This is a genomic window from Allomuricauda sp. MMSF_3307 (assembly GCF_030733585.1).
Classification (GTDB): Bacteria; Bacteroidota; Bacteroidia; order Flavobacteriales; family Flavobacteriaceae; genus Flagellimonas.
The window spans coordinates 517,764-748,449 of record NZ_JASHIQ010000002.1; the positions used below are offsets into that span (position 1 = coordinate 517,764).

At 44.1% G+C, this 230,686-nt stretch carries 222 protein-coding genes, 1 tRNA gene, 1 other RNA gene, 1 pseudogene and 1 riboswitch (2 of these 226 only partly in view); of the genes and pseudogenes, 115 read left to right on the top strand and 110 right to left on the bottom strand.

The annotated features are described in order from the left end of the window. Nucleotides 1-311: the final stretch of a 6-phosphogluconolactonase gene (pgl, locus tag RBB12_RS06695; RefSeq protein ID WP_306013161.1), read on the top strand. It extends 415 nt beyond the left edge of the window; only the last 311 of its 726 coding nucleotides appear in the window; its start codon lies beyond the left edge, outside the window; the stop codon is at nucleotides 309-311. Here the strand turns inward: pgl and RBB12_RS06700 are convergent. Beyond that, nucleotides 292-837, bottom strand: coding sequence for an acyl-CoA thioesterase (locus RBB12_RS06700; protein WP_127141615.1), 546 nt, complete (start codon nucleotides 835-837; stop codon nucleotides 292-294). The two genes, pgl and RBB12_RS06700, sit on opposite strands and share 20 nt — an antisense overlap. 57 nt (nucleotides 838-894) lie before the next feature. Here RBB12_RS06700 and RBB12_RS06705 point away from each other — a divergent pair, with 57 nt between their 5' ends. Then, nucleotides 895-1,293 (top strand): endonuclease domain-containing protein, encoded by a 399-nt coding sequence (locus RBB12_RS06705; protein WP_306013160.1) that lies wholly within the window; start codon nucleotides 895-897, stop codon nucleotides 1,291-1,293. 46 nt (nucleotides 1,294-1,339) lie between these two features. Here the strand turns inward: RBB12_RS06705 and RBB12_RS06710 are convergent, their stop codons facing one another. The 5 genes from RBB12_RS06710 to RBB12_RS06730 form a co-directional block, all read right to left on the bottom strand. Continuing rightward, nucleotides 1,340-1,705 (bottom strand): 6-phosphogluconate dehydrogenase, encoded by a 366-nt coding sequence (locus RBB12_RS06710; protein WP_293282245.1) that lies wholly within the window; start codon nucleotides 1,703-1,705, stop codon nucleotides 1,340-1,342. Nucleotides 1,706-1,724: 19 nt separating this feature from the next. Continuing rightward, a complete protein-coding gene (rmuC, locus tag RBB12_RS06715; RefSeq protein WP_306013159.1) occupies nucleotides 1,725-3,062 on the bottom strand; it encodes a DNA recombination protein RmuC in 1,338 nt (445 codons plus the stop codon). Nucleotides 3,063-3,302: 240 nt separating this feature from the next. Continuing rightward, complete coding sequence (locus RBB12_RS06720; RefSeq protein ID WP_306013158.1) at nucleotides 3,303-4,082, bottom strand: ABC transporter ATP-binding protein; 780 nt, start codon at nucleotides 4,080-4,082, stop codon at nucleotides 3,303-3,305. After that, nucleotides 4,082-5,113: a FecCD family ABC transporter permease gene (locus RBB12_RS06725; RefSeq protein ID WP_306013157.1), complete on the bottom strand. Its 1,032-nt coding sequence runs from the start codon at nucleotides 5,111-5,113 to the stop codon at nucleotides 4,082-4,084. Before RBB12_RS06725 ends, RBB12_RS06720 begins: the two co-directional genes overlap by 1 nt. Continuing rightward, nucleotides 5,114-6,265 carry an ABC transporter substrate-binding protein gene (locus tag RBB12_RS06730; protein ID WP_306013156.1) on the bottom strand — a complete coding sequence of 384 codons (1,152 nt, stop codon included), beginning with the start codon at nucleotides 6,263-6,265 and terminating at the stop codon, nucleotides 5,114-5,116. A gap of 55 nt (nucleotides 6,266-6,320) precedes the next feature. Then, a riboswitch (cobalamin riboswitch) is annotated at nucleotides 6,321-6,552 on the top strand. A gap of 68 nt (nucleotides 6,553-6,620) precedes the next feature. On the opposite strand from RBB12_RS06730, the gene RBB12_RS06735 reads away from it, so the two are divergent. Beyond that, entirely contained in the window at nucleotides 6,621-8,483 is a 1,863-nt protein-coding gene (locus tag RBB12_RS06735) for a TonB-dependent receptor plug domain-containing protein (protein ID WP_306013155.1), read from the top strand. A 143-nt stretch (nucleotides 8,484-8,626) separates the two neighbouring features. Here RBB12_RS06735 and RBB12_RS06740 read toward each other — a convergent pair whose 3' ends face one another. Beyond that, complete coding sequence (locus tag RBB12_RS06740) at nucleotides 8,627-10,066, bottom strand: S41 family peptidase (protein ID WP_306013154.1); 1,440 nt, start codon at nucleotides 10,064-10,066, stop codon at nucleotides 8,627-8,629. Between the two features lie 213 nt (nucleotides 10,067-10,279). Between RBB12_RS06740 and RBB12_RS06745 the strand changes: the two genes are divergently transcribed. The 10 genes from RBB12_RS06745 to RBB12_RS06790 all read left to right on the top strand — a co-directional run bounded on the left by RBB12_RS06745 (nucleotide 10,280) and on the right by RBB12_RS06790 (nucleotide 19,171). Then, on the top strand, nucleotides 10,280-10,789 hold the full coding sequence (locus RBB12_RS06745; RefSeq protein WP_127141624.1) for an RNA polymerase sigma factor: 510 nt from the start codon (nucleotides 10,280-10,282) through the stop codon (nucleotides 10,787-10,789). After that, on the top strand, nucleotides 10,776-11,210 hold the full coding sequence (locus RBB12_RS06750; RefSeq protein WP_306013153.1) for a hypothetical protein: 435 nt from the start codon (nucleotides 10,776-10,778) through the stop codon (nucleotides 11,208-11,210). Before RBB12_RS06745 ends, RBB12_RS06750 begins: the two co-directional genes overlap by 14 nt. 13 nt (nucleotides 11,211-11,223) lie before the next feature. Beyond that, the gene (locus RBB12_RS06755) at nucleotides 11,224-11,763 is read left to right on the top strand and encodes a DUF4252 domain-containing protein (protein WP_293287906.1); all 540 of its coding nucleotides are present in this window, start codon (nucleotides 11,224-11,226) and stop codon (nucleotides 11,761-11,763) included. A 114-nt stretch (nucleotides 11,764-11,877) separates the two neighbouring features. After that, entirely contained in the window at nucleotides 11,878-12,417 is a 540-nt protein-coding gene (locus RBB12_RS06760; RefSeq protein WP_306013152.1) for a DUF4252 domain-containing protein, read from the top strand. Between the two features lie 140 nt (nucleotides 12,418-12,557). Next, nucleotides 12,558-13,373 carry a mechanosensitive ion channel family protein gene (locus RBB12_RS06765; RefSeq protein WP_306013151.1) on the top strand — a complete coding sequence of 272 codons (816 nt, stop codon included), beginning with the start codon at nucleotides 12,558-12,560 and terminating at the stop codon, nucleotides 13,371-13,373. Between the two features lie 319 nt (nucleotides 13,374-13,692). Then, complete coding sequence (locus tag RBB12_RS06770) at nucleotides 13,693-14,196, top strand: outer membrane beta-barrel protein (protein WP_306013150.1); 504 nt, start codon at nucleotides 13,693-13,695, stop codon at nucleotides 14,194-14,196. 4 nt (nucleotides 14,197-14,200) lie between these two features. Further along, a complete protein-coding gene (locus RBB12_RS06775; protein ID WP_306013149.1) occupies nucleotides 14,201-14,716 on the top strand; it encodes a hypothetical protein in 516 nt (171 codons plus the stop codon). 65 nt (nucleotides 14,717-14,781) lie between these two features. Further along, entirely contained in the window at nucleotides 14,782-15,300 is a 519-nt protein-coding gene (locus RBB12_RS06780) for a DUF6252 family protein (RefSeq protein WP_306013148.1), read from the top strand. 65 nt (nucleotides 15,301-15,365) lie between these two features. Beyond that, complete coding sequence (locus RBB12_RS06785) at nucleotides 15,366-15,884, top strand: hypothetical protein (protein ID WP_306013147.1); 519 nt, start codon at nucleotides 15,366-15,368, stop codon at nucleotides 15,882-15,884. Between the two features lie 65 nt (nucleotides 15,885-15,949). Then, the gene (locus RBB12_RS06790) at nucleotides 15,950-19,171 is read left to right on the top strand and encodes a hypothetical protein (protein WP_306013146.1); all 3,222 of its coding nucleotides are present in this window, start codon (nucleotides 15,950-15,952) and stop codon (nucleotides 19,169-19,171) included. A 71-nt stretch (nucleotides 19,172-19,242) separates the two neighbouring features. Here RBB12_RS06790 and purB read toward each other — a convergent pair whose 3' ends face one another. Then, nucleotides 19,243-20,586, bottom strand: coding sequence for an adenylosuccinate lyase (purB, locus tag RBB12_RS06795; RefSeq protein ID WP_306013145.1), 1,344 nt, complete (start codon nucleotides 20,584-20,586; stop codon nucleotides 19,243-19,245). A gap of 46 nt (nucleotides 20,587-20,632) precedes the next feature. Next, the gene (locus RBB12_RS06800; RefSeq protein WP_306013144.1) at nucleotides 20,633-21,205 is read right to left on the bottom strand and encodes a hypothetical protein; all 573 of its coding nucleotides are present in this window, start codon (nucleotides 21,203-21,205) and stop codon (nucleotides 20,633-20,635) included. A gap of 34 nt (nucleotides 21,206-21,239) precedes the next feature. Here RBB12_RS06800 and RBB12_RS06805 point away from each other — a divergent pair, with 34 nt between their 5' ends. Further along, nucleotides 21,240-21,692 (top strand): heme-binding domain-containing protein, encoded by a 453-nt coding sequence (locus tag RBB12_RS06805; protein ID WP_306013143.1) that lies wholly within the window; start codon nucleotides 21,240-21,242, stop codon nucleotides 21,690-21,692. On the opposite strand, the gene RBB12_RS06810 is transcribed toward RBB12_RS06805, so the two are convergent. Genes RBB12_RS06810 through RBB12_RS06820 form a run of 3 tightly spaced genes read right to left on the bottom strand, consistent with a single transcriptional unit; the run spans nucleotide 21,676 to nucleotide 23,320 of the window. Then, nucleotides 21,676-22,374 (bottom strand): NAD-dependent deacylase, encoded by a 699-nt coding sequence (locus tag RBB12_RS06810; protein WP_306013142.1) that lies wholly within the window; start codon nucleotides 22,372-22,374, stop codon nucleotides 21,676-21,678. The two genes, RBB12_RS06805 and RBB12_RS06810, sit on opposite strands and share 17 nt — an antisense overlap. Before the next feature lie 39 nt (nucleotides 22,375-22,413). Beyond that, a complete protein-coding gene (locus RBB12_RS06815) occupies nucleotides 22,414-22,896 on the bottom strand; it encodes a glutathione peroxidase (RefSeq protein WP_293282267.1) in 483 nt (160 codons plus the stop codon). A gap of 1 nt (nucleotide 22,897) precedes the next feature. After that, on the bottom strand, nucleotides 22,898-23,320 hold the full coding sequence (locus RBB12_RS06820; protein WP_306013141.1) for a hypothetical protein: 423 nt from the start codon (nucleotides 23,318-23,320) through the stop codon (nucleotides 22,898-22,900). A 185-nt stretch (nucleotides 23,321-23,505) separates the two neighbouring features. Between RBB12_RS06820 and RBB12_RS06825 the strand changes: the two genes are divergently transcribed. Genes RBB12_RS06825 through RBB12_RS06835 form a run of 3 tightly spaced genes read left to right on the top strand, consistent with a single transcriptional unit; the run spans nucleotide 23,506 to nucleotide 25,112 of the window. Continuing rightward, the gene (locus tag RBB12_RS06825) at nucleotides 23,506-24,159 is read left to right on the top strand and encodes a TrmH family RNA methyltransferase (RefSeq protein WP_306013140.1); all 654 of its coding nucleotides are present in this window, start codon (nucleotides 23,506-23,508) and stop codon (nucleotides 24,157-24,159) included. Nucleotides 24,160-24,200: 41 nt separating this feature from the next. Continuing rightward, nucleotides 24,201-24,728: an SRPBCC family protein gene (locus RBB12_RS06830; protein WP_306013139.1), complete on the top strand. Its 528-nt coding sequence runs from the start codon at nucleotides 24,201-24,203 to the stop codon at nucleotides 24,726-24,728. Between the two features lie 3 nt (nucleotides 24,729-24,731). Beyond that, complete coding sequence (locus RBB12_RS06835) at nucleotides 24,732-25,112, top strand: VOC family protein (RefSeq protein WP_257023963.1); 381 nt, start codon at nucleotides 24,732-24,734, stop codon at nucleotides 25,110-25,112. 5 nt (nucleotides 25,113-25,117) lie between these two features. Here the strand turns inward: RBB12_RS06835 and RBB12_RS06840 are convergent, their stop codons facing one another. From RBB12_RS06840 to RBB12_RS06855, 4 genes are all read right to left on the bottom strand, one after another. Then, complete coding sequence (locus RBB12_RS06840; RefSeq protein WP_306013138.1) at nucleotides 25,118-26,803, bottom strand: alpha-amylase family glycosyl hydrolase; 1,686 nt, start codon at nucleotides 26,801-26,803, stop codon at nucleotides 25,118-25,120. A 97-nt stretch (nucleotides 26,804-26,900) separates the two neighbouring features. Then, a complete protein-coding gene (locus tag RBB12_RS06845) occupies nucleotides 26,901-27,683 on the bottom strand; it encodes a carboxypeptidase-like regulatory domain-containing protein (protein WP_179383968.1) in 783 nt (260 codons plus the stop codon). A 75-nt stretch (nucleotides 27,684-27,758) separates the two neighbouring features. Further along, nucleotides 27,759-29,519, bottom strand: coding sequence for a DEAD/DEAH box helicase (locus RBB12_RS06850; RefSeq protein ID WP_306013137.1), 1,761 nt, complete (start codon nucleotides 29,517-29,519; stop codon nucleotides 27,759-27,761). A gap of 144 nt (nucleotides 29,520-29,663) precedes the next feature. Next, nucleotides 29,664-30,245, bottom strand: coding sequence for a non-canonical purine NTP diphosphatase (locus tag RBB12_RS06855; RefSeq protein ID WP_306013465.1), 582 nt, complete (start codon nucleotides 30,243-30,245; stop codon nucleotides 29,664-29,666). 58 nt (nucleotides 30,246-30,303) lie between these two features. Here RBB12_RS06855 and RBB12_RS06860 point away from each other — a divergent pair, with 58 nt between their 5' ends. Next, nucleotides 30,304-30,756 carry a methyltransferase family protein gene (locus tag RBB12_RS06860; RefSeq protein WP_306013136.1) on the top strand — a complete coding sequence of 151 codons (453 nt, stop codon included), beginning with the start codon at nucleotides 30,304-30,306 and terminating at the stop codon, nucleotides 30,754-30,756. Between the two features lie 385 nt (nucleotides 30,757-31,141). Next, nucleotides 31,142-33,034 (top strand): phosphoglycerate dehydrogenase, encoded by a 1,893-nt coding sequence (serA, locus tag RBB12_RS06865; protein ID WP_306013135.1) that lies wholly within the window; start codon nucleotides 31,142-31,144, stop codon nucleotides 33,032-33,034. Between the two features lie 81 nt (nucleotides 33,035-33,115). On the opposite strand, the gene rlmH is transcribed toward serA, so the two are convergent. Then, nucleotides 33,116-33,589 carry a 23S rRNA (pseudouridine(1915)-N(3))-methyltransferase RlmH gene (gene rlmH, locus RBB12_RS06870; protein ID WP_306013134.1) on the bottom strand — a complete coding sequence of 158 codons (474 nt, stop codon included), beginning with the start codon at nucleotides 33,587-33,589 and terminating at the stop codon, nucleotides 33,116-33,118. A gap of 252 nt (nucleotides 33,590-33,841) precedes the next feature. Between rlmH and RBB12_RS06875 the strand changes: the two genes are divergently transcribed. The 5 genes from RBB12_RS06875 to priA all read left to right on the top strand — a co-directional run bounded on the left by RBB12_RS06875 (nucleotide 33,842) and on the right by priA (nucleotide 41,377). Beyond that, nucleotides 33,842-36,343, top strand: coding sequence for a BspA family leucine-rich repeat surface protein (locus RBB12_RS06875; protein WP_306013133.1), 2,502 nt, complete (start codon nucleotides 33,842-33,844; stop codon nucleotides 36,341-36,343). 312 nt (nucleotides 36,344-36,655) lie between these two features. Further along, nucleotides 36,656-37,513: a carboxylating nicotinate-nucleotide diphosphorylase gene (gene nadC / locus RBB12_RS06880; RefSeq protein WP_306013132.1), complete on the top strand. Its 858-nt coding sequence runs from the start codon at nucleotides 36,656-36,658 to the stop codon at nucleotides 37,511-37,513. Next, nucleotides 37,514-38,494 carry a YihY/virulence factor BrkB family protein gene (locus RBB12_RS06885; RefSeq protein WP_306013131.1) on the top strand — a complete coding sequence of 327 codons (981 nt, stop codon included), beginning with the start codon at nucleotides 37,514-37,516 and terminating at the stop codon, nucleotides 38,492-38,494. Continuing rightward, on the top strand, nucleotides 38,469-38,918 hold the full coding sequence (locus RBB12_RS06890) for a DUF2147 domain-containing protein (RefSeq protein WP_179383960.1): 450 nt from the start codon (nucleotides 38,469-38,471) through the stop codon (nucleotides 38,916-38,918). The genes RBB12_RS06885 and RBB12_RS06890 overlap by 26 nt, the downstream gene beginning before the upstream one ends. Before the next feature lie 2 nt (nucleotides 38,919-38,920). Next, the gene (priA, locus tag RBB12_RS06895) at nucleotides 38,921-41,377 is read left to right on the top strand and encodes a primosomal protein N' (protein WP_306013130.1); all 2,457 of its coding nucleotides are present in this window, start codon (nucleotides 38,921-38,923) and stop codon (nucleotides 41,375-41,377) included. On the opposite strand, the gene RBB12_RS06900 is transcribed toward priA, so the two are convergent. After that, nucleotides 41,378-42,070, bottom strand: coding sequence for a LytR/AlgR family response regulator transcription factor (locus RBB12_RS06900; RefSeq protein ID WP_100818563.1), 693 nt, complete (start codon nucleotides 42,068-42,070; stop codon nucleotides 41,378-41,380). It abuts the gene before it with no gap. Between the two features lie 236 nt (nucleotides 42,071-42,306). Between RBB12_RS06900 and rpsF the strand changes: the two genes are divergently transcribed. Genes rpsF through rplI form a run of 3 tightly spaced genes read left to right on the top strand, consistent with a single transcriptional unit; the run spans nucleotide 42,307 to nucleotide 43,411 of the window. Next, entirely contained in the window at nucleotides 42,307-42,645 is a 339-nt protein-coding gene (gene rpsF, locus RBB12_RS06905; RefSeq protein ID WP_014031369.1) for a 30S ribosomal protein S6, read from the top strand. 3 nt (nucleotides 42,646-42,648) lie between these two features. After that, nucleotides 42,649-42,945 carry a 30S ribosomal protein S18 gene (rpsR, locus tag RBB12_RS06910; protein ID WP_014031368.1) on the top strand — a complete coding sequence of 99 codons (297 nt, stop codon included), beginning with the start codon at nucleotides 42,649-42,651 and terminating at the stop codon, nucleotides 42,943-42,945. Between the two features lie 13 nt (nucleotides 42,946-42,958). Next, on the top strand, nucleotides 42,959-43,411 hold the full coding sequence (gene rplI, locus RBB12_RS06915; RefSeq protein WP_179383957.1) for a 50S ribosomal protein L9: 453 nt from the start codon (nucleotides 42,959-42,961) through the stop codon (nucleotides 43,409-43,411). Nucleotides 43,412-43,487: 76 nt separating this feature from the next. On the opposite strand, the gene RBB12_RS06920 is transcribed toward rplI, so the two are convergent. Further along, entirely contained in the window at nucleotides 43,488-43,952 is a 465-nt protein-coding gene (locus RBB12_RS06920) for a DUF4168 domain-containing protein (protein WP_306013129.1), read from the bottom strand. Nucleotides 43,953-44,122: 170 nt separating this feature from the next. On the opposite strand from RBB12_RS06920, the gene RBB12_RS06925 reads away from it, so the two are divergent. After that, nucleotides 44,123-44,596, top strand: a complete 474-nt coding sequence (locus RBB12_RS06925) for a DUF6495 family protein (protein ID WP_306013128.1) — start codon at nucleotides 44,123-44,125, stop codon at nucleotides 44,594-44,596. A gap of 139 nt (nucleotides 44,597-44,735) precedes the next feature. Continuing rightward, on the top strand, nucleotides 44,736-46,124 hold the full coding sequence (gene hisS / locus RBB12_RS06930; RefSeq protein WP_306013127.1) for a histidine--tRNA ligase: 1,389 nt from the start codon (nucleotides 44,736-44,738) through the stop codon (nucleotides 46,122-46,124). On the opposite strand, the gene RBB12_RS06935 is transcribed toward hisS, so the two are convergent. Continuing rightward, a complete protein-coding gene (locus RBB12_RS06935) occupies nucleotides 46,108-46,656 on the bottom strand; it encodes an NUDIX hydrolase (protein WP_306013126.1) in 549 nt (182 codons plus the stop codon). The two genes, hisS and RBB12_RS06935, sit on opposite strands and share 17 nt — an antisense overlap. Before the next feature lie 82 nt (nucleotides 46,657-46,738). Next, a complete protein-coding gene (locus RBB12_RS06940) occupies nucleotides 46,739-47,827 on the bottom strand; it encodes a M42 family metallopeptidase (protein ID WP_306013125.1) in 1,089 nt (362 codons plus the stop codon). A gap of 102 nt (nucleotides 47,828-47,929) precedes the next feature. On the opposite strand from RBB12_RS06940, the gene RBB12_RS06945 reads away from it, so the two are divergent. After that, a complete protein-coding gene (locus tag RBB12_RS06945) occupies nucleotides 47,930-48,649 on the top strand; it encodes a DUF4294 domain-containing protein (RefSeq protein WP_306013124.1) in 720 nt (239 codons plus the stop codon). Here RBB12_RS06945 and RBB12_RS06950 read toward each other — a convergent pair. Beyond that, a complete protein-coding gene (locus RBB12_RS06950) occupies nucleotides 48,646-48,882 on the bottom strand; it encodes a DUF6095 family protein (RefSeq protein WP_306013123.1) in 237 nt (78 codons plus the stop codon). The two genes, RBB12_RS06945 and RBB12_RS06950, sit on opposite strands and share 4 nt — an antisense overlap. A gap of 57 nt (nucleotides 48,883-48,939) precedes the next feature. Between RBB12_RS06950 and RBB12_RS06955 the strand changes: the two genes are divergently transcribed. Beyond that, nucleotides 48,940-50,259: a GntP family permease gene (locus tag RBB12_RS06955; RefSeq protein ID WP_306013122.1), complete on the top strand. Its 1,320-nt coding sequence runs from the start codon at nucleotides 48,940-48,942 to the stop codon at nucleotides 50,257-50,259. A 7-nt stretch (nucleotides 50,260-50,266) separates the two neighbouring features. Here RBB12_RS06955 and RBB12_RS06960 read toward each other — a convergent pair whose 3' ends face one another. The 9 genes from RBB12_RS06960 to RBB12_RS07000 all read right to left on the bottom strand — a co-directional run bounded on the left by RBB12_RS06960 (nucleotide 50,267) and on the right by RBB12_RS07000 (nucleotide 62,716). After that, nucleotides 50,267-51,151, bottom strand: coding sequence for a DUF4249 family protein (locus RBB12_RS06960; protein WP_306013121.1), 885 nt, complete (start codon nucleotides 51,149-51,151; stop codon nucleotides 50,267-50,269). Nucleotides 51,152-51,290: 139 nt separating this feature from the next. Continuing rightward, complete coding sequence (locus RBB12_RS06965; protein WP_306013120.1) at nucleotides 51,291-52,184, bottom strand: DUF4249 family protein; 894 nt, start codon at nucleotides 52,182-52,184, stop codon at nucleotides 51,291-51,293. A 4-nt stretch (nucleotides 52,185-52,188) separates the two neighbouring features. Next, the gene (locus RBB12_RS06970; protein ID WP_179383944.1) at nucleotides 52,189-54,588 is read right to left on the bottom strand and encodes a TonB-dependent receptor; all 2,400 of its coding nucleotides are present in this window, start codon (nucleotides 54,586-54,588) and stop codon (nucleotides 52,189-52,191) included. A gap of 252 nt (nucleotides 54,589-54,840) precedes the next feature. Then, nucleotides 54,841-57,060: an NADP-dependent isocitrate dehydrogenase gene (locus tag RBB12_RS06975; protein WP_306013119.1), complete on the bottom strand. Its 2,220-nt coding sequence runs from the start codon at nucleotides 57,058-57,060 to the stop codon at nucleotides 54,841-54,843. Between the two features lie 616 nt (nucleotides 57,061-57,676). Continuing rightward, the gene (rplS, locus tag RBB12_RS06980) at nucleotides 57,677-58,027 is read right to left on the bottom strand and encodes a 50S ribosomal protein L19 (RefSeq protein WP_163627495.1); all 351 of its coding nucleotides are present in this window, start codon (nucleotides 58,025-58,027) and stop codon (nucleotides 57,677-57,679) included. Nucleotides 58,028-58,150: 123 nt separating this feature from the next. After that, nucleotides 58,151-58,831, bottom strand: a complete 681-nt coding sequence (trmD, locus tag RBB12_RS06985) for a tRNA (guanosine(37)-N1)-methyltransferase TrmD (protein ID WP_306013118.1) — start codon at nucleotides 58,829-58,831, stop codon at nucleotides 58,151-58,153. Between the two features lie 206 nt (nucleotides 58,832-59,037). Beyond that, nucleotides 59,038-59,631 (bottom strand): tRNA (guanine-N1)-methyltransferase, encoded by a 594-nt coding sequence (locus tag RBB12_RS06990; protein WP_179383941.1) that lies wholly within the window; start codon nucleotides 59,629-59,631, stop codon nucleotides 59,038-59,040. A gap of 108 nt (nucleotides 59,632-59,739) precedes the next feature. Next, nucleotides 59,740-61,188 (bottom strand): glyceraldehyde-3-phosphate dehydrogenase, encoded by a 1,449-nt coding sequence (locus RBB12_RS06995; RefSeq protein ID WP_306013117.1) that lies wholly within the window; start codon nucleotides 61,186-61,188, stop codon nucleotides 59,740-59,742. 130 nt (nucleotides 61,189-61,318) lie between these two features. Beyond that, nucleotides 61,319-62,716: a S1C family serine protease gene (locus RBB12_RS07000; protein WP_306013116.1), complete on the bottom strand. Its 1,398-nt coding sequence runs from the start codon at nucleotides 62,714-62,716 to the stop codon at nucleotides 61,319-61,321. Nucleotides 62,717-62,850: 134 nt separating this feature from the next. On the opposite strand from RBB12_RS07000, the gene dapF reads away from it, so the two are divergent. From dapF to RBB12_RS07020, 4 genes are all read left to right on the top strand, one after another. Further along, complete coding sequence (gene dapF / locus RBB12_RS07005) at nucleotides 62,851-63,633, top strand: diaminopimelate epimerase (protein ID WP_306013115.1); 783 nt, start codon at nucleotides 62,851-62,853, stop codon at nucleotides 63,631-63,633. Next, nucleotides 63,621-64,154, top strand: coding sequence for a GNAT family N-acetyltransferase (locus tag RBB12_RS07010; RefSeq protein ID WP_306013114.1), 534 nt, complete (start codon nucleotides 63,621-63,623; stop codon nucleotides 64,152-64,154). The genes dapF and RBB12_RS07010 overlap by 13 nt, the downstream gene beginning before the upstream one ends. Further along, nucleotides 64,144-65,187 (top strand): endolytic transglycosylase MltG, encoded by a 1,044-nt coding sequence (gene mltG, locus RBB12_RS07015; RefSeq protein ID WP_306013113.1) that lies wholly within the window; start codon nucleotides 64,144-64,146, stop codon nucleotides 65,185-65,187. The genes RBB12_RS07010 and mltG overlap by 11 nt, the downstream gene beginning before the upstream one ends. Nucleotides 65,188-65,347: 160 nt before the next feature. Next, a complete protein-coding gene (locus RBB12_RS07020; protein WP_293282331.1) occupies nucleotides 65,348-65,992 on the top strand; it encodes a hypothetical protein in 645 nt (214 codons plus the stop codon). A gap of 47 nt (nucleotides 65,993-66,039) precedes the next feature. Here RBB12_RS07020 and RBB12_RS07025 read toward each other — a convergent pair whose 3' ends face one another. From RBB12_RS07025 to dnaA, 3 genes are read right to left on the bottom strand one after another with little or no spacing between them, the layout of a single operon-like run. Continuing rightward, entirely contained in the window at nucleotides 66,040-66,768 is a 729-nt protein-coding gene (locus tag RBB12_RS07025) for an SAM-dependent methyltransferase (RefSeq protein ID WP_306013112.1), read from the bottom strand. 4 nt (nucleotides 66,769-66,772) lie between these two features. Beyond that, nucleotides 66,773-67,225, bottom strand: a complete 453-nt coding sequence (locus tag RBB12_RS07030; RefSeq protein ID WP_179383933.1) for a low molecular weight protein-tyrosine-phosphatase — start codon at nucleotides 67,223-67,225, stop codon at nucleotides 66,773-66,775. 19 nt (nucleotides 67,226-67,244) lie between these two features. After that, nucleotides 67,245-68,669: a chromosomal replication initiator protein DnaA gene (gene dnaA / locus RBB12_RS07035; protein WP_179383932.1), complete on the bottom strand. Its 1,425-nt coding sequence runs from the start codon at nucleotides 68,667-68,669 to the stop codon at nucleotides 67,245-67,247. Between the two features lie 202 nt (nucleotides 68,670-68,871). Here dnaA and RBB12_RS07040 point away from each other — a divergent pair, with 202 nt between their 5' ends. Next, on the top strand, nucleotides 68,872-69,270 hold the full coding sequence (locus tag RBB12_RS07040; RefSeq protein WP_306013111.1) for a thioesterase family protein: 399 nt from the start codon (nucleotides 68,872-68,874) through the stop codon (nucleotides 69,268-69,270). Nucleotides 69,271-69,351: 81 nt separating this feature from the next. Here the strand turns inward: RBB12_RS07040 and RBB12_RS07045 are convergent, their stop codons facing one another. Genes RBB12_RS07045 through ribD form a run of 4 tightly spaced genes read right to left on the bottom strand, consistent with a single transcriptional unit; the run spans nucleotide 69,352 to nucleotide 72,477 of the window. Further along, a complete protein-coding gene (locus RBB12_RS07045; RefSeq protein WP_306013110.1) occupies nucleotides 69,352-69,966 on the bottom strand; it encodes a YigZ family protein in 615 nt (204 codons plus the stop codon). After that, complete coding sequence (locus RBB12_RS07050) at nucleotides 69,966-70,829, bottom strand: EamA family transporter (RefSeq protein ID WP_306013109.1); 864 nt, start codon at nucleotides 70,827-70,829, stop codon at nucleotides 69,966-69,968. The genes RBB12_RS07045 and RBB12_RS07050 overlap by 1 nt, the downstream gene beginning before the upstream one ends. Further along, nucleotides 70,830-71,432: an HAD family phosphatase gene (locus tag RBB12_RS07055; protein ID WP_306013108.1), complete on the bottom strand. Its 603-nt coding sequence runs from the start codon at nucleotides 71,430-71,432 to the stop codon at nucleotides 70,830-70,832. Continuing rightward, entirely contained in the window at nucleotides 71,425-72,477 is a 1,053-nt protein-coding gene (gene ribD, locus RBB12_RS07060) for a bifunctional diaminohydroxyphosphoribosylaminopyrimidine deaminase/5-amino-6-(5-phosphoribosylamino)uracil reductase RibD (RefSeq protein WP_306013107.1), read from the bottom strand. Before ribD ends, RBB12_RS07055 begins: the two co-directional genes overlap by 8 nt. Nucleotides 72,478-72,508: 31 nt before the next feature. On the opposite strand from ribD, the gene RBB12_RS07065 reads away from it, so the two are divergent. From RBB12_RS07065 to RBB12_RS07080, 4 genes are read left to right on the top strand one after another with little or no spacing between them, the layout of a single operon-like run. Beyond that, entirely contained in the window at nucleotides 72,509-72,994 is a 486-nt protein-coding gene (locus tag RBB12_RS07065; RefSeq protein WP_179383926.1) for a GNAT family N-acetyltransferase, read from the top strand. Then, nucleotides 72,994-73,902: a peptide chain release factor N(5)-glutamine methyltransferase gene (gene prmC / locus RBB12_RS07070; RefSeq protein ID WP_306013106.1), complete on the top strand. Its 909-nt coding sequence runs from the start codon at nucleotides 72,994-72,996 to the stop codon at nucleotides 73,900-73,902. The genes RBB12_RS07065 and prmC overlap by 1 nt, the downstream gene beginning before the upstream one ends. Then, nucleotides 73,899-75,899 (top strand): NAD-dependent DNA ligase LigA, encoded by a 2,001-nt coding sequence (ligA, locus tag RBB12_RS07075; protein WP_306013105.1) that lies wholly within the window; start codon nucleotides 73,899-73,901, stop codon nucleotides 75,897-75,899. The genes prmC and ligA overlap by 4 nt, the downstream gene beginning before the upstream one ends. Continuing rightward, nucleotides 75,896-76,189, top strand: a complete 294-nt coding sequence (locus RBB12_RS07080) for a hypothetical protein (protein WP_306013104.1) — start codon at nucleotides 75,896-75,898, stop codon at nucleotides 76,187-76,189. The genes ligA and RBB12_RS07080 overlap by 4 nt, the downstream gene beginning before the upstream one ends. Before the next feature lie 660 nt (nucleotides 76,190-76,849). Here the strand turns inward: RBB12_RS07080 and RBB12_RS07085 are convergent. Further along, nucleotides 76,850-77,008, bottom strand: coding sequence for a hypothetical protein (locus tag RBB12_RS07085; protein ID WP_306013103.1), 159 nt, complete (start codon nucleotides 77,006-77,008; stop codon nucleotides 76,850-76,852). 365 nt (nucleotides 77,009-77,373) lie between these two features. Here RBB12_RS07085 and RBB12_RS07090 point away from each other — a divergent pair, with 365 nt between their 5' ends. Then, a complete protein-coding gene (locus RBB12_RS07090; RefSeq protein WP_306013102.1) occupies nucleotides 77,374-79,347 on the top strand; it encodes a BspA family leucine-rich repeat surface protein in 1,974 nt (657 codons plus the stop codon). A 1,250-nt stretch (nucleotides 79,348-80,597) separates the two neighbouring features. Here the strand turns inward: RBB12_RS07090 and RBB12_RS07095 are convergent. Then, entirely contained in the window at nucleotides 80,598-81,509 is a 912-nt protein-coding gene (locus RBB12_RS07095; RefSeq protein WP_306013101.1) for a metallophosphatase, read from the bottom strand. Between the two features lies 1 nt (nucleotide 81,510). Next, the gene (locus RBB12_RS07100) at nucleotides 81,511-82,224 is read right to left on the bottom strand and encodes a 5'-nucleotidase C-terminal domain-containing protein (RefSeq protein ID WP_306013100.1); all 714 of its coding nucleotides are present in this window, start codon (nucleotides 82,222-82,224) and stop codon (nucleotides 81,511-81,513) included. 116 nt (nucleotides 82,225-82,340) lie between these two features. On the opposite strand from RBB12_RS07100, the gene RBB12_RS07105 reads away from it, so the two are divergent. The 13 genes from RBB12_RS07105 to RBB12_RS07165 all read left to right on the top strand — a co-directional run bounded on the left by RBB12_RS07105 (nucleotide 82,341) and on the right by RBB12_RS07165 (nucleotide 94,832). After that, nucleotides 82,341-82,874 (top strand): DUF6913 domain-containing protein, encoded by a 534-nt coding sequence (locus RBB12_RS07105; protein ID WP_179383920.1) that lies wholly within the window; start codon nucleotides 82,341-82,343, stop codon nucleotides 82,872-82,874. 4 nt (nucleotides 82,875-82,878) lie between these two features. Next, nucleotides 82,879-83,769, top strand: a complete 891-nt coding sequence (gene dapA / locus RBB12_RS07110) for a 4-hydroxy-tetrahydrodipicolinate synthase (protein ID WP_306013099.1) — start codon at nucleotides 82,879-82,881, stop codon at nucleotides 83,767-83,769. 108 nt (nucleotides 83,770-83,877) lie between these two features. Then, entirely contained in the window at nucleotides 83,878-84,711 is an 834-nt protein-coding gene (locus tag RBB12_RS07115) for an outer membrane protein assembly factor BamD (protein ID WP_306013098.1), read from the top strand. 22 nt (nucleotides 84,712-84,733) lie between these two features. Beyond that, entirely contained in the window at nucleotides 84,734-85,060 is a 327-nt protein-coding gene (locus RBB12_RS07120) for a DNA-directed RNA polymerase subunit omega (RefSeq protein WP_179383917.1), read from the top strand. 3 nt (nucleotides 85,061-85,063) lie between these two features. Next, nucleotides 85,064-86,269: a bifunctional phosphopantothenoylcysteine decarboxylase/phosphopantothenate--cysteine ligase CoaBC gene (coaBC, locus tag RBB12_RS07125; protein ID WP_306013097.1), complete on the top strand. Its 1,206-nt coding sequence runs from the start codon at nucleotides 85,064-85,066 to the stop codon at nucleotides 86,267-86,269. Continuing rightward, the gene (locus RBB12_RS07130) at nucleotides 86,262-87,152 is read left to right on the top strand and encodes a DUF4835 family protein (RefSeq protein WP_306013096.1); all 891 of its coding nucleotides are present in this window, start codon (nucleotides 86,262-86,264) and stop codon (nucleotides 87,150-87,152) included. The genes coaBC and RBB12_RS07130 overlap by 8 nt, the downstream gene beginning before the upstream one ends. A 46-nt stretch (nucleotides 87,153-87,198) precedes the next feature. Continuing rightward, the gene (recN, locus tag RBB12_RS07135) at nucleotides 87,199-88,851 is read left to right on the top strand and encodes a DNA repair protein RecN (RefSeq protein WP_306013095.1); all 1,653 of its coding nucleotides are present in this window, start codon (nucleotides 87,199-87,201) and stop codon (nucleotides 88,849-88,851) included. A gap of 72 nt (nucleotides 88,852-88,923) precedes the next feature. Beyond that, nucleotides 88,924-89,736 carry an enoyl-ACP reductase gene (locus RBB12_RS07140; protein ID WP_293282367.1) on the top strand — a complete coding sequence of 271 codons (813 nt, stop codon included), beginning with the start codon at nucleotides 88,924-88,926 and terminating at the stop codon, nucleotides 89,734-89,736. Nucleotides 89,737-89,897: 161 nt separating this feature from the next. Continuing rightward, nucleotides 89,898-90,905 carry a glycosyltransferase gene (locus tag RBB12_RS07145; RefSeq protein ID WP_306013094.1) on the top strand — a complete coding sequence of 336 codons (1,008 nt, stop codon included), beginning with the start codon at nucleotides 89,898-89,900 and terminating at the stop codon, nucleotides 90,903-90,905. A gap of 41 nt (nucleotides 90,906-90,946) precedes the next feature. Beyond that, on the top strand, nucleotides 90,947-91,864 hold the full coding sequence (locus tag RBB12_RS07150) for a YbbR-like domain-containing protein (protein WP_306013093.1): 918 nt from the start codon (nucleotides 90,947-90,949) through the stop codon (nucleotides 91,862-91,864). Next, complete coding sequence (coaE, locus tag RBB12_RS07155) at nucleotides 91,861-92,454, top strand: dephospho-CoA kinase (protein ID WP_306013092.1); 594 nt, start codon at nucleotides 91,861-91,863, stop codon at nucleotides 92,452-92,454. The genes RBB12_RS07150 and coaE overlap by 4 nt, the downstream gene beginning before the upstream one ends. Nucleotides 92,455-92,518: 64 nt before the next feature. Beyond that, on the top strand, nucleotides 92,519-94,105 hold the full coding sequence (locus tag RBB12_RS07160; RefSeq protein WP_179383909.1) for a sensor histidine kinase: 1,587 nt from the start codon (nucleotides 92,519-92,521) through the stop codon (nucleotides 94,103-94,105). Nucleotides 94,106-94,115: 10 nt separating this feature from the next. Beyond that, nucleotides 94,116-94,832, top strand: coding sequence for a response regulator transcription factor (locus RBB12_RS07165; protein WP_179383908.1), 717 nt, complete (start codon nucleotides 94,116-94,118; stop codon nucleotides 94,830-94,832). A 44-nt stretch (nucleotides 94,833-94,876) separates the two neighbouring features. On the opposite strand, the gene RBB12_RS07170 is transcribed toward RBB12_RS07165, so the two are convergent. The 9 genes from RBB12_RS07170 to RBB12_RS07210 all read right to left on the bottom strand — a co-directional run bounded on the left by RBB12_RS07170 (nucleotide 94,877) and on the right by RBB12_RS07210 (nucleotide 103,700). Beyond that, nucleotides 94,877-96,211, bottom strand: coding sequence for a GntP family permease (locus RBB12_RS07170; protein WP_306013091.1), 1,335 nt, complete (start codon nucleotides 96,209-96,211; stop codon nucleotides 94,877-94,879). Between the two features lie 3 nt (nucleotides 96,212-96,214). Further along, entirely contained in the window at nucleotides 96,215-96,706 is a 492-nt protein-coding gene (locus RBB12_RS07175) for a gluconokinase (protein ID WP_306013090.1), read from the bottom strand. Then, on the bottom strand, nucleotides 96,699-97,622 hold the full coding sequence (gene miaA, locus RBB12_RS07180; RefSeq protein WP_306013089.1) for a tRNA (adenosine(37)-N6)-dimethylallyltransferase MiaA: 924 nt from the start codon (nucleotides 97,620-97,622) through the stop codon (nucleotides 96,699-96,701). Before miaA ends, RBB12_RS07175 begins: the two co-directional genes overlap by 8 nt. Beyond that, nucleotides 97,619-98,470 (bottom strand): ion transporter, encoded by an 852-nt coding sequence (locus RBB12_RS07185; RefSeq protein WP_306013088.1) that lies wholly within the window; start codon nucleotides 98,468-98,470, stop codon nucleotides 97,619-97,621. The genes miaA and RBB12_RS07185 overlap by 4 nt, the downstream gene beginning before the upstream one ends. Before the next feature lie 3 nt (nucleotides 98,471-98,473). After that, the gene (locus RBB12_RS07190; protein WP_306013087.1) at nucleotides 98,474-99,802 is read right to left on the bottom strand and encodes an exonuclease domain-containing protein; all 1,329 of its coding nucleotides are present in this window, start codon (nucleotides 99,800-99,802) and stop codon (nucleotides 98,474-98,476) included. Between the two features lie 14 nt (nucleotides 99,803-99,816). After that, nucleotides 99,817-100,476 carry a YggS family pyridoxal phosphate-dependent enzyme gene (locus RBB12_RS07195; protein ID WP_306013086.1) on the bottom strand — a complete coding sequence of 220 codons (660 nt, stop codon included), beginning with the start codon at nucleotides 100,474-100,476 and terminating at the stop codon, nucleotides 99,817-99,819. Between the two features lie 77 nt (nucleotides 100,477-100,553). Beyond that, entirely contained in the window at nucleotides 100,554-101,789 is a 1,236-nt protein-coding gene (locus tag RBB12_RS07200) for a DUF1015 domain-containing protein (RefSeq protein WP_306013085.1), read from the bottom strand. 6 nt (nucleotides 101,790-101,795) lie between these two features. Continuing rightward, nucleotides 101,796-102,683, bottom strand: a complete 888-nt coding sequence (locus RBB12_RS07205) for a 3-hydroxyacyl-CoA dehydrogenase family protein (RefSeq protein ID WP_306013084.1) — start codon at nucleotides 102,681-102,683, stop codon at nucleotides 101,796-101,798. Between the two features lie 51 nt (nucleotides 102,684-102,734). Beyond that, on the bottom strand, nucleotides 102,735-103,700 hold the full coding sequence (locus RBB12_RS07210; protein WP_306013083.1) for a Gfo/Idh/MocA family protein: 966 nt from the start codon (nucleotides 103,698-103,700) through the stop codon (nucleotides 102,735-102,737). Nucleotides 103,701-103,815: 115 nt separating this feature from the next. Between RBB12_RS07210 and RBB12_RS07215 the strand changes: the two genes are divergently transcribed. Further along, nucleotides 103,816-104,457, top strand: a complete 642-nt coding sequence (locus RBB12_RS07215) for a protein-L-isoaspartate(D-aspartate) O-methyltransferase (protein WP_179383899.1) — start codon at nucleotides 103,816-103,818, stop codon at nucleotides 104,455-104,457. On the opposite strand, the gene smpB is transcribed toward RBB12_RS07215, so the two are convergent. Further along, nucleotides 104,454-104,915, bottom strand: coding sequence for an SsrA-binding protein SmpB (gene smpB, locus RBB12_RS07220; RefSeq protein WP_127141703.1), 462 nt, complete (start codon nucleotides 104,913-104,915; stop codon nucleotides 104,454-104,456). The genes RBB12_RS07215 and smpB overlap by 4 nt on opposite strands. A gap of 80 nt (nucleotides 104,916-104,995) precedes the next feature. Here smpB and RBB12_RS07225 point away from each other — a divergent pair, with 80 nt between their 5' ends. Then, the gene (locus RBB12_RS07225; RefSeq protein WP_306013082.1) at nucleotides 104,996-105,733 is read left to right on the top strand and encodes a DUF6503 family protein; all 738 of its coding nucleotides are present in this window, start codon (nucleotides 104,996-104,998) and stop codon (nucleotides 105,731-105,733) included. Between the two features lie 2 nt (nucleotides 105,734-105,735). Here RBB12_RS07225 and RBB12_RS07230 read toward each other — a convergent pair whose 3' ends face one another. Further along, nucleotides 105,736-106,260 (bottom strand): SixA phosphatase family protein, encoded by a 525-nt coding sequence (locus RBB12_RS07230; RefSeq protein ID WP_306013081.1) that lies wholly within the window; start codon nucleotides 106,258-106,260, stop codon nucleotides 105,736-105,738. 73 nt (nucleotides 106,261-106,333) lie between these two features. On the opposite strand from RBB12_RS07230, the gene RBB12_RS07235 reads away from it, so the two are divergent. Next, nucleotides 106,334-107,776, top strand: a complete 1,443-nt coding sequence (locus tag RBB12_RS07235; RefSeq protein ID WP_306013080.1) for a PorP/SprF family type IX secretion system membrane protein — start codon at nucleotides 106,334-106,336, stop codon at nucleotides 107,774-107,776. A 122-nt stretch (nucleotides 107,777-107,898) separates the two neighbouring features. Here RBB12_RS07235 and RBB12_RS07240 read toward each other — a convergent pair whose 3' ends face one another. Both RBB12_RS07240 and clpB read right to left on the bottom strand, forming a co-directional pair. Further along, nucleotides 107,899-108,495 carry a TetR/AcrR family transcriptional regulator gene (locus tag RBB12_RS07240; protein WP_306013079.1) on the bottom strand — a complete coding sequence of 199 codons (597 nt, stop codon included), beginning with the start codon at nucleotides 108,493-108,495 and terminating at the stop codon, nucleotides 107,899-107,901. A gap of 118 nt (nucleotides 108,496-108,613) precedes the next feature. Next, nucleotides 108,614-111,214, bottom strand: a complete 2,601-nt coding sequence (gene clpB, locus RBB12_RS07245; RefSeq protein WP_306013078.1) for an ATP-dependent chaperone ClpB — start codon at nucleotides 111,212-111,214, stop codon at nucleotides 108,614-108,616. A gap of 142 nt (nucleotides 111,215-111,356) precedes the next feature. Between clpB and ytxJ the strand changes: the two genes are divergently transcribed. Continuing rightward, nucleotides 111,357-111,746: a bacillithiol system redox-active protein YtxJ gene (gene ytxJ / locus RBB12_RS07250; protein ID WP_306013077.1), complete on the top strand. Its 390-nt coding sequence runs from the start codon at nucleotides 111,357-111,359 to the stop codon at nucleotides 111,744-111,746. An 82-nt stretch (nucleotides 111,747-111,828) separates the two neighbouring features. On the opposite strand, the gene RBB12_RS07255 is transcribed toward ytxJ, so the two are convergent. Then, nucleotides 111,829-113,013: a hypothetical protein gene (locus tag RBB12_RS07255; protein WP_293282408.1), complete on the bottom strand. Its 1,185-nt coding sequence runs from the start codon at nucleotides 113,011-113,013 to the stop codon at nucleotides 111,829-111,831. Between the two features lie 250 nt (nucleotides 113,014-113,263). Between RBB12_RS07255 and glyA the strand changes: the two genes are divergently transcribed. Then, entirely contained in the window at nucleotides 113,264-114,538 is a 1,275-nt protein-coding gene (glyA, locus tag RBB12_RS07260) for a serine hydroxymethyltransferase (RefSeq protein WP_293288802.1), read from the top strand. A gap of 19 nt (nucleotides 114,539-114,557) precedes the next feature. Here the strand turns inward: glyA and RBB12_RS07265 are convergent, their stop codons facing one another. From RBB12_RS07265 to RBB12_RS07300, 8 genes are all read right to left on the bottom strand, one after another. Continuing rightward, nucleotides 114,558-115,223, bottom strand: coding sequence for a hypothetical protein (locus tag RBB12_RS07265; protein ID WP_306013076.1), 666 nt, complete (start codon nucleotides 115,221-115,223; stop codon nucleotides 114,558-114,560). A gap of 182 nt (nucleotides 115,224-115,405) precedes the next feature. After that, nucleotides 115,406-116,074, bottom strand: a complete 669-nt coding sequence (locus tag RBB12_RS07270; protein ID WP_179383890.1) for a response regulator transcription factor — start codon at nucleotides 116,072-116,074, stop codon at nucleotides 115,406-115,408. A 33-nt stretch (nucleotides 116,075-116,107) separates the two neighbouring features. After that, nucleotides 116,108-118,192: a tetratricopeptide repeat-containing sensor histidine kinase gene (locus RBB12_RS07275; protein ID WP_306030754.1), complete on the bottom strand. Its 2,085-nt coding sequence runs from the start codon at nucleotides 118,190-118,192 to the stop codon at nucleotides 116,108-116,110. A gap of 85 nt (nucleotides 118,193-118,277) precedes the next feature. Continuing rightward, nucleotides 118,278-118,514 carry a hypothetical protein gene (locus RBB12_RS07280; RefSeq protein WP_293282416.1) on the bottom strand — a complete coding sequence of 79 codons (237 nt, stop codon included), beginning with the start codon at nucleotides 118,512-118,514 and terminating at the stop codon, nucleotides 118,278-118,280. 6 nt (nucleotides 118,515-118,520) lie between these two features. Further along, nucleotides 118,521-118,691 carry a hypothetical protein gene (locus RBB12_RS07285; protein WP_293282417.1) on the bottom strand — a complete coding sequence of 57 codons (171 nt, stop codon included), beginning with the start codon at nucleotides 118,689-118,691 and terminating at the stop codon, nucleotides 118,521-118,523. A 139-nt stretch (nucleotides 118,692-118,830) separates the two neighbouring features. Then, nucleotides 118,831-119,565: a LytR/AlgR family response regulator transcription factor gene (locus RBB12_RS07290; protein ID WP_293282418.1), complete on the bottom strand. Its 735-nt coding sequence runs from the start codon at nucleotides 119,563-119,565 to the stop codon at nucleotides 118,831-118,833. A gap of 433 nt (nucleotides 119,566-119,998) precedes the next feature. Further along, nucleotides 119,999-120,388 (bottom strand): thioesterase family protein, encoded by a 390-nt coding sequence (locus RBB12_RS07295; RefSeq protein WP_306013074.1) that lies wholly within the window; start codon nucleotides 120,386-120,388, stop codon nucleotides 119,999-120,001. Between the two features lie 2 nt (nucleotides 120,389-120,390). Next, nucleotides 120,391-121,431 carry a glutaminyl-peptide cyclotransferase gene (locus RBB12_RS07300; protein WP_306013073.1) on the bottom strand — a complete coding sequence of 347 codons (1,041 nt, stop codon included), beginning with the start codon at nucleotides 121,429-121,431 and terminating at the stop codon, nucleotides 120,391-120,393. Between the two features lie 99 nt (nucleotides 121,432-121,530). On the opposite strand from RBB12_RS07300, the gene ffs reads away from it, so the two are divergent. The 3 genes from ffs (at nucleotide 121,531) to fsa (ending at nucleotide 123,158) form a co-directional block, all read left to right on the top strand. Further along, nucleotides 121,531-121,629, top strand: an RNA gene (ffs, locus tag RBB12_RS07305) — signal recognition particle sRNA small type. 24 nt (nucleotides 121,630-121,653) lie between these two features. Continuing rightward, nucleotides 121,654-122,463, top strand: coding sequence for an SDR family oxidoreductase (locus tag RBB12_RS07310; RefSeq protein ID WP_306013072.1), 810 nt, complete (start codon nucleotides 121,654-121,656; stop codon nucleotides 122,461-122,463). Nucleotides 122,464-122,501: 38 nt separating this feature from the next. Next, nucleotides 122,502-123,158: a fructose-6-phosphate aldolase gene (gene fsa / locus RBB12_RS07315; RefSeq protein WP_293288820.1), complete on the top strand. Its 657-nt coding sequence runs from the start codon at nucleotides 122,502-122,504 to the stop codon at nucleotides 123,156-123,158. Nucleotides 123,159-123,214: 56 nt separating this feature from the next. Here the strand turns inward: fsa and RBB12_RS07320 are convergent, their stop codons facing one another. Next, nucleotides 123,215-124,603, bottom strand: coding sequence for a TlpA family protein disulfide reductase (locus RBB12_RS07320; RefSeq protein ID WP_257023961.1), 1,389 nt, complete (start codon nucleotides 124,601-124,603; stop codon nucleotides 123,215-123,217). A gap of 171 nt (nucleotides 124,604-124,774) precedes the next feature. Between RBB12_RS07320 and RBB12_RS07325 the strand changes: the two genes are divergently transcribed. Continuing rightward, entirely contained in the window at nucleotides 124,775-126,403 is a 1,629-nt protein-coding gene (locus tag RBB12_RS07325) for an ABC-F family ATP-binding cassette domain-containing protein (protein WP_293282422.1), read from the top strand. Here RBB12_RS07325 and RBB12_RS07330 read toward each other — a convergent pair. Next, nucleotides 126,400-127,119 carry a hypothetical protein gene (locus RBB12_RS07330; protein WP_179383881.1) on the bottom strand — a complete coding sequence of 240 codons (720 nt, stop codon included), beginning with the start codon at nucleotides 127,117-127,119 and terminating at the stop codon, nucleotides 126,400-126,402. The two genes, RBB12_RS07325 and RBB12_RS07330, sit on opposite strands and share 4 nt — an antisense overlap. Before the next feature lie 214 nt (nucleotides 127,120-127,333). On the opposite strand from RBB12_RS07330, the gene RBB12_RS07335 reads away from it, so the two are divergent. After that, nucleotides 127,334-127,861, top strand: coding sequence for a fasciclin domain-containing protein (locus RBB12_RS07335; protein ID WP_179383880.1), 528 nt, complete (start codon nucleotides 127,334-127,336; stop codon nucleotides 127,859-127,861). On the opposite strand, the gene pheT is transcribed toward RBB12_RS07335, so the two are convergent. Beyond that, nucleotides 127,862-130,273 carry a phenylalanine--tRNA ligase subunit beta gene (gene pheT / locus RBB12_RS07340; RefSeq protein ID WP_306013071.1) on the bottom strand — a complete coding sequence of 804 codons (2,412 nt, stop codon included), beginning with the start codon at nucleotides 130,271-130,273 and terminating at the stop codon, nucleotides 127,862-127,864. Between the two features lie 129 nt (nucleotides 130,274-130,402). Here pheT and RBB12_RS07345 point away from each other — a divergent pair, with 129 nt between their 5' ends. Then, on the top strand, nucleotides 130,403-131,629 hold the full coding sequence (locus RBB12_RS07345; protein ID WP_306013070.1) for a peroxiredoxin family protein: 1,227 nt from the start codon (nucleotides 130,403-130,405) through the stop codon (nucleotides 131,627-131,629). Between the two features lie 17 nt (nucleotides 131,630-131,646). Here RBB12_RS07345 and leuB (RBB12_RS07350) read toward each other — a convergent pair whose 3' ends face one another. Continuing rightward, nucleotides 131,647-132,765, bottom strand: a complete 1,119-nt coding sequence (gene leuB, locus RBB12_RS07350; RefSeq protein WP_293290413.1) for a 3-isopropylmalate dehydrogenase — start codon at nucleotides 132,763-132,765, stop codon at nucleotides 131,647-131,649. Nucleotides 132,766-132,779: 14 nt separating this feature from the next. Beyond that, nucleotides 132,780-133,952: a 2-isopropylmalate synthase gene (locus RBB12_RS07355; protein ID WP_179383876.1), complete on the bottom strand. Its 1,173-nt coding sequence runs from the start codon at nucleotides 133,950-133,952 to the stop codon at nucleotides 132,780-132,782. Nucleotides 133,953-134,098: 146 nt separating this feature from the next. Between RBB12_RS07355 and RBB12_RS07360 the strand changes: the two genes are divergently transcribed. Continuing rightward, a complete protein-coding gene (locus RBB12_RS07360; protein ID WP_306013069.1) occupies nucleotides 134,099-135,643 on the top strand; it encodes a hypothetical protein in 1,545 nt (514 codons plus the stop codon). Here the strand turns inward: RBB12_RS07360 and RBB12_RS07365 are convergent. Both RBB12_RS07365 and panB read right to left on the bottom strand, forming a co-directional pair. Then, the gene (locus RBB12_RS07365; protein ID WP_306013464.1) at nucleotides 135,633-136,337 is read right to left on the bottom strand and encodes an RluA family pseudouridine synthase; all 705 of its coding nucleotides are present in this window, start codon (nucleotides 136,335-136,337) and stop codon (nucleotides 135,633-135,635) included. The genes RBB12_RS07360 and RBB12_RS07365 overlap by 11 nt on opposite strands. A gap of 20 nt (nucleotides 136,338-136,357) precedes the next feature. Further along, a complete protein-coding gene (gene panB / locus RBB12_RS07370) occupies nucleotides 136,358-137,176 on the bottom strand; it encodes a 3-methyl-2-oxobutanoate hydroxymethyltransferase (protein ID WP_179383873.1) in 819 nt (272 codons plus the stop codon). A gap of 70 nt (nucleotides 137,177-137,246) precedes the next feature. On the opposite strand from panB, the gene RBB12_RS07375 reads away from it, so the two are divergent. Continuing rightward, nucleotides 137,247-137,726 carry a nuclear transport factor 2 family protein gene (locus RBB12_RS07375; protein WP_306013068.1) on the top strand — a complete coding sequence of 160 codons (480 nt, stop codon included), beginning with the start codon at nucleotides 137,247-137,249 and terminating at the stop codon, nucleotides 137,724-137,726. Here the strand turns inward: RBB12_RS07375 and RBB12_RS07380 are convergent. After that, nucleotides 137,723-139,147, bottom strand: coding sequence for an L-serine ammonia-lyase (locus tag RBB12_RS07380; RefSeq protein ID WP_306013067.1), 1,425 nt, complete (start codon nucleotides 139,145-139,147; stop codon nucleotides 137,723-137,725). The genes RBB12_RS07375 and RBB12_RS07380 overlap by 4 nt on opposite strands. A gap of 231 nt (nucleotides 139,148-139,378) precedes the next feature. Between RBB12_RS07380 and dnaK the strand changes: the two genes are divergently transcribed. Continuing rightward, nucleotides 139,379-141,295, top strand: a complete 1,917-nt coding sequence (gene dnaK, locus RBB12_RS07385) for a molecular chaperone DnaK (RefSeq protein ID WP_179383870.1) — start codon at nucleotides 139,379-139,381, stop codon at nucleotides 141,293-141,295. Nucleotides 141,296-141,536: 241 nt separating this feature from the next. After that, on the top strand, nucleotides 141,537-143,924 hold the full coding sequence (locus tag RBB12_RS07390; RefSeq protein ID WP_306013066.1) for a TonB-dependent receptor: 2,388 nt from the start codon (nucleotides 141,537-141,539) through the stop codon (nucleotides 143,922-143,924). A 66-nt stretch (nucleotides 143,925-143,990) separates the two neighbouring features. Here RBB12_RS07390 and RBB12_RS07395 read toward each other — a convergent pair whose 3' ends face one another. The 4 genes from RBB12_RS07395 to RBB12_RS07410 all read right to left on the bottom strand — a co-directional run bounded on the left by RBB12_RS07395 (nucleotide 143,991) and on the right by RBB12_RS07410 (nucleotide 147,896). Further along, nucleotides 143,991-144,635: a response regulator transcription factor gene (locus tag RBB12_RS07395; protein WP_306013065.1), complete on the bottom strand. Its 645-nt coding sequence runs from the start codon at nucleotides 144,633-144,635 to the stop codon at nucleotides 143,991-143,993. A 682-nt stretch (nucleotides 144,636-145,317) separates the two neighbouring features. Continuing rightward, entirely contained in the window at nucleotides 145,318-146,160 is an 843-nt protein-coding gene (locus RBB12_RS07400) for a hypothetical protein (protein WP_306013064.1), read from the bottom strand. A 275-nt stretch (nucleotides 146,161-146,435) separates the two neighbouring features. Next, nucleotides 146,436-147,452 (bottom strand): DUF4421 family protein, encoded by a 1,017-nt coding sequence (locus RBB12_RS07405; protein ID WP_306013063.1) that lies wholly within the window; start codon nucleotides 147,450-147,452, stop codon nucleotides 146,436-146,438. 60 nt (nucleotides 147,453-147,512) lie between these two features. Then, the gene (locus RBB12_RS07410) at nucleotides 147,513-147,896 is read right to left on the bottom strand and encodes a DoxX family protein (RefSeq protein WP_179383864.1); all 384 of its coding nucleotides are present in this window, start codon (nucleotides 147,894-147,896) and stop codon (nucleotides 147,513-147,515) included. 154 nt (nucleotides 147,897-148,050) lie between these two features. On the opposite strand from RBB12_RS07410, the gene RBB12_RS07415 reads away from it, so the two are divergent. After that, nucleotides 148,051-149,241 (top strand): TlpA family protein disulfide reductase, encoded by a 1,191-nt coding sequence (locus RBB12_RS07415; protein WP_306013062.1) that lies wholly within the window; start codon nucleotides 148,051-148,053, stop codon nucleotides 149,239-149,241. A gap of 69 nt (nucleotides 149,242-149,310) precedes the next feature. Here RBB12_RS07415 and RBB12_RS07420 read toward each other — a convergent pair whose 3' ends face one another. The 5 genes from RBB12_RS07420 to RBB12_RS07440 all read right to left on the bottom strand — a co-directional run bounded on the left by RBB12_RS07420 (nucleotide 149,311) and on the right by RBB12_RS07440 (nucleotide 152,882). After that, nucleotides 149,311-150,231 carry a DUF4382 domain-containing protein gene (locus RBB12_RS07420; RefSeq protein ID WP_306013061.1) on the bottom strand — a complete coding sequence of 307 codons (921 nt, stop codon included), beginning with the start codon at nucleotides 150,229-150,231 and terminating at the stop codon, nucleotides 149,311-149,313. A gap of 162 nt (nucleotides 150,232-150,393) precedes the next feature. After that, nucleotides 150,394-151,341 carry a hypothetical protein gene (locus RBB12_RS07425; protein WP_306013060.1) on the bottom strand — a complete coding sequence of 316 codons (948 nt, stop codon included), beginning with the start codon at nucleotides 151,339-151,341 and terminating at the stop codon, nucleotides 150,394-150,396. Between the two features lie 60 nt (nucleotides 151,342-151,401). Next, a complete protein-coding gene (locus RBB12_RS07430) occupies nucleotides 151,402-152,025 on the bottom strand; it encodes a low molecular weight phosphatase family protein (RefSeq protein ID WP_306013059.1) in 624 nt (207 codons plus the stop codon). A gap of 15 nt (nucleotides 152,026-152,040) precedes the next feature. Next, a complete protein-coding gene (locus RBB12_RS07435) occupies nucleotides 152,041-152,505 on the bottom strand; it encodes a DUF6428 family protein (RefSeq protein ID WP_306013058.1) in 465 nt (154 codons plus the stop codon). Between the two features lie 47 nt (nucleotides 152,506-152,552). After that, on the bottom strand, nucleotides 152,553-152,882 hold the full coding sequence (locus tag RBB12_RS07440) for a helix-turn-helix transcriptional regulator (protein ID WP_179383857.1): 330 nt from the start codon (nucleotides 152,880-152,882) through the stop codon (nucleotides 152,553-152,555). 126 nt (nucleotides 152,883-153,008) lie between these two features. On the opposite strand from RBB12_RS07440, the gene RBB12_RS07445 reads away from it, so the two are divergent. The 10 genes from RBB12_RS07445 to RBB12_RS07490 are packed head-to-tail and all read left to right on the top strand — an operon-like array spanning nucleotide 153,009 to nucleotide 161,423. After that, nucleotides 153,009-154,187 (top strand): cysteine desulfurase family protein, encoded by a 1,179-nt coding sequence (locus RBB12_RS07445; RefSeq protein ID WP_306013057.1) that lies wholly within the window; start codon nucleotides 153,009-153,011, stop codon nucleotides 154,185-154,187. Next, the gene (locus tag RBB12_RS07450) at nucleotides 154,184-155,338 is read left to right on the top strand and encodes an XdhC family protein (RefSeq protein WP_306013056.1); all 1,155 of its coding nucleotides are present in this window, start codon (nucleotides 154,184-154,186) and stop codon (nucleotides 155,336-155,338) included. The genes RBB12_RS07445 and RBB12_RS07450 overlap by 4 nt, the downstream gene beginning before the upstream one ends. Next, nucleotides 155,335-155,937: a nucleotidyltransferase family protein gene (locus RBB12_RS07455; protein WP_306013055.1), complete on the top strand. Its 603-nt coding sequence runs from the start codon at nucleotides 155,335-155,337 to the stop codon at nucleotides 155,935-155,937. Before RBB12_RS07450 ends, RBB12_RS07455 begins: the two co-directional genes overlap by 4 nt. Beyond that, nucleotides 155,934-156,170, top strand: a complete 237-nt coding sequence (locus RBB12_RS07460) for a MoaD/ThiS family protein (RefSeq protein ID WP_306013054.1) — start codon at nucleotides 155,934-155,936, stop codon at nucleotides 156,168-156,170. The genes RBB12_RS07455 and RBB12_RS07460 overlap by 4 nt, the downstream gene beginning before the upstream one ends. Beyond that, nucleotides 156,167-157,180 (top strand): HesA/MoeB/ThiF family protein, encoded by a 1,014-nt coding sequence (locus RBB12_RS07465; RefSeq protein ID WP_306013053.1) that lies wholly within the window; start codon nucleotides 156,167-156,169, stop codon nucleotides 157,178-157,180. Before RBB12_RS07460 ends, RBB12_RS07465 begins: the two co-directional genes overlap by 4 nt. Further along, a complete protein-coding gene (locus tag RBB12_RS07470) occupies nucleotides 157,173-157,616 on the top strand; it encodes a molybdenum cofactor biosynthesis protein MoaE (protein WP_306013052.1) in 444 nt (147 codons plus the stop codon). The genes RBB12_RS07465 and RBB12_RS07470 overlap by 8 nt, the downstream gene beginning before the upstream one ends. Further along, nucleotides 157,617-158,513 (top strand): bifunctional molybdenum cofactor biosynthesis protein MoaC/MoaB, encoded by an 897-nt coding sequence (gene moaCB / locus RBB12_RS07475; protein ID WP_306013051.1) that lies wholly within the window; start codon nucleotides 157,617-157,619, stop codon nucleotides 158,511-158,513. Next, nucleotides 158,506-159,498 carry a GTP 3',8-cyclase MoaA gene (gene moaA / locus RBB12_RS07480; protein ID WP_306013050.1) on the top strand — a complete coding sequence of 331 codons (993 nt, stop codon included), beginning with the start codon at nucleotides 158,506-158,508 and terminating at the stop codon, nucleotides 159,496-159,498. The genes moaCB and moaA overlap by 8 nt, the downstream gene beginning before the upstream one ends. Continuing rightward, the gene (gene glp, locus RBB12_RS07485) at nucleotides 159,498-160,664 is read left to right on the top strand and encodes a gephyrin-like molybdotransferase Glp (RefSeq protein WP_306013049.1); all 1,167 of its coding nucleotides are present in this window, start codon (nucleotides 159,498-159,500) and stop codon (nucleotides 160,662-160,664) included. The genes moaA and glp overlap by 1 nt, the downstream gene beginning before the upstream one ends. A 3-nt stretch (nucleotides 160,665-160,667) precedes the next feature. Then, nucleotides 160,668-161,423 carry a sulfite exporter TauE/SafE family protein gene (locus RBB12_RS07490; protein ID WP_306013048.1) on the top strand — a complete coding sequence of 252 codons (756 nt, stop codon included), beginning with the start codon at nucleotides 160,668-160,670 and terminating at the stop codon, nucleotides 161,421-161,423. Here RBB12_RS07490 and RBB12_RS07495 read toward each other — a convergent pair. The 5 genes from RBB12_RS07495 to RBB12_RS07515 all read right to left on the bottom strand — a co-directional run bounded on the left by RBB12_RS07495 (nucleotide 161,420) and on the right by RBB12_RS07515 (nucleotide 163,925). Next, nucleotides 161,420-161,767: a winged helix-turn-helix domain-containing protein gene (locus RBB12_RS07495; protein WP_306013047.1), complete on the bottom strand. Its 348-nt coding sequence runs from the start codon at nucleotides 161,765-161,767 to the stop codon at nucleotides 161,420-161,422. The two genes, RBB12_RS07490 and RBB12_RS07495, sit on opposite strands and share 4 nt — an antisense overlap. Then, entirely contained in the window at nucleotides 161,757-162,431 is a 675-nt protein-coding gene (locus tag RBB12_RS07500; RefSeq protein ID WP_306013046.1) for a DUF6624 domain-containing protein, read from the bottom strand. Before RBB12_RS07500 ends, RBB12_RS07495 begins: the two co-directional genes overlap by 11 nt. A 62-nt stretch (nucleotides 162,432-162,493) precedes the next feature. Then, a complete protein-coding gene (locus RBB12_RS07505; protein ID WP_306013045.1) occupies nucleotides 162,494-162,892 on the bottom strand; it encodes a hypothetical protein in 399 nt (132 codons plus the stop codon). A 177-nt stretch (nucleotides 162,893-163,069) separates the two neighbouring features. Continuing rightward, a complete protein-coding gene (locus tag RBB12_RS07510; RefSeq protein ID WP_306013044.1) occupies nucleotides 163,070-163,495 on the bottom strand; it encodes a carboxypeptidase-like regulatory domain-containing protein in 426 nt (141 codons plus the stop codon). 265 nt (nucleotides 163,496-163,760) lie between these two features. Next, nucleotides 163,761-163,925 (bottom strand): Lacal_2735 family protein, encoded by a 165-nt coding sequence (locus RBB12_RS07515; RefSeq protein WP_127141757.1) that lies wholly within the window; start codon nucleotides 163,923-163,925, stop codon nucleotides 163,761-163,763. Nucleotides 163,926-164,039: 114 nt separating this feature from the next. On the opposite strand from RBB12_RS07515, the gene RBB12_RS07520 reads away from it, so the two are divergent. After that, nucleotides 164,040-164,267: a hypothetical protein gene (locus RBB12_RS07520; protein WP_306013043.1), complete on the top strand. Its 228-nt coding sequence runs from the start codon at nucleotides 164,040-164,042 to the stop codon at nucleotides 164,265-164,267. Between the two features lie 77 nt (nucleotides 164,268-164,344). On the opposite strand, the gene RBB12_RS07525 is transcribed toward RBB12_RS07520, so the two are convergent. The 4 genes and pseudogenes from RBB12_RS07525 to RBB12_RS07540 all read right to left on the bottom strand — a co-directional run bounded on the left by RBB12_RS07525 (nucleotide 164,345) and on the right by RBB12_RS07540 (nucleotide 168,348). Then, complete coding sequence (locus tag RBB12_RS07525; protein ID WP_306013042.1) at nucleotides 164,345-165,811, bottom strand: vanadium-dependent haloperoxidase; 1,467 nt, start codon at nucleotides 165,809-165,811, stop codon at nucleotides 164,345-164,347. 103 nt (nucleotides 165,812-165,914) lie between these two features. Further along, a pseudogene (locus RBB12_RS07530) lies at nucleotides 165,915-166,085 on the bottom strand (VOC family protein); the annotation flags it as partial. A gap of 472 nt (nucleotides 166,086-166,557) precedes the next feature. After that, nucleotides 166,558-167,193, bottom strand: coding sequence for a DoxX family protein (locus RBB12_RS07535; RefSeq protein ID WP_306013041.1), 636 nt, complete (start codon nucleotides 167,191-167,193; stop codon nucleotides 166,558-166,560). 96 nt (nucleotides 167,194-167,289) lie between these two features. Beyond that, nucleotides 167,290-168,348, bottom strand: coding sequence for a helix-turn-helix domain-containing protein (locus RBB12_RS07540; RefSeq protein ID WP_306013040.1), 1,059 nt, complete (start codon nucleotides 168,346-168,348; stop codon nucleotides 167,290-167,292). A gap of 1,059 nt (nucleotides 168,349-169,407) precedes the next feature. Here RBB12_RS07540 and RBB12_RS07545 point away from each other — a divergent pair. The 6 genes from RBB12_RS07545 to RBB12_RS07570 all read left to right on the top strand — a co-directional run bounded on the left by RBB12_RS07545 (nucleotide 169,408) and on the right by RBB12_RS07570 (nucleotide 173,693). Continuing rightward, a complete protein-coding gene (locus RBB12_RS07545) occupies nucleotides 169,408-169,704 on the top strand; it encodes a helix-turn-helix domain-containing protein (protein WP_293295104.1) in 297 nt (98 codons plus the stop codon). Continuing rightward, nucleotides 169,691-170,899, top strand: a complete 1,209-nt coding sequence (locus tag RBB12_RS07550) for a VapE domain-containing protein (RefSeq protein WP_306013039.1) — start codon at nucleotides 169,691-169,693, stop codon at nucleotides 170,897-170,899. Before RBB12_RS07545 ends, RBB12_RS07550 begins: the two co-directional genes overlap by 14 nt. Nucleotides 170,900-171,107: 208 nt before the next feature. After that, nucleotides 171,108-172,019, top strand: coding sequence for a CHC2 zinc finger domain-containing protein (locus tag RBB12_RS07555; protein ID WP_306013038.1), 912 nt, complete (start codon nucleotides 171,108-171,110; stop codon nucleotides 172,017-172,019). A 12-nt stretch (nucleotides 172,020-172,031) separates the two neighbouring features. Next, on the top strand, nucleotides 172,032-172,361 hold the full coding sequence (gene mbpA / locus RBB12_RS07560; RefSeq protein ID WP_306026647.1) for a mobilization protein MbpA: 330 nt from the start codon (nucleotides 172,032-172,034) through the stop codon (nucleotides 172,359-172,361). A gap of 5 nt (nucleotides 172,362-172,366) precedes the next feature. Then, nucleotides 172,367-173,227: a relaxase/mobilization nuclease domain-containing protein gene (locus tag RBB12_RS07565; RefSeq protein ID WP_313882854.1), complete on the top strand. Its 861-nt coding sequence runs from the start codon at nucleotides 172,367-172,369 to the stop codon at nucleotides 173,225-173,227. Between the two features lie 10 nt (nucleotides 173,228-173,237). Then, nucleotides 173,238-173,693, top strand: coding sequence for a DUF6730 family protein (locus tag RBB12_RS07570; protein ID WP_306013035.1), 456 nt, complete (start codon nucleotides 173,238-173,240; stop codon nucleotides 173,691-173,693). Between the two features lie 119 nt (nucleotides 173,694-173,812). Here RBB12_RS07570 and RBB12_RS07575 read toward each other — a convergent pair whose 3' ends face one another. Together RBB12_RS07575 and RBB12_RS07580 are read right to left on the bottom strand one after the other, a co-directional pair. Beyond that, nucleotides 173,813-174,571: a LytR/AlgR family response regulator transcription factor gene (locus RBB12_RS07575; RefSeq protein WP_306013034.1), complete on the bottom strand. Its 759-nt coding sequence runs from the start codon at nucleotides 174,569-174,571 to the stop codon at nucleotides 173,813-173,815. A 7-nt stretch (nucleotides 174,572-174,578) separates the two neighbouring features. Next, entirely contained in the window at nucleotides 174,579-176,375 is a 1,797-nt protein-coding gene (locus tag RBB12_RS07580) for a tetratricopeptide repeat protein (protein ID WP_306013033.1), read from the bottom strand. Between the two features lie 188 nt (nucleotides 176,376-176,563). Between RBB12_RS07580 and RBB12_RS07585 the strand changes: the two genes are divergently transcribed. Genes RBB12_RS07585 through RBB12_RS07605 form a run of 5 tightly spaced genes read left to right on the top strand, consistent with a single transcriptional unit; the run spans nucleotide 176,564 to nucleotide 181,615 of the window. Continuing rightward, nucleotides 176,564-177,103 carry a hypothetical protein gene (locus tag RBB12_RS07585; protein WP_306013032.1) on the top strand — a complete coding sequence of 180 codons (540 nt, stop codon included), beginning with the start codon at nucleotides 176,564-176,566 and terminating at the stop codon, nucleotides 177,101-177,103. A 20-nt stretch (nucleotides 177,104-177,123) separates the two neighbouring features. Next, nucleotides 177,124-178,146 carry a hypothetical protein gene (locus RBB12_RS07590; protein ID WP_306013031.1) on the top strand — a complete coding sequence of 341 codons (1,023 nt, stop codon included), beginning with the start codon at nucleotides 177,124-177,126 and terminating at the stop codon, nucleotides 178,144-178,146. Nucleotides 178,147-178,149: 3 nt separating this feature from the next. Then, nucleotides 178,150-179,181 (top strand): hypothetical protein, encoded by a 1,032-nt coding sequence (locus RBB12_RS07595; protein ID WP_306013030.1) that lies wholly within the window; start codon nucleotides 178,150-178,152, stop codon nucleotides 179,179-179,181. A gap of 16 nt (nucleotides 179,182-179,197) precedes the next feature. Next, on the top strand, nucleotides 179,198-180,358 hold the full coding sequence (locus tag RBB12_RS07600) for a hypothetical protein (protein ID WP_306013029.1): 1,161 nt from the start codon (nucleotides 179,198-179,200) through the stop codon (nucleotides 180,356-180,358). 42 nt (nucleotides 180,359-180,400) lie between these two features. Next, nucleotides 180,401-181,615, top strand: coding sequence for a hypothetical protein (locus RBB12_RS07605; protein WP_306013028.1), 1,215 nt, complete (start codon nucleotides 180,401-180,403; stop codon nucleotides 181,613-181,615). A 101-nt stretch (nucleotides 181,616-181,716) separates the two neighbouring features. Here the strand turns inward: RBB12_RS07605 and RBB12_RS07610 are convergent, their stop codons facing one another. Both RBB12_RS07610 and RBB12_RS07615 read right to left on the bottom strand, forming a co-directional pair. Continuing rightward, nucleotides 181,717-182,946: a site-specific integrase gene (locus RBB12_RS07610; protein ID WP_306013027.1), complete on the bottom strand. Its 1,230-nt coding sequence runs from the start codon at nucleotides 182,944-182,946 to the stop codon at nucleotides 181,717-181,719. 251 nt (nucleotides 182,947-183,197) lie between these two features. Further along, nucleotides 183,198-183,282 (bottom strand) — tRNA-Ser (locus RBB12_RS07615). Between the two features lie 146 nt (nucleotides 183,283-183,428). On the opposite strand from RBB12_RS07615, the gene RBB12_RS07620 reads away from it, so the two are divergent. Further along, complete coding sequence (locus RBB12_RS07620; RefSeq protein WP_306013026.1) at nucleotides 183,429-184,181, top strand: sulfite exporter TauE/SafE family protein; 753 nt, start codon at nucleotides 183,429-183,431, stop codon at nucleotides 184,179-184,181. 16 nt (nucleotides 184,182-184,197) lie between these two features. Further along, complete coding sequence (locus RBB12_RS07625) at nucleotides 184,198-185,391, top strand: DegT/DnrJ/EryC1/StrS aminotransferase family protein (RefSeq protein ID WP_306013025.1); 1,194 nt, start codon at nucleotides 184,198-184,200, stop codon at nucleotides 185,389-185,391. Nucleotides 185,392-185,437: 46 nt separating this feature from the next. Here RBB12_RS07625 and ribB read toward each other — a convergent pair whose 3' ends face one another. The 11 genes from ribB to RBB12_RS07680 all read right to left on the bottom strand — a co-directional run bounded on the left by ribB (nucleotide 185,438) and on the right by RBB12_RS07680 (nucleotide 196,322). Then, nucleotides 185,438-186,577 carry a 3,4-dihydroxy-2-butanone-4-phosphate synthase gene (gene ribB / locus RBB12_RS07630; protein WP_179383840.1) on the bottom strand — a complete coding sequence of 380 codons (1,140 nt, stop codon included), beginning with the start codon at nucleotides 186,575-186,577 and terminating at the stop codon, nucleotides 185,438-185,440. Next, entirely contained in the window at nucleotides 186,574-188,061 is a 1,488-nt protein-coding gene (locus RBB12_RS07635) for an LptF/LptG family permease (RefSeq protein WP_306013024.1), read from the bottom strand. Before RBB12_RS07635 ends, ribB begins: the two co-directional genes overlap by 4 nt. A gap of 3 nt (nucleotides 188,062-188,064) precedes the next feature. After that, the gene (locus RBB12_RS07640; RefSeq protein WP_306013463.1) at nucleotides 188,065-188,712 is read right to left on the bottom strand and encodes an outer membrane lipoprotein carrier protein LolA; all 648 of its coding nucleotides are present in this window, start codon (nucleotides 188,710-188,712) and stop codon (nucleotides 188,065-188,067) included. Between the two features lie 4 nt (nucleotides 188,713-188,716). After that, nucleotides 188,717-191,104 (bottom strand): DNA translocase FtsK, encoded by a 2,388-nt coding sequence (locus tag RBB12_RS07645; protein ID WP_306013023.1) that lies wholly within the window; start codon nucleotides 191,102-191,104, stop codon nucleotides 188,717-188,719. A 62-nt stretch (nucleotides 191,105-191,166) separates the two neighbouring features. Then, complete coding sequence (locus tag RBB12_RS07650) at nucleotides 191,167-191,532, bottom strand: diacylglycerol kinase (protein ID WP_306013022.1); 366 nt, start codon at nucleotides 191,530-191,532, stop codon at nucleotides 191,167-191,169. After that, nucleotides 191,525-192,031 carry a thiol peroxidase gene (gene tpx, locus RBB12_RS07655; RefSeq protein WP_306013021.1) on the bottom strand — a complete coding sequence of 169 codons (507 nt, stop codon included), beginning with the start codon at nucleotides 192,029-192,031 and terminating at the stop codon, nucleotides 191,525-191,527. Before tpx ends, RBB12_RS07650 begins: the two co-directional genes overlap by 8 nt. Before the next feature lie 95 nt (nucleotides 192,032-192,126). Continuing rightward, entirely contained in the window at nucleotides 192,127-192,384 is a 258-nt protein-coding gene (locus RBB12_RS07660; RefSeq protein ID WP_090295870.1) for a DUF6952 family protein, read from the bottom strand. Then, nucleotides 192,365-192,679 (bottom strand): thioredoxin family protein, encoded by a 315-nt coding sequence (locus RBB12_RS07665; protein WP_293287776.1) that lies wholly within the window; start codon nucleotides 192,677-192,679, stop codon nucleotides 192,365-192,367. Before RBB12_RS07665 ends, RBB12_RS07660 begins: the two co-directional genes overlap by 20 nt. Before the next feature lie 6 nt (nucleotides 192,680-192,685). Continuing rightward, nucleotides 192,686-193,330, bottom strand: coding sequence for a peroxiredoxin (locus RBB12_RS07670; protein ID WP_306013020.1), 645 nt, complete (start codon nucleotides 193,328-193,330; stop codon nucleotides 192,686-192,688). Between the two features lie 209 nt (nucleotides 193,331-193,539). Continuing rightward, nucleotides 193,540-195,030 (bottom strand): Na+/H+ antiporter NhaC, encoded by a 1,491-nt coding sequence (gene nhaC, locus RBB12_RS07675; protein ID WP_306013019.1) that lies wholly within the window; start codon nucleotides 195,028-195,030, stop codon nucleotides 193,540-193,542. Nucleotides 195,031-195,101: 71 nt separating this feature from the next. Further along, nucleotides 195,102-196,322 (bottom strand): aminotransferase class I/II-fold pyridoxal phosphate-dependent enzyme, encoded by a 1,221-nt coding sequence (locus RBB12_RS07680; RefSeq protein ID WP_306013018.1) that lies wholly within the window; start codon nucleotides 196,320-196,322, stop codon nucleotides 195,102-195,104. A 150-nt stretch (nucleotides 196,323-196,472) separates the two neighbouring features. Between RBB12_RS07680 and RBB12_RS07685 the strand changes: the two genes are divergently transcribed. The 4 genes from RBB12_RS07685 to lpdA all read left to right on the top strand — a co-directional run bounded on the left by RBB12_RS07685 (nucleotide 196,473) and on the right by lpdA (nucleotide 202,469). Next, on the top strand, nucleotides 196,473-196,931 hold the full coding sequence (locus tag RBB12_RS07685; protein ID WP_306013017.1) for an Lrp/AsnC family transcriptional regulator: 459 nt from the start codon (nucleotides 196,473-196,475) through the stop codon (nucleotides 196,929-196,931). 341 nt (nucleotides 196,932-197,272) lie between these two features. Continuing rightward, nucleotides 197,273-199,075: a BspA family leucine-rich repeat surface protein gene (locus tag RBB12_RS07690; RefSeq protein ID WP_306013016.1), complete on the top strand. Its 1,803-nt coding sequence runs from the start codon at nucleotides 197,273-197,275 to the stop codon at nucleotides 199,073-199,075. A gap of 53 nt (nucleotides 199,076-199,128) precedes the next feature. Beyond that, complete coding sequence (locus tag RBB12_RS07695) at nucleotides 199,129-200,517, top strand: BspA family leucine-rich repeat surface protein (RefSeq protein WP_306013015.1); 1,389 nt, start codon at nucleotides 199,129-199,131, stop codon at nucleotides 200,515-200,517. Nucleotides 200,518-201,065: 548 nt separating this feature from the next. Then, on the top strand, nucleotides 201,066-202,469 hold the full coding sequence (lpdA, locus tag RBB12_RS07700) for a dihydrolipoyl dehydrogenase (protein ID WP_306013014.1): 1,404 nt from the start codon (nucleotides 201,066-201,068) through the stop codon (nucleotides 202,467-202,469). Between the two features lie 121 nt (nucleotides 202,470-202,590). Here lpdA and RBB12_RS07705 read toward each other — a convergent pair whose 3' ends face one another. Next, nucleotides 202,591-203,787 carry a heparan-alpha-glucosaminide N-acetyltransferase domain-containing protein gene (locus tag RBB12_RS07705; RefSeq protein WP_306013462.1) on the bottom strand — a complete coding sequence of 399 codons (1,197 nt, stop codon included), beginning with the start codon at nucleotides 203,785-203,787 and terminating at the stop codon, nucleotides 202,591-202,593. A 130-nt stretch (nucleotides 203,788-203,917) separates the two neighbouring features. On the opposite strand from RBB12_RS07705, the gene RBB12_RS07710 reads away from it, so the two are divergent. The 7 genes from RBB12_RS07710 to RBB12_RS07740 all read left to right on the top strand — a co-directional run bounded on the left by RBB12_RS07710 (nucleotide 203,918) and on the right by RBB12_RS07740 (nucleotide 213,761). Continuing rightward, nucleotides 203,918-204,451: an NADPH-dependent FMN reductase gene (locus tag RBB12_RS07710; protein WP_306013013.1), complete on the top strand. Its 534-nt coding sequence runs from the start codon at nucleotides 203,918-203,920 to the stop codon at nucleotides 204,449-204,451. A gap of 6 nt (nucleotides 204,452-204,457) precedes the next feature. After that, on the top strand, nucleotides 204,458-205,741 hold the full coding sequence (locus RBB12_RS07715) for an anthranilate synthase component I family protein (protein WP_306013012.1): 1,284 nt from the start codon (nucleotides 204,458-204,460) through the stop codon (nucleotides 205,739-205,741). 22 nt (nucleotides 205,742-205,763) lie between these two features. After that, complete coding sequence (gene tilS / locus RBB12_RS07720; RefSeq protein ID WP_306013011.1) at nucleotides 205,764-207,071, top strand: tRNA lysidine(34) synthetase TilS; 1,308 nt, start codon at nucleotides 205,764-205,766, stop codon at nucleotides 207,069-207,071. Beyond that, nucleotides 207,068-209,050, top strand: coding sequence for a protein-disulfide reductase DsbD (locus RBB12_RS07725; RefSeq protein ID WP_306013010.1), 1,983 nt, complete (start codon nucleotides 207,068-207,070; stop codon nucleotides 209,048-209,050). Before tilS ends, RBB12_RS07725 begins: the two co-directional genes overlap by 4 nt. An 81-nt stretch (nucleotides 209,051-209,131) precedes the next feature. Further along, nucleotides 209,132-211,519, top strand: a complete 2,388-nt coding sequence (locus tag RBB12_RS07730) for a penicillin acylase family protein (RefSeq protein WP_306013009.1) — start codon at nucleotides 209,132-209,134, stop codon at nucleotides 211,517-211,519. A 106-nt stretch (nucleotides 211,520-211,625) separates the two neighbouring features. Continuing rightward, nucleotides 211,626-213,161, top strand: coding sequence for a YifB family Mg chelatase-like AAA ATPase (locus RBB12_RS07735; RefSeq protein WP_306013008.1), 1,536 nt, complete (start codon nucleotides 211,626-211,628; stop codon nucleotides 213,159-213,161). A 189-nt stretch (nucleotides 213,162-213,350) separates the two neighbouring features. Next, on the top strand, nucleotides 213,351-213,761 hold the full coding sequence (locus tag RBB12_RS07740) for a hypothetical protein (RefSeq protein ID WP_179383820.1): 411 nt from the start codon (nucleotides 213,351-213,353) through the stop codon (nucleotides 213,759-213,761). On the opposite strand, the gene RBB12_RS07745 is transcribed toward RBB12_RS07740, so the two are convergent. Then, nucleotides 213,758-214,201, bottom strand: coding sequence for a hypothetical protein (locus RBB12_RS07745; RefSeq protein WP_306013007.1), 444 nt, complete (start codon nucleotides 214,199-214,201; stop codon nucleotides 213,758-213,760). The genes RBB12_RS07740 and RBB12_RS07745 overlap by 4 nt on opposite strands. Before the next feature lie 182 nt (nucleotides 214,202-214,383). Between RBB12_RS07745 and RBB12_RS07750 the strand changes: the two genes are divergently transcribed. The 10 genes from RBB12_RS07750 (at nucleotide 214,384) to RBB12_RS07795 (ending at nucleotide 226,829) form a co-directional block, all read left to right on the top strand. After that, nucleotides 214,384-215,580: an Nramp family divalent metal transporter gene (locus tag RBB12_RS07750; RefSeq protein ID WP_306013006.1), complete on the top strand. Its 1,197-nt coding sequence runs from the start codon at nucleotides 214,384-214,386 to the stop codon at nucleotides 215,578-215,580. Continuing rightward, nucleotides 215,581-216,321: a 5-oxoprolinase subunit PxpA gene (gene pxpA, locus RBB12_RS07755; RefSeq protein ID WP_306013005.1), complete on the top strand. Its 741-nt coding sequence runs from the start codon at nucleotides 215,581-215,583 to the stop codon at nucleotides 216,319-216,321. Continuing rightward, nucleotides 216,321-217,055, top strand: a complete 735-nt coding sequence (gene pxpB, locus RBB12_RS07760; RefSeq protein ID WP_293287812.1) for a 5-oxoprolinase subunit PxpB — start codon at nucleotides 216,321-216,323, stop codon at nucleotides 217,053-217,055. Before pxpA ends, pxpB begins: the two co-directional genes overlap by 1 nt. Beyond that, nucleotides 217,048-217,887, top strand: a complete 840-nt coding sequence (locus RBB12_RS07765) for a biotin-dependent carboxyltransferase family protein (protein ID WP_306013004.1) — start codon at nucleotides 217,048-217,050, stop codon at nucleotides 217,885-217,887. The genes pxpB and RBB12_RS07765 overlap by 8 nt, the downstream gene beginning before the upstream one ends. 359 nt (nucleotides 217,888-218,246) lie before the next feature. Then, on the top strand, nucleotides 218,247-219,923 hold the full coding sequence (gene ilvD / locus RBB12_RS07770; RefSeq protein ID WP_293287816.1) for a dihydroxy-acid dehydratase: 1,677 nt from the start codon (nucleotides 218,247-218,249) through the stop codon (nucleotides 219,921-219,923). Nucleotides 219,924-219,959: 36 nt separating this feature from the next. After that, nucleotides 219,960-221,693 carry a biosynthetic-type acetolactate synthase large subunit gene (ilvB, locus tag RBB12_RS07775; protein WP_306013003.1) on the top strand — a complete coding sequence of 578 codons (1,734 nt, stop codon included), beginning with the start codon at nucleotides 219,960-219,962 and terminating at the stop codon, nucleotides 221,691-221,693. Nucleotides 221,694-221,767: 74 nt separating this feature from the next. Next, nucleotides 221,768-222,295, top strand: coding sequence for an acetolactate synthase small subunit (gene ilvN / locus RBB12_RS07780; protein WP_179383812.1), 528 nt, complete (start codon nucleotides 221,768-221,770; stop codon nucleotides 222,293-222,295). Nucleotides 222,296-222,319: 24 nt separating this feature from the next. Then, a complete protein-coding gene (gene ilvC, locus RBB12_RS07785; protein ID WP_306013002.1) occupies nucleotides 222,320-223,795 on the top strand; it encodes a ketol-acid reductoisomerase in 1,476 nt (491 codons plus the stop codon). Nucleotides 223,796-223,811: 16 nt separating this feature from the next. After that, complete coding sequence (gene ilvA / locus RBB12_RS07790) at nucleotides 223,812-225,077, top strand: threonine ammonia-lyase IlvA (RefSeq protein ID WP_306013001.1); 1,266 nt, start codon at nucleotides 223,812-223,814, stop codon at nucleotides 225,075-225,077. A gap of 159 nt (nucleotides 225,078-225,236) precedes the next feature. After that, nucleotides 225,237-226,829, top strand: coding sequence for an NADP-dependent glyceraldehyde-3-phosphate dehydrogenase (locus tag RBB12_RS07795; protein ID WP_179383809.1), 1,593 nt, complete (start codon nucleotides 225,237-225,239; stop codon nucleotides 226,827-226,829). Nucleotides 226,830-227,248: 419 nt separating this feature from the next. On the opposite strand, the gene leuB (RBB12_RS07800) is transcribed toward RBB12_RS07795, so the two are convergent. The 4 genes from leuB (RBB12_RS07800) to leuC form a co-directional block, all read right to left on the bottom strand. Next, nucleotides 227,249-228,307 carry a 3-isopropylmalate dehydrogenase gene (leuB, locus tag RBB12_RS07800; RefSeq protein ID WP_306013000.1) on the bottom strand — a complete coding sequence of 353 codons (1,059 nt, stop codon included), beginning with the start codon at nucleotides 228,305-228,307 and terminating at the stop codon, nucleotides 227,249-227,251. A 50-nt stretch (nucleotides 228,308-228,357) separates the two neighbouring features. Then, on the bottom strand, nucleotides 228,358-229,875 hold the full coding sequence (locus RBB12_RS07805) for an alpha-isopropylmalate synthase regulatory domain-containing protein (protein WP_306012999.1): 1,518 nt from the start codon (nucleotides 229,873-229,875) through the stop codon (nucleotides 228,358-228,360). Nucleotides 229,876-229,905: 30 nt separating this feature from the next. Next, complete coding sequence (gene leuD / locus RBB12_RS07810; protein ID WP_293282491.1) at nucleotides 229,906-230,502, bottom strand: 3-isopropylmalate dehydratase small subunit; 597 nt, start codon at nucleotides 230,500-230,502, stop codon at nucleotides 229,906-229,908. 74 nt (nucleotides 230,503-230,576) lie between these two features. Then, a protein-coding gene (gene leuC / locus RBB12_RS07815; protein ID WP_293282492.1) for a 3-isopropylmalate dehydratase large subunit crosses the window boundary here: on the bottom strand, nucleotides 230,577-230,686 show its end. Its footprint extends 1,303 nt past the window's final position; only the last 110 of its 1,413 coding nucleotides appear in the window; its start codon lies off the right edge, out of view — the gene reads right to left on this strand; its stop codon occupies nucleotides 230,577-230,579.

Here is a 230,686-nt window from a genome sequence, read left to right on the forward strand (position 1 = left end):
ATGACGGACACACGGCTTCCATTTTCCCACATGAAATCGAACTTTGGGATGCGGAAGACCATTGCGTAGTGGCCACCCACCCTGATTCGGGGCAAAAACGGGTGTCCATCAATGGAAAAGTGATCAATACTGCTAAAGAGGTCGCTTTTTTGGTCACAGGGGCATCAAAATCGGAGAAAGTGAAGGCGGTGGTGGAGAAAACCGAGGGTTCAGAAGCGTATCCGGCGTCTTTGGTGCATCCGGCATCGGGGAATTTAGTATGGTTTTTGGATGAGGAGGCTGCCGCGGAGCTCAATCAAAATCCATCTTAACGTTTTCGCCCTGTAAAAACTCCAAGTACTCGTTTACCTTAAAATTGTTGGATTCATATTTACTATCGCGCTGAAAGGCCGATTGTTTACGTTCTTTGCTCCGCGCAAAACGACGAATGTCCTGTTTGGTCTTGAGGATCAATCCGGGAACTGTTTTGTTTTTTCCGTCCTTTCCCTTGGCTACCATGGTAAAATAAGAAGAATTGCAATGTTTGACCATACCTGTGGTCACGTTTTCCGATTCCACACGCACGCCAACCACCATAGAAGTCTTGCCCGTATAGTTAATCGAAGCCTTTAGAGTGACCAATTCCCCCACATCGATGGGATTCAAAAAATCCACACGGTTCACGGAGGCCGTTACACAATAGCTTTGTGAATGTTTGGAGGCACAGGCAAAGGCTATTTGGTCCATTAGGTTCAGAATGTGTCCGCCGTGTACTTTGCCGCCAAAATTGGAGTGAGAGGGCAGCATAAGTTCCGTGATGGAAACCCTGCTTTCTCGGGATGATTTGAATTTTTTCATATTTTGATGGGGTTTTTAATAGAATCCTTTTTCTCGGGGGAATAGCTATGATGCATAATGATTATCAAATATAACCCAAAGCTCAAGGAACTCGCAAGGTTACTTAGAAGGAATGCCACCAAATCTGAAATTAGATTATGGCAAAAGCTAAAGCGTGACCAAATGCACGGATATGATTTTCATAGACAAAAACCGATTGACAAGTATATTGTTGATTTTTTCTGTAATAAATTGAGGTTGGCGATAGAGTTGGATGGCTATTCTCATCAATTGGAAGGGACTTGGAAGAAGGATGTTGTTAAGACAAAAAGGTTGAATGAGCTTGGTATTCAAGTGTTACGATTTTCCGATACCCAAGTATTGTGCGATATGGATAATGTTTTGAGGGCGATTGAGGAATATATTTTTCAATTTGAAGCGAATGGAAATACACCTCCCTCAATCCCTCCTTTCTAGGAGGGACGCAACGTTCCCCTCTAAAAAGAGGGGTTAGGGGTGTGTACTAATTCCGAAAAATCGGGGACTTCTCCGATTTCACCTCTGTGATAAAATATTTGGTATCGCCCAGCCAGAAAAAGGTAGCGTAGCGTTCCTTGTAGGTGACTTTGATGTACTGCCCTTGGTACTCCTTCATTTTTTCAATAATCTCCTTTTCGCCATCCTCCACGGAAAACGAAAATACGTTGGTACCCGATAATCCCTGACTGATTTGCCCTTCCCAGGTTTTTACCATCACACCCTTTCTGCTGAACTTGATCAATTCTCCGGAACGGTAGCCTTCACTGTATGGCACGTAATACACAAAAGCAAAATAGCCCACGACACCGATTACAATGGCAGCTATAAGAATGGTTACAATTTTTTTCATGGTCAGTGTTTAAGGTGTTTTATTGATCTAGCTCTTCAAAATCGTCATCATGGGCCCTTTTTAAAATAGGTTCGGGAAGGGATTTTTTGGCCTTGGCCCCCATTTTTTTCAATTTTTCTATGGTAGTTACGATATTGCCGCGTCCTTCAACCAATTTGTTCATGGCGCCGCGATATTCGCTTTTCGCCTCATCCATCTTCTTCCCGACTTTGGTCAAATCGCTTACAAACCCTTCAAATTTGTCGTAAAGTGCACCTGCTTGTCGCGCAATCTCAATGGCATTGCGTTGTTGCTTTTCATTGCTCCACATCGAATCTATCGTTCGCAATGTAGCCAATAAGGTCGATGGGGTAACGATAACAATATTTTGTTCAAACGCTTTGTTGTACAGGGAGTTATCCTCGTTTATGGCAATGGCGAAAGCAGGTTCTATGGGCACGAACATCAATACAAAATCGGGACTCTCCATTTCGTAAAGGTCTTCATACTTTTTGGAGGAGAGTTGTTCCACGTGCCTTCTCAAAGAGTTGATATGGTCTTTCAAGTATTTGGGTCTGTCTTCCTCTTCCGCGTTGGTGTACCGTTCGTAATCCGTTAACGAGACCTTGGAATCCACCACCATTTTTTTTCCATCGGGTAGGTGGATAATAACGTCGGGCATTACCCGAGTGCCATCCTCTCGTTGGAAGCTTTGCTGAACGCTGTATTCACGATCTTTTTCCAATCCAGATTTTTCCAGAACGCGTTCCAACACCAATTCGCCCCAGTTCCCTTGCATTTTGCTATCGCCTTTCAAGGCTTTGGTCAGATTTTCGGCTTCTTGGGTAATCTTCAGGTTTTGTTGTTGCAAACTTTCCAACTGCTGTTTAAGGGAAGAGTTGATGCTGATGTTCTCCTTTTGCGACTTTTCGACTTTTTCCTCAAACTCCTTAATTTTTTTGTTCAGGGGGGTGAGGATGTTTTCAATATTTTCTTTGTTGCTCTTGGTGAACTTTTCGCTCTTCTCGTCGAGAATCTTGTTGGCCAGATTTTCAAACTCCTTGGTGAATTTTTCTTGGAGCTTTTCTACTTCCTCCTTTTGTTCCTTGTTTTTTAGCTGTAGATTTTCCAAATCCGCCTGATAACGGACAATCTGATTGCTCTGCTGTTCTTTTTCCCGCTGTAACTGCTTCTGTTCCTCATCACGCTGCAGTAATTTATCGTTTAGCGATTTGATGGTTGCATTCAATTGCTGTTCCCGTTCCCCCCACACACTTTCGGTGGATTTGGTCTTCAGTTTTTGAATGTACATGCCTGCAAACAACCCAATGGCCAAAGCAATAAGGCCAACGATTACATAGATTAATTCTGTGCTCATGAAAAATTTTATGAACGATAAAGATAACGGATTATAAAGATAATATGTCATTCTCCGAAAGCAGAAATCCATAAAATGAATATTGAAATTTGTCAGTTCGAGTGTTTTTGGAAAAAACGTATCGAGAACTAAAATTTCAAATCCAAAAACCAATTCTCGATAAAAAATTCCTTTGGAATTTCACTCGAATCGACAGTTCTTTGGTTAAAGTAACTTTCTGTACGCAACTATCGTCAGTCTCTATTTTGTAACCTTAAACGAACCCGTTTTAGCATCAAACTGTACCATTTCCGAAGGAAACAGATTATCAAAGTGTTTTTGCTCAATAAGTTCGCACGGGTCTCCGAAGAGATGCTGCTTGCCATCCAGTATCAGGATTCGGTCGCATAACTGAATGGCCAGTTCAATTTCGTGCGTAGTGAACAGGATGGTTTTTTGACGTTCATGCGCTAATTGTTGCAGCATTTTTAAGATTTGTACCTTGTGATATAGATCCAAATGCGTAGTGGGCTCATCCAACAAAATCAAAGAGGTATCCTGTGCCATGGCCCTTGCTACCAATACTCGTTGTAGTTGGCCATCACTAAGTTCATGGCATTTATTATCTCGAAGACCCTTCAACAAAAAAGCATCTAAACTCGCTTCTATCTGTTGTTTGTCGGTTTTTGTCAAGGTGCCCAACCAGTTGGTGTAGGGTTGTCTTCCCAAAGCGATCAATTCCTGTACGGTAAGGTTTTTGGAAGCGGGTGGTTCCGTCAGTACCACGCTAAGTGTCTTGGATAATGCGGTGGAGCCTAATTTTTCCAACGGTTGACCATTCAAGTAGATGCCGCCACCAAGTTTGGGTTGAAACCCGCCCAAAGTACGTAACAAAGTAGATTTCCCGATGCCATTAACGCCCACAACACCGCATAGCATTCCAGCTTCCAAATCAAAATTGATGTTGTTGACCACACTTTTGCTCCCGTAGCCAATGGACAGGTCGGTAATGGACAGTATGTTTTGCTCCGTTTTTGCCATTAGAACATCATTTTACGCTTACGTACTAAAAGCCAGATCACTACTGGCGCCCCGACCAAGGAGGTAATCGCATTTATGGGCAAGACACTGGCGGAATTGGGCAATTGTGCCAAGGTATCGCACAACAACATCAAAATGGCACCATACAGCATTACGGCGGGAATCAACACTTTGTGTTCCATGGTATCAAAGATTTGACGGGTAAGATGCGGCACGGCCAAGCCCACAAAAGCAATGGGTCCGGCAAAGGCCGTAATACCACCCGCCAATAGTCCCGTGGCAATGATGATGATCAACCGGGATTTGTTGAGCGATACGCCCAGACTTTGTGCATAATGCTCGCCCAGGAGCAAAGCATTCAACGATTTTATGGAGGAGATGCTCAACATAACACCTAAAAGTACAATGCCTCCCAATAGCAACAACTGATTCATGGACAAATTTCCCACACTCCCAAACGACCAAAATATGAAGCGTTGCAGGTTTTCAGCGCTTGAAAAATAGGCCAATACGCTTACAATGGCCGAGGTAATGCTGCCGAACATCAGCCCTATGATCAATAAGGCCATGGTGTCCTTTACGCGCTGGGCCACAATCATGACCACCAAAAGCACCAAAAAGCTGCCAACACTGGCTGCAATGGCCAAGGAAACATCGCCCAAAAACCCGAAAGCGGTGTAGCCTGCCAGCAGGGAAGTGCCCATCAACAATAAAGCTGCACCCAAACTGGCCCCTGAACTGATGCCCAAGACAAATGGGCCAGCCAACGGATTTCTGAATAGGGTCTGCATCAAAAGTCCACTCAACGATAGACCTGCACCGACCAAGATGGAGGTAAAGGCCTTGGGTACCCGATATTCCCAAACAATGTACTCCCAAGAAACAATTTCCGGTGTTTTTCCCCACAAAAGGGAAACTACATCGAAAAACGGAATGCTCACCGAACCCGAACTAATGTTCAATAGCAGAGCGCATAGGAGTGCCAATGCCAAAAGCACGAAAGAAATCCGATATGTCCGCGCGGCTAGCATTTAGGGCAAGGGTTTGATGAATTGGAGTTGATGCTCCGGCAATAACGCTGGATGCAATATTTTGATGAGGTCTTTGAGCACGATATCCGGGTGTTGCGGAGCGGTTTCATAGAAGATGAGTCCGCCCTTTTCTCCTTTGTCAATGGCGTTGGAATAGACCTTTTTGTTTTTAAAGGCGTCAAACTCCACATGATGGGTGTTGGCTTGGGCCAATTCATCGTAGGTAATCTGTGCCGAGGGATTGAACCAGAACTCCGCATTCTGTGCTTTGGCCAATACGGTTTCCAAACTCAGACCAATGCTTCCTGTTTCAGCAGTGTTGGCCCACAAATAATCGGCGTTCGCATCCTCCAGAAATTGGGCCATCCAACTTTTTCCACCTGCTACGTACCAGACATCTTTGTATAATCCACCTGTTAATACCGTGGGTTTTGAGGTCGCTTTTTGTGCAAGTTCTTTAGCATTACGGTAGGAAGCTTCAATTTCTGAAAAAATGCTATCTCCCAAGGTTTCCTTTTGAAAGAAGGGCGCAAAAAACTTCACCCATTCGGCTTTGCCCAACGGACTTTGCTCCACCCAATCCCCATTATACACCACTGGAATGCCTGCCCGTCGCATGATGTCGTAAGCATTGTTATCCTCATTGATGCTAAAACCAACAATGAGTTCGGGATTTAGTTCGAGCACCATTTCGGTATTCAGCCTGTCGTTCATTCCCAAATCCTTGATGGCTCCCTGGGCAATGCGTTCCCTTGCTGCTGGGGACGAAATATAATCGGTGTTTGGAAAGCCCATAACAGTGTTTAGCTCCCCAAGCTGGATGATGGGTTCCATATGCGTGGTGGAGGTCAGTACTATGTTTTCAACAGGCGTCCCAATAATAGCATCGTAGGCATCACGAGGGAAGGTCATACTGGCAAGTTTTTGCTTCGGGACCAAAGCATAGGTGAAACTTTTTGCCCCAGGCCATGCAGCGGTAACTTCAATAAGGGTGATGTCCCCCTCTTTTGTAACGGTAAAACCTTTGGCGTAGCTTATGGACGATGGTACTGTTTCATTGTGATGGATCTCCGCTTTTTTTTCCTGTTTGCAGCCCATCAACACAAACAAAACAAATCCTAGGATTGGAATTGACCATTGCTTTTTTGCCATGGGTCAAAAGTAAGATTATTTAAGTTTTGCAGAAAAAGATTAAACGGAATGACTAGCTTTGGGCTTGAATTTTGGTTCGCACGGATGTTTCCGTGGGATTAAAAGGGAATCCGGTGCAAAACCGGAGCTGTTCCCGCAACTGTAAGCTGTGCCGAATCGGCACTGATGTTTTTGAGCATCAGTACGTAGTAGGTGATTGTCTCAACTTCAAAACCACTGCCCGACCGGGTGGGAAGGTAGACGACAATACGCAAGCCAGGAGACCTGCCAGATTCAAACAAACAATGTTAAACTTTCGGGATAAAAGTTTACGTATGCATCACATACTATTCTCCCGTTTATTCAATTAAACGAAATGAAAAAAAATCATTTATGGTTGATTACCGCCTTATTGGCGGGTAAGGGAATCTTTGCGCAAAATGTACCGCAAGATTCACTTAAACTGCAGCAACTGGACGAGGTTGTTGTCAGCGATTCAAAATTTGAGCTGAAACGAGAAAACTCTGGAAAAACGGTGATCAAGATTACCACAGAGGAACTGCAACGGAACCAAGGTAGGACCGTTGCCGAAATCATTAACACCAAAAGCGGTATCGAAATTGCGGGAAGCCGCGGTAGGGACGGCGCCGTGCTGGGGACGTTCGCCCGCGGTGGACGGGGTCGGCAAGTGCTGATCGTGATCGATGGGGTTCGGGTATCGGACCCATCCACCTTTTCGGCAGAGTACGACCTTCGCTTGCTTTCTCCGAACACTATTGAGTCTATCGAAATAATTAAAGGGGCGGCCAGCACGCTTTATGGAACCAACGCCGCAACCGCCGTGATCAACATCACAACTAAGAAAAGTTCCGAGAGAGAGGTCGCTGGTGCTTTTGAGACCAGTGTCGGGACCAATCAAACTGTTGATGACCAGAGTTACGACTTGGGAAGCATCCAAAATTCGGCCAACGTAAACGGTACGTTGGGCAAGTTCAATTACGGGGTCGATTTTTCCAATCGATACCGAAGTGGAATGTCGGCAGCAGTCACACCGCAGAACGAAGAGGATATTTTTTCCCACTTCAGCACCAACGTGCGGTTGGGGTATCGGTTTTCGGAACAATTTGAGCTTCAGGTATATGGAAACCAGACCAAGTTCAAAAATGAATATGATGCCAGCATGATGGATGCCCCAAATTTGGGCGAGAACGAACAACAAAGGGTAGGGCTATCCTCGGAATATACCTATGGCAAAGGTTCGGTACATTTGAATGCGGCGTATTCGGATTATGAGTCCGAGGCCAACGACACCTTTGGTGAGAGCACCACGGAGGGCAATAACTGGGTGTTCGACTTGTACCATAAATATGTGTTCGGGAAGCAATTCCATACCATTTTGGGGGTAAACTACATCAAAGACGAGGCTGTCTTCACGGAGGAAGTTGATTTCACCATTGTGGACCCTTATACCAATGTGGTCTATGTTTCTGATTTTGGTCTTAATTTGAATGCAGGGGCGAGACTGAACCATCATTCGGAATACGGGAACCACTTTGTGTACAACGTAAATCCTTCTTTTGTTTTTGATACTGAAAAAGGATATGTGAAACTATTGGGCTCCTATGCCACCTCTTACATCACCCCTAATTTGACCCAGTTGTTCGGTGCCTTTGGCGGAAATCCTGATTTGGAACCCGAAGAAAACACCACGATTGAGGGTGGAGTGGAGTTAAAATTGAATAACACTTTTAGGATCAGTACGCTTTATTTTGATAGGAATGAAACCAACGCGATTGGTTTCGATGCCAATTTTACGAACATCAATGTAGCGGATGAAATCGATGCCAATGGGGTAGAGTTAGAAGCCTCTTGGTTGCCATGGAGCGATTTTCGAATCAATGCCAATTACACCTTTACGGAGCGAAAGGGGGACAATGCCATCCGTATCCCCAAACACAAGGCGAACCTATCGCTTTGGTACCAGTTCTCGGAAAGTACCAACGCATCATTGGATTATGCTTATACCGGCGAACGTTTTGACACCGATTTTAATACCTTTTCGGATATCGCCTTGGAACCATTTTCCCTTCTGAACTTTGCCATTCGGCATGAGTTGATCAAAAATAAATTGAACGTATTCCTGAATGCGGATAATTTATTGAACGAGGATTATAGGGAACTGCTTGGGTTTACCACAAGGGGACGCAACTTTAGATTGGGTTTTAGTCTCAACCTTTAAAAAAAGAAAAAGGCTGTCTAAAAAAAGAGTTTACTTGTCAGTTCGAGCGCAGTCGAGAACTTAAGACACATTGAAAATCAATGGGTTTCGACTTCGCTCAACCTGACAAAGCTCAAATATTGCCGTTTTTAAGACAGCCTTTTTTATTTGTTCAATTCCAAAGGTTTTTCCAAGTACATATGGTCCCTTACAGGTGTATGGATCCTTGAATTGGTAAACGCATCTGCAGGCATTTCCACTGTAAAGTCAATTTTGGTGACACCTGGGGCAATCTCTTCCAGCGCACGCGCCAACAACGGCTCGGATACTTCTCCCAAAGTTCCAAGATTGGTCAAATCTTCACTGATGGCAATATCAGGTACCAGACCACTGGTGTAATCGGAAAAGCCATCTGCATTTTCGTTTCTGCCTACCAAGGGCTGTAATCCCCAACTATTTTGAGGATTGATATTGCCTTCACGGTCACTGTTGTAAACAAAGGAGTTGCCCGGGTCGTCCACCAAAGTAATGGAAAATTCATTTTTCCCACTGGTAGTCTCGCCGATATGGATGACATCAATGTAAGGAGCAAGACCATTCATCACCAATTCGCTGGCCGAGGCTGAACTTTCGGTAGCAATGACAAAAACCCTACTCAAATTGAGCGTGTTTATGGGGCTGCTTCCTGTGGAGTTGGCGAAGTAGTCGGTTAGAAAGTCGTCAGATAATTGCGCCTGTATCTTGTTGTTCCAACGTTGTTTGATGTACACATCGCTGGTATTGGTGCCATAAATCATACTGGCCAAAAGGCGGGAAGTGTTCACAGAGCCTCCTGGATTGTAACGTACGTCCAATACCAATTCCGTAGCACCTTCCGCCTTAAAGGTGGCAAAGGCATCGTTTAAGTCCTCATTAAAACTGCTCAAAAAGCGGTTGTACATCAAATAGGCCACTTTGGTTCCGTTCACATCCAAGGTTTTGGCCACAAGGATAGGGTCTTCCACTTGGTTTTGAACCTTTGTCAAGGTTACCTCTTTTGCACTGTCCGATATTGTGTTGTCGGTTATGGTAGCCATCCCAAGGGTGTAGGTACTGTTGTCTCCGAACAACAGCTCTCTGTAATTACCCGTCGTCAATTGCACTCCATCCACACGGGTAAAGAATTCGCCACGGGATATATTTTTGGTCGATGCATCAGAATCGGGCCAAATATATTGTACAAAACCAAAAACATTATTGGTGTCGCCTATAAGCCCCAATCCAAATTCCACTCCATTACTTTGAGAGATGCCGGAAAGGCTACTCACCAACTCTTCGTAATTTTCATTCTCAAAACTAAATCGGTCTTCTTCAAATAATAATGTCTCCAAAAAGAAACTTTCGGGATCGGTATAAGACTGTAAATACGAATTGTATTCAGCCTCTGTAGAAAATCTATCGTCTGCCAAGTCAGCAACATCGGCTTGCCAAAAATACCATTGGTTCATGGCTCTCCACATAAAATCCTGGGTTACAGTACTTACTGGGACATTTCCATCATCATCGTTACTACAGGATAAAACAAACAGGGATAGCCCCAAAAACAGGAAGAAATACTTTTTCATAGTTCAATTTTTAATGAATTTACTCAAATTTTGTTCCAATTGTATCAGATGTAAAGGTTGATTTGAGTAAAATTACATAGTCGACTTTACAAAATTCCCCTGCAAAATAGGCTTATGGAGGCATATTTCAAATTTTTTGTAACAAATTTCGATATGTGTCGTCGTGATAGTGTAGGTCGATAAGAAAGACACAAAAACAACGAAGACAACCAAATGAAACAAACAGAATTTTTAAATGTGGTTTTACCTTTTCAGGATAAACTGTACAGGCTCGCAAAGAGACTGTTGGTTTCCCGGGAAGAAGCAGAAGATGCCACTCAGGAAATTTTGTTGAAGCTATGGTCAAAGAACGAGTCCATGTCAGAGTACAAAAATGTAGAGGCCTTTGCCATGACGATGACCAAAAACTTTTGTTTGGACCGCTTAAAGTCCAAACAAGCAGGGAACCTAAAACTGGTCCACAGCAATTACAGTGATGACAACACCTCCCTACAGAAACAATTGGAGGCCGAAGACAGTGTAAGTTGGATGGAACGGATCATGGAAGAACTGCCAGAACAACAAAAAATGATATTGCAGCTACGGGATGTAGAGCAATATGAGTTCGACGAGATATGCGAGCTCTTGGACATGAAACCCACCGCAGTGCGCGTAGCACTGTCGAGGGCAAGGAAAACAGTACGGGAAGAATTAATAAAAAAACACAACTATGGAATTGGGTAACATAGAGAAAATATTGGAGAAGTACTTCGAGGCCACTGCCACAGTGGACGAAGAAAGAACACTTAGGGCGTATTTTGCACAAGATGAGGTTGCACCCCACTTGGAACAGTACAAATCCATGTTCAACTACTTTTCCATGGCCAAGGAAGAAAAGTACACCAAGCAGGTACCATTAAAACCTAGAGTAAACTATTACAAGTGGCTATCCGTAGCAGCGGCCGTAGTTCTCGCCTTTGGCATTTATTTTGGCAATCAGTACCAAGAAACAAAACGCTTGGAACAGCAAAAGGCGGAGTACGCCTATCAGGAAACCAAAAAAGCTTTTGAGCTCCTCGCAGAAAACTTTAGCCGGGGAACAGAAAAAGTGGCTTACCTGAACGAGTTTGAAGAAGCAAAACAAAAAATTTACAGTAACAATTAAAAAACGTAACAAAATGAAAAAGTATATTTTAATCGCAGTAATGACCGTGTTGCCTTTGGCAGGATTTTCACAATCCCTGTTTGACAAGTTCGAGGATTTGGACGAGGTAACCTCGGTAGTGGTGAACAAAAGCATGTTCAACCTATTGGCTAAAATTGACGTGGAAGTAGACGACCCCGAAGCCCAGGACTTTATGGATATTGCCAGCAGTCTTAAAAGTTTGAAGGTATTTACCACGGAAAACAAGAAAATCGGTGACGACATGAAGGCTTCCGTGGATAGCTACCTGTCCAGTTCAAAAATGGAAGAATTGATGCGGGTAAAGGACAAAGAGGCCAACGTGAAGTTCTACATCAAGGAAGGTAAGGATGCGGACCATGTGAGCGAACTGCTGATGTTCGTAACCGGAATGAAGAACGTAGAGGCCGATGGCCGAAAGTTCGAGACCGTAATTCTATCCCTAACGGGGGATATTGACCTGAACAAGATCAGTTCTTTGACCAAAAAGATGAACTTGCCCGAAGAATTGAACGAAGCAGGCAAAAAGAACTAAATAAATCTATCGGTTGACAGTAATCGGGTGCGACTTGTAACAAAACACAAGAAACAACAACTCATTACTGTCAACCAATTTTTCAGATATTCTATCAATCAAAAAATGAAACAGATGAAACATATTGTAAAAACGCTAGTGTTGGCCGGAGCAGTGCTTCTGGCTTCCTGTGCTTCGCAGCCCAGTCTGCAAGAATATTATGTGGACAACTCAGAGAATCCAAACTTTTTGTCCATTGATGTACCCGCAAGTATCCTAAAATTGAACGAGGATGATTTGAACCCGACCCAAAAAGAGGCCATCGAATCCCTGCGTAAGTTCAATCTACTGGCCTTCAAAAAGAATGCGGACAACGCGGCAGAATATGAAATCGAGAAGAAAAAAGTACGCGAAATCCTTAAAGGAGATGACTTTGTGGAGCTGATGAAAATCAATTCCAAATATGGCAAGGGTGTCATTAAATATTTGGGTGACGAAGATGCCATTGACGAAGTGATCATTTACGGCGACAGCGAAGATAAGGGCTTTGCCCTGGTGCGTGTACTGGGCAAGGATATGAACCCCGCCCACATTATCCAATTAATGCAGGCCATTCAAAAATCTGACTACAAAGGTGAAGGGCTTGGCGAAATCGGGGACTTTTTAAAAGGCTAAGACCAATCATCATAATCAATGTAATCAGGGCGACTTTTGTCGCCCTTTTTTTATGTTCAACGAAACTCCATTCCCTAAACTGTGACTTGGTTTAGTATCTTAGTGTCTCATAACAAGCACACTAACAAAAATTCAACCTCATGGAAAAAGCACAGGAATGGTTCGATTACGGTATTGAACTTAGTAAGGAATTCGGTCCCAAATTGCTCACGGCCCTCATCATCTATATTGTGGGGATGTGGGTGGTCAAGAAAATCATCAAAGGGACCCGCAAGGTAATGTCCAAAAGCAAGTACGATGAATCCCTCCAAAAGTTTTTGTTGAACCTGTTCTCTTGGGCACTCAAAATATTCTTGATCATTATTGTGATTTCCCGTTTGGGGGTCGACGTTACTACCTTTGCTGCAGTTATCGCCGCTGCTGGTTTGGCGGTAGGTCTGGCCTTACAGGGCTCCCTCTCCAATTTTGCAGGAGGGGTGCTCATCATGATTTTTAAACCGTACAAAATCGGCGACTTGATCGAGGCCCAAGGTGTTTTGGGCAAGGTAAAGGGCATTGAAATATTTACCACAAAATTGGTTACTCCCCAAAGTCGATTGGCCATTGTGCCCAATGGTGCCATGGCCAATGGGAACATCATTAATTACACCGCCGAAGGGAAAGTTCGGGTAGATACGGTGATCGGGGTCGGTTATGGGGAGGATATCAAAAAAACCAAGGAGGTGTTACTGCAAGTGCTGACCTCCAACCCCAAAGTGTTGAAAGACCCGGCTCCCTCCGTGAATGTGTTGGAGTTGGCAGATAGCTCCGTGAATTTTGCTGTACGGCCCTTTTGCGAGCCAGATGATTACTGGGACGTGTACTTTGACACCTATGAAAACAGTAAATTAGCCTTGGATGAAGCTGGCATTGAAATCCCATATCCACATAGGGTCAACATCGAGAAAAAGGAGTAGAACGTTTATTTCCTTTGGAAAGGACGATGGTTTTGGGCAAAAACTGTTGAAAAACGACTATCAATTTTTCCCGTAACAATAAAAATACTACATTTAATATCATAAAGTCGTCTAAAAAATGCTCGATGTGTTTTTTGGTGTGGCTTTGTTCTTTCAAGCCTGTTCAGGCAGATAACCCCCTTGAAAATTTCAATCTCATAAATCAATCTCGTTGAATAAGGAGTTTGTATCTCCTTATTTCTTGGGCTAGTTCGTACCTAAAATAATGATTCGTTCTGTGTCTGAGACTTATGCGTAGTAACCATAAATTCTATTACATATGAAGACGAGTAAAATTAGTTTGATGATTTTGGCAGGGTTGTTTTCAATTACCATAGCAAGGTCGCAAGAGTTTAAACTGGGAGGCGGACTTTCATTGGGCACTGAAGCCAGTGTTGATGAAGATTTTTTGGGTGACCCCGCCTTTGGTATCAATCTACGAGGACTCTATAAGATAACAGAAAAATGGGGGATTACCGGAGGGGCCACCTATTTCTTTTCCAAAGTACCGGAACCTCTCGAAAGCACTGTTTATGCATTCAATTTTGATGGAACCTATTCCTTTGTGAACAATCGGATATTGGATTTTTATGGATTGGTAGGTTTCAATGTTGGGTATATCAAGGTAGCGAACACCGAAGATAATCTGGAGGCGGATGACACCTTAACTGGAATGGAATTGGGTATTGGAATTGTGACCCGGATGGGCCTGTTCTTTGAAGCCAAGGCAGATGGTGCTTTGGAACAAGGACAGTTTACGTTGGGTTATTTACTAAAAATCTGAAAAATTGAAAAAAGTACTGATTGCCCTATACATTTTGGCCCTGAGCGGCTGTAGCCAGGACGAAGCGCCCAAAGACCCTGTGGATAGCCTACCGCCCATTACCCAGACAGGGGAGAATACCTTCGCATGCCTTATCAACGGGAAACCATTTTTCTCAAGCAAGGAAAGGCGTGCATCTTATACTGTCGCCAATGGTGCCTATACTTTTGGAGTTTACGGCTCAAGACGTGATGAAATAGGTTTGCGTACCGTGTCGCTACAGGGTATCGATGTAGACCCATTGAAAGAAGGAACATACACCCTCAAATCCGAGATAAGTGGAAATTTTAGTGGGCTTTACGGGATTGATGGAGGCCTTACTCTTGATACAGGCACGACAGATGCAAACCCTGGTCTTTTGACCATTACCCGTTTTGACCTGGTGGAATTTATCGTTTCGGGAACCTTTGAGTTTACTGTTGAAGACGATAGTGGTAACCTTTACGAAATCACCGATGGCCGTTTCGACCTTAAATTTTGATAATTCTTAACTGAAAATTTTAAAAACAGCATACCCCAAATCATTAATCCCTTAACCTATAGAAGATGAAAAAAGTACTGATTGCCCTATACGTTTTGACCCTGAGCGGCTGTAGCAAGGAAGAAGCGCCCAAAGACCCTGTGGATAGCCTACCGCCCATAACCCAGACCGGGGAGAATACCTTTGCATGTCTTATCAATGGAAAACCTTTTTTTTCCAGTTCTGGAAGAAGGGCTTCCTATGTTGCAGCAGATGGTGCTTATACCCTAAGCATAAGCGGGTGGAGAAATGATGACATTGGACTTAGGTCGATACTTTTAGCAGGGCTTGATATTGAAGAGGGGGTTCAACCTGGGACATATCCTCTGAAGTCTGAGAAAAGTGGAAATTATGATGCAACTTATTTAATAGATGGTGGGATAACACTTAAAGTTTCAACTACTGACAATGCTCCAGGTCTTTTGACCATTACCCGTTTTGATTTGGAGGAATTTATCGTTTCCGGAACCTTTGAGTTCTCTGTGAAGGATGATGAGGGGAATACCCTGAACTTTACCGATGGCCGTTTCGACCTCAAATTTTGATAATTCTTAACTGAAAATTTAAAAACAGCATACCCCAAATTATACTAACCCTTAACCTATAGAAAATGAAAAAAGTACTGATTGCCCTATACATTTTGGCCCTGAGCGGCTGTAGCAAGGAAGAAACGCCCAAAGACCCTGTGGACAGCCTACCGCCCATTACCCAGACAGGGGAGAATACCTTCGCATGCCTTATCAATGGAAAACCATTTTTTTCCAGTGCAGGAAGAAGAGCTTCCTACACAGTTGCCGACGGTGCGTATACCTTAAGTCTAAGTGGATCGCGGTATGATGATAAAGGTTTAAGGTCGATACTCCTATCAGGATTGGATATTGTTAATGGAGTTACAGAGGGACTTCATCCATTAAAGGCTCGAACAAGTGGGGGTTATAGCGCGGAATATTTAATTGGTGGAGGTATAACTCTTGATACCAGAACTACTGATAGCGTCCCAGGTGTTCTAAATATTACCCGTTTTGACCTGGTGGAATTTATCGTTTCGGGAACCTTTGAGTTCTCTGTGAAGGATGATGAGGGGAATACCCTAAACTTTACCGATGGCCGTTTCGACCTCAAATTTTGATAATTCTTTACTGAAGTTTTAAAAACAGCATACCCCAAATTATACTAACCCTTAACCTATAGAAAATGAAAAAAGCACTGATTACCTTTACCCTTTTACTTTCTTGCGCAGCCCATGCCCAATTGCATATCGATCAAGAAGTGGCCAACCAGACCAACTATGCCCTTGGGCTGCTGGACAAAAGCAAAATACCTCACCAAATGTTGCTCGATTATGGCTACGACTTTGTGGATGTGGCCAACTACGATGGCGAACTGCGCGACAATAATTACATAGTACCTGCCATATACCGCGATCTGTACAATAGCGTGGTCTCCATGCGAACCAGCTTAACGGTGCCCGATCTGGTAGACCCGGAGACCTTGGAGCAGGGCTGGAAGAGCGCTTCCAAATCCTATGCGGGCAAATTGGGAAAGGGTGCCCTTACCACCCCAGTGGCCCTTACGGGAATGTACTATAAGTACGCCCGTATTCGGGAAGATGCCCTGGACCAAGGACTGATCCAAATAGTGGACCAAAGCCGCTATGAGGATGTATACCAAGGTACGGAATGGCAAAACCCTTATGAGACCGATGAGGTGTTTGCCATGACCTTGCCCTTTACCCGAATAAACAATTCCAAAGTATCCCTCTTGTTGGAGCCGGCCGAATGGCGTACCAACCAAGGGACCGTGGTGGACGGTTTTGCTGTGGATTTTGGCGATGGCAATGGTTTTCAACCGCTCTCCTTGAGTGTTCCGGTGGATTATCAGTTCCAAGAAGACGGGGATTACGTTTGGACCTTCCGCTTAAAGCTCAGCGATGGGAGCTTTAAATACTGTCGCACCCCGATAAAGATTACGGGGAAGGCCACCCAACAGACCTTAACGGCACGTAATCCCCAATGTACCGTACCTTGGATAGAGACTATAACGGCCACCAAGGCCTATCTGGGCGAACACGGGGTCGCGGAATTGCAGATTGCCGCCGCAAACCAATGCAAAACGATCAGTAAGCCCATGATCGTGGTGGAAGGTTTTGATTCAGGATTAATGGGAAATGACTTAGAATTCGGGGATACTCATCTAGAAAGCTTTCTTAGGGATATTAGAGACTCAGGTAGTGATAACCTACGGAATTTAATCAGTGAAGACACCGAAGAAAGTTTTGACATCATCTATGTAAATTGGGCCAATGGTACGGATTGGCTGCAGCGCAACGCCTATGCCTTGGAGGCGGTGATCGAGTGGGTCAACAGTAAAAAACTAGATCCCACCGTGCCCAATGTGGTCTTGGGGCAGAGTATGGGCGGGGTAATTGCCCGCTACGCCCTGCGCGATATGGAGAACAACAACCTGGACCACGATACCAGCCTGTACATTAGCCACGATGCCCCGCACCAAGGGGCCCATGTGCCTCCGGGCTTTTTATATGGGGTGCGGCATGTGCTCAACGAACTCATCACCACACCCATTGGCGATATCACGGTGGCCATTGCCAGTGGAGAACTTCCCATAAACGAGGCCCGGCAATTGATTGATAGGCCAGCGGTAAGGCAATTGCTGATCAACTGGGTAGATGCCAACTATAACATCAACAACGATGCGCACAAAGCTTGGCAAAACGAACTCAAGGCTATGGGCTATCCCCAACAAACCCGTAACATTGCCCTGAGCAATGGCAGCCATTGTGCTTCGCCTTACGGTATAGCGCCCGGGCAAAACCTTTTTAGGTTGCATGGGGCCGGTTCCACGAATCCCGTTGGAGATATTTTGTCATTCATATCGCCGCTGCTCGGAGGGGGTGTTGGTGCTTTGTTTGGGGATGTTCCCGCAACGCTTCTCGGTTTTTTACCTGGTAAGTCAACCTTAAAGATAGACTTTAGGGCGTGGTCCATACCCGGGGTTAATGCCAACACCATTTATAGGGGTTGGATACAATATGAGAAAAAGAATCTTTGGATAATCCCCATTACGAGAACAATTACTGATAGGTCTTTTTCTTGGGAAAGCGAAAAAATGGAATGGTCCAATTATCCGGGGGGAGCTATGCCTTTTATAGAGACAGTGGATCAGTTCGAAGATATTAAGAGTAACATTTTTGTCAATTACAACCTCAATTTGGAATTGGAATACGAGCTTAACTTTATTCCGGTCACCAGTGCACTGGACGTAGGAGGAAACAACTTGGAATTGACGGAGGAAGACCATTACCGACCTTATATTATGGGGGAGGAGCTGCCGCAACAGCTGGCTATTCCCTTTGATAATTTTACTACGACCTACGAGGTTTCGGGGGGAAATGCTGCCCATATATCCTTTAATAGGGCCAATGGGGATTGGTTGGCCAAAGAACTCAAGGAGACGGCAATGGTGCTCAATTGCAATTTTTTGTGCTCCAATGTTAACCAAATAGAGGGCAGTGAAACGCTTTGTGATGAGGAAATCTACTATGTAGAAGTATTGGGCGATACAGAGGTAACATGGAGCTCAAGCAACCCTAATGCTGCAACTCCAACAGACCCGTTTAGTCCCGCCACTTCTTTTACCACTTACGTTAACACCTATCAAGAACAGGTAACCCTTACGGCAACTCTATATTCTCCAAGCTGTGGAGGTGTTCCGGTAGTCCTGGAAAAGGTGGTTCAAGTGGGGAAACCCGGCCTACCTTCTGATTTATCGGGTCCCCAAATAGTGCTGACTGGTGCATTGGTGAACTATACAGGTGGTCCAGCGGAAGGAGCCCAATGGTACGAATGGTGGCTTCCCCACCCATTTGAGAGTGTAGACCAGTTCGACTATTTTGGACAAAATTGGCAAGTTTTAACAAGCAATACCTACTATAACAATGCCAACGTATTTACAGGGTATGCCAAAAATAATGGATATGTACAGCTTATGGGTGTCAATAATTGTGGCAGGGGAGGTGCCCGAATGCTCTACGTAAAACATGCGGAGGACGGTGAACTGGGAGAGGGCGGCATACCGCTGGTGCCCAACCCATCCATGGACCTAAATTCTCCTAATCATGAAAATGAGGACAGCATCATACTATATCCCAATACGGCCACAGATGTGGTTCATATCGCTTTGGCATCGAACGAAAATGAGCGAATTAATTCACCATCAACTATCTTGGGCATTACCATTTACGAGCAGCTACAACAGACTCCAAAAAGAAGTCTAAGTTTTTCATCATCTGGAATCAGTTCCACTCAATTGGATGTGAGTGATTTAAAGGATGGGTACTACTTTGTGGTAATTCAAACAGACATGGGACCTGTTACCAAGATTCTTTTGGTGAAATAAGATTGATTGTCACATCGAGCGCAGTCGAGATGTCTTAATTGGTTCTCGACTGCGCTCGAACTGACACTAACTTAAACCCCGGTATAATTCGCTGGGGTGATCTGTTTCAACTCCGCCTTAATCGCATCCGACACTTCCAAGGTTTCAATGAAATCTGCAATGGATTTCTGGTTGATCTTGGCATTGGTACGTGTCAAACCTTTTAGCGCTTCGTAAGGATTGGGGTAGCCTTCCCTACGCAAGATGGTTTGGATGGCTTCGGCTACAACGGCCCAGTTATCCTCCAAATCCTCTTCAAATTTAGTAGGGTTCAACACCAATTTGTTCAAACCTTTTAGCGTCGATTGGAACCCGACCAAGGTATGGGCAAAAGGAACGCCCACATTACGTAAAACCGTACTGTCCGTTAGGTCTCGCTGTAATCGGGAAATGGGCAGTTTGGCGGACAAGTGTTCAAAAACCGCATTGGCCAAGCCCAAATTTCCTTCAGAGTTCTCAAAATCGATAGGGTTTACCTTGTGCGGCATGGCAGAAGAGCCCACTTCCCCTTTTTTGATTTTCTGCTTGAAGTAATCCATGGAGATATAAGTCCACATATCGCGGTCCAAGTCAATTAAAATGGTATTGATGCGCTTCAAGCAATCGAACAAAGCGGCCATGTGGTCGTAATGCTCAATCTGTGTGGTGGGGAAGGAGTGGTGTAAACCTAATTTCTCCTGCACAAACTGCTTTCCAAAGGCTCTCCAATCGTTTTGGGGATAAGCAACTTTGTGTGCATTGTAATTTCCCGTGGCTCCCCCGAATTTAGCGGCACTAGGAATGTCGTTCAACAGGTTGAACTGCTCCTTGAACCGTTCCACAAACACCTCGATTTCCTTGCCCAATCGGGTAGGGGAGGCCGGCTGCCCATGGGTACGGGCCAACATGGGGATGTTTTCCCATTCTTTCGCCAATTCCTTCAATTTTTCAAAAACTTCCAGATAAGCAGGCACATACACATCGTTCATCGCCTCTTTGATGGATAATGGAATGGCTGTATTGTTGATATCTTGGGATGTCAATCCAAAATGGATGAACTCCTTGTATTTTTGAAGGTTGAGTCCATCAAACTTTTGTTTGATAAAGTATTCCACCGCCTTTACATCGTGATTGGTGGTTTTTTCTATGTCCTTGATGACTTGTGCATCTTCCGTAGAAAAATCTTGATAAATTTTTTGGAGCTGAGGAAAAAGCCCTTTGTCAAAATCCGCCAATTGGGGCAAAGGAATCTCGCAAAGTGCTATAAAGTATTCAATTTCAACAAGAACCCTGTATTTAATCAGGGCTTCCTCCGAAAAATAGTCTTTAAGGGCCTTGGTCTTGTTTCGATACCTACCGTCAATGGGTGAAATGGCATTTAGTTGGGTGAGCGACATGTTCCAGAAAATTTTGAAAGCCCCAAAGATACTTAAAGTCTACAGTTTAGACGCCCAATCGGGCCAACTTATCCAGAGTTTTTTTGGCCCTGTTTCGGTAACCACTGGTCCCGTTAGGATAATTGTCCTCCAAAACCTGCTTCAATTCGGGGTGGACCCAATCAAATTTAAAGCCTAGGTAATACAGGCTGCTCATGGCGAACACCTTGGGCGCAATATTCATGGGTCCGATGAGCCAATCAAAACAGGCGGTCATTATTTTTTCCAACTGATTATTGGTGACTATTTTTAAAAAAGTAGGGTGTTTTTTCTTAAAGTAGGCTTCGCATACCATTTCGCAAACGTGGGCGATGGGCCGAATACAGGATTCTGATTGCAGTTGCGAAAGCCCATTGGTAAAGGTTTCCATAAAGGGCAGCAGATAGTGAAGCTGTTTTCGCATTAAGTGGTCAAACGTCCAGCTTGCATTAAATGTACCTTCTTTATCTTCCTGTAAAACGTATTGAAAAAGTACCTTTGCCAGTTCTGGTTCTTTCTCCAATTGCCCAACCAATATATCGATTTGCGCTTTGGAAATCCTCGTGGCAAAAAGAGAGGTATGGAGCTGTTTCTCGGTCATGAAAATTCAATATATTTACCAAAATCCTTATCCAATGAAAATAGCAAAAAAAATCGCATTGGCACTCTTGGTGGTGCTAGTTGGGATGCAATTTTACCGTCCGGAAAAAAATGTGGCAGCAGGTGACTATGTAGCTGCTTTTGAAACCGAGACCAATCCTTCGCCAGAGGTAAAGGCCATTTTGAATACCGCTTGTTACGATTGTCATAGTGACAACACAGAATATCCTTGGTACAACAACATCGCTCCTGTTTCCTATTGGTTGGCAGACCATATCGAAGATGGGAAGAAACACTTGAACTTTTCTGATTGGCAGAATTACGATGCCAAGAAGAAGGACTATAAATTGGAAGAGCTTATCGAAGAGGTGAAAGAAGGAGAAATGCCCTTAAAAGAGTACACGTGGACCCATGGGGATGCCAAACTTACCCAAGAGCAGATAAGCACTTTGGTGGCTTGGGCCGATGGTGTTAGGGCCAATTATTAAGAAGTTCCTCCACTAAATTGGGAACGCCTTGTGCCGCGGTTTTGGGAATCACTGTTAGTTGTTCAAAATCCGAAGAGCGGATGTTGGGTCGCGGGTCGATGAAATAAATTGGCGTTCGGTTTGGGGCATAATGAATCAAACTTGCGGCGGGATATACCTGCATGGAGGTGCCGACGATAATCAATATTTCAGCTTGTTGGGTGATTTGGGCCGCAATTTCCAGCATGGGGACCATTTCGCCAAACCAAACAATATGTGGCCGCAATTGATGCCCGTTAGGGTCGGTATCGCCCAAAACGAGGTCCTTTTGCCAATCCAAAACATGGCTTTCATCCACGGTGCTACGCACTTTGAACAATTCCCCGTGCAAATGAATCACATGCGAACTGCCTGCCTTTTCATGCAGATTATCCACATTTTGGGTCACAATACTTACGTCAAACGCTTGCTCCAGCTTGGCCAAGGCTCGGTGTCCAGCGTTCGGTAACACCTCCAATAGTTGTCTTCTGCGCTGGTTGTAAAATTCCAGCACCAATTCAGGGTTTCGGGCAAAACCTTGTGGCGAGGCAACTTCCATTACATCATGACCTTCCCAAAGCCCGTTTTCGTCCCTAAAGGTTTTCAACCCACTTTCGGCACTCATCCCTGCTCCCGTGAGCACGACAATTTTTGGTTTGGACATATAGGCTTCAATTAATTTTGAAAAGCAGATGAGAAGTGTTCACAGTAGTTTTTCGATATGCTTTTCCAAATCCTTGGGTATGGTGGTTGGACCGAATCGCTTTTTAGGAACCCCGTTCTTGTTGATCAAAAATTTGGTAAAGTTCCATTTGATCTTGCTGCCAAAAATACCACCGCCCAGTTTGGACTTTAAAAACTTAAATAGGGGATGTGCACTGCTTCCATTGACCTTTATTTTCTCGAACATAGGAAAACTAACCCCATAATTTACTTGGCAAAACTCCTGTATTTCTTCGGAGGTGCCACTTTCTTGGTTGCCAAATTGGTTGCAGGGAAAACCCAAAACCACCAACCCCTTATCCTTGTACTTTTGGTACAATTTTTCCAAGCCTTTATATTGTGGGGTCAATCCGCATGCACTTGCGGTGTTCACAACCAGAATGGTCTTGCCTTTGAATTCCTCCATGGAGATTTTTTCTCCGTTTAAACCATTGGCCTCAAAATCATAAAAAGATGCATTCATATTAATCTTTTGATTTGTTCATCAAATGTTTCATTGCTCCTGTAGACCACAGGGCCCAAAGAATCAATACGGGTTGAAAGAACAACCGGATGAATCTTTTTCGGTCCGTGTCCAATCCAAAGGCATCTATGCCATTTGTGTATTGTGAAATATTTCCCGGAAAGATAAGCACATAAAAAATAGCCAATACAATCCCCACTTTAATTTGATGCTTCCAAAGAAATATCATGGCCAGTCCAAGGCCAATTTCCACAACGCCCGAAGCAACGACCACAAAATCCATGAATTCGGGACTACTGGGCAGCCATCGCGGGACTTGGGCCTGAAATTCTTCCCGTTGAAAGGTAAGGTGTCCGATGCCGGCAAGCACCATCAATCCTCCCAAAATAATCCGCATTGTTTTTTGAAGTACGCTAGTTTTCATCTGTTGCTAAAATTTGGAGCTTGTTTGATAAAAGATAGGGAGTTTTCCGCAAAAAGAAAACCCTTGGTACAGTAAGGCTCAATGAGATGGACAAAGTTACTCAGGTATAGCTCCACCATCAAGCAATAACATATAGAAAAAATGCACTACGAGTCAAAAAAGCCATTTTTTCCTATCTTGGTTTTATGATCGATCATGATTTGCTGACATATTTAGAGACTTATCTTACCGAAGAGCGAAAGCAACGATTCTTAAGTGTGCTCCAAAAACGTACAAAACATATTACGGTAGCCATGGAAGATGTGTACCAATTGCACAATACCAGCGCCATTCTTCGTAGTTGTGATGTGTTCGGGGTACAGGAGCTCCATGTCATCGAACATCGATTTGGGAAGCGATTGGACAAGAATATTGCCGTGGGTGCCGAACAATGGGTGGATGTTCACCGGTACGGGACCACCGCAGATTGCGTTGCCAAACTAAAAAGCGAAGGATATCAAATTATTGCCACAACACCCCACAACGATTCCAGTCTGCTGCCCGATTTTTTTCCTTCTGAAAAATCGGCTTTATTTTTTGGTACCGAAAAGGAAGGTCTTTCCGAAACAGTGATGCAGCAGGCCGATGGTTTCCTCAAAATCCCCATGGTCGGTTTTTCAGAGAGCCTTAATGTTTCAGTCTCCGCAGCTATTATCATTCAGCAATTGGCACAAAAAGTCAGGGATTCGGATGTTGACTGGCGTTTGACGGAAGCGGAAATACTGGAAAAGCGCTTGGACTGGACCAAAAAATCTATCAAGCATGTAAAAGGGATTATCAAAAGATACGTGTCCGAGTAATTTTTTTTGTATTTTTAATTGACAACCAATGAATTACAGATATGATCGTACTTTATATTCTTATGGCCATATTGGCCTTGATTCTTCTGTTGGCAGCCATTGCCCCAAAAAGGTATGATGTTTCCCGATCTATCGAAATCAATCGACCCAAAAGCGTTGTTTTTGGTTATCTCCAATTATTGAAAAATCAAGATGAATGGTCCCCATGGGGCAAGCGCGACCCGAACATGGTAAAGAATTTTACGGGTACCGATGGCGAAGTGGGTGCCGTAAGCAGTTGGAAAGGCAATAAGGATGTTGGGGAAGGGGAGCAGGAGCTTACAAGAATTGTAGATGGCGAGCGCATCGAATCGGAACTTCGGTTTCTAAAGCCCTTTAAATCCACTTCCAATGCCTATATGGAGACCAAAGCGGTGGATAGCGATACTACCCAGGTAATTTGGGGCTTTTCGGGCAAAAATAAGTTTCCCATGAGTATTATGATGCTTTTTATGAGCATGGACAAGGCCATCGGAAAGGATTTTGAAGAGGGGCTGGCAAGTTTAAAACAGATTTTAGAAAACAATTAAGTTATGGATTTTAATATGGTGGGCTGGTTCGAAATCCCCGTAGTGGATATGGACCGGGCCAAAACGTTTTATGAAGCGGTTTTTCAAGTGAAGATAGAACTACAGGATTTTGGGGGCACCAAAATGGGGTGGTTTCCTTCGGATATGGACAAACCGGGAGCTGCGGGCTCACTGATTCAAAACAAGGATTGGTACAAACCGAGCGATAGCCAAGGGGTACTGGTGTATTTCAACAGCTTGGATGTACAAAACGAATTGGACCGTATCGAGTCCAATGGAGGTAAAATCGTGCAGTCGAAGACCCAGATTAGCCCTGAAATCGGTTTTATGGCCGTTTTTTTGGATACGGAGGGCAATCGGATCGCTTTGCACTCCAGACAGTAATGGAATTACTCGACTAATTCCAATAGGGCGATGTCATACGCATTGTCCAAGACCACCTTTCCATTGGCCACGGTGACCTCTGATTCGGAATAAGCATCATACAATACGGTTCCATCACCAAAAAAACCTTTTACCCAAAGCGATTTTTTACCTTTAGGTAAATCCAACCCTACTACCACTTTGTCCCTATAGTCTCCGTTAACATAGGTTCTGGAGAATACGTAGGGCGATTTGGCCAGACGCTTATGTTTTCCAGCGCCAATAGCCGGATGGTTGGCTCTGAACTGTCCCAATTTTTGCCAATGTTTGTGTATGTTTTGTATTTCGGGAAGGCTATCCAAATCTTCCCAATTCATGAACGAGCGCAACGTGGCATCCCCTTCGGTACCTTCTATAATCAAACTACGGGAGGTTTCGTCCCCATAATATACTTGTGAGGCACCGGGCGTCAACAGCAAAACATTGGCCGCACGATAGGGTTTTTTTCGCTCCTTGTCATAAGGCGCGCCATCATCGTGTGAAGTGAGGTAGTTCAGTACGCTTTTGTCCTTTAATTTGGTCTGGAGCAGTTTGTTGTATTTTGAAAAAATCGCCTCATAGTTTTTATCAGCGTCGTTTTTCAGCTCAAAATTGATAAGGCTCTTGAATCCATAGTCAAAGAAATCTACTTTTTTGTCGCCAAAATCAAAATCGCGTCCGCCAGAAATACCGTAGTTGTAGACTTCGCCCACCATGTAAAATGGATTCTCGTCTAAAACTTGGTCTTGGTGTTTTTTCTTCCACATTTCAAAGGCATAAGTTGCTTCCGTATATAGGTCGGACCAAGCATTTTCGTTGACGTGCTTTACGGTATCCACACGGAAACCATCCACCCCTAAATCATTGATATAATCCGTAAGCCATTTGATGATGTAGTAACGGGGTGCCCTTGGATAGCCCGTACGTTCAAAAAAGAGTTGCAGTTCGTCCAGTTCCTTGCTCAAACGCCCTTCCTGTTTCCATTTGGCCAACAGGGCATCGGGCAGTTCCACTGCTTCGTCAGACTCGGTCAGAATATCTGGTAGGTTCTCCACCAAAGTACAGGCCGTTGTATTTTCGTAGGTGGTGAACTCGCATTTGGGACCGGTGCGTACCCAATCATCGGGCCATACGGGGTCTTTTTCCGTGACTGGGCCAGTATGGTTCAGCACCACATCCAATAAAATACGGATACCCTTGCTGTGCGCCGTTTTCACCAACTCTTCCAAATCCTTTTTGGTGCCAAAATTGGGGTCTATCGCTGTCCAATCCTTTGCCCAATAGCCGTGGTAACCATAGGTTTTTCCAGTGCCTTCGTCGGTTGAGCCATGGATTTGTTCCACTATAGGGGTAAACCAAATGGCATTGATGCCCAAATCGGTGAAATAGCCTTCCTTGATTTTTTGGGTAATACCTTGAATGTCCCCGCCCTCAAAACCGCGTAAAACGCCAGTTTCCTCAGTCCTGTCAAAATTGATGTCGTTATCCGGATTGCCATTGTTGAAGCGATCGGTGAGCAAAAAATAGACATTGGCGCCTTCCCATACAAAAGGCACTTCTTTTTTAGGGCTTTCCTGTTCAACTACCTGTGTTACGACTTCAGGTTCCTTTTTAACTTTCTTGCAGCCAATAAATAAGGGAATAGAAAACAAAACAACAAGCAGTTTTTTCATGGATTGGGATTTTGTCTAAAACTATAAAATGCGTGCGTAATAAGAAAATTTATTTGCTGTGCACTTGGACTTGCCCAATCGGTTATTGGTGAATGGATTATTGGTTTCGGTTCAAAACACGATACTCCTCATAGCAACTGGAAATGGCATCCAGAATTTGAAGGTCGTTCGCTGTTTTTATAAAGGATTTGGAATAGTTGCAATTGTTCAGGATGTCTTCAATGTCCACTTTTTCGAGTTGCAACAGTTCGGTCAATGTCTCCCTATCAAATTTGGAGGCCAAAAGGTCCCTGATGTTGTCATCTTCCTTGATTTGACGCAATTTGCGCATCTGACGGGGCTTTTTGCCGAAAAGGTTCCGCAATAGGTCTGCCGGGTTCAATATGGCCCCCAACACCTTGGTCACGGCACTGGGGCTTTTGTTTCCGGCCTCGTAGCTGGCATTTAGTCCTGATATGCTGTATTGATAGGCATTGTTTACGGGCAGGTTCTTCACGTCTATTTCCAAATATCCTGTGAGTTGATAGGGCCTAACCACCACTTCCTCCAAGGCATAGGCCAACTCGGTAAGTGCGATTTCCGTATTGCCAAAGCGCAACATATCGTTGGTGACCCGTACTTTCTGTGTCTTAAACCCAAGGTAGGAGAAATATAGCGTATCATTCACCGCAGCGGGAATGGTAAACTTTCCATCCGGATTGGTAATGGTACCCTTTACCTGGTTCAAGTTGACCACGTGAACGCTTTCCAAAGGAAATTCCGTTTGGGCATTGATCACCGTCGCGGTAAACTCTTGGATTTCTTGGGCTTCATTACCTTCGACCTGGGAAAAACCGAGCAGCGGAGTTAGGGACAATAGTATAAGTAGTACTCTTTTCATGCAATCTTTGGAATGATAAAAATACTAAACAAAGAAAAATAAACAGCAGCGACCTACCTTTTAATATAGAATTAACTAATAAAAGCCCTGTCTTTTTTTGCTGCCCTTTTTACCATATCCTCCTTTTTTACCGCCTTTAAAAGACTTGTTGCCACCTTTGCGATGACCACCACCGCCACCTTTTCGGCCACGACGTTTTTTACCGCCTTTTCCTCCACCACCGCTTCCGGGATTTTTGGAAACTTCAACATTGATAAAACGCCCATCTACCTTAAAATCGGTAAAGGTTTGAAGGATAAATTCCGTAAGTTGGGCATCCGTGTTAAAGAAAGAGAAAGAATCCTTGGTGTCTACATTGTAAACATCTTCCTTTTCAAGGTTCAAGGTGTCACGAAGGAAATCCTTTAAGGACATCCAATCGTATCCGTCCCGCTCCCCAATATTGATAAAGTAGCGTACAGAACCTTCCGTTGGGATTTCACCTTTGGAACTTCCTGTATCTTTTCCAGCATCTTGACTGTTGAGGTCCTTGGTTTTGCTATAGTAGTTGTAGAATTGAGTAAACTCTACGGAAAATATTTTCTTGATAAGGTCTTCTCGGTCAATGCCATCCAATACATCGTTGATGGCGGGCAAATAACTTTCAATTTCCTTGTTGATTTGGGTTTCCTTGATCCTGTTGGCCAAATGGTACAGCTGGATTTCGCAGATTTCGATACCATCAGGAATCTTTTTGGCTACGAAATCTTGCTGGATCTTTTTCTCGATGGCCTTGATCTTACGAAGCTCGGAGCGTGTAATGATGACCATGGAAATACCTGATTTTCCCGCACGGCCCGTACGTCCGCTTCGGTGGGTATAGGTTTCGATCTCATCCGGCAATTGGTAGTTGATCACGTGGGTTACATCATCCACATCGATTCCACGGGCGGCAACGTCCGTAGCTACCAACATCTGAACCTGCTTTTTACGGAAGGAGTTCATCACCAAATCCCGTTGGTTTTGGCTTAGGTCTCCGTGCAAAGCCCCTGCGTTGTAACCATCTTCGATCAATTTTTCGGCAACTCGTTGGGTATCGCGTTTGGTGCGGCAAAACACCACGGAGAAAATTCCGGGATTGGCATCTGCCAAACGCTTAAGTGCTGCGTAGCGGTCGCGTCCGCCAACCACATAATACTCGTGCTGTACGGTAGAAGCACCAGCATTTTTGGAACCAACAGTGATTTCAACAGGCTTGTGCATAAACTTTTTGGCGATCGTAGCCACTTCTTTGGGCATGGTCGCCGAGAACAGCCAAGTAAGCTTTTCCTGCGGGGTATTCGATAGAATGTCCTTAATGTCCTCATAAAAGCCCATGTTCAACATTTCATCTGCTTCATCCAATACACAGTAATCAATTTTGGAGATGTCCACCATATTTCGGCCGATCATATCCTTCATACGGCCGGGAGTGGCCACAACAATCTGTGCACCTCTCTTAATTTGTTTGGCCTGTTCCGTAATGCTCGCACCACCATAAATGGCGACCACATTCAGACCTTTGATGTATTTGGAGTAGAGTTTGAGTTCGTTGGTGATCTGCAGGCACAGTTCCCGTGTAGGGGATAGGATCAACCCTTGTGTGGTCCTGCTTTCCGCTTGAATCTTTTGGATCATTGGAAATCCAAAAGCGGCGGTTTTACCTGTTCCTGTTTGGGCCAAGGCCACCAAATCGGTTTCCTGTCCCAATAATACGGGGATTGATTTTTCTTGTACTTCAGAGGGGGATTCAAATCCAAGATCGGAAATAGCATCCAATAGGGGTTTGTCCAACCCCAAGGCTTCAAATTTTGTCATAGCGGTGTATATACCTTAAATCGCAAATATGTTGTGTTGCATCGAGCGATTTGTATATAACCCATTTGAGCCCATCGCAACACCTTGCCCATACCGGCGGCGTTAATAAAGCGGCAAAGGTACACTTATTTTGATCGGTGCAAGCTACTGTGCCTTCTTTTTTAGGAATTCCACCAATTTTTCAATGGCCCGTCCCCGATGACTTATGGCATTTTTAACGGCGGAAGGCAGTTCGCCAAAGGTGTTGTCGTATCCGTTGGGCTTAAAAATGGGGTCGTAGCCAAAACCGCCCTCTCCATACTTTTCCGGGGTAATTTGGCCTTCCACGATGCCCTCAAACGTATAACTCTCTCCATTGAGATTGAGATGGACCACCGTTTTAAAGTGCGCTGAGCGATCAGTTGCACCTTTCAGTTCGGATAGTAGTTTTTCCATATTGTCCGAAGCACTTTTCTGCCCACCGGCATATCTGGCGGAATACACACCGGGCGCTCCGTTCAGGGCATCGACCAATAAACCGGTGTCGTCGGAAAAACAGTCCAAACCAAAGGTTTGGGTCACATAATCGGCCTTTATTTTGGCGTTTTCCTCCAACGTATCGCCCGTTTCGGGGATTTCCTCCACACAATTGATATCCTTTAACGATAAAATTTCAATGGTGTCTGGCAGAAGTTGCTGCACTTCCTTCAACTTATGGTCATTATGGGTGGCAAAAACGAGTTTCAATATAAAAGGGTTCTGTGTGAGTTTCAAAAGTAGTAATTTCGGGTTTTAACCCATAGTTATGCAATTGAAAGTACCACCTGCGTTGGTGATGTTGATTTTTGGAGGCTTGATGTATGTTTTGGACCGTTTTTTGCCCGTCGGTGAATTCGATTTTTTCGGAAGACGATTTTTGATGCTGTTCTTGTTCGGTCTTGGGCTAGTGGTGATCTTAATTTCCGTGGTACAGTTTTTCATCAATAAGACCACAACGGACCCATTGCACTTGGATAAAAGCAGAAAGTTGGTCACCAATGGCATCTATAACTTTACACGGAACCCGATGTACTTGGGAATGCTGTTGTTCTTGTTGGCCTTTGGCCTAAAGCTGGGCAATGCCTTCAACACTTTGGTGGCAGCAGGTTTTGTTTCCTACTTGAACCATTTTCAGATAAAACCCGAGGAGGAAGCCCTCAAAAAACAGTTTGGTCAGGAATATACCATCTATTGCAAGCTGACGCGGCGGTGGTTTTAATAGATTTTGGACGACAGGAGACAGGAGACAGGAGACAGGGGGCAGTAAGCAGTAAGCAGTAAGCAGTAAACAGGAGGTATTTGACAGTAGATAAGTTCAAAAATCTAGGCGTACAATGGTCCATTTCCTAAATTAATTCGTGAGCATTAGTGCAATTTCTTGAGTTATTGAATTGGAAAAAGGCCTTTCATTTGAACTTGTACTTGCACTTGAGTTTGATTCCTTAATGGTTCCAACTTGCAAAAAAGTAGGATTTGGGTGCCATTTCGAACAAATCGCAGTGGATTTTTGATTTATCCGCAAATGTGTAAGGTTTTTGATCCGTTCCGATTATAAGGATGGAATTAATGTTTAATTTTACCCTTTAATTTTTTGAAGCGACCCCATGGTACACACTGGACGCAAATATGTGTTCGATTTTGATAGCACGCTTACCCGTGTTGAAGCATTGGATGTTTTGGCGGAAATGACCCTGCAAGGCAATCCAAAAAGGGACGAAATTGTATCGGAAATCCAAAAAATCACCAATTTGGGGATTGATGGAGACATTTCGTTCACCGAATCCCTGGAGCGAAGGATCCGTTTGCTCAGCGCGAACAAAAGTGATTTAGAGGATTTGGTAAAGGAACTCCGTCAAAAAATTTCCAAATCCATCGAGGCCAACAAGGAGTTTTTCCACGAGTATGCGGAAGATATTTATGTGATCTCCTGTGGTTTCAAGGAATTTATCGACCCCATTGTGGAGGAATACAATATCCCCTCCGAAAGGGTGTACGCCAATACCTTTACTTTTGATGCCGAAGGTAATATTACCGGTTTTGACGAAACCAATGTTTTGGCGTCCCATAATGGGAAAATTGAATGTTTAAAGAATCTGGATTTGGATGGCGAGGTCCAGGTCATTGGCGACGGCTACAGCGATTATGTGATGCGCGAGGCCGGAATTGCCCATAAATTTTTCGCCTACACTGAAAATGTGCATCGGGAAAAGGCGGCCAACAATGCCGACCACGTTGCACCGAACCTAGATGAATTTTTATTTGTGAACGATTTGCCAAGAAACTTATCATACCCCAAGAACAGAATCAAGATCCTTTTATTGGAAAATGTCCACCCTGCAGCCTTCGAAAACCTTTCGGAAGAAGGGTTCTCTGTGGAGTTGATCAAGACCAGCCTTTCCGAGGACGAACTCATTGAGCGAATCAAGGGAGTCCATGTGCTGGGCATCCGTTCCAAAACGCAGGTGACCCAAAAAGTGTTGGATGCTGCAGATAAACTATTGGTTGTAGGTGCCTTTTGTATCGGAACCACCCAAATTGATTTGGAATACAGCAAAAAGAAAGGCGTAGTGGTCTTTAATGCACCTTACAGTAACACCCGTTCCGTGGTGGAATTGGCCGTAGGGCAGATCATTATGCTCATGCGAAGCATTTTTCCGCGCAGTACCGAAATCCACAATGGCGAATGGAACAAGACCGCCGCTGGTTCGCAAGAAGTACGTGGAAAGAATTTGGGTATTGTAGGCTACGGAAACATCGGGAAGCAAATGTCCGTTTTGGCCGAAGCTATGGGGATGAAAGTTTACTATTATGATGTAAATGACCAATTGGCCTTGGGAAATGCCGTAAAATGTGACACTTTGGAGGATTTGTTGAATGTTTCCGATGTAGTGACCTTGCATGTGGACGATAATAAAGCCAACAAAAATTTCATTGGCGAGCGAGAAATCAACCAAATGAAGGATGGTGCCAAGCTCATTAACCTTTCTAGAGGCTTTGTGGTGGATATTGATGCTTTGACCAATGCTTTAAAAAGTGGCAAATTAGGTGGAGCGGCCATCGATGTCTACCCGTCCGAGCCAAAAAGCAATGGAGCCTTTGAAACCCCATTACAGGGATTGCCCAACGTGATTTTGACTCCTCACATTGGTGGAAGTACCGAAGAGGCGCAGCGCGACATAGCAGAGTTTGTGCCGAACAAAATCATGGATTACATCAATACAGGAAATACGGTGGATGCCGTGAACTTCCCTAATATCCGATTGCCCAAACAGAACAAATCGCACCGCTTTTTGCACATTCACCGCAATGTACCGGGCATCATGGCCAAAATCAACGAGATATTGGCACAGTATGGACTCAATATTTCAGGTCAGTACCTATCTACCGACAGCGAGGTGGGCTACGTGATTACTGATTTGGACAAGGAGTACGACAAAGACGTGATCAAAGCGCTGAAGAAAATCGAGAATACCATTAAGTTTAGGGTACTTTATTAACAGAAGGAAGACCGCTGCGCTTCAAGAAACAGGAACAAGGACTGTTTTGGTCCTGGTTCTTGACTCTTGCCTCCAATTATCTCATTGATGATGATACGGTTCGTTTCGTAAAATCGTGAACCCTCTATAGATCTGCTCTACGATGAACAAGCGCACCATTTGGTGGGAAAAGGTCATTTTGGAAAGGCTAATTTTGCCGGAACTCTTTGCATAAACGGCTTCACTGAACCCATAAGGTCCACCAATGGCCAGAACCAGATTTTTGATACCACTGTTCATCTTTTTTTGTAGGAATTGAGCAAAATCCATAGAGCTGTACTGCTTTCCCTTTTCGTCCAATAGCACCAACGTATCCGTGGGTTGCAGTTGCGCCAAGATCAATTCCCCTTCCTTTTCCTTCTGTTGGGCTTCCGAAAGGTTCTTCCGGTTTTTAATATCAGGAATCATCTCCATTTGAAACTTGATATAGTGCTTCAACCGTTTTTCATAAACGGAGATAAGTGCTTCAAGTTCAGTTTTGTCGGTTTTGCCAATGGCCATCAAGGTAATCTGCATGCCCAAAAATAGATTTTTCTGGCAACAAACTGAAGTTTGCCAAGAAAGTTAGCTGTTTCTGGATTCTGAACCCTCAACCCTCAACCCTCAACCCTTAACCCGTAACCCGCAACCCACAACCCACAACCAAAACCCCATCCGTCAGATCAAAACCCACATCCGTCAGATCGGAAAGGGCATCCGTCAGATCGTGCCCTAAAAACCCGTTGGAATTGACGACATTGTTCCTATTTAACAAATACCTACCCAAAAATGAACAACAAGACCTACTTTTTGGCCCTTTTGAGCCTTATCCTATCCTGGAGCTGCGGCAAGGACGATGCACCACCACCGCCCCAGAACAATGCGCCCAGCATTGCGGCGCAGACCTTTCCCGTGCCCGAGAACATCTCCGATGCCCAACTCATCGGTACCGTAAAGGCCACCGATGCAGACAAGGATGACGAACTCACCTTCTCCATTGCACAGAACGACAACGAACTTTTTGAGATCACCAAAGCCGGCGGTCTGAGCCTGGCAACGGGCAAATCCCTAAGCTACGAGAACAAGACCAAGCACACCATTACCGTAGCGGTGACTGATGGCACCGATGAGGCCAAGGCCCAGATGACCATCAACGTGACCCAAGTGGACCCCGAAAACCTGCCGCCTACCCTAGAACCGCAGACCTTTACCGCCTCGGAGAACATTCCCGATACGCAGGTCATAGGCACGGTAACGGCCAACGACCCCGAAGAGGATGAACTTACGTTTAGCATCGCCGAGGATGCGGACGCACTCTTTGAGATCACCACAGCAGGGGAACTCTCCCTTTTGGAAGGCAAAGCCTTGGATTTTGCAACCAAAACAGAGCACATGGTAACGGTACAGGTAACCGATGGCAATAGTTCGGTACAGGCAGCCATCACCATAAAGGTGGTGCAGTCCGACCCGGAAAACAAATTGCCCGTTATGGAGGTACAATCGTTTGAAGCCAATGAGGACATCACCGATGCCGATGTCATTGGTACCGTGCTGGCCAGCGACCCTGAGGAGGAAAACATAACTTTTGCCATAGTGGAAGACCTGGACGAGCTATTTGAGATCACCGAAGCGGGCGAACTCTCCTTGATGGAAGGCAAGAACTTGGATTTTGAGACCGAGCAGGAGCATACCATTACCGTAAGCGCCAACGACGGCAATGGATTCGTCCAAGCAATCATCACCATCACGGTGGGCGATGTGAACGAAGCTCCCACGGCAGAACCCCAAAGCTTTGAAGTAGCGGAGGACATTGCGGACACCGAAATTATCGGAACCGTAGAGGCCATCGACCCTGAAAACGATGCCTTAACCTTTAGTATCATGGAAGATCTGGACGGGCTCTTTGAGATCACCGAAGCAGGCGAACTATCCTTGGCAACGGACAAGACTTTGGATTTTGAGACCAAAGCTGAACATATACTCACCATTGGGGTTAGCGACGGCACCAATGAAACGGTAGCGCTGGCTATAACCATAACCGTAACTGATGTGGAAGAGGGTGTGAGTCTGTTCGATGATCCCGCTTCATTTATTACAGAATGGCACGTGTTGGCGGGTCAACAAATAACCGCTTTTAGAGCTAGACTTATGGATTACAACTATGATTATATAATTGATTGGGGGGATGGTACTATAGAACATCTCGTCCAAAAATCTCCTGTACACATGTATACGGAGGAGGGCACTTATCTAGTCGCTATAAAAGGGGATTTTCCAGCTTTTTACACACTAGATCTTGATAAAAGCAATGTGGATGCCTTGTTGGATGTAAAACAATGGGGCACACAAAAATGGCAAACTATGAGATCAGCTTTCTATGATTGTGACAATTTGGTTGGCTTTAGTGCAACCGATAAACCTGATTTATCTGAGACTACAAGTATGCAAGGAATGTTTAACAGCGCTAAACTTTTCAATGGGGATATTGGCCAATGGGATGTCAGCAACATCATTACTATGGAAGGGATGTTTATTAATGCGGATTCTTTTAACCAAGACTTGAATGATTGGGATACTGGTAATGTAACCAGTATGCATCTCATGTTCCGTTCGGCTGATTCTTTTAATGGTAATATAAGCAATTGGAATACGGAGAATGTGACTAATATGGGTGGCATGTTCGTTGCGGCGACATCTTTTAACCAGTATATAGGGGATTGGAATACCATGAATGTGAAATCCATGGCCCATATGTTTGCTAAAGAAATTACGGATAATCCGATGATATTCAACCAGGATATCGGAAACTGGAACACACTTAATGTAACGAGTATGAACTCCATGTTTTATGGAGCAGTAGATTTCAATCAAGATTTGAGTTTGTGGAAAACGGATAACGTAACTGATATGAAAAGTATGTTTAGGGATGCAACTTCCTTCAATCAAGATATTAGCAGTTGGAATACTATTAACGTAACCACAATGTCATCAATGTTTTTAAATGCTTCTTCCTTCGATCAAAATTTAGGTGGATGGAACATTAGCAGTATCAGCAGTATCTATATGGGTAGTATGTTTAATTACTCCGGCATGTCCAATACCAACGCCAATGCCACTTTAGCAGGATGGGCAGACTTTGTACAGTTCAATGAGGGACCCTTCAATATAGCATTGGGAATGGAAGGTGTTCCGCTTTGTGGGGAACAAGGTGATTATGCATTATCTGTTCTTATGAGTGTTGATTACGGTTGGAATATTACAGGTTTTCAATATGATATTAATTGCCCATAAATAATTCAGCTTTAAAATAAAGGGGCAACCACAGGAAAATTTGCTCTCGTTTTCCAGTGGCTTGCCCCAAACTTGTTTTAAAATCTTCGATTCTTTCGCTACAAAACGATGATAACCCTGTTTACCAAACAAACAGCAACTTATAACCCTTAACCCTTAACCCTTAACCCTTAACCCTTAACCCTTAACCCTTAACCCTCAACCCACAACCAAAACCCCATCCGCAACAGGCACTATTTTTCGGAATAACTCCACGACATAATTGTATACCAACAGCAATGTTTTTACTATTTTCGTGAAAACCCCAAGTGGATGATTTCCGAAGCACAATTTCAACACGAACTGGATTTGATTATTGCCAATGCCGTTAGGGAAGATGTTGGCGATGGCGACCACAGTTCCTTGGCCTGTATTCCCGTATCGGCGCAGGGAAAGGCTAAACTTTTGGTCAAGGATGAGGGCATTATTGCCGGAGTGGCCTTTGCCAAACAGGTCTTTCAATACGTGGACCCCCAGCTCCAAATGGAGATTTTGATGGAGGATGGGTCCCCTGTAAAATACGGCGATGTCGTTTTTTATGTGGAGGGCAGCTCGCAAAGCATTCTAAAGGCCGAACGTTTGGTGCTCAATGCCATGCAGCGCATGAGTGCCATCGCCACCAAGACGCAGGATTTTGTCTCCCTGTTGGACGGTACGAAGACCAAAATCTTGGACACCCGTAAAACCACGCCCGGGATTCGTGCCCTCGAAAAATGGGCCGTTACCATCGGCGGTGGTGAAAACCATCGGTTTGCCCTTTACGATATGATCATGCTCAAGGACAACCATATCGACTTTGCGGGGGGCATCACCAAGGCCATCCAAAAAACAAAGGATTATTTGAAGGAGCATGGGAAGGAATTAAAGATTATCGTGGAGGCCCGGAATTTGGATGAGGTGGACGAAATCCTGCAATCCGATGGGGTCTATCGCATTCTCTTGGACAATTTTGACTACGATGACACCCGAGAAGCGGTCAAACGGATAGGGGAGAAGTGCCTTACGGAATCCTCCGGTGGAATCACCGAGGAAACCATCAGGACCTATGCCGAATGTGGTGTCAACTATATTTCTTCAGGAGCACTTACCCATTCCGTTTACAATATGGATTTAAGCTTAAAAGCCGTTTAAATGTCAGCAGCCATCGAAGAGCAGTTGGAAAAGATACCCGTCATCAATTGGATGGTCCGGATATTGAAAAAGATAAAGCTCAAAGCTTTTGAAGGACTCTCTTTGTATGACTTGATCGAAATGTATTTGGTGGGTATCGTTAAAGGAACCCTGTCCTCACGGGCAAGTTCCATTGCGTTCAGCCTGTTTTTGGCCCTTTTCCCATTGCTTATTTTCTTATTGACACTGATTCCGTTCATCATACCCTACGTGAGTGTGGGCAACGAGAATTTTGATGCCCAATTTTTGGATTTTCTGGAGTCCTTTCTCCCTTCCGCAACCAGTGATTATTTTGGGGAAATCTATCAGCAGATCAAGGACCAAAAGCAAGGGGGATTGTTGTCCTCCGCCTTTATTTTGTCCATTTTTCTGGTGGCCAACGGCGTAAATGCCATTTTTGGGGGTTTTGAGAACTCCTATCATGTCGAACTGACCCGTAACTTTTTCCGTCAGTATGCCTATGCGCTCATGGTGGGGCTCATTCTTTCCATTTTATTGATTGTGGGAGCCGTTGCCTTCGTCTATTTTGAATTTTATATCGTGGAATACACCAGTGAATATTTGGGCAAAACCTTGGGGTACGATGTGGAAAAAGGCGATACGGTAGGCATTCAGATAGCCAAAGTCCTGTTCTTTTTGTTTTTGTCCTACATCACCACGGCCATACTGTACTATTTTGGAACCGCAGAAGGGCGTAAGGCGCGATTCTTCTCCGCCGGTGCCTTGATGACCACCCTCTTGTTCTTGCTCACCTCTTATCTTTTCGGTATTTATGTGGACGAATTTGCCCGATACAATGAACTTTATGGCGCTTTGGGAGGATTATTGATCCTAATGGTGTTTATTTGGTTAAATTCAAACATTTTATTGTTGGGCTTTGAGCTCAACGCAACCCTAAATTCCCTTAAAAAAAGGCATGAAAAACAGAAGAATGATGCGTAAATGGGTTTTCGCCCTATGTTTTCTGATGGGTCAAATCACCTTTGCCCAGACCGTTTTTGGCAAGTGGAAAACCATTGACGACCGTGATGGTACCGAAAAAGCAATCATCGAAATATACAAGGACGGTGGTTTGTTGCATGCCAAGGTGGTGAAGATTTTGCAGGAAGGAAAAAAAGGTGCGGTATGTACCAAATGTGAGGGAGAACGAAAAAATAAGCCAATCCTCGGCATGAAGATCATGGAGGATTTTGAGGAAAAGAAAGATGGGATCTACAAAGGCGACAAACTCTTTGATCCAGAACAGGCCATGACCTTTAGGGGTCGGGTATGGTTGGACGAGGAAAACGCTAACCGTCTCAAAGTACGGGGCTATCTCGCCTTTTTGTATCGAACCCAAACATGGCACCGGGTGATAGAGAACTAGATATGGATTATTTTTTGGAGGTTGTTTTGCCCATTCCCCTGGAGAAACTCTTCACGTATAAAATTTCAAAAGCTGAAACGGATTTTTTACAGGAAGGTATGCGTGTGGCCGTACCCTTCGGGAAATCCAAGATTTATACGGCTTTGGCCTACCGCATCCACCAAAATGCTCCCGAAGCCTACGAACCCAAGGAGATTTATCAGATTTTGGACGAACACCCGGTGGTCACACCAGTGCAGCTCAGGCATTGGGAATGGGTGGCAAAGTACTATATGTGCACCTTGGGAGAGGTGATTCGGACTGCTTTGCCCAGTGCCTTTATGCTGGAGAGCGAAACCTTGATTCTGCCCAACAAAAATGCCGAAGTGGATGAGCAGGAACTCAACGATGATGAGTTTTTGGTGTATGAGGCATTACAACATCAAACCGCATTAAAAGTAGCTGAGGTCAGTGATATTGTGGACAAAAAGCACGTGTTGAAGCTCATCAATACCTTGGTGTATAAAGGCGTGGTGGTCCAAAAGGAGGAACTCTACGAGCAATACAAGCCCAAATTGGTCCGCTATGTAAAACTCTCTGAGCAGTACGAGGGCGAAGCGGAACTTTCAGCATTGCTCAACGAACTCACAAGGGCCCCGAAACAAAGTCAGGTTGTACTTTCCTTGTTCCAACTAAGGGCCAAAAGCTCCAAACCCATACCCGTTGCCGAACTCGAAAAAGAAAGCAGGGCCTCAAGGGCCGTGATCAAGGCACTTGTTGATAAAGGTATTTTGGAGGAGTACCACATCCGAAAAGATCGGGTGGATTTTGATGAGCGTTCTAATGCTTCCGAACAGGTTCTTTTAAATGAGCACCAACAACAGGCGTTGGAGGATATCCATCACGGTTTTGAAGAGCAAAAACCAGTATTGTTACACGGGGTCACCTCCTCTGGAAAGACCGAGGTGTACGTCAAATTGATTCAGAAATGCTTGGAAGAGGGCAAACAGGCCTTGTATCTGCTTCCAGAAATTGCTCTGACCTCCCAATTGATCAATAGGTTGCGACATTATTTTGGACATCAAGTATCCGTTTATCATTCCAAATACAGCATTCACGAAAGGGTAGAGGTGTGGAATAATGTGCTGAAGAATGCCGAGAAAGCCCAGATTGTCATTGGTGCACGTTCGTCGCTTTTCCTTCCGTTTACCCAATTGGGGTTGGTGGTGGTGGATGAGGAACATGAAACCTCTTTTAAACAATTCGACCCAGCACCACGTTACCACGCACGGGATGCGGCCGTGGTTTTGGCTTCCATGCACAAGGCCCACATTGTTCTGGGTTCCGCTACGCCAAGCATTGAAAGTATGTACAACGCCAAGACGAAAAAATATGGCTACGCTTCCATTGCCCATCGGTTTGGCGAGGTGCTGATGCCGGAAATCAATTTGGTGGATATCAAGGAAGCGACCCGTAAACGGCGTATGAAAGGACACTTTTCCGAAATTTTGATCAAGGCGATGACCGAAGCCTTGGAGGAGGGGGAGCAAATCATACTTTTTCAGAATCGAAGGGGTTTTGCCCCAGTGGTGGAATGTACCACCTGCGGACATGTGGCCCAATGCCCAAATTGCGATGTCAGTTTAACTTATCATCAGCACAGGAACCAATTGCGTTGCCATTATTGTGGGTATCACATGGCGTTGCAGCAGGCCTGTTTGGCTTGTGGGAGCCCTACTCTGGACAACAAAGGTTTTGGTACGGAACAGATTCAGCAGGAATTGGGACAGTTGTTCCCCGATGTTTCGGTGGGGCGGATGGATTTGGACACTACCCGAGGAAAATATGCTTATGATAAAATCATTTCATCTTTTGAAAATCAGGAAATGGACATTTTGGTCGGTACCCAAATGGTAACCAAGGGGCTGGATTTCAGAAATGTGAGCTTGGTGGGCATCATGAATGCTGATTCCATGCTCAATTTCCCCGATTACCGGGCGCATGAACGCAGTTTTCAAATGCTCACGCAGGTAGCGGGCAGGGCAGGGCGCACCCAAAAACGGGGCAAGGTCCTCATTCAAACGTACAATCCGTACCATCAAATATTGCAACAGGTGACTACGAACAGCTACGATAGCATGTTCAAGGAGCAATTCTATGAAAGGGAGCAGTTTAAATATCCCCCTTTGGTGCGGTTGATCAAAATCACCTTAAAGGATAAAGATTTCAATAAATTGAACGAGGCGGCGGACTGGATGGCGGGGTCGTTGCGGAATGTGCTCGGCACGAATATTCTTGGCCCTGAATACCCACCGGTATCCCGAATCCGAAGGGATTATCTCAAAAATATATTGATCAAGGTGCCGAGAAAACAGCCCTTGGCCCAAACAAAAAATAGCATTAAAAGAATCGAAAAATCCTTTAATGCTATTTCTAAGTATAAAAGTGTACGATTGGTCTACAATGTGGACCACATCTAATTATACATTGGCCAGCGCTTCGGCTAGTTCTGTTTTCTTGTTTCTACTCAAAGGAATCTGTCTGCCCCCTACTTCAACATTTTTGCTGTTGAATTTCTCAATCTTCTCCAGATTCACAATATAAGATTTATGGATACGTAGAAATTTTTCGGCAGGCAATTGCTTTTCAAAAGATTTCATGGTGGATAGGATTACGATATTGGCTTCGTCGGTCACCAATTTGATGTAATCTCCCAATGCTTCTATCCATTTTATGTCGTTTAAGATAACCTTACGCTTTTTAAGGTTACTCTTTACAAAGATGTGCTCTTCGTCCTCATCAACACGGTTCATTTGCTCGTATTTGGCAACAGCTCTTTTTACGGAGGCTTCAAAACGCGCTAGGGTGATGGGTTTGTGAAGGTAATCGGTTACATCGTAGTCAAATGCTTTAAGTGCATAATCAGGTTTTCCAGTAATAAGGATGACCTGTGGTGGGTTCTCTAGGGCCTCCAAAAGGTCAAAACCGCTGATGATGGGCATTTCAACATCTAAAAAGATAAGGTCGATTTCATGGTTCTTAAGGCCATTTTTGGCTTCAATGGCATTGCTGTACTCAGCAACCAAGGCGAGGTGTGGATGATTGTTGACCAACTTTGCAACGGCCATGCGCTGCATCGAGGAATCGTCTACAATTATACTTTTTAATTTCATAGAATGGGGTGATTTGTAGGGTTTTAAATCATGGGCAAAGTACATAAAAAACCCGCTTACGGGCAACAAAAGATGTAAACATGGTCTATTTTGTTGTGTAAATTGCCATAAGTGTTATTTAGGTTTATTGGGTTTTTCACTGTTGATAACTCTGTTACTTTAACGAAGTTTTTTTACTTTTCTTGCAGGGCGAAGGAATTATTATTAATTTTGCGCTCCTTTAAAAATATATTATAATGAACCATTACGAAACTGTTTTCATTTTGAATCCCGTTCTGTCTGAGACCCAGATAGAGGAAACAGTCAAGAAATTTGAAGATTTCTTGATTAAGAATGGTGCCAAAATGGTCTCCAAGGAAGATTGGGGACTTAAAAAGTTGGCCTATCCCATTCAGCACAAGAAAAGTGGATTTTACCACTTGTTCGAATTCCAGGCTCCAGGTGAGGCTATTGGCCCATATGAGCTTGAATTCAGAAGAGACGAGCGCATCATGCGTTTTTTGACCGTTAAATTGGACAAGCACGCAATTGCTTGGGCGGAAAAAAGAAGAAACAAACTAAAAGCAAAGGCATAGGGTATGGCATCTATCGAGCAACAAGCAAAATCGAAAAAAGACGGGGAAATCAGATATTTGACCCCGCTGAACATTGAGACCAGCAAGCAGAAGAAGTATTGTAGGTTCAAGAAATCAGGTATCAAGTATATCGATTACAAAGATCCGGATTTCTTGATGAAGTTGGTAAACGAACAAGGAAAATTGCTTCCTAGAAGACTTACCGGTACTTCCTTGAAATACCAAAGAAAAGTGGCTCAGGCCGTAAAGCGTGCCCGTCACCTAGCCTTAATGCCGTACGTTGGCGATATGTTGAAATAAAAAACACCAGAGAATGGAACTTATTCTAAAAGAAGATGTACAGGATTTGGGATTTAAGGATGATATCGTTACCGTAAAGAACGGTTACGGCAGAAACTTCCTAATCCCTCAAGGGTTGGCCGATTTGGCCACTCCATCTGCCAAAAAAGTTTTGGCCGAGAACCTTAAGCAAAGAGCTCACAAGGAGAAGAAAGTCATTGACGAGGCCCAAAAAGTGGCCGATGCGTTGAAACAATTGGAAATCCGCATTACTGCCAAGGCAGGTGCCGGTGATAAATTGTTCGGTTCGGTGACCAATATCGACCTTGCTGCTGCCTTGGACAAAGAAGGACACCAGATTGATAGAAAATTCATCAACATTAAAGGTGGAGCTATCAAAAGAACCGGTCCTTACGAGGCCATTATCAGATTGCACAGGGAAGTTGTAGTAGAATTCCCTTTTGAAGTGGTTGCGGAAGCTAAATAATCCACACCATAACATATACAAAAAAGCCCTTTGATTTCTCAAAGGGCTTTTTTTATGTTCTTATTATTAAATAATCTTAGGGCTTTTGCTCCATAGCAGCCCGTAGTCTACCCTGTAGATCGGCATCCGTTTGTAGGGCCATCGCTATTTTTTCGTAGCGTTCCATGGTTAAACCTTCCTTGCTGATGATTTCTTGGATTTGTTTCATGAAACCCGTTTGCATTTGCTGAATTTTACCCATCACCTCACCAAAGCGTTGTTTCTCCTCATCACTTGCCTCCACCGTTTGTTCTGCGGAAGCTGAGGCTTGGTACATTTCATTGAAGCGATTTGGGTCGAAACCGCTCTCCTTTACGGTTGCCATAACCTGTTGTTGGGCCTCCATGTTCACCTTTTGGATATCTTGGAATGCAGCGGCAATTTTATTCAGTTCCGCATCGCTTACCTCTACTTGTTCTTGTGCCGTAATTTGTGAAAAGGCAGTGGCACCCATAATGGCCACACCCACCACAAACGTTTTCATTGATTTCAAAAATGTCATGCTATCTTCTTTTTATTACATGTGAATCTCCGAAACTACAATAATTAAAAGGGCTTGCCAAACCTCGTAGGTTAAGGTAAACTTAAAGAACTCCGGTGCAAACTGCTTTTTGACCGTATTCTTGGGGTAAAAACAGGGTGGTTCTGCCTAGCCTTTTATATTTTTGCCGCATGAAGTACAGAAGATTGACCAAGGAGCAATTGGAAGAGCTCCATCCGGAATTCATCAACTTTTTGGCGACACAATCCATTACGGCAGAAGAGTGGGATACCCTTAAAAAGGAAAAGCCCGAAGTGGCTGAGGAGGAAATCGATGTGTTTAGCGATCTGATTTGGGAAGGTGTGCTGAACAGGGTAGAATACTTGGAGAATATTTCTGAAAGGCACATGCACCTCTTTCATTTGACGGAAAAGGAGATGAAATTACTTTCCGTTAAAATCCTGAATCCTGAAATCGATTTAAGGACCGAAGTGGGCTTTGGTTGGTTCAAACGGAACTATCAATCGGATTTTGTGGAATACCTATCGGCTTCCAAGGCTTATGGCGAGGACAAGAATGTCGATAAATTTGAACTCATTAAACAAGGGGCGGTCATCACCAAAGGAGAGCTGTACCAGTGGTTTGAGCAGATTATGGAGCACTGATTTGGACGTTGGAAGCAAGAAATTCAGGAATTCAACCATTTATCAATCTGAAAGCGTAAAGGCATCCTGGAATCTTTTGTCCTTTAGCTTTCCACCATTCTACCGTCAAGCGTATATTTGCACGAGAATGTAAGATCACATGGCAAAAAAACCATCCATACCTAAAGGAACCCGCGATTTTTCACCCGCCGAGGTGGCCAAGCGCAACTATATCATCCAAACCATTAAAAAGCATTTTGAAACCTTTGGTTTTCAACCCATCGAGACCCCGTCTTTTGAGAATTCGGAGACACTTATGGGAAAGTATGGGGACGAAGGCGACCGTTTAATCTTTAAAATCCTGAATTCGGGCGATTTTATCTCCAAGGTGGACGATGTGACCTACAGTTCCAAAGATTCTGCTTCCTTAACGCCCAAAATTTCAGAAAAAGCCCTGCGCTACGACCTTACCGTGCCATTCGCCCGTTACGTAGTGATGCACCAAAACGAAATCGATTTTCCGTTCAAACGATATCAAATTCAGCCGGTATGGCGTGCTGACCGTCCCCAAAAAGGGCGTTTCCGTGAGTTTTACCAATGCGATGCCGATGTGGTCGGGGCAAATTCGTTATTGCAGGAAGTGGAGTTTGTACAGCTCTACGATGCCGTTTTTACAGACTTGGGGCTAAAAGGGACAACCATCAAAATCAATAACCGCAAAATTCTATCGGGTATCGCCGAGGTGATTGGCGCACAACAGTTGCTGGTCGATTTTACCGTGGCCTTGGATAAGTTGGACAAGATAGGAGAGGAGAAAGTAAAGGCCGAGATGATGGAAAAAGGCATCTCCGAGGCAGCCATTACCAAGGCACAGCCTTTGTTCAAGATGACAGGAACGGCTTCCGAACAGTTGGAACAGCTTAAAATTATCCTAGCCGACTCCGAAGTGGGTATGTTGGGGGTTTCCGAATTGGAAGAAATCATTGCTACGGTTGATATGTTGGGATTACAATCGGCCACGCTTCAATTGGACGTTACCCTTGCCCGCGGACTCAACTACTATACCGGGGCCATTTTTGAGGTGGCCGCCCCAGAAGGTGTCCAAATGGGCTCTATTGGTGGTGGTGGTCGCTACGACGATCTTACGGGTATTTTTGGACTGAAAGATGTGAGCGGTGTGGGGATTTCCTTCGGATTGGATCGTATCTATCTGGTTTTGGAAGAATTGAACCTGTTTCCTAATAGCTTGGATACATCATTGGACGTACTTTGCCTCAACTTTGGTGAAAAGGAGGGAAGGGCAGCCTTGCAATTGGTGTCAGGACTTCGCAAACACGGGCTCCGGGCCGATTTGTACCCTACGGACACCAAAGTGCAAAAGCAATTCAAATATGCGGATAAAAGGGGAGTGCCTTATACCATTCTTTTAGGTGACCAAGAACTGACTGATGGCAAGTTTGTGGTTAAAAATATGAAGACCGGAGACCAAAAATCGTATGCGTTGGATAGTGTCGAAGCTTTTGTAGAGCAGCTCAGGTCCGAGCTTTAATAGCCTGTATGATTTTTTTGTAATAGGTAGGGCCGTGCGGCACGTACTTGCCCGTATTGGCGAGACCCCATGTTTCTTCGGCAAACCTGAAAAGCGGAATCAAATCCAGTGCTTCCACTTCACTTTCCTGTTTGGTTAGATTTTTGAAAGGCGTCTCAATCTCACACAAAAAGATATGATGGAGTTCCGCATCGATAAAATCCTCTGCAATCTTATGGATGGCCTTAAAAGTACCGATGGCTTCCAAATCCTCTTCCGTAATTTGATAGCCTACTTCTTCCTCGACCTCACGTATTGCCGCAGTAACGATTGGCTCTCCAGATGCCACATGCCCTGCTACCGAAACATCCCAAAGCAAAGGATGGGTAGCCTTATTTTTGCCACGTTGTTGAATTAGAACCCGACCGTCTGCGGTATACAACCAAATATGGACCGTAGGGTGCAACCATCCCTTGCCGTGTGCTTCCGATTTTAAACAGGATTTGCCCGTTGGTTTTCCCTCATCGTCCAATATGTCCACCTTCTCGTCCATGTACATAAAGATAAAAAAAAGTCACCCCGAAGCTGCTTCGAGATGACTTAATTTAATAGGTTCCATTAAGAAACTGGCTCAGTTAATCAAAATAACTAAAGGTTTCCCCTTCCTTAATGTTCAATAAAGTTTCATAAATCAACCGGATCACATTCTCCACATCATCCTTATGAACCGTTTCTACCGTGGTGTGCATGTAGCGCAACGGCAACGAAATCAAAGCCGAGGCCACACCACCATTGCTATAAGCAAAGGCATCGGTATCAGTTCCCGTGTATCTGGAAGATGCATTGCGCTGGAACGGAATCCTATGGGCTTCCGCAGTCTCCAAAATACGCTCGCGCAATTTGTTTTGTACCGCAGGGGCATAAGCTATTACCGGACCGTCGCCGATTTTGGTCTCGCCTTCCGTCTTTTTATCAATCATTGGGGTGGTGGTGTCGTGGCACACATCCGTTACAATGGCCACATTCGGTTTAATGGTCTGTGTGATCATTTCCGCACCACGGAGCCCAATCTCTTCTTGTACCGAATTGGTGATGTACAAGCCAAAGGGAAGCTCTTTTTTATTCTCTTTGAGCAAGCGGGCCACCTCTGCAATCATGTATCCGCCCATACGGTTGTCCAAGGCCCTACAAACAAACTTGTCCTTGTTCAAAATTTCGAACTGGTCAGGGTAAGTGATGACGCATCCTACGTGAACGCCCATTTCCTCGACCTCTTTCTTGTCCTTTGCACCAATATCAATGAAGATGTTGTCCAACTTTGGCGGTTCCTCTTTCTCCTTGTTTCTGGTGTGGATGGCGGGCCATCCAAAAACTCCTTTTACAATACCATTTTTGGTATGGATATTCACCCATTTCGATGGAGCGATCTGGTGGTCGCTACCCCCGTTTCGGATAACGTAGAGCAATCCTTCATCTGTGATATAGTTGACATACCACGAAATTTCATCGGAGTGGCCTTCGATGACAACTCTATATTTGGCATTTGGATTGATAACACCTACCGCCGTGCCGTAAGTGTCGGTAATAAACTCATCCACATAGGGCCTCACATAGTCCATCCAAATTTTTTGTCCGGCGAGCTCATAGCCCGTGGGCGAGGCGTTGTTCAAATATCTTTCTAAAAATTCAAGCGATTTTTCGTTGATGATTTTCTCTTTTGCCATGTATCTGATTTAGTACACAAACATACTAATATTCACTTTTATTTAATAGCCAAATCATACCTTTATCCTTACTTTTGGCAGGACTATTGAGAAAGAATTGTGATGTTACGTAACACTCTTCTGCTTGTATTTTTGGCAATTGCTGCCGTTGGGTTTACCCAGGAACCGCAAAAGGATTCGCTGGTTTACCCGCGGGATTCCATTGCCCAAGATTCCATCGAGGACTATTATGTGAGGTTTGAGGGAGATTCTATTTTGATGAGCTCCATTGAACTGGACGAAGTCTATCTTTTCGGACAATTGGACTTTGCCAGCCAACAGGACAAACTACGGTATTACATTCTACGAAGAAAAACCTTGAAGGTGTATCCCTACGCCAAATTGGCTGCAGAGCGCTTAGTGGAACTGAACGATAGTCTTGAGCTCATCAAAAAAAGAAGGCACCAAAGGCGATATACCCGAAAGGTGCAAAAATATATTGAGGGGGAATTCTCAGAAGAGCTGAAAAAATTGACCCGAACCGAAGGACAGATTTTGGTCAAATTGATCCATAGGCAAACAGGTACCACCGCTTTTGATTTGGTGAAGGACCTCCGCAGTGGGTGGCGTGCATTTTGGTACAATACCACGGCCAGTCTGTTCAAGATCAGTTTAAAGGAAGAGTTTAAGCCCGAAGAGGTGCATGAGGACTATTTGATAGAGGACATTTTACAGCGTGCCTTTGCTGCCAGTCGCTTGGAGCGTCAAAAATCGGTATTGGACTACGATTATGCCCAACTGACCAATAAGTGGAAAAATACGCCTCAAAAGACGAACGACTAATCCTTGGTCTTTTCTCCAAAAACGGCGTCCATAACAATCTTTACGGAGCGAAAGCCTAAATAAATGGCCAATATAGCGCACGCAATGCCCAAGATGAGTACGGGCCAATAAAACAGGTGCCCCTCATTTTTAAACGCTTGGTAGATAAGAAACGGTCCCATAAACATGGCTACGACCGTAAACCCAAATGATTTGATACCTTTTACCAGAAGTTCCTTGTTCGTATGCCTCATGGGACCAAAGTAGGAATATTAGCTTATATTTAGCGGGTATTGCACTAAAAATCAACCATGGAAATGCTAGTTCTTGGGGTAGTGGTCCTATTTATCATTGTGGCCACCGTAAAATTTAAGATGCACCCCATCTTTTCGTTGACCATTGCAGCAGTGGCTTCTGGTTTTTTACTGGGCCTTGCCCCACAACACATCATGACCACCATGGCGGAAGGTTTCGGCAACACGCTTTCGGGCATAGGTCTGGTCATCGCTTTTGGAACGGTCATCGGAATTTATTTAGAAAAGACGGGAAGCACCCAAGTCTTGGCCAATAGTATTTTAAAGGTAATCGGATTAAAACGCTCCCCTTTGGCAATCAATCTGGCTGGATTTGTTATTTCCATCCCTGTATATTGTGATTCAGGATACATCATACTTTCTTCCTTGAACAAGGCCATCAGCAAAAAGACGGGTATACCTGCCCTAGTGTTTGCCATTGCCTTGGCCACGGGCTTGTATTCCGCCCATGTGTTTGTGCCTCCGACCCCTGGACCGTTGGCAGCAGCCGCTATTTTGGAGGCTGATTTGGGCATGGTGCTCATTTTTGGACTTTTGGTGGCCATACCTGTTTCCATTTCAGGTTATTTTTGGGCCCGGTTCATCGGGAAATCCCTTCAAGAAGATGATAGTACCAAAACCATGGAGCAAAAGGAAGAGGTTTTAGCCACCGTAAAGCCCTACCAGGCTTTTTTGCCATTGTTGGTACCGATTGTATTGATAGCCATGAAATCCATCGTGGATTACCCGACACACCCTTTGGGTGAAGGATGGCTGTTTCAAATGTTCAACTTTTTGGGCAGTCCGGTAATAGCTTTGTTGATTGGTGTCTTTTTTGCTTTTTCATTGGGTAGAAAGGTACCACAAGAAGATAAAAAAGGATGGGTTTCCGAAGCGTTCATGAAAGCGGGTGCCATTGTGTTGATCACAGGGGCGGGAGGGGCTTTTGGAGCCATTCTGCGAACCATGGATATTGCTTCTATCATCAATTTGGAGTCCAGCACAGGCGTTGGTGGACTTTTGATAGCTTTCGTTATCGCTGCGGTGCTCAAAACGGCCCAAGGTTCTTCAACGGTAGCGATTATTACCACTTCAGCCATTATTGCACCCTTGTTGGAAACTTTTGGTTTGATTTCGATTACGGACAAGGCTTTGGCGGTTTTGGCAATTGGTGCGGGCGCCATGACCGTTTCACACATCAATGACAGCTATTTTTGGGTGGTTTCCCAATTTTCCCACATGAAAGTAAAGACTGCACTTAAGGGTCACACCCTTGGTACCTTGGTTCAGGGTACAATTGGACTTTTGGTGATTCTATTCCTTTATGCCGTAGTGTAAAGATGAGTTATGGAATGGTAAGGGTTGCGGTGTATTCCTGCACCATTGCAAAATAGCCAAGGGCGTAATCATTGGGTCGTTCTACATTATCAAACAGGTTGATGTTGTCCAATCCCGTAATATCAAATACATTACCTCGAACGGTTGCCACGGGTGTTTGGAACACCCCACCATTGTTTTCCGTCTGCTCCAGTACCAAATCCATATAATTATAGAATTCTTCCGTAGCCCCTAGTATACTAACTGTAACGGTTTCTCCAGTGGTGATTTCATCATCATAGAAATAGGAAAATGAGAATTGTTGTCCCTGAAAGAATTCATCTTCCACCACCAAAAACTCACTATTCATAAAATCAAAGAGGTAAAAGTTATCCTCATCCCCATTATCGGTAAAGGTGACGATGATTTCGGTCTCTTCTTCATCCAAAAAAGTATCCGTGCCTTGTTCCAGATTATCAATAGGAACGGTAGGGGCATATTCGGTTTGGGCATAATACCTTTTCCCTTTATGTGTGATTTGAAGGATAAAAACAACCCCAGGCTCTACAAAGGCGGTGCGTATTTGGTCTTGCTCCAGGTTTGGCACATAGATTCCACTGCCCAAATCTTTTTCAACAAGGGTAGAGAATGAAATATCCTCAAAAAGTCCACCACTCGTGGGTTTTCCATAGTAAATCAGCACGCTTTCGGCTTGTGTGGGCTGGTTCTCCTCGAAGAAATTGCTGCTCTCCCTCAGTTTGATTTTTACATCTACCAATTCCTGACTTTTATCCACTCGGACAAGACCATCCACGATCAGCCGTGTTTCAACTTCCGGTAAGTCCACCTCAATCGTGTCCTCACAAGAAAAAAACAGGATGGCACATAACAGTATGGTAATCGCTTGTTTCATGGTTGATGTAAAAAAACGGCAGCAGCTTGTTCAGGAAATTTGATTACCCTCTTCCTTAAGGTTTTTTTTGGTCGTACTTAGTGAACAATTGCGCAGTCAATCCTTAAAATCAATTTGAACATTGCCTTGATATCATTAGCTAATCCGTAATCGTTAGTTCTCTGGAGAACTCTTGAACTACGCCAAAATAGCCCAATGCATAATCGTTTGGGCGTTCAACATTGTCCAAAATAGTGATATTGTCCAATCCCGTAATATCAAATACATTACCTCGGACGGTTGCCACGGGTGTTTGGAATACCCCACCATTGTTTTCCGTCTGCTCCAAGACCAAATCCATATAATTATAGAATTCTTCCGTAGCCCCTAGTATACTAACTGTAACGGTTTCTCCTGTGGTGATTTCATCATCATAGAAATAGGAAAACGAGAATTGTTGTCCCTGAAAGAATTCATCTTCCACTACCAAAAACTCACTGTTCATAAAATCAAAGACATAAAAGTTGTCCTCATCCCCATTATCCGTAAAGCTGACGATGATTTCAGTCTCCTCCTCGTCAAAGAGGGTGTCGGTTCCCTGTTCCAGATTGTCTATGGGAACGGTGGGGGCATATTCGGTCTGTGCAAAGTACTTTCTTCCCTTATGGGTAACCTGCAATACAAACACTACTCCGGGTTCCGCAGAGGCGGTACGAATACGTTGGTCCTCCATAAAAGTGGGGTCCGGCACGTATATGCCAGAGCCCGGTGTTTCTTCGGTCAGGTTACTGAAGGCGATACTTTCAAAATTGCCATTCTCGAGCACCCCGTAGTAAATGAGGGCACTTTCGACTTGGGCCGGAGGATTATCCTCAAAAAAATTGCTGCTTTCCCGCATTTGGATGCGAACATCTATAAATTCCTGACTTTTGTCCACGCGCAACAGCCCATCTACCACGAGTCTGGTTTCTACCTCGGGCAGATCTACCTCGATGACGTCTTCGCAAGATGCCATGGCCAAAACGATAACCATAAGAGCGATAAGTTTCTTCATCTCACTAGAATTTAAAGTTATAGGTTACTGAGGGTACAATACCAAAAATAGAGGTACGGACGGCTTCGTTACGTCCGGTATCTTCGTTTTCCCTAAAATTGATAGAGGCGGCGTTCATGCGATTGTAGGCGTTATAGATACTGAACACCCATTCCGATTGAAATTTCCTTCCTTTATTTTTTCTTGGAGTCAATATGGCCGATATATCCAAACGGTGATAGTCCGGTAACCGTTCCTTGTTCCGCAACCCATAATAGGGTACACTCACACCTTCAAACTCAAATTGGCCTATGGGATAATTGGTGGGCTGCCCGGTTTGATAGACAAAGTTGGCGTTGAAGCTCCACTTATCGTTCAATTCAAAACTGCCGTAGAGGGAAAGGTCATGTGTTTTGTCAAAGGGGGTACTGTACCAATCGCCAAAATTGATTCCGGTTTCCAGGTTGGAACGTCCAGAGTCAAAATTGAGTGTACGACCGGGGGTTCGTTGTTCAGAGCGGGATAAGGTGTAAGCCAACCACCCCTTAAATTGGCCTTCGTTTTTTCGCAGCAGGAGTTCCAGACCGTAGGCCCTGGCCTGTCCGTTGAGGATGACCTGTTCAATGGCATTATTGGCAATCAGATTGGCCCCATCAATATAATCTATCCGATTTTGAATGTCCTTGTAGAACACTTCGGTTTCCAGGGTGTAGGCGCCATTTTTTATGTTTCTAAAATAACCCATGGCATATTGGTCCAGCAATTGCGGCTCCACGAACGGTCCGCTGGGTGTCCACACATCCAAAGGGGTAGGGGAGCTGGTATTGGACAATAAGTGAAGGTATTGTGCCAATCGTGTATAGCTAGCCTTGATGGAATTGTTTTCTTTAAAGGTGTAGGACATGGATACCCTGGGCTCCAAATTGAAAAATGACTTTAAGGTTCCGCTTCTTCCGGGGCTTATGGTGTCTATAGGTTTTGCTTCCCGATACGTAAGTGTAAAGGGGTCAAACTCGACAGGGTTGTTGTTTTGGTACACAAAGAACTCGTCCTGCCCAAAACGGTTGAACTGACTTGCCCTAAGCCCATATTGCATGCTTAGGTTTTCAGTTATTTGATGTTCAAGGTCTACATAGACTGCATTTTCGTTGGCGTATTTTTTGGTCAGCTGCTCTTCAACAATACCGGAATCGGGACTGTTGGGCACAATCTTCCCGGGATTGAACACGTAGTAGATGCTGTTGAGGCCATAATTCATCTGAAACTTATCATTTAGATAATGCTTCAGGTCATATTTTACATTGAAATTCTGAATCCCGGAATTCCACTCAAATCCAACGAAATCGAGTTCCAGACCGTAGTAATAATCAGAATAAATCAACGAAAGGTTGGAAAAAAGCTTATCGGAAAATAAGTGGTTCCATCTGAGGTTTCCAACGGCATTCCCGTAAATGTTCACGAAGCGTTCGCTCACGTTAAATAAGTCCCGCCCAAAATAACCCGAAAGGAAAACACTGTTGTTCTCATTGATTTTATGGTTGATTTTAGTGTTCAAATCGTAGAAGTAGGCCTTGCTGTTGACGTCGAACAGGGGCAGAAACAAGTGAGCGTAGGAGGCACGGCCGCCAATCAAGAATGCGGTACGGTCTTTTTGAATGGGCCCCTCCACCAGCAACCTACTGGCTACCGCTCCAATCCCACCGTTGACCTTAAATTCTTTGCTGTTCCCTTCTTTTTGAAAGATTTCCAACACCGAGGACACCCTTCCGCCGTAGCGCGCCGGAATACCACCCTTGAAGAGTTTTACGTCCTTTATGGCGTCTGGATTGAATACGGAAAAGAATCCGAAGAGGTGTGAAGAATTGAAGATTATCGCCTCGTCCAACAAGATAAGATTTTGGTCTACGGCACCACCCCGAACATTGAATCCGGAGGAAGCCTCACCAGCGTTGGTGATTCCAGGGAGCAATACCAAGGATTTGATAACGTCGGCCTCACCCAACACCACGGGAACCTGTTTTATGGTATTGGAGGAAAGGGACGTAACGCTCATTTGTGGCTTTCGTATATCGAGTTTTTCCACATCATCTGTGACGACCACCTCGGCAAGCTCTTCTGCCTTTTCTTCCAGTTTAAAGTCCAATTTTTGGTTTTGGTTCAAATTGATGGTGCGCACTACCTCTTGAAAACCCAAATAGCTCACAATAACTTGGTACTCACCTTCGGGCAGGGTAATGGAATAAAAGCCGTATTCGTTGGTCGTGGTCCCTGTTCGTAGCTCGGAAATGGCCACGGTGACCCCGATAAGGGTTTCATTACTGGAAGCTTCGGAAATGGTACCGCTCAACGTATAGCGTTCTTGGGCGTGTATCACAAAAAAATGCCCAAACAGGGCTAGCAACAACGCAAGATAATGTCTGGGCATTCGATTGTTTTTTTTAAAAGTACGTATTTATGGCAGAGTGAAAAAGGGAAAGCGGGAAACCACCCACATTTTAACATTTTGGTCCAAGAATAAAAAAAGGCCGTCTAAAAAGCAGTTTGCCTGTCAGTTCGAGCGCAGTCGAGAACTTAAGAGACTTTGAAAATCAATGGGTTTCGACTGCGCTCAACCTGACAAAGTTCAAATATTAACGCTTTCTAGACGGCCTAAAGAATTGTAGTTACGTTATTTTACTTACACGATCGAACTCAAAATCTGGTTCAATGTTGCACTGGGACGCATGGCTTTGGATGCTTTTTCCGGGTTTGGAAGGTAATACCCTCCGATATCCACGGGCGACCCTTGGGCATCGATCAATTCTTGGGCGATTTTCTGCTCGTTGGTGGACATGGCTTCGTACACTTTAGAGAATATGGCTTTCAATTCTTGGTCTTGTTCTTGCTTGGCCAATTGCTCTGCCCAATATAGGGCAAGGTAGAAATGGCTGCCCCGGGTATCCAGCTCGTTCACTTTACGGGATGGCGATTTATCCTGATTCAAAAATTCTTCGGTGGCCTTGTCCAATGCTTCGGACAATATGAGGGCTTTGCTGTTCTTGTTCTTTTCCCCGTAAAACTCCAATGAAACGGCCAACGCCAGAAATTCTCCCAAAGAATCCCATCGTAAGTGACCTTCTTCCAAAAATTGCTCTACGTGTTTTGGGGCAGAACCTCCAGCACCTGTTTCAAATAAACCACCTCCATTCATCAAAGGAACGATGGACAACATTTTGGCACTGGTTCCTACTTCGAGAATAGGGAAAAGGTCCGTTAGGTAATCCCGCAATACGTTACCGGAAACGGAAATCGTGTCCTTGCCATCTTTCATGCGCTTCAAGGTAAACTTGGTCGCTTCGATAGGGGATAGGATTCGAATATCCAATCCTTCGGTATCATGGTCTTTTAGGTATAGATTGACCTTTTTGATCAGTTCTGCGTCGTGGGCCCTTTCGGCATCCAACCAGAAAACGGCGGGCGTATTGGTGGCCCTGGCTCGGGAAACGGCCAGTTTTACCCAGTCCTGGACCGGGGCATCCTTCACCTGGCACATTCTCCAAATATCTCCTTCTTCTACCTTGTGCTCAATCAAGGTATTTCCGTTGGCGTCTACCACTTTTACGGTTCCAGTCGTCTCAATCTCAAACGTTTTGTCGTGCGAACCGTACTCTTCGGCTTTTTGGGCCATCAAACCTACATTGGGCACTGTTCCCATGGTAGTAGGGTCGAAGGCTCCGTGCTCCTTGCAGAAATCAATGGTCGCTTGGTACACGCCAGAGTAACTGCTGTCGGGAATGATTGCCTTGGTATCTTGAAGTTCTCCATTTTTGTCCCACATTTTACCAGAATTTCGGATCATGGCGGGCATGGAAGCGTCAATAATGACATCGCTGGGTACATGAAGGTTGGTGATTCCCTTATCGGAATTCACCATGGCCAAATCGGGTCCATTGTCGATGCTGGCCTTGATAGCTGCTTCAATTTCTTTGTGCTGCTCTTCGGGCAGTCCCCCGATTTTGTCCAATAAGGTTTCCAATCCATTGTTAGGGTTGATGCCCAACTTTTGAAAAGTGTCGCCATAGGTCTTGAACAGTTCGGAGAAGTATACTTCCAAAGCATGACCAAAAATGATGGGGTCGGAAACCTTCATCATGGTCGCCTTGAAATGGAGTGATAACAACAGGTTCTTCTCTCTTGCATCGGCAATTTCCTTGGTCAAAAACTCAACTAATGCTTTTTTGCTCATAACGGTGGCATCGATGACCTCGCCTTTAAGAAGGGAAAGTTTATCCTTGAGCACCGTAGTGTTTCCGTTGGCATCCACTAACTCAATGCGAACATCTCCAGCGCTTTCCATCGTCAACGACTTTTCGTTGGATTTAAAGTCGCCGTGTGACATGGTAGCTACGTGGGTCTTGGAGTCGGAGGACCATTCGCCCATAGTGTGCGGATGTGCCTTGGCGTAATTTTTTACGGCTTTTGGTGCCCTACGGTCGGAGTTGCCTTCGCGCAGTACAGGGTTTACGGCACTTCCCTTTACTTTATCGTATTTGGCCTTAATGGCCTTTTCCTCATCTGTTTTGGGTTCGTCCGGATAGTCGGGCAGTGGGTAGCCTTTTTCTTGTAGTTCTTCGATGGCTTCCTTTAGCTGAGGAATGGAGGCACTGATATTCGGTAATTTGATGATATTGGCCTCTGGTGTCTTGGCAAGTTCGCCCAAAATGGACAAATCGTCCGGAACTTGTTGCTCCTCGGTCAATAATTCTGGAAACATGGCTGCAATTCTACCGGCCAAAGAGATGTCCTTGGTCTCAACGGAAATGTCAGCGGTTTCGGTAAAGGATTTTACAATGGGTAAGAAGGATAGTGTTGCTAAGGCAGGTGCCTCATCTGTTTTGGTATAATAAAGTTTAGCCATTTATATGTATTTGTTTGAGCGGTTGCAAATATACGATTTATGGACGGTGAAGGAAGAATGGAAGTGATTAAAAGTGTGGGCTTTTGCTGCGAATTTGTTAAAAAACAAAAGCCATTTCCTTGTTTTTACCAAGGAGATGGCTTTCAGATAGGACTCAGGAAAGGTTTGGTGGTACCAAACTACAATCGTTTCGAATGCACCTTTGCCCTTTCGACGTTTGCTTTGCTATGCTCTTAATTTTTCAACTAATCTACATTCTGCAAAGTATGCTGTGGTTTCCTAAACTTTATCAAAACGGAAAATTGCTCTTCCGTTCGCACATAAAATTCTATTTCTCATTAGTATTTGCAAAGCATATCCTAAATCGAAAATCCTTTTGTGATCAGTAGTGTTACTAATTCCAAGGATATCCACAGTTTTAAAGAACGTCAACTTTAAGTCGATATAATGATGATGGTATCATTATTATATCTGTTACTAAAGTAGTTTGACAAAGTGAAGAAAACAAATTTTTAAAGCATTAAAAATCAACACGATATGAACCAATGTTATTAACAATTGTTCATAAAAAAAGCACCCGATTTCAGGTGCTTTTTCTTGTAATGTGGGATAAAAACTATCCCTTAACTTCTTTGATACGGGCCTTTTTACCGGTAAGACCTCTAAAGTAGAAGATTCTGGATCTACGTACTTTACCTTTTTTGTTTACTTCAATTCTTTGCAAAGCTGGCATGTTTACTGGGAAAATTCTTTCCACACCAACAGTACCGGACATTTTGCGAATGGTGAAGGTTTCGGTGGCACCGCTACCTCTTCGTTGAATCACCACACCCTTAAAGAACTGGGTACGTGTTTTTTCACCTTCCTTGATTTCGTAATAAACAGTGATGGTGTCACCAGCTGAAAATTTTGGAAATTCTTTTTTTGGAACAAATTCGTCTTCAACAAATTTTACTAAGGATTCCATTTTTGTCTTTTTAATTGTTTGGGTCAAGACCAACTTTCACGGATTTCGTCAGAGGTTGATTTTGAGATTGCAAAAGTAATGCAATATTTAGAAATAGCAAGCTGTTTTTTTGACTTTTCAGTCTTACTCATTTTCCAATAGGTCGGGCCTTCTTTGGCGGGTGCGCTCCAAGGCTTGTTGTTCCCGCCATTTTTCGATTTTGGGGAAGTTGCCGCTCAACAATATCTTGGGTACTTCCATTCCTTTGTATTCTGCTGGACGAGTATACACGGGCGGAGCCAATAAATTATCCTGAAAGGTATCGGTAAGGGCGGAGGTTTCATCGTTCAACACACCCGGAAGCAAACGGATTACGGCATCGCACAAGATGGCTGCGGCCAATTCCCCTCCCGAAAGTACATAATCTCCAATGGAAATTTCACGGGTCACGAACATATCCCTTACCCGTTGGTCCACACCCTTGTAATGCCCACAAAGCACAATAATGTTCCCTTTCATGGAAATCTCATTGGCCATACTTTGGTTCAGGGTGTTTCCATCGGGGGTCATGTAGATCACTTCGTCATAGTCCCGTTGTGCTTTGAGTTCGGAAATGCACTTATCAATAGGTTCCACCATCATGACCATACCGGCCCCGCCACCAAACTGGTAGTCGTCCACTTGTTTGTAATTTCCCGAAGCATAATCCCTCAAATTATGGAGATGCACCTCTACCAATCCTTTTTCAATGGCTCGCTTTAGGATAGAAGCTTCAAAAGGACTTTGCAGAAGTTCGGGAAGTACGGTAATGATGTCAATCCGCATGGAGTTGTATGCTGAATGTTAGTATGCCGCAAAAGTAATCAAACGTATTGTAAAAAGGGTCAAAAAGGAAAAGGCGGTCTAAAAAGCGGTAATGTTTGAACTTTGTCAGGTTGAGCGCAGTCGAAACCCATCGATTATCAACGCATCTTACGTTCTCGACCGCGCTCGAACTGACAGGTAAACCGTTTTTTGACAGCCTCTTTTACCTATTTTTTCTGCTTGTTCAGTTCATCCTGCAATTGTCTGCTGATTTTCTGCTCGCGCTCCAAGGCCCGTCGCCTGTGGTTCTGATATTCTTCCTCCAAGTCGGCAAGGGCAGATTTGGCCTGCTGCGTCAAGAAATTACTGTTCCTGAACCGGTAGATAAAGAACAGCAAGAGCAGCAGCAATCCAAAAATGATGGACCACAATATAAAATTGTAGGTTCCTTTGCTCACCATGGCTCCAAAAAACGAAATACTGTCCTTTTCTTCGGTAACCGCATTCAACTTGTTGGTGGTTTCCTGTAGCTTGGTATTCAAATCCTCTATTTCGGCATCGTTGGCCGTAATGGTAGCCGATAGATCTTTGATGGTCTTGTTGGCCGTTTCTATGGAATCAAAGATGTTGTTCTTTGTTTTATAGAGGTCGGATAGTTTAATCACTTCATACTGGATACCGTTAGCGCGATAGTTCCCCGACTTGCTTTCCAGTTCCTCAAATTGTCCCCGTAGCGTATTGTCGGACTCTTCTTCCTGTGCTTGGACGGACAGTGTGGAAATAAGTAAGGTCAAGGCGAATAAAATGCGTAAATGCTTCATGTTCAATTATGTTCTCGTGTTAAATTTAGATTAAGGGCGGGACGAAATTACGTCAATAAACCAAATTTAAAAAACTGAAAGCCGGTTCTTTGAACATTTCATACCTCCTTAATAGTAGGTATAACGCCTAACTTTGGCGATATATTTCGCCAATCGGATAACTTGATGGGAATATCCGTACTCATTGTCATACCATATGTAAAGTACAATATTTTTCCCATCGGCCGACACAATGGTCGCCTTGCTGTCGTAAATGGATGGCGCCGTGGTCCCTACAATATCCGATGATACCAGTTCGTTGCTCAACGCATATTTGATCTGTTCCACCAAATCCCCTTCGAGGGCGTATTTTTTTAGGATGGTATCCACACCTTCCTTCGAGGTCTTGTTTTTCACCTCTAGGTTAAGAATGGCCAAGGACCCATTGGGTACGGGAACCCGAATCGCATTGGATGTCAATTTTCCCTTTAGGGAAGGAAGCGCTTTGGCCACGGCGGTGCCCGCACCAGTTTCCGTAATCACCATGTTGAGCGCAGCAGCGCGACCCCTACGGTATTTGCTGTGCATATTGTCCACCAAATTTTGGTCGTTGGTGTAGGCATGTATGGTTTCCAAATGCCCTTTTTTAATGCCCAAGGAATCCTCTATCACCTTGAGAATGGGTGTAATGGCATTGGTGGTACAGGAAGCGGCAGAGTAAATGTTGGTTTTGTCAGGATCAAAATCCTTGTGATTTACCCCATGTACGATATTGGGCACCTCTTTTCCTGGAGCGGTGAGCAGCACCTTGCTCGCTCCTTTGGATTTTAAATGACGGGAAAGGGCCGTTTTGTCCCGAAATGCACCGGTATTGTCGATGATCAGGGCATTATTGATGCCATGTTTGGTGTAATCAATATCTTCGGGCTGGTTGGCATTGATGATTTTCACCGTTGTGCCGTTAATAATCAGCGCCTGCTTCTTCTCGTCCACATCCACGGTTCCGGTAAAGGGTCCGTGCACGGAGTCGGTTTTAAGGAGTGCCGCTCTTTTTTCGAGCATTTCCCTGTTCAATTCTCCACGTACCACAATCGCACGCAAGCGCAACTGGCTGCCACGTCCCGTTTTGGCCATCAGCTCACGGGCTACCAATCGGCCAATACGCCCAAAACCATAAAGCACTACATCCTTTGGCTTAATGGCCTTGGAGGATTGCGCATCCTTGAGTTTGTCGATCACAAAGGCCTTTACATTGAGGTGGGCATTCTGACTGGAATTGTACTCATAGGTCAATTTGCCAATATCCAACTTGGCCGGAGGGAGGTTGAGGTCGTTTATGGCCCTTAATATTTCCACGGAATCAAAAATGGACATCGGTTTTTGAACAAATTCACCGGCATATTCGTGCAGGTTGATGATGTCGCTTACATTTTTGTCAATAATCTGGTTTTTGAACAAGACCACTTCAATAGCCTTGTCGTACCAGAGGTCGCTAATGATTTTGATGAATTCCGTAGTTGCTTTTCGCCTATCTGCTTGAAAGGCTAGCTCTTTTTCGTAGGAAGAATTGTCGCTCATGGAAAATGGTTGCGGTTGTACAGTTTATATATTTTCGGCAAAAATAGATATTTCAAACGTTTTCGTAAAACATCTCGGATATAAAAAAAGCGTCTTTTTTAGAGACGCTTTTAAGTGTTTTTTAGGCACTTTATTGAAGGATCATATGTTCCTTTTCACCATTCTGGTTGATCATGGTAAAACTGGTCCGTCCGTATCGGGAAATCTCACCAAAATATTTTTTGGCATCCTCAATATTATTGACCTTGTTTCCATCGACCTCCACAATAATTTTATCTTTCAAATCATACCTTTCATAGCCTTGGGGAACATCGGTGATCTTTACACCTTTGGATACCCCGAATTTTTTAATGTCCTCCTTGCTCAGGTTTTTTACCCTAAATGCGGTAGCTGGCAGAATAACGCTGTTTTGTTTTTTCAATGTCACATTTTTGACCAAGCTTTTGCCATCTCGGTCCAATGTGACCTGTACCACGTCACCAGGTCTCTTGGCGGAAAGGTAACCGGTAAGTTCGGAGAACTTCTGGATTTCGATATTGTCTATCTTTTTGATGACGTCGCCTTCCATTAAACCGGCATCCTCGGCCCCGGATTCCTCTTCCACGCCGGCGATGTATACACCTTCCAGCTGGTCAAGACCCATTTCAATGGCAGCAGGTGAGTTCGTATTGGCGGCGGAAATGCCCAAAAGCCCTTTTTGCACATTACCAAACTCCATAATGTCCTCTACCACTTTCTTCGCGATATTGCTGGGTACCGCAAAGGCATAGCCCACATACGAACCTGTTTGAGAGGTAATGGCCGTATTGATTCCGATAAGGTCTCCATTGGTGTTCACCAAGGCACCCCCGCTGTTCCCGGGATTTACCGCGGCATCAGTCTGGATAAACGATTGGGTTCTTGTCGGTGACAACGACCTGGCTTTGGCACTAACGATCCCAGCGGTTACTGTGGACGTCAAATTAAAAGGATTGCCTACGGCAAGCACCCATTCCCCAATTTTGGTATTGTCAGAATCACCAAAAGCCAGGTAAGGGAGTGCATTCTCCGCATCGATTTTCAACAGGGCAATGTCGGAATCGGAGTCCGTTCCAATCACCTCGGCTTCGTAGGTTTTGTTGTTGTTCAAGGTAACTTCCAACTGGCTTGAGTTGGCGATCACATGATTGTTGGTGACAATGTATCCATCTGGCGAAATGATAACACCAGAACCTGTTCCCACTTGAGGGGTTTGTTGGCGCTCATACCCATAAAAGAACTCTGCAATACTGGATGGGCCTCTGCTCAAGGTCATATTTTTAACGTGCACCACGGAATTGACCGTTTTCTCGGCAGCCAAGGTGAAATCAACTTCATTGATTCCCGCCCCTCTGGCCGAAGTATCCAAATTACTGGTCGTCACCAAAGGCGTTTCCTCCTCAGAGGTGACCCACTTGTAGCTTTCCTTCTCAAAAAACAATTTATAAGCTCCCAGGGTAATAGCTCCTGCGAATACAGATACTAGGAGTAAACTTGCTATTTTCTTCATAATTCAATAATTATTTAACATTTAGCTCAATCAAAATTAAAAGTTTTCAATTCTCGGTCAGGTTGGTTTAACGCTGTTTTAACTACAAAAAAAAGCTTAAGGAATCCCATATATTTGTTCCTTTGTAGCTGCTTATGGAACTATCCTTTTTTAAATACCAAGGAACAGGGAACGATTTTGTAATTATCGACAATCGTCAAACTATATTTCCCAAAAACAATACCAAGCTTGTGGCAGCGCTTTGCGACCGAAGATTTGGCATAGGTGCGGATGGTTTAATCCTGCTCGAAAATGACAATATGTCGGATTTTAAGATGGTCTACTACAACTCAGATGGTGCCGAAAGCAGCATGTGCGGCAACGGTGGTCGATGTTTGGTCGCTTTTGCCCATTATTTGGGTGTTATCGACAAAGAAACCACTTTTAATGCCGTGGATGGATTGCACTATGCAACCATCGAAGGGGATATCGTGAACTTAAAGATGATGGATGTGGACAAGATCAATGAAAAGCCCAACCATAGTTTTTTGGATACCGGTTCCCCTCACCATGTGCAATTGGTGACAGCGTTGGACAAGTTCGATGTACAAAAAGAGGGAAAAAAACTTCGCTATGGCATTTATGGTGAGTCCGGAAGCAATATCAACTTTGTGGAACAGACCAAAGACAATGCCTTTGATGTAAGGACCTATGAAAGAGGAGTGGAAGGTGAGACCTTTTCCTGTGGAACCGGTGTAACTGCGGTGGCCTTGGCCATGCACGAATCGGGTAAAACGGCTGCCAACGAAGTGCACATCCATACCATTGGAGGCGATTTGACCATTTCCTTTGAGAAAAAGGACGGCAAGTACAGCAATATCTTTTTAAAAGGACCTGCCATTCAGGTATTTAAAGGAACCGTCGAATGCTCAATCTAAAAGGAAAACAAGTTTATCTGCGGGCGCTGGAACCCACCGACCTCGACTTTCTGTACCAACTGGAAAACGATACCTCGGTCTGGGAACTGAGCGGTACGTTAAAGCCGTATTCCAAAAAGGTATTGCAACTATATTTGGACAATGCCCACAGGGATATTTACGAAGTAAAGCAGTTGCGCCTGTGCATCAGTAACCTGCAAGATCAGTGTATAGGATTGATCGATTTGTTCGATTTTGACCCCAAACATCGCCGTGCAGGTATCGGTATCATCATTGTGGAACCAGGGGACCGAAATAAAGGTGCCGGGGCGGAAGCCTTGTCGCTTTTGAGCGATTATGCCTTTTCCACTTTGGATGTTCATCAACTGTATGCCAATATTTTGGAAGACAATGCAGCGAGTATCCATTTATTTGAGAAGATGGGGTTTGAGAAAATCGGGGTCAAAAAAGAATGGATCAGGACCAGTCAAGGGTTCAAGAACGAATTAATGTATCAAAAGATCAAAAGGAATGAATCTTAAAAAAGTACTTTGGGCCACGGCCATTCTTGGGTTGTTGATTTGTGGTTTTATCGCTTATCAAATTTACAATGCCATATTCAGCCCCAATACCCAGTTCAATAATGAAGAAGCGTTTGTATATATCGCATCAGACGCTACTTTTTCCGATGTAACCAAATCATTGGAGCCCTTGTTGAAAGATTTGTCAACTTTTGAGTCGGTCGCCAAACGAAAAGGATACATAACCAACATCAAAGCAGGAAAGTACGCCATCCAAAAAGGGATGAACAATAACGAAATCATCAATACGCTGCGAAGCAAAAACCTTCCAGTGCAGGTATCTTTCAATAATCAGGAGTCCCTGGCATCCTTGGCCGGAAGGATTGCAGAACAGATTGAGGCCGATAGCCTTTCCCTGCTCCAAACCCTGAACGATGCTGATTTTTTGGCCTCGACCAAGTTTGATGAGGATACCAAACTGGCCATGTACATTCCCAACACCTATGAATTTTTCTGGAATACCGATGCAGAGCGTTTTAGGGACCGGATGAAAACCGAATACGATCGTTTTTGGAACGATGAGCGTATAGCAAAGGCAAAAAAACTGGGTCTAACCCCCAATGAGGTAACTTCCTTGGCTGCCATTGTGCAAAAGGAAACGGCCAAGGTGGATGAGCGACCAAGGGTGGCCGGAGTTTATCTTAATAGAATACGAAGGGGAATGCTGCTTCAGGCCGACCCAACAGTGATTTATGCCATCAAAAAGGAAACGGGCAACTATGATACCATTATAAAACGAGTGCTGTTCCGCGATTTGGAAATGGATTCCCCATACAATACCTATAAATATGCAGGTATTCCTCCGGGGCCGATTACCATGCCGGATATCAGTTCCATTGATGCTGTTTTGAACCCGGAAAAGCACGATTATCTCTATTTTGTGGCCGACGTTTCCAACTTTGGATACCACTTATTTGCCAAAACTTTGGCGCAACATAACCGAAATAAGGTGCAATATACCCGATGGCTCAACCGACAAAAGGTGATGCGATAGTGCTCTTTACCGTTGATTTTCATCACTTTAACGGATTTTAGGGTCGATTTAAGAAATCTTTATGAGCTTTAGGGTACCCATTAACTTATCCCAACCTATCTTTGCCGGCCAAATTGATTTTTGATACGTATATAGTATTGAGATCACAAATATGAAAATTATGAAAAGATGGATAGGTTTTATTCTACATCTTGCCATGATCGTAGTTTTGACAAGTTTTGGTTCTTATTCTGTAATGAAGAAAGGGAACGTTGAAATTCCCGATTCATTGAAGGTAACGACCAATTTGGAATTTTTTGCACCGCAAGATTCCATCGCACTTCTTGACGAGGACGAGGTAACCCCTCCTTTTCTGGGCAAAGCTTTTAATGGCTTTAAGGAAGCACTCGCTTTTAAAGAGTCCCAGGGCAAATATCATAGCGTAAACACATTGGGTTATTTGGGGAAATACCAATTTGGTAGCAGTACCCTCAATTTGATGGGCGTTTACGATATGGATGAGTTCTTGGGCAGTGCCGAGCTTCAGGAAAAGGCCTTTGCCGCCAATATTGCCCGTAACAAATGGATTTTGAGACGAGACATTAAACGCTTTAATGGAAAAACCATTGGAGGAATCAAGGTCACAGAGTCCGGGATTTTGGCAGCGGCCCATTTGGCCGGGGCCGGAAACGTCAAAAAATATCTACGATCGTATGGACAAAGCGATGTAACTGATGCTTACGGAAGTAGTATCTCGTATTATATGAAGAAATTCGCGGGCTACGATATTTCCAATATCAAGCAACAGAAAAACGCCAAAGTATAATTGGTAGAAAATAGCAACTAAAGGGTCCCGATATTCGGGGCCTTTTTTTATGCTTGAATGATGTAGATGGTAGGTCTTTTGTCCAGATCTAACTCTATTTCGCTCCACTCGTGCACACTCTTGGTAGCAATAAACTCCGTGGGCAAGGTGATATCCGCAGCAATGCACAACCGGGTCGATTTCTGCAAGGTTCGCAAAAGTTCCTTGAGCAACTTATTGTTTCGGTAAGGAGTTTCCATGAAAATCTGCGACTGACCAAGGTCTCGGGACACGCGCTCCAAATTTTTCACCATTTTTTTACGCTCGGCATTGTCGATGGGCAAATAGCCGTTGAAGGCAAAATTTTGTCCGTTCATGCCGCTGCTCATCATGGCCATTAAAATAGAAGAAGGACCAACCAATGGCACTACTTTGATGCGTCTTTCGTGGGCGATTCGAATGACATCTGCACCGGGGTCTGCTATGCCAGGACATCCTGCTTCGGAAATGATGCCCACATCAAATCCATGTACGCAAGGATCTAGGAAGGAAGGAATCTCCTCTGGCTTGGTGTACTTGTTCAAGGAATAGAGTTGTAGCTCTGGTTGTGATTTACTAGGGCTTACACGCTTAATGAACCGTCGGGCCGTCTTTTCGTTTTCGACGATGTAGTGGTCAATCCGCTCAATGGTTCCCTTGACCGATATGGGCAATACCTCCAAAGGAGCGTTGTCGCCCAAGGTAGTGGGAATCAAATAGACTTTGCCCATCACCAAACCTGGTTTTTCTGCTTCCATGGGTTTAATTTAGTTTTTTCGCAATTGCCTCACAAGCTTGATCCACCATTTGGTAGACATTTTCAAAGCCATCATCGCCACCGTAGTAGGGGTCGGGAACTTCCTGAAGGTCCAAATCCACTTCGCTCAATAAGAGCTTTACCTTTTGGGCTTCTTGTGCATTGCTTGCGAGTTGGGCCACATCCGAAAAATTGCTTCGGTCCATCACATAAATGAGGTCGAATTCCAAAAAATCCAATCGAGAAAACTTCCTACAGCGTTGATGGCTGATGTCCAAGCCATATTTTCGGGCAACGGCGATGGAACGTTTGTCCGGAGGATTGCCAATATGGTATCCAGCTGTTCCTGCAGAATCCACCAATACCTTGTCCGAATCCACTTTGGAACGCAAAATACCTTCAGCCAATGGTGACCTGCAAATATTTCCCAAGCAGACCATCAAGACTTTGGTTTTCATAAATTATGGGTATAAAATGCTAGGAGAACTTTTTGTTCAAATCGTCGATATACTTTCTGAACTGTTTGTCGGTTTCGGCAAGATTGTCGACTGTTTTGCAAGCATGGAGCACGGTGGCGTGGTCACGCTTACCGATTTGTGAGCCAATGCTGGCCAATGAGGCTTTCGTGAACTTTTTGGCGAAGAACATGGCTAACTGTCTTGCCTGTACAATGTGTCGCTTTCGGGTTTTGGACTGTAGCGTCTCCACATCCATTTCAAAATAATCGGAAACGACTTTTTGGATGTAGTCGATGGACACTTCGCGTTTGGTATTCTTTACGAATTTTTCCACCACTTGTTGTGCCAACTCCAAGGTAACCTCGCGTTTATTGAAAGAGGATTGGGCAATCAAGGAAATGATGGCTCCCTCCAGCTCGCGGATATTCGTTTTGATGTTCTTGGCCACGTGGTCGATTATATCATCGGGCATTTCCACACCATCCCTGTACAATTTATTTTTGAGGATGGACACACGGGTTTCGTAATCTGGGCTTTGCAATTCTGCGGATAATCCCCATTTGAAACGGGACAACAATCGCTGTTCGATGTCCTGCATGTCCACGGGCGCCTTATCCGATGTTAAAATGACCTGTTTTCCATTTTGGTGCAGGTGGTTGAAAATATGAAAGAACACATCTTGGGTCCCTGATTTACCGGATAGGAATTGTACATCATCGATGATAAGTACATCTATCAATTGGTAAAAGTGGATAAAATCGTTTCGGGTGTTCTTTTTTACGGACTCAATATATTGCTGGGTGAATTTCTCCGCCGAAATATAGAGTACGGTCTTTTCTGGATATTTATCCTTGATTTCTACCCCAATGGCGTGCGCCAAGTGGGTCTTTCCCAAACCTACGCCACCAAAAACCAATAAAGGGTTAAAGGATGTCCCCCCGGGCTTATTCGCCACGGCCATTCCTGCCGACCGCGCCAAGCGGTTGGAATCTCCTTCAAGGAAATTGTCAAAGTTGTAGTTGGGATTTAATTGGGATTCGATTTTTATGTTTCGAATTCCCGGGATCACAAAAGGGTTTTTAAGCTCGGGACTTTTGGAGGTAATCGGTACGTCCAACTCTTGGGGTCCCACTGCGGTACGGTTGGAACTCGGGATCTGTTCCGTAAAAGGTTCCTTGTTGCCGTACTTGTTTTCCATTTTTATAACGTAGATAAGCTTTGCACTGGACCCCAGCTCTCTGGTCAGGGCCACCTTTAAAAGCTTTACATAATGTTCTTCGAGCCATTCATAGAAAAACTTGCTGGGAACCTGAATGCTGAGGGCCTTATCGGTCAGCTTCATCGGTTTAATGGGTTCAAACCATGTTTTGAATGCCTGCGGTTGGATATTATCTTGGATAAAAGCCAAACAGTTGTTCCATACGGAATTAGCAGTAGCACTCATAGAAGTTTTTCCTTGTTTTAATGGTTAGCTTTAATACTTAAGAGCAAGCATCTAAAGGGTTGCAAGATGCTCATTGGATGCGACAAATATGTGAACAATTCTTTTAAAAAAAAAATCAAATTGTCATTGAAAGTCTTGTTTTTTTTTCGCATGTTTCCCTCAGAATAAGCAAGCCTCTAAATATATAATTTTTCAGCTTAAAATGGGTCTAAATTCATATTCTTTTCGGGTTCGATACGCAGAAACCGACCAAATGGGGGTTGTTTATCATGGTAACTATGCCCAGTATTTTGAACTGGGTCGTGTAGAGTGGTTAAGGGCCATGGGAATCACTTACAAAAGCATGGAAGATAACGGTATTATGCTGCCCGTAATTTCCTTACATATCGAATACAAGAAATCTGCGGTATACGATGACCTACTAACGGTTCGAACCAAACTCATTTCCAAACCCTTGGTAAAAATTGCGTTCGACTACGAGCTAGTGAACGAGGCCGGGGAGTTATTGGCCACCGCACATACGGTGCTTGCCTTTATGGACAAAAGTACAGGCAGACCTATCAAATGCCCGGATTATATTCTTGAAAAGTTGGAGGATTGATTTTTTTTGGAGACAGGAGACAGGAGACAGGAGACAGGAATCTTTTTTCTTGTATTTTTTAGCGAAGCGGTCTGGAATCGATCAAACCGACATTTTTACATCTACCCCATGCATTTCATCGAAAAGTTGAAACGTTTCCTCCGATTCACTTAAGCGAACCGCGACCACAAGTTCACAATCCAGTTCCATTTTTTGGGATACCATATCCAAATCTTTCTGTTTGATGGTACGCATCACCAAATCCATCATTGGATACTCAAATTTTAAATGCAATTCTGCCTTTAAGGTCTTTTGTACAATTTGGGCACTTTCCAATGCCATTTGCGCAGCGGTTTTGTAGGCCTGTATCAACCCGCCGACCCCAAGTTTGGTGCCCCCAAAAATTCGGGTGACCGTGATTAAAACATTCGTGACGTCAAAAGATTGTATTTGTCCGTAAATCGGCATCCCTGCCGAATTGTTGAGTTCACCGTCATCATTGGCCCTGTACACTGGGTTATCGGTACCCAATTGCCAAGCATAGCAAACATGATTGGCGGTGTGATGTTTTTTTCGGAGTTCCTCCACAATCGGTTTTACATCGTCTTCCGTAGCAATGGGATAAACCGCAGCATAGAATTTGCTCTTTCGGTCCTTATATAAAATTTCGGGTGAAGGTTTAATGACAGTGCGGTAAACATCTTCCTTTTTATCCATCAGAACAAAGCTACCAATATTATGCTCAAAATGGCCAAGGCCACGCCGCTCCAATTCTTGATGCTCAGCTTCTCCTTAAAAAGCAGAATCCCGAATAGGGTGGAGCACATCACAATCGCCACATTATTTAAGGTGAATATAGCCGCGCTGCTCAAAATATCCGCCCGAAGGGCGCGAATCAAAAAATAGATGGAAAAATAATTGGGTATGCCCAGCGCAATACCACCCACTATATTTTTAAGGTTGATTTTTAACGGGACCTTTATGGATTTAATACCGATATAAATAAATCCCGTGAGCGCCGCAAAGCCAAAAATCATGGAAGAGAAAACAGGAATCTCTTGGTCGGTCAAATGGATTTCCTCAAAGTATTGGATGCTGGTATCGATGATTCCCGACCCCAAAAACACCAACAAAGGCAACAAAAGTGCCTTTCGGTCGATGCGGATATGCTTTTCCTTAATGGAAGCCAAATACACAGCGACCAAAGCCAGCGCAATCCCAATGATTTGAAGGGCGCTCAAGCGCTCCCCGTATAACAACATGCCCATCACTACGGGAATGGCCAACGACATTTTGGTGGCCACCGAGGCCACGGACACTCCTGAGACCTGTGCCGTGCGTGCCATCAAATTAAAAATTACAATAAAAAGGATACCTAATACTATGGGGCCAATCAACCATGATTTGCTGCTTAGGTCGGTTATGCCAACGGGACCCTCATACAAAAAAAAGCCTACGGTGCAGGCCACCACATAATTGGTGATGATGGCATACAGTGTCTGGATTTTGTAAACATCGAACAATTTGAAGACCACAAAAATCAAGGTGGAGCTGAGTACGCTAAGAATCAGATATACCATTTACAATCTTGATTTTAGTTGTGTGATGTCCTCTTTGCCCACCTGCAAGTTCCAAACCTGGATGCCCAAATCCGCGGCGGAGGCCGTATTTTCCGCTACATCGTCCACAAAAAAGGTCTCATGGGCCAAGAGCCGGTTTTCTTGCAATACAAAATCAAAGATTTCAGCGTCCGGTTTTCGCATCCCCATTTCGTAGCTCAAATAAAACACATCAAATGCATTTTTAAACCTGTTGAACCGCTCCATTCCCATCTGTTCCTTTACATGTTCAATATGCAGGTCGTTGGTATTGCTCAACAAAATCATTTTATATTGATTTTCCCTTGCCAATTGTTCAATAAACTCCAGTCGGTGTTCCGGAAAATCCAAAAGAATCGAATTCCAAGCTTCGATAAGATAATCTCGATTCGCGTTGGGAAAATGCGAAGCGACCTCATCCAAAAAATCCGAAGAGCCCAAAAAACCTTTCTCGTAGTCTTGGAACAAAACTTCCAGCGCTGGTGTAATCTCGGTGAATCCATGTTGCACCATGGCTTTTGCCGTTGCCGGTTTGTCCAGATTGATGAGCACATCGCCAAAATCGAGGATAATGTTTTTAATCATTTCGATAAATAGATAAGGTATCTGTCCATATTTTTTGTTGCTGCTGCAAAGTTCCTTGTAATCGAGGAGCTGGCAACCCCTTTTTAAAGTCAATAGCGCCTTTAAATATTCTGGCTTCGTCCCATAGATTGGCATCGATAAAGGTTTGCAGCATTTTTGCGCCACCTTCAACAATCACACTGGTGATGCTGTGCCGATGGAGCACATCACAGATTTGCTGGGCCAAAGGCTGAGCAAAATCAACCATTTCATAAGTGATTCCCTCCAATTGTTTTGATGTGTCGTCTACTGCTGTCAACATAATGGTCTGCACCGATCTGTCCAAAACATGATGGGAGGCATCTATTTTCAAATGCCTGTCCAACACCACGCGAATAGGGTTTTTGCCCGACCATTCACGGGTGGTCAGCTTGGGATTGTCCTCCAAAACGGTGCGGGTACCCACCAAAATGGCCTGTTCTTGGCTTCGCCATTGGTGCACCATTTGCTTGGAGTAGGGGTTTGTAATCCAAAAAGGCTCTGGATTGCTGTTTCGTAACGACTTTTCCGGGGCCAAAAATCCATCGTTGGACTCCGCCCATTTTAAAATGATATAGGGTCGTTTCTTCTCTTGAAAGGTCAAAAATCGTTTATGGTGTTCCCGACATTCATCTTCCAGAATACCCACCGTTACCTTACAGCCGGCCTCTTTCAGTTTTTGAATGCCCTTACCAGCGACTTTGTCGTGCGGGTCCTGTAAGCCAATAAAAACTTCTTTGAGTTGATGTTTGGCAATCAAATCGGCGCAGGGAGGTGTTTTTCCGAAATGGGAGCAAGGTTCCAGGGTAACGTACAAAGAAGCACCTTTAAGCAGTTCCTTGTTCTTTACCGAGTTGATGGCATTCACCTCGGCATGTGGACCTCCGTAAGGGTCTGTAAACCCTTCTCCGATTATGTTGTTTTGATACACGATCACACACCCCACCATTGGATTTGGAGCCGTCGTCCCAAGTCCCTTTTTGGCCAGTTCAATGCAGCGAAGGAGGTATTTTTGATGTATCTTCACCCCGCAAAAATAGAACATTAAAAACACAAAAATGGGAGATATGGTCATTCGTGAAATAACCCCCGAAGACAATGCACAGGTGGCCCAAGTAATACGAAAGGTTTTTGAGGATATGGGCGTTCCCAAAGTGGGCACCGCTTATGCCGACAAAGCGTTGGATGATATGTATAGCCATTACAACGTGCCCAAGGCTGCCTACTTTGTAGTGGAGCATGAAGGTCGCATTATCGGGTGTGCGGGCGTGGCTCAATTGGACAATTATGATGGCAACGTCTGCGAGCTTCAAAAAATGTACTTTTTAGAAGAGGCCCGAGGAAAAGGACTAGGTGCCAAAGTGATAGAAGCCTGCTTGAACAAGGCCAAGGAATTCGGTTTTGAAGCCTGCTATTTGGAAACCATGCCCTATATGGAAGCCGCCCAAAAGTTGTACAAAAAGAACGGTTTTGAATACATTGATGCCCCGATGGGCAATACGGGACACTATTCTTGCCCTGTTTGGATGCTTAAAAAATTGTAATGCTCCTCAAAGAAATCAAAGACATTTTCCACAAAGAATTGGGCGAGCTTTATCCCAAGGAAGAAATCGATTCGTTTTTTTATTCCTGCATTGAGCAATACCTTAAATTGGAACGCTTTATCTTGGCCATTCAGCCGGGAATTACCTTGACCAAGGATGAGGAGCAACCACTTTTTGAAGCCTTGGCTGAGTTGAAAACGGAAAAACCCCTACAATATATTTTGGGAACCGCCCATTTTAGGGATTTGGAACTTCAGGTGAACGAGAATGTACTGATTCCACGCCCCGAGACCGAAGAATTGGTGCAATGGATTTTGTCGGACGCTGAGCGGAGTCGAAGCGTCATTTCGACTTCCTGCCCGTCCGGCAGGCGGGCGCTCAATGACCGTTCTTTGAAAATTCTTGACATCGGAACAGGCAGCGGATGTATCGCTATTACCCTGGCCAAACAACTGACCGATGCTGACGTTTACGCCTTGGATGTTTCTGAAGGTGCATTGAAGGTTGCCCGGAAAAATGCAGCAATCCATAAAGTAGATGTCACTTTTTTGCATCAGGATATTCTTGATCCCAAACTTGAACTTGCGCCTGAACTTTATTTTGACATCATTGTATCCAATCCGCCCTACGTTAGGGAGTTGGAAAAACATGAAATCCGAAAGAACGTAAAGGATTTTGAACCAGAAACCGCTCTTTTTGTAAAGGATGAAGACCCTTTACTTTTTTATAGGGCCATCATCGATTTTGCGGAAAAACACTTGTCCGAAAAGGGAAGTTTGTATCTCGAGATTAATCAATATTTGGGAGCGGAGACCAAAGCACTTTTTCAAGCCCATAATTTTTCGGAAATTGAACTCCGAAAAGATCTATTTAGCAACGATAGGATGCTAAAAGCACTAAGAAAATGAACATCCAAGAAAAAATAAATGCCCTGCGAGAAGAGCTACGGGAGCACAACTACAAATATTACGTGCTCGACCAACCTTCCATTTCCGATTACGAGTTCGACATGAAGCTCAAAGAGCTTCAAAAGCTGGAGGCGGCGCACCCTGAATTTAAGGACCCGACTTCGCCCACTTTGAGGGTGGGGGGCATGGTCACCAAACATTTTGAAACGGTGGCCCATGAGCATCGGATGTATTCGTTGGACAATTCCTATTCCAAAGAGGATTTAGAGGATTGGGAAAAGCGCATACAGCGGATTTTGGGCGATGCAGCAGTGGAGTTTACCTGCGAATTAAAATATGATGGTGCTTCCATAAGTCTGACCTATGAAAACGGCCAATTGGTACGCGCGGTTACCCGCGGGGATGGTTTTCAGGGGGATGACGTGACCAACAACATTAAAACCATTAAATCCGTTCCCTTGCAATTGAAGGGCGACTACCCCCAAAAATTCGATATACGGGGAGAAATCATTCTAACGCTCGAAGGCTTTGCCAAAATGAACGCCGAGCGGGTGGAAGCAGGTGAGGACCCTTACATGAATCCAAGGAACACGGCATCAGGCAGTTTAAAACTTCAGGATAGTGCCCTAGTGGCCCAACGCCCGTTGGAATGTTTGTTGTACAGCATAGCTGGCGAAAATCTGGGCATTAACTCCCAATTTGAAGTGTTGGAAAAAGCGCGCTCTTGGGGATTCAAGGTGCCTACGGTGGCCAAACTATGCAAATCCACCGAAGAAGTGATGCAATTTGCAGACTATTGGGAAGTGCACCGTCACGATTTGCCTTACGAAACCGATGGTGTGGTGGTTAAAGTGAATAGCATTCAGCACCAAGAAGAGTTGGGGTACACCGCGAAATCCCCGCGCTGGGCCATGGCCTATAAATTTAAGGCCGAGCAAGCCACGACCGTATTGAACCAAATCACCTATCAAGTGGGGCGTACGGGAGCCATTACTCCCGTGGCCAATTTGGAGCCTGTTTTACTGGCAGGTACCACAGTTAAGCGCGCCTCCTTGCACAATGCCGACCAAATCGCCAAGTTGGATGTTCGCGAAGGGGATACCGTTTTTGTGGAAAAGGGAGGGGAAATCATCCCAAAAATCACCAAGGTTGATTTTACGAAACGCGATAAGGATTCACAGCCTACGAAATACATTGAAAACTGCCCTGAATGCGGCACGGAACTGATACGAAAGGAGGGCGAAGCACAACATTTTTGCCCCAATGATATCGGTTGTCCACCTCAGATTACGGGCCGAATCCAGCACTTTATTTCCAGAAAGGCGATGGATATTGAAGGATTGGGCGGTGAAACCGTGGAATTATTGTTCAAGGAAGGACTCATTGCCAACTACGCCGACTTGTACACCTTGACCAAGGAGCAAATTCTGCCCTTGGAACGAATGGCTGACAAATCCGCTGAAAACTTAGTGAACGGAGTTCAGGCTTCCAAAACCATTCCGTTTGAACGCGTCCTTTTTGCGCTGGGGATTCGCTACGTGGGCGAAACCGTGGCCAAAAAGTTGGCCAAGGCTTTTAAAAATATTGATGCCTTGATATCCGCTACGCAGGAGCAATTGGTGGCCGTGGATGAGATAGGGGAGCGCATCGCCGAAAGTGTGGTCGGGTTTTTCTCGGAGCCTGCCAATATGGAATTGATAGACCGTTTAAAATCCTACGGATTGCAATTCTCACTCTCTGAGGAGCAATTGGAGAATCAAACTGAGTTGCTCAAGGGTCAGACCTTTGTCGTATCCGGAGTATTCGAAACCATTAGTAGAAACGACCTCAAAAAACTGATTGAGGACAATGGTGGAAAAGTGGCCTCGTCCATATCCTCCAAATCCACTTTTTTGGTGGCTGGAGACAATATGGGCCCTAGTAAAAAGACCAAAGCAGAGTCCCTGGGTGTGCCCATTATCTCCGAGCAGGAATTTTTACAAAAACTGGGCGCATGATACCCGACAACTACGAAGCATTTGAAGCTACTTTGGACCAGACCACTCCTCCCTCGGAATGGCCGGAAGCGCTACAATCGCTCTGGTTTGATGCCAATGGGGATTGGGAGTCGTCCCATAACATTGCCCAGGACCTCCAATCGACCATGGGCAGTTGGATTCACGCCTACTTGCACCGAAAGGAGGGGGACGAATGGAATGCCCGGTATTGGTACGATAGAGCAGGGAAACCTTTTCCAAACTATAGTTTGGGGGAAGAGCTGAGGGTTTTGGTGGAGGCTAATCTTTAGGAAGTTCGAGAGTCAAACTCAACGGTCAAGTACAAGTTTCAAGTTCAAAGTTTAAGGTTAAGGGTTAAAGGTTAAGGGTTAAAGATTTAGGGTATAACTTCAAAAGGTCATTTCAAATGACAAAGAACCCTATTGGTGCTAATTCGCAAAATTAGTGTCAACTGCCCACTGCCCATTGCCCATCAACCCAAGTCTATTTTCTATCGTCTTTTCTCTCCAGAGTCTTGGCTCTTGGCTCTTGGCTCCTCACTGAACTTGGTTCTCGATACATTTTTCGCCTTTTTTTTAAAAATCGCCAAAAAACACTCGAACTGACAAAGAACCCTATTCGTGACATTCGTGTCAACACGCAATTGACTTCGGACTTCTTATTGTCGCTTCGGCTCATTTCGACTTCGCTCAATGGCCACCGCTCGGGGTGACAGCTCGAAATGACAAAGAACCCTATTCGTGCTCATTCGTGACATTAGTGTCAACTGCCCACTGCCTATTTCCCGTCAAACCAAGTCTATTTTCTATCGTCTTTTCTCTCCAGAGTCTTGATTCTTGGCTCTTGGCTCCTCACTGAACAAGGTTCTCGATACATTTTTCGCCTCTTTTTTTATAAAAACCGCCAAAAAACACTCGAACTGACAAAGAACCCTATTCTTGACATTCGTGTCAACTGCCATTACCCTCGGACTTCTTATTGTCGCTTCGGCTCATTTCGACTACGCTCAATGACCGTCGCTCAGCGACCACTGCCAACTGCCAACTGCCCACTGCCAACTGCCAACTGACTTCGGACTTCGGACTTCCGACTCCCGATAGATTTCTCACTTCGTTTCGAAATGACAAAGAACCCTATTCATCCTAATTCGTGTAATTTGTGTCAATTGCCCACTGCCGACTGCCCACTGACTTCTGAATCCAAAAAAATTCCTCGACTGCCCCTTCGACAAGCTCAGGATGACAGCTCGAAATGACATCTTAACCCGAAACCTGAAACCCGAAACCTTAACTCTAAACTCCCGATTCCCGACTCCCAAAATCCCATTTCTAACCCTCAAAATCAACTCCCCCAAAAAAAATCCGTCAGATCAAACAGGGCATCCGTCAGATCAGAAGGGGCATCCGTCAGATCGTACCCATTTGTGAACCCAAAATACCGCATATTGCTCCTTATTTCTATAAAATTGAAAAATATGATACACAAAAAATTGTTATGGTCACTTTTGGCCATTATCGTAATGTGGTCCTGTAGTAAGGAAGATACTCCAGCACCCACCAACACCGCACCGGTAATCGAGGCACAGAGCTTTACCGTAGGGGAGAATATCTCCGACACCGCTGCCATTGGCACTGTAACAGCCACCGACAAAGATGGAGATGCCCTTAAATTCTCTATCCAGACCAATTCCGATGAGCTTTTTGAGATCACCGAAGCTGGTGTATTGAGCTTGGCCACGGGCAAGGCATTGAGCTTTGCCACCAAAGCGAGCCATACGTTGACCGTAGCGGTGAGCGATGGTACGGCAACCGCTACCGGAACCGTGACCGTAAATGTGACCGAAGGAGGGGGAGACCCCACCAATGAGGCCCCAACTGCCGAGGACCAAAATTTTGAGGCCGAAGAAGACATTGCCGATAACGTCATTATTGGCGAACTGGTAGCCTCCGACCCTGAGGGAGCTGCATTGACCTACGCCTTGGTGACTGATGAGAGCGAACTATTTGAAATCTCAGCATCGGGCGTACTTACTTTGGCAGAGGGAAAAAGCTTGGACTTTGAGACCACCACCGAGCACACCTTAACGGTTAGCGTAAGTGATGGTACCAACGAGCCTGTGGAGTTTACCGTGACCGTGACCGTGACCAACGTGGTCGAAGACCTATTTGAAGACCCGGCCTCTTTTATTATGACATTTGAGGTAGCCGCTGGACAGGAATTGACTATTGGAACCAATGCCAGCTACAATTACGACTATACCATAGATTGGGGTGATGGCACAGAGGAGAACCTGACCAGCCAAAACCCATCCCATGTATATACAGAGGCAAATACGTACCATGTGGCCATTAAAGGTGTTTTCCCTGCTTTGTATATGGGGGATTTAGTCAATGTAGATGATGAAAGTAGAAATGCTTTGGTAAATGTTATGCAATGGGGAGCTGGCACATGGCAAAGTATGATTGCGTCTTTTGCTGGATGTGAGAACTTAGAAGGATTTGTTGCAATAGATACGCCTAACCTTTCTCAAGTGACTAGTATGATGGCTATGTTTGCAGGTGCTTCTTCATTTAATGAAGACCTAAGTGGATGGGTTACTAGTAGTGTTACCAATATGGCAAATATGTTCGCTGGAGCCACAAATTTTAATGGGAATATTACCAACTGGGATGTAAGCAACGTAACTGATATCTCCGAAATGTTTAAAGGGGCAATCTCTTTCAATCAACCATTGAACTGGGAAACGGGAAGCGTGGAGTCAATGTTATCCTTGTTCAATGGTGCCACAGCGTTCAACCAAGATATTGGTAACTGGAATACTGAAAATGTAACAAATATGGGCGCAACTTTCGCTGAGGCGAGTTCCTTTAATCAAGATATTAGTGATTGGGACACCAGTAGCGTAACTAGTATGGCGGGTATGTTTAGAGAAGCTACCTCTTTTAATCAACCCTTGGCCCAAAAAACTGGAGGGTGGAATACCAGTAATGTGGTAGTTATGGGTTCCATGTTCCGAGGGGCTACTTCCTTCAACCAAGATATTGGGAGCTGGAATACTAGTAATGTGGAACTTATGGGTTCTATGTTTCAAGACGCTACCTCCTTTAATCAAGATATTGGTAATTGGAACACCAGTAAAGTAACCAAGATGAATAATATGTTTTTGAATGCAACTGCCTTTAATAAGAACTTAGGAGCATGGAACATCGTTAACGTCGACACTATGTTAGGCATGCTTGACAATTGCGGGATGACAACATCCAGTTATAGCAATACGCTAATAGGTTGGGGAAGCAAAGGAAGTGTATTTATTCCCGATGGAATAACGCTTAGCGCAGCTGGTTTAGCTTATTGCAATAATCAAGAAACTACTTTTAGAAGAAATACAGTCTTGATTGAAAGCAATGGTTGGACCATAACCGGAGATACTCCCGTCTTTTGTCCATAACCACTGAATTAACGGTTTAACTTATCTATTAAATAGTAAAGTATTGCCACCGGCGGCCTTCGGGTTTCCGGTGGTTTTCTTTGTGCTGAACTCGCCTGCCTGCGGCAAAGGCAGGTTTCAGTATTATTCCGTGCGGTTGCAGAGCGAAGTCGAAGCACGACACGGAATCTCATCCTTCTTGATTCTTCAGCTTCTTTCCGTACTCCTACCAGTTGGCGGGAGTACGGAATCTTTTTTGTATTCCGTGCTTGACACGTAATCCATTTTTGTGGGATGCTGAAACCAGTTCAGCATGACGTTCGCTTCGATGCTACAGCGCGGCAGATAAACCCAACATAACAATAAGAAGTCATTTCGACATGAGGAACGAAGCGACGATTGAGAAATCCAATGGGGAAACTCAAGTTCAAGTTTCAAGTTCAAAGTTTAAGGTTTAGGGTTAAAGGTTCAATGGTTTAGGGCATAACTTCAAAAGGTCATTTCGACATGAGGAATGAAGTGACGATGGAGAAATCCAATGGGAAAACTCAAGTTCAAGGGGCAAGTTCAAGTTCCAAGTTCAAAGTTTAAGGTTTAGGGTTAAAGGTTCAATGGTTTAGGGCATAACTTCAAAAGGTCATTTCAAATGACAAAGGACCCTATTCGTGTTAATTCCCGATATTAGTTCAACTGCCCACTGCCGACTGCTGACTGCCCACTGCCTATTTCCCGTCAAACCAAGTCTATTTTCTATCGTCTTTCCTCTCCTGGGTCTTGGCTCTTGGTTCCTCACTGAACTAGGTTCTCGATACATTTTTTGCCTCTTTTTTTACAAAAATCGCCAAAAAACACTCGAACTGACAAAGAACCCTATTCGTGCTAATTAGTGAAATTAGTGTCAACTGTCCGCTGATTTCGGACTTCTGAATTCTTATTGTCGCTTCGGCTCATTTCGACTACGCTCAATGACCGTCGCTCAGCTACCGCTGCCGACTGCTGACTGACTTCCGACTTCCGACTCCGGATAGATTTCTCACTTCGTTTCGAAATGACATCTTAACTCCTGACTTCAGACTTCCGACTTTTGACTCCCACAGAGATTTCTCGACTGCCCCTTCGACTCATTTCGACTCCGCTCAATGACCATCGCTCGGGGTGACAGCTCGAAATGACAATGAACCCTATTCGTGCTCATTCGTGTAATTCGTGTCAACTGCCCACTGCCCACTAACTTCCGACTTCGGACTTCCGACTCCCAGCTTCAAAGAAACCTAAACCGAAATACTCACACCCTTCGCCAAGGCTTTTTTATCCGTATCAAAAAAGAAATCGATACGACCTACGTTGATGCCGTAGCACCCCACTTGGTTCACTAGCACTGAGTTCCCATTTTGGTTGATGCGCACATCGGGTTTATCCAAAAAAGTATGGGTGTGTCCGCCAATGATGAGGTCGGTATGGTAAGTCTGTTGTGCCAATTTAGTGTCGCAGGGCCTATTGGGTTCTTTGTAATCATAGCCCAAATGCGAAAGGCAAACGATCAAATCACATTGCTCTTCCTCTTTGAGTTGTCGCTCCATATCGAGGGCAATCGCATAGGGGTTGAGGTACTGGGTCTCTTTGTAGAGTTTTTTCGTCACTAGTCCGTCGAGTTCAATGCCAAGCCCGTACACCCCAATTTTAATTCCATCGACCATATATATTTTGTATGGCTTTACGTAGCCATCCATCACGGTATTGGAAAAATCGTAGTTGGCAGAGAGCAGTTCAAAAGAGGCGTGTGGCATTTGCGCCAAGAGTCCATCGATACCGTTGTCAAAGTCGTGGTTGCCAATGGTAGCGGCGTCGTATTTTAGTTTGCTCATCAAGGTAAATTCCAACTCCCCGCCATAAAAATTGAAATAAGGCGTACCCTGAAAAATATCCCCAGCATCAAAAAGTAGTGTGTTCGGGTTTTCGTTGCGAATTTGCTCCACCAAAGTAGCCCTTCGGGCAACCCCGCCCATATTGGGGTGTCGCGAATGCGTAGCCGGAAAGGCGTCGATATGGCTGTGCACATCGTTCGTATGCAGAATGGTGATTTGCTTTCTTCCCAAAGAGGAGCAAGAGTTCAAGCCAAGTCCGCCCAAGCCGATGAGGGCAGAAGCTGCGGAGGTATGAGTGATAAAATCCCTTCTTTTCATGCTACTTCAGTTGTTTAATTCGGTCATCGGCCACGGCTTCCAAGGTATCCACTTTCTTAAAGTAGTCGATAATGGCGTTGCGCAGCAAATAATCGGTCTGGGTTCTGGATTCAAATTCATTGAAAAAACCAACGCTAGGCCCTCCATTGATCAAGTAATCGGTAGAGGCCACGTAGTAATTCCGTCCTTCGTCAAAAGGTTGTCCGCCAATGTTCACGGATTCCAAAGAGCCATCGGCATTGGTTACAATTTCAATCCCCGCCACAGGATGTCGCCGGGAAGCCTTCGCCACAAAGTTGATAAGTTCCCGTGTCGCCGACCCGTTGAGCTCAACCACATCAATATAATTTTCAAAGGGCATCACTTCGTAGGCGTTTCGGGCGGACACATTTCCTTCGGAAATAATGGAACGAACCCCGCCTGCGTTCAGGACCACAAAGTCCAAGGTTTGCCCGGACCGTGCATTGAAAATGGGCGCAGCTTGTTCCAAAACAATGTCTGCCATGAGGTTGCCCATGGAAGAGGTGCGCTCTCCATCGTTGAGCAACAACGGTTTTGGGGCATAGGCCAAGGTGCTGTCCAAAACCTGGTCAATTCGATTTTTGTAGGGTGCGATGTAGCTGGCAATGGAATCGGTAATGGCAAGGGTAGTGACGATTGGGATTTGCTTGCCTTGAATTTCGGAAAGGGTGCCTGTTTCGTGCTTGCAGGCCATCAAAAAACAAAAAGTTAGGAATATAACAAATTGTTTTAATTTAAAATTACTCACGTGCGTATCTTTGTATAAGTTGTCTTGGTAGATTAATTACTTTTGTAAAAAGTGTCAAAAATATGTTTTTGAAAGGACTCCAAGACAAATTTAAGGTTAAATCGGGGCTAAAATATTTAAAGGAGGAAATGGAAAAACCTCCACAGTCCGTAACCAGGGAGAAAGGGATTACCAGTGTTGGCTGTATCGTGGATGTTGATAATTTCCCCAAAGCCGAGACCTTTTACGAACTGATTGACGAGTTTAAATTGAGGCCCAATGCCATAAAGATTATTGGATATAAGCGGGAATACGACAAAAACTCCCCTTACGCCATTCAAATGTACTCGGACAAGGACCTCGGTTGGAAAGGTGAAATAGCCAACGGTTATGTTCTTGAGTTTTTGGGGAGGGAATACGATATGTTGATCAATTATTACGAAGCAGATAATTTGATGATGAAGCTATTATCGGTAAAAACCCCCGCCCGTTTGAAGGTTGGACTGGGTGCCCAAGACCCCAAGGTGAACGACTTGATCTTAAATACCCCCTTGAACGATTTTAAACTCTTTAAGGGAGAGCTGAAAAAATATTTAAAGATCTTAAACGAAATTTGAGTTGATGGAACAATTGATCGGAACTGGAGTAGCTTTGGTAACTCCTTTTAAAGCTGATTTATCGGTTGATGTGCAGGCATTGGAACGTGTAGTGGAGCACAATATTCAAGGGGGAGTGGATTATTTGGTGGTGCTGGGCACCACGGCAGAATCCGCAACTCTCTCCCAAGCGGAAAAACAATTGGTGGTAGACGTGGTCGTGAGGACGAATGCGGGCAGACTACCCTTGGTGCTCGGCGTTGGTGGCAATAACACCATGGCCGTGGCCCACGAACTAAAAACCCTGGACCTTTCCGATTTCGACGCCATTCTTTCCGTTTCGCCCTATTATAACAAACCAACGCAGGAAGGTATTTACCAGCATTTTAAGGTGGTGGCGGAAGCTTCGCCACTTCCCATTATCCTGTACAATGTTCCTTCCCGCACAGGCAGCAATATGTTGCCCGAAACCACATTGCGACTGGCCTACGAGTTTTCAAAAATTGTAGGGATCAAGGAAGCTTGCGGGGATATGGTACAAATAGACAATATCATCAAAAACAAACCAGAGGAATTTATGGTCATTTCCGGGGATGATGCCACGGCATTGCCTACCGTATTGGCCGGTGGGGCAGGGGTAATTTCCGTTTTGGGACAGGGATTGCCTGGACTCTTTTCCGATATGATCCGATTGGGATTGGAAGGTCAGGTGAAAGAAGCCTACGCCATTCACCACAAACTTTCCTCTTTGATGCAACTCATTTTTGAAGAGGGCAACCCAGCGGGAATCAAAAGTATTTTTGAAAGTTTGGGTGTGTCCACAGCCGCAGTTCGCTTGCCTTTAGTGGAAGCTAGCCCTACCTTAAAGGAAAAAATCAGTGTTTGGTTGAAGTCCTTGGACAAGGCTCAAGTGTAAAATTCGTTAAATCTTGCCCAAATTCTTGGGGATTGGCCCTTGTACCCGTTACATTTGAGTGGTGAAAATTCTTTTTTTATATCCATTCAATATCACTAATTTTGCAAAATGTTTTTGAAAATGAGGTCCATACTCCTAGTCTGTTGTGCGTTAGCGCTGTTCATTTCCTGTAGCGAGTACCAAAAGGTGCTGAAGGAGACCGACGTAAAGGCCAAATATGATATGGCCGAGAAGTTGTACAACGAAGGGGATTACAAACGAGCGGTTCGACTCTTTGAGCAAATAGCGCCCAGCTATGTAGGAAAGCCCCAAGGAGAACGGGTGATGTTCTTTTTCGCGGACAGTTATTTCAAAAATGGAGATTACTATTTGTCGGGCTACCAGTTCGAGCGATTTGTAAAATCCTATCCAAGGAGCGATAAAATTCAGGAAGCCAGTTTTTTGGGTGCCAAAAGCTATTATCATCTTTCACCTAGATATTCGTTGGACCAAACGGAAACCGACAAGGCTCTGTTAAAGCTTCAGACCTTTATCAACAACTATTCAGAATCCGAATATTTTGAAGAGGCCAATGCAATGGCGCGGGAGCTTACCACGAAAAAGGAAAAGAAAGAAATTGAAATTGCAAAGCAATTCAACAAATTGGGAGAGTTCAATCTGCCCGTTTTGATTTCGGCCATTACGGCCTTCGATAATTTCATTACCGATAACCCTGGTTCGGTGTATAGGGAAGAAGCCCTTTACTACCGAATCGAAGCCACCACACGATTGGCGGTCAACAGTACAGAAGACAAGAAAAAAGAGCGATTGGAAGAAGCTCTTGACTCGTATAACAATTTATTGCGTTATTTCCCTGAGACGAGGTTCAAGCAAGAAGCAGACAAACTTGCCGAGACCATTCAGCAGGAATTGAGCGCATACACAACTTCCTTATCCAAATAAAAAAGTTTTTAAACCACTGCACATGCAAGATTTGAAAAACACCAAGGCGCCGGTATCCACAGTTACGCTCAACAGAAACGAGTTTGACGAAAAGACCGGAAACATTTATGAAGCCATTTCCATAGCGGCCAAGAGAGCTATCCAAATCAACTCCGAGATCAAAAAGGAGTTGTTGGAAAAGTTGGAAGAGTTCGCTACCTATAGCGATAGCTTGGAAGAGGTTTTTGAGAACAAGGAGCAAATCGAAGTATCCAAGTTCTACGAAAAGCTACCAAAACCACATGCCCTTGCGGTACAGGAGTGGTTGGAAGATAAAATCTACCACAGGAATACAGAGAAAGACTCCTAGGAAATGCTTAGCGGTAAAAACATCCTTTTGGGAATTTCCGGGGGAATTGCCGCGTACAAGACCACATTTCTGGTAAGGTTACTGATTAAAGCTGGTGCACAGGTCAAAGTTGTAATGACCCAGAGCGCCAGCTCTTTTGTTTCTCCACTTACCCTTTCTACCCTCTCCAAAAATCCAGTGTTGATGGATTTTGTGAACGAAGAGGATGGAAGCCTATCTTGGAACAATCATGTGGAATTGGGACTTTGGGCAGACTTGATGCTGATTGCCCCGGCAACCGCGAATACCTTGTCCAAAATGGCCAACGGAACCTGCGACAATTTGCTGTTGGCCACGTATTTGTCCGCCAAATGTCCCGTATTTGTGGCTCCTGCCATGGATTTGGATATGTACAAGCATCCGTCCACCAAAGCGTCTTTGGAAAAGCTGGAATCCTTCGGAAACCGAATAATTCCCGCCGAATCTGGCGAATTGGCCAGTGGACTTCAAGGAGAAGGGCGTATGGCAGAACCAGAAAACATCATTCAATATATTGTATCGGATTTGGCGAAAGGCTTGCCGTTAACGGGCAAAAAGGTACTCATTACCGCTGGCCCAACCTATGAAGCCATTGATCCCGTCCGTTTTCTTGGCAATAAATCAACCGGTACCATGGGCTTTGAACTGGCCAAACACGCCGCCAATTTAGGGGCAAAAGTAGTATTGGTCTCTGGCCCAACACACTTGAACGTGGACCATACTCTCATAGAATTGGTTCGAGTTACCTCGGCCCAAGAAATGAATGATGCCTGCCACAAACACTATGCTGATACGGATGTGACCATTTGTGCCGCTGCCGTAGCCGATTACCGACCAGCCACTGTTGCCACCGAAAAAATCAAAAAGAAGGAAGGTGAGATGTCCATCCAACTGGAACGCACCCCCGATATCCTGAAATCTTTGGGAGCGGCAAAAAAGGACCAATTTTTGGTCGGCTTTGCTCTGGAAACAGAAAACGAGCTTGAGAATGCGAAAGGCAAGCTCCAACGCAAGCACTTGGATGGCATTGTGCTCAATTCTTTAAAGGATGATGGGGCCGGATTTGGTGGAACCACGAATAAAATCACTTTTATAGACAAGAATTTGGAGATAAAAACGTTTGATTTGAAAACGAAGTCCGAAGTAGCCTCGGACATTTGGGAAGAAATCATCTCCAGGATCCATGCGTAGCATACTTTTTTTCATTGCCCTCCTTTTTACAGCCCTTGCCGGTAGTGCACAGGAATTGAACTGTCAGGTTACCGTGAACTCCGATCAGGTAGGGCAGACCAATCAACAAATTTTCAGGACATTGGAGCGTTCGCTCAATGATTTTGTGAACAAAACCAAATGGACCAATCGTGTTTACAAGGAAAATGAAAGGGTAAATGCCCGTATGTTCATAACGGTGACCCAATACGAGTCAGATCGGTTTGAAGCGAACATCCAAATCCAGTCCACGCGCCCGGTTTTTGGTACAAGCTACGAAAGCCCGGTGTTCAATTACAAGGACAACGCCTTCAACTTCCAATATCAGGAATTTGAACCATTGGTATACAATCCCAATTCGTTCGATTCCAATTTGGTCGGTGTCATATCCTATTATGTGTATATGATCTTGGGACTGGACGCCGATACCTTTTCTTTGGAGGGCGGAAATGATTACTACCGATTGGCACAGAACATCGTTACGCAGGCCCAAAGCTCCAGTTTTGGTGGTTGGAGCCAAGAGACCGGCGACCGAAGCCGCTTTGAGTTGGTGGACAACCTGCTCAACAACGCGTTCCGGGAGTATCGTATTGCCATGTACAATTACCACAGAAAAGGACTTGATATTCTCGCGGATAACAATAGTACCGGAAAACAAATTATCGCCGGAAGCCTTCGTTTATTCGAGCCCCTTATCAGCAGACGGCCCAATGCCTTTTTGATACAGACTTTTTTCGACGCCAAATCAGAGGAAATCCAGAACATTTTTTCCGATGGTCCCAAGGTGGACATTGTGAAACTCAAAGAAACCTTGAACAAAGTGGCCCCATTCTATTCCGGCACCTGGAATGAAATAAATTACTAGTGCAGTTCTCCAAAGAGGTTTATCTTTACGGGTAAAATCTACGGTATTGCTAGTAAATCTATCCATTCAAAACTATGCATTGATTGATGACGTCCGTGTGGCATTCCCCAAAGGTTTTACGACCATTACAGGGGAAACCGGTGCGGGAAAATCCATTCTATTGGGAGGACTTTCCTTGGTGCTGGGCAAGCGGGCCGACCTGTCTTCCCTAAAAAATACGGAGCAGAAATGTGTCATAGAGGCAGAGTTCGAGGTGTCCAATTACCAACTCCAATCCTTTTTTAAAGTGAACGATTTGGATTATGAGGACCTCACCATTCTCCGAAGAGAAATCCTGCCCAGTGGTAAATCAAGGGCATTTGTGAACGATTCCCCTGTGACCTTGGATGTGATGCGTGCCTTGGGCGATCAGTTGGTAGATGTGCACTCCCAGCATCAAACGATGCAGTTAACCGACAATGATTTCCAGATGAAGGTACTGGATGCTTTGGCGGAGAACTCCGAAAATCTTTCCGGATACGCACAGGAGCTTCAAAAATTGAGAAATGCATCCAAGGAACTTCAAAAATTGGAGGAATTTCAGGCTAATGCGGATAAAGAACACGATTACAACAGTTTTTTGCTGGAAGAACTCGAAGCCGCAAAGCTCAAAGAGGGGATGCAGGAGGCCTTGGAAGAGGAATATGAGCAATTGAGCAACGTGGAGCAGATTATGGAAAACTTGTCTGCAGGGCATCAATTGTTGAACGATGAACAATTGGGTATCGTGGGCAGGCTAACAGAACTTAAGCGGGCCTTCCAAAACCTTAGTGATTTTGGATCCGACTACAAATCCTTGAATGACAGGATTCAATCTGTGTTGATAGAAACGGATGATATTGCCTCTGAATTGGAGCGTTTAAAGGATGGGGTAGAAGCCAACCCAGAACGGTTGGAGGTGGTAAACGGGCAATTACAACAGTTGTACGACCTTCAGAAAAAACACCATACCGACTCTGTGCCCGAGTTGATTGCCATACGGGAAGAATTGGCCCAAAAGGTGGATGCAGTGGCCAATATTGAGTCCAAAATCAAGGCCAAAAGGGACGAAGTGGCTTCTATCACGAAGACAGTGGATGCATGGGCCAAAAAAATAAGCGAAGGCAGAAAATCGGTCATTCCTAAATTGAAAGAACGGTTACAAACCAACTTGGTTTCTTTAGGGATGCCTTCAGCGACCTTCAAAATTGAACTGAATCCGTCCAGCACCTTTAAACCTAATGGGAAGGATGATTTGGTATTTCTGTTCTCCGCAAACAAAGGGTCCAACTACGGCGAACTCAAGAAAGTGGCATCCGGAGGGGAGCTTTCCCGTATCATGTTGACCATCAAGTCTATTTTGGCACAGTATGAAAATCTTCCTACCATGATGTTTGACGAAATTGACACCGGAGTTTCAGGGGAGATTTCCAACCGAATGGGGGAAATCATGCAGCAGATGAGCAGCACCATGCAAGTGTTTTCAATAACGCATTTGCCACAAGTGGCCTCCAAAGGACAGCATCAGTTTAAAGTGTACAAGGAAGAAGCACAAGGGGGCACAAGCACCCATATCAAACAGTTGACCCGAGACGAAAGAATAAGGGAACTGGCGGAGATGTTGGGCGGAAAGAGCTTGTCGGAATCCGCTTTGGCACACGCCAAGGAGCTGTTGCAATAAAACGCGGAGGTGCTTCCCAAACTTCAATTAGTTTAAATATCTTTGCCTTACAATCAACAATTGCAAGAAATTATGGCATACAATCTTTTAAAAGGTAAAAAAGGAATCATTTTTGGCGCGTTGGACCCGAACTCCATCGCTTGGAAAACCGCAGAACGCGTTCATGAGGAGGGAGGCACCTTTGTGCTTACCAATGCCCCCATCGCCATGCGTATGGGAAAAATCAATGAACTGGCGGAAAAGACCGGCTCAGAAATCATTCCTGCAGATGCCACTAGCGAAGAGGATTTGAAGAACTTAGTGGAGAAGTCCATGGAAATTTTGGGCGGAAAGCTGGATTTTGTGCTTCACTCCATTGGAATGTCCGTAAATGTGAGGAAAGGAAGGGCCTACACGGATGAAAACTATGATTTTACGGCCAAGGGATGGGATGTATCCGCGCTTTCCTTTCACAAGGTAATGCAGTCCCTGTACAAAGCCGAGGCCATGAACGAGTGGGGGAGTATTGTTGCCTTGACCTATATGGCGGCACAACGAACCTTTCCCGATTACAATGATATGGCCGATAATAAAGCCTATTTGGAGTCCGTAGCCAGAAGTTTTGGTTACTTCTTCGGAAAAGAGCATAAGGTTAGGGTAAACACCATTTCCCAATCACCAACACCGACCACAGCAGGTCAAGGCGTGAAAGGTTTTGACGGCTTCATCAACTATGCGGAAAAAATGTCACCTCTGGGCAATGCTACCGCGGATGACTGTGCCAATTACACTGTTTCACTTTTTTCCGATTTGACCAAAAAGGTGACTATGCAGAACCTTTTTCATGATGGTGGTTTCTCCAATACGGGTGTGAGCCAAGAAATTATCGATGAATTTTCGGAATAAACCGTAAAAAATAGAAGGGATAGAGCCGTTTAAAATGCGGTAATATTTTGACATTGTCAGGTTGAGCGCAGTCGAAACCCATTGATTATCATACCTTAAGTTCTCGACTGCGCTCGAACTGACTTAAAAACAGCTTTTTAGAAAGCCTCTTTCTATTTCAAATGAACATTCTTTTCTCCATAGTAGTTCCTGTATTCAATAGGCCCGAGGAAGTTCGTGAACTCTTGGAAAGTCTTCAAAAACAAGATTTTCAGGACGATTTTGAAATCGTCATCGTGGAGGATGGGTCCACAGAGCGTTCGGAGGCCGTGGTTGAACAATTTCGTGAACAACTTCAGATTTCCTACTATTTCAAGGAGAATTCAGGGCCGGGCGATTCCCGAAATTTTGGGATGCAGAAGGCCAAGGGAAATTATTTCATCATTTTGGACTCCGATTGTATGCTCCCGCAACAATATTTATCCGAAGTGGAAAGGGAACTCAAAGCGGAATTCGTCCATTGCTTTGGTGGCCCCGATGCTGCCGACACCTCATTTACCATTGTTCAAAAGGCCATCAATTATGTGATGACCTCTTTTTTGACTACGGGAGGTATTCGCGGAGGGAAAAAGGCGGTGGGCAAATTTCAGCCCCGTAGTTTCAACATGGGTATTTCCAAGATTGCCTTTAAGAAGACAGGTGGTTTTGGTCGAATTCATCCCGGGGAAGACCCAGATTTGACCTTCCGGATTTGGAAAGCTGGATTTCAAACCAGATTGTTCCCAAAGGCTTTTGTCTACCACAAAAGAAGGATTGATTGGCATAAATTTTACATACAGGTAAACAAGTTTGGTATGGTACGCCCCATCCTGAACAAATGGCATCCGGGAACGGCAAAACCTACCTATTGGTTTCCCACCTTGTTTATGTTGGGTTTCTGTGTTGCCATTTTGGCGGCTTTTTTAGGACTTTGGTTGCCTCTATTTCTCTACGCCTCATATTTTTTGGTATTGTTCTTGGACGCTTGGGTCAAGACAAGGAGCGTAAGTGTGGCCCTTTTGTCGCTTTATGCCGTAGGTGTCCAATTTGTAGGTTACGGAATTGGTTTTATCAAGTCCACAATGTTGCTTAACTTTAGTAATAAGGATCCAGAGGAACTGTTTCCCAAACTATTTTTCAAGAAAAAGTAAAAGTGTTCAACAAGGTATTGCATGGCCTCAATCAAAAGAAGGTGAAAGTTTTTTCACTGTTCCTGTTATGCTCTTTTTTGGCGTGGTTTATCAGCAATCTATCCGAAACCTACGAATCAAGGTCTTATTTTGTGCTTAATTATCGGAATTTGCCTGATTCCCTTTTGCTGGGCGACCAGTCCAATGTACAAATTGAGGCCAAACTCCGAACCAGTGGTTTTCAGTTTTTATACTACAAAATCTTTAAGGGCCGCATGGATATCGACGTTTCCCAAGTAGCTTATCAAAATGGGAAATATGTGCTTGGCCAAGAGGCATTGCGACGGCAGATGGATCAGCAATTATCTCAAAACGTTTCACTATTGGAACTGGATCGGCAGGTTTTGGAGGTCGACCTTTATCAGGTGGAAACCAAAAAAATACCCGTTCGACCCAAAATGAGCCTTCAGTTGGAGCAGAATTTTATTTTGGAGGGAAAAGTAGAGGTAAGCCCTGATTCCATTGAGGTGAAGGGTCCAAAAAACGAAATCGATACCATCGAATCCATTGCAACCGCACCTTTGCAACTTACCAACGTTAAAAGTGATTTTTCAAAAGAGATCAATTTGATTTTCCCAAAAGGCTTGGGCAATAGTATATTTTCAACAAGCCGAGCCACGGTCACAGGAAAGGTGTCCAAGTTTTCCGAAAGGGTGTTCGAGGTTCCCATACAAGTGATGAATATCCCGGAGGGTTATCAGATCAGGACATTTCCAGATTCGGTGACCTTGCTATGCAAAGCGTCCATTGAACGGTTAAAAGAGCTATCGGCCACCGATTTTGAGGTAGTGGCAGATTATGGGCAATTGATGGGGTCGGAAAGTAGGACCCTGTTTTTGGAACTGACCCAAAGCCCACAAAAGGTATATGATGTGAAGTTGGAAGAGAATGCGGTTAACTTTGTACTCGAACAACAATGATGATCGTAGGACTTACAGGCGGAATTGGAAGTGGTAAAAGTACCGTGGCCCAAATGTTCAGGGACCTGGGTGTCCCTGTCTACGATTCCGATAAGGAGGCCAAGCAACTCATGGTTAGCTCCGAAACGGTAAAAAACGCCATTATAGATCTATTTGGAAAAGAGGCCTATACAGACGATGGCTTAAACCGTTCGTTTATAGCGAATACCGTGTTCAAAAACCGTGAGTTATTGGAAAAGTTGAACGGAATAGTGCATCCGGCAGTGAGAAAGCATTTTTTGGATTGGACCCATAACCAAGAATCACCGTACGTTATTCAGGAAACCGCCCTAATTTTTGAAAATGGGGCAGCGGAAAAGTACGACTATACGATTTTGATCACGGCTCCCGAAGAAACCCGTGTTCAACGCGTAGTGCAGCGAGATGAGGTGGCCAGGGAATCAGTAGCCGACAGGATGAAACACCAATGGGAGGATGACGACAAAGCTAAGCTGGCAGATTTTACTATTGAAAATCTCGACCTAGAAAAAACCAAAGAAAAGGTTAACGAACTACACCTCAAACTTTTAGGGCTAGCATCCAAATTTTAACATTTATGTTAAGTTTTGGTTAAACGCCCAAAGTGCTAAATGTTAAATTTTTAATTTTACGCCAATGAACAAGAAGCTATTTGTTCTTCTGGTTGTTCTTATGAGTTTATCCCTATTGGGAATCATCTTTGTGCAAGTTTATTGGATCAAAACCTCCATAAACGACAAGGAAGAACAATTTTCGAGAACGGTTACGGACATTCTGGACAAGGTGGCGAGTAGGGTGGAGAAGCGCGAGATGAAGGAATACTCTGACCGTTTGGCCTCCTTGGCGGACAGCATTGGTGAGCCCAAAAGCACACAGTACAAGAACTTTTTGTTCGTAGATCGGGATTTGAACTCCGATGAAATTCTTTTTTATTCCCATGGAATTCTGGAAGAAGATTACAATATAACCTCTGCGTTCTTTGATATTGATACCAATGGAAGTGAAGATACCACGACCATCAAGAATTTCACCAGTAAGCGTACAAAGGCCATTTTTAAGGAAGAGTACGGTTTGGATGGCAGGACCTATAGTCTTACCCCAATCCAACGAGCGGAAAAAATCGGGGGACTTAGCAGTATTGACAAAGCGGCTTGGGAAGATGTATTTATGGAAGCGGCCAAAACACGTCCCATCCACAAACGGGTTTCCAAACAAGAACTGGAACTCCTGTTGAGCCAAGAACTGAGCAATCGAAATATAAATATCGATTATGAGTACGGGGTATACAGTCAAGGATATCCCACTAAAATAAGGTCCAGAAAATTTAAGTTTTCCGGTTCCAAAATGTACAAGGCTCCCATTTTTAAGGACAGCGAAGGGGTTTCCAATTTTTCACTGTTGCTCACTTTTCCGAGCATGAAGCGTTTCATCTTTGGCTCCATAATGAAAATGGCATTGTTGTCTCTGGTATTCACCTTGGTGATTGTTCTGGCGTATTCGAGTGCCATTTACCAGTTGATCAAGCAAAAGCGGATTTCCGAAATCAAATCGGATTTCATCAACAATATGACCCACGAGTTCAAAACGCCCATTGCAACCATTAATTTGGCCGTTGAGGCGATACGGAACCCAAAGTCGATTGAGGACAAAGAAAAAGTATTGCGTTATCTAGGCATGATTCGTGATGAAAATAAACGGATGCATGCTCAAGTGGAGAACGTATTGAGAATATCCAAACTGGAAAAAAACCAGTTGGACATTACCAAGGACAGGGTGAACATGCACGATATCATTACCGATGCCATCGCCCACGTAGAATTGATCGTGCAGGACCGAGGGGGCTACGTAAACGCGCATTTGGATGCCGAGCGCTCCGAGGTGTTGGCCAACGATATGCACATGACCAATGTGGTGGTCAACATTCTGGACAATGCGGTGAAGTATTCGCCAGAGACCCCTAAAATCGATGTGTTCACCGAAGTGGTGAAAAACAGCATCATTATAAAAGTGCAAGATCAAGGGGCGGGCATGAGCAAGGCGGTATTGAAAAAAGTATTTGAAAAGTTTTACCGGGAACATACCGGCGACATACATAACGTTAAGGGTCACGGATTAGGGTTGGCCTACGTAAAACGAATTATAGACGATCATCAAGGAGAGGTTTATGCGGAAAGTGAAAAAGGAAAAGGAAGCACCTTCTTTATAAAACTCCCATTAATTTAAAAAACGAACTATGGACACAGAAAAAAAGAAGATACTACTGGTAGAGGACGACCCCAATTTTGGAATTGTCCTAAAGGATTATTTGACCATGAACGACTTTGAGGTGGTTTTGGCCAAAAATGGAATGGAAGGATTTGAAAAGTTTAAAAAAGATAACTACGATGTCTGTATCTTGGATGTCATGATGCCCTATAAAGATGGATTTACCTTGGCTAGGGAAATCCGCGAAAAGAACGAGAACGTACCCATTATCTTCTTGACCGCAAAAACGATGAAAGAGGATGTTCTGAAGGGTTATAAGGCAGGAGCTGATGATTATTTGAACAAACCATTTGATTCCGAGGTGCTGTTAATGAAGTTGAAAGCGATTCTTCAACGGAAAGCATCCAGTTCCTTGGCCGATAGCAAGCAATTTGAATTTGAAATCGGAAACTTCCACCTCAATTCAAAGCTTCGTTTCTTGAAATATAAAGAGGAAGAACCCATTAAATTGTCGCCCAAAGAAAATGAACTGTTGCGTTTGTTGGCTTTACATGAAAACGATTTGATGCCACGTGAACTGGCATTGACCAAGATCTGGAGGGACGATAACTACTTTACCTCCCGAAGTATGGATGTGTACATCGCCAAATTGAGAAAGTACCTGAAAAAGGACGATTTGGTAGAAATCCTGAACATTCACGGTGAAGGATTCCGATTGGTCGTGAAGGCTGAGAATGAGCAATAATCAGAAGATTATAAGATAGACAAGCCACCCTCGGGTGGCTTTTTTTATGCAAAAATATAGACCAAGGAAACGGTAAGCATACCAACAAAGGCCAAAATAGTTGTCATTACCGTCCAAGATCGGAAGGTTTGTTTTTCGGTAATGCCCAAATATTGTCCTACCAGCCAAAAACCACTGTCATTCACATGGGAAAAAATACTTGCTCCCGAAGCAATGGCAATCACCATACACGCCAGTTGCATGGGATTCAGTTCGGCATTGGCCAAAAGTGGCGAAACCAAACCGGCAGCTGTAATCATGGCTACGGTAGACGAACCTTGAACGATTCGCACAATGGCGGCACTGATAAAAGCAAAGGCCAAAACGGGTATTCCAGCATTGCTAAGCGAATTGGCCAGAAGCTCACCAGCTCCCGTATCGGTAAGTACCTGCTTGAAAACACCTCCTGCTCCAGTTAGCAGGATAATGGTACCTGCGGGTGCTAACGATTTGGTGGATATTTTGAGGAGTTGGTCCTTGGTGAACCCCTTTTTTAATCCAAAAAAGTACCAAGCCAGCAAATTGGCAATGATCAAAGCAGAGAATGGATGCCCCACCAAGGCGATTAGTTGTAGTACGGTTGTACTCGTAATTCCGAATGTACCCGCAGTCACCATCGTATTCAACAGAATCAAAATTATGGGTAGGCCAATGATCATTAGGGTTTGACCAATGGGAGGGAGTTTTGGTGTGGTACCATCTTCTATTTCCTCGGGCGCAGCCACAAATATTTTTTTTGAGATGTGACGTCCAAACCAAAGCCCTGCAATCAAGGCGGTGGGGATTCCGGCGATGAATCCCATGAGGATGACCCATCCCAAATCTACATCGATGATGTCGGCCACGGCGATAGGCCCTGGCGTTGGTGGAATAAAAGCATGGGTTATAGCTAGTCCCGCCAATAACGGAATGGCATAAAGAAGCAAAGATTTTCCAGTTCGTCTTTGTAGCGCATACATCATGGGCACTAAAATGATAAAGGCTACATCAAAAAAAACGGGAATGGCAATCAAAAAACCGGAGACTACCATAGCGGCAGGAGCTTTTTTCAGTCCAAACTTGGAAACCATAAAATCAGCGATGGCTTTTGCTCCGCCTGATGCTTCCAAGATTCCCCCAAATATGGCACCCAACCCCACGACGGTGGCCACAAAACCCAAGGTGCCGCCCATACCTTTTTGTATGGTGGATATAATTTGATTTGCATCGAGTCCTGCAATAAGCCCTACAACGATACTGCCGATAAGCAGTGCAACAAAGGCATGGATGCGAAGCTTTAATATCAAAAACAATAGGATGGCAATGCCGATGACTACGGCCAAAAAAAGCTGAACTTCCATGAGTTAAAGTTGTTTGATGATTTTTTTAACGATGTTCGCTGGGGTTTCTTCAATGGAAACGGTAATGGCCTTGGATGGAGGCTCCAAGGTATCGAACTGGGATTTGAGCAGCGCGGAGGACATAAAATGACCTTTTCTGGAGTCCAATCGGGATTTGATCAAGTCAAACGAACCTTTTAAATACACAAATACCATACGATTGCCCATGCCTGCCCGCAATAGGCTTCGGTAATTTTTTTTGAGCGCGGAACAGGCTATAACGGCGCCTTGCTCCCGGTGCTCCAAAGCAAGTCTGTTGAGTTGTACAAGCCACCCTTTACGGTCTGTATCGTTTAGGGGCTGTCCCGAGCTCATTTTCTTGATGTTTTCCTCGGGATGAAAATCATCACCATCGTAAAAGGGAACGGATAGTTTCTTCGAGAGCAGTTGTCCTATTTTGGTTTTTCCGGAACCACTGACTCCCATCACCACTATCACAGTCTTACCGTTAGGCATAGAGGTTGGTTTTTAGTCGGTCTGTGATTATCTGCAGCACCTTCTCAGTTTCTCCGTTGTAGGGTATCCACAGTATATCCTTGTTTTTTCGCAACCATGTTAGCTGCCGCTTTGCAAATCTTCTAGTGTTTTTTTTGATTTCCGAAACGGCAAATTCCAATGTGCAATGCCCGTCAAGATATTCAAAAAGTTCTTTGTAACCAACTGTTTGCAGGGCATTGAGTGTTTTGTGCTGATGAAGTCGTTCTGCTTCCTCCAGCAGCCCTGCTTGCATCATTAGGTCCACCCGTTGGTTGATCCGCTCATAAATGACCTCTCGTGGGGCCTCCAGACCAACATAAAGGGTTTTAAAGGGACGTTTTGGTTTGGGGCGATTCAAAAATGAAGAAAAAGGTTGGCCCGAGGCTCTGCACACCTCCAAGGCACGTATCAGCCGGTGCGGATTCTCTAAGTCAACAATTTTATAATACGTTGGGTCCTTCAGTTTCAATTCTTCTTGAAGACTGCTGAGGCCATTTTTTTCCAGTTTTTGGTTCAATGCTGTACGAATATCAGGATCCACTTCGGGAAACTCATCCAGCCCGTGGACCACGGCATCCACATATAGTCCGCTTCCACCAACTATGACCACAGTATCTTTTTGTTGGAACAGTCCATCCAAAACAGTCATGGCTTCTTTTTCAAAATCCCCTACGGAATAGGGCTCAAAAATACTTTTATGCTGAATGAAATGGTGTGGCACCTGTGCCAGCTCTTCTTCTGACGGAACCGCGGTACCGATTTCCATTTCCTTAAAAAACTGTCGAGAGTCGGCTGAAAGGATTTCGGTATCAAAATGTTTGGCCAATTGAATGCCCAAAGCGGTCTTTCCGATGGCCGTAGGGCCTACCACTGCCAGTAGCACTTTTTTTTTCATAACGGATGACCACAATTATAGCAGTGGGTAGCATCGTCTCTATGCCCTTCTGCGGAACAGCTAGGGCAGGCTTGGGTGTTCACATGTACCATAAAACCCTTATCGCCACTTTCTTTCCCGTTTTTTTGGTTACGGGTGAATTCTGCGGTAACAATGCCAGTGGGTACCGCAATAATCCCATAACCCAAAATCATGATTACGGTCGCCAAAAACTGCCCCAGATTGGATTGGGGTGCAATATCCCCATAACCTACGGTGGTCAGTGTTACAATGGTCCAATAAATACTTTTCGGTATGCTGGTAAAACCAGAATCGTCACCTTCTACAATGTACATTAAAGTTCCCATGATCACCGATAGAATCAAGACCACATAGATAAATACCGCTATCTTGGCTCGGCTTGCTTTTAGGGCGGACTGTAATTGGGAAGCTTCGCCCATAAACTTGACGAGCTTCAATATCCTGAAAATACGGAGCAAACGGAAAGCCCTTACTGCCAATAGCACTTGGGATCCTGCCAAAATGTAGGAAAGATAAAGTGGTATGGTCGACAGGAAGTCAATGATACCGTAAAAACTAAAGACGTATTTTAAAGGTTTCTTGATGCTGATGAGTCGTGCAATGTACTCAATGGTAAAAAAGATGGTCACCACCCATTCCAAGGTCAATAGTGTATGGTGGTAGCGCGCATCAAAATCGTCTATGCTTTCCAGCATCACCAAAATTACACTGATGATGATCAAGATGAAGAGAAGAATGTCAAACAGCTTGCCCGACGGAGTGTCCGCTTCATAAATAACTTCATGAAGTTTACTCTTCCATTTGGCCTGTGGTTTGTAATCTTTCAATGATCAGCGGGTTAGGGGAATGGTCTTTAATCGGTTGTTCTTTCTCAAATAGGCCTCAACGATAAAAGTGGTATTCTCATCACTCTTCATTGGGGTCATTATCGATTCTAAGATATGAATATTATTGATTTGATGATTGAGGTCCACAAATCCAAACCCCTGAAGTCGGCCATTTTTGATGAGAATAAAACTGCGTTCCCCGGTTTGCCTACCACGGTCGGTCAATGCGATGTCCTTATTTTGGATGCTATATTTCTCAAAGGCGGCACGGACTTTTTCATTACAATTCTCGGCAATGCCCTTGTTTTGTTCGGACATACAAACTTCCCGCCCCAAAGAAGATGGGCATAGTTCAAATTCCTCGTTAATTTTGTTCAAAAAGCTTTTCGCGGCCTCCGTACCGTTGAAAGCCATTTTTTTGTGTTCCAAGGTCCTATCTTTTTCCACGTCCAGCACAATATGTTCTGTTCCAATAAGACTAAAATCTATGGTATGGGTAAACAGCTTTTTCTTGGAAACATGATTGTAGCGAGGTCTGTTCTTCTTTTGTTCCAAATAGGCCTTTAAAATGGCAATCAATTCGCTGCCTGTGGTTTCGTAGGTCACTTTTTTGGTTTCCTTTTGAAGCTTTCGGGCAATTTTGCCCACATTCGTAAAATGTTGGTTTACCCGCTTCTTAATATCCTTGGTTTTCCCCAAAAAGATGATCTCCCCGTCCTTATCGTGCATATAATAAACACCGGTTTCAGAGGGCAGGTTGAACACCATGTCCAATTGGTTGGGTGAAAGCTCCCCGTGGGTCTCTTCGCGGATGACCTCGGTAATGATTTTTTTATCGGAATCCTTGTCGAGCAATAGCTTAAAGAGTTTCAGGGTCGCCAAAGCATCACCGTTGGCGCGGTGCCTATCGCTCATCGGTATCCCTAGGGAACGCGCCAATTTGCCCAAGCTATGGGATTCCGCTTCGGGTATAAGCTGTTTGGAAAGGTCTACCGTACAGAGCGTCTTACGCTGAAAATCGTACCCCAATCGCCTAAATTCGGTGCGGAGTATGCGATAATCAAACTGTGCGTTGTGGGCGACCAAAACGGTTCCTTCGGTAATCTCCACAATACGTTTGGCCACTTCGTGGAATTTGGGAGCGGAACGCAACATTTTATTGTTGATACCCGTCAATTTGGCCACAAAGGGCTGTATTTCCCGTTCCGGATTGATCAAACAGATGAATTTGTCCACCACCTGATGCCCATCGAACCTGTGGATGGCTATCTCGGTGATACCTTCCTCATTGTATTTCCCTCCCGTGCTTTCAATGTCGAGTATGGCGTACATGAAAAAAATGCTGCTTATGTGTAGTTTCTTGCCCCAAATATACTGCTTCCTATCCGCACCATGGTACTTCCTTCCTCAATGGCGACCGTGTAATCCCCACTCATGCCCATGGAAAGGATGTTGATGTCTGTCAATTTGGCCTTAAGATGATCGTACAGGGATTTGAGTTGGGCGAACTCCCTGCGCACTTGGTCCATATCCTCAGTAAAGGTCGCCATACCCATCAAACCAACGATTTTGATGTGCTCCATGGCTTTAAACTCGTCAGAGTCAACAAGCTCATTTAACTCCTTTTCATCCAGGCCAAATTTGGTATCCTCTTCGGCGATGTGAATTTGCAGCAAGCAGGGGATGACTCGATCGTGTTTTTTGGCTTGTTTGTTGATTTCCTTCAACAGACGGGGACTGTCCACACCATGAATCAAGGAAACGAACTCTGCCATATATTTGACTTTGTTGCGCTGTACGTGACCGATCATGTGCCATTCGATGTCCTTGGGCAAGTCTTCCCATTTTTGGACCATCTCCTGTACTTTATTTTCACCGAATATGCGTTGTCCCGCTTCGTACGCTTCCAAGATATCCTCGTTGGGCTTGGTTTTGGAAACGGCGACTAAGGTCACACCTTCCAGGATTTCGGATTTTATTTTTGTAAGGTTATCTTTTACAGACATAGTTTAATCATTGTCAATCCGCAACTAATGCGGAATCTTTAACATTTATGGATTTCCCGTTCGCAGGAATAGCAATTTTACAATTCGTAAATGGCCAGGCCGCTACGGAGCTTAGGCTCAATATACGTGCTTTTTGGTGGCATTACCAAACCAGCATCGGCAATGGCCTTAATTTCCTGCACGGTCGTGGGAACCAAGCTAAATCCAACGGCATAGCTGCCCGAATCCACCGAATCCTTCATTTGGATAAGATTGTTTTTACCGTAACCGTAGCAAATCCGCTTGTCGTTCCTTAGATCAGTAATGCCCAAAATAGGTTCCAAAATTGTTTGGTAGAGGATTTGGGTGTCCAAACGGCTCAGTGCATCGGTAAACTCATGGTTTGTTTGCCTGAAATGAAGCGTGTAAAACTCTCCTTCCAAATACATGCTGAATTCATGTTTTTTAGATGGTTTGCACAGTCCATTCTCCCGTTTCTCTATGCGAAAATGCTCATCCAACTGAATTAAAAACTCCTTTTTGGAGTATCCGTTCAAATCCTTTACCATACGATTGAATTCCGAAATTCGCATCTGTGATTCGGGAATCAGGTAGGCCATAAAATAGTTATAGGATTCCTCTCCTGTATGATTGGGGTTTTCCGATTTCTTCAGGTCCGCCAGCAAGCTGGATGATGCGCTTCTGTGGTGCCCATCGGCAATATAAAGTGCATCGAGGTCTCCAAAGGCCTTTTCCAGTTTTTCAATCCCTTCGGGATACGAGATTTTCCATAGTTTATGGTTCACCCTGTCCGTGGTGGTGAAATCGTACTCTGGCTTTCGTTCTATTTTGCGTTGAAAAATCTCATCTACGGTCTCATTGTCCTCATAGGTCATCAAAACAGGTTCCGCGTTAAAGCCTACGGTATGCAAATAATCGGCAAAGAGCTCCTCCCGGTCCTGTAGGGTGTCCTCGTGCTTTTTAATCACATTGTTACGATAATCCTCTACGCTACAGGCACAAAAGAAACCAAGACTTTTAAAATCGTTCTTTGTGATTTGGTACAGGTAAAAGCTGGGCTCTTCATCTTTTTGGAAGATGTCTTCCTCCAAAAACTCCAAATACCGATTGTGTACTAAGCCAAACCGTTCTTTGCCCCTAATGTTCTTCTCAAACTTGAATCCTGGGTTGATAATGTGCAAAAACGAGAACGGGTTGTACTGCAATATCGCTTTTAGTTCCTCCTTGGAATATTCCTCGTAGGAGCGCGATGCCACAAAAAAAGCTTTGTCCTTTGTAGGGCGTATGGCCTTAAAAGGTTTTACAATGGCCATACATTCTTATTTGAATTGCGCGGAAACGGTTTCAGCCTTTCTGGATTCGGAATAATCGTAAAACCCTTCGCCCGATTTCACTCCTAATTTACCGGCCATTACCATGTTCACCAGTAGGGGACAAGGGGCGTATTTGGGATTTTTGAACCCATCGTACATCACGTTCAAAATGGAAAGGCATACATCCAATCCGATAAAGTCCGCCAATTGCAAAGGACCCATGGGGTGTGCCATGCCCAATTTCATCACAGTATCGATTTCCTCAACACCAGCGACGCCATTGTAAAGGGTTTCGATGGATTCATTGATCATCGGCATCAAAATACGATTGGCCACAAATCCTGGATAGTCGTTTACCTCGGTAGGGGTTTTTCCCAGTTTTTTGGAAAGCTCCATAATGGTTTCTGTAACCTCATCCGAAGTGCTGTACCCACGGATAATTTCCACCAACTTCATGATGGGAACCGGATTCATAAAATGCATGCCGATCACTTTTTCGGGGCGATTTGTGGCCGCACCGATTTGGGTGATAGAAATGGAGGATGTATTGGTGGCCAAAATAGCCGATGGCTTGCATACTTCGTCCAAATCTTTGAAAATCTGAAGTTTAATATCTAATTTCTCCGTTGCCGCTTCAACCACCAAATCCGTTTTGGAAACGCCTTCTTTTAGGTTGGTATAAGTGGTGATATTGGCAAGGGTGGCTTCTTTTTTGGAGGCATCGATGACCTCTTTGGCCATCATCCGGTCCAAATTTTTGGTAATGGTAGCCATTCCTTTGTCCAAGGAGGCTTGGGAGATATCCACTAAATTGACTTTGTATCCGTTCTGTGCAAAAACATGGGCGATTCCATTTCCCATGGTTCCTGCTCCAATAACCGCTATTTGTTTCATAAGCTTGTATTTAAAATGCTGGTCCATCCGAGTATTCCGGAGGAACGACGATTAATTATCAAATGATGCAATAATTTGAAGGGCCACACGCAAGGCATTGGTGCCTTGTTCCAAACTTACAACGGGCTTTGTGTCGTTGTTGATGGCATCGGCAAAGGTTTCCAATTCGTCCAAAATGGCATTGTTCACGTCTATTTCGGGGTTTTCAAAATAGATCTGCTTTTTCTCGCCTTCGGCGTTTTGTAAGATCATATCAAAATCGCCAGGATTTTCGGGAGCGTCCTTCATTTTGACCACTTCTACTTTTTTCTCCAAGAAGTCTACCGAAATATAGGCATCGCGCTGAAAGAAACGTGACTTCCGCATATTTTTAAGCGAAATACGGCTCGAGGTAAGGTTGGCCACGCAACCGTTTTTGAATTGGATACGTGCATTGGCAATATCGGGTGATTGGCTGATGACAGAAACACCACTGGCATTGATTTTTTCCACTTCGGAAGGCACTACGCTCAAAATTGCATCAATATCGTGGATCATCAAATCCAGCACAACGGGCACATCGGTCCCCCGCGGATTAAATTCCGCCAAACGATGCGTTTCGATGAACATAGGGTTCTCGATTTTGTCCTTTACGGCCAAAAATGCAGGATTAAAGCGTTCCACATGGCCAACTTGGCCTTTAACACCATGTTTTTTGGAGAGTTCGAGCAGTTGTTCTGCTTCTTCCAAAGTATTGGTGATCGGTTTTTCAATAAAGATGTGCCTTCCTTTTTCAATGGCCTTTTTGGCACAATCAAAATGGGACAGCGTAGGGGTAACTATGTCCACTACGTCCACGGCATCTATTAAATTGTTGATATTGTCGTAATGGGTATACCCAAATTCGGCAGCAACTTTTTTGGCATTGATCTCATCGGGATCATAAAACCCAACAAGTTCATATTTATCCGATTGGTTTAAGAGCCTGAGGTGTATCTTTCCTAAATGTCCCGCACCGAGGACACCAACTTTTAGCATATGACCTGTTTTCGTCAAAAATACGGATATGATGCCAGTTTCCATAAATTTTTGAATGGAACTAAGGGGATATTTTTGGGGAACTTTTTAACTTCGCCCTACCAGACCAGATACCATGAAGGATACGCTCAAACATAGGGGAATGCGCAAAAACTTGGCCGATGTTGTCGCAGCCAAGGGGATAACAGACAAAAAGGTGCTGGAAGCGATAAAAACGGTTCCCAGACATTTGTTTTTGGACAGTGGTTTCGAGGATCACGCGTATCAGGACAAGGCTTTTCCGATTGGTGCCGACCAAACCATTTCACAGCCCTACACGGTGGCATTCCAAACCGAATTGTTGGAGGTGAAACCGAACGACAAGATTTTGGAAATAGGTACAGGAAGTGGTTATCAAACCGCAGTTTTGCTTCATTTACGGGCCAAGGTTTATACCATTGAACGCCAATTGGAGCTCTTCAAGACCACTAAATTGTTCTTCAATAAAATGCATTATCGACCCAAAAAAATGATTTTTGGGGATGGCTACAAAGGATTGCCTGAAGAAGCACCTTACGATGGAATTATTGTTACCGCTGGTGCGCCAGAAGTTCCCAAACCCCTTTTATCGCAATTGAAAGTAGGGGGCAGGCTGGTGATTCCCGTTGGGGTGGATGAACAAATCATGACATTGTTCGTGCGTAAATCCGAAAAGGAATTTGAGAAAAAGGAGTACGGTTCGTTCCGGTTCGTTCCCTTGTTGGAAGATAAAAACTAATTGTTGAAACTCTTTTTGATTCGGGATAGGTTCCGTTTGTTGTCCCGGTCCTTGATGGTTTCCCGCTTATCGTACAATTTTTTACCCTTGGCCAGACCAATGTTCATTTTGGCCAAACCCCTATCGTTGATGAAAACTTTGAGCGGCACAATGGTAAGTCCAGTGGTAGCTACCTCTTTTTGCAGTTTCTTGAGTTCCCTTTTGTTGAGCAACAACTTGCGAACAGCCTTTGGGGCGTGGTTAAAATGACTGGCGTGAGTGTATTCATCAATCTGCATGTTGACGACAAATAGTTCACCTTTGTCATTAAATTCACAAAAGCTTTGCGAAATGGAAGCCTTGCCCAACCGGAGTGATTTTATTTCGGTACCTCCGAGGACGATTCCCGCCGTGTAGGTATCCAAAATTTCATAATCAAATCGGGCTCTTCTATTTTTTATGTTGATATTTTGCTGCATTGGGCACAAAAATATAAACTCTTTGCCAAGAAAATTGTAATGTTATGCCAGATTTTACGAATAAGTACACAAACAACCTTATGAAACGACTTTTAGTTCCCCTTGTACTTGTTTGTGCCATTGGATGCAAACAAGAAGCCAAAGAACAACCAACTGCCCAAGAAATTGTGGACAAATCCATTGCCGATAGTGGAGGGGTATTGTTTAACGACCATACAGTGACTTTTGATTTTAGGGATAAAAGTTATGTTTCCGAAAATGTGGATGGACAAAGGGTTTTTAAGCGGATTTCCGATTTGGACACCACTACGATTATCGATATCAAAAGAGGTGATGATTTTGAACGCTACGTAAACGATTCTTTGGTGCAGGTGCACGATACCATGGCGGTGAAATATGCCAATTCCATCAACTCAGTGCATTATTTTGTGCGATTGCCCTATGGTTTAAACGATGCTGCCGTCAACAAAACTTTTTTAGGCGAGGAGACCATAAAGAACAAGCCTTATTACAAAGTAAAGGTGACTTTTGACCAGCAAGGGGGAGGTGACGATTTTGAGGACACCTATTTATATTGGTTTGATAAAGAAACATTTAAGCCAGAGTATTTGGCCTACGACTTTCATGTTAATGGAGGCGGTCAGCGGTTTAGAAAGGCCTACAATGAGCGCTACGTAGCGGGTATCCGTTTTGTGGACTACGAGAACTATAAACCTCTAAAAGAGGGTACAGGCATTCTAGAAATCGGTCAATTGTACGATAAAGGGGAGCTTGAACTCCTGAGCAAGATCGAGCTGGAAAATATTTTGGTGGAATAGGCCTAATCCATTTTTAATCGGATGTCCGTTGGTACGCCATCAATAATACGGACGATAAACAAACTACTGTTGTCCGAATCATCCATGGCATCATATTTTTCCATGCCGATTATTTTGTTCACCAACATTGGCGTAGTGTTGCTATGGCCGACCACAAGCACATTTTTTCCTTCGTTCTCCAGTTTGAACGCCTCGATATCCATATCGCGAGGGTCGTAATACTTGATATCGATATCTTTTTTGATAGAGGTAGGTGCAGCCGTCATGGAAGTCCTCTCATAATTGGTGGAGTAGACCATGTCCAGAGGGATGGGGTCGAAGACTTCGGCCCAGCGTATGGCCCTGTCCAAACCATCCTGATTGAGCTCTGGGTCCGGGTTTTCAGGATCCGTTCTGTCTTTTTCGGCATGCCTTATAAAATAGAAGGTGGAAATAACAGGATCTTCGGCAATTTTCGTATCTTTTTTGCAGCCGATACTTCCAACGAGTATAATTGCAAGGGCAATTAGGGGTTTGATGGTTCGCATAGTTCTATTCAAAGTTCCCGTATGTTTTTGGTTAATTTGTTTTAAAAGTAACGTTTAATTTTCATTTTCTGGTATGCCCAAGTTTTTGGTTTGTTTATTCGTTATCATAAGTACCTCGTTGACTTGGGGGCAAGAGCCTACGTTGCCGTCCGATTTTAGGCAACATTCGCTCACGCAGTTCAATGCCAGTTTGCTGAATCCTACCTACGCTTTGGACTGGAACAACCCGAATTCCCTTTCGGTATGGACCCGATGGCAATGGCAGAGCATTGATGGTGACCCTTCCACCATTTTCGCCAATTACACCCACCAATTGAATCCAGCTTCAGTAGCATCAGTAGGCTTTTTACAGCACAATACGGGTGTTTTTTTGTACACTGGGGGTAATTTGACTTTTGCCCAAACCTTTCAATTGGATGATGAAATTCAGCTGATGGCCGGACTCAATGTCTTTGCCTTCCAGCAAACAGTTGCTGATGAACAATTTGTGGAAGGTGACGGGTTGGACCCTGTTGCATTGGAGGATTTTGAAGGGTTTAAGGTACAGTTTACCCCTGGATTGCGGTTGATGGTCAATCGATTCAGTGTTGGCCTGGCCTTGGAAAATGCAGTGGGCTTTAATGTTTCCGGTTCCAACGGGCAAAATATGGATAGCTTTCAGAGTGTTACCGGAACGGTGTCGCATGATTTTCCGTTGATGGTTTCGGAGGGTTTGGGAGATAGTTTCGTCCGACCCGTCGTATACGTCAAATCCGTGCCCAATGGCGACACCCAGTTTGGGTTGAATGGGTTGTTCTCCACCTCTAAATTTTGGGTACAGGGAGGCTACAATAGTTTTTATGGTGCGTCAGGTGGTCTGGGAATTACCTTGGCAAAATCCTTTTCTTTGGGTGGATTGATGGAGTTTGCAACGGATAACGCGTTGAGCGAAGAAGACGCCACGTTTGAAATCGTTGCTTCCTATCACTTTGGAAAAACAAAAACAAAGGAAGTTCAGCCGGAAGAGCCGCAAGAAGCCTTACCCGCAGAAACCGTGGAAGAGGAGCCAAACCCACTGGAGGAGGAAATAGAGCAACAACTACTGGAGCAGGAGCGTCGCGAACTTGAGGCAAGAAGACAATTGGAGCGTGTAAAGGACTCCCTAGCGGAAGTACAACGCCAATGGGAACTTATGGAACAGCAACGCAAAAAGGACAGTCTGGAACAATTACAACGGCAGCAGGTGGAGGTTCGACCGAACGAACGCTATGAGGAGGTTGAAAACGAAGAAGGTTTGGAGCCCGGTTTCTATTTGATTGCCAACGTATATGGTACCCAACGATATTTTGAAAACTTCATGAAAACGCTCCGGGAAAAAGGTTTGGAACCCAAATCCTTCTATCGAAGTGTAAACAAGTACAATTATGTGTATTTGGAGCGCTACAATACCATGGATGAGGCCAGAAAGGCCCGAGACAGCAAGTTTTTTGGTAAGTATGCAGAAAAAACCTGGATTTTCCGTGTTAAGGGGAATTGATGTTAGATGGGACGGTCATTTCGAACAAAATGCGAAATCTATTCCTAATTAAATGATACGAGCTTCCTCGTCGCTTTGAGCTGTTGGAATGACAGGCGCTTGAATGAATAAGAAAATGGGCTTTACTTTTTGAGTTCTTGCTTCACCAAAAACTCTAAATACGCAACGGTATTGACCAAGTACTTTCGGTCCTGCATCATGGTGCTCATGGCCACGGCCCCTTGGATCATGGTGAACAATTGCTTGGCAAACTGTAAAGGGGGTACAGGAAGCTTAATTTCGTTTCGGTTCGCTCCATTTTCAAGGACAAGGGCAATCTTGCCCTCAATTTCTTTGACAGTTTCTTTTACCGCCGCAGCAAGGAGCTTGTTGTTGCCTTGGGCATCCACACCAACATTGAGGACGGGGCATCCGCCCATGGGCAGGGTGAATACATCGTACTGCCTGTAAAAATTCAACAGGGCATAAATTCTTGCCAAGGCTTCGTCTCCCGTTTCCAGAGCATTGTCTATTGCCCGCAAGAGCATATTCCGATTGTGCTCAAAAGCGGAGAGCGCCAGGGCTTCCTTGTTTTCAAAATTTCCGTAAATGGCACCTTTGGTGAGGCCTGTAGCTTCGGTAAGGTCACTCATACTGGTGCCTATGTAGCCATGTTTGTTAAAAATGGGTGCTACGGTCTCAATAATGTAAGCGGTGGTACGTTCTGCCTTTTTGGTCATTTTGTTGGTTGCTGTTGGTCGTATCTAAGATATAAAAAATCAAATACTGTACGGTATTTTATAAAAGAAAAGCCCTCACTTTAACAAAGTAAGGGCTTTATCTATGGGCGATTTGGTATTATTCTACCAATTCATTTTGATTTCTGAACACCAACTGATCATCGAAAGAATCCAAGAGCACGATGCTGTCCGAAGTAATTCTTCCTGATAGCAGCTCTTTCGACAGGTTGTTCAACACCTCTTTCTGGATCAATCGTTTTACGGGGCGTGCACCATATTGCGGGTCAAATCCTTTGGCGGCCAAATAATCGATAGCTTCCTCGGTCGCATCCAAGGTGATGTTCTGCTTGGTCAACATTTTCTTCAAGTTGGCCAATTGCAGCCCCACAATATCCTTGATGTCCGATTTGCTCAACGGGGTGAACATGATAATATCATCGATACGGTTCAAGAACTCTGGTCGGATGGTTTTGCGGAGCAATCCCATCACTTCTATCCGTGCCGCCTCCGACGCACTTTCTATATCCTTGGCGTCCTCAAATTTCTCTTGGATGATGTGGCTTCCCATATTGCTGGTCATAATGATGATGGAGTTCTTAAAATCCGCCACACGTCCTTTGTTATCGGTCAACCTACCCTCATCCAATACCTGTAAAAGAATATTGAAGGTATCGGGGTGGGCTTTTTCGATTTCATCCAGCAATATCACCGAATAAGGTTTTCTTCGTACCGCCTCGGTCAACTGTCCGCCCTCATCATAGCCCACGTAGCCGGGAGGCGCACCTACCAATCGACTCACGGAGTGGCGTTCTTGGTATTCGCTCATATCTATCCGCGTAATGGCATTTTCGTCATCGAACAGATAGGCGGCCAAGGTCTTGGCCAACTCGGTCTTACCCACCCCAGTGGTACCCAAGAACAAGAACGAACCGATGGGTTTTTTGGCATCTTGCAGCCCGGCCCTGCTTCTTCGAATGGCGTCGGATACGGCCACAATGGCCTCCTCTTGTCCCACCACACGTTTGTGCAGCACGTCTTCCAGCTTCAAAAGCTTTTCGCGCTCGCTCTGCATCATCTTGTTCACCGGAATTCCGGTCCATTTGGCCACCACTTCGGCGATATCCTCATAAGTGACCTCTTCCTTGATCAAGGTGCCGGCAGTTTGTTGCTCGGACAATTCATTTTGAAGCTTTTCCAACTTCTCTTGCGCCTCTTTGATTTTTCCGTACCGTAGCTCGGCTACTTTACCGTAGTCACCGTTCCTCTCGGCGCGTTCTGCCTCCACCTTATAGTTTTCGATATCCTCCTTGGTTCGTTGGATATTGTCCACCACGGTTTTTTCGCTCTCCCATTTGGCAAAGATTTCGTTTCGCTCTTCCTTGAGGTTGGCCAACTCCAAATTTAGGGACTTTAATTTGGTGGTGTCGTCTTCGCGTTTGATGGCCTCCACTTCAATTTCCAACTGCATGATTTTACGGTCGAGCACGTCCAATTCTTCGGGCTTGGAGTTGATTTCCATGCGAAGTTTGGAAGCCGCTTCATCCATGAGGTCGATAGCCTTGTCGGGCAAAAAGCGGTTGGTGATGTAGCGTTGCGATAGTTCAACCGCCCCAATCACCGCATCATCCTTAATGCGCACCTTGTGGTGGGCTTCATACTTTTCCTTGATACCCCGAAGGATGGAAATGGCACTTTCGGTATCCGGCTCGTCTACCATCACTTTTTGGAACCTGCGCTCCAATGCCTTGTCCTTCTCAAAATATTTTTGATACTCATCCAAAGTGGTTGCTCCAATGGCCCTAAGTTCACCACGGGCCAGGGCTGGTTTAAGGATGTTTGCGGCATCCATGGCACCCTGTCCGCCACCAGCGCCTACCAAGGTATGGATTTCATCGATAAATAGTACGATGTTCCCATCGGAGGAGGTCACCTCTTTGATCACCGCCTTTAGGCGCTCCTCAAATTCACCCTTGTATTTGGCACCGGCAATCAGTGCACCCATATCCAATGAGTAGATGATTTTGTCCTTTAGGTTTTCGGGCACGTCACCTTGCACAATTCGATGCGCCAATCCTTCGGCAATGGCTGTTTTACCTACACCTGGCTCACCTACGAGCATAGGGTTGTTTTTGGTGCGTCGGGAGAGGATTTGCAAAACCCTTCTGATTTCTTCGTCCCTTCCAATAACGGGGTCCAACTTGCCACTATCGGCCAATTGGTTGAGGTTATTGGCGTATTTATCCAAGGAATTATAGGTTTCTTCGGCGCTTTGCGAGGTAACCTTTCCTCCTTTGCGTAATTCTTGAATGGCCGCTTTCAAGTCTTTTTCGGTAACGCCTTGATCCTTTAGGATTTGCGCGATCTTACTCTTGGATTTGAAAATGGCCAAGAGTAAATGTTCCACGGAAACGTATTCATCGCCCATATTTTTGGCGATAATACTGGCTTCGTTGACAGTTTTTCCGGCTTCGCGCGAAAGCATGATTTCTCCTCCGGTCACTTTGGAAAAGCTCTGGAGCTCCTTGTCCAATATTTGATGGATGAGGTTGGTGTTCACGTTCAATTTTTTCAAAATGAAGGGAAGCACATTTTCATCCACCTCGCCAATGGCTTTGAACAGGTGTTCGTTTTCTATTTGTTGATGCCCAAATTCTTGGGCCAATTGCTGGGCCCTTTGAATGGCTTCTTGCGATTTTATGGTAAAATTGTTAAAGTTCATCGTTTTCGTTTTACCGATTAAAGTCAACAACCTTACCATTACCATATTACCGTCAAAATGTCCGATAAAACCAGTGATGGCAAGACATTTAGTCAGTTGTAAGCTTTTTGTTCCCTACCGACTTATCCTATAAATTTGCAGTATGGGAATATTTGACAGCGTCTTCGGAAAAAAGGAGAACACAACAACAAAAAAGGAAGCATTGCCTTGGATTCCATTGGAAGCTATGGACCAATTGGAGGCGATTGCGGAAAAGTCCAATGGCCGACCACAGGTGATTTTTAAGCACTCGAATACGTGCGGCATAAGCCGAATGGTCCTCAATATGTTCGAGGGGTCTTACAATATGGATTTGGATATTGACCTTTATTTTTTGACCATTCAAAACCACCGGGATATTTCCAACCGAATTGCGGAGAAATTTGATGTACTCCACGAGTCTCCCCAATTACTGGTCGTCAAGAATGGCGAGGTTACCTTCCACACCTCGCACGGAGCCATTTCGGATATGGATTTTACCAAGTACCTATAAAAGAAATGATGTACTTATATGTCAGTTCGAGCGGAGTCGAGAACTTAAGGCATCTCGACTCCGCTCGATGTGACACTTTCTTTTAATTGAACTGATACCTCGAGACAATATTTTTGAGGCGCAGTTTTAAGTCTTCGCCAGCATCGTACACCATTTGCTCGTTGGACGGAAAAGGTACCTCCCTAGCGTTCAGGTACAATAGCAAATCGTCTTCCAACGCTCTTTTATCCCCTTGGTAATTCGCAAAGATATGCTCAAAGACAAACTCACTGGATAGGGGGTAGGAGTTGATGACCTGTCCATCCCTTAAATTGGTAAAGCTTACCTTGGCCCCAATTTGGGCACTTTTGAATTGGGTAAATTGGAACAACTTACAAGTAACGGTTCGCATTTTATCCACTTTTATCTTGTTGCCCAAACTATCCTTCACCACATTACCATCTTGGTCCAAAAGGTATTCCCAACCGTCCTTGATCTGTCTTTCCTTAATGACTTGGGTTTCGTTGATACGCTCTGGGGAAATATTGATTTCCATAAAATCTAGGTTCATCGCATAATCATAATTGATGTTTTCCAACGGATTGGTATGGTACTGCAACCAAAAATTTTCAATCCCAAAGGCATTAAAATCCAATAATTCGGCCTCCAAACGTTCTGGGATGATTTGTTGGGTCTGATTGGCAATCTCCACACGTACAAATTCCAGCCCTTTGTTATAGGCCTCATCCATTTTGGCTACCGTTTCCCTATACCCTGGATTGATTTCCTGCAAGTACTTCAAATCATCATAGGCAGCTCGATAATCGGATTTGTATTTGGCCGAGGCCAAAAGGTTCAGGGCATTCTGATACAAATGCTCGGATAGGTCATCCTTGGTATTCAAGATTTGATTGTCGTAGTTCACAAAATTGAATCTGGCATCCCTTCCTTCATCAACAATATACAGCGGTAACAGGGGACGAATCCGTTCCTGTATTTGCTTTAGTTGAACATATTTATTGTAGATGGATTCCAAGTTTGCTGGATTTCCATCATTCTGAAGAAAGGCAATTTCTTGTTGCTCTCTGGCCGCATTTTTGGCAAAGGCCTCTTCTAATAGTACAATAAACTGCTGATGCCCTTTTTTGGTCTTGTTCTCGGCCAAATTTTTAATGGCCTTGTTCATTGCCGCATTGTAATTTCCCGTATTCAGGGCCTCTTGCGTTTTTTTAACACCACTACAGGCGCCAAGAACCATAACTGTAAGTAAGAGTAAAAGTTTTCTCATGGTCATCTACTTTTTGATTTGGTTATGGGAATCCAATAGCTGTGCCAAAAATCCCCAATCTATAAACGAAAAAGGATGAACGGTAGTATATCTTGGATAAAAAGGTTATAAATGGGAGATTTTTGGAAGGATGGGAAACTAACATAATTGTTAATTTCCGTTTGATAAAATTAGCCCTCATTGGCTTTTTTATGCGGATAAATCCCCTTTCAATTCGTAATTTTACGCCCTTAATTAAACTATGGGCAACATGCAACGAGACCAAAAGATTTTTGAACTGATAGCGCAAGAAAACGATAGGCAGCTGGAAGGTATAGAACTGATTGCTTCCGAGAACTTTGTAAGTCCACAAGTGATGGAGGCCGCTGGCTCTGTACTTACCAACAAATATGCTGAAGGCTACCCAGGAAAGCGTTATTATGGCGGTTGCGAAATTGTTGACCAAGTGGAACAGTTGGCCATAGACCGTGCCAAGGAGTTGTTTGGTGCCGCTTACGCCAATGTGCAGCCGCACTCCGGTTCCCAGGCCAATGCTTCGGTTTACCATGCGTGCCTCAATGCAGGTGATACCATTTTAGGTTTTGACCTTTCCCACGGCGGGCACTTGACCCATGGTTCGCCTGTGAACTTTTCCGGTAAATTGTACAACCCTGTGTTTTATGGGGTGGATGAGGAAACCGGACTTTTGAACTACGACAAAATCCAAGAGATTGCCGAAAAGGAGCAACCCAAACTGATCATTGCCGGTGCTTCAGCTTATTCCAGGGACATGGATTTTAAACGTTTCCGTGAAATTGCCGATAGCGTGGGAGCTATATTGTTGGCAGATATATCGCATCCTTCTGGATTGATTGCCAAAGGTATTTTGAACGACCCGATTCCCCATTGCCATATTGTGACCACCACAACACACAAAACACTCCGTGGTCCACGTGGAGGACTTATTTTGATGGGTGAGGATTTTGACAATCCGTTTGGTATCAAACTAAAGAACGGAAACCTGAGAAAAATGTCGGCCCTATTGGATTTGGCAGTATTCCCTGGTAATCAAGGCGGACCGTTGGAGCACATTATCGCGGCCAAAGCCGTTGCGTTTGGGGAAGCCCTTTCTGACGAGTTCCTCCACTACATGGTCCAAGTGAAAAAGAACGCTGCCGCCATGGCGAAGGCGTTTATGGACAGGGATTACAAAGTAATTTCTGGGGGTACCGACAACCACATGATGTTGATCGACCTCCGAAACAAAAACATTACGGGCAAAGATGCCGAAAAGGTATTGGAGCATGCGGATATCACAGCCAACAAGAACATGGTGCCCTTTGATGATAAATCACCTTTTGTTACGTCAGGAATCCGTTTCGGAACCTCTGCAATCACCACCAGAGGCTTAAAAGAGGCCGATATGGAGATCATTGTGGGCTTTATCGACGAAATCCTGACCGACCCGGAGAACGAAACCAAAATAGCTTCCATAAAACAAAAGGTCAACGATTTAATGAAATCGCGACCTCTGTTCAGTGCTTAGTAATTGCTAGTGGAAATTTTTACTCGAAGAGAAAAATGCTCTCTTCGTACAATTTTTTCTGGTGAAGGGAATAAATGTAGGCTTCCTGCCCATCCCCGCGGTCAAAATAGAGGCCCCAATAGTCAAAATAACTGATCGGGCTATCTTCCTCCTGAGTTGAACCACTGGTGCCGACCGTGGCGGTATCCTCAAAAACAGGGACAAAGATTTCATAGGGCATTTCGGTGAGCCCTTTGGTAAAGTAAACAAAGTGCTTGCCAACAGCGGTCAGTATATCGCTGGCCTGTTCGGTGATGCTATGCTTGAACAATCGTGAGATGATGATGGAAGTATCCTCAAAATGCAAGGAAAGTTCCAGAATATCCGTAGGATAGGTACTTTCTTGGTTTAGTGTCTCCAAGGCCTTGGCCAGTTTAGTGGAGATACTGGATTGGCAGTCTTCGGCAAAATCATAGCTGCCCCAATTCCCATCGTTAAAATGTCGAAGACATTCGGCTATTCCAAAGTTATGATGAAGGTGGATGATCAAATCCGTTCTGTTGTTTTGAAAATCCTGCTTGCACTGCACTTTGGCCGTGGCAAAAAAGTACTTTTCCAATACTTTTAGAAAGTCGTCCAGACCATCGGTGGCCACATAGGTTTTTGGACCTTTGTATCTGCTATTTCGTTTGTTAGGGGATGACATGTAGCTATAGATTGGATTCTACTATTCTTTCTACATAAAATTAGGATGAATCTTTGATTTTGGATTGCAGATAATCCTTAAAAATTCTATGGATTTCCCCCAGTTTGTAGGATTTTTAAGGTTTTTTGGCCCATAAACCTACCACAAAATGAAAAGTAAGGCTGCGGTTAGCGCATTGATGGTCAAATAAAGCCTTTGTTTTTTGCTGCCAATATCAAGGCCAAATCGTTCTCGTTTTCTGTACCGAACAAGGTTCTTAAATGACGTTTTCTGTTTTCGATGGAGGAGGGGGAAAGCCTTATGAATTTTTCCAAATCTTTGGTTTTGGTCCCTTTGGACAAATGGTAAAGGATTTGCTTGTCCTTCTCATCAAGGTCTATGTTGTTGGCCATCTTTTTTCTGATGGCGCCAAGTGCTTTGGAAGAGTAGTATGGAGGGTCCAGCATAATGGTCCGCACGGCATCTTCCAAGGTTTTGGGGTCAATATCCGTTTTTACCAAATAACCGTCCGGATCTACGGACTTAAGAATACTGTTGATCCTAAAGTTGTCGCTAAAGGAGGACATAAAAACAATCTTGCTTTCCGGTACGATCTTTCTGGCCAAGATGCCCAAATCTTCCCCACTGTGCGGTTGGTCCTCGTTAGGGGCAAATAATTGAACATCCAAAAACAAGATATCATACCTAAAGGTTTTTGCGGATTCCTCGATCAATTGTTTCCCGGCTTCGAAGGAAGTTGCGGTGTCCACAATGATCTTGTGACCGTCAAAATCGATGCCCTCGAGTATGAACTTGTACCCGAGCATGGTCATTTCATGATCATCGATGGCTAGTATTCTCAGTGTTTTCATGGTAGGTATTACTTATTAATTTGGGGGAGTTGTTTATGCGTTTACCGCTATCGTTGATTGCGGAACGGTGTGTTCCACATAGGAAGCGGGTATCTGTATTTTTATAATGGTTCCGTGGCCAGGTTTGCTGTCAAAATCCACCTTGCCCTTTATTTTTTTGACTCTGGATATAATGTTCTTCAGGCCAATTCCTTTTTTCGCTCGGTTTGGGTCAAAGCCAACACCATCTTCCGAGATATTGAGCTTTAACATATCGTCCGCCAGTTGAAAGGAAATGGACACGTTTTCACTTTTTGCGTGTTTTACACAGTTTTTTAGTGCCTCTTGGACCACCCTGAAGGCGTTGATCTTGATATCGCCCAGCAAATTGTCCCAAGGTACCTTTTTGTCGTAGTCGAAGGTACAGGAAATACCGGATGACTTTTCAATACCGCTGATCATGTCTTCCAACGACACGATAAAATTATGAAATTTTTTGTAGGCTTCATTGTTCAGCTCGTGGGAAATGGTTCGGATTTCCTCCTCAACGGCCTGAAGTTTTTCAATGAACATTGCCCTTTGTTCCATGGAGGCCTGGTCCTCGCGATCGTTAAGGCCGCTCAACATCAATCGGATACCCAACATTTCGCCCAGAATGCCATCGTGGAGCTCCTCGGAAATTCGTTTTTGGGCCATTTGCTTGCCCTCCTGCAATTTTCCTTGTTGGGCGAGCATCAGGTTGTAGATTTCTTGGTTACTTTCCTGTTGTCGCTGTTTAAACTTTAAGCGGTTGTTGCTTATATACAGGGAAATAATGATGAAGGCGGTTACCCCGAACAATAGCATTAGGGTGGAGGATAGTATCCAAATCTGCTTTTCCTGCGTCAGGATCTTGTTCTCTTCGATAATGTCGTCCGTCTCCATGCGGATGCGGCCAAATTTATCCCGTTTGGTGCGTTCCTCTTCCTGTATAATGTCGTTGAGTTGGTAGTACTGCTCAGCATAGGAGGCGGCATGTACCGTATCCAGCCGGGTGAGCAACCGCAGGGCATCCAAGGCGCGATCATTGTTATAGGTTTCCTTGGCAATGTTGTAGGATTCGTTGGCGTTGGCAATGGCATTGAGGGTATCTCCCTTGGCCGCCAAAACCTCGGAATAGTAATAATGTAGCCTGGCCCTGTCGTAGAGGTCACCGGTTGCAGCGTTTATGGTAAAGGCCTCCCGTAACATTTCCTCGGCCTTTTCAGTATCCTTCTCGGTTTTGAGTACCGAAAACGCATAACTTCCCAAGGCTTTTTCATACAGGTCGGGAATCTCTTGTTTTAAATCTGTATTGAATAGTAGTTCTTCGTAAACATTTTTTGCTTGGGTAAAATTTTCTTCATTTAAATAAGTGCTGCCAATATTATTTTGGAGTTTCCAAATCAACTGATTTTTATTTGCCCTATCCGAGTTCTCAATATATTCGCGGGCTGTTTCGTAGGATTCAATCGCTTTCTGGCTATTGCCCAAGCCGTTGGCCAATGTTCCCAACATATTATAGGCATTATATAAGCGATAATCGTCGTCCAGTTCATCAAAGATTTCTATGGCAGCGGCAGCGCTGGTTTCGCCGCCCAAGTAGTCCTTGTAGGCATCCTGTACCCTTGACATATTGTATAGCATACGGGCTTTTAAGGACTGTGAAGTGGAATCTTTTGGAAGATTTTCAAAACTTTCTAAGGCTTTACGGTAATGGTAGAAAGCACTGTCCATAACACCTTTACCTTCTAAAAAAATTCCTAAGTCCCAATTAGAGTAACCCAGTATTTTGTTGGCCTCAGCTTCTTCGGATAATTTCAACAGTTTGGCGTTGGATTGCCGGAAACCCATGGAATCCTTCAATTTCAAATATGCAAGAGACACCTGGGAGAGTTGTTCCAACCGGGTGGAATCCTTGGAAAGGGTCAAGGCCTGTACCTCTGCATCTTGAATATAGGTTCTGCGTTCATCGGGTGATAATTCTTTGGCGGTCTTGGCAATAGTCAGCAGTTGTTGAATGGAGTCGACCTTGGGGTTCCGCACCGTTTCATCGTTGGATACCTGCTGTTTACAGCCCAAAACAAGCAGTAGTACTAAAATGAATACTCCGTTTTTCAAATTTTCCAAATGTTTCTAGTTCCAAGGTAACAAAAAAGCCCCAAAACGGTATCGGTTTGGGGCTGCGTGTTATGTTAAATGTCTTTTACAGTTGTCGACTATCGTTGCGGCATTGTTGCAAGCGTCGCTCGCTGCGTGCTATGAACCCGCGACGTACTCGGTATTCAAGGGATTCCTTCTGATGGTCTTCGGTTAGTGTCTCTTCTTTATCCAAAGCATTGTAATCGACTACTTGGGATTCATCCCTTTGATAAAAAAGAGCAACTACAAAAATTACAATCAGGATAATATTGTAATGTAAGTTGGTTCTAGAGGGATACATTTTAATTTAATCATTTCCTCTTGAATCCGGCTCATTATATTCACCATCAGTTGCATTTTGATCAAGGGTCAGTTGCTCAAACATGGCTTCGGTGTCCTGTACGTCGGTTTCCGTTTCGCAAGAGTAAAATCCAGTGGTGAATAGTGCAAGGGCCAAAATGCTAAATACTTTTTTCATAATTATAGGTTTTTAGGTGTAAAAATTAGGTTTGTGCAGCTAAAGTATTTCGCAATAGGGATGGCCACGCTGTATTTGAAAAAAGCGTAGTATTCTGTGGTAATCTGTTAGAATTTTACCACAATCTGCAAGAATTTTGCTAATTAAGGGCCTTTGCCGAGGTTTTGGAGAGCATGTTCTTAAGGCTGTCCACCTTATCTTTATAGGTTTTGGAGAAGGGGAGTTCCTGTTCTTCCCCGCACCTTAGACTACAGATGGATTTCCCATAATTGATACGGGAGACATATACACTATTGATGATGTAGCTTTGGTGTACACGGATAAAATTCTTGGGCAGCTTTTCCTCGAAAGACTTTAAGGTCTTGAACGCACTGATGATGCTACCGTCCTTCATAAAAAAGTCCGTGGTGTTGTTATCCGATTTGAGATACAGGATGTTTTGGGTGTCCAAATACCGGTAATCCTTATAGGATTTCAGGCAAATGGTGGATGGCGTATCGTGCTTTGGGTGCAATTTGCGCAGTCGTAAAATGGTCTTACGGATATCGAACTCGTTGTGTGGCAGGATCCAATAATCAAAAAAGCCGCTTTTAATGGCGTTGTAGGCGAACTTCTTGGTTTTGGCGTATCCTATAATAATAGGTAAGGACTGCATATACTGATTCAGTTCCGTTACCATTTGAAAGTAGCTTAGGCCATCTTCGCCCAAATTGACGAGCACCACATCGGGATTGTACTTTAAAATGGAATTTAGACCTGCTGAAGCGTTGGTGTCCTCGCTGGCACAAACAAAATCATCGTACTCCTCCAAATACAATTGCAACTGCAATTTTGAGGAGGCATCCGAGTCGATGATGTTGTAGGTATATTCCATGTGCAAATTCCTGATTGCAAGTTACTAAGGCACAAAAAAATCTCATTACAGTTTTCCCTTAAAAAAACTAGGGGTTTCACATCAAAACAGCTATTTTTCTTACATTTTTCCCTAAAAATTCGTTAAATCGAAATGGAGTGTAACAAAACACCCATTTTTTAAGGATTGGTTTTTGAATGCAAAACAGCGTTTTGGAAACGTACTTTCCTTAGCGTTCCATCAAGATGAAAATGAGATGTAAATTGGGGGTTTTTCGTGCTCAGTTAGTTCAGAATATAGGTTTAGTCCGGTTTTTAGGTTACCCTATATTACAATTTGTTGGGAAAGCATCAAAATTTAGGTGACTGGAATTAAGGAGATTGGGCGAAAATTCGATGAATTGCAGCTATTTGATCAATATGATAGTATTTTTTGCTACTAATTGGGGTGTACCCTATAAGAATAGTGCCTGAATTTCCTCCGGCACCCGTTTGGGCCGAAAGGTTTTGGCATCCAGTAAGCACCATTCCGTAACCGCTTTCACCAGCAGCTCGTTGGTTTCCTTGTTTTTGATTTCCACCACCCTTATAGAAATAGGCCCTTGGTTCTTTGCTATGTAGGTATTGACGAGCATGGTGTTCCCGAGCACGGCCGATTTATGATAGGTAATGTTGTGGTTGCGCACCACCCAAATCAAGGATTGCTGTATGGCTTCGGTGGTCACATGGTTCCAGTGCCTCTTGGAAATCTCCTGGATCCATTCCACGTAGCGGATATTGTTCACATGGTTGAGGTCGTCCAGGTCGTTGGGCACCACATCAAAAGCTTCCGAGTAGGTCTTCATCCCTATTTTTTAAGGATTTTCACCTCAAACAGCTTGTCCCAGTTTTTGCCTGTCACAAAAAAGGTTTCCCGTTCGGGGTGGTAGGCCACGCCGTTCAGCACAGAGTTGCCTTCATCCCATTCCGGCCCTCTGGTTACTTGGCTTTGAAGTCCGCCAAAGTTGATCACCCCCTCAATGGCGCCGGAGGTGGCGTCTATGATCATCATGCTCTGTTTTTGGTACACATTGGCATAAATTTTACCGTTCACATACTCCAACTCGTTGGCGCGGTTAAAAATGGACTTATTGGTCACGGTTTCGATATGGCCGGTCTCTTCCAAGGTCTCAGGATCTAAAAACCAGATTTTTTCGGTGCCGTCACTTTTATAAAGTTTCTCGCCATCGTTGCACAAACCCCATCCTTCGCGGCTTTTACCATAGGTGAAGTTTTTGATTTTCTCCAGAGTCTCGATATCGTACACATATCCCATCCCGCTTTGCCAGGTCAACTGGTACAGCTTACCATCCATGATCGTAATGCCTTCACCAAAGACTGAAGCGTCCATATCAATTTTTTGCAGTACCTCACCGGTTTTAAAATCGACCTTTCGGAGCGTAGAAAAACCTGTTTTTCCCGTGCCTTCGTACAACACGCCATTGTGGAATTCCAGTCCTTGGGTGTAGGCCCCGGTATCGTGCGGGTAGGTATTCAGGATTTCATAGGTGTATACTTCCGGTGCAGAAGCGGCCAATAAGCGGAAGTCTTTTTCTACCGAGACGTTTTGGTCTTCAATATTGAACTTTGCCACCAAGGTTTTATTGCCCAAGGTGGGGAGGTCAAGGGTCAACTTACCGTTTTCAACGGGCATTTCCTTTCCGTCAATATAATAGCGTAGGTCCGATATTTCAATGTCCTTTTTGTTCTTGAGGGCTACTCCCAATTGTTGATTTTGCTGTATGGCCTTGTTTTCCAGTTGGATGGAAAAATGCTTGGCCGGGTCGGCATTGCCACCGCAGGCCAAAAAGAAGAGCAAGGCCCCGGTTGCGAAAAAAAGTTTGCCCATATTTTTTATTGCTTGTATCATAAATTGTTACTCCTGAATCTTCGAAATTAAGAATGTATTGGGATTGCCACAAATTTAAAAGGTCGTATATTTGCAGCCGGGCAAGTCCTACACGACCAGCTCCTGCAGAATCCCCCAGGGCGGGAACGCAGCAAGGGTATGTGGTCGTAGCGGTGCGATGTAGGTAGCTTGCCCTTTTTTGTACCCAAAAATCAGCTGATCATGGATAAAAAAGTTGTACTGATCACCGGCGGTTCTTCAGGTATTGGTAAATCCATCGGGACCTACTTGGTCCAAAAAGGGTTTACGGTTTACGGTACTACGCGCAATCCAAAAAACTATCCCGATTTTAAGGCTTTTGAACTGGTTCAATTGGATGTAACGGATGTGGAAAGCATCCAAAAGGCCGTTTCCAATGTAATTTCCAAAGAGCATAGATTGGATGTTTTGATAAACAACGCTGGGGTTGGCATTACCGGACCCATTGAAGAAACCCCACACGAAGAGATATTGCGCGTGTTCGACACCAATTTTCATGGTCCTGTGCATGTAATGAAGGCCGTTTTGCCGCAAATGCGCAGGCAGGGCGGCGGGGCTATTATCAACATCACCTCCATTGCGGGGTACATGGGATTGCCTTATCGAGGATTCTACTCCGCCACCAAAGGTGCGTTGGGCATCCTAACCGAGGCCCTGCGCATGGAAACCAAGGATTTTGGCGTGACCATTACCAATGTGGCTCCCGGTGATTTTGCTACCAATATTGCATCGGGCAGATACCATGCACCGGTTATCGAAGGCTCTGCCTACCAAGAAAAATACCAACAGACCCTAAACGCCATCAATGCGGATGTGGACAGTGGGGGAGACCCGATACAGGTAGCGGAGGCCGTGTACAAGATCATCAACCAGAAAAAGCCGAAGATACACAACCCCGTAGGTGCATTTTTACAAAAATTTTCCCTTAGGTTAAAAAAGATTTTACCCGACAAAGTCTACGAAAAATTACTCCTCGACCATTATAAATTGTAATTTTAGGGGATTAGTGAACCAATTATAAATAGTAAGAAATGAAGTTTTTTATTGATACTGCCAATCTTGACCAAATTAAGGAAGCCCAAGAACTCGGTGTTTTGGACGGTGTGACCACCAACCCTTCCCTAATGGCGAAGGAAGGCATCACCGGAAAGGATAATATTTTGAAACATTACGTGGACATTTGCAACATTGTGGATGGTGATGTTTCTGCAGAGGTAGTGGCCACGGAGTTTGAGGAAATCATAAAAGAAGGTGAGGAGTTGGCCGAGCTGCACGAACAGATTGTAGTGAAAGTACCCATGATCAAGGATGGGGTAAAGGCATTAAAATATTTTTCGGATAAGGGTATCCGTACCAATTGCACTTTGGTATTCTCCCCAGGGCAGGCGCTATTGGCCGCTAAGGCAGGAGCCACCTACGTATCCCCTTTCTTGGGACGATTGGACGACATTTCTACCGATGGCCTTAATTTGATCGCCGAAATCCGTTTGATTTATGACAATTACGGTTTTGAGACCCAAATATTGGCCGCATCCATCCGTCACACCATGCACGTGATCGATTGTGCAAAACTTGGTGCCGATGTAATGACAGGTCCATTGTCGTCTATCGATGGATTGTTGAAACACCCATTGACCGATATTGGCTTGGCCAAATTCTTGGAAGATTACAAAAAAGGAAACTCCTAGATGTAAGAGTACTTAAATATTGAATGGCCCTGAATGAAAGTTCGGGGCTTTTTTATTTATAGTGAAGTGTAGAGATTGGCAAAACCATCGACCACCAAAGTGTCCTTGGCAATCACGCATTTGTTGAGACCATCAATAATCATGGCCATTTGCAAATCCTTGAAATTATCGCCATGGTAATGCTTGCCCGCATCGAGTTTGTACTCGTCCATAAGCTGTTTCCACTGCGCAAAGTTGGTCCTAAGGTTGATGCCCACAAAATTGTAATGCGGATATTTTTTCTCCAAAGAAGTAATGTGTGTGTTCACATTGATAAAATGCTTCTTTTGGTCGGCAGTCCAAAAATAAAATACGGTGTTCTTTTTATCGTTGGCCAATGTTTTTAGGGAAATCGCCTCATTGTTGATGTCCTTTACAGCAATATCGGGGACTGTGGTGTTGGGTTGGAGGTTTTTGATGCCATTGTAAAGCAAATCGATTTCCTCTTGGTGTTCGTTATTGGTGGAAAGTGATTTGAACTTTTCAATAAAAACGGTGGCCTCTTCACTGGGTGTGTGCTCGCGAAGCAGATAATCCATCGCAATGTTCCTGAAAAGAATGTCCCTTAACTCAGGTTGCTTCACAATACTGTCCACCAAAGCAAGCTTATGCTTATTAAAGTGTAGGCGGTCGCTCACCGGTTTTTTATTGTTGGAGCAATCTTCCAAGCAGGTCATGTAAGCCACATTGCCAAAATGCCACTTCATAAAATCGAAATAAGGCCTAAAGTAGGTGAGGTCCTTATTGTTCAGGTCAATGTTTGTGCGATACCTATAAAATTCTTCGGGAAGTTCGTGGATGGTTTCTTCGCCAGTTCCTTTTTTATGGTAAAACGGATATTTTTCCTTGTTGATATAAGTGTTGTAGTCAATGGAAGCCTCTGCCATGGCCAGTGCCCTTGGGGTAAACTCGTTGTCTGCATTCAATTCGTTCAACAAAGCCACTTTGACAGTATGTAGGGAGTCTATTTTTTCGCTAAACGTTTCAGGGTCTAGGTTGAAATATTCATTGATCAAAGGCTCTTCTTCCTCAATCGCAAGGAAAATCTCTATCAAAAAGTTGTTGATTTCACTTCCTGTGCCGGAATATACCAGTGATTCGTCAAACTCGACGGTATTCAAACGGGCCAAAAGGCTGTCCCCTTCGGAAAGGTAAACATATTGTAGTTCGGGGCTATGGTCAAAATGGTAAAGTCCTTCTTCAATGCTGTCCAGTTGGAACAAAAAGTGGTTTTTATCGTCCAATTGTACGGAGTCCACATAAGAATCGTTGTGGTATAGCACCACATAATTGCTGGTTGGATTCACAATTTCGCCACCGAAAAAAACTGTAGAACCGTTTTCTGGGGCATCAGAACACGATACGATAGAAGCTACCAAGGTGAGGCCGAGTAAAAATCTTACCATATATAGGGGACCATTCAATTGACTTTCAAATGTAAGCAACCCAAGAAGCCTAACTTGTTAAGGGGTCGTTAAATGTTGTTAAACGGTATTTTTCCATCGTTCAAATATGCCGTTTTAAATTAGAATGTGGAATCGTATTTAGCTACTTTTGCAAAAAATAAAGATAGTTGCATGTTATCAGTATCGAATTTATCCGTACAGTTTGGCAAAAGAGTTTTGTTCGATGAGGTCAATGTAACCTTTGCCCAAGGGAATTGTTACGGTATTATCGGTGCCAACGGGGCCGGTAAATCTACCTTTCTTAAAATTTTATCCGGGCAGATAGATCCTACCTCGGGCCATGTGCACTTGGAGCCAGGAAAGCGTATGTCTATTTTGGAGCAGAACCATAACGCATACGACGAATATCCGGTGTTGGAAACTGTGGTGATGGGTAACAAGCCCCTGTACAAAATCAAGAAGGAAATCGATGCCCTTTATGCCGATTACACCGATGAAAATGCGGAAAAGATTGGCGAGCTACAGGTCGAATTCGAAGAAATGAACGGATGGAACGCCGACAGCGATGCCGCTGCATTGTTATCCAACCTTGGGATTACGGAAGACCTGCACTACACCAATATGGCCGACCTGGATTCCAAACTAAAAGTACGTGTGCTCTTGGCGCAAGCTTTGTTCGGAAATCCCGATGTGCTGATCATGGACGAGCCTACCAACGATTTGGACTACGAAACCATCAATTGGTTGGAAAATTTCCTGGCCAATTACGACAATACCGTTATCGTGGTCTCTCACGACAGGCACTTTTTGGATGCCGTTTGTACCACCATTGCGGATATCGACTTTGGAAAAATCAATCTGTTCTCAGGAAACTACACCTTCTGGTACGAGAGTAGTCAACTTGCTGCAAGACAAAGGGCGCAGCAGAACAAAAAGGCAGAAGAGAAGGCCAAGGAACTACAGGAATTTATCCAGCGATTTAGCGCCAACGTGGCGAAAAGCAAGCAGGCCACTTCGCGTAAAAAGATGTTGGACAAGTTGAAGGTGGAAGACATCAAACCATCCAGCAGAAGATATCCTGCCATTATCTTTGACCGTGAGAGGGAAGCGGGGGACCAAATCCTGAATGTGGAAAAATTGACCGCTACTTCAGAAGATGGCGACCTATTGTTCAAGGATGTGAACATCAACTTGGCCAAGGGGGACAAGGTGGCCATCCTTTCCAAAGATTCCCGAGCCACTACCGCTTTTTACGATATTATTGCCGGGAAAACCAAGGCCGCGAATGGAAAGTATCAGTGGGGGGTTACGACCACCCAATCCTATTTGCCCGCAGATAACTCTGAATTTTTCCAAGATGATGTGAATTTGGTGGACTGGCTCCGTCAATGGGCCAAGACAGAAGAAGAGCGGGAAGAGGTATACCTAAGGGGATTCCTTGGGAAAATGCTGTTTAGCGGTGAGGAAGCATTGAAAAAATGTACGGTACTCTCCGGAGGGGAAAAGGTACGCTGTATGCTCAGCCGTATGATGATGCTTCGCGCCAATGTGTTGATGTTGGACGAACCTACCAACCACTTGGACTTGGAAAGTATCACCGCATTCAATAACTCCCTAAAAAACTTTAAAGGAACAATTCTGCTCACCACGCACGATCACGAGTTTGTGAACACCGTGGCGAACAGAATTATTGAATTGACGCCCAATGGCGCCATTGACCGCTACTTGACCTTTGATGACTACATGTCGGACAAGTCCATCAAAGAGCAGCGTGAAAAAATGTATGCTGTTACCGCTTAAGCGTTAAAATACTTGCTTTTCCAGATGGCTGGATTAAAGTTTTTACCAAGGGCAAAACCGTAGAATATCACCACGGAAGCAATACTTTTGAACATAAAGAAGTAAATGATCCAAAATTCGGCCGTGGAGCTTTTCTTGGAGAACAGCCCTTCCGGTACCATCAAGGTAACCAGATAGCTGAGCAATACCACCACCAAGATAAGATTGGAAACGTTCTTAAACGGCCATGCGAACAATTTGCGCAAGGGATGTAGATCGTTCCCCCATTTGTGGATCAAGTAAAAATAATCGTTACCGATGGGAGCAAAGAGCAATGGGTCGTCCTTGTCCTCCAAACGGAACAATTTGGACGGTGCCATTATCTTAAATCCTTTGATTTCGGTGTGGTGTGCAGCTTCCAAATGTTTGATTTTGGAAATGGCGGCCTGAGGAATCTTCCCTTTAAAATAAGAACTGTCCAAGAAGCGCAATCGATAATCGATACAAATCTCCTTGATTTGATCAATGTGGAAAATCTTATCTGTTTCCAAAAGGTCAAAATCAAAGTCGTTGGAAAGAGTGTTGTTCTTGGAGCTCAATTGTTGGGCTATCTGCTCTTCTTTTTGAGCATCGTTGCTTAAAATTTGTTTGACCTCGGCCAAAATGTGTTCGCCGTTTCCGTTTTTCTCCCTGCTTTTCCGAAGCTTTTGGGCAATGTTGGTTCCTTTCAAAATCATGCAGCTTTTTTTTAGTAATCTACTCAAATTTAAGGAATTGAATTTTCGATACTGACAATTGTCATATAATCCGATGTTAAGTTTTTGTTAAATGGATTTTGAGGCCTATAAAAACTCACAGATGTCAATAAAAAAGATGTATCTTATCGACGTTTTTGGTAGTTAATCGTAAAAGCATACTAAATCGTTCAAGCCCTAAAATTTAACCAACCTTATGAGTGCCCCCGCAACGAAGTTTCTTTGTATCGTCTGTTTTGTTTTTTCGCTAATTGCTTCAGCCCAAAGTACTTCCAATGCACTTTCGTATGCCAGTAGGTTGGGAAATCACACCATTTTATTGAGTGCGGTAAATGCCACAGAGCTTGGTGCCTTACTCCAGAAATCGGGGCCCTTCACCATTTTTGCACCTTCAGATGCGGCTTTTGAGAAGTTTTCTAGTCAAAAAATGTCGGAAATGATCAATGCGGAGGACAAGAGAGCATTAAAATCACTGCTATCTTACCATATTGTTGCAGGACAATTAACTGCGTCCCGCATGCTCCGGGCCATCGGAAGAGGAAATGGCGTCGCAACTTTCACAACGGTTCAAGGCAAAAAATTGACAGCCCATTTGGATGGCTATGACATCGTTTTGACCGATCCTGTTGGCAATACGGCACGAATCACTGCCGCTGACCTTAATCTGGAAAATGAGGGTGTGGTTCACGAAATCGACAGCGTGATTCTCCCTGCCCAAATGTAATTAACGAAGTTCCGCTCCCAATTCCTTTTGATATTGGGCCAATAGTTTGCCCATAATCTTATCGATTTGTTTGTCAGTAAGCGTCTTCTTTTCGTCCATGAGCGTGAAGCTTACCGCATAGGATTTCTTACCTTCTGGAAGGTTGTTTCCAGTATACACATCGAACAGATTCACTTTTTTAAGTAGCTTTCTTTCTGTCTTCCAAGCGATGTCATATACTTTTTGGAAAGAAACCGATTCATCCAGCAATAAGGCAAAGTCACGGGTTACCTCGGGGAATTTTGGTATTTCCTTGAAGACTACATTTTGGGTACTTACCAATTTTAATAGTGCATCCCAATTCAAATCAGCATAAAATACTTCCTGTTTGATGTCAAATTGCTTCAGCGCAGCTCTGCTTACTAAACCAAGGGAAACCAAGACCGTATCATTTTTGGTATAGGAGATGCCCTCCGAAAAATCAGCATTGCCCAACGGCTGAGTGTCCAAATCCCTTACGCCCAAACGTTCAAAGACATTTTCGACGATACCTTTCAAATAGAAGAATTCGGATTTTTTCGGAGCGACCGCCCAGCTACTTTGTGTTCGATCACCAGAAACGAACAATGCCAAGTGTTGGTTTTCTTGGTACGACCCATCCACTTTGTGGTAGGTTTTTCCGAACTCGAACAATTTGAGGTCCGTTTTTTGACGGTTGTGGTTATAGCTCACCGTTTGAAGCCCGGAATGCAGCATGGACGTACGCAGCACCGATAAATCGGAACTCAAAGGGTTCAGCATTTGAACAGCACCATCTTCTTCCGAACTCATGGTGTTCGCAACCAAACTATTGGTCATAATTTCATAGAAACCTTTGGAGGCCAATAGGTTTCCGACCACATCTTGGATACGGTAATTTTCAAAACGGGAAGTTTTGGCAATACTCGCATTTAGTTTTTCCTTGAAATCGATATTGTTGTAACCATACACACGCAAGATTTCCTCGATGACATCCACTTCACGGGTCACATCTACCCGGTAGGTAGGGATGGTCAGTCCAAGGCCTGATTCTGTTACGTTGTTGATTCGTATCTCCAAAGACGATAGGATAGATTTTATGGTATCCCTCGGGATTTCCTGTCCGATCAAGGAGTTGATTTTGTTAAAGGTCAGAAATACTTGCCTTTCTTGCGGTTTTTTGGGGAACAGGTCAACAATTTCGGAAGTGATGTAGCCACCGGCAATCTCCCTGATCAGCAACGCAGCTCTTTTTAGGGCGTATTTCGTCAAATTGATATCGATGCCCCTTTCAAATCGGAAGGAGGCGTCGGTATTCAAACCATGTCTTTTGGCCGTTTTCCTAATGGAAATTGGGTCAAAATAGGCACTTTCCAAGAAAATGGAGGTGGTGTGCTCGGTAACCCCTGAATGCAGTCCGCCGAAAACCCCTGCAATGCACATAGGTTTTTCCGCGTCACAAATCATAAGGTCGTCTTCATGAAGCTCACGCTCCACTTCATCCAGTGTCGTGAATTTGGTTCCCGACGGCAACGTTTTTACCTCTACCTTGCTGCCTTTTATTTTGGATGCGTCAAATGCGTGCAAAGGCTGTCCCAATTCGTGGAGCACATAATTGGTTACGTCCACCACATTGTTTATAGGTGCCAAGCCAATGGCTTTTAACCTGTTTTTTAACCAATCGGGAGAATCCTGCACAACAAGATTGTTGATGGTAACCCCGCAATATCTAGGAGCCAAATCGCTCTCCATGACTTCCACATCCACTTTTAGGGAACGGTTGTCAATGGAAAAATTACTCACCGAAGGAGTAACCAGTTCCTTTTGTATTTCTTTTTGTTCCAGACCTGCCTTTAGGTCACGGGCCACGCCAAAATGGCTCATGGCATCGGCACGGTTAGGGGTGAGGCCAATTTCAAAGACCTCGTCGTTTTCAATATCGAACACTTTGGCGCAAGGTGTGCCTGGGACCAGTTCCTCGTTGAGAACCATGATTCCGTCATGGCTTTCGCCCAAACCGATTTCATCTTCGGCACAGATCATGCCCTGGCTCACTTCTCCTCGGATTTTACCTTTCTTGATTACCCAAGCCTCGCCTTCTTTGGTATAAAGGGTAGTGCCAACGGTTGCCACAGGTACTTTTTGTCCAGCGGCCACATTGGGTGCCCCACAAACAATCTGTACGGGAGCTTCCTGTCCAATATCCACTGTGGTCAACTTGAGACGGTCTGCATTAGGGTGCGGCTCGCAAGTAAGCACGTGGCCCACCAAGATTCCCTTTAAACCACCTTTAACTGATTCAAATTGGGTGATGCCTTCAACTTCCAGACCCAGATCTGTTAAAAGTTCACCTGTTTTTTGAGCATCCCAATCAATTTGCAAAAATTGCTTCAACCAGTTATAAGAAATCTTCATACCCCATTTTTAGAGGGCACAAATATATAACAATAGGGGAACAGATTCAACGATAATACTAACCATAAAACCTAGGAAATGGTAAGTTTTAAAATGTATTTCCTACATTTAGGTAAAATCTTTCACTTTATGAACAGAATCGGGATAGCGTTAGCAGGGCTTGTGATTTTATGTGCCTCGTGCAAAAAAGAAGAGGCGCCCAAATTGGCAACCGGCGATTGGTTGGCCAAAATCGAAGTATCAGAGTCACAACAATTGCCTTTTGAGTTTACGCTTTCCCAAAATGAGGAAGGTGGCTATGTGATGCAAGCCTTCAACGCCGAAGAGGTAGTGACCATTGACGAATTTACCTTCAATGGGGATTCCATCAATATTCGGATGCCCGTTTTTGAAGGACATATCACGGGTACTTATACCACAGATCGGATTTCGGGCGAATTTATTGAGGAGAGCAAGGAAAGGAGGGTGCCTTTTGTAGCTACCTATGGCAAGCAGGACCGCTTTACGGTGAATGAAGATGCGGCCGTAAACCTCTCGGGAATTTGGGAGACCTATTTTGATGTAAATACGGAAGATGAATATGCGGCCAAGGGTATTTTTATGCAGAATGGCAACCGATTAAAGGGAACTTTTAGGACAAAGACTGGGGATTACCGCTATCTGGATGGTGTGGTGACAGGAGATAGCATGAAGCTTTCAGCCTTTGATGGCTCCCATGTCTTCCTTTTTTTGGCAGAGGTTACGGATAGCACGCTCAACGGGAAGTTTTACTCGGGCAACCATTCTGTGGAAGAATTTATGGCGGCCAGAAACGAGGCGTTCGAGCTACCGGATTCCAATGAATTGACCTATTTGAGGGAAGGTTATGATAAATTCGATTTTACCTTTCCAAACTCGGACGGGGAAATGGTGGGTCTGGACGACCCCATGTTCAAGGACAAAGCGGTTTTGGTCCAAATAATGGGGACTTGGTGCCCCAATTGCTTGGATGAGACCCGATTTTATGTGGATTTTGTCAAAAACAATCCCGAATTGGACCTGCAATTTGTTGGACTGGCATTTGAGTATGCCAAAACCGAGGAAAAGGCTTTTGAGGGCATCCAACGTTTACAGGAGCGGGAAGATGTTCCCTATCCCATACTTTTGGCGCAATATGGCACGTCGAACAAGCAAAAGGCCAATGAAAAACTACCTATGCTGAACCATATTCTTTCGTATCCTACCACCATTTATATTGATAAAAGCGGAGAGGTCCGAAAGATTCATACTGGTTTCAATGGACCTGCTACGGGTGAAAAGTTTGTCGAGTTCAAAGAAGAGTTCAATAAAACGATCCAAGAACTGACCTCCGAGTAAAATCCAACGACAACGGACTAGATAATGGTGGATTTCCCCAAATGGATGTTCTCATCGTTCATTAGGGTGTCGTCCTCAATATCCACAATATTGTGCGCAATAAAGTCCCCAACATGATTGGTTCCATATTGACTTTCCTTATTCAAGTCGGGTGTGACGATTCCCTTTTTCAGTGACTTGTCCACTGCTTTTTTTACGGCCCAAGCCTCCTCGGTAAGCCCCAGGTGTTCCAAAAGCATCGCTGCGGATAGGATGGAGGCTATCGGATTGGCGATATCCTTGCCCTTAGCTTGCGGGTAGGAACCGTGGATGGGTTCAAACAGGGCGCTTTCCTCTCCAATGGAAGCCGAAGCCAATAATCCAATGGAGCCACCTATCACACTCCCCTCATCGGAAATGATGTCTCCGAACATGTTCTCGGTCAAAATAACGTCGAACTGTTTGGGATTGAGAATGATTTGCATAGCGGCATTGTCCACAAACAAATAGTCCAAAGCCACTTCGGGGTAGCTTTCCCCAATTTTGGTGACCACTTTGCGCCAAAGTCTGGAGGATTCCAGCACATTGGCTTTGTCCACAAGGGTCAATTTCTTTTTACGGCCCTTCGCGGCCTTAAATGCCAAGTGGGTGATACGACTTATTTCTTCTTCGGTATACTCGCAAAGGTCAGAAGCTTTGGTACCTTCCGGATTTAATTTTTTCTCCCCAAAATAAATTCCTCCCGTCAGTTCCCGATAGATTACAAAATCAGTTCCATCGATGATGTTTCTTTTTAAAGGGGATTTGTCCAATAAGGTGGGATGGGAAATCACCGGACGGATATTCGCAAAAAGCCCCAATTCTTTTCTCAATTGCAGCAAACCTTGTTCTGGGCGAACCTTGGCATCGGGATCAGTGTCATATTTTGGATCACCAATGGCACCGAACAGCACGGCATCCGATTCCTTGCACAACTGGAGTGTGGCATCGGGTAGGGGAACCCCTTTCTTGTCGATGGCAACGGCACCTACGGGAGCCTCCTTAAAAACAAAATGCTGATTAAAGGTTTCCTCAACGGCCTTCAAACATTTCACGGCTTGGGCCAGGACCTCGGGTCCTACACCATCACCGGGTAGCAATGCAATTTTAAACGTCATACACAAAGTGTGATTTATGCCAGGCTTTTCATCCCGATATTGCTGGTCTCCACAATTTCGTGGATATCCTCGTCCACAATTTCCTTTTTCACATCGGCGTACTTCAAGAAGTTTTCATATACCGTGTCCAATTGAAGTTTGGTGAGCTCATAACCTACCTTTTTGGCTCGGTACGCCAAGGCTGCGCGACCACTACGGGCGGTCAGCACAATGGAGGATTCACTCACCCCAACATCTTTTGGGTCGATGATTTCATAGGTTTCCCTACGTTTAATGACACCATCTTGATGAATTCCGGAACTGTGCGCAAAGGCGTTGGAACCAACGATGGCTTTATTGGGTTGTACCGGCATTCCCATTTTTTGGGAAACCATGGTACTCGTATCCCAAAGTAATTTACTGTTGATATCGGTATCCAAATTTAAATGAGGGTGTTGTCGCATCACCATGACCACTTCTTCGAGGGAGGTATTTCCGGCACGTTCACCGATACCGTTGATGGTACACTCAATTTGTCGGGCTCCGTTGATTACCCCTGCAATGGAGTTGGCGGTGGCCAAACCTAGATCGTTGTGGCAGTGACAGGAAAGGATAGCTTTTTCAATGCCTTTGACATTTTCCTTCAAATACTTCATTTTGGCACCGTACTCTTCGGGAAGGCAGTAACCAGTGGTATCTGGAATGTTGAGAACGGTGGCACCTGCTTTTATGGCTGCTTCACATATGCGGGCCAAGAATTCATTATCGGTACGGCCGGCGTCCTCAGCATAAAACTCAACATCTTCCACAAAAGTTTTGGCATAAGCCACAGCTTCAACCGCTCGCTCGATGATTTTGTCCTGTGTAGAATTGAACTTATACTTGATGTGTGATTCGGAAGTTCCTATTCCGGTATGGATTCTAGGTCTTTTGGCATCTTTGATGGCTTCTGCAGCCACTTCGATATCTTTTTTCACCGCACGGGTAAGCCCACAAACCCTTGCATTTTTGACCAACTTGGCTATTTCGTTCACCGATTTGAAATCACCGGGACTGGAAATGGGGAACCCCGCCTCGATCACATCAACCCCGAGTTCGTCCAATCGGTCGGCAATGATCAATTTTTGCTCGGTATCTAGTTTACAGCCAGGTACCTGTTCGCCATCCCTTAGTGTTGTGTCAAAAATTTCTACCTTATCTTTACCCATGTTATCAACCTGTTTTTTCTATGACTAACGAAAGTAGTAAAGCAGGGCAGAAGACGAAACGCCGCCTAGGATACGTTACAACGTTAAACGGCTTGCGCACTCAACTAAATAACTGAAAAACAATTGCTTAAACATTATTTTTTACGATGACAAATGCCCATAAGGATGCTTTGTTTGTGCTGGTGAAATCGCTTTCCAAGTCCGAAAAACGCCAATTTAAGCTCTATGTTGGCCGATTGGGTGTGAATACGGATGCCAAGTTTTTGGCGCTATTCAATCTACTGGACAAAATGCGGAGGTATGATGAGCGACAGATTTTGGATAGCGGGATTGTCAAAAAATCACAACTTTCCAACCTAAAAGCCCATTTATACAAGCAGATTTTGGTGAGTTTGCGTCTAAACCCGGTGAACCAAAATGTGCGTATTCAGATTCGGGAACAGTTGGACTTTGCCACCATCCTATATCAAAAGGGACTCTACAAGCAAAGCTTGAAAATTTTGGAGAAGGCCAAAAGCTTCGCCATCGAGAACGAGGAAAAGAACGTGGCCTACGAAATTGTGGAGTTGGAGAAAATCATCGAAACACAATACATTACACGAAGTATTCCTGATAGGGCGGACGAGTTGGCCAGGGAGGCCAAGCAGTTGTCCGCACAAAATGTAATGACAAGCAAACTCTCCAATCTTTCCCTGCAATTGTACGGAATGATGCTAAAAGTGGGCTACGTGCGCAGCGATGAGGATTTGCAAAACGTAAAAAGCTATTTTGACGAGCATTTGCCCAAATACAATATCGAAGACCTAGGTTTTCGTGAAAAATTATGGTTGTACAAAGCACATTTATGGTACAGCCTGCTGATTCAGGACTTTTTGTCAGCCTATAAATACGCCAGTAAATGGGTGGACCTCTTCTACGAAAACGAACATATGGTTCCTTTGAATCCGGTTTTCTTTTTGAAAGGGAACCATTACCTGCTGGAATCATTGTTTTTTGTGAAATATGCATCCCAGTTTAGGGAAACTCTGGAACGGTTGGAGGCACAGGTAAACGATGACAAGTTTCCTAAAAACGATAATATCAGTTCGCTGGCCTTTTTGTACATCAACACCAATAAACTGAACCTTCATTTTTTGGAAGGCACTTTTGACAAGGGGATTTATTTGGTGAACATTATCGAGTACGGCATCAAAAAACATCGCCAGCAGATTGATGAGCACCATGTTATGCTCCTCTATTACAAGATTGCCTGTTTGTATTTTGGCAACGGGGACAATAAAAACTGTATTGCGTATCTCAAGAAAATCATTTCCAACAAAAAGTTGAAAATGCGTGAAGACCTGATGTGCTTTGCCAGGGTATTGAGCTTGGTGGCGCATTACGAAGCGGGTATGGACTACCATTTGGAAGTGCAGTTGAAAAGTACCTACAAGTTCCTGTTGAAAATGAACGACTTGCATGAGGTGCAGAAGGAAATGATCAAGTTTTTACGAAATCTTGGCGATATCTACCCCACCGATTTAAAGGGGGAGTTCCAGAAATTGTACAACGAGCTTAAGAAATACGAAAACCATCCGTACGAAAAGCGGGCATTCCTGTATCTGGACATCCTTTCATGGTTGGAAAGTCATTTGCAGAACAAACCGGTTTCCGAAATCATCAGGGAAAAGGCCTTGGCACTTACTCGCTGATACAGGCGTTCCAAATAGGATCTTCTGGAGGGGCGGCCAAAAACGCGACAGGCTCTTTTTGCACAGGATGAACAATTACAAGGCTTCTAGCGTGCAGGTGAATCCCGCCATCTTTGTTGCTGCGGTCAGCACCATATTTTAAATCCCCTTTGATAACGCAGCCAATGGCGGCCAATTGCGCCCGGATTTGGTGGTGTCTCCCCGTTTTTAGGTCAATTTCCAATAGATAATAGCTGTCCAGTTTTTTTATGAGTTTGTAGTCCAAAACCGCCTTTTTGCTATTGGGCACCTCCTTGTTGTGGGCATAGGATTTATTCTGCTTTGGATTACGGACCAACCAATGTGTTAGGGTGTCGCTTTCTTTAGGGGGTGGGTTTTTGACCACGGCCCAATACATTTTTTTGGTGTCTCCTTCGGCGAACATCTTGTTCAGCCGCGGTAGGGCTTTGGAAGTTTTGGCAAAGAGCACAATGCCCGAAGTAGGCCGGTCTAAACGATGCACCACACCCAAATAAACATTGCCAGGCTTGTTGTATTTGTCTTTTAGATACTGTTTTACAACCTCGCTCAAAGGATCGTCACCTGTTTTGTCCCCCTGAACAATATCGCCTACTCGTTTATTGACCACAATGAGGTGGTTGTCTTCAAAGAGCACTTGAAGGTTGGAAGGGTTTGAATGTTGGGAATTGGTAATTGACAATTGTTGATTGAAATTTAGTATGACTCCTCATCATTCGGGAAATCCCGACTTTTCACGTCCTGCACATATTGTGAAACAGCTTGGGTCATTTCATCATATAGATTGAGGTACCTTCTCAAAAATCTTGGGTGAAACTCATGGGTCATGCCCAACATATCGTGCACCACAAGTACTTGTCCGTCCACTTGGTTGCCGGCACCGATGCCGATAATGGGAATGGATACACTATCCGCTACCTCTTTGGCCAATTTGGCCGGAATTTTTTCCAGAACAATGGCAAAACAGCCCAGTTCCTCCAATAATTTGGCATCTGCTTTGAGTTTTTCGGCCTCTTCCTCTTCTTTGGCACGAACCGTATAGGTGCCAAATTTATAGATGGATTGTGGTGTAAGTCCTAAGTGGCCCATTACAGGGATTCCCGCTTCCAAAATACGGCTAATGGACACTTTTATCTCTTCGCCACCTTCCACTTTCACGGCATGGGCGCCGCTTTCCTTCATGATTCGTATGGCCGAGCGCAACGCTTCCTTGGAATCACCTTGATAACTGCCAAAAGGAATATCGACCACAACGAGGGCCCTTTTAGCTGCTCGCACCACCGAAGTGGCATGATAGATCATCTGGTCGAGGGTGATGGGTAGTGTGGTTTCGTGGCCTGCCATGACATTACTGGCGGAATCCCCCACCAAAATGGCATCCACGTGGGCACCATCCACAATTTTTGCCATGGAATAATCGTAGGAGGTAAGCATGCTGATTTTTTCACCACGCTTTTTCATATCCACCAACGATTTTACCGTTACCCTTTTATATTCTTTTTTAGCTGTTGACATGGTAATTTTGTTTGATGGCTAAAAGTAAGCAGATTTGTTTAATTTAGGCCTCAATCAAAAGACTAATCAAATGAGAAAACTGTTCACTTTTGCCGTATTGCTAGCATTCAGTGCCTTCGGATATGCCCAAGGACCCAATTCATCCAATGAAGAAGAGAAAAATCAAGTAAAGCAAGTCATCGAAACCTTTTTTGAAGGCTTCCACAAGCAAGATTCCACCATTATTAAAAGTACCGTGGCTGATGAGATCGTATTGCAGACCACGGGAAGAAACGCCGAGGGTAAAACCCAATTTAGAACCGATGAATTTTCAAAATTTTTGAAATCGATTGTCGGTATTCCCGAGACCACCAAGTTTGAGGAAAAACTCACTTCCTTCTCCATCCAAGTGGATAGGACCATGGCCAATGCATGGGTCGGGTATGAGTTTTGGTTGAACGGCGAGTTTAGCCATTGTGGTATTAATTCCTTTCAGCTCATCAATTTTGATGGAGAATGGAAAATCATCTACTTGATCGATACTAGGGGCAAGGAAGGCTGTATGGATTAACAATCACTGAGGAATACGCCTACCGCTAAGCCTCCTTCGGAGGTTTCCTTGTATTTGGAGCTCATATCCTTTGCAGTTTCCCACATGGTGTTTACCACCTTGTCCAAAGGTACTTTACATTCTTTTGGGTCTGTATCCAAGGCCAATTCTGCGGCGTTAATGGCTTTTATGGCACCCATGGCATTACGTTCAATGCACGGGACCTGCACCAAGCCCCCGATAGGATCGCAGGTGAGCCCCAAATGGTGTTCCATGGCAATTTCGGCAGCAATGAGTACCTGTTCGGGCATACCGCCCATCAACTCCGTTAAGCCTGCAGCGGCCATGGCAGAGGAAACTCCTATTTCTGCTTGGCAACCACCCATGGCGGCAGAAATGGTGGCACCCTTCTTAAAAATGCTCCCGACCTCGCTGGCCACCAACAAGAATTGCTTTACGTCGTCAAAATTGGCATCGTGGTTTTCAATGACCATGTAATACATCAACACGGCAGGGATGACTCCCGCGCTTCCGTTGGTGGGTGCGGTGACCACTCGGCCCAAGGAGGCATTCACCTCGTTCACGCTCAGTGCAAAGCAGCTCACCCATTTGATGATCTGTCGAAACTTGACCTCGGTATCGCGGATACTTTCCAACCATTCCTGCGGATTGGAGTAGGGGACTTCCCCTTTGAGTTTTTGGTGAATTTCAAAGGCACGCCGTTTTACATTGAGTCCCCCTGGGAGTTTACCTTCGGTATGGCAACCAATGTACATGGACTCCAGCATGGTGTTCCAAATGTTCGCAATCCCTTCGTTGATTTCTTCTTCCGTCCGCAGGGAGAGCTCGTTTTCCATCACAATCTGGGAGATGGATTTGTTCTGCGCATTGCAATGTTGCAGCAATTCGTCGCCCGTTCGCACAGGATGGGGGAAGGTTTTGAAGGTTTCCTTATTCTCCTTGGCATGGATTCGCTCCTCTTTGACCACAAAACCGCCACCAATGGAGTAATAGGTTTCGCTAACCGTCCTTCCGTCGACCAAATTGGCTTCAAAGCGCATACCGTTGGCATGGAAAGGCAAAAATTCACGGATAAATACGATATCATCCTGAAAACTGAACGGAATCCGTTTTTTTTCGCCAAAATCGAGTTGCTTCTCCGACTTTATCCTGTCAATACTTCCTGAAATACTATCAATATCCACGGTAACCGGGTCGGTTCCCAATAAGCCCATCACCACGGCGACGTCGGTGGCATGACCTTTTCCGGTAAGGCATAGGGAACCATAAAGATAGGCCTTGATGGACTCGACTTTTTCAAAAAGCCCTTCTTCTTCAAGCTCTCCAATCCAGCGTTCGGCAGCACGCCATGGTCCCAAGGTGTGCGAGCTGGAGGGCCCCACACCTATTTTTAGCATATCAAACACACTGATGCACTCCATATATTGAATTTACCGTTTCAAATATAGGAAGCTAAACGGGATAATATTGTGAATATTTAAATATCTATATCACTTTCCCGCCCAAAATTAGGACACTCTCAATTTGAACCATAATTAGTGGGGTTTCCTCAATTATATGACAGCTTGTCATATTCTTTGGCATGGCATAATCATTGACATTTAAAGAGCGAAACGAAAACGAATTTTAAACAGATATAACTTTTAGATACGATGAGCAAGATTATAGGTATAGACTTAGGTACGACCAACTCCTGCGTCTCTGTAATGGAAGGTAACGAACCCGTGGTAATTCCAAATGCCGAGGGAAAACGAACTACTCCATCCATGATCGCCTTTGTGGAAGGCGGGGAGATCAAGGTCGGTGACCCTGCAAAAAGACAAGCGGTGACCAACCCGCACAAAACGATTTATTCCATCAAGCGATTTATGGGTAACAAATACTCAGAATCCAGTAAGGAAGCCAAACGTGTACCTTATAAAGTGACCAAAGGTGAAAACGATACCCCAAGGGTAGATATCGATGGTCGTTTGTACACCCCACAGGAATTGTCTGCAATGATCCTTCAAAAAATGAAGAAGACCGCAGAGGATTATTTGGGACAAGATGTAACCAGGGCGGTAATTACCGTTCCGGCCTACTTTAACGATTCACAAAGACAAGCTACCAAAGAAGCTGGCGAGATTGCCGGTCTTACCGTGGAGCGAATCATCAATGAGCCTACGGCGGCATCTTTGGCATATGGACTTGATAAGAAAGACACGGACCAGAAAATAGTGGTGTTCGACTTTGGTGGTGGTACGCACGACGTTTCCATTTTGGAATTGGGTGACGGTGTGTTTGAAGTATTGGCCACTGATGGTGATACCCACTTGGGAGGTGACGATGTGGACCAAAAAATTATTGATTGGTTGGCCGAAGAGTTCAAGAAAGATGAGGATATGGACCTTCGTGAAGACCCTATGGCGCTTCAGCGTTTGAGGGAAGCTGCGGAGAAAGCCAAAATTGAGTTGTCTTCTTCTGCGCAAACAGAAATCAACTTACCTTATGTAACTGCAACGTCTTCAGGACCCAAGCACTTGGTAAGGACATTGTCCAGGGCCAAATTTGAGCAACTGATTGCCGATTTGGTCAAAAGAACAATCGAACCTTGTGAAAAAGCATTGAAGTCCGCTGGACTTTCCAAAAGCGATATTGATGAGATTATCTTGGTAGGTGGTTCTACCCGTATCCCCGCGGTACAGGAAGCTGTTGAGAAATTCTTCGGTAAAAAACCATCCAAGGGGGTAAACCCAGATGAGGTGGTGGCCATTGGTGCCGCAATCCAAGGTGGTGTTTTGACGGGTGACGTGAAAGACGTACTCTTGTTGGATGTTACTCCACTTTCATTGGGTATCGAAACCATGGGAAGCGTGTTCACCAAGTTGATTGAGGCGAATACGACCATCCCGACCAAGAAGTCGCAGGTCTTCTCTACAGCGGCGGATAATCAACCTTCGGTTGAAATCCACGTACTGCAAGGAGAGCGTCCGATGGCGGCAGATAACAAGACAATCGGTAGGTTCCACTTGGATGGTATTCCACCAGCGCCAAGAGGTACGCCTCAAATTGAAGTAACCTTCGATATTGATGCCAACGGTATCATTAAGGTTTCTGCTACTGACAAGGCTACCGGTAAGTCACAGGATATCCGAATCGAGGCTTCTTCTGGATTGACCGAGGAGGAAATCAAGAAGATGAAAGCTGAAGCGGAAGCCAATGCCGAGGCGGATAAGAAAGCCAAGGAAACTGCCGATAAGTTGAACGAGGCCGATGCCATGATCTTCCAGACCGAAAAGCAATTGAGCGAGTTTGGCGATAAATTGTCCGATGACAAGAAAAAGCCAATCGAAGAAGCTTTGGAAGAACTGAAGAAGGCTTATGAAGGCAAGGACCTAGCGGTGATTACGCCAGCTTTGGAAAAAATCAACGAAGCATGGAAAGTAGCTTCCGAAGAAATGTACAAAGCACAGGCCGAAGCTCAAGGTGGAGCAGGAGCTTCATCTGCCGGAGCCAATGATACCGCTGGAAGTGGCGGAGCTTCGGAAGGCGACAATGTTGAAGACGTAGACTTCGAAGAAGTGAAGTAGCCTGTCCTGAGCAAAGTCGAAGGATAGACTTCGAAGAAGTGAAGTAATCCAATTGTATTATATAAATAGAAAAACCCCGACGATTCCGTCAGGGTTTTTTGTTTGCTTTCCGCAGGGGATGTTAAAGTAGGGTATTCCTGACACTATTTTTTCGTATTTTTAGAATGATGGATATGAACAGATGGGGTGGTTGCACCTATGAATAGTCACTTTATCCCATGAAAAATCCTTTTTCTCTGCTATGAAAAACAAAATAAGACGGTCTTGTATAATCCCGTTTTTGCTTGGCTTAGCCGTGGTATCGGCCCAAAGTTCGCAATCCGACTTTACCAAAGAACCTTGGAAAGATCTTAAACTGGACTTTCAGGCAAGTTTTGAGGATTCACTGGCGGTACGCAAGGAGCGTGTGATACTTCAAATTGCCAATAAACAACTCAACCCTGAAGAACCTCTTTTTTTTAAAGGGTACCTCATCACGGAGAATCAATTCGGCGGATACAGTAAAAGCGGGGTCCTAAATGTCGATTTGTTGGACAGCGATGGAGCGGTGGTAAAGCGACAGTTCCATAAAATTGTGGACGGAACGGTTCAGGGGCAACTGAATTTGCCCAAAGACATGGTATCGGGCAATTACATGGTAAAGGCCTATACCCGGTGGTCCAAAAACTATGGTGTTGGGTTCGCTGCACAAGAGCAAATTCGAGTAGGGGAGCTTTCTGCCACAAATCAACCAGAAGGGGACGCGGCTGTTTTAATCATCCCTGAAGGGGGAACCTTTTTAAGCGGACAAAAGAACAGGATAGTATTAAAAGTTCCATCTGGTGCAACCCACAAAGAGGTGGGGCAAGGAAGGATTTTGGATGGAAATGGACAAGAAGTAACAACAGTTTCCTTTTATGATTCCGGTCTGGGGACGGCTCTATTAACTCCAAAAGAAAACGAAACATATACCTTGGAATTGGAAGATGAAATGCGGTTCGCGCTGCCAAAGTCAACATCAGATGGTTTTCTTTTGCATGTGAACAATCTGGATAGGGATAATGCCATCGTACGCATAACTCCTTCTGCGAAACGTACTGGCGAAAAAGTGGAACTTATCGGAACATCTGGCGGGATAACCTATTTTAGAAAAAACTTGAATTTCGCTGATGGAAATAGTTTGGATGTGGAACTTTTCAAACCCAACTTACCGGCTGGGATCATCCATTTAAAGTTGGTAGACCAGCTCGGCTACGAATTGGCTACAAGACCAGTTTGGATAGCTAAGGAAAAGCTTCGCATTGGCGTCGACGTTCTTCGGCAAGATACCAGAGGGGATTTGAAGACCATCAAAATTCAAGTAACCGATGATCAAAACAGACCTGTAAAGTCAAAATTGACATTAAGTGTCAACCGAACAGATACAACCCACCCCAACGATTCTGATTTTTCCATAAACAATACATCCCTTACTTTTTCGGATGTTTCAGTGGGGCAGGAGGTATCCCTTTACAGAAAAAAGGCTTTTCTCAAAGACCTTGAGGTTTTAATCTCTGAAGAAGAGGTCAACAAGGATGTATCCGAAGACAATGAAACTGCAATTGTCAGTAAAAAATTCCCTTATCAAGAAGGATTGGAAATCATGGGGCATGCCTATGACTTGAACAACAACCTTTTGACCAACACCAAAATTCAATTGGTGGCAACGAGCGAAGAAGATGTTTGGGCGGGAGAGGCGCAGACTGATGCTCAAGGCATACTCAAACTGGAGCGGATTCAGATTGAGGGAACAGCAACATTGGTCGCTAGGACGGAAGGGGAGGATGTGAAATCCAGATTGGTGAAGATCGTACCTTTTAACAGGGCTTTTGAGAATAGGGAAATGGAAATAGAATCCACCATAGAGAAGCCCATTACTGAGGAATCGTTCAGTGATGAGGATTCGGAAAGGACCATTGAACTGATAGAAGTGGAAGTGGTGGAGAAGGGCAAGGAAAAGATAAAACGTACCCCTGCCAAATACGGGGTAGATGTTCCTTCACATCGCATCAACCATCAAGATTTTGACAGACCTAAAACCCTACCACAGTTGCTCGCGGAGCTTCCGGGGGTTATTGTGAGCGGAGCGGAGACCTTAAACCCATCAGTGAAAGTCATGGGTGGTTCGGGAACGATATTGTGGGTTGTGGATGGTTTCCCGTTGGCCCAAGAAGGAAGTGCTGCCCAAGTGGGTACGGCCGCTACGAGTCCTTTGGATGACGTAATGGATTTGGTCAGCGATAGGGATATTGAACGGGTGGAGCTATTGAAAGGCCCTGAGGCTTCCATGTACGGTAGCAGGGCGTCTGCGGGAGTTTTTGTCATCTACACAAGAATGGGCAATGAGTTGGACCATGTTTCCAGAAGTGAAAGCGCACTTCGCTTTGAAGGATACACACCCACCATTGATTTTCAGGAGTACCACAAACGCCTTTCAAAAAGGAAGAAGGAGACGAATAAATTATTGTATTGGAACCCAAGTTTGGAAACCGATGCCAATGGGGAAATCATCATCAGGCTACCTGATACTGGTGATATACCCGCTATCAACCTAGAGGTTAGTGCCAAATCTGAAGATGGTATGCTTGGTTTTACGAGCAATACATTTTAGTTAGGTCTTTAATAACACAAAAAACCCTGACGATTCCGTCAGGGTTTTTTGTTTGAGGTTTCCGATTTAGGCCGCATTTAACTGCTGCATTTCCATTTCCTTGAGCTTTCGCAAGGCTTCCGACTTGGAGTTCACATTGAGTTTTACATAGATGTTTTGGATATGAAAATTAACGGCACTGGGTGTCACAAAAAGCTTGTCGGCAATCATTTTGTAGGTAAACCCCTGTGTGAGCAATTCCACGATTTCATTTTCTTTTTTGGAGAACATCTCGAACGATTTGGTCTGGAACGAATCGATGATCTTTTTCGCCACATCGAGCTCCAAAGCCACACCGTGCTGGCCTAGCGCATCCAACGCATTGAAGAGCCTATCCTTGGTTATGGGTTTGATGAGGTAGCCACTGGCACCTTTGGTGAAAGCCTCCTTAATGAGCTTAAAGTCGTTTTTCTGGCTCATCATCAACACCTTTAGATGCTTGTTTTTTCGATAAAAATATTCAAGCCCATCGATGCCCGATATACCATTGAGTATAGCTTCGCAGATAATGATATCCGGGTGAGACCGTCCAAAATTGGACAAAAGTGTGTGTACGGAGGGGTAGATTCCTTGCAGCTCGTACTGCTCATTGTCTTCAAAATACTGGGTGTAAATGCCGCCTAGCGTATCATCGTTATCGATGATGGCAATTTTTAATGAATTTGTTTTCATGATAAGAAAGATTTGGGGGATTCATACTGTTACATCATGTGTACTGTAGGTTAAGATTTGGACAATAGTGTCCGTTCTCCCGCTATTGAAGTTGGGATAAACCTATGGAAATCGAATGGGATGCAACAAAGGGCATCTACCGGAAAGCCAATTTGGTTTTCTTCAAAAGTGGGTGTGACCCAAAAAGGGCCAAGCGCTAAAAAAATGTTTAGTTGAGGTTTTCCTCTAAAAAAGTAGATGGAAAAGAGGTTTTGGGACTCCTTTTTTCCGTGTGTTGTAGTTTCTGTTCATGACTTAATAGATTTGGGATTGTATTATTTCAACAGTGAATTTAGAATTTTTTAACTATCGAGCGGAATTTTTGTAGTGATTTTCGTTCAAATGCACATTTTCATTAAGTCATTAAAGGTGTTGGGAAGCGTAAAAAGAAGTATGGATGTATCGCAAAAAATTGATTTTCAAATTATTGCATAAAAAAATAGGATGCCGTCCCATCAGCATCCTATTCTTGAAGTAAATCGGTCAGATTGAAATAATACAACCCGTTTTCTAATGATAGTCTGTCAGTTTCCCCCTGTCTTTCTTATCATTGTCATGAGTGTTTCAGAATTTCGGCTATGAAACATCATAAGACACAATCAGGTTTATTGACCGATTCAATAAAGTTGTTGGCAATCAAATATTATTCTTCGTCTTGGAATGAGGTGTCCACGTAGTCGTAGGCATTCCCATTCATAGCAGTTTGGAGTCCTGTACCTCCATCAGCAACATCATTGTACTGATCCCGATTACTTGAACGTCCGTAAGCCACTGTATATTGTGATACGGTATTGTTGAAACCTCTATTGGAGACCACAAAGCCCATTTTTTTCTCAGGGCTCAACTGAATGGCGTACTCATCGCTGTTGGTGTTGATGTGGGCACCAAGGTTTACCGATGTGGTCAAGGTGTTCTTTACCACTTGGGAGGCGTAAAGGTCCAATCCGCCAAAGCCATCTCTTCCTTCGGAAGCAAAGAACAACAAGGTTTCGTTGTAGATGCTCGGGTAGAGTTCATCCTCTTTGGTGTTCACCTTTGGGCCAAGGTTTTTGGATACGCCCACTGTGCCATCCGCAGCGATATCCGCCACATAAATATCGTATTTGCCAAAGGTCCCTTTCATATTGGAGGCAAAGAACAAGCGTGTTCCGTCACCAGTAACCGTAGGATGTTTGGCAGAGTAGTGTTTTGGGCAAACCTCCAATTGGGTGATATTCGTCCATTCGCCGTTGATGTTTTCCGCACGATAAATGTGGTACACCAGCTCTTTTTTGGAGAACACGCCGTAAAGTGGCTTTTCGTAGGTTCCCTTGCTAAAGTAGGCTGTTTTTCCATCTTTGGTGATGGACATGGAAGGTATATAACCGTCAATGGTGGAAACACTTCCTTCCATAGCTTCGTTGATTTGGTCTGATTGCGCTGTACTGTTTTGACTGACCAGTAACATTCCTGAAACAAGTAGGCTGAAAATTGTAGATCGTGTCATGATGTATAGATTTGGGGGTTAATACATTACAAAGATCAAAAACATTCCGCCGGAATACTTATGAATTTTTCATAGGTTTTCACTTTTAACGGATAAAAAGTGCATTTCAACGAATATTTTTTAGGTGTTTAACAGGCGAATGACGTTTAAAATGCGATTGGTCGTCTATTTTATGTCGTTTATCCGAAAAAACATGAGTTCGCAAAAAAATGAAATAGGGGCTAAAAAATCGTTTAATAGGGTATAACGGAGTCTCGTAGAAGCAGGGCCCTTTGCTATTTTGATGGGTTGGGGTGAAAAATCTTATCGATGGCCTTTGGTGGGTCAAATCGATAGCCAAAGTATAGCAAGCCATAAAATTGATCGTTCTCTGTAATGGAAGCCTTGTCCTCGTTGTACCAATCGGCACTGAAATTGATATTTATCCCACAGATTATCCTTTTGGAGCTATATCCTAAATTAAGACCGCCTTCCAGCCGTCGGGTAAGGTAGGTATTGCGCTCTGTACTTATAGGATTGCCTATTCCTGACTCCGCTTTGGAAAAACGCAATCCAAGGGAGGGGGACAAATTGGCCGAGACGAACCAGTTGTCATGAAACACAAAAGTATAGTAATATGCCGGGGCTATTCTTACATTAAAAAACTTTTCCCGGTTAACTAGGGAGATTTCGTTCAAATCAAAAATGTTGTAGTCGTAAATTAAAGAACCGACCAAACTTCCACTACTGATCCGTTGCCATTCATTTTGATACACAATGTTCCGATAGGAGAAATCGGGATTGAATACGTAGGATGTGGACATCCCAAATTGCTGGGTCGCTAAATCATTGAATTGGAGGTAGGGGTCGGTACCCTCGTTCCAGCTAGGTATAAAATCCCCGGTATTGCTCACATAGTAGCCGGAAATCTTGCTGTAAGAGATGGCTTGGACCCATCTGCCCAGAAAAAAACGAAATTTATAATCCGTAAAAGATGATTCCCCTTTTAAGTTTTCATCGCTATTGGCACCAAGGAACTTGGGCACAAAACCCACACTAAACCCTATAAACTCATAATCCAAAGAAAGAAAAAGCCGATAGCGATTATTGGGTTGAATGCTGATTCGGTTATTTAATTGCCTGTTTTCATAAGAATAGAAGTCGGTTTTGGTGTCCAGATTGGCCTTGATAATAATCTTGTCCGAATAATTTACAATGGCAAGTGTGTCCTCTTGGGCAGTTATACAATGCCAGAAAATACAGTGCAGCAGTATGGTGCTTGCTATAACCCGATACAGAGAGGTGCTGGCCATGCTGAAACAATCCATGGCAGCAAGATACACCGCTTTAGGTTCATTACGAGCGTAATCCCATTATTTGTTCACGTAGGGAATCTGCTTTCTATTGACCCATGCCAGTACCATACAGAAAATTAAAGTGACCAAGGCCAATATAAATAAAGTGCCTCCGTCATTTTGAACTACCACCCCCAACTGCGTTACATGGGAGAATATGGCTCCGGCCATAATACCTATACCCAATAGGGCACCTAGCCAAGTTGTTCTCGGCACAAGAATCAGTATGGCAATAATCAATTCCGCGACGCCCAGACCTATGCGTCCCCAAGGTTCCAAACCTAATTGTTCAAAGATAAAAACGGATTCTGGGGCAGCGGAAAACTTAAAATAAAGGGTTTGTAGCAGAATTATGGCTGGGACAAGTCGCAGTACCAAGCTCAAAATGGATTTTGTTGTCATGTGCTTATTGGTTTACGTTGAATGCTAACTTGGTCGTAATAAGGATTATTTAATAACTATTGATTTTTAAAATTTTGCTCGGTTTATTCCCTAATTTAATTTTTGAAAGGCTACCCCTCGGATGGCATCTGGAGAAATAGTTATTTTTATCGGTATGAAAAAACTGTTGAAAACCACACTCATTTTTTTGCTGATGATGCAATCCTGTTCCAAGGAAGCTTGGTTGTCGGGAAGCCTCAAATTATCCCAAACGGAAGACTGGAGTCCCAAAATTTACTTGGTACAGCCCGAAAAATTCAGTGATGCTGCCCAAAGTTTTGTGGGACAAATATTGGATTCTGCAGCGGTATCCAAAGACGGTAGTTTTAGGTTCACCGAAGCACTTCCCATTAAGGATAGTACCTTGCTGTTTCTGGTAGTGCAGCAAAAGGGCGAGCGATATGCCAACAGATTGGTGAATGAAAACCCGACTACGGACAATTATTTTCCGGTGGTGTATGAGCTAGGTACCTCTTTAAGGGTTGATGCTGAAATGGTAAATTTTCAATCGAGCTTCTCCATTACGAATCCATCACCTACCAATGCAGCAATGTTGAAGTTGAGGGATCTGCGTTTGGAGGTTTTTAAACATCACTTTGAAACGGAAAATAGCCTAGATGAATCCGATGAGGGACTATTGGAGCGAGAGAAAAACCTAAAAGCGTATCAAGGGAAGTTGATTGATTTTGCGGATACTACAGAGCACTTGTTGCCAGCCCTAATGGCCCTTCGGTGGGCGAGTCCGGAGGGAAATTATGAACGGATTGCCGAACGCATATACGCGCAATCCAAAAAATGGCACCAAATACACCCAACACATCCGTGGGTCAACCAATTAGAGTCATTGGCTGATAGGGATAAGTTACCGGTACTATTGGGCGATACGCTTCCGGATTTACAGTTGCCCATGCAAACCGGGGAGCATCTTTTCCTTTCGGAAATTGGAAAAGGGAAGGAACTGCTGTTGTTGGATATTTGGGCGTCGTGGTGCGCGCCCTGCAGAGTGGAGAATCGAAATGTTTTGGTGCCGCTATGGGAAAATTATAATGATCGAGGTTTTCAGATAGTCGCCTATGGTTTGGAAAGTAGCAAATCGGCTTGGGAGAATGCCATAGAACGCGATGGTGCATATCGATGGCTTCATGCGTCACATCTGGAAGGTGATCAAAATCCGGTAATGGACTCGTTACGGCTGCGTACAATTCCAGCCAACTTTTTATTGGACAAAGAAGGTAAGGTGTTGGCCAAGAATTTACATGGCCAAGATTTAATTCGATTTGTGCAGGATTATCTGGTCAATCGATAAAAACTTTCCAACCAGATATGAAAAAGCCAGGATTTCGGATCCTGGCTTTTCTTTGTTGTTCTGTTGCTATTAGTTACTGCTTGTGGTCGTTTCCTCCCCAGCATCAGGATCCACTTCAAGGATAAAATCTTGGGTTGTCACGTTAGCGGCATCAATCTGAACCTCCAAGGTGTCACTTGCCAAATATCCTTCCAATTCGGCTACGACTTCGTACATTCCAGCTTTCAAACCTAGGATGGCGTAGTTGCCATCCACATCGGTAAAAGATGCGGTGTTGAGGGTGTCAGCAGCAAACACGGAAATCTGGGCACCTTCCAAAGCAAGTATTGACTCACCTTCCATAGTGCCAACAGTTCCAGACAAGGTGCCAGCGGTAGACATGTTACTGGCCTTGATCACGGGTTTAAAATTAAATCCGTTGACACCGGCGGGGGTATCCAAGTTGCCTTTGGCAACAAAGGAACGGCTGACATCGAAGTCCAACAACAAATCTGTGGAAAGTCCACCTACTACAGTAATCGCAGGTTCGATAAACACTTTAATACCTGAAGCGTCTCCACTGGGCACTTTCAAATCGTAAACGGTTCCATCGGTCAAGACAACATTTACACCTTTAACGTGCACACGAACCAAATCGTAGGAGCCAGCAGGGACATCGATTTCTGCTAATTGTTGGGTCAATCCATTGGTGAGTTCCAAGAGATTTACATCGATTTCCTCTTCCATTAACGTGATGAAAGATGAACTATCATCGTCCATGCCTTCATCTGAATCAGCGTTGTCGTCATCATCACCATCAATTTGGCGAGCTTCAACTTTATAAACGGTAACATTTGCTTCGGCTACCAGCTCATAGGGGAAGGGTGCGTCGGTAAGTTGTACAGATAAGGTTCCAGTGCCCTCGGCGCTTGCCGAACCTTCTCCATCGGAGCAGCCCATCATAAAAAGGGCCAATGTAAATAGTAAGCTAAAAATTAACTTTGTTCTCATTGTATGGGGTTTTTGATTTCAGGGCATAATTAGCCCTGTTCTGATTTTATAATGACTAAACAATCAAAGATCAAAAAACCCTACTGTTTCAAAGAAATATGTCAATTTTATCGATGAAATGCACAAATCAACTTAAAAAAGAAGCTTTTTTCTTACAAAAAATTAATTTTTATAGATAAAATTGGGTGCTTGTTGATAGGTAAAGGTGTCATCGGTCAAAATCTTTAACTCCTTGGTTTCCCAATTCATCAGCCCAATATGGAATTGGGATTGTTCATCATCAAATAGCTCAATGGCCAACCATTTTCCGTCCGGACTCCAATCGTGCCAACCTTCATTTTGGGTGTTCTCGGTCAATTTCCAGGTTTTGCTACCGTCCAGGCTCACGGCATAGAGACTGTATTTGCCGTCCTGCATGCTTTGGTAGGTAACAAAGTTTTCTGTAGGGTGCAGTTTTGGAGCCCCGGCCCTGTAACCGTATTGTCCCGCTGTGGAATCTTTTTCAGGGTAATGTGTCAATTGTTTTAGGTTGCTTCCATCGGCGTCGATAATGTAAAGCTCTTCATCAAAACCATCGATGTTCTTGCTCACCGTTTTACCGCCCCTAAAAACTACCTGCTCACCATCGTTCACAAACAAAGGGTCTGCGGCAAAGCCCAATCCAGTATCCAGCCGATCTATGATGTTGCCCTTCAGGTCCAAAACGTAGAAGGTGTTCTTCATGATGAGTTTAGGCTTTACGATGAGTTCCGTGCCATCGTTTCTACTGCTCATCCAGCTATCGGCGAGCTCCAATTCCGATACTTTTTGGACGTTTTCCCCTTTAAAATTGCTTTTGTACAAATAATAGCAACGCTTGCAGGCGTCTCTGTCCGAAATGAAATAGAGGTCATCTTCATATGAATAATAGGTCCATTCCACATTGGGGAAATCTGTGATGTTCGTTTTGTTGGAACCATCCAGATTCATCGCGTATACTTCGTAATTCTCGATATCCATGTCCCTCAACACATTGTAGACCAAGCCCAATTCACGTTCAGCGTTGTCATTTTTTGAGTTGCACGATAGTAGCAAAATCAAAAGTCCAAGAATAGTAACTCCTTTACCCATGATGTGTTCAGTTTGTTTAAGTTTTTGCGGGTTTGAAGTTACTAAACTCTGTTAAATTTGTTAAACAGGTTTTTTGATTTTTGAGAAAATGTAGCACATTTCTGTAGCAATCTGTTTGCTTCGTTCACTGTATTTTTCTGCTTGTTGCGGCGTGTTGTCAAACGCTTTTGGGTCATCATAAGTGATTGGAATCCGTTTTTCGGCCCCGGGCACAAAAGGACAGCCTTCATCTGCTTGCGAACAGGTCATAATCGCTGCAAAGTCGGATGTTGGATTAAAAGCGTCATCCATGGTTTTGGAAAAGCAGATAACGGGGTGTTCGTTCTCGGCAAACTTAATGGTGTAAACAGGGTTCTTTCCTTCGGAAAGCATTTGCACCTCAAAACCTGTATTCGCCAAAGTAGTAGCAACCATGGGAAATAGGGCAGTGGCCTCAGTTCCCCCAGAATAGCAGCTTAAATTCCTTACCCCAAAATGATGTGCCGTGGTTTGTGCCCAAACTTGGGACAAATGGCTCCTTCTGGAGTTATGGGTGCAGATAAAATTAAGCCGGATGAGCTTTTTTTTGTCCACCTTTTCCTGAATGTATCCCGAGAGAAGGTCCAGTATTTGTTTTCTTTCTTGTGGAATAGCATCAGTGTCCAATTGGGAAACAAAATCGTGCAATGCTTTGTTAAGTGCCATGTTGAAGGATTATAGTTAGCAGCAACCACTTCCAGGGGCGCAGTCTGTTTGTTGAAGTTCGGAAAGTTTTACCCTAGGTTTTTCGGTCGGTATTCCACATTGATCTTTGGCCAGGCAATCCGTCTGCTTGGTGGTCAGCAAAAAATGGGTTCCGTCAAAATCCAAGCTGAATTTCTCAATGGTCTGCCCTTGATATTCCACTTCCACCTCCAAATTGCAGATGTCCAGCGTTTTTTGGGACAATGCTATAATGTTGACCAATTTCTCGGGATGTAACCTGTGGTCGTAGTCGTTGGCATTCCAAAGTTGAAAATTAACGAGCTCCTCGTGGCGAACAGTGCCCCCGCAATCAATAAAGTGCTTGGTGACTTTGCCTACTTCGGTCACATGGAAATGGTTGGGAACCAACTCCCCGTTGGGCAATTGAAAGGCGATGGTGTCCAATTGGGCCAATGCTGATTTTACTTCCTCTAGCTTCATATCAATATCTATTTATTGTAATATTACGATTAATGTGTTCAAATTTTTTAGCAACAATCCTTTGGATTAACGTCTTGGTTCAGAAACTCGGACATCACTAGCTTCATTTTCTTCCAATTGTCGGTATCGATGCAATAGCACACGCTAGTGCCTTCCACATTGCCTTTGATCAGCCCCAATTGCTTTAATTCCTTCAGATGTTGGGAAATGGTGGGCTGGGCCAAACCAATTTCATCCACCAAATCACCACAAACACAAGCATTCAACTTATACAAATATTGCAGAATGGCAACCCGGGCCGGATGCCCCAAAACCTTTGCGTATTGTGCAATTTGGTTTTGTTTGTCGGTAAATATTTCAGTTTTGGTGAGTCCCATCTAAATGATTTATTCATTGCAATATTACGATTAATGTTGTGGATGGCAAAGAATTCGTTGTTTTTCTTTTATATGGTTTGAAAAATATAAGGTAATCGATGTTATTCTTCTTAAATTGCGTTATGCATGCATGTATATAACGCCAATGTTTTGACTTCAAACGAGAAAATATACCTAGATCATAATGCAACGACGCCTGCCGACCCCAAGGTGGTAGAGGCCATGCTGCCGTATTTCACGCAGCACTTTGGAAATGCCAGTAGTGATCATTCCTTTGGGTGGCATGCCGATGATGCCATCGAAACCGCCCGTGGACAAATCGCGGGGCTTCTTAACTGCCGGCCAGCGGAACTCACGTTTACCTCAGGGGCTACCGAAGCCGCTAATTTGGCCTTGTTCGGATTTTGTAAAAGGAATCGAAGTAAGGGCAACCATATCATTTCTTGTACAACGGAGCACAAAGCTGTTTTGGATACCTTGCAGGCTTTGGAGGATGATGGTTTTGAGGTCACTTATTTGGATGTGGACAGTCAAGGGAATATTGACCTCGATGTTTTGGAGGACAGCATAACGCCATCAACGATTTTGGTAAGCCTAATGCTCGCCAACAACGAAACCGGACTCATTCACCCGATAAAAAGTATAGTGGAGTTGGTTCACTCCAAAGGAGTACCCATAATGTCTGATATAACACAGGCCGTTGGAAAAATATCTATTGACTTGCAAGACTTGGGAATCGATATAGCTGTTTTCTCCTCCCATAAACTTTATGGGCCTAAAGGAGTTGGCGCTCTTTATCTGAATAAGAGCAATAACATCTCTGTTGATAAACATCTTTTCGGGGGAAATCATGAAAAGGGCCTTCGGCCAGGTACATTGAATGTCCCGGGCATTGTGGGTTTTGGGGAAGCCTGCAAGGCGGCCCAAGAAAGGATACGTGAGAATCATCAACACTATAAACACCTTCAAAATCGACTTGAAGAAGAGCTTTCAACCATCGAAGGAGCCATCATCAACAGCCAGCATGAAGACCGTTTGCCCAATACAACGAACGTATCGTTTAAAGGGGTGGATGGTACCAAATTGCTACGATATTTGAACCGCTTGGCCGTGTCTAGGGGTTCTGCCTGTACCTCCAACCAAGTGAATCCGTCCCATGTATTAAAAGCGATGGGACTTGACGATGCCACAGCTTTGGCAAGTTTACGTATCAGCACAGGACGAAACACCTCATTGGAAGACATTGAAATGGCTGTGTTGGACATCAAAAAAGCGGTCAACCAACTTAAAGCTGTCAACGTATGAGGGAGTTGGACGTCATCATAGCGAAGTATCAAGAACTCAGACTGCAAGAAACCCGTTGCATTTTGGCCACCGTAGTGCATGTTGAAGGTTCATCCTATCGCAGGGCGGGAGCCCGTATGTTGGTGGATGAATACGGCAACATAACGGGAGCTATCAGTGGGGGCTGTTTGGAAGGTGATGCGCTCCGAAAGGCCCTTTATGCCTTGGACAGACAAGAAAACAAACTGGTCACTTATGATACCAGTGATGAGGATGATGCCATCATTGGTGCCCAGTTAGGGTGCAACGGTATCATTCGGGTATTGTTTGAACCCATCGATTATACCGATAGGCATAATCCCTGTGCATTGTTGCAGACCGCTATTGAACAGGAGGTTCCCGTAGCGATTTCGATAGTTTTTGACCTGGACAAAAGCCAAAACCAATTGGGAACTAGTTTGGTTGCCAACGAAAGCCAAGCGGTTTTGGGAAAACAAATCCAAGCAAACCTGCATAAGGTCCTTCTCACCAAAAGTACGGAAGTCATTGAGGAAGGCAACTCCTGTTTTGGAAAGATCGATACGGCGGAAAGAACAAACTTCGTGTTTATTCAGTTACATCAGCCCCCGGTAAAATTGATTTTAGTGGGAGCGGGGAACGATGCCCAGATTTTGGCGCAACAAGCCGATATATTGGGATGGGATGTAATTGTTACGGACGGACGTCCGACCCATGCCAACAAAGAACGCTTTGTGGGCACGTGCCAAGTGATTGTGGCCAAACCCGAGGAAACACTACAAAACATCAACATTGACGAACGCACTTGTTTTGTCCTCATGAGCCACAACTATAATTACGACCTGTCGGTGCTCAAATTGTTGCTGGGGAATCCAGTAATACCCTATATCGGGATTTTGGGACCATTGAAAAAATACGAACGCATGCTCAACGAGTTGGCGGATGAAGGCATCGGAGTGTCAAAAGCAGATTTAGCCAAAATACACGCACCCGTGGGATTGGAAATAGGAGCGGAGACCCCTGCTGAAATTGGATTGTCCATTTTGGCGGAGATTCAAAGTGTACTGACCCATAAAGGAGCGCGACCCCTAAAGCAGAAAACCGAGCCGATTCATGAAGGCAAAACAAATCAATTTCAAAAAATAACCCTTTGAGTGCAGATGCTAACATAGCAGTTATTGTTTTGGCCGCTGGCGGCTCCACACGATTGGGCCGACCCAAGCAGTTGGTACAATTTAAAGGTGAAACGCTGCTTGAACATACCTTGAAACAAGTAAATATGCTTGGTTTTCAGCGCAAGGTTTTGGTGTTGGGTTCTCGTCACGAAGAGATTTTGGGAAAAATAGATGCAAGCGGATATCAAGTCGTTGTTAATTCCGATTGGGAGCAAGGAATGGCATCCAGCATTAAATTGGGCTTGAAAGCTGCCTCGGCAGCGGAAGCATTGGACCACGCCCTTTTTCTCGTATCCGACCAACCCTTTTTGGAACGTACCAACTTAATCAAACTGGTGCACGCCCAACTCACCAAAAACCCGAACGCCACCTATTCCAAATATGGGGATAGTATTGGAGTGCCCGCCATTTTTAGTAAGGAAGCATTTCCGTTGTTGATGCAATTGGAAGGAGACGAAGGAGCCAAAAAGTTGATTCGCCTGAAAGATTTTGACTACGGTACTGAAGTTTTCAGCAAAGGAGGATTTGATGTGGATACCGAAGAAGATGTTCAGCAATTAAAACAAATGGATGTATGAAAGTGACCGTAAAATATTTTGGTTTGGTCGCCGAAGCCGCTGCAAAGTTGGAAGAGGTGATGGAGTTTGACGGAACGTTGACCGCTTCGGAGCTGAAAGCAAAGTGCTTGAGCGGTTTAACCATAGCGGACAAAGATTCCGTACAGATTGCCGTAAATCAAAATTTGGACGATAGTATAACCTTAAAAGACGGGGACGAAGTGGCCTTGTTGCCACCATTCGCTGGAGGATGAGCAGATACGACAGACAAATACAACTCACGGAAGTTGGCCTAGAAGGTCAGGAAAAGCTTCGCAATGCCAAAATATTACTAGTTGGTATTGGGGGATTGGGCTGTCCTGCCGCGATGTATTTGGTTGGGGCAGGAGTCGGTACCATTGGTTTGATGGACCATGATAAAGTCGATGTTTCCAATTTGCACAGGCAAGTTTTGTTTCAGGAATCAGATGTAGGGCAATTGAAAGCAGCGGTAGCCAAACAACGCTTGGCAAAACAGAATAGTGAGGTGCAGTTTGAAGTGTACGAAGAGCCGTTGACCATTGAAAATGCTGAAACTATCATTCAACAATATGATCTGGTCTTAGATGGCACCGACAATTTTGAAACCAAATACCTCATCAACGATGCCTGTATTTTGGCCGATAAACCTTGGGTTTTTGCCTCCATTTATAAAAATGAAGGGCAATTGTCGGTTTTCAACTATCAAAATGGGCCTACCTATCGTTGTCTGTTCCCGAAAAGCACGCGACAGAACATCAGTTGTGAGGCCACGGGCGTGTTGGGAGTGTTACCGGGCATCTTGGGAACGCTTCAGGCGGCGGAAGTCCTTAAAATTATCCTTGGGGTGGGTGATGTGCTGTCAGGCAAGTTAAAGTTGATCAATATGATGCAGGCCAGCGAGCAGACCATCAACATCAACAAACGGCCCGAAGAAGTCGAAAAAATCCGCAAAAACGGGATAGCCCCCGTTTATATCGATTGCGATTTAAAACATAAAGATCAGTGGTATCTTGACGTGCGTGAAGTGTTCGAACAGCCCAAACCGAAAGGCAAAAAGGTGCTGAACATTCCCTTGGGCGATCTTGCATCACGGTACAAGGAAATACCCAATAATCAGGATGTTTTTGTGTTCTGCCAGTCTGGTAAACGAAGCAAGAACGCCATAGAAATCCTTAAAAATGAATTTGGCTTTCACAATTTGAAAAACGTGGAAGGCGGTATAGAAACAATTATTGATGGATAAGAAGAAACCAAAAAAAGTATTTGTACAAGGAGCGATTCCACCAGAAAAAATAGCGACTTCGGTGGCCAATCACCAAAGCAAGACCAATATTGGCGCCCACAGTATTTTTCTGGGACAGGTGAGGGCCGACGTAGTGGACGGCAAAACCGTAACAGCTATTGACTACACGGCTTATGAAGAGATGGCAGAGAACGTCTTTCACGACATACGCGAAGCCGCTTTTGCCAAGTTCGACATCACCTGCGCCCACATTTATCATAGTTTGGGTAAAGTCAATGTGGGAGAGCTGTGCTTGTTCGTGTTCACATCATCGGCACACCGAAAGATTGCCATCCAGGCGACCAACTTTTTTGTGGAGGAAATCAAGGCGAAAGTGCCGGTATTTGGTAAGGAGATTTTTGAGGACGAAACCCATCAATGGAAAGTAAATACGTAAATGGTAGATATTACACATAAAGTGACCACGTTGCGGGAAGCCACCGCTGAAGCTATCGTAAAAACGAGCAGTCAGGCTACGATAGATGCCATACAAAACAATGCCGTTCCCAAAGGGAATGTGCTTGAAATGGCGAAGGCAGCCGGCTTGTTGGGCGTCAAAAAAACACCGGATTTATTGCCCGATTGTCATCCCTTGCCCATCGAATACACGGGCATCGATTATAAAATCAATGGGTTGGACATCATCATTTCCATGACGGTAAAGACCATTTACAAAACAGGGGTAGAGGTAGAGGCAATGCACGGAGCTAGTGTTGTGGCCCTCACGATGTACGATATGCTGAAACCGATTGACAAAAACGTGGAAATCGGCACCATTCGTTTGAAATCAAAAAAAGGAGGGAAATCTTCATACAAAATCAATTCGGAAGGATTGACTGCCGAAGTGGTGGTGTGTTCGGATACCATTTCCAAGGGAAAAGGAGAGGACAGGGCCGGAGAGGCCATCGTTGAGCGATTGCAGACCTTGGGAGTTGCATCCCAAAAAAGCATCATTCCCGATGAAGCTGAGGAAATCATCCAAAAATTGGAAAACACCAAAGCCGACCTCTTGATTTTTACGGGAGGCACGGGCGTGGGACCACGAGATGTCACCCCACAGACCTTGGAGCCCTTGTTGGACATCAAACTAAAAGGAGTAGAAGAACAAATGCGTAGCTACGGGCAAAATCGGATGCCGTATGCGATGTTCTCGCGTTCCCTCGCGGGCATCAAGGACGGGAAATTGATATTGGCACTGCCGGGCTCCACCAAAGGGGCGGCAGAATCCATGGATGCGATTTTCCCCCACGTACTGCACGCATTTAAAGTGATAGAAGGAAAAAGACATGATTGACAAGAAACCACAAATAATTGACAATTTCGGTAGGCCACATACCTATCTGCGCATTTCATTGACAGACCGATGCAACCTGCGGTGCTTTTACTGCATGCCCGAAGAGGGGATTGAGTTAATGGAGAAGCCCAGCATCATGACCTTGGAAGAAATCATTGCCATTACCCGAACTTTTAGGGATTTGGGAGTGGATACGGTTCGGTTGACGGGCGGTGAACCTTTGGTTCGCAAGAATTTTGGCTACTTGGCCGAAGAGTTGGCCAAGTTGGGGGTCACCCTTAAATTGACCACCAACGGCATTGTACTCGACAAATATCTGGAGCTTTTTCAGAAAGTGGGATTGCGTAAGATCAATTTTAGTTTGGATACCCTGGACAAAGCCAAATCCGTTTTCATCACCAAACGGGATTATTACGAACGTATTATGCGGAACCTGAACATGGCGTTGGACATGGATATGGATCTTAAAATCAATGTGGTGTTGATTAAAGGGGTAAACGATAACGAAATCAATGATTTTATCGCTTTGACCAAGGATAAAAAGATTACGCCCAAATTCATTGAGTTTATGCCTTTTAAGGGGAATAAATGGGATTGGAGCAAAGGCGTGTCCAAAGAGGACATTTTAAAGACGGTTGGCGATAAATTTGGTGAAATAGAAACCTTGGATAATCCCAAGCACAGCACTTCTACCAATTTTAGGGTGAAGGGCCACAAGGGCAGTTTTGGCATTGTGAGCACAATTACCAATCCGTTTTGTGATGAGTGCAACCGTATTCGATTGACAGCTGATGGAAAAATGAAAAATTGCCTCTTTGCCACCTCCGAAACCGATTTGTTGACTGCGTTTCGTAATGGAGAGCCCATAGAGAATATCATTTTGGAGTCCATCAAATCCAAAAAACACTCAAGGGACGGCATGGACGTAAAAATGGATGCCGACCATTATGAGCAGAACCGTTCCATGATTTCAATAGGAGGCTAATGGTTACGATTGAAGAAGCACTTTGGATTATCGAAGACCAAAAGATTGAACTAAAAAGCGAATCCAAACCTTTGGAGGAGGCACTTGGTTATGCTTTGTCGACGAACACGACCGCCCCTTTTGATGTGCCCGAGTTTGATAATTCGGCCATGGACGGCTATGCGCTTTGCGGACTGTATCAAGAATACCAATTGGTAGGGGAGGTGGCAGCTGGTGACTCCAAGTCTATCTCTTTAAACGATGGTGAAGCCGTTCGCATTTTTACGGGGGCGAAGGTACCCCAAAACACCACGGCTGTGATGATGCAGGAGAAAACCTCCGTTAAAGACAAGACGCTGTTTCTTGATGAAATGCCCAAAGTGGGTCAGAACATCCGAAAAAAAGGCGGTCAATTGACAGAGGGGCAAGCCGTATTTGAAAAAGGGCACGTTTTGAATCCACCCTCCTTGGCTTTGATGGGAAGTTTGGGGTTGTCGCAATTCGCAGTTTTTTCCAAACCACGGGTCAATATCATCACCACGGGAAATGAATTGATAAAACCGGGAGAATCCAAAACCGAGGGGCAGATATATGAATCCAACAGCTACGCAATTGCGGGAGCCTTGCGACAATTTGGTTTTCAGCATCATCAAAAAACACAAATTAAAGACGATTTCGAGGCCACAAAAGCGGGAATCAAAGCTGCATTGGAGTCTTGCGATGTGCTCATTATCTCTGGAGGAATTTCTGTGGGTGATTACGATTTTGTAAAACAATCCCTCGAGGAAAATGGAGTTAAGGAGTTGTTTTACAAGGTGTTTCAAAAACCGGGCAAACCGCTTTATTTTGGTCGAAAGGGGAACCAGTTTGTATTTGCCTTGCCAGGGAACCCAGCGTCATCATTGACCTGTTTTTATGTGTATGTACTTCCTTTGCTGCAACGCTTATCTGGATATGAAAGTGTGGGTTTAACCACATATCGATTCCCGATACAACATGATTTTGAAAACCGTTTTGGACGACCCACTTTTTTAAAGGCTGCTGTTCTTGACGGAACGGTACAAATTTTGGACGGACAAGGCTCTTCCATGATCCAATCCATGGCCCAAGGCAATGCACTCGCCTTTGTAGATGATGGCGAGGCATTGAAAAAGGGGGATTTGATTCAATGTAAGCTAATTTCTTAATTGATGACAGTCGAATACTTGCCCTTGGTCTTTTTTCTGATTGCGCTGTTTTATAGTTCGGTCGGATTTGGGGGTGGGTCCAGTTATCTGGCGATTTTAAGCCTTTTCCTTACTGATTTTTACGAAATACGTTCCACTGCGCTCTTGTTGAATATTTGTGTGGTCACTATTGGGACGCTAGTTTTTATTCGGAACCGGGTATTTGACATGAAATTGTTCTGGCCTTTTTTGGTGATGAGCATACCGTTTGCATATCTGGGCGCCCAAATCCGTTTGTCCCAAACCACCTTCTTTTTGATTTTGGGCGGCGCCTTGGTGATGGCAGGGTTTTTTATGATGCTTCGCTTTGCGAAGAAAAAACTGGACTCTAAGAAGTTTTCAAATTTAAAAAAGTTGACGCTGGGTGGAGGCATCGGCTTACTTTCTGGAATATCCGGAATAGGTGGTGGCATCTTTTTATCACCGGTGCTCAACCTGCTCAAATGGGAAAACCCAAGAATAGTGGCTTCTTTGGCTTCCGTTTTTATTTTGGTGAATTCCATTGCCGGCCTGATTGGTTTGAATATGGCGGGAACCTTCCAACTGAACAACGAGCTGATGCTCCAATTGGTGGTGGCAGTGGTGCTTGGCGGCGGGATCGGCTCTTATCTATCAAATAAAAGGTTCAATCTAAAGTTTTTGGGTGTGCTCACGGCCATTTTAGTGCTTTATGTGGGTTTCCGTTTGATACTGCTTCACGGGTTCGGTATCAAGATTTAAATCAGCCCCAACATGTCTTGGGTGTGTTGCTCCAAAGTTGCCTGAATCTGGGCGTTCATCTGTTGAAAGGCAGTAAGTACTTTTTTGCCCTGTGACGTCAATTCGGCCCCGCCCCCTTGGGTACCTCCCTTGTGCAGTTCCACATAGGGTTCTTGGCCTCTTTGGTTCATATCTTCCACCATGGACCAGGCTTTTCGGTAAGACATGCCCATTTCCTTGGCCGCTTTGGAGAGCGAACCGTTTTTATCGATCATCACCAATAATTGCGCCCGTCCCGGGCCAAAAAACTTTTTTCCGTCAATATCTATCCAGCAGCGGTTGCGCAGTTCTTTTTTAGTTTCCATACAGTTGTGGTTCCATAATGCCCTTGTCCAGAAATAGTTGTTTGTTCATTTCAAAGTGCATTTCGGTCATTTGATTATAGTATTCGATAAAATCGGGCATGGAGTGCGCTTTGCGCAAACTGTCGACCGCCGTGGTATCCACCAGTCCATTTTTTGGAATAGCCTGCCCTATATCGTTATAGGTCACCTGGCTTCCAAAACGTTGCGGTTTGTTGAGATTGACATTGATTCTGTCTTCCAACATCGCATAGTGGTATTTGTCCTTGCTGCCCTTTGCGATTTCCGTTTCCATGGCCTTCAACATTTCCTGTTGGAAGGGGATGTCATTATCCGCATGTTGGACCACCACCCAAAAATCGCTAGCGGCTTCCTTTCCTACCTTTTGCTCGCCCAAGTATCCGTACTTTTCGTATAATTCCTTGATTTTATTTTGATTAACTAGGCCTACGCTATCCCGCTGCTCTTTAAAAATCTCCCAAGCCTTCTGATTGCCGTATTTTTCCCGAAGCTCATTGGACGGAATCCCTGCATATTTCTGGTCAAGTTCCATGATTTCGTTCAATGCGGCCACAACTTGCGGCTTTTCTTCTTCGGAAATAGTTTTTTTCTGCTTACAGTTCAATGCCAATAGTCCGATAACTGACCATAAAAGTAGATTTTTCATGCGCGTTTAGTTCGTTTTTGATGATTGTATTTTTGCTTTCAATTGCTAAGTTAGGAATGTTTTTATTGGGTGTTGGTAAAGGTGTCTTCAAATGTTTTGACCCATTTTCCGTTGACCAATTGTTCGCCATATTCTCGAAAACCGCCCTCTGGGGTACTACCAAAGAAAAACCGGGTGTTTTCGTCCTTCCAAACAATGAACTGGCCTTCCTTAAATTCTGCGGGGTATACGGCCGCCCCATCTTTGGAAAATCGGTGGTAGTAGTATTTCTGGTCTTTTTCATTGTAAAGGATAACGGTATGGAGTTGTAGAAACTCCGTATTCAGTTCAATGACCAATATGTTTTTTTCCAGGTCGTAGGAGATGTGCTCGTAGGCTGCTCCTTCCTTGGTCAAAAACCCGTTTTCATAGATTTTTGAAGTGCCCACCCATTCCCCGACCAAAAAATGGAGTCGCTTCATCTTCTCTTGCTTTGGGCTTTGTGCGACAAGCACATTCGATAATAGCAGCAGGCAAAAAAGGGGTTTGAAGTATTTCATGTTGGGTTGTTTGCTTAAAAGTAGGGAATTTAGTTTAGGGCAGGAGGGAACAATGGATTGTAGGCCTTATTTTCTTTAGTGTTTTATTAAATCAAAATTTCAACCACAAGGTTGGTTGGTAGACAAAATACCTAATCTGATTGCTTTGTTGTAAATTTTCTTTCGTTCACGTTGTCTTTTTCTATAGCTCCTTAGGTGCTCTTTTTCTGTTTCAAATTCTACTATCAAGTCGTCAAGCAATATTATGTTGAACATACAGTAATCTCCCAACTTAAATGTTTCGGTTTCCATCCCAATATTTATAGCCCGGAGTTTTTTGGCCTTGCTGGGCAATTCAATTGAGTAATAGCCATTTTTATCCGCCCTAACTTGATAAACAGAATCTGGGGTTTGGATTATTGCTCCAGGAAGAGGCGATAGATGTTCGTCCAGAACTCGACCACTAACTGTTTTTGTCTGACCAAATAGACCTGAAATAGTCAAAACAATCAGGCAAATTGATGTAATAGATTTTGAATATCTCAAACGGAAAATTTTAATTTTTCAACATTAGGCACAACTTCTCTTTTTAGATGTAAAATACTTCTTTATACCCCAAAATAGACATAAAACCAATACGCCGCATCATTTTTAACTTATATACCAGGCATTTCCAACCTTTGGTTGGAAGCAGAATTTAGCCTTATTGGATATAAGTTATGCACATGTAGTGGTTCATCAGAACTAGGACGCTATTGTGTTCGTGTATCCGATAAGTACCAACTGGGGAGGGAATGGGAGAGAGTAAACCTTAATCCAACTGTTCTATTTTTTTCATGATTTCTTCCGCCTCAAAGACTTTTTCATCGCTGAGCTTGCGGTTGGTGGTGGATAGCGCATGGGCTTCCTTTAGCAACTTGGCGTATTTTTCCTGTAGTTTTTCTTTTTCCGTTTTCTTTTTGAACAATCCGAACATGGGGTGTCTAATTTTTAGGATTAAAGCGTTCTTTTTTAACAGCAATTTTGCGAAAGATACAAAATGTTTAACTATCTTAGGTTAAAATTAAACAAAACAATAAACACCTAAAGGATGAAGATTTCTGCGATGGATTGGCTGGGTTTGACAACCCTTGTTTTGGTAACGGTGACGCTCTTTGCGGCCATGGATTTGGCCTTTAACTGGGTGTTTTACCTTACTGTTTTGGGGCAGGTAGCGCTCATTATTACGGTCTACAAGGTGCTGCGAGACGATTACACTACCGAAAAGACGTTCAAGGACTTCTACGAGGACCGGCCCATGCCCGAAAATGACTTATAGTTACGTTTCAGGACCACGGAGAGTTGGCTGGGTTAGCATTAAAACTAGCAATTACAACTAAATAGTGTGGTGGTTTTTTATTGTTCCCCGACGTGTTTTTTATAGAATTTCCAAGCTTCTTTAGCGACATTTCGGCCCAGTTCAAGTCCTTCTACGTTATCAGCTTGTATGTGGTAACCACCAAGCACTCTTGATATCCCGGCCATTTCTGCTGTTTCAGTAAACGTTGGAAATTCTAAAGTAATGGTATCCCCTAAATTATCCGGTTCCGTCATGGCCCCTGCCACCAATTGGGCGCTGGAACCAAATTCATCGCTGCCGGTCCATAGTTTTAGGGCTTCCCCGCATCCTCCGCTAATGGTGCTGTGCCCAGAAACATAACTTGGAAATGGTGGGCACAAAAATGTCTCTGGTGAGTAAGGTCTCCATTGGGTCCCGTCCATTTCAATCATTCCTTTTCCCTCTCCTCCCCAAGCTTTTATTTTTTGGTTCTCGTAATATTCGTGAACCAACGCGTAGGGTCTTGCATAATCATAATACATTTTTGAGTCCCACGAGGCAATAAATGCGTCCATGGCCACAACTTGGTTGTAGAAATACATTTTTACATCTTGATCTAACGTATGGTTGTCCCTTACCGATACGTCTTGGGCAAATTTTAACCAATGTCCAGCTTGTTGCACGGATTGTGGGCCGTCTCGCATGAATTCAACCAAGGCTTTTTGATAATCGGTCAAATTGGCTTGTAGCTCAATCACTTCTTGAACCTCTTTCTTTAATTGTTCGGAACCTATCATAGGTGGTGGTCCTGGCCTAAATTGGTCTCCGGATTGTAAGGCAATTGGCGTAACTTTGTCCCAATAAGGCGTCAAACACTCAGGAGCATATTTACCCCCTTTTCCGTCTGAGAAATATTTGGGTTGCCAACGATTTGCATCAACATTGTTATCGGCTGAGTTTATAGGTTCGTAGCCCACATAATTAAAGTAGGGTTCACCATTTGAGCCTTCTTCTTCACCATACTGATTGGCTCCATCCCCTTTTCTGGCCTCAATTACCGCTCTAGCGGCTAAATTTCCAATACCTTCGGGGGTGGAGGGGTCTAAACTTTCATTGCTTGGGTCCAATCCTAGTTCCCTCATAAAATCCGCAAAAAGTTCTTGGTCGGTGTAATAGTATTCATTCATTGCCCTGAAAGCAGCATAGCTAATGGCGATTTCCTTGTTTTTTAACGTTTGTTCGCTTTTTGGTCTTCGTTTCACGTTTTCCAAATAAACTGGAATGGCTTTTTGATCGTATCTCGACCATGCATCAAAAACGGCAGTAAAGATCAAGCCTAAATAGCGTGAGGTAATGGTGGGCCTTGGATTAAATCGTTCGGTGTCGTTAGCCGTTGCGGTCAAAGCCATTTTACCCCACTTGTACGCTACGTTCTCAACGCCTTTGGGTTCGGCCATTTCAACCGCACTTTGTTCTTTGTTTTGATTGTCCTTACACGCTACAATTATGAGGGCGATTAGTGATAACAATAATGCTCTTCCCATCGTTCATTTTTCATTTTAGGAGGGAAAGTTAAAATTATTTGAGAAAAAACCCTGTGGATATGCGAGTTTTTTCATTTTGTGGCAGAAATATCTGATTATTTTTTCGGGGTAATTGCATCGTTTGATGGATTGAAAAGGTCGAATTTCCATCTGGACATTCAAATCGCGCGTAATGTGGTAAAGCTTTAACGATTAATTGAAGTCCCAATTTTTCATAAAAGGGTATGGATTGTGTCAAATCCAACGATGGAACTGTTATTTGGTTCAAGTTCATGTTTCTAGATAGGGTTAGGTTGCATATTCATCGCGTTTCCAAAGTGCTAAGTATGTAATCAATGGGATAAGGTATCTATTTTTTTGGCCTATTTTGTCTGCGGGGAACGGTCAAGTATAAGCGTAGTGCGGGATTTCAAAGTAATTCACCTTCCTACTACACTAAACTTTGATAGAAGCAAAATACTCAATTTTAGCGACTCAGCCCGCATTGTGCTGATACATTGATATGCCTTGTTTTTATTCTACAATCATGGTAAATCATTATCGCCTATTCAATTTTATAGTGGCACTATTCAATTTTTATCCACATTTAAATATTGCTTATTATTGTCTATTCGTTTCCCCTGCATCGCTGTATCAACTTGTAGATTTGATGCCCTATAGATTTTTGATTCAACTGGTAATTCGAATTTTACCTTTTGAAATGGCAAAAACCGTTTTACCCGCGTTTTATTCCCTTCTTGGTGCAGTTAGTAGATGATGAAAGTGACTTTTTTAGGTAATATGCCATTGTTTTTTAAATAAAACTGAACTTTTGGAGTGTATACGTTTATAGCTTCCGTTTTATAAGGCTTTGAATAGTCATTAGCTCGCCCTGTGGCATAGTTGAACGACAGGAGCAGTAATACAACCGTTGATATCTTTGCCATTCTTTTAACAAGCTCTCGGTTAATAAAGAAGTCAAGACTGAATTTTCCGGGGCCGAATAATAAGATACAAAGGCACATGATCATGAAAAAGAATGAGGTTAATCCTGAGTTTCCAACATCCCCATTATGATAAATGAAGGTAGCGGTAAACGTTACAAAGACATTTAATAGAGCCGCAGGTCGGGTCAATAAGCCAAGCATTAATAAAATTCCGCCGAAGAATTCAGATAATACGGCAACCCAAGCAAAGAAGGTTGGAAATGGAAAACCCATATTAGCGGTATCTTGAATGAACCATTCTTGTGGTCCCCAAATACCGTTTTTTGGAAAGAACTTTTCAAAGACGGTGCAAAATGCAAGTCCTACAAAGAAACGAAGAAGTAAGAAGCCAATGTTTTGACTAATAGAGTTTTGTTTATTACTACCAAAAAGGAAGGCTTTGATTTTCTTGTTCATAATTACTACGATTTATTTGATGAGTAACAAATATGAAGGCTTAAAATCACCTAAACGCTTCAAATCTAGATTTGGGACATGCTTTTGATGTAGTTTTTAGTCGGATGTTGTTGTACTTTGAGTCATTTTGACGAATTCAGAAGGCGACACTCCACAAGTGGATTTAAATACTCTGTTAAATGTTGATTTGGAATTAAAGCCACACTCATACGCTATGCTTGTCAAGGTAAAGGTCTTGCTTTGTCCTTCTTTGACTCTTTCTTTGAAAGCTGCGATTCGGAAGTTATTGACGTATTGGTTGAAATTCATTTCTATTCCCTTGCTCAGGATGAGAGAGCAGTGTTTTTCAGAAATCTCAAGGTATTTGGATAGAAGTTCAAGGTTTAAGTCTGGGTTCAGAAAAAGCTTATCATTAGTCATTAGTAATTCCAGTCTTTTTAGTAGTTCGGCCAATTCATTTTCGTCGATAGCTAAAGGTTTTTGATTGGGTTTTGAAGTAAATATGTGTAGAGGATAATACTGCTTGAATCCGTTTATTGATATCCAAAACACAAAAGCTGAAAGCGCAAATGTATGCACCAGATAAAATGGGAAACTTGATAAAAAGGTAGGAGACGTATTGTATTCCATTATTGAAAAAATAAACTCAATCAGAGCAATAAACAACATCCCTGTTGAAAATCTTAAAAGCCATTTTTTAATGTCTTCCGACCAAAAATATTTTTTATAGTCTTTGCCTTTTAAATAAATCAAAGCAAGAACAGTATATCCAACCAAAGAAATCGGGAAAAGGAAAGACTCTATTTGAAGATACATTCGAAATGCATTTTCATCATAGAGTATGGATTTGAATTCGACAGAACGGAATCCAATGGAAAAATAAACTCCCGTTTGAATGATGGGAATGACCAAATGAACCAAATCAGATTTATTAAATTGATAGCTAAATTTTGATTTGACAAATAGATAAAACAATGGTGCGATACTCAATGAATAGTATATCGGGATAAAATACAGTTGCTTAATTCGATTGCTGATTCCTGATGTAACCAAGACGTCATTCAATAATGTCAATCCTGAAAAAATGAGCAGACATGCCAATATGTTTATAGAGATGTGTTTCTTGTCTTTTTGAAATAGCAATAAGGTACCCATGAAAATCGATACGGATATACCCACACTGCCAATGGCAATCGCAATTAAACTTGATATGGGAAGTGTAATTTCTATTGATTTAGGATATTGTCGTTCCTTTTAAATAAACTTATTTATATGGATGTAAAATACATCTTTGCATACCCAAAATAGGAATAAAACCGATGATTGTGTTTGTATTGTTCAATTAAACTTCAATACCACAACTATGTAGTCAAGAATTACAAGGGTTACTAGGCTGAACAACCTGTTGATTTTAGGACTTCAGAGTCTTAGAGAAAAACGGTCCTGAAAAAGAAAACAACCCCCCCTCAAATTAGGACTTTTAAGAGATGATTTCGGTGCAAAAGCGATTTTGTTTCCATCTTGTACTTAAGATGTTTTTCGATTGCTAAAGGTCTTAAACAAAAAAACCGCTAGAGTTAGACTCTGCGGTTTTTTATTCCAAGCTTAGCGCCTGTTTGCGGAGGAAGAGGGTCTTCTTCAAATTCAAAAAACCAGTGTTTTTAAGGGTTGTAAGGGGTAGTAAATTTGTACTGACACCGAAAGGGACACCTTTTTAACAATAATTTAACGATTATGCACTTTTAGAATACCAAATGGCCACAATAAGATTTATAATAAATCAAAAGAGCTTCAAAAGGACAAAATTTCAAATTGAGCAATGCTAGGTAACGCAATCAAAATTTTAAATAGACCATCTATTTAACTACGAAATTATAATCCTACAATAGTATGTCCAGAATCCAAAAATAGGCTAAATCCAGATTCTTAATTTTGCTGCAACTAATTTTCGATTGTTAATAACTCGAATCCTCACAACATTCCATAAAATCCATTAGCCTCAAATGCAGCCATTTGAAAACATTTAAATTTTGTCAAATTTAATTTGGCAGTATTTGAGTAAAATTAATTAACTGTCTGTTTTTCAAATTTTTGTGTATAACTATTTCTTGTATTGGTTAATACCTGCTCTCTTTTGTTTCTACTTTTATTCCAAGAATTCAGCAATAGAAAACAAAAGCGCTTTTGTTCATTTTTAATCTTAAAAAGAAGCAAATGAACAACTTATTGATACTTGAACGGCTTGATCGTTTGGAACGGCTAATGATAGCCAACAAAGAGGTGCTCACCTTTGAGGAGACCTGTGACTATACTGGGATTTCCAGAAGTTATTTGTACAAGCTGACCGCTGCGGGAAATATTCCGCATTCCAAGCCCAATGGAAAAATGATATTCTTTGAAAGGAAGAAGCTCAATGATTGGCTTCTCCAAAATAGTCGGGTGTCCCAAGATGAAATCAATGGGAAGCATAACGGGCCTCATTCAAAAATCGAAGGCAATGGTTTCGGCTAAGGATGAAAATAAGCTTTACTCTGTAAAGGACTCTAATAAGAAAACGGTGTATGACTACGCTATGGAATATCTGGGAACCAAGTATGATATCATGTACAATGAGATTTCCCACGATTTCCAGATAGCATTTAAAGGTTCCAGGGAGTGGCAATATCTAAACCTGAACTCCCTTATCATAGAACTTGCCAAAGCTGGGGTGGATATTCCGACCGGAAAACTGGAGATATTGATACGATCGGAGTGGATTCCCAAATACAATCCCATCAAGGAGTATTTCAACAATCTCCCAAAATGGGACGGAGAGGACCATATCCTAAAGCTTGCGTCTTATGTGCCCACCTATGAGAAAAAGGCTTTTAACTATCATTTCAAAAAATGGCTGGTCCGTGCCATTAGATGTGCCCTGGAACCCAATTATTTTAACAAGCAGGCATTTGTGCTTTCCCATCAGGGACAAAACTCGGGGAAGTCCACATGGTGCCGATTTCTGTGCCCAACCGAGCTTAGTGAATATATGGCCGAGGACATCAGCAATGACAAGGATGCACGGATACAACTGTGCCGGAACTTTTTGTACAATTTGGACGAACTGGCCGTACTGTCCAAAAAGGATGTGAATGCCCTAAAGTCATTTTTTTCCAAGACCTTTATAAATGAGCGCCTGCCATATGATAGAAAGAATACGACCCTATCCAGGATATGCTCATTCGTAGGCTCCACCAATATGTCGTCTTTTTTGAACGATGAGACGGGATCGGTCCGTTGGCTCTGTTTTGAGCTCAAGGGGAAAATAGATTTTTCATATTCAAAGGAGGTCGACATCAACAAGGTCTGGTCACAGGCGTACCACTTGGCCTACTCGGACCCCACCTTTGACTCCGAACTTTCCATTGAGGATATACAGGAGAACGAGGAAAGAAACAGGAAGTATACCAAATTGACTTCGGAACAGGAGGTGGTTGCCAAGTACTATGAAAAGTCCAGTGATATGAAGGACTTCAGGACGGCGTCGGATATCATGGTTGAGATCGCTTGTCTCAACCTAAGGCTCAACCACATCAATATCGGTCGGGCACTGGCCGGGTTTGGCTTTCAAAAGGTCAAGCACCCCAAGCGACAGGTGTACGGCTATTTGTCCCGACCGCTCTTTGGGGGAAGCCCATGGGAAATGGAATTTGCAAAGAAAGAAGAATAATACCTACCTAGTTACCTAAAACAGGATAAAGCCAATGGTCATGGGGCAAAACCTTAGGTAGGATATATAACTTCCATCTTACCTAAAGGTTACCTAACCTACCTAAAGGGTAAGATAGGTAAGTTGAAAAAACATCTGACCTGGCTTGTAAACCCCCGTTATCATTGGGATAGGTAAGAAGGTAGGAGAAATAACAAAATTTAAGAAAATGAGTAAAAATAATAGAACTACCATGGACTGCGAAAAAGCCCGCAACATTGACATCGTTTCCACGCTGGCCAATTTGGGGCACTTTCCAGTCCGGAAAACGGAAAAAGAAGCTTGGTTCCTCAGCCCGTTCCGGACCGAGACCCAAGCCTCTTTCAAGGTATCATTGAAGAAAAACTATTGGATAGACTTCGGGACCTTCGAAGGGGGCAGTACCATAGACCTGGTCATGAAAATGGAGAACTGTTCCGTAAAGGAGGCATTGGAACGATTGTCCGGGAACATGGACCATTTTTCTTTTCACCGGCGGCCGAATCCAACCAAGAAGGAACACAGGGCCAACCCGATTCAGATTATCGAGATAAAGGAAATCGAGCACCGGGCCCTAGAAAACTATCTGAGCTCCAGAAGTATCTCGATCAAGACCGCAAGAAAACTTTGCAAGGAGATACATTATCGAATAGGGGAGCGGACATACTTTGGCATCGGACTCCAGAACAGGTCTGGAGGCTGGGAACTGCGGAACAGCTATTGGAAAGGGTCCACGTCGCCAAAGGATGTTACATTGATAAAGAATGATTCCAAAAACTTGGCCATTACCGAAGGCATGTTCGATATGCTTACCCTATTGGAGCTGATGCCGTATATCGTAAACAGCCATGACCTACTGGTATTGAACACCACGGCCTTTGTAAAACGGATGATAAAGGAAATAGGGAAATATGAAAGTGTTGAGCTGTTTCTGGATAGGGACAAAGCGGGAATGGGGATGACGGAACTTTTATTGGAAAAGTGCCCGAACAGTAGGGATATGTCCTCTCTCTATGAGGAATTCAAGGATATGAACGAATGGAAGGTAAAAAACGCGAAGGATGCAGTTCGGCAACGAATTCAAGATGTGTCATTGTCATGACAAATCTTGCTTTTGCTCCCGAAGGTCGCAAAAGATGATGAGAAAATGAAGAAAGAGTTCGTCCAGTTCCGCTGCTCGGTCTACGAGAAGAAACTGCTGAAGGTAAAGGCCCGAAAGAGCGGTCTTTCCCTCAGTGAGTACTGCCGCCGTGCCGCCTTCGAAGACCGCATCGTGGAACGGATGACGGACGAACAGATAGAGGCCTATAAGCTATTGGTCAAATACCAACGAAACTTTAGGCTGATCACCAATATGTTCCGAAAGCGGAACCCCAGGTTGGCCGAGGAAACGGCCCAGCTGGCCAAAGAGATACGACAACACCTTTTAAATTTCAAGAAATGATAGGGATGGGAAAATCCATATCGCACACCGCAGCCTCCATGAGCTACGGTATGAACCAGGAGAAAGAATCGGAGATTATCCATAGCCAATATCTGGCCGGGGAGACCCCGAGAGAGATCACCGAGGAGTTCAAGGTCATCCAAGAGCAGAACGAACTGTGCCGAAAGAACACGCTCAGCTTTGTGCTCAGTCCCACCGTCGAGGACGGCAGGAAACTGGAAGGGGAACAGCTCAAGGAAATGACCGAGCGGTTCCTTAAGGAAATGAGGTTGAAGGAACGACAGGCTGTGGCCTTTGTCCATAGGGACAAGGAACACGTACATGTCCACCTGTATGTGAACCGGATAAACTTTCAGGGCAAGGCATATAACGACAGCTTTATCGGGAAGCGGAGCCAACAAGTAGCGGAGCGGGTGGCCAAACAAATGGACCTGACCACGGTAAGGGAGGTACAGCAGGAAAAACTCTACCGGATGCAACATGTCCGCTCTGAAATACAAAAGATCCATGAAAAGGTCATGGCCAGGGAACGGCCAAGGGACTTTGACCAGTACATCAAGTCCATGGAGCAGAACAATGTAAAGGTCATTCCCAGCATCAATAAGCAGAACCAATTGCAGGGCTTCCGTTTTGAGCATAAGGGAACCAACCTAAAAGGAAGCGAGGTGCACCGGTCCATGTCCATGGGCAGGATCGCCCGTCAAATGAACTTTGAAAGAAATATAGCACAGCGGATTGCCAAGGACAAGAGCATGCAGCTTTTGGGCAAGACCGTGAATGTCCCGACAAGCCTGACCCAGACCATCATAAAGAAAACCATCAAATTGGCCATCAAGGTGGTCAGGGACACAGGAATGGGAATCTAAACATAACATCATGGCAAAACTGGATGAAATAGCGGAACTGTTGACAGAGGAGATCAACGGATTTGAAAAGAGTATCGGCCGATTGGAAAAGGTTCATGAGGATTTCAAAAACCTTCCATTAAGGCCAGATACCAGCCAATTAAATGCGCTTCTAAAAGAGTATGGCAACAACCAAAATAACAATATTCAGGAACAACAAAGATTGATGGAAAGGATTCTTCATAAAGTAGAGCGGTCCGTTCTCTTGCCCAGTTGGGTCATAAAACTTACTTGGGTGTTGTTGGTCACGGTCCTGTTGGTCCTTGGTTTTTCAATCTATCAGGTATCAAGGATATCCAAGAAAGAACAGTCTGCATATCTAAAAGGTCAGGATGATGCAATTGAACACTACGGGACATTCTTTGAAGAAAGCCCAGAGGCAAAGGAACTCTATCAAAAATGGCTGGAGGAAAGGGGCAACAAGTAGGACAGCGCCCTATCTTATTTTTGTTATACGCTTTTCTTTCCGAACCGCTACAAAAATAGGATAGGATCCATGCGCTGAAGTTGGAGGTAAGATTTGGGTAGAGTGTAAAAGGAAGAATATCAGGATTGAAGACCAGGGTTAAGCTTTTTTATAAGCTCCTCCTTACGTCTAATGGCGACCTCAATTTTGGAGCCATCGGTCAATACTATATGGCCTCCTTTTCCTTTGATGTAATGTTCTACGAATGATAAATTGATAAGATGGGATTTGTGCACCCTGAAAAAAGTATGGTTTTCCAGAATACCTTCAAAATACTTTAATGTTTTGGAGGCTGTTATTCTTTTGTTTGTAATTGAATGGATGTGAGTATAATTGACATCCGATTGAAGTCTAATGATGTCGTTTGTGTCCAGCATTGCAAAACCGTCCACGGTAGGGATTGCAATTCTTTTAGATGATTCGCTTCCTTCTTTAAAATTATGGAATAGAATATCTATCTTTTTTGAGGTTTCTTTTAGATTTTTTTGTTCCCTCAGTTTTTGTAGGGCGTTGACGAGATCATTTTTATCAATGGGCTTTAAGAGATAATCCAATGCCGAGAACTTAAATGCCTTTAGGGCATAATTGTCAAAAGAGGTGGTAAATATCACTTCAAAATCGAAATCGTCCAGTTGCGATAAAAGGTCAAAACCTGTATTATTCCCAAGTTCAACATCCAAAAAAATAATATCGGGCGATAAATCAGTGATTTTGCGCTTTGCCTCATCGATGGTTTTGCAGCGTGCCATAACTTCAATGTCATGCCCTTCCTCCTGCAAAAGTCCCTCTAAACGGTTAATACAGTGTTGCTCATCGTCTACGATAATAGCCTTTAGCATAATGTTATTAAAATTGAAGTTCCAAAGGAAGTCTTATCTCTACACGAAGCCCTTCCGTTTTGTCCAACAAATTAATATATCCATTGGTATTTTTTAAATGGTTGATGATATCTATTCGATTGCTAGCAATTTTCATCCCAAACGAACCTTTCTTTTTGACATATGTGTTGGTTGACAATCTACCTACCCCATTGTCCTCCACAATGTACTTCAACATGTTTCCATCTTTTTTTATCAAGAGGTCGATTTGTCCACTTCCTTGTTTTGGAGCAATTCCGTGCCAAATACTGTTTTCGATAAATGGTTGCAATATGAGCGGGGGGACCAATGTGTTGTCCAGTTCAATGCTTTCATCAACTGATATGTGGTAGTCGAGCTTGTTTTCCAACCGGAGCGCCTCTAACTGCATATACAGTTTCATCAACTCAAGATCTTCCTCCAGGGTAATCCATTTTTTTTCGGAGTTTTCAAGGATAGACCGTGTAAGTTTGGAGAACTTGACCAAATAATCATCGGCCTGTTGGATATCCTTCTTTGAGATAAAGTCGCTAATCGAATTGAGTGAATTAAAAATAAAATGGGGATTCATTTGGGAGCGCAAGGCCTTGAGTTCGGTCTCTGCCACTAGCGCATTGAATTCCGCCACTCTTCCCTTTTCCAATGCATCGCGTCTGCGCTTGTATAAAAAATATCCTATTACGGAGACCAATGCCAAGAGTATGGCCCCGAACAAATACCCGTTTTTCACCAATTCCTGCCTTTTTATTTCCTCTTGGGCGACCGCTTGTTGTCGTTCCATTTGAAACTGCATTTCCTTTCGGGTCAATTCAGACCTCTTTTCCTCATTCAAAACACTGTCCCTGAGTTGCACATGTTCTTTGTAGGCATCAAGGGCTTCGGCCATATTTCCATTGTGCTCGTATACCTGACTCAATACTTCCCACGAATCGGATTCCCATTCCACAGCACCAATCTCCATGGAAAGCGCAAGAGCTTTGCGGGCATTTGTTTCTGCCAGGTCATAGTTTTTGAACAACACATTGATTTTGCCAATACTGTTCAATGCGGAGGCCTCGATATACTTGTTCCCAATCTGTTGGGCGAGGTTTGCTGACTCTTGATACCGTATAAGTGCATTTTTGTTCTGTCCCAGCTTTTTGTAGGCCAAGGCCAAGTTATTGGTAATCGCTGCTATAAACAGGTTGTTTTCTTCCAGTTTGGCCAAAGCCAAGGCCTTCTCCAAAAAAGAGACACCTTCTTCAAAATTTTCCGTGTCGTTATACACAATGGCAATGTTGGAAAGTGCTTTGATCTCATCTGGCCTGTTGTTAAGTGATTGTGCCGTTGATAAATAGGCTCGATAATTTGTCAAGGCCTTGTCATATTCCTTTAAATCGGCATGTATATTGCCAATATTGCCCAACAGACTTGACTCTAGCTGCTTGTTGGCCATTTTTTGGCTTAAAACCAAGGCTTTTTGATAAGCATCCAGTGCATTGAGATTGTCTCCTAAAACATAATGGAGGTTTCCTTTTTGACGATGTGCCAGTGCTTCGCCCTTGGTCCAGTTTGTTTTTTCTGAAATTGCTATGGCCTCCTCCACATTTGGAAGTGCCTCGTTAGGATTTGAATAGGTCAATGCTCCGGCAATTTCAATAAGTAGTCCGGCTCTTATGGTATCTTGTAAAGTGTGTCCCTCCAATTCATTCCTTAGGGAGTCAAGCAGTACCTCTTGTGAATTTCCGTATAACGGTAAAAATATAATGAGAAGGGAAAAACAGGTTTTTTTGATCGGTCGCAGCATGTTCTGAGGTTAGTGAACCCCAAATTTAAGCCATTTGAACCATTAATGGGTTGTTCTGCCATGGTTTACGGATAATGAAAGATTAGCTACGGTAATGTTGAATAACCATACGTATAATAATTGACCATGGCACAGGGATAAAGGAATTCATAGTTTAGAGATTGCTATACGGCATAACCATTAACTATATGAAATACACTACAATGCTTTTTCTGTCCTGTTCTATGTTATTTTTCTTTGTTGGTTGCGGCACCGATGATGGTAACGAACCTGAAAACGGAACATTAAACGAAGTACAGGGAACCATACAATTATCTGGGGAGGAAACTTCGGAGCTGGGTACTTCATTGACCGTTGGTAATATTGAAGTAGCCAATGTTGCCCTTTCGGGGACAGATAAATCGGTAATTCTGTTATCTGAGAACATTACTGTTGTTGATAATGAATTCATTTATGAAAACGACCAAAACGGATTTGTAATCGTGGCAGCCGATTTTTCCACCGGTGGCTCGCCAGATATTGATAAGACCATATCCATGACCATAGTAAGGAACGGACAGGAGTTCCGCCATGCCTGTTCTTCGCCCTATCAAAACTTTTTTACGGCATGCGGCGACGGGTTCGGGGTTGATTTTGAGTCTAAACGTGTCATTTTTGAAAATACAACTGTAATCAATACCGATGATGACACTATTTTGACCATGGACGGAACCATAACTTGGAAATGAAATTTAGAAAAACAGTGTTAATGGTACGATCGGGATTTAGCATTTTTCTCATGGTGGCAGTAGTGTTCCATAGTTTTGCACAGACAGCTGGTATAGATGAACTGATAACCTATAAGCCGCCCTCGGACAATTTTGTTTCAATCAATCTTCAGACGTACAAAGGATTGCCCAGGTTTGGTGTTGTGGATTCATATAAAAATCAAATTCCAAGTGAAAATGCCAATCCCAGATCCAATGCTTTGAGGCCCGTTCGTGGTGGTAGTCGAAATCCGGAGCAGCTTGAAAAGAACAAAATGGTAAACACAGGGAGAATCAATTTCTCCTTGTTGGTCAGTTTAAAATATCTCAACCCTTTTGTGGGGGATTTGGATAAGGATCGATTAACTATTTTAAACAACAGTCTTACCGAAAAACAATCGAATTCTGCTTATCTACAGCGATTTTTGCTCAACCAAGTGGCTCCGAACTTATGTCTGTATGAGGCATGCAAGAATGTCAATCAAGGTAAGAACGAATTTGAAAGACAGCGCAATTACAAAACCTTTGTGAACACTTGTTTAAATCCGCTTTTGGAATGGAGTCAAGATGTTTTTAAGAATGATGAGTTGGTCGGTTATCATGTTTCTGCACTAAATATTGGAGGAAATTATGATTTCGATAAAAAGGGCTATTGGGTGAGTCATTATTTGAGCCTCAACGATATTTTCCCATTTAAACAGGGCGGGCGAAAGAGAGTGGTCTTCGAACCAGTTAAACCCTACGAAAGTCAGATTCTGAACAAATTGGCCAGAGGAAAAAGCATCAATTTCTTCTTGCCGATGAATGAGCAAACTGCTGAGCGCTTTAAAAAAGAGGGCATCAACCGCCTATATCTGGTGAAAAAGATAAAGCTGCAACATTCGGATAAGCGGATGGACGCTCCGACAGACCCTATTGATTTTAACTATTTCCATGAAAACAGCGAAATGGAAATATATTCGGACGAAGCTCTTGCAAATCATTTTAGGACCCTATCCCTAACCAATCTTATTTTTAAAAATTGATGTATGAAACAGGTGCTTTTTATAGTAACGGTGTTGGTATTCCAAATAATGGGATGGGGACAGTCACAGGAAAAGGTATTTGATCCTCCCACGACTGATTTTATTTCACTTTCCTTGCAGACTTACAAAGGGAAGCTCCGATTTGGGGTGCAGGATGAGTATTTTCTAAAATCAGATGGAACCTATGTAAGTTCCAGGGATGCTGAGTACTTTGAAAAGGACAAACAATTCAGCCATAACAACGCGAGCAGGCATGCCTTTGTGGAGCTCTTGAAAATGAGGTTCAAAGAGGATATGTTCAATGTGATGGACAAGGACTTTTTTACTGAACGGACACAAAACATGTACGAAAAAGACCTTAAATCCTATACTGCCCAACAACATGTGCTGGCCCTTGCCAACGCCTTGTGCAACAAACAGCAGTCCATACATTTTTTCTGCAACCCAAAAGAAGAAGATTGTGCTTCAGGATTCCTGCAGGATGGATATTATAACGAACCTCGTAATATTAGGTCATGGGGAGGAAGAGGAGCTTCAGAGTTTCAAAAATTAAGGGCGTACACCAATTTTGTAAAGGAGAAATTTCCGTTGGTCGAGAAGTGGGCAAAAACGCTTTATTCAGACAATGTCTTGGAGGGATATTATGTTACACGGACCAATTTGGGCACCTACGATTTTAAGAACGGCGGTTATTGGTTGAACACGCATCAGTTTTACAATCAGGGATTTTTATTAGGATGGTACGGACTCCAACCCGGCAATTCATCAGAAAGAAAGTTGATGCACCCCAATGGTTCGTCGATACTGTTCAAAATGTTGCCAGAAGAGGCTGAAACCTTCTCTGAAAAGAACCAACAAATCTATTTGGTATTTGATGTCACTGGTTACCTCAACGGATTGGAAAACTATAGGGCAGACCAACTCAAGACCACTTTTAGCCTCAACAGTCCCGTTATCAAAATCTATTCAGATGACGGCCTTACAAAGAAAACGGGCGAAATCAATATCAACACCATGGTATCCAAGACCAGATAATCCAAAAGATATGAAAATGAAACCTGTAAAAACCAATGCTATTCTGATTATGACTTTGTTCGGAATGTTTATGCCGATTTCTGTCCAAGGTCAGTTTTTTAAAAAATTAAAAAAGAACGTAGAAAACAAGATTGTAAAAAAAGCCAGTGATAAAACAGACGAGTTGTTGAATGGCAACGGTGAGAAAACGCCCGTTCCAGATACAAAACCTGGGCCGACATCTAAAAATACGAGCTCACAAAGTGAAACCTTGGCCAAAAGAGAACCCCTTGCGGTAAACGATCAAAATGTTCTAACGTTCAAGGCACCCACTAAAGATTTTAGGGATGTCGTTATACAATCGCACAATGGACTTCCCAGATACGGCGATCTCTATTTTTTGAGAGGGACTACGGCACAGACGATGAACAAAGCGTATGAGGCACTTTTAGAGATGAAATTTTTGGAAAGTACCTTTAAAGATTTAGATCGATCAAAATTGACCAAACATCAGAATATAGCAGGTGACCTTGCAAAAAAGAACTCTGAGTTTGCCCAAAATCACTTGTTAATTCTCGCCAGGGAAACCCTATCCGATGAAAAACTTCAAGAGTACTTTTGTGATTCCGAAGGCAAATCTCCCTGTAATTTTTATAATCCCGCAGGAGAAAGGGCACAAGTTTCCTATTGGGGAGGTACACGTAATAATGAATTTGCACAAAATCGTAGCTATACCAAGTTTGTCCAAGACCATTATGACACTCTTCAGGTATGGAGCAACTCATTTTATGAAGATGGGACCCAAATTGCCTATTTCGTTGCAAGGGGAGCAGTGGCTGAGAAATATGATTTCAAAAACAAGGGTTATTGGATTAGAAGTATATTCTCCATTGGTGGGGACTTTATTTTGCACAAGTCCAATTTCATGGCCTATTCGGAGAATGAGAAAATCCTGAAAAATTATTCAAAAAAGGTTTTTCTTGCTGTTGAGCCCACTGATGCCAAAGCATATAATTTAAAAGAGCGTTCCCCGGTGTTCGTGGTTTTTAAAGTCAAAGTAACCCCTAAGATTACGAGTCCGACCCGAATTTCATGGGAATTTGAACTGGAAGACACTAAAATGGAGTTTTACAAGGATGGTCTATTAAGTCAAAAAATGGGCGAATCGGATATCAGAACTATTAAATTTAAGGATTAAGACATGAACTGTATTTGTTCTAAAGAGGTTATATGGCTAATAATGGGTGTTGTGATGATGGCCATGCCACAGCCTGTGAATGGTCAGTTTTTTAAAAAACTGAAAAAACAGGCAGAGGAAAAAATTATAAAAAAAGCGGATAAAAAGGTAGATGATATTCTTATTGGGAATAAGGATGCCGAACAAGGGCCAAGCACCCAAACAGGTGGTACAACCCAAACCGAAAAAAAAACCATTGACCAAAATACCTCGCAACAAACCACTAATATATCATTCGACGATTCAGAGTATTTGGTCTACAAATCACCTGATCCAGCATTTAAGGACATTGTGATCCAAAAATTCAAGGGCCTTCCCAGGTTTGGTGCCATTGATGCTTACATGATGCGGGATAATCCAAAAAAAGTGGATCTTTCTAAGGAAGCAGCTGAAAAAAGAAACTTGACTGGTTTGGGGTATGCAGGGTTTGCACACTTGGTACGGATTAATATGCTTAAAGAACATTTTAAGGTAATGGACAGGGATGCTCTTACACAACAGACCAAAGGCAAGATTATTGAAAAGGAGGCCAAATCCAGTCTGGCTCAAAAAGTACTGAAGGAATTTGCTTTTGATATGGGAACTGACGCTCTAAAAAAGGAATATTTTATGAATGATTGGAGCGGAACCGGTAAAAGCGCATTGGTAAGGGAATGGGGAGGTCACCAAGCAGATGATTTTACAGAAAACGAACGATATGTGTCCTTTGTGGAAAAGTACCTGGAGGTCATTTTAAAATGGGCCGAAAACTTTTTTGCTGACGGTTCTGAAGATTTTCAACTGGTGCATGCCATAAAATTTCTAGGCCAGTATGACTTTGACAAGGGAGGCTTTTGGGTACGCCTGCCCATTAAAAGACCGCCCCTTGGAGCTATTTCTTCGGTTGAGTACTTTAATGAATTTGCTCCCAAAACACCATACGGGCATACGTTTTTTAACAAAACGGAACAAGTGGATTACATTAATGGCGATGTGCTTTTTAAAATGAACCCTGATAAAGCTGAAGCCTTAATCAAAGATAAAAGTGTCATCCTACTGCTCACAATGAAGGTCAGATCTGTTTTTAAAGACTTTGATACGAGCAATCCTTTTGTTTATGGGGCCAATTACACCTATCATTTTCTCGACCCTGTGTTAGAGCTATATTCGGATGCACAAATAGCCAGAAAAATAGGGGAGATCAATTTGGAAAATTTAGTGTACAAAGAACCCAATTGATTAATTAAGGCTAACCGCAGTCGATAACGACACTAAAAAAGAGGCATTCAACAACTGAAATGAAAGCCATGATGCACTGTTTATTAGATTATAAAAAATGATTAAGATAGCTTTGATGATACTTTTTCATGGAAACTCAGTTTCTTTTTTAACAGCTGCATATCCTCACTGACTTTTCGGTTCAATATTTTCGCATAATGTTGTGTGGTTCGAAGCGATTTATGCCCCAACATTTTACTTACCGATTCAATGGAGACACCATTGGAAAGAGTTACCGTTGTTGCAAAAGTGTGTCTGGCCAAATGAGTGGTCAAGTGTTTCTTGATGCCGCTAAGGTCCGCTATTTCCTTTAAATAGGCATTCATTTTTTGATTGGTCAATACGGGTAGCACCTTTTTATCTGCAAGTAAGGGACTGTGCTCGTATTTTTCGAGAATCATCAATGCTGTGGGAAGAACAGGAATGTTACTTTTGGTTTTTGTCTTGGTACGTTTGGTATTTATCCAAAGATCACCGTCAATTCCTATCACAAAATCATCATGTGTCAATTTTTTCACATCCGCATAGGCCAATCCGGTAAAGCAACAGAAAACAAAACAATCCCTTACATGCTCCAACCGATCATTTGTAAAAGGATGATCCATTAGTCGTTGAAGCTCTTCATCGGTCAGGAATTCCCGTTCTACAGTTTTTAATCGGGCTTTCCAATTGGCAAAGGGGTCTGTTTTAATCCAACCATTGGCATAGGCAATCCTAATGATCTTTTTAAAGTTCACCACATATTTGATGGCTGTGTTGTGGCTGCACTTTCTTTTTGTCTTTAGATAATATTCGAAACCAGAAATAAAAGAATGGTCCACATCCACGACTGGAACATCTTTCTTTCGAAGCTCGTTCTGTAAATATTCGGCCAAATGACTTTTTGCGGTTTTGTATCGTTCTGCGGTACCAGGAGCAAAATCTTTCCCAACTAATTTTTCAACCCTATCATTGTGCTCTTGAAAGATTTCCAATAACATTTTTGAGGGTTTATCCACTCCTAGGTAAGAGTTCTTTAGGGAAACAGCGGTCAACGGTCGGCCCTTGTCTTTCAATTTGTCCGCATGTCGAAAAAGGTCGGTACGTATTTTCATTAATTGCGAATTCAGTTGACGCACTTCTTGAGAGAACCCCAATACCTTTCCATTGGTGGCATCCCAAGTGTTGGGATAAATTTTGCGACCTGTGCTGAATTCCGAACGCTTTCCATTTACTGTGATTCTGATGTATATCATTGCCCGACCTACTTTGTCGGTTTTGTGCTTTTTGATGTAGAATAAGAGAGATAACATAAAAGGGACACCTATTTTAACATTATTTTCCTTGAAATTAGTAAAAAAAAATTAAAATATAATCCCTGTAAATATCTGAATGACAATATTTTAAATGGTATTAGGTGTCCCTTTTTGGTGAGATTGAAGGTGACACCGAATTGGGCACCTATTAGGATGAAAATAAATGATATCATTTGATATCAAAAAAAATAAAAACCCTGTAAATCAATAATTTACAGGGTTTCTTGTTTTGAGATGATGTCTCTCAGCGGAGGAAGAGGGATTCGAACCCCCGGAGGTGTGACCCTCAACAGTTTTCAAGACTGCCGCATTCGACCACTCTGCCATTCCTCCTAAGCGGGTGCAAATATATAAAGCTTTTTCGTATCCCAAAAGACCTTTTTGTATTATTGTTACTTCCAAGCCATAAACCATTTTCCCCATCTAAAGTTTCACAAATTACGTATGCCTTTCAATACAATGGTCATACCTTTGCCGCTATGCTCGAATGGTACCACTATTTACTATTGATTGCTGTAGGTTTTGCAGTAGGGTTTATCAACACCGTGGCAGGTGGTGGTTCCTTGCTTTCCTTGCCTACGCTCATTTTTTTGGGTTTGCCACCGGCTGTGGCCAACGGAACCAACAGGGTGGCCATTGTGGTCCAGACCGCTTTGGGAACGGCCGGTTTTCGCAGCAAGGGTGTTTCCACCTTTCCATTTAACCTTTATTTGGGGATTGCAGCGTTTCTAGGCTCCATCATTGGGGCTTATATCGCTGTTGATATTGATGGGGAAACCTTTAATCGGATCTTGGCCATCGTAATGATTGCCGTGGTGCTGATTATTATTTTCAAGCCAAAGATGCGGTTGGAAGAAATGCAGGAACGACTCACGGGTAAATACCTATGGGTGGCCCTGATCGTTTTTTTCTTTTTTGGGATTTATGGGGGTTTCATCAATGCAGGACTTGGATTTTTAATGATGCTTTTTTTGCATTACTTTAATCGAATGAATCTGGTCCGGTCCAACGCCACAAAGGTTGCAGTGGTTTTTGTTTATATGCTGGCCGCTTTGGCCGTTTTCGCGTTCAACGATAAGATAGACTGGAAATTGGGTTTTATCCTCGCCATCGGGAACGGGTCAGGCGCATGGTTCGCCAGTAGGTTCTCTGTAAAAAAGGGGGATGGGTTCATAAAAACATTTTTGGTCGTGGCCGTAGTGGCAATGGCCATCAAACTATGGTTTTTTTAAAAATTTTAATTGATATATGCCAGGATTTGAACTTTTTGGGGATAAGGAAAGAATGGAAGTGCAAAACGTATTGGATTCCGGAGTACTGATGCGCTACGGTTTTGATGCCATGCGCAACGGACATTGGAAGGCTCTGGAACTCGAACAAGGTTTGGCGAAACGTATGCAGACCCGATATGCCCATGCCGTGAGCAGTGGAACTGCGGCACTTACCGTGGCCTTGGCCAGTGCCGGTATTGGCGCTGGGGATGAAGTTATTATGCCCACCTTTACCTTTGTGGCCAGTTTCGAGTCCATTTTGGCCTTGGGAGCTGTTCCGGTACTGGTCGATATTGACGATACCCTAACCCTGAAACCCGAAGCTGTCGAGAAAGCCATCACTCCAAAAACCAAAGTGGTGATGCCCGTGCACATGTGCGGCTCCATGGCAGATTTAAATGCGTTGAAGGCCATTTGTGAGGCCAATGATCTTTTGTTGCTCGAAGATGCCTGTCAGGCCATCGGAGGGACCTACCACGGAAAGCCCTTGGGCAGTATCGGCGATTTGGGCTGTTTCTCCTTCGATTATGTAAAAACGATTACCTGTGGAGAAGGCGGGGCGTTGATCACCAACAATAAGGCATATTATGAAAATGCCCACAAATACTCCGATCACGGTCATGACCATATCGGAAATAATAGGGGAGCGGAGGAACACCCGTTTTTAGGGTACAACTTTCGTATTTCCGAGATGAATGCAGCCGTAGGGGGGGCCCAATTGGCACGTTTGGATGATTTTTTGGCCATACAAAAACGGAATTATACCCTATTGCGGGAAGCCCTGTCCCAGATTCCAGAAGTCGTGTTTAGAACCGTGCCCGAAGGGGGGGAGGAGAACTACTCCTTCCTCAACTTTTTTATGCCCTCGGGGGAATTGGCACAAATAGCACACCAAGAACTGATTGAAGCTGGAGTGGACGGCTGTTTTTATTGGTTCGACAATAATTGGCACTACTACAGAAAATGGGAACACCTAACGGATAGGAAGTCGCTGGGCAAATTGCCCCAAGATGTGGTGGAATCCTTGCCCGATTACAGCAAAGCTGATTTTTCCGAATCCGACCAATGGATGTCCCGAAATATTTCGTGTTTGATCAAACTGGGATGGACCGAAGAAGAGGTTAAAATACGTGCCAAGCAAATGGTCGGTGCCATCAAGGCAGCATTATAAGTGGTCTGCTGTATCGCAGCTAGCTTCGTGATGTTGAACCGTTGAATCAATACTTTACATACTCCACGATTTCCAAGCCATAGCCTACCATGCCTACACGTCGGGTTTGTGCAGAATTGGTGAGCAAGCGTATTTTGGAAATGTTGATGTCGTGCAAAATCTGTGCGCCGATACCAAAATCCTTGTTGTCCATTTCCACTTTAGGTGCCTTGGTAACCCCGTCGCCCTGCAGTTTTTTAAACTCGGACAAGCGGCTCAATAAGTTCATGGATTGATTTTCTTGACTTATAAAAATCATCGCACTTTTCTCCTCCTTGTTAAGCGCATCGAACATCCGTTGCAATGCTTCATCAGGATTATTGGTCAAAGTGCCCAGCATATCGTTATTCACCAAAGTAGAATTGATACGTGTCAGCACGGGCTCACCGCTCCTCCATTTGCCTTTCAGCAGCGCGATATGGACTTGGTCGTTGGTGGTCTGTTGATACGCCCTGAGCCGAAATTCACCAAACCGGGTATTGATGGTAAAGGCTTCCTTGAGTTCTATCAAGCTATCGTGCTCCATGCGGTAGGCAATCAAATCCTCTATGGACACGATCTTAAGGTCGAACTTTTTGGCCACCTCCATCAACTGGGGCAAACGCGCCATGGAACCATCCTCGTTCATAATTTCCACGATCACTCCCGCGGGTTGCAGTCCGGCCAAACGTGCAAAATCAATGGCGGCCTCCGTGTGTCCCGTTCGGCGAAGCACTCCACCTTCTTTGGCAATCAAGGGGAATATGTGCCCAGGTCGGGCCAACTCATGCGGTTTGGTAGAGGGGTCGGTGAGTGCAATCACGGTTTTGGCCCTATCACCGGCGGAAATGCCCGTGGTAACCCCATTGCCGCGCAAATCTACCGACACGGTAAAAGCGGTCTCCAGCGGGTCCGTATTATGGCTCACCATTTTATGGAGTCCCAAATCCTTGCAACGGCCCTCGGTAAGGGGAGTGCAGATGAGTCCACGGCCATGGGTGGCCATAAAATTGATGGTTTCCGGTGTAATCAGTTCGGCAGCGGCCAAAAAATCACCTTCGTTCTCCCGGTTTTCATCATCCACCACAATAATCACTTTGCCTCGCCTAATGTCGGCAATGGCTTCTTCAATGGTGTTCAGTTGTATGTTGTTTTCGTTGGAGATCATTCGTCCTCTGCTTCTTTATTTTTCCTTTTAAACAATGCTTTGATACGGTCGATAAAATGACCAAAGCCTATCAATCCTTTATCTGCGGTTGCGCGTCGGGTAAGCGATATGCCCAGCGGTAACATGATCATAGTGGGCAGCCAAGCGCCTATCGCCGGGTGAATATTGCCTTCCTTGGCGTAGTTGCCGGCAAACACCCCAATAAAATAATAGGCCAAAAATAGGATAATGGCCACTACCATGGGCAGTCCAAGTCCTCCTTTACGGATGATGGCTCCCAGTGGTGCACCCACAAAAAACAGGATAATGCAGGAAAGTGCAAGCGCATACTTCTGATGCAGCGATAAAATATGGCTGTTGTAAAATTTATAACGGCTTTGCAACTCGTCCTTTTTGGCGTTTACCGTACTCAGAATGCTGGTCACTTCGTTCTGCGCTTTTTTAACTACCTGCAGTTGTTCCCATTGCTGTAAACTTGAAATAAACACATCAATGTCGCGGACGGTATCTTGTTGAATCTCTGTTTTCTTTTCTGGGACAATAAGTTCCAAGGAATCTACTTTGGGTTCCACGGGGAAGGCTCCCATGCGGTTGACCACGTTTTTGGAGAAGGCCGTCACTTTTTCGAGATTGTTTTCCCGAAGGGAGTCAATATCCTTGATCAGGCGCCCCACATTTTTCATTTTGTTGGTGGTGATGTTTTGGTCTTCTTCCAAATCCTGATCGTTCAATTCAGAAATGTCGATATTGATGGTATAGGTGTCAAAATTGGACTTGGCAAATGGATGCTTTCGCCGTTCCGCTGCCTTTTGCGGAATCACCTCTTCGTAGTAATTGCCATCTTTGAGCACCAATTGGATAATGTCGGACTCCTCACTACTGATCAACTCACCTGTTTTTGCCTTAATGACGGTATTGTTGATGTTTTGGTTTGTTTTTTTATGGATGATGACATTGTCCAGAAAGCGGTCCTGCTCGCCATATTTTCTGTCCACTTTTATGTTCATTCCTTGGGCAGTTCCTTCAAAATCACTGAAAACACCCTCCGTAATGGCGGCTGCAGGCTTTACTTTGGCAATATTCCGCCTCAGGTTGAACATTTTTTGTTCCGATTTTGGAATCACATCATTGGCAAAAAAGAAGGTCACCAATCCAAGAAAGAGCACAAAAACAATCAAGCTCCGCATCCCCCGTTGCAGGGATATACCTGACGCTTTCATGGCCGCAAACTCATAGTTTTCCGCGAAAGTACCAAAGGTAAGGATGGAGGAGAGGAGTACCGTAAGGGGCAGCACCTTGTCGACCAAAGTGGGAATAAAATAGAAAATGAACTTGCCAATGATTACCATGCCCAGCCCCTTTCCTGCCAAGTCATCGATGAACAGCCATATCCCTTGAAAAATGAATATGACGATCAAGATGAAAAAGGAACTGAAGAAGTTGTATAGAAATCTTCTTAGTATATACTGGTCAAGTATTTTCAATGCTTAATTTCTTATGATGTAGTACCCTTTGTCCTCGTATTTTTGCTCATCAAAGGTAAAGAGTGTGCTCGATATGGGCTGATTGGTTTTGAAAGAATTAACGGTAATGGTGGTTTTGGTACCATTGTTTCCGGTTTGGATCAGTTTGTAGATGTGCTTGGTCTGTGCATCTATACCCAAAAGTATCGATTTGATCTCCGTATTGGAATCAATGGGAATCAGCTTGACATACTGGATTTTTCTGCCTCCCACATTTTGTAGAATATCCCATTGGTAATTATGGCCTGTTTTGTAAAAGGTCAGCATTTTGGAAGGACTCACCGTATCGTTGTCCTCGTTTACGTCCTCAATGGTGACTTCCTCATTTTCGGGAACCACTGTGTACACTTTGTTGCCATCATACAATTGCTTGGCCCCAAAATAGTTCAGCAGATATTTTTCACCTTGAAGGATGACGTTGCCGTTGGTTTCTTGCTTTAGATCGGCTTCCGTATTCTCCAAAACAGACTGAAAGTCAATATAAATATTATCGTAGCTCTGCACTTTGTTGTACACTTCGTCCAACAGTGCTTTAGCCTTGTCCGAATTTTGTCCGTAGGAAAGGATTCCAACGGTAAACAAGGCTACAAATAGGATGTTTTTTTTCTTCATGATGTTACTTTGCTTCATTTTCCAATAATTGTTCCAAGGAGTATATGTCGGGAACCAACACTTGCCGTGCCTTACTGCCTTCAAAAGGCCCTACAATACCAGCGGCTTCCAGTTGGTCGATAATTCTACCGGCCCTGTTGTACCCCAATTTCAGTTTTCGTTGGATGAGGGAGGCCGAACCTTGCTGTGCGGTCACGATAACCTCGGCAGCTTCTCGGAACATGGCATCCCTGTCCTCAATATCATTATCAAGACTTGTGCCAGATTCTTCGCCTACATATTCTGGCAGCAGGTGCGCTTCTGGGTAGGCCCTTTGCGACCCAATATAGTCGGTAATCTTGGCTACTTCTGGGGTGTCCACGAAGGCACATTGCAGTCTCGTTACATCATTGCCTTGGGTGTACAGCATATCCCCGCGACCGATGAGCTGGTCCGCACCTTGGGCATCCAAGATGGTTCTGGAATCTATTTTTGAAGTCACCCGAAACGCAATCCTAGCTGGGAAGTTGGCCTTTATGATTCCCGTAATAACATTTACGGATGGCCTTTGCGTAGCAATGATTAAGTGAATACCGATGGCACGTGCCAATTGCGCCAATCGGGCAATGGGGGTTTCTACTTCTTTGCCCGCGGTCATGATCAAATCTGCAAACTCATCTATCACCAGTACAATGTAGGGGAGGAACTTGTGCCCATCGTTCGGGTTGAGCTTTCTGGCCTTAAACTTGGCGTTATATTCCTTGATGTTTCGAACCATGGCGGTTTTGAGCAACTCGTACCGGTTGTCCATTTCGATACAGAGCGAGTTCAAGGTGTTGATCACTTTGGTGTTGTCCGTAATGATGGCCTCATCGGAATCGGGCAACTTGGCCAAAAAGTGACGTTCAATTTTGTTGTAAAGCGTCAACTCTACCTTTTTGGGGTCCACAAAGATGAATTTCACCTCTGCCGGATGCTTTTTATAGAGCAGGGAGGTAATCACAGCATTCAACCCCACAGATTTACCTTGTCCCGTGGCACCGGCCATGAGCAAGTGAGGCATTTTCGCCAAGTCCACCACAAAGGTTTCGTTGCTGATGGTTTTTCCAAAGGCGATGGGCAGTTCCATTTCGGCCTTCTGGAACTTGTTCGATGCGATAACCGAACGCATGGAAACCACGGTCGCGTTCTTGTTGGGCACTTCTATACCCACGGTTCCCTTTCCGGGAATGGGCGCGATGATGCGGATTCCCAAGGCCGCTAGGGAAAGCGCAATATCATCCTCCAAGTTTTTGATCTTGGAAATACGGATACCAGCTTCAGGAACAATCTCATAAAGTGTGACCGTGGGTCCAATGGTTGCCTTAATCTGGGCAATCCCTATCTTGTAATTTTTGAGGGTGCTTACAATGCGATTCTTGTTTTCTTCCAGTTCTTCCTGGTTGATGGTGATGCCGCCCGATGCACCGTGTGCGTCTAAGAGGTCCAGTTGGGGAAACTTGTAGTTGCCCAGTTCCAGTTTGGGGTCGAATTCACCAAAATCCTCTACCAATTTGGCTGCTTTGGCGTCGGTTTCTTCCTCTTCTTCAACCGGGGTTGTCTCCACTTTTAGGTCGATGTCCGATTCTTCCTCTTCGGGAACATTCACATCGAGCCCGGCTTCATCCAAAGGTGGGATATCTTTCTTATGGGTGTATGTATCTATTTTTTCCGGTGCGGTTTCTTCTGTGGTCAGCACTATGTCATCCTCATCATCCACGGAGGGTGCTGCGGTTGTATTTGAAGTGTCCCCATCATTGAGTTCCGATGTGATCTGTCGTTTTTGTCTGCGGAAGAAGTTGGCAAAACCTTCGGGGGTAAAATTGAACAGGCGCACCAAAATTACCATCAACATAAAAAGCAAGATCAGGAAGACCCCAATTTTACCGGTATAATCTTGAAGGAAATCATTCATTTCGTAACCCACAAGACCGCCCAACAAAGGAAAGTCAGCGGCAAAAAACCCTAGGGCAATCGATCCCCAAATAACGCCTACCAATCCCCAAATCCATTTGGATATCAAGCCTTTAAGCTCTAACCCCAGAAATAAATAAAGCCCGGTTATAGCCAACAAAAAAGGAAACACGAATGAAGCCAGACCAAAGCCCTTGTACATAAAAAAGTGGCTTACGTTGGCCCCGAATTTGTTCAATAGGTTACTTGCTTGGGCATTGCGGTCGGCAAATTGGGACAACATGCTTTGGTCTTCCTGCCAAGTAAAATAAAACGACATGAAAGAGAAGAAAAGCGCAATGCTCAGAACGATCAAAAGACTACCAAAGATGATCTTGTTCTGCTTGGAAAGCTTGAACGAGACCTTTTTTGGGGCACCGGTAGTTTTTTTGGTTTTTGATTTTGTCCTTTTTTTGGCCATCAATTCTGTTTAAGCGGGGCTAAGTTACAAATTTACGTTGCTACTCCCTGTGTTGGATTTTGCTAAAAGATTTTGGGGATATAGATGATCAAACCTATAATGCTGGCTAAGATGGACACTATCATTACGGCTCCAGCGGAAATATCTTTTATCAAACCGATCTTGGGGTCCAGATTGGGTTGGATATAGTCACAGATTTTCTCCACGGCCGTATTAACACCTTCCACACCCATGACCATGCCTATGGACAATAATTGTATGGTCCATTCAACACGGGAAATCTCAAAATAAAAACCGAAAGCGGTAACCACAAGAGCGATTACAAATTGAATTTGGATGCTGGACTCGGTCCGCAGCAATAGGAACATGCCCTTAAGGGCATATCCTACGCTTTTTACACGGTTTTTAAAAAAAGATTCTTTAGGCATCCATCAATGCTTCTAAGGCTGCTTTGTAATTGGGTTCGTCCACTGTTTCGGCAACCTGCTCGGTGTAGATTACCTCACCAGCCTCGTTGACTACTACCACAGAACGGGACAAAAGTCCTTGCAATGGCCCATCGGTAAACTCTACCTGATAGGATTTTCCAAAGTTCCCGTCCCTAAAATCAGAAAGGGTTTCCACCTTATCGATACCCTCCGCTCCACAAAAACGGGCTTGGGCAAAAGGAAGGTCTTTCGAAATACAAAGCACTTTGGTATTGCTCAGTTCTGCTGCTTCCTGATTGAATTGTCGTACGGATTGGGCACAGGTTCCCGTGTCGATACTTGGGAAGATGTTCAATACTACTTTTTGTCCTTTGTAGTCGGACAATTCTACCGTAGACAGGTCATTTTTGACCAATGTAAAGTTGGGTGCTTGGGTTCCGTTACCTGGAAGGTTTCCCAAGGTATGCAATTCGTTTCCTTTTAATGTTACAGTTGCCATAGTCGCAGTTTTGATTTGGAATCAAAAATACTAAAAAAACCTTCCCGAAGTCTGTTACGGGAAGGTTCTTATTTCAACGTTTACAACAATTTCCGTTACTTGTCGATGGAGCCGAGAACCCTGGACATAAAACCGTTAAGGGCTTCTTTTTTGGGAGTGCCATTTTTGATCTCGTTCGAGACTTCAAGGGCGCCGTACAAATTGGAGATCAGTTCCCCGATCATGTCCAACTCCTCGTCTTTGAGGCTTGCAACCTCACAGACACTCTCCAAGGTGTCCGCAGTTTCCTGCAAATAATCCTCGTCGTGCTCCTCGGCAAAATTGACCAATTGCTTAATTATGGGCAACTTCATGGATCAAGTCTTTTAAAACATCATACTTGTTGGTCTGCACCTGATTTTTTAGGCTCCCTTTGGAAAAAGCGGCAAATGTGGGCAAGTTGTCCACATTGGCCAGTTTTCTGGATTCCGGAAATTTTTCGGCATCGACCATTACAAAGGTTACGTTCTCGTTCAAAGTGGCTTCTTTTTTGAACTTTGGCTTCATTATTCGGCAATTGCCGCACCAAGACGCACTGTACTGTACCACTACGTTCTCGTTGTTGGCAATAACCTCGCTCAAATTGTCTTTATCCAATTCTACTACCATGGGACACTAGTTTACGTGATTGGCCAAATATTCGGAAACACCTGCTCTGTCAGCATTCATGGCTTCCTTTCCTTCTTCCCAGTTGGCAGGACAAACCTCGCCTTTTTCCTGTACATGGGTATAGGCATCTATCAAACGCAAAAATTCCTTCACATTTCTTCCCAAGGGCATATGGTTGATGCTTTCGTGGAATACCGTTCCTTCCTCATCGATCAAATAGGTGGCCCTGTAGGTCACATTGTCGCCTTCTACCACAACAGAGTTGGTCTCTTCGTTGAAATCCTCCTTCATAATGTCCAAGATGCCCAATGCGCTGGCCAGGTTTCGGTTGCTGTCAGATACAAGTGGGTACGAAACGCCTTCGATACCGCCATTGTCCTTTTCCGTGTTCAACCATGCGAAATGCACCTCCGCCGTATCACAGGAAGCTCCAATGACGATGGTATTTCGTTTTTCGAACTCGGCTAGGTTTTGTTGAAATGCAAAAAGCTCGGTAGGACATACAAAAGTGAAGTCTTTTGGGTACCAGAACAACAAAATTTTCTTGTTCTCGGCCTTGGCTTTTTCTACAATGTTGATTTTGAACGTATCGCCCAATTCGTCGATAGCGTTTACTTCAATACTTGGAAATTTTCTTCCTACTAAAGTCATTTATTGGATGTTTTTATAAAATTCGAGCTGCAAAAATAGGGCGGTTTGATGGCTTACACCAACTTAAAAATTTCTATTTCTTATGACTGGATAAGCTGTGACTATGTGCTAAAAAAACGTTGTCATTATTAAGGTTGTCGCAAATATGAGATAGTCACATTGAGAACTCCTCAAAGAATGTGGCTTATTTAAAAAAGCAGCATTAAAATTTATTCAGCCGCAGTAGTGGCCAGTTGCTTGATCTTGATTCGGAATGCGGCAAACAACAAGGTCATGAACGGGCTCAACCAATTGAAAATGGCATAAAATAGATATTCGCCAACGCTTACACCCAAAACCCCGCTGTGATAAGCCCCACAGGTATTCCAAGGGAATAAAACAGATGTAACTGTTCCGGTGTCTTCAAGTGTACGACTTAAATTTTCTGGTGCTAAACCTTTGTCCTTATATGCTTTGGCGAACATTTTTCCTGGTACCACAATGGCCAGATACTGGTCGGATGCAGTTCCATTCAATATCACACAGCTAATTCCCGTACTGGCAAACAGGCCAAAAGTGGTCTTGGCCAATTTTAGCAGGGATTCCGTGATACGCTCCAAAGCACCAATGCCGTCCATGATGCCCCCAAATACCATGGCGCAAACAATCAGCCAGATGGTGCCTAGCATACCGGACATTCCCCCGGAAGAGAACAAATCGTTCAAGGCTGGGTCGCTGGTGGCAATTTCGGTATCCACGGTTATCGCATTTAAAATGCCTTTGTAGCCTGTTTCAAAGTTGAGTGCAGTTCCTCCACCAATGTTGGCCACAATATCCGGTTGAAAAATAAGTGCGAAGAGGCCGCCCAACAAAGTTCCCACCAATAAAGCCATTAATGGTGGTGCTTTTTTTACGATCATTCCGATGACGGCCAAGGGTACAATGAACAACCATCCGTTGATGTTGAAGGTAGACCCAATATTGTTCAATAATGAACTGGTATCGGCAACACCAGAGGTATCCAACGTAAAGCCGATAATGATAAAGACAATTAAGGTGACTACAATGGTAGGCACGGTAGTATAGGTCATGTAGCGAATATGGGAAAACAAATCCCCTCCGGCCATCGCCGGAGCCAAGTTGGTTGTATCACTTAAGGGGGACATCTTATCCCCGAAGTAGGCTCCGGAAAGCACGGCACCTGCCGTCATCCCGAGTGATACACCCAAAGCGTCACCAATCCCGATCAATGCAATGCCTACGGTGGCGGCTGTGGTCCAGCTACTGCCCGTGGCAATGGAGATAATGGCACAAATAATGACACTTGCCGCTAAAAATATGGTTGGGTTCAAGATTTGTAGCCCATAATAGATCATCGCGGGAATAATTCCGCTGACCAACCATGTTCCAGATAGGGCACCCACCATTAAAAGGATGAGCAAGGCACCGGTAGTGGACCTCACGTTCTCGGCCACTTCGGCAATCATCTGTTCGTAGGATACCTTGTTAAAAATACCGACAATGGCAGCGACTGCTCCGCCCATTAAAAGGATGAATTGGTTGGAACCGCTTAGGGCGTCATCCCCAAAAACAAAAACATTGTAGGCCAGCATCGCCACGAGGGCAAAAACGGGTATCAATGCTTCTGCAATGGAGAGTTCTTTGTTTTCTACAATATGTTCGTCTTCCCTAAACTTTGATTCTTCCTTTGGGTTCGGCATGTTGGTCTGAGTTTGTTAAAAGGTAATATTACGATTTTGCACCTTGTTGTGCAAACCGTTGCAATATACCCTTAGGCCAAACTTGTATCGGGAGACAAAATATCCAGTTTTTCCATACAGCTTCGCATGGTGGTGTAGGTTTTTCGGATATCGTTGTCCAAACCGATGGAGAATCGTATAAGTCCTTGGGAAAGCCCGAGTTCTTGTTGTTCCTCTTCAGGTATTTCGGAAGAGGTGGATGTACCCGAGGCACTGAAAAGGGTCTTGTAGAAACCGAGGCTTACGGCCAAATAGCCCAGTTTTTCCTGTTGCATCAGTTCCATAAGGGCATTGGCGCGTTCCACAGAACCTACGTCCAAGGTCAGCATACCCCCAAAACCATATTCGTGGTTCATTTGGGATTTCATTAACTCATGACCGGGGTGACTTTCCAAGCCAGGATAGACCACTTTAAGACCATCCTTTTCAAATTGTTGGGCTAAATAATGGGCATTTTCACTGTGTTTTTTGATTCGGATATGCAATGTGCGCATATTCTTTAAAATGGATGCCGCCCGCAAACTATCCAAGGTACTTCCCAAAAGCATACCTGCGCCGTTGTTCACATCCTTAAGGCTCAAGCAAAAATCGGTAGAGGCGCAAACGGCACCAGCAACGCAATCGCTGCTCCCATTGATGAACTTGGTCAGACTGTGCACCACAATGTCCGCACCCAATTGTGCAGCGTTGATGGTAAGGGGTGAAAATGTATTGTCAACCACCAAGGGCATGCCATTTTTCTTGGCGATTTTGGAAAGCGAGGGGATATCTGCAATTTCCAACAGTGGATTGCTCACGGCCTCGCAGTAAATCAATTTGGTTTTGGGGGTAATGGATTTTTTTACCGTTTCCAAATCGGTGATGTCCACAAAGGAAACCTTGATATTGAATTTCTTTACAAAGTTTTTTAGGAAGGCGTAGGTGCCCCCGTAGATGGTTCGGCTACATACAATATGGTCATCCGAATCACAAAGCTGCAAGAGTACTGCGGTGATGGCTCCCATGCCGCTGGCATATACATTGGCAGATTCCGTTCCTTCCAATTGTGCCATGGCCTCGCCCAAATATAGGTTGGAAGGGGAGGAGTGGCGACTGTACAAATAGCAACCTTCCGTATTGCCCTCAAAGGTATCGAACATGGTCTTAGCCGATAGAAAAGTGTAAGTGGATGAATCTGATATGGAAGGGTTTACGCCCCCGAATTCACCAAAATATTGAAGGTCCTGAATGTGTTCCGATGCTTTGTAGTCCATAATGTATCATTTTTGATAAAAGTAGCGATATAGGGACCCATTGTCAATCGGAGTTGTCAAATCAAGAATTAAAGTCGTTTTATAGTAGTTTTTTAGGAAATTGTTCCAAATTGTATCAATTTAGCGAATATTGATAGAAAATTCGTCGGTATGAAACTGGATAACATTGATATTGAACTGATTCGACTGCTCCAAGCGGATAGTAAAAAAACTACCAAGCAATATGCAGATGCATTGCATTTGTCCAAAACCGCGGTTTACGAACGTATTCGTCGATTGGAACGCAATGGGGTCGTTACCCAATACACGGCCTTGGTGGATAAGGTAAAGGTGGGGCGTGATTTTATGGTACTTTGCCAAATTCGTTTGGTACAGCATACCAAGGAAAACGTGCTAAAATTTGAGCGAGAGATTTTAAAACTCAAGGAGGTCTCCGAGTGCTTTCACGTAGGCGGGGATTATGATTATGTGCTCAAGATCTATGTGAAGGACATGAAAAGCTATCGGGAATTTATGCTGACCAAGCTCACGGCCATATCGAATATTGGCAATACCCAAAGCTCGTTTGTTATTAATGAGGTGAAAAATAGTCCATCAGTGCATATTTAGGTGTGTTGGTTACGAGTTTCTGGTTTCAAGTTTATTGTTTTCCTGTTCCGCTTGGCATAATCGGGTCTGGACCGCGAACTCTCTGCTAAACCATTTTCTTTTGTCTCCTGTCTCCTGTCTCCTGTCTCCTGTCTCTTGTCTCTTGTCTCTTGTCTCCTGTCTCCCGTCTCTCGTCTATTTCCCTCCATCCAATTTCTAAAATTTCAACCCTAAAATCGATACCCCAAAAAACGCATCCGTCAGATCAGAAGGGGCATTCGTCAGATCAGAAGAGGCATCCGTCAATTGGCACCCGAAAAATTCAATGGCATTGTAGACCTTAGCCTTCAAAATATATAAGTATGAAAGCTAAATTTTTATTTCTGATCATGGTTTCGTTCGTGGTTTTTTGGTCTTGTGAGCCAAATGAACCCGATTCCGTTTTGATCAACAATGCACCCATGGTGCCCAACCAAACCTTTACCGTTCCAGAGAATTTCCCTGATGGCCAATTGATTGGCGTAATCCAGGCAACGGATAAGGATGAAGATGCCTTGGAGTTTTCCTTGGTACAAGAAGCCAGTGGGCTATTTGAAGTAGCCAAAAATGGGAACCTGTTCTTGGCAACTGGTAAAACCTTAAGTTATGCAGTTCAAGAGGAATATGTTTTGGATGTGTATGTACACGATGGGGTTGTGGGCAGAAAGGGAAGTGTTACCATAAAGGTTACCCCGCCAGAAAACTTGCCGCCCATAGCCGAGGATAAGATTTTTGATGACATTATTGAAACACTACCTGAAGGAGAGCTCATTGGTGTCCTCGAGGCAGTTGATCCCGAAGGAGAACCATTGACCTATGAAATTATAGAAGATGAAGACGGCTTGTTCGCGGTGACCAACAATGGTGAAATTGTTTTGGCAGAAGGACAAAGTCTGGACTTTGAAACCTCCGAGCAACACATGATTGTGGTAAGCATCAGCGATGGGGTCAATACGGTGGAAATCACCGTGACCATAAACGTTGTGGACGACGGTGATATTTTTGACGACCCAGCTTCCTTCATTACCACTTGGAATGTGGAAACCGATGGACAGGAATTGATTATCGGTACAAATTCAGGTTTTAATAATTATGATTATACCATTGATTGGGGCGATGGCACTGTAGAACAGATTACAACTAACGAAAGTCCTTCACATGTCTATGAAAACGCTGACACCTATACAGTGGCCATCAATGGGCAGTTCCCTGCATTAAGTATGGTTGAGTCAAATACATTGAGCCAAGAGGCCTTAATTGATGTAGTACAATGGGGAGAGCAGCAGTGGCAATCTATGGAATTTGCTTTTCAATTCTGTGCAAACTTGGAAAACTTTAGTGCCACAGGTGTACCAGATTTATCCCAAGTCCAATCCATGGAAGGGGCATTTGCTTATGCCAGTGCCTTTAATGGCAACGTATCCGAATGGGACGTCTCCAATGTAACCAATATGAACGAAGTTTTTTTCCAAGCCTCCAGCTTTAATGGTGATTTGAGCGGTTGGAATGTGGGTAATGTAACCACTATGTTTGCTATGTTTTCGGGAGCCCAAAATTTCAATTCTGATATCAGCAATTGGACCGTGGATAATGTGGCCAACATGCACAATCTTTTTCTTGGTGCAGCTTCCTTTAATCAAGATATCAGTGGATGGGTCGTCGGGAATGTCCAAACCATGATATCAATGTTTGCAGGAGCGACAAATTTCAATCAAGATATTGGTGGATGGGAGGTAACTAACGTTACCAATATGACTGGGATGTTTAGGGATGCTACTAATTTTAACCAGGATATCAGTGGATGGGATGTAGCCAATGTCACTACTATGAATAATATGTTTAGAGATGCCGTTAATTTCAACCAAAACCTTGGTACTTGGGAGATATTAAGTATTTCAAGCATGGCAGGTATCTTCAATAACTCAGGCATGAGCAGCCTTAATTATAGTGCCACGCTAAGGGGCTGGGCCAGTTTAGGGAACGATAACATCCCCAACGGTATAAGCTTGGGTGCTGTTGGCATCAACTTTTGTGATGATGCAGAAACCGTAACGGCAAGAATAGATATCCTTCAAGGAGATAATGGTTGGACCATTGATGATGGAGGCTCTACTACCTGTAATTAAAACCAGAAAGATATCTGGATCTTATTCAACAACTTTAATTTAAGAAAGAACTTATGAAACTTAAAAGTATAATAACATCCTTGTTTGCGCTGGTCCTTTTCTGGTCCTGTGCCGAGGACGATGCAGGCTACCCCATTGCCACCAACCGAGGGCCGGTAATGGTAGCACAAAGCTTTAACCCTTCCGAGGATATTTCCGATAGCGACATCATCGGACTCGTGAAGGCCTTTGATGCGGATGGGAACGCCCTTTCCTACAGTTTGATTGCCAATGACGATGATATGTTTGAGTTGACCAGTGATGGTCAGTTGAGCCTTGCCACCGGAAAGAACCTCGATTTTGAGACCAAGGCGCAGCACAGCATCACGGTATCCGTCACCGATGGGATTACCAATCCCATTAGCAATTCGATCACCATTGAGGTAGCAAACGTCATCGAGACCCTTTTTGAAGATCCTGCCGCCTTTATTACGGAGTGGGAAGTGGCCGAAGGTCAAGTGCTGACCATAGGGACCAATGAAGACTATGAATACGATTATGTCATAGACTGGGGCGATGGAAACTCGCACGGGTCTTTAGATCAAAACCCATCCCATGAATATACCGATGCCGGAACCTATTTGGTAGCGATCAAAGGACTGTTTCCGGCCATTAGCATGTTCAACGCAGATATGGCAAGTAAGGAATCACTTGTGAGCGTTGTACAATGGGGTACAGGTAAATGGCAGACGATGGAGCGTGCGTTTATCGACTGTTCCAACCTTACAGGCTTTACGGCTACCGATACGCCCGACCTATCCGAGGTCACCTCTCTGAGGTCCATGTTCTTAAATGCCTCTTCCTTTAATGGAGCAATGGGCGGTTGGGACACCGGTACTGTGACCGATATGCAGACCATGTTTGCAGGAGCATCGGCATTCAATCAAAGCATAGGAAGTTGGGACACGGGCAACGTAACCAATATGCGTGGGATGTTTAGCAATGCGGTTTCGTTCAATCAGAATATTGGCGATTGGAATACCGGCAATGTGTTGTCAATGAACACCATGTTCCAGGGAGCAACTTCCTTTAACCAAAACATTGGCAGTTGGGATATGGCACAGGTCACAGACGTTGAGAATATGTTTGACGGTGCTACCGCTTTTGACCAGAATTTGGGAGCATGGGACATTGGAAGTGTCTTCACCATGGAATTTATGTTGGACAATAGCGGTATGACCGCTCCCAATCTCAATGCCACATTGATTGGCTGGAATGAGTATGTGGAAGAGAACGAGGGCCCTAAGGATATCACCATCGGTGTTGATGGCCTTTCCGTTTGTGGTACGGATGTAGTTGAGGCTATTCAAAACCTTACCATAAACCATAATTGGGCGCTCACAGGCACATTGCAGGCTGAAGCTGACTGCCCCGAAGAAGAAGCAGAAGAAGTAACAGAATAAAAATCTATACTGACAAGTTTTACGTTGGGTTATTTTTCCACCGGGCGACCTTCGGGTCCTCGGTGGTTTTTTTTGTGCTGAGCATGCCTGCCTGCGGCGAAGGCAGGTTTCAGTATTATTCCGCACCTGATTCGGAATCCATGAGTTGTGGACTACGGATTCCTGCACGGTTAGGAATGACAGTTCCGGCATCGTGGCATGGGGTCATTTCCACCTGAAATGCGAAGCACCGATAGAGAAATCTGTTTGAAAAATTCAAGTTCAAGCATCATATTCAAAACAAGACTAAACTCACAACATCAAACCCGCAACTCTAATCTCCTAACCATAACTTCTAACTTTTAACTTCCGACTTCTGACAAAATAAAAACCAACCGCTTACTCCATACTGCCAACAGAATCATTACTAACTGTCATTCAATCCAATCAACTACTGCACAATTTTTAGAAAACAGTGAATTGATGCCGTCCCGAAAAACATTTGTATTTTTACGGTCGTTTTGTAACGTAGAAATCTGTTTAGCAATTATCCTTTCAAAAAATAGAATATGAATCAATATGATGTAGCCATCATCGGCTCAGGACCAGGAGGCTATGTGGCGGCCATTCGTTGTGCCCAATTGGGAATGAAAACGGCCATAATAGAAAAATATGCAACCTTGGGCGGTACTTGCCTTAACGTGGGATGTATCCCTTCCAAGGCATTATTGGACTCTTCGCACCATTATGAAGATGCCGTAAAGCATTTTGAAGAACACGGCATTGAAATTCCGGGAGAGGTAAAAGTAAACTTGGAACAAATGATCGCCCGCAAACAGGGCGTTGTGGACCAAACCACCAAGGGCATCGAGTTTTTGATGAGCAAAAATAAAATCGATGTGTACCATGGGGTAGGGAGCTTTAAGGATGCCACCCATGTCCATATTGCCAAAGAGGATGGAGAGGAAACCATTGAGGCCAAGAACATCATTATCGCAACAGGTTCCAAACCTGCGTCCCTACCATTTATCGAAATTGACAAGGAACGCATCATTACTTCCACCGAGGCATTAAAACTCAAAGAAATTCCAAAGCACATGATCGTGATTGGCGGTGGTGTTATTGGTCTAGAATTGGGCCAGGTGTACAAGCGTTTGGGAGCAGAGGTCACTGTGGTCGAATACATGGACCGAATCATCCCTGGGATGGACGGTGCCCTTTCCAAAGAGTTGACCAAGGTGATGAAAAAACAAAAGGTAAAGTTCAATCTATCCCACAAGGTGAAATCTGTGGAGCGAAAAGGCGATGAGGTCATTGTAAAGGCAGATGACAAAAAGGGTGAAGAGGTTACACTTAAAGGCGATTACTGCTTGGTAAGTGTTGGCCGAAAACCTTACACGGACGGATTAAATGCCGAAGCAGCTGGAGTGAAGCTGGATGATAGAGGTCGCGTTGAAGTAAACGAGCATCTACAGACCAATGTTTCCAATATCTACGCCATTGGAGACGTGGTGAAAGGAGCCATGTTGGCACATAAAGCGGAAGAAGAGGGCACCATGGTTGCCGAACTGTTGGCCGGACAAAAGCCACACATCGATTACAATTTGATTCCCGGGGTCGTTTACACTTGGCCGGAAGTTGCAGCGGTCGGAAAAACCGAGGAGCAATTGAAGGAAGAAGGTATCGAATACAAATCAGGACAGTTTCCTATGCGCGCATTGGGCAGGGCCCGTGCCAGTATGGACATTGATGGCTTTGTAAAAATTTTGGCCGACAAGAAAACCGATGAGGTACTGGGTATTCATATGATCGGGGCACGTTGTGCCGATTTGATTGCCGAAGGCGTTACCGCGATGGAATTCAGAGCTTCTGCCGAGGATATTTCCCGAATGAGCCATGCTCACCCAACTTTTGCGGAGGCCGTTAAGGAAGCTGCCTTGGCCGCTACCGACGACAGGGCATTGCATGTGTAAAATACTTGTCATTTCGAGTGTTTTTTTGAACCCAAGTTCAAAAAAATGTATCGAGAAAGGGTTTGTTGAAGTATAATCCTACCAAATAAAAGCATTCAATCTTAGGGATTGGATGCTTTTTTCAGCTTCGTACAGTGCGTAAAACACGCTTTAGGAAAAGATGAAGGCGAACCATCAACTCTTTCAGCAATGGAAGGGTAATCTCTTTCGCTTCTACAATTTGCACTCTTACAAAAGCAATCCCCCAGGCAATCTGTGATTTGATATGCGCTTCGTGTTTTTGGTATTGCAAGGCCAAGAAGGTGCAGACCATCATGAACAATAGTGCTCCCGGAACGACGACTTCGGGGGCAAGGGAACGATTGAAAAATCGGTACAGTCCCAAACCGGTAAAACTTCCGTAAAGAATCACAAAGTGAATCACGTAAATGGATAACGTGCTTGCACCAATATTCAAAACGGTTTTGTTGGTCATCCAACTACGCAGCATCATAAATACGGCAAATACCACAAACACATTCCCCAAACGTATAAATAGGTAATTGTTGGTCAACAATAACTTTAGGAATCCAAATCCAGTCGCTTCATACAGGGCGGCGAATGCAGGGGTCGAATGATAAATCAATACATAGCCTACCAACAGGGCAATGAAAATGGCGGTGGGATACAAATACCTGAAATTCTTGAAGCGAGTGAACAACACTGCAATGAACGCTCCTATGGTGGCATAGCCGAACCAAGGGATAATGGTGAACACCGAACCGTTTGCTTTTGTAAAGTAATTGGCGAGAAAATCAGGCAAAAAAGCAAAAGTCCATGGTTTATAGGTCCGCTCGAACAGAAACAGCAATAGGGTGGTGGTGACCAAGACCAATGGAAAAACGTATTTTTTCTTTTTGGCAGTGAGCAGGTAAAGCCCAATGAGGCCTAAAATGGAAAGCCCGATACAATGAAGCACATCCACCAGATAAAATGAATTATAAATTTCTCCTTTGAGCAATCCGCCAAGGTTTAAACGCAATAGATATCCAATGGCCAGCAATTGCAGACCACGACGAATGCCTTTGGCAACCCTCGGGTTTTCCATTCCCTTTTGGGGAGCTCTGATGAGCAGATACGTAAAAATAAAACCAGAAACCGTAAAGAAAACCGGGGCAGTGATTCCCCTAAAATAGAGCCAAACCGCATAAACCGGATTATTGGGATCCCTAAAAACGGGATCCAAGAGACCATCGATGAAATGCCCTTGCAGCATCATCAAAATGGCCCAAGCACGCATGGCATCAATAAAAAACAATCTGTTCTTGTCCGTTGTCATCCAATTTTTGTTCACCCTATATACTTGTTTAGCAAGCAGTTTGGATGTTACTTGCGCCAAAAATATGGAAAATAGTCGCAGGTATGTATCAATTACGGTATTTTAGCGAAACAATCAACGATTTTTAGCTATGGCTGCAATTTTGGCATTTGCCGGGAGCAATTCTTCAACTTCCATTAATTTTAAATTGGTAAAACTTACCACATCTTTAGTGCAAAATCATGATTTACAGACCTTAAACATGGCAGAGCATCCCTTTCCGATGTTTAGTGAGGACCTGGAAAAGGAGAAAGGGTATCCTGATGCACTTACCGGGTTGAAGGACCAGATTGCCCATGCCGATGGCATCATTTTATCGGTAAACGAGCATAATGGCAATCCATCCGCCTACTTTAAAAACCTTTTGGATTGGTTGTCCCGATTGGAGCGCAACTTTTTGGAGGGCACCAAGGTACTTTTAATGTCGACTTCTGGCGGAAAGCGAGGGGCAAAGGGTTCGTTGAGTGTGATTGAGGGTATGTTGCCACGCTTTGGGGCCGAGATAGTGGCCACATTTTCTTTGCCATCCTTTTACGACAACTTCAGCGAGGATGGGATTTTGGAAGAAGACCTCAAGGCTGGGCATCAGCATGCGTTGCAGACGTTTTTGGATTCATTAAACTAAAAGCTCTTGCGGACGCATCGGTCATTCAAGATACATTCGGTAAAGCAGTGCAAGGAATCCTTGCTCCAATGGTCCAGAAACTATGGCCACGTTGTTTGGTTGGACAGCAACTCCCATCACGACCCATATTCCAGTTTTGAGGCCTGCCTCGCTGTTGGTGCATCAACATTTTGCAGCGACTTAGAAGAAATCGAATCGTTTTTAAAGCGTACACCAGATTGGCTTTTTGGCTATTTTTCTTATGATGTAAAAAATGTGTTGGAAGATTTGACTTCCTCACATGTGGATGATTTGGATTTTCCAATGATACAATTCTTTCAGCCCCAAAAGCTCATTGTTGTAGCGGATGGTCAACTACATTTTAAGTATTTGGATGCTCTTGGGCATGAAATTGAAGCTGATTTTGCAGAAATCTGCGAAATAAAAGACCAAGACAATGTTCAAGAGTCCCAAGGACACATCAAAATAAAGATGCGAATCCATAAGGATGCTTATTTTGAAAAAGCGCAGCAATTTTTGGGACACATTCATCGCGGCGATATCTATGAGGCCAATTTTTGTCAGGAATTTTATGCAGAGGATTATGCGTTGGACCCCTGGGCGACCTACCAAAGGTTGAATGGGATTTCGGAACCGCCTTTTGCAGCTTTTGCGCGATTTTTGGACCATTATCTCATGTGCGCCTCGCCAGAGCGCTATCTTAAAAAGATAGGTGCAAAAGTGATTTCACAACCCATAAAAGGTACCGCTCGAAGAGGTGAAGGCAAACGTGAGGACGAGCAGATTAAAAAAGAGCTGAGTGCGGACAAAAAGGAACGTTCGGAGAACATCATGATCACCGATTTGGTGCGCAACGATCTTTCCAAAAGTGCCATCAAAGGTTCGGTTAAAGTGGAAGAACTTTGTAAACCCTATTCTTTCAAACAGGTGCATCAACTGATTTCGACCGTTGCGGCTGAGGTTTCGGAGAACAAACCATCTGTTGAACTCATCAAGGAAACGTTTCCTATGGGCAGCATGACAGGGGCCCCGAAAATATCGGCCATGAAAATCATCGAAGATTTGGAAGAGACCAAACGGGGATTATACAGCGGTACGGTAGGCTATTTTGCCCCGAACGGTGATTTTGATTTCAATGTGGTTATCCGAAGCATTTTGTACAACGCTTCCAAAAAATACGTCTCCTATTCTGTTGGGAGTGCCATTACGGCACAATCGGACCCCGAAAAGGAATATCAGGAGTGCCTGCTCAAAGCCAAAGCTATGCGGACGGTTTTGGAGGAGGGATAATGTTTATTCGTAAATTTGCAAAATGCTCCAGAAGTTCAAGCAACACATCAACGAAAGTTTTTCTTTTCTAAACGAAAAGAAGCTGTTGATTGCCTGTAGTGGGGGAGTGGACAGCATGGTATTGGCGCATTTGTGCGCGGCTGCTGAATTAACGATTGCGCTGGCCCACTGCAACTTTGGACTTCGAGGTAAAGAGAGCGATGGTGATGCGGAATTTGTAAAAAATTGGGCAGTCGCCAATGATGTGGCCTGTTTTATAAAGCGTTTTGATGTGGAAGGCTACTTGGAAAACCACGGCGGTTCCGTACAAATGGCAGCGCGTGAACTGCGCTACCAATGGTTTGCCGAGCTTTTGGATGCTGAGGGCTTTGATTACGTGCTGACAGCGCACCATGCGGATGACAATCTAGAAACATTTTTGATCAATTTATCGCGTGGTACTGGAATAGCTGGACTCACGGGAATCCCGCAGCAAAATGATAAAATCGTAAGGCCCTTATTGCCCTTTTCCCAAGACGACATTTTGGGATATGCCAAATCCAACGGTGTTGCATGGCGAGAGGATAGCAGTAATGCAAGCAGCAAATACCTCAGAAACAAAATCCGTCATCAAATAGTGCCGGTGCTCAAGGAGCTGCACCCGACTTTTTTGCAAAATTTCCGGTCTACACAAAAGCATTTGGGTCAAACCAACGACTTGGTAAATCAATATATCAAAACACTGCAATCCGAACTGTTCGAGCTACAAGATGGCATGTTTCGTATTAACATATCAAAACTTAAAGCGTTACAACCCTTGAGAGCCCATCTATACCATCTGTTTCAGGGATATGGGTTTACGGAATGGGGCGATGTGGAAGGACTGCTTTCGGCAACAAGCGGAAAGCAAGTGGTTTCCAAAACGCATATTTTGCTCAAGGATCGAGATTACCTGTTGCTGTCTCCAAAAGAAAATAGGGTAAATAAATCCTATCCTGTCTATTTGGATGAAACCCCAACGAAATTACCGATACCATTGAAAGTGGAGTTGGTCGAAAAAGTAGAAAAAGAAGGGAAACATGTGGTCTTTTTGGATAAGGAAAAGTTAAACCCACCGTTATTGTTAAGAAATTGGGAAAAAGGCGACTATTTTTATCCCTTCGGGATGCAGGGCAAAAAAAAACTGTCCAAGTTTTTCAAGGATGAAAAAATGGATGTGCTTTCCAAAGGAAAACAATGGTTGCTTTGTTCTGGAGACGATATTGTATGGGTCGTGGGCAAACGGGCCGATGAGCGTTTTAAGGTAGGGGAATCGACCCGTGAAATAATTAAGATTACACAGTTGCTATGAGATTATTGGTACTCTTTTTTGGACTATTGTTTATTGGTACAGGCGCTGCTCTGGCCCAAACGGATGAAAATCCTGCGGTTTGGAGCCACGAGGTTCGCCAACTATCGGATACCGAATATGAACTGGTGTTCAAGGGAAAAATTATGGAGGGATGGCATGTATACTCCCAACATACGGCCGAAGGTGGTGCCCTGCCCAGTGAGTTTACTTTTGAAAAAGTAGGGGAAGACTATGAATTGGTCGGGGTCACTGAGGAGAGCGAGACCATCACCGAATACAGTGATATTTTTGAAGTGGACGAGACCTTCTTTAAAGAAGAGGCCATTTTTACCCAGAAAATAAAACTCCTCGACCCAGAGGTGAATCAAATTTCCGTAAACCTATTTTATCAGATTTGCAAGGAGGTGTGTCTCCCCGTAGATGAGTTCTTTCAAATTTCGTTGGATGGAAGCGGCTTTGTGGCAGAAGAAACATCCTTGGATGAACGAAGTGTGGCCTTGGGCGAATCGCTAAAGGTTGATTTAAAGAACAAGGAACTGCTCCAACAAGATGGAGTGACCGATTCCGAAGGAAAATCCAACCTTTGGATGATTTTTGGGCTTGGTTTTGTAGGTGGACTTATAGCCTTGTTGACGCCCTGCGTTTTCCCCATGATTCCGCTAACAGTTTCCTTTTTCACCAAACAGACCAAGCAGAAATCCAAGGGGATTGCCAATGCCTTGCTCTATGGATTTTTCATTGTGTTGATTTATTTCTTGTTGAGTTTACCGTTCCATTTGTTCAATTCGGTGGACTCCCAAATATTGAATACCATCGCCACTAATATCTGGCTCAACGTGTTTTTCTTTGTGATTTTCGTGTTTTTTGCCTTTTCTTTTTTCGGTTACTACGAACTGACCTTACCCAGCTCTTGGGCCAATAAGATGGATTTGGCATCCTCCAAAGTAGGAGGGGGATTGGGTATCTTTTTTATGGCCTTGACCTTGGCCATTGTTTCATTTTCCTGTACGGGACCAATTTTGGGCGGACTCTTGGGCAGTACCACCTTGGCAGAAGGAAATGTGGCAACCAATTTAACTTCCGGGATGGTCGGTTTTGGTTTGGCCTTGGCCCTGCCTTTTGCCTTGTTTGCCATGTTCCCGGCTTGGTTGAATTCGCTGCCTAAATCAGGGGGATGGATGACCACGGTAAAAGTGGTGCTCGGCTTCTTGGAACTGGCTTTGGCCTTCAAATTCTTATCCAACGCCGATTTAGTGGGGAATTGGGGCATTCTGAAACGGGAAATATTCGTAGGCATTTGGGTGGTCCTTTTTGTATTGATGACTCTTTACTTATTCGGATTGTTCAGGTTTCCGCATGATGGTCCCAAAAAGAATTTGTCTCCTTCCAGAAAGATTGTTGGGCTGATAAGCTTTGCTTTTACCGTGTACTTGGTACTTGGACTATTCAAAATAACTTCTTTGAAATTGTTGAGTGGATTTCCGCCTCCCGGTTTTTACAGTGTAGTGGAAACCGAAAGCGATTGTCCGTTGGGCTTGGACTGTTTTAAGGATTTTGAGGAAGGCGTTGCTTATGCACAGGAGGTGAACAAGCCCATTTTGCTCGATTTTACGGGATGGGCCTGTGTGAATTGCAGAAAAATGGAAGAAAATGTGTGGAGCGACCCTAATGTGTATCCTTTACTGAAGGATGAATACGTGCTCATTTCCCTCTATGTGGATGATAGGAAGGAATTGCCCGATTCCGAAAAATTCGATTTTAAATACGATTCAGGACGGGTAAAGGCCATTGAAACCATCGGACAAAAGTGGGGTACCTTCCAAACCATCAATTTTAATGCGGCATCGCAGCCCTATTATGTGCTTATGTCACCCGAATTGGAGATATTGAACGAAGCTGTGCAGTATGTGGATGTGGACACCTACGAAGATTGGTTAAAATCCGGTTTGGAAAAACATCAGCTATCCATGAACAAATAATTGACATTTGTCAATCAATTTTGTTCAACATCTAAAAAAATAATTATACATTAGGTCTACTAATCGACTTAACCCTTCTTTGTGAAAACATACAAAAAGATTCTTCTTGTTCTAGCAGGATTACTTCTACTTGTAATTATTGGCGCAGCCTTATTTATCAACAGTCTTAAACCCGACTATGGAGGGGAAAAATCCCTTCCGGGTCTATCCTCCGAGGTAAAAACGTATTTTGACCCCTACGGAATCCCACATATTTATGCTGACAATGAGGCGGATGCCTTAAAAGCGCTTGGCTACGTGCACGCCCAGGACCGATTGTGGCAAATGGAGCTGTTGAGAAGAGTCGCCAAAGGAAGACTTTCTGAGGTGTTTGGCAAGGACATGGTCAAGACCGATAAGTTTTTTCTATCCCTTGGCATAGATGAGCAAACCCGTGAAACTTTACAGGGATTGGACAAAAGCAGTGAGCCCATTGTGCTTTCACAAGCCTATTTGGATGGAATCAATGCCTTTATAGAAGAAGGTCCCACCCCCATAGAGTTTTACTTGACCGGGATAGATAAAGAACCTTTTACCATTGAAGATGTGTACAATGCGGTCGGGTATATGGCCTTTAGTTTCGCCATGGCCCATAAAACAGACCCATTCCTAACCAGTCTTAGGAATAAATTGGGTGATGAGTACATGAAGGACTTGGCCATTGATTCCGATTCTTCCACCGTATGGATAAAAAACTACAAAGGTGAGTCCGTTGACACCTTGGGAACCCAAATTACCGCCAGTGTGGACAAGGCGTTGAAAAAACTGCCCATTCCCCAATTTGAAGGCAGCAATAGCTGGGTGATAGCGCCACAAAAAACCAAGAATGGCAAAGTCATCTTGGCAAACGACCCACATATTGGGTTTGCACAGCCATCCGTCTGGTACGAGGCACATGTAAGCACACCTACCTACGAAAAATATGGATATCATTTGGCAGGTGTTCCCTTTCCGTTATTGGGTCACGACCGAAAAATGGCGTATGGACTTACCATGTTCGAAAATGATGATATTGATTTTTACTATGAAGAAACCAATCCATCCGATAGCACACAATACAAAACAGCCGAAGGTTGGAAAACCTACCAATTAGTAAATAAGACCATAAAGGTTAAGGATGGTGAAGATGTGGCCTTTTCATACAAAAAAACACACCACGGTCCCGTGCTGAACAACATTGCGGACCAAATATCCGGTGAGCGGCCCATAAGCATGTCATGGATATATACTAAACCCAAGAATATGGTGATGCATGCGTTATATGGGCTTAGTCATGCCAAAAACATGGAAGAGTTTAAAAGTGCCCTGCCCAATATCCATGCACCGGGACTTAACGTAATGTATGGTGATGCCGAGGGCAATGTAGCTTGGTGGGCCACAGCCAAACTTTATCAAATGCCAGACAGTTTGTCCACCAAATTTGTGTTGGATGGAACATCTGGAAAAGAGGAGCCTTTGAGATATCTGGATTTTTCTGAGAATCCAATGGCGGAAAACCCACCATGGAATTACGTCTACTCGGCCAATAATCAGCCCGATTCCATTGCGGGAATATTATATCCCGGCTACTATTTGCCCGAAAACCGCGCCAAGCGCATAGTTCAGTTGTTGGATGCGAAAAACGACTGGGACAAGGAGTCCGTTTCTGAAATGATATTGGATGTCACCTCACCCGTAAATACGGAAGTGGTCACGGAACTCATCAAATTGTTTGATGTCACCAAAATGACCGAAGAACAGCTGGTTATGGTGGATTCCCTAAGAAATTGGAACGGCAAGTATTCCTTAACTAGCACTAGTCCTGCCTTGTACCATCGAAGCCTCTATTTTATGGTGAGGAACACGGTCGAGGACGAAATGGGCCCTGAAATGTTCAAACAGTTTTTGTCCACCCATTTATTCAAAAGACAAATTGCTTGGGGTGCTTCCATAGAGCGTTCCAAATGGTGGGACAATGTCAATACGCCCGATGTCGTGGAAACCAGACAGGATATGGTCATGGCTTCCTTTTCCGATGCATGGAATTCGTTGGTGGAAGATTTAGGACCCGACCCCAGCCAATGGACATGGGATAAACTGCATACGCTGGAGCATCCACACCCATTTGGGCAAGTGGAATCCTTACGAGGCTATTTCAACGTAGGTCCATTTCCTGTGGAAGGCACTCGAGAAGTAATCAACAACCTTGCTTTTCCCTATGACAGCACAGGTTTTTACAAAGTAAATTCGGGTCCATCCACTCGGAGGATCATCGATTTTTCCGATGTGGAGAACAGCATCAGCATCTTGCCCACGGGCCAGTCCGGAAATCCGTTCAGCGAGCATTATCAGGATCAAGCCCAGATGTACGTGAATGGGGAGTTCCGTAAAATGATGATGAACAAGCAGGAAATTGAAGAAACTGCATCATCCATTTTGATCTTTCGTTAACCCAAAAGGGGCATCCGTCAATTCAAAAGGGGCATCCGTCAATTGAGCACCTATTCTTGAACATAGATTGTTTACATTTTCAGTCTTTTTCAATTAGAAACAATTTATGCTCACAAAAGTTTACGGAAGTGCCGTTTTTGGCATAGAGGCCACCACCATCGTAGTGGAGGTCAATATCGACAAGGGAATCGGGTATCATTTGGTAGGATTGCCAGATAATGCCATCAAGGAAAGTAATTTTCGGATTGCCGCTGCCCTTCAGAACAACGATTACCGAATTCCCGGTAAAAAAATCACCATCAACATGGCTCCGGCCGATATGCGCAAGGAGGGTTCGGCCTACGATTTAACGCTGGCCATAGGAATCTTGGCAGCATCAGGACAAATCCGTTCGGAAAACATTGAAAACTATTTGATTATGGGAGAGCTTTCTTTGGACGGAAGCCTGCAACCCATTAAAGGCGCCCTTCCCATTGCAATTAAGGCCCAGCAAGAAGGTTTCGAAGGCTTTATCCTTCCCAAGGAAAATGCCAACGAAGCAGCCGTGGTGGACGGACTCAAGGTCTACGGCGTGGAAACCATTAAACAGGTGATTGATTTTTTTGATGCCGACCTTCCTTTGGAACAAACCGTGGTGGATACCCGAAAAACGTTTTACGAGCAACAGTACCTGCCAGAATTTGATTTTGCTGATGTGAAGGGACAGGAAAGCATAAAACGATGTATGGAAATTGCGGCTGCTGGCGGTCACAACATTATTTTGATAGGTCCCCCCGGAGCAGGGAAGACCATGCTGGCCAAGCGTTTACCGTCCATTTTGCCGCCCATGACCTTGCACGAGGCCTTGGAAACCACCAAAATACACAGTGTGGTAGGCAAAGTGAAAAACAAGGGATTGATGAGCCAGCGACCTTTCCGTAACCCGCACCATACCATAAGCAGTGCCGCCCTGGTGGGTGGGGGCAGTTATCCGCAGCCCGGTGAAATATCGTTGGCCCACAATGGAGTCCTGTTTTTGGATGAGCTCCCCGAGTTTGAACGACGCGTACTGGAAGTGATGCGACAACCGATGGAAGACAGGGAGGTCACCATAGCCCGCGCCCAATTTACGGTTACTTATCCCAGTAGTTTTATGCTGGTGGCCAGCATGAACCCCAGTCCAGGAGGATATTTCAATGACCCCGATGCCCCTGTGACATCATCACCCGCAGAAATGCAGCGGTATTTGGGCAAAATATCCGGCCCTTTGTTGGATAGGATAGATATTCACATTGAGGTCACCCCGGTCCCTTTCGATAAATTGTCCGAAGACAGGAGAGGGGAGAGCAGTGTCGTTATCCGAAAAAGAGTGGAAGCCGCCCGGGACATTCAGAACCAAAGGTTTGCCGCAATCGAGGGTATCCATTACAATGCCCAAATGGGGACCAAGCATATTCGGCAGTTTTGCAAATTGAACGATTCCTCCAAAAATCTTTTAAAGGAAGCCATGCAACGACTGAATCTATCTGCGAGGGCTTATGACAGAATCTTAAAAGTATCCCGCACCATTGCCGATTTGGAAGGGTTTTCTGAGGTAACTGAAAACCATATCTCGGAAGCGATACAGTATCGAAGTCTGGATAGGGAAGGGTGGCTGGGTTAAGCTAAACCTCAAATTGATGAAAAATGGGAATGCGAACATGGAAAATAAACCAAAGGTTTATCATCAAATTGATAAGGTTCGGGTCTTTTGTGGATAGATATGGCGTGATTACGTTAAATATTGCTTAAACCGCTGTTGATAAGACTTTTAAACAGTACTTTCGCCCCGTTTTTTTAAAATTTAGGGAACATGCAGTTTGTGGAGTTGAACCCAATGGGGAATTTTGACCCTTGGGAGCAGGAGAAGATAGATGAGTTGCTACATCAGGAAATCAAAGAATCGTTGAGCAATCGATTGGTTTTTGAAAATGAAGAGGTCAAGCTTTGGGATTTATGCCTTTTGCCCGGAGAACGTCTTAACTTTAGAAGGCACAATACCAATTACGGCTGGGTATGCACCACAGGAGGTTTGGTGATCACCCGTTACGGCAACGGTAAAATCGACATGATCAAATTAAACCCCGGGGATACCGAATATTTCGAAAATCGTGGCAAAAACTACGTCAACGATTTGGAAAACATTGGTGAGGCAACCGTAGTCATCAATATTTTGGAATACAAGGAAACCAAAAAAGAGAACAGATTTCAGTTTTCCAACTAAATGGCCTTGATGTTGGCTTTTAGTCCTTCTATGATTCCCATGATGTTCTCCACCGTTTCGTCCAAATAATATTTGATGGCCAAATGGGGAATCCGAACAGTGGTAAACCCATTTTTGAACGAATGCATGGCATCTTCAAGGTCGGCTATGGCCTGTTCGTGGGTGATCATGTTGTAGTTTTGGTCAATTTCAATGTTGAGCTTTACTCTGGAAATTGCTATATCCACAGATTTTTTTCCATCCCACCATTCCAGCATTGGAGATACACCGGCCTCCTTGAGGGCATAGAATAAATGAATGGCCTCAATTGGCGTATCATTGTTCAATATCACTCTTTTAATAAGCTTTGTATGTCTTTCGCAGAGGGTAACACCCAAAGATTCCTTGGAAGCTTTATATTGACGGGGGTCAAGGCCTTTGCCACAATCCTTACATATCATAGGTTTTAGTCAAGTTTAGGTCTCAATAAGATTTGGTATAACCATAACTTTCAGTTTTTCGAAATCGTATAAAAAATCGATGTACGACATCCCACTTTTAGACGAATGGCACTTTTTCGGATGAAATGCATGATTTGTCCATTTATACTTTTAATTTCAACCCACCAAAAACCAAACCATCCATGTTTAAAAAAATAGGCCCGGGAGTTCTTGTTGCAGCAGCCTTTGTTGGGCCAGGAACCATAACCATGTGCACGCTAGCAGGAGCAAGTTTTGGGTACGCTTTGCTGTGGGCTCTTTTGGTATCGGTAATAGCCACTATCGTGTTGCAGGGCATGGCCGGTAGGATTGGACTCATAACCCAAAGTGGCCTAGTGGACGTGGTTCGGGCAGAACTGCGAACACCTTGGATTCGAAATATGGTCATCGCCATAGTGCTCGGTGCCATTTTGGTGGGAAATGCTGCCTACGAAGCTGGAAATATCGGTGGTGCCACTTTAGGATTGGAGCAGTTGTTGCCCTATCCTTCGGTAAAACCTTTTTTGCCCGCCATTATAGGAGGAATAATTTTTATGCTACTATGGTGGAGCAATTATAAGATTTTGGAAAAAATATTCATGGGCTTGGTAGGCATTATGGGAGTAAGCTTTGTTATTTGTGCCATCATCACCCAACCATCGATTGGTGAAATTGTAAAGGGAATGTTCGTTCCTAAATTGCCTGAAAACGGATTGCTTACCGTAATTGCCCTGGTGGGGACTACGGTGGTTCCTTACAATCTCTTTTTGCATGCCTCTTTGGTAAAGGAAAAATGGAATTCGCAAAAAGATCTAAAAGCAGTGAATTGGGACACTCTTGTTTCCATAGGATTGGGCGGTTTGGTTTCTATGGCCATATTGGTGACTGCCGCCGCTGCACCCATCTCCGAAATCAACAATGCCTTGGATATGGCCAAGGCATTGGAGCCCTTATTTGGACAAATGGCATTTTTGTTCATGTCCATTGGGCTTTTGGCAGCGGGAATTACCTCGGCTATTACGGCCCCTTTGGCAGCCGCCTATGTGGCCAGTAGTTGCTTTGGCTGGGAAGGCGGAATGCAGCACAAAAAATTTAAAATGGTCTGGACCACGGTACTGCTTTGCGGGGTGGTGTTCCTTTCTTTTGATATTAAACCCATTGAGGTCATTCAATTTGCGCAAGTGGCCAACGGTATTTTGCTTCCCGTGATGGCCTTATTGCTCTTATGGGTGGTGAACAAAAAATCGGTGATGGGCGAACACCGAAACTCTGTCATCCAGAATGCATTTGGCATCGCCATCGTTGCTTTTGCCATTTTTCTCGGTGCAAAAAGTATATTAAAAGTGATAGGTTTGTTTTAAATGGATCAGTTTACCATAGATATCAATTGTGATGTAGGCGAAGGTGTAGGGAACGAAGCGCAGATTTTTCCGTACATCAGTTCGTGCAATATTGCTTGCGGCGGACATGCGGGGGATATGGAAACCATGCGCGGGATAGCTTCTTTGGCCAAGCAGCACGGACTTAAAGTCGGGGCGCATCCATCATATCCGGATAAAGCCAATTTTGGCAGAGAGGTCATGGATATTTCGAACGAAGATCTTATCCAAAGCATTCAATCCCAATTGGCAGATTTTGATGAGGTGTTAAATCAGGGAGAAATTACATTGCACCATATCAAAGCGCACGGTGCCTTGTACAATCAAACGGCGAAAGATAACCAACTGGCGATTGCCTATTTGGATGCCATTGCAGCATACAAAAACAAAGCCGTCCTGTATGTGCCTTTTGGTTCAGAAATAGCAAGAATAGCTCAAGAACAAGGGTTTCAAATTTGGTATGAAGCTTTTGCGGATCGAAACTATAATCCTGACCTGTCCCTAGTTTCCAGAAAAACGGAAAATGCCCTTATTGAGCAACCTGAGGCAGTCTTGCAACATATTCTTCCCATCATCAAAAAAGGGGAAGTTTCAACCGTTGATGGTGGACTTCGACAAATCAGTGCGGATACGTTGTGCATTCATGGCGATACGGTTTCTGCTTTGGATATATTGATGTATCTTTCAAGAGAATTACCTCAAAATCAGGTGAAAATAGCATAGTGAAAAGTTACCCCATCAGTATAAAGCCCTTTGGTGAACGCGCCGTTCTGGTAGAATGGCCCAAAGAGGTGAGTGAATCCATTTTGGCCGACATTCTCGATTTTATGGATGCGTTTAAAGAGCTGGAAATCCCCGGTTGGGAGATGTCCGTAGCCTATAATTCCTTGACCATGGTTTACAATCAGGACCATATCGATTTTGAGGAAACCAAAAAGATGATTGCGGAATGCCAAGAGCGTCAGGCCCAATCCAAAACAGAACGGATACAGCATTTATGGACACTGCCCGTTTGCTACGATTTGGAATTTGGAATGGACCTCGAAGATGCTTCCAAAACTTTGGGGCTTTCTCCCGAAGCGCTCATCGAACAGCATACTTCGCATCAATATGTGGTGTACGGCATCGGCTTTTTGCCCGGCTTTATGTATTTGGGCGGACTTCCTGCTTCTCTGGAAATCCCTCGCCGTGCCGAGCCAAGGTTAAAGGTTCCCAAAGGCTCGGTAGGACTTGCGAGCAAACAAACCGGAATTTATCCACAGGAATCGCCCGGCGGCTGGAACATTATCGGAAACTGTCCGGTGGATCTGTTCGACCCCAAAAAGGATGACCCTTGCTTTGTGAAGGTAGGGGACAAGATACAGTTTGAGCGTATTTCAAAAGCGGAATACAAACTGCATAAAATCGAGGGCGAAGTAGGTATATATGAACCCGAAAAAGTGGTGCTGAATGCTTAAAGTATTGAAACCTGGCCTCTATTTGACCATCCAAGACCTTGGAAGGTTCGGACACCGGGATATTGGTGTGCCCATAGCTGGGGCCATGGATGTGAAATCGGTGAAGAAGGCAAACCTTTTGTTGGAGAACGATGAGAACGATGCGGTTTTGGAAATTACCATGACGGGTCCGACCCTTCAATTTGATACTGATACGTATATTAGTATGTCCGGTGCTCATATCGCCGCTACCCTTAACAATGAACCTGTTGATACCTACACCGTAATCAAAGTGGGCAAGGGCGATATTTTGTCCTACGGTCGTCTGGAGAAGGGTTTCAGGGGATATTTGGCCGTGAAAGGAGGTTTTCAAACGGAAAAACTGCTCCACAGTCGTTCACAGTTTTATCCTGTTACCAAGTCGGCCCGACTTAAAGATGGCGATGAGGTCCCGTACAAGGAAACCAAGTCCTACGAACCCAAAATATCGGAAGTCAAGATTGAAGAGCATTTTGAAAGCAATGTTCTCAAGGTGTACAAAGGTCCCGAGTTTTCGTTGCTTTCGGACGGGCAGTTGACCGAGATCTTTACCAAAACCTATCATGTTTCCAAGGAAAACAATCGAATGGCCTATCAAATTTCGGAGCTCATCGCAGGACATTCGCATACCATGCTTACTTCCGGGACCTTGCCGGGCACTATCCAGCTTACGCCAGCAGGCCGTATGATCATTTTGATGAAGGATGGTCAAACCACCGGCGGTTACCCACGTATTTTGCAACTCTCAGAAGCGTCCATTTCCATTTTGGCCCAAAAGAAGTACGGGGATGAATTGCGGTTTAAACTGATTTAAAAAAATCTCCAAGGCCTTCGTACCAAAGACAATTATTTTTTGTACCCTTGGTGTATGAAAAGAAATAACCAAGTCATCGTAGCTGTCATTATTATTCCCAAAACGGGGTGATACGGACTTGCTATTGACTTAAAAGGCCTGTATCCTACACGATACAGGCCTTTTTTATTTCCAAGAAAATTAATTGAATGTTGGATTTTTAAACCATCTAAAAGTTTGAAAAACAGTAATTTATGTATATTATGTTTCCAGTGGATTTAAACAGCGAACAACTGTTAAAAATCTAGGGCTTTTTAAACATATATCTTTGAATTACTGCATTTATTCAGGAGAATGTGGTATTTGAATGAATTTTTACAATGGAATTGAACAAGTTTAGTAAAAAAGTGACACAAGACCCAACGCTGCCAGCGGCCCAGGCTATGTTGCATGCGATTGGATTGACAGATGAAGATTTACAAAAACCTTTAATCGGGATTGCGAGTACAGGTTACGAAGGAAACCCCTGTAATATGCACCTAAATGATTTGGCCCTAGATGTGAAAAAAGGGGTAGAGTCCTCCAATTTGGTCGGTCTTATCTTCAATACCATTGGGGTTAGCGATGGGATATCAAACGGAACTCCAGGTATGCGGTATTCGCTGCCATCAAGGGATATTATTGCCGATTCCATTGAAACCGTAATCCATGCCATGAGCTATGACGGCTTGGTCACCGTGGTGGGATGCGATAAAAACATGCCGGGAGCCTTAATGGCGCAATTGCGTTTGAACCGCCCATCCATTTTGGTATACGGGGGAACCATTGCTCCGGGATGCCACAATAACAAAAAATTGGATATTATCTCGGCTTTTGAAGCTTATGGACAAAAAGTGGCCGGTGCCATAGATGAAAAGGAATATAAGGAGGTCATCCACAAGGCATGCCCGGGTGCTGGAGCTTGTGGCGGTATGTACACCGCAAACACCATGGCGTCGGCAATAGAAGCCATGGGGATGTCCATGCCCTTCAACTCATCCATTCCAGCGGTGAACGATAAAAAACAGGCGGATTGCGAAGCTGCAGGAGCGGCGCTCTACCATTTGCTCAAAGAAGATATCAAGCCAAGGGATATTGTTACCAAAAAGTCATTGGAAAATGCCTTTAGGTTGGTTACCGTACTTGGGGGTTCCACCAATGCAGTGCTTCACTTTATGGCCATTGCCCACGCCGCGGAAGTGGATTTCTCTTTGGAGGATATCACACGCATCAGTGAGTCTACGCCTTTATTGGCTGATCTAAAACCCAGTGGCAAATATTTGATGGAAGACCTGCATAATGTTGGAGGGGTGCCTGCCGTACTAAAATATATGTTGAAGGAAGGGATGTTGCATGGGGACTGTATGACCGTTACGGGAAAAACCTTGGCCGAAAACCTATTGGATGTTCCCGATTTGGCCGAAGGGCAGGACATTATCCGAAAAAAAGAACAACCTATTAAGGAAACCGGACATATTCGCATTTTGACCGGGAACATCGCCACAGAAGGCGCCGTTGCCAAGATTACGGGTAAAGAAGGACTTGAATTTACGGGAACCGCCCGCGTATTTGATAGCGAGGTCGCGGTGAACGAAGGCATCCATAACGGCAAAGTGCAAAAAGGCGATGTGGTGGTCATTCGCTATGAAGGACCAAAAGGAGCACCAGGTATGCCCGAGATGTTGAAGCCTACATCCGCCATTATGGGAGCGGGACTTGGAAAGGATGTAGCCTTGATTACCGATGGTCGATTCTCCGGTGGTTCACACGGATTTGTGGTGGGCCACGTATCGCCCGAAGCCCAGGTAGGAGGCGGTATTGCCTTGGTAAAAGATGGTGATGAAATTACCATCGATGCCGTGAAGAATACCATTAATGTGAATATTTCGGACGAAGAGCTCGAAAAAAGAAGAAAGGAATGGAAGCAACCTGAATTGAAGGTCAAATCAGGAAGCTTGTACAAATATGCCAAAACGGTATCATCCGCAGCAAAAGGCTGTGTTACCGATTTGTTCTAACAATTACAAAAGGGGTATCTCCCTAAATTAAGGCTTATGGAGACATTGAAAGCACAAAAAAAAGATAGCAAAACACAAAATAGTATCCGAATAACAGGAGCAGAAGCCATCATTCACTGTTTGCTTGCTGAAGGAGTCGATTTAATATACGGTTATCCCGGTGGGGCCATTATGCCTGTTTATGACGAGCTATATAAGTTTCAGGATAAATTGACGCATATTTTGACCCGTCACGAACAAGGGGCCACCCATGCTGCCCAAGGCTATGCAAGGGTGACAGGCAGGGTAGGTGTGGCCATGGCTACATCGGGTCCTGGAGCCACTAATTTGGTGACAGGGTTGGCCGATGCACAGATTGATTCTACCCCCATGGTTTGCATTACCGGACAGGTGACACGAAGCCTTTTAGGTTCCGATGCCTTCCAAGAAACCGATATTGTGGGGATTTCGACCCCGGTGACCAAATGGAATTACCAAATCACTCGTGTGGAAGAGATTCCAGAAATCATGGCGAAGGCATTTTACATTGCCAAGTCGGGAAGGCCTGGACCTGTTTTGGTGGATATCACCAAGAACGCCCAGTTCGATGAGCTTGATTTTGTGTACGAAAAATGTACCAAGGTGAGAAGCTACAAACCCGTTCCCACTCCTGAAGCTGGTAGCTTGGAGAAAGCAGCAGAACTCATCAATAGTGCCAAAAAACCATTTATCGTATTTGGGCAAGGGGTGATTTTGGGCGAAGCGGAGGCAGAGCTCAAAGCCTTCGTGGAAAAAACGGGAATTCCTGCGGCTTGGACCATTCTTGGTCTTTCGGCCATGGATACCGACCATCCATTGAACGTAGGCATGGTGGGAATGCACGGCAATTATGGGCCTAATCTACTCACAAACGAATGCGATGTGCTGATTGCCATTGGAATGCGTTTTGATGACCGGGTGACCGGTAATTTGGATACCTACGCCAAACAGGCCAAGGTCATTCATTTTGAGATAGACCCCGCAGAAGTCAATAAAAACGTAAAGGTAGATGTAGCGGTTTTGGGAAATTCCAAAGAAACATTGCGCGATATCCTCCCTTTGGTGGATAAAAAAGAACACAGCGCATGGAAGGCGGAGTTTGATAAAATGTATCAAATCGAATATGATGCCCTGATTGATAAGGACATTCACCCGACCAAGGAAGGGTTGACCATGGGCGAGGTCATTGAGCAAATCAATTTGGCCTCCGGCCACAAAGCGGTGATGGTCTCCGATGTTGGTCAGCATCAAATGATCGCTTGCCGTTACGCCAAGTTTAAACAATCTAAGAGTAATATTACCTCCGGAGGTCTGGGCACCATGGGATTTGGGCTTCCAGCGGCCATTGGGGCCAAAATGGGCGCCATGGACCGCGAAGTGGTTGCCATTATCGGTGATGGAGGCTATCAAATGACGATTCAGGAACTAGGAGTTATTTTTCAGCACAATGTACCCGTTAAAATTGTGGTACTGAACAATGATCACTTGGGCATGGTGCGCCAATGGCAAGAACTATTCTTTGATAGGCGTTACGCATCCACCGTCATGACCAACCCCGATTTTGTGAAGATTGCCGAAGGCTATCATATTCAGGCCAGAAGAGTGACCGAAAGGGGAGACCTTCAAGAAGCGGTGCAAGAGATGATGGCATCCAAAAATCCATATTTCTTGGAAGTAAAAGTGGAGAAAGAGGACAATGTGTTCCCGATGATTCCATCAGGCGCATCGGTTTCGGACATCAGATTGAAGTAAAAATGAATAGAAAAGGAAACTTGTAGGGTGATGGTTTATCAAACCCAACAAGTCACAAAGCATATCAAAACACTATGGAAAAACAATGGTATACCATCTCGGCATATTCCGAAAATCATGTGGGATTGCTCAATAGGATATCGGGAATATTCTTAAAGCGACATATCAATATAGAAAGTTTAAATGTCTCAAAATCAGAGATTGAAGGTGTTTCTAAGTTCACGATTGTGGTTTTTACCACCGAGGAGTGGACACGGAAAATCGTTGGTCAGATAGAAAAGCAGGTGGAGGTCATTAAGGCCTATTATCACACCGATGACGAGACCATCTATCAGGAATCGGCACTGTTCAAAATTGCTTCGCATTTGTTGTTCGATGAACGACAGATACAAAACATCATCAAAGAAAGCCATTCGCAGATCGTGACCGTAAACCGGGAGTTTTTTGCGTTGGCCAAAACAGGGCGTCGGCACGAAATAGATGAAATGCACGAAGCATTGGAGCCTTATGGCATCCTTCAATTTGTTCGTTCCGGCCGAATTGCGGTCACCAAGGCCACGATGCCCATTAGCGAAATGTTGCAAGAATTTCAAGAAAACTAAATAGCGTAAAATCAAATATTTAAAATGGCAAATTACTTTAACACACTATCACTTCGTGAACAACTGACACAGTTGGGAAAATGTAGATTTATGGATTCCAGCGAGTTCGCTGATGGTGTTACCGCATTAAAAGGAAAGAAAATTGTAATCGTGGGGTGTGGTGCCCAAGGATTGAACCAAGGGTTGAACATGCGCGACTCTGGACTGGATATCTCTTACGCCCTTCGGCCAGCAGCTATCAAGGAACAACGTCAATCCTACAAAAACGCAAAGGAAAACAACTTTACGGTAGGAACGTATGAAGAATTGATTCCGACTGCCGATTTGGTCATTAACCTGACACCAGATAAACAACATACCAATGTGGTAAGCACAGTAATGCCTTTGATGAAGCAAGGCGCCACCTTGTCCTATTCGCATGGTTTCAATATCGTGGAAGAGGGAATGCAAGTGCGCGAAGACCTTACCGTAATCATGGTTGCGCCCAAAAGTCCAGGTTCCGAAGTGCGTGAAGAGTACAAAAGAGGATTTGGCGTACCTACCTTGATTGCCGTTCACCCGGAAAACGACCCGGAAGGAAAAGGGTTGGAACAAGCAAAGGCCTACGCTGCGGCAACAGGAGGTGACAAAGCTGGTGTGTTGGAATCATCATTTGTGGCAGAAGTAAAGTCGGATTTGATGGGAGAACAGACCATTCTTTGTGGTTTGTTGCAAACAGGTTCTATTCTTTCCTTCAACAAAATGGTGGAAAAAGGTATCGATGAAGCCTATGCCTCCAAATTGATTCAGTATGGATGGGAAACCATCACCGAAGGATTGAAGCAGGGTGGAATCACAAACATGATGGATCGTTTGTCGAATCCCGCCAAGATCAAGGCCTTTGATTTGGCCGAAGAATTGAAGGAAATCATGCGACCCTTGTTCCAAAAGCACATGGACGACATTATGAGCGGCCATTTCTCCAAAACCATGATGGAAGATTGGGACAATGGCGATAAAAACCTATTGGATTGGAGAGCTGCAACGGGAGAGACCGCTTTTGAAAAAACACCTGCTGGGGATATGAATATTTCCGAGCAGGAATATTATGACAATGGGGTATTGATGGTCGCTTTTGTAAAATCTGGGGTGGAATTGGCCTATGAAACCATGACCGAATCCGGAATCATTGGAGAGTCGGCCTACTACGAATCGCTGCACGAAACACCATTGATCGCAAACACTATTGCCAGAAAGAAATTGTTCGAAATGAACAGGGTCATTTCCGATACCGCGGAATACGGCTGTTACTTGTTCGACCATGCTTGTAAGCCGTTATTGGCAGATTTTATGAAGAAAGTGGACACTGATATCATTGGCAAACACTTTGGCGAAGGAAAAGATACAGGGGTGGACAACGTTCGGCTGATTGCAGTGAACAAGGCCATCCGTGAGCATGATGTGGAAGTGGTCGGTGCCAGATTACGCGCCTCCATGACTGCCATGAAGCCCATAGGATAACAAAACCATTGGTCCCATGAGCGAAACTGTGGAAACATACTTTCCGCAAATAGCGGATATTTATCAAGCGGCAAAGACCATTGCCCAGGTGGCAGAGGTAACCCCTTTGCAGCAAAGTATCCGCTATTCCAAATCCCATGGGGCCAATATTCTTCTCAAGCGTGAGGATTTACATCGCGTACGAAGCTACAAGATTCGTGGTGCGTACAACAAGATCAGTTCACTTAGTAAACAACAACTGGAGAGCGGAGTAGTTTGCGCGAGTGCTGGAAATCACGCGCAGGGCGTTGCATTTGCCTGTAGCCATTTGCAGGTGAAAGGAACCATATATATGCCCGTGGTGACTCCAAAACAGAAAATTGACCAGACCAAGATGTTTGGAGGGGAATGGGTGGATGTGGTTCTGGAAGGGGATACGTTTGACGATTCCAAGAAGGCGGCCGAATTGTTTTGTGAGCAAGAAGGCAAAACCTTTGTGCATCCGTTTGATGACGAAAAAACCATAGAAGGACAAGCCACTGTTGGCTTGGAAATGTTGCAACAGTCACATGTACCTATCGATTATGTGTTTGTGGCCGTTGGGGGTGGTGGATTGGCATCCGGGCTTTGCGGAACGTTCCAGGCCTTATCGCCAAACACCAAAATTATAGGGGTAGAGCCCGAAGGAGCCCCGTCCATGATAAGATCCATGGAACAAGGGGAGTTGGTGGAGCTGGAAAACATCGATAAGTTTATTGATGGAGCGGCAGTACAAAAAGTAGGTTCGTTGACCTATCCTATTTGCAGGGATTACCTACACAAAATGGTAACTGTTCCCGAAGGGAAGGTGTGCCAGACCATCTTGGACCTTTACAATAGGGATGCCATTGTGGTGGAGCCCGCTGGAGCACTCACCATTGCTGCTTTGGATGATTTCAAGGAAGAAATCAAGGGCAAAAATGTGGTTTGTGTGGTAAGCGGAAGCAATAACGATATTACCCGAACGGCCGAAATCAAGGAAAGGGCCTTGCTCTACGCCCAATTGAAGCATTATTTTATTGTGAGGTTTCCCCAGCGACCCGGCGCGTTGAAGGAATTTGTGGTCGATATTTTGGGCCCCAACGACGATATCACGCACTTTGAGTATTCCAAAAAGTCAAGTAGGGAAAATGCCCCGGCGATTGTAGGGGTAGAGCTAAAATCCCCAGAAGATCTTGAACCCTTAATGCAGCGGATGAAAGACAATAACTTCTTTGGGGATTACCTGAACAACAAGCCTGATCTTTTTCAATATTTGGTGTGATGCCACCAACATTTTCAAGCATCATTATGATAAAGTTTGGTTTCCTTTCCAACACTAAGGGTTTCCACAGAATCAACATGATTTTCAATGGTTTTTGTGTTAGCTTTGTGTAGTAGAGGTGACCATTTATGAACACTAATCGCTTAAAATCAATAACTCATGGCGAAAACGAAACCAGCAATACCAGAAGCTTTTCAAATCACTGAAGAGATACATCAAAGAACATATTTAGTAAACGGGGAACTCCGTAAATGGGACGGAGCTACCAGTCCTGTGGTTTCCACCATTTCCTCAACAGATGAATACGCACCCACCCCATTGGGAAGTATTCCCGATATGGGCGAAGAAGAGGCCATGGAGGCTTTGGATGCCGCTTTGGCGGCTTATGACAAGGGTCAGGGGCTTTGGCCTACCATGAAGGTGAAGGACCGGATTGAGTGTATGGAGACCTTCGTAAAGAAAATGGAGCAAAAGCGCGAGCAGGTCGTAAAGCTGTTGATGTGGGAAATTGGGAAGTCCAAACCGGATTCCTACAAAGAGTTTGACCGAACTGTTGAATACATCTACGACACCATCGAAGATTACAAGCAATTGGATCGTGATTGTGCCAAATTCCAGAAACATGACGGGGTCTACGCCCATATCCGTCGTGGACCGCTCGGGGTGGTATTGTGCCTTGGACCATACAATTACCCCTTAAATGAAACCTTTGCCTTGTTGATTCCCGCCATTATTATGGGGAACACTACCATTTTTAAGCCAGCAAAGCATGGCGTTCTTTTGATTACACCTCTTTTGGAGGCTTTTCAGAGCAGTTTTCCCAAGGGAGTGGTCAATATACTTTTTGGTCGAGGAAGAGCCGTAGCGGCGCCCATAATGAAAACGGGTAAGGTGGATGTATTGGCTTTGATCGGAAACAGTAAATCCGCCAATGCATTGCAGGATCAGCATCCAAAAAGTAACCGATTGCGGTTGGTCTTGGGCTTGGAGGCCAAAAATCCGGCCATTGTGCTGCCCGATGCCGAGTTGGATTTGACCATCAATGAGTGTATTTCGGGTACTTTGTCCTTTAACGGACAGCGATGCACAGCCTTGAAAGTGGTTTACGTCCACGACGAGGTGAAAGATGAGTTCTTAAAGCGCTTTTCGGAGAAAGTGGATGGATTAAAGTTTGGAAATCCTTGGGATGATGGGGTGCAGTTGACACCACTTCCTGAGCCTGATAAACCAGCTTATATCCAAGAGCTTTTGGATGATGCTTTGGCCAAAGGAGCCAAGATCATCAATAAAAAAGGAGGGAAGCATTTCGACAACTATATCTGGCCAGCGGTGCTGTATCCTGTCACCAAGGATATGCGGGTATATCAAGAGGAGCAATTTGGCCCCATTATACCAGTGCTTTCCTTTCAGGATATCGAAGAGCCTTTGGATGATATGGCAGAATCCAACTACGGACAGCAAGTGAGCTTGTTTGGAAAGGATGTGTATAGCTTATCGCCGCTGATTGATACCTTAGCGAACCTGGTATGCCGTGTGAACCTGAACAGCTCTTGTCAGCGTGGACCGGATGTGTATCCCTTCACGGGTAGAAAGGACTCTGCCCAGTCCACTTTAAGTGTTCATGATGCATTGCGTTCCTTCTCCATTCGAACATTCGTTGCGTTCAAGGACAATAACTTGAACAATCAGACGGTGGAGCAACTATTGGAAGCTAAGGTGAGCAACTTTTTGAGTACGGATTACATTTTGTAAAAGAAAAGTGTCAGTTTGAGTTTTTTCCAAAGGAAAAAGTACCTGCCTACCGGCAGGCAGGTCGAGAACAAGATTTAAAACGATGAATTTTTGATTCTCGATACATTTTTCGTTTCACTCAAAACACTCGAATTGACGAATTTCTATCCTTAAAACTATTTTGAAAAAGGAACAGAAAAGCCCCGATTTCGGGGCTTTTTGTCTTTTCATTTGAATTAATTATCAAAGGAAATCGTCAACCTGAACTTGTTTCAGGTTCTCACTAAAATTGGAATACAACAGTGATGAGATTCTGAAATAAATTCAGAATGACGTATCGATATTTTAGTATGATAAGGCAATGGTTGAAGATTTATTTTTATAACGAATTAAAAAAGCCCCGATTTTCGGGGCTTTTTTAGGTTTTCATGTGGGGTTGATTAAATATGTTTTGCCAACCAATCCCCAACTTCACTGGTCTTGTAGGCTTTCCCGCCCTCGGCTAGATCCTCGGTAACCACTCCTTCCGCCAAAGACTTATTGACCACCTCACGGATGGCTTCTGCCTCATCTTTAAGCCCAAATGCCGTTTCGAACATCATAGCTGCGGATAAAACTGTTGCCAACGGGTTAGCGATGTCTTTTCCGGCTGCTTGCGGATATGAACCGTGGATAGGTTCAAACAGTGAGGTTTCCTCTCCTAAGGAAGCGGAGGGCATCAAACCCATAGAACCTGAAATCACGGAAGCTTCATCGGTTAGAATATCCCCAAACAAGTTTTCGGTGATTAAAACATCGTAGGCGCTGGGCCATTGTACCAAACGCATGGCTACAGCATCCACAAATTCATAGGACACCTCCACTTCAGGATAATCTTTTTCCAATTTCTGAACGGTTTCCCTCCATAAACGGGAAGTTTCCAAAACGTTGGCCTTGTCCACGCAACAAAGCTTTTTGTTTCGTTGCATCGCCATTTCAAAACCTTTTCTGGCCAATCGCTCCACTTCTGTACGGGTGTAGGTGCAGGTATCGTAGGCGATGTTGTCATTATCCTCGCGACCTCTTTTTCCAAAATAGATACCTCCTGTCAGTTCACGCAAAAAAACCAAGTCGGTACCTTCAATACGCTCTCTTTTCAAGGGCGATTTTTCAATCAGGGACGGAAAGGTGAACGTTGGACGAACATTGGCAAAAAGCCCTAATTTTTGACGCATTTTCAGTAAGCCTTGCTCGGGGCGTACTTTGGCAGAAGGATCATTGTCAAATCGTGGGTGCCCAATGGCACCAAAAAGAACGGCATCAGCGGCTACACAAATCTTATGGGTTTCGTCGGGATAGGGCTCTCCCACAGCATCGATGGCAGCAGCACCTGTCAGTGCAGGAGTCCAGCTAATTTCATGACCGAACTTCGCGGCTATGGCATCAGATACTTTTACGGCTTGATCAATTACTTCGGGGCCAATTCCATCTCCGGCCAAGAGCGCTATGTTTAGTTTCATTTTTTCAATTATCAATTATCAGTTTTCAATGAACAATTCTCAGTGTTCGGTTATACGAGATTTAGCATTTTTTCCGTCGCTTTTATTGCGGACACCGTTTGGTCTGAATCCAAACCTCGCGTGGTAAAGTCCTTTTCCTTGGTTTGCCAAGTAATAACCGTCTCGCAAAGTGCATCGGAGGTACTGCCTGGCGGTATCCGAACGGCATAATCTACCAGTTTGGGCAATTCGCGACCTTCTTTTTTGTACACTTTTTTCAAAGCGTTGATGAAGGCGTCGAACTGACCATCACCTTGTGCATTTTCTTCATACGTTTTCCCATCGATTTCAATGGAAAGGGTAGTGGAGGGCTTCAACCCCTTGGAATGCGTCAACACATATGATTTGACGAAGACCTTCTGTTGATGTAGGTTGCTGTCCAACACATCGGAAATAATATAGGGTAGGTCATCTTTGGTGACACGCTCTTTTTTATCTCCTAGTTCGATGATACGTTCGGTAACCTTTTTTAGCTCATCATCGTTAAGGGTCAACCCCAGCTCCTGAAGATTCTTCTGAATATTGGCTTTGCCTGAGGTTTTTCCTAGGGCATATTTGCGTTTTCTTCCAAATCTCTCAGGTAAAAGGTCGTTAAAGTAAAGATTCTTTTTACTATCTCCATCCGCATGTATACCAGCGGTTTGAGTGAATACATTATCCCCAACAATGGGTTTGTTGTCCGGAATGCTTATACCCGTAAAGGCGGACACCAGCTTACTTACTTTGTAAAGGGAAGATTCTTTGACGCCAATCTTTATTTCTGGTAAAAAATCATTGATAACAGCTACTGCACTGGCCAAAGGCGCATTCCCTGCGCGTTCGCCCATTCCATTTACGGTAAGATGCAAACCATGAACACCAGCCTTCAAAGCCTCCATCACGTTGGCTACGCTCAAATCATAATCGTTGTGACCGTGAAAATCAAAATGGGTGTTAGGGTATCTTTGGATGATTTCCTTGAAAAATGCACCTGTCTCGGTATGGGTTAGTACGCCCAAAGTGTCCGGAAGCAAAATACGTTTGATAGGCTGTTGGGTCAGAAAATCCAAAAACTGAAAAACGTAGTCTTTGGAATTGCGCATTCCGTTGCTCCAGTCTTCCAAATACACATTGGTGTCCATCCCAAGTTGATGGGCTTCTGAAATGACTTTTTCAATTTCCGTAAAGTGTTGTTCTGGAGTCTTTTTAAGCTGATGGGTTAAATGATTTAGCGAACCCTTGGTCAATAGGTTTTGGACCTTGGCTCCGGCATCTTGCATCCATTTTAAGGAAACACCATTATCCACAAAGGTCAAGACCTCTACTTTGGATAAATACCCTTCCGCAGCGGCCCACTCCGTAATATTTTTGACAGCTTGCAATTCCCCATCTGAAACCCGTGCGGATGCCACTTCGATGCGGTCTACTTTGAGCTCTTCCAACAAGAGCTTGGCCAAGGTAAGCTTTTCCGAAGCGGAAAAGGAAACCCCAGAGGTCTGTTCACCATCCCGAAGGGTGGTGTCCATAATTTCTATGGTGCGTTTTTTCATTTGGTGTGCCGTAGTGTTCCGAGCTGTGGCTTAAAGGGGCGTATTTTCGGCGTATTTCTCAATATCGTCCTGAATGTTCAATAGGTAGTCGATATCATCAAAACCATTGAGCATATTGTCTTTTTTGTACCCATTGATTTCAAAACCTTCACTTTCTCCCGTAGCCAAAATGGTGATTTTTTCTTTGGGCAAGTTGACTTCAAACTCCGCTTTGGGGTCAGCTTCAATGGCCTTAAAAATTTTGTCCAAGAACTCTGGGCTTACCTGAACGGGTAGCACCCCGATGTTCAAACAGTTGTTTCTGAAAATATCAGCAAAGAAACTGGATACCACACAACGGAAGCCGTAATCGTACACTGCCCAAGCTGCATGCTCCCGGGAGGAACCTGAACCAAAATTTTTACCGCCTACCAATATTTTCCCTGAATAAATCGGATTGTTCAGTACAAATTGCTCCTTTGGTGTGCCATCCGAATTATAGCGCCAATCGCGGAACAGATTGTCCCCGAAACCTTTCCGCTCCGTCGCTTTCAGAAATCGGGCCGGGATGATTTGATCGGTGTCCACATTTTCGATAGGTAGGGGTACCGCTGAACTGGTTAGTATGTTGAATTTATCGTAAGCCATTTTATTTTCAATTTTCAGTTATCAATGTTCAATTAACAATGAGTTGCTAATTGCTTATTGTGCATTGTTTATTCTTAAGCTAAAACTTCTTCCTGCATCAGTTCCCGTGGGTCGGTTACCTTTCCAGTAACGGCAGCAGCAGCAGCCACCAATGGACTTGCCAACAGCGTGCGGGCTCCAGGTC

Coding starts and splice junctions, on each gene's coding strand:
- RBB12_RS07740 (WP_179383820.1), top strand. CDS start 213,351: ATGCAGTTTGTGGAGTTGAACCCAATGGGGAATTTTGACCCTTGGGAG.
- glyA (WP_293288802.1), top strand. CDS start 113,264: ATGCAACGAGACCAAAAGATTTTTGAACTGATAGCGCAAGAAAACGAT.
- RBB12_RS07160 (WP_179383909.1), top strand. CDS start 92,519: ATGAACAAGAAGCTATTTGTTCTTCTGGTTGTTCTTATGAGTTTATCC.
- rplS (WP_163627495.1), bottom strand. CDS start 58,027: ATGGAATCCTTAGTAAAATTTGTTGAAGACGAATTTGTTCCAAAAAAA.
- tpx (WP_306013021.1), bottom strand. CDS start 192,031: ATGGCAACTGTAACATTAAAAGGAAACGAATTGCATACCTTGGGAAAC.
- RBB12_RS07640 (WP_306013463.1), bottom strand. CDS start 188,712: ATGAAGAAAAAAAACATCCTATTTGTAGCCTTGTTTACCGTTGGAATC.
- RBB12_RS07710 (WP_306013013.1), top strand. CDS start 203,918: ATGGCTGCAATTTTGGCATTTGCCGGGAGCAATTCTTCAACTTCCATT.
- RBB12_RS06845 (WP_179383968.1), bottom strand. CDS start 27,683: ATGAAAAGAGTACTACTTATACTATTGTCCCTAACTCCGCTGCTCGGT.
- dapF (WP_306013115.1), top strand. CDS start 62,851: ATGGAACTATCCTTTTTTAAATACCAAGGAACAGGGAACGATTTTGTA.
- RBB12_RS07170 (WP_306013091.1), bottom strand. CDS start 96,211: ATGGAAGTTCAGCTTTTTTTGGCCGTAGTCATCGGCATTGCCATCCTA.
- clpB (WP_306013078.1), bottom strand. CDS start 111,214: ATGAACTTTAACAATTTTACCATAAAATCGCAAGAAGCCATTCAAAGG.
- RBB12_RS07420 (WP_306013061.1), bottom strand. CDS start 150,231: ATGAGAACAAAGTTAATTTTTAGCTTACTATTTACATTGGCCCTTTTT.
- RBB12_RS07450 (WP_306013056.1), top strand. CDS start 154,184: ATGAGGGAGTTGGACGTCATCATAGCGAAGTATCAAGAACTCAGACTG.
- nadC (WP_306013132.1), top strand. CDS start 36,656: ATGATTTCCGAAGCACAATTTCAACACGAACTGGATTTGATTATTGCC.
- ilvC (WP_306013002.1), top strand. CDS start 222,320: ATGGCAAATTACTTTAACACACTATCACTTCGTGAACAACTGACACAG.
- dnaA (WP_179383932.1), bottom strand. CDS start 68,669: ATGAGTGCTACTGCTAATTCCGTATGGAACAACTGTTTGGCTTTTATC.
- RBB12_RS07605 (WP_306013028.1), top strand. CDS start 180,401: ATGGGTGTTGTGATGATGGCCATGCCACAGCCTGTGAATGGTCAGTTT.
- rplI (WP_179383957.1), top strand. CDS start 42,959: ATGGAACTTATTCTAAAAGAAGATGTACAGGATTTGGGATTTAAGGAT.
- RBB12_RS07620 (WP_306013026.1), top strand. CDS start 183,429: ATGCTCGAATGGTACCACTATTTACTATTGATTGCTGTAGGTTTTGCA.
- RBB12_RS07460 (WP_306013054.1), top strand. CDS start 155,934: ATGAAAGTGACCGTAAAATATTTTGGTTTGGTCGCCGAAGCCGCTGCA.
- rlmH (WP_306013134.1), bottom strand. CDS start 33,589: ATGCAGATTACCTTGATGGCCATTGGCAAAACCGACAAAACTGAACTT.
- lpdA (WP_306013014.1), top strand. CDS start 201,066: ATGAATCAATATGATGTAGCCATCATCGGCTCAGGACCAGGAGGCTAT.
- RBB12_RS07805 (WP_306012999.1), bottom strand. CDS start 229,875: ATGAAAAAACGCACCATAGAAATTATGGACACCACCCTTCGGGATGGT.
- RBB12_RS06770 (WP_306013150.1), top strand. CDS start 13,693: ATGAAGACGAGTAAAATTAGTTTGATGATTTTGGCAGGGTTGTTTTCA.
- RBB12_RS07690 (WP_306013016.1), top strand. CDS start 197,273: ATGAAAGCTAAATTTTTATTTCTGATCATGGTTTCGTTCGTGGTTTTT.
- RBB12_RS07195 (WP_306013086.1), bottom strand. CDS start 100,476: ATGTCTGTAAAAGATAACCTTACAAAAATAAAATCCGAAATCCTGGAA.
- RBB12_RS07265 (WP_306013076.1), bottom strand. CDS start 115,223: ATGTCATCCCCTAACAAACGAAATAGCAGATACAAAGGTCCAAAAACC.
- ytxJ (WP_306013077.1), top strand. CDS start 111,357: ATGGGAATATTTGACAGCGTCTTCGGAAAAAAGGAGAACACAACAACA.
- RBB12_RS06785 (WP_306013147.1), top strand. CDS start 15,366: ATGAAAAAAGTACTGATTGCCCTATACATTTTGGCCCTGAGCGGCTGT.
- RBB12_RS07745 (WP_306013007.1), bottom strand. CDS start 214,201: ATGATATGTAAGGATTGTGGCAAAGGCCTTGACCCCCGTCAATATAAA.
- RBB12_RS07665 (WP_293287776.1), bottom strand. CDS start 192,679: ATGGTAGTAGAATTGGATAAAGACAATTTGAGCGAGGTTATTGCCAAC.
- miaA (WP_306013089.1), bottom strand. CDS start 97,622: ATGAAAAAAAAAGTGCTACTGGCAGTGGTAGGCCCTACGGCCATCGGA.
- mltG (WP_306013113.1), top strand. CDS start 64,144: ATGAATCTTAAAAAAGTACTTTGGGCCACGGCCATTCTTGGGTTGTTG.
- RBB12_RS06800 (WP_306013144.1), bottom strand. CDS start 21,205: ATGACCGAGAAACAGCTCCATACCTCTCTTTTTGCCACGAGGATTTCC.
- RBB12_RS07285 (WP_293282417.1), bottom strand. CDS start 118,691: ATGAAAAAAGTATTTAGCATTTTGGCCCTTGCACTATTCACCACTGGA.
- RBB12_RS07030 (WP_179383933.1), bottom strand. CDS start 67,225: ATGAAAACCAAAGTCTTGATGGTCTGCTTGGGAAATATTTGCAGGTCA.
- RBB12_RS07290 (WP_293282418.1), bottom strand. CDS start 119,565: ATGGAATATACCTACAACATCATCGACTCGGATGCCTCCTCAAAATTG.
- RBB12_RS07360 (WP_306013069.1), top strand. CDS start 134,099: ATGACAAATGCCCATAAGGATGCTTTGTTTGTGCTGGTGAAATCGCTT.
- RBB12_RS07240 (WP_306013079.1), bottom strand. CDS start 108,495: ATGACCAAAAAGGCAGAACGTACCACCGCTTACATTATTGAGACCGTA.
- RBB12_RS07515 (WP_127141757.1), bottom strand. CDS start 163,925: ATGTTCGGATTGTTCAAAAAGAAAACGGAAAAAGAAAAACTACAGGAA.
- rmuC (WP_306013159.1), bottom strand. CDS start 3,062: ATGAGCACAGAATTAATCTATGTAATCGTTGGCCTTATTGCTTTGGCC.
- RBB12_RS06820 (WP_306013141.1), bottom strand. CDS start 23,320: ATGAAAACTAGCGTACTTCAAAAAACAATGCGGATTATTTTGGGAGGA.
- RBB12_RS07725 (WP_306013010.1), top strand. CDS start 207,068: ATGAGATTATTGGTACTCTTTTTTGGACTATTGTTTATTGGTACAGGC.
- nhaC (WP_306013019.1), bottom strand. CDS start 195,030: ATGCCGAACCCAAAGGAAGAATCAAAGTTTAGGGAAGACGAACATATT.
- RBB12_RS07065 (WP_179383926.1), top strand. CDS start 72,509: ATGGGAGATATGGTCATTCGTGAAATAACCCCCGAAGACAATGCACAG.
- RBB12_RS07550 (WP_306013039.1), top strand. CDS start 169,691: ATGGTTTCGGCTAAGGATGAAAATAAGCTTTACTCTGTAAAGGACTCT.
- RBB12_RS07565 (WP_313882854.1), top strand. CDS start 172,367: ATGGGAAAATCCATATCGCACACCGCAGCCTCCATGAGCTACGGTATG.
- RBB12_RS06950 (WP_306013123.1), bottom strand. CDS start 48,882: ATGAGGCATACGAACAAGGAACTTCTGGTAAAAGGTATCAAATCATTT.
- RBB12_RS07120 (WP_179383917.1), top strand. CDS start 84,734: ATGCAAGATTTGAAAAACACCAAGGCGCCGGTATCCACAGTTACGCTC.
- RBB12_RS06945 (WP_306013124.1), top strand. CDS start 47,930: ATGTTACGTAACACTCTTCTGCTTGTATTTTTGGCAATTGCTGCCGTT.
- RBB12_RS07055 (WP_306013108.1), bottom strand. CDS start 71,432: ATGATTAAAAACATTATCCTCGATTTTGGCGATGTGCTCATCAATCTG.
- RBB12_RS07445 (WP_306013057.1), top strand. CDS start 153,009: ATGCATGTATATAACGCCAATGTTTTGACTTCAAACGAGAAAATATAC.
- RBB12_RS06830 (WP_306013139.1), top strand. CDS start 24,201: ATGATCGTACTTTATATTCTTATGGCCATATTGGCCTTGATTCTTCTG.
- leuB (WP_293290413.1), bottom strand. CDS start 132,765: ATGACGTTTAAAATTGCATTGCTACCCGGTGATGGTGTAGGACCCGAG.
- pxpA (WP_306013005.1), top strand. CDS start 215,581: ATGGATCAGTTTACCATAGATATCAATTGTGATGTAGGCGAAGGTGTA.
- RBB12_RS07535 (WP_306013041.1), bottom strand. CDS start 167,193: ATGAACAAGAAAATCAAAGCCTTCCTTTTTGGTAGTAATAAACAAAAC.
- RBB12_RS07325 (WP_293282422.1), top strand. CDS start 124,775: ATGTTATCAGTATCGAATTTATCCGTACAGTTTGGCAAAAGAGTTTTG.
- RBB12_RS07280 (WP_293282416.1), bottom strand. CDS start 118,514: ATGTATCCCTCTAGAACCAACTTACATTACAATATTATCCTGATTGTA.
- RBB12_RS07320 (WP_257023961.1), bottom strand. CDS start 124,603: ATGGTAAGATTTTTACTCGGCCTCACCTTGGTAGCTTCTATCGTATCG.
- RBB12_RS07145 (WP_306013094.1), top strand. CDS start 89,898: ATGAACATTCTTTTCTCCATAGTAGTTCCTGTATTCAATAGGCCCGAG.
- RBB12_RS07225 (WP_306013082.1), top strand. CDS start 104,996: ATGAAACGACTTTTAGTTCCCCTTGTACTTGTTTGTGCCATTGGATGC.
- RBB12_RS06840 (WP_306013138.1), bottom strand. CDS start 26,803: ATGAAAAAACTGCTTGTTGTTTTGTTTTCTATTCCCTTATTTATTGGC.
- RBB12_RS06710 (WP_293282245.1), bottom strand. CDS start 1,705: ATGAAAAAAATTGTAACCATTCTTATAGCTGCCATTGTAATCGGTGTC.
- RBB12_RS07500 (WP_306013046.1), bottom strand. CDS start 162,431: ATGAAAAATCTACTTTTATGGTCAGTTATCGGACTATTGGCATTGAAC.
- RBB12_RS06995 (WP_306013117.1), bottom strand. CDS start 61,188: ATGAGCGACAATTCTTCCTACGAAAAAGAGCTAGCCTTTCAAGCAGAT.
- dnaK (WP_179383870.1), top strand. CDS start 139,379: ATGAGCAAGATTATAGGTATAGACTTAGGTACGACCAACTCCTGCGTC.
- RBB12_RS07425 (WP_306013060.1), bottom strand. CDS start 151,341: ATGGGTAAAGGAGTTACTATTCTTGGACTTTTGATTTTGCTACTATCG.
- RBB12_RS07585 (WP_306013032.1), top strand. CDS start 176,564: ATGAAATACACTACAATGCTTTTTCTGTCCTGTTCTATGTTATTTTTC.
- RBB12_RS06965 (WP_306013120.1), bottom strand. CDS start 52,184: ATGAAGAAACTTATCGCTCTTATGGTTATCGTTTTGGCCATGGCATCT.
- ribB (WP_179383840.1), bottom strand. CDS start 186,577: ATGATCTCCAACGAAAACAACATACAACTGAACACCATTGAAGAAGCC.
- RBB12_RS07295 (WP_306013074.1), bottom strand. CDS start 120,388: ATGAAGACCTACTCGGAAGCTTTTGATGTGGTGCCCAACGACCTGGAC.
- RBB12_RS06805 (WP_306013143.1), top strand. CDS start 21,240: ATGAAAATAGCAAAAAAAATCGCATTGGCACTCTTGGTGGTGCTAGTT.
- RBB12_RS07540 (WP_306013040.1), bottom strand. CDS start 168,348: ATGGGTACCTTATTGCTATTTCAAAAAGACAAGAAACACATCTCTATA.
- RBB12_RS07525 (WP_306013042.1), bottom strand. CDS start 165,811: ATGGGAAGAGCATTATTGTTATCACTAATCGCCCTCATAATTGTAGCG.
- RBB12_RS07590 (WP_306013031.1), top strand. CDS start 177,124: ATGGTACGATCGGGATTTAGCATTTTTCTCATGGTGGCAGTAGTGTTC.
- RBB12_RS07625 (WP_306013025.1), top strand. CDS start 184,198: ATGCCAGGATTTGAACTTTTTGGGGATAAGGAAAGAATGGAAGTGCAA.
- ilvB (WP_306013003.1), top strand. CDS start 219,960: ATGGAGACATTGAAAGCACAAAAAAAAGATAGCAAAACACAAAATAGT.
- RBB12_RS07025 (WP_306013112.1), bottom strand. CDS start 66,768: ATGGAAGCAGAAAAACCAGGTTTGGTGATGGGCAAAGTCTATTTGATT.
- RBB12_RS07020 (WP_293282331.1), top strand. CDS start 65,348: ATGAAAAGATGGATAGGTTTTATTCTACATCTTGCCATGATCGTAGTT.
- RBB12_RS06860 (WP_306013136.1), top strand. CDS start 30,304: ATGCAATTGAAAGTACCACCTGCGTTGGTGATGTTGATTTTTGGAGGC.
- prmC (WP_306013106.1), top strand. CDS start 72,994: ATGCTCCTCAAAGAAATCAAAGACATTTTCCACAAAGAATTGGGCGAG.
- panB (WP_179383873.1), bottom strand. CDS start 137,176: ATGTCAACAGCTAAAAAAGAATATAAAAGGGTAACGGTAAAATCGTTG.
- RBB12_RS07050 (WP_306013109.1), bottom strand. CDS start 70,829: ATGGTATATCTGATTCTTAGCGTACTCAGCTCCACCTTGATTTTTGTG.
- RBB12_RS07140 (WP_293282367.1), top strand. CDS start 88,924: ATGGCATACAATCTTTTAAAAGGTAAAAAAGGAATCATTTTTGGCGCG.
- RBB12_RS07400 (WP_306013064.1), bottom strand. CDS start 146,160: ATGACACGATCTACAATTTTCAGCCTACTTGTTTCAGGAATGTTACTG.
- RBB12_RS07645 (WP_306013023.1), bottom strand. CDS start 191,104: ATGGCCAAAAAAAGGACAAAATCAAAAACCAAAAAAACTACCGGTGCC.
- RBB12_RS06970 (WP_179383944.1), bottom strand. CDS start 54,588: ATGCCCAGACATTATCTTGCGTTGTTGCTAGCCCTGTTTGGGCATTTT.
- RBB12_RS07205 (WP_306013084.1), bottom strand. CDS start 102,683: ATGAAACAAATAGCGGTTATTGGAGCAGGAACCATGGGAAATGGAATC.
- RBB12_RS06890 (WP_179383960.1), top strand. CDS start 38,469: ATGAAAAACAGAAGAATGATGCGTAAATGGGTTTTCGCCCTATGTTTT.
- RBB12_RS07695 (WP_306013015.1), top strand. CDS start 199,129: ATGAAACTTAAAAGTATAATAACATCCTTGTTTGCGCTGGTCCTTTTC.
- RBB12_RS06700 (WP_127141615.1), bottom strand. CDS start 837: ATGAAAAAATTCAAATCATCCCGAGAAAGCAGGGTTTCCATCACGGAA.
- RBB12_RS06825 (WP_306013140.1), top strand. CDS start 23,506: ATGATCGATCATGATTTGCTGACATATTTAGAGACTTATCTTACCGAA.
- smpB (WP_127141703.1), bottom strand. CDS start 104,915: ATGCAGCAAAATATCAACATAAAAAATAGAAGAGCCCGATTTGATTAT.
- RBB12_RS06900 (WP_100818563.1), bottom strand. CDS start 42,070: ATGAAATTAAAAAGTATAATTGTAGACGATTCCTCGATGCAGCGCATG.
- RBB12_RS07045 (WP_306013110.1), bottom strand. CDS start 69,966: ATGGATAAAAAGGAAGATGTTTACCGCACTGTCATTAAACCTTCACCC.
- RBB12_RS07175 (WP_306013090.1), bottom strand. CDS start 96,706: ATGCCTAACGGTAAGACTGTGATAGTGGTGATGGGAGTCAGTGGTTCC.
- RBB12_RS07415 (WP_306013062.1), top strand. CDS start 148,051: ATGAAAAAACTGTTGAAAACCACACTCATTTTTTTGCTGATGATGCAA.
- RBB12_RS07215 (WP_179383899.1), top strand. CDS start 103,816: ATGAAGGATACGCTCAAACATAGGGGAATGCGCAAAAACTTGGCCGAT.
- purB (WP_306013145.1), bottom strand. CDS start 20,586: ATGTCGCTCACCCAACTAAATGCCATTTCACCCATTGACGGTAGGTAT.
- RBB12_RS07040 (WP_306013111.1), top strand. CDS start 68,872: ATGGGTCTAAATTCATATTCTTTTCGGGTTCGATACGCAGAAACCGAC.
- RBB12_RS07080 (WP_306013104.1), top strand. CDS start 75,896: ATGATACCCGACAACTACGAAGCATTTGAAGCTACTTTGGACCAGACC.
- RBB12_RS07335 (WP_179383880.1), top strand. CDS start 127,334: ATGAGTGCCCCCGCAACGAAGTTTCTTTGTATCGTCTGTTTTGTTTTT.
- moaCB (WP_306013051.1), top strand. CDS start 157,617: ATGGTAGATATTACACATAAAGTGACCACGTTGCGGGAAGCCACCGCT.
- RBB12_RS07430 (WP_306013059.1), bottom strand. CDS start 152,025: ATGGCACTTAACAAAGCATTGCACGATTTTGTTTCCCAATTGGACACT.
- RBB12_RS06735 (WP_306013155.1), top strand. CDS start 6,621: ATGAAAAAAAATCATTTATGGTTGATTACCGCCTTATTGGCGGGTAAG.
- RBB12_RS07230 (WP_306013081.1), bottom strand. CDS start 106,260: ATGCGAACCATCAAACCCCTAATTGCCCTTGCAATTATACTCGTTGGA.
- RBB12_RS07580 (WP_306013033.1), bottom strand. CDS start 176,375: ATGCTGCGACCGATCAAAAAAACCTGTTTTTCCCTTCTCATTATATTT.
- RBB12_RS07190 (WP_306013087.1), bottom strand. CDS start 99,802: ATGTACGCCATACTCGACATTGAAAGCACGGGAGGGAAATACAATGAG.
- RBB12_RS06940 (WP_306013125.1), bottom strand. CDS start 47,827: ATGGCAAAAGAGAAAATCATCAACGAAAAATCGCTTGAATTTTTAGAA.
- RBB12_RS07505 (WP_306013045.1), bottom strand. CDS start 162,892: ATGAAGCGACTCCATTTTTTGGTCGGGGAATGGGTGGGCACTTCAAAA.
- RBB12_RS07520 (WP_306013043.1), top strand. CDS start 164,040: ATGAAGATTTCTGCGATGGATTGGCTGGGTTTGACAACCCTTGTTTTG.
- RBB12_RS06850 (WP_306013137.1), bottom strand. CDS start 29,519: ATGACAAAATTTGAAGCCTTGGGGTTGGACAAACCCCTATTGGATGCT.
- RBB12_RS07310 (WP_306013072.1), top strand. CDS start 121,654: ATGGATAAAAAAGTTGTACTGATCACCGGCGGTTCTTCAGGTATTGGT.
- RBB12_RS07490 (WP_306013048.1), top strand. CDS start 160,668: ATGACAGTCGAATACTTGCCCTTGGTCTTTTTTCTGATTGCGCTGTTT.
- hisS (WP_306013127.1), top strand. CDS start 44,736: ATGGCAAAAAAACCATCCATACCTAAAGGAACCCGCGATTTTTCACCC.
- tilS (WP_306013011.1), top strand. CDS start 205,764: ATGCTCCAGAAGTTCAAGCAACACATCAACGAAAGTTTTTCTTTTCTA.
- RBB12_RS07595 (WP_306013030.1), top strand. CDS start 178,150: ATGAAACAGGTGCTTTTTATAGTAACGGTGTTGGTATTCCAAATAATG.
- RBB12_RS06935 (WP_306013126.1), bottom strand. CDS start 46,656: ATGGACGAGAAGGTGGACATATTGGACGATGAGGGAAAACCAACGGGC.
- dapA (WP_306013099.1), top strand. CDS start 82,879: ATGGAACAATTGATCGGAACTGGAGTAGCTTTGGTAACTCCTTTTAAA.
- RBB12_RS07235 (WP_306013080.1), top strand. CDS start 106,334: ATGCCCAAGTTTTTGGTTTGTTTATTCGTTATCATAAGTACCTCGTTG.
- RBB12_RS07610 (WP_306013027.1), bottom strand. CDS start 182,946: ATGTTATCTCTCTTATTCTACATCAAAAAGCACAAAACCGACAAAGTA.
- RBB12_RS07575 (WP_306013034.1), bottom strand. CDS start 174,571: ATGCTAAAGGCTATTATCGTAGACGATGAGCAACACTGTATTAACCGT.
- pheT (WP_306013071.1), bottom strand. CDS start 130,273: ATGAAGATTTCTTATAACTGGTTGAAGCAATTTTTGCAAATTGATTGG.
- RBB12_RS07660 (WP_090295870.1), bottom strand. CDS start 192,384: ATGAAGTTGCCCATAATTAAGCAATTGGTCAATTTTGCCGAGGAGCAC.
- RBB12_RS07095 (WP_306013101.1), bottom strand. CDS start 81,509: ATGAAAAGAAGGGATTTTATCACTCATACCTCCGCAGCTTCTGCCCTC.
- RBB12_RS07435 (WP_306013058.1), bottom strand. CDS start 152,505: ATGAAGCTAGAGGAAGTAAAATCAGCATTGGCCCAATTGGACACCATC.
- RBB12_RS07680 (WP_306013018.1), bottom strand. CDS start 196,322: ATGGACTACAAAGCATCGGAACACATTCAGGACCTTCAATATTTTGGT.
- RBB12_RS07355 (WP_179383876.1), bottom strand. CDS start 133,952: ATGGGTAAAGATAAGGTAGAAATTTTTGACACAACACTAAGGGATGGC.
- RBB12_RS07395 (WP_306013065.1), bottom strand. CDS start 144,635: ATGAAAACAAATTCATTAAAAATTGCCATCATCGATAACGATGATACG.
- RBB12_RS06955 (WP_306013122.1), top strand. CDS start 48,940: ATGGAAATGCTAGTTCTTGGGGTAGTGGTCCTATTTATCATTGTGGCC.
- RBB12_RS06755 (WP_293287906.1), top strand. CDS start 11,224: ATGAAAAAGTATATTTTAATCGCAGTAATGACCGTGTTGCCTTTGGCA.
- RBB12_RS07545 (WP_293295104.1), top strand. CDS start 169,408: ATGAACAACTTATTGATACTTGAACGGCTTGATCGTTTGGAACGGCTA.
- RBB12_RS07765 (WP_306013004.1), top strand. CDS start 217,048: ATGCTTAAAGTATTGAAACCTGGCCTCTATTTGACCATCCAAGACCTT.
- RBB12_RS07200 (WP_306013085.1), bottom strand. CDS start 101,789: ATGGCCATTGTAAAACCTTTTAAGGCCATACGCCCTACAAAGGACAAA.
- coaE (WP_306013092.1), top strand. CDS start 91,861: ATGATGATCGTAGGACTTACAGGCGGAATTGGAAGTGGTAAAAGTACC.
- moaA (WP_306013050.1), top strand. CDS start 158,506: ATGATTGACAAGAAACCACAAATAATTGACAATTTCGGTAGGCCACAT.
- RBB12_RS06885 (WP_306013131.1), top strand. CDS start 37,514: ATGTCAGCAGCCATCGAAGAGCAGTTGGAAAAGATACCCGTCATCAAT.
- RBB12_RS07000 (WP_306013116.1), bottom strand. CDS start 62,716: ATGAAGAAAATAGCAAGTTTACTCCTAGTATCTGTATTCGCAGGAGCT.
- RBB12_RS07465 (WP_306013053.1), top strand. CDS start 156,167: ATGAGCAGATACGACAGACAAATACAACTCACGGAAGTTGGCCTAGAA.
- RBB12_RS07270 (WP_179383890.1), bottom strand. CDS start 116,074: ATGAAAACACTGAGAATACTAGCCATCGATGATCATGAAATGACCATG.
- RBB12_RS07130 (WP_306013096.1), top strand. CDS start 86,262: ATGCGTAGCATACTTTTTTTCATTGCCCTCCTTTTTACAGCCCTTGCC.
- RBB12_RS06975 (WP_306013119.1), bottom strand. CDS start 57,060: ATGGCTAAACTTTATTATACCAAAACAGATGAGGCACCTGCCTTAGCA.
- RBB12_RS07100 (WP_306013100.1), bottom strand. CDS start 82,224: ATGGCCTGCAAGCACGAAACAGGCACCCTTTCCGAAATTCAAGGCAAG.
- RBB12_RS07570 (WP_306013035.1), top strand. CDS start 173,238: ATGGCAAAACTGGATGAAATAGCGGAACTGTTGACAGAGGAGATCAAC.
- RBB12_RS07795 (WP_179383809.1), top strand. CDS start 225,237: ATGGCGAAAACGAAACCAGCAATACCAGAAGCTTTTCAAATCACTGAA.
- RBB12_RS06835 (WP_257023963.1), top strand. CDS start 24,732: ATGGATTTTAATATGGTGGGCTGGTTCGAAATCCCCGTAGTGGATATG.
- ligA (WP_306013105.1), top strand. CDS start 73,899: ATGAACATCCAAGAAAAAATAAATGCCCTGCGAGAAGAGCTACGGGAG.
- RBB12_RS07330 (WP_179383881.1), bottom strand. CDS start 127,119: ATGATTTTGAAAGGAACCAACATTGCCCAAAAGCTTCGGAAAAGCAGG.
- leuB (WP_306013000.1), bottom strand. CDS start 228,307: ATGAAACTAAACATAGCGCTCTTGGCCGGAGATGGAATTGGCCCCGAA.
- trmD (WP_306013118.1), bottom strand. CDS start 58,831: ATGCGGATTGACATCATTACCGTACTTCCCGAACTTCTGCAAAGTCCT.
- rpsF (WP_014031369.1), top strand. CDS start 42,307: ATGAACCATTACGAAACTGTTTTCATTTTGAATCCCGTTCTGTCTGAG.
- RBB12_RS07115 (WP_306013098.1), top strand. CDS start 83,878: ATGTTTTTGAAAATGAGGTCCATACTCCTAGTCTGTTGTGCGTTAGCG.
- RBB12_RS06740 (WP_306013154.1), bottom strand. CDS start 10,066: ATGAAAAAGTATTTCTTCCTGTTTTTGGGGCTATCCCTGTTTGTTTTA.
- RBB12_RS07495 (WP_306013047.1), bottom strand. CDS start 161,767: ATGGAAACTAAAAAAGAACTGCGCAACCGCTGCTGGATAGATATTGAC.
- RBB12_RS07375 (WP_306013068.1), top strand. CDS start 137,247: ATGAGAAAACTGTTCACTTTTGCCGTATTGCTAGCATTCAGTGCCTTC.
- RBB12_RS07105 (WP_179383920.1), top strand. CDS start 82,341: ATGTTTTTGAAAGGACTCCAAGACAAATTTAAGGTTAAATCGGGGCTA.
- RBB12_RS06925 (WP_306013128.1), top strand. CDS start 44,123: ATGAAGTACAGAAGATTGACCAAGGAGCAATTGGAAGAGCTCCATCCG.
- RBB12_RS06750 (WP_306013153.1), top strand. CDS start 10,776: ATGGAATTGGGTAACATAGAGAAAATATTGGAGAAGTACTTCGAGGCC.
- RBB12_RS06760 (WP_306013152.1), top strand. CDS start 11,878: ATGAAACATATTGTAAAAACGCTAGTGTTGGCCGGAGCAGTGCTTCTG.
- ilvN (WP_179383812.1), top strand. CDS start 221,768: ATGGAAAAACAATGGTATACCATCTCGGCATATTCCGAAAATCATGTG.
- RBB12_RS07165 (WP_179383908.1), top strand. CDS start 94,116: ATGGACACAGAAAAAAAGAAGATACTACTGGTAGAGGACGACCCCAAT.
- RBB12_RS07705 (WP_306013462.1), bottom strand. CDS start 203,787: ATGACAACGGACAAGAACAGATTGTTTTTTATTGATGCCATGCGTGCT.
- RBB12_RS07405 (WP_306013063.1), bottom strand. CDS start 147,452: ATGGCCAGCACCTCTCTGTATCGGGTTATAGCAAGCACCATACTGCTG.
- RBB12_RS06790 (WP_306013146.1), top strand. CDS start 15,950: ATGAAAAAAGCACTGATTACCTTTACCCTTTTACTTTCTTGCGCAGCC.
- RBB12_RS06705 (WP_306013160.1), top strand. CDS start 895: ATGATTATCAAATATAACCCAAAGCTCAAGGAACTCGCAAGGTTACTT.
- glp (WP_306013049.1), top strand. CDS start 159,498: ATGGTTACGATTGAAGAAGCACTTTGGATTATCGAAGACCAAAAGATT.
- RBB12_RS06875 (WP_306013133.1), top strand. CDS start 33,842: ATGAACAACAAGACCTACTTTTTGGCCCTTTTGAGCCTTATCCTATCC.
- RBB12_RS07670 (WP_306013020.1), bottom strand. CDS start 193,330: ATGACTTTAGTAGGAAGAAAATTTCCAAGTATTGAAGTAAACGCTATC.
- ilvD (WP_293287816.1), top strand. CDS start 218,247: ATGGAATTGAACAAGTTTAGTAAAAAAGTGACACAAGACCCAACGCTG.
- serA (WP_306013135.1), top strand. CDS start 31,142: ATGGTACACACTGGACGCAAATATGTGTTCGATTTTGATAGCACGCTT.
- RBB12_RS06920 (WP_306013129.1), bottom strand. CDS start 43,952: ATGACATTTTTGAAATCAATGAAAACGTTTGTGGTGGGTGTGGCCATT.
- fsa (WP_293288820.1), top strand. CDS start 122,502: ATGAAGTTTTTTATTGATACTGCCAATCTTGACCAAATTAAGGAAGCC.
- leuD (WP_293282491.1), bottom strand. CDS start 230,502: ATGGCTTACGATAAATTCAACATACTAACCAGTTCAGCGGTACCCCTA.
- RBB12_RS06720 (WP_306013158.1), bottom strand. CDS start 4,082: ATGGCAAAAACGGAGCAAAACATACTGTCCATTACCGACCTGTCCATT.
- RBB12_RS06810 (WP_306013142.1), bottom strand. CDS start 22,374: ATGTCCAAACCAAAAATTGTCGTGCTCACGGGAGCAGGGATGAGTGCC.
- RBB12_RS07470 (WP_306013052.1), top strand. CDS start 157,173: ATGGATAAGAAGAAACCAAAAAAAGTATTTGTACAAGGAGCGATTCCA.
- RBB12_RS07300 (WP_306013073.1), bottom strand. CDS start 121,431: ATGGGCAAACTTTTTTTCGCAACCGGGGCCTTGCTCTTCTTTTTGGCC.
- RBB12_RS07210 (WP_306013083.1), bottom strand. CDS start 103,700: ATGCTAAAAGTTGGTGTCCTCGGTGCGGGACATTTAGGAAAGATACAC.
- coaBC (WP_306013097.1), top strand. CDS start 85,064: ATGCTTAGCGGTAAAAACATCCTTTTGGGAATTTCCGGGGGAATTGCC.
- ilvA (WP_306013001.1), top strand. CDS start 223,812: ATGAGCGAAACTGTGGAAACATACTTTCCGCAAATAGCGGATATTTAT.
- RBB12_RS07410 (WP_179383864.1), bottom strand. CDS start 147,896: ATGACAACAAAATCCATTTTGAGCTTGGTACTGCGACTTGTCCCAGCC.
- RBB12_RS06960 (WP_306013121.1), bottom strand. CDS start 51,151: ATGAAACAAGCGATTACCATACTGTTATGTGCCATCCTGTTTTTTTCT.
- RBB12_RS07345 (WP_306013070.1), top strand. CDS start 130,403: ATGAACAGAATCGGGATAGCGTTAGCAGGGCTTGTGATTTTATGTGCC.
- RBB12_RS06815 (WP_293282267.1), bottom strand. CDS start 22,896: ATGAATGCATCTTTTTATGATTTTGAGGCCAATGGTTTAAACGGAGAA.
- rpsR (WP_014031368.1), top strand. CDS start 42,649: ATGGCATCTATCGAGCAACAAGCAAAATCGAAAAAAGACGGGGAAATC.
- RBB12_RS07010 (WP_306013114.1), top strand. CDS start 63,621: ATGCTCAATCTAAAAGGAAAACAAGTTTATCTGCGGGCGCTGGAACCC.
- RBB12_RS07735 (WP_306013008.1), top strand. CDS start 211,626: ATGCTCACAAAAGTTTACGGAAGTGCCGTTTTTGGCATAGAGGCCACC.
- priA (WP_306013130.1), top strand. CDS start 38,921: ATGGATTATTTTTTGGAGGTTGTTTTGCCCATTCCCCTGGAGAAACTC.
- RBB12_RS07255 (WP_293282408.1), bottom strand. CDS start 113,013: ATGAGAAAACTTTTACTCTTACTTACAGTTATGGTTCTTGGCGCCTGT.
- RBB12_RS06990 (WP_179383941.1), bottom strand. CDS start 59,631: ATGAAGCATTTACGCATTTTATTCGCCTTGACCTTACTTATTTCCACA.
- RBB12_RS07090 (WP_306013102.1), top strand. CDS start 77,374: ATGATACACAAAAAATTGTTATGGTCACTTTTGGCCATTATCGTAATG.
- RBB12_RS07390 (WP_306013066.1), top strand. CDS start 141,537: ATGAAAAACAAAATAAGACGGTCTTGTATAATCCCGTTTTTGCTTGGC.
- RBB12_RS07555 (WP_306013038.1), top strand. CDS start 171,108: ATGAGTAAAAATAATAGAACTACCATGGACTGCGAAAAAGCCCGCAAC.
- RBB12_RS07685 (WP_306013017.1), top strand. CDS start 196,473: ATGAAACTGGATAACATTGATATTGAACTGATTCGACTGCTCCAAGCG.
- RBB12_RS07750 (WP_306013006.1), top strand. CDS start 214,384: ATGTTTAAAAAAATAGGCCCGGGAGTTCTTGTTGCAGCAGCCTTTGTT.
- RBB12_RS06765 (WP_306013151.1), top strand. CDS start 12,558: ATGGAAAAAGCACAGGAATGGTTCGATTACGGTATTGAACTTAGTAAG.
- RBB12_RS07440 (WP_179383857.1), bottom strand. CDS start 152,882: ATGGGACTCACCAAAACTGAAATATTTACCGACAAACAAAACCAAATT.
- RBB12_RS07650 (WP_306013022.1), bottom strand. CDS start 191,532: ATGCCTAAAGAATCTTTTTTTAAAAACCGTGTAAAAAGCGTAGGATAT.
- RBB12_RS06730 (WP_306013156.1), bottom strand. CDS start 6,265: ATGGCAAAAAAGCAATGGTCAATTCCAATCCTAGGATTTGTTTTGTTT.
- RBB12_RS06725 (WP_306013157.1), bottom strand. CDS start 5,113: ATGCTAGCCGCGCGGACATATCGGATTTCTTTCGTGCTTTTGGCATTG.
- RBB12_RS07380 (WP_306013067.1), bottom strand. CDS start 139,147: ATGGAGTGCATCAGTGTGTTTGATATGCTAAAAATAGGTGTGGGGCCC.
- RBB12_RS06780 (WP_306013148.1), top strand. CDS start 14,782: ATGAAAAAAGTACTGATTGCCCTATACGTTTTGACCCTGAGCGGCTGT.
- RBB12_RS07600 (WP_306013029.1), top strand. CDS start 179,198: ATGAAACCTGTAAAAACCAATGCTATTCTGATTATGACTTTGTTCGGA.
- RBB12_RS06745 (WP_127141624.1), top strand. CDS start 10,280: ATGAAACAAACAGAATTTTTAAATGTGGTTTTACCTTTTCAGGATAAA.